General features: G+C 53.3%; 204 protein-coding genes, 3 tRNA genes, 1 pseudogene and 1 other annotated feature (1 of these 209 cut by a window edge). Of the genes and pseudogenes, 123 read left to right on the forward strand and 85 right to left on the reverse strand.

The window, feature by feature from the left end:
- From OGX86_RS03075 to OGX86_RS03090, 4 genes are all read left to right on the forward strand, one after another.
- Positions 1 to 421 (forward strand): hypothetical protein (locus OGX86_RS03075; RefSeq protein WP_286639289.1); only part of this gene is annotated, 421 nt, incomplete at its 5' end.
- A gap of 72 nt (positions 422 to 493) precedes the next feature.
- Positions 494 to 754 (forward strand): hypothetical protein, encoded by a 261-nt coding sequence (locus OGX86_RS03080; RefSeq protein ID WP_396349907.1) that lies wholly within the window; start codon positions 494 to 496, stop codon positions 752 to 754.
- Positions 751 to 1,071, forward strand: a complete 321-nt coding sequence (locus OGX86_RS03085) for a DUF5375 domain-containing protein (protein WP_286639291.1) — start codon at positions 751 to 753, stop codon at positions 1,069 to 1,071. Before OGX86_RS03080 ends, OGX86_RS03085 begins: the two co-directional genes overlap by 4 nt.
- A gap of 11 nt (positions 1,072 to 1,082) precedes the next feature.
- Positions 1,083 to 3,416, forward strand: a complete 2,334-nt coding sequence (locus OGX86_RS03090; RefSeq protein ID WP_286639293.1) for a primase-helicase zinc-binding domain-containing protein — start codon at positions 1,083 to 1,085, stop codon at positions 3,414 to 3,416.
- Positions 3,417 to 3,790: 374 nt separating this feature from the next.
- Here OGX86_RS03090 and OGX86_RS03095 read toward each other — a convergent pair whose 3' ends face one another.
- From OGX86_RS03095 to OGX86_RS03115, 5 genes are all read right to left on the reverse strand, one after another.
- The gene (locus tag OGX86_RS03095; RefSeq protein WP_128317677.1) at positions 3,791 to 4,663 is read right to left on the reverse strand and encodes a phosphorothioated DNA-binding restriction endonuclease; all 873 of its coding nucleotides are present in this window, start codon (positions 4,661 to 4,663) and stop codon (positions 3,791 to 3,793) included.
- A gap of 499 nt (positions 4,664 to 5,162) precedes the next feature.
- Complete coding sequence (locus OGX86_RS03100; protein ID WP_128317721.1) at positions 5,163 to 6,419, reverse strand: NAD(P)/FAD-dependent oxidoreductase; 1,257 nt, start codon at positions 6,417 to 6,419, stop codon at positions 5,163 to 5,165.
- A complete protein-coding gene (locus tag OGX86_RS03105; RefSeq protein WP_048227173.1) occupies positions 6,406 to 6,660 on the reverse strand; it encodes a (2Fe-2S)-binding protein in 255 nt (84 codons plus the stop codon). The genes OGX86_RS03100 and OGX86_RS03105 overlap by 14 nt, the downstream gene beginning before the upstream one ends.
- A complete protein-coding gene (locus OGX86_RS03110) occupies positions 6,657 to 7,760 on the reverse strand; it encodes an NAD(P)/FAD-dependent oxidoreductase (RefSeq protein WP_128317722.1) in 1,104 nt (367 codons plus the stop codon). The genes OGX86_RS03105 and OGX86_RS03110 overlap by 4 nt, the downstream gene beginning before the upstream one ends.
- The gene (locus tag OGX86_RS03115; protein WP_286639295.1) at positions 7,757 to 8,698 is read right to left on the reverse strand and encodes a 4-hydroxyproline epimerase; all 942 of its coding nucleotides are present in this window, start codon (positions 8,696 to 8,698) and stop codon (positions 7,757 to 7,759) included. Before OGX86_RS03115 ends, OGX86_RS03110 begins: the two co-directional genes overlap by 4 nt.
- 308 nt (positions 8,699 to 9,006) lie before the next feature.
- On the opposite strand from OGX86_RS03115, the gene OGX86_RS03120 reads away from it, so the two are divergent.
- The 8 genes from OGX86_RS03120 to pdxY all read left to right on the forward strand — a co-directional run bounded on the left by OGX86_RS03120 (position 9,007) and on the right by pdxY (position 19,643).
- The gene (locus OGX86_RS03120) at positions 9,007 to 9,822 is read left to right on the forward strand and encodes an AraC family transcriptional regulator (protein WP_008786078.1); all 816 of its coding nucleotides are present in this window, start codon (positions 9,007 to 9,009) and stop codon (positions 9,820 to 9,822) included.
- Between the two features lie 138 nt (positions 9,823 to 9,960).
- Entirely contained in the window at positions 9,961 to 10,881 is a 921-nt protein-coding gene (locus OGX86_RS03125; RefSeq protein WP_003830108.1) for a dihydrodipicolinate synthase family protein, read from the forward strand.
- 14 nt (positions 10,882 to 10,895) lie between these two features.
- A complete protein-coding gene (locus OGX86_RS03130; RefSeq protein WP_128317725.1) occupies positions 10,896 to 12,503 on the forward strand; it encodes an aldehyde dehydrogenase (NADP(+)) in 1,608 nt (535 codons plus the stop codon).
- 11 nt (positions 12,504 to 12,514) lie between these two features.
- Positions 12,515 to 14,116, forward strand: coding sequence for an APC family permease (locus OGX86_RS03135; RefSeq protein ID WP_048227169.1), 1,602 nt, complete (start codon positions 12,515 to 12,517; stop codon positions 14,114 to 14,116).
- An 11-nt stretch (positions 14,117 to 14,127) separates the two neighbouring features.
- Positions 14,128 to 15,138 carry an Ldh family oxidoreductase gene (locus OGX86_RS03140; RefSeq protein WP_286639297.1) on the forward strand — a complete coding sequence of 337 codons (1,011 nt, stop codon included), beginning with the start codon at positions 14,128 to 14,130 and terminating at the stop codon, positions 15,136 to 15,138.
- An 810-nt stretch (positions 15,139 to 15,948) separates the two neighbouring features.
- Positions 15,949 to 17,319, forward strand: a complete 1,371-nt coding sequence (locus OGX86_RS03145) for a tyrosine phenol-lyase (RefSeq protein WP_048215031.1) — start codon at positions 15,949 to 15,951, stop codon at positions 17,317 to 17,319.
- A gap of 189 nt (positions 17,320 to 17,508) precedes the next feature.
- Positions 17,509 to 18,774 (forward strand): aromatic amino acid transporter, encoded by a 1,266-nt coding sequence (locus tag OGX86_RS03150; protein ID WP_048215030.1) that lies wholly within the window; start codon positions 17,509 to 17,511, stop codon positions 18,772 to 18,774.
- Between the two features lie 11 nt (positions 18,775 to 18,785).
- Positions 18,786 to 19,643, forward strand: a complete 858-nt coding sequence (gene pdxY / locus OGX86_RS03155; protein ID WP_048227167.1) for a pyridoxal kinase — start codon at positions 18,786 to 18,788, stop codon at positions 19,641 to 19,643.
- A 500-nt stretch (positions 19,644 to 20,143) separates the two neighbouring features.
- On the opposite strand, the gene OGX86_RS03160 is transcribed toward pdxY, so the two are convergent.
- The gene (locus tag OGX86_RS03160) at positions 20,144 to 21,697 is read right to left on the reverse strand and encodes an L-lactate permease (RefSeq protein ID WP_008786084.1); all 1,554 of its coding nucleotides are present in this window, start codon (positions 21,695 to 21,697) and stop codon (positions 20,144 to 20,146) included.
- A 581-nt stretch (positions 21,698 to 22,278) separates the two neighbouring features.
- Between OGX86_RS03160 and OGX86_RS03165 the strand changes: the two genes are divergently transcribed.
- From OGX86_RS03165 to OGX86_RS03175, 3 genes are read left to right on the forward strand one after another with little or no spacing between them, the layout of a single operon-like run.
- Positions 22,279 to 22,998, forward strand: a complete 720-nt coding sequence (locus OGX86_RS03165; RefSeq protein WP_048227166.1) for a (Fe-S)-binding protein — start codon at positions 22,279 to 22,281, stop codon at positions 22,996 to 22,998.
- Between the two features lie 10 nt (positions 22,999 to 23,008).
- Positions 23,009 to 24,436, forward strand: coding sequence for a LutB/LldF family L-lactate oxidation iron-sulfur protein (locus OGX86_RS03170; RefSeq protein WP_000023896.1), 1,428 nt, complete (start codon positions 23,009 to 23,011; stop codon positions 24,434 to 24,436).
- The gene (locus OGX86_RS03175; RefSeq protein WP_000370411.1) at positions 24,429 to 25,124 is read left to right on the forward strand and encodes a LutC/YkgG family protein; all 696 of its coding nucleotides are present in this window, start codon (positions 24,429 to 24,431) and stop codon (positions 25,122 to 25,124) included. Before OGX86_RS03170 ends, OGX86_RS03175 begins: the two co-directional genes overlap by 8 nt.
- A gap of 49 nt (positions 25,125 to 25,173) precedes the next feature.
- On the opposite strand, the gene gntP is transcribed toward OGX86_RS03175, so the two are convergent.
- Positions 25,174 to 26,517 carry a gluconate permease GntP gene (gntP, locus tag OGX86_RS03180; protein ID WP_003033260.1) on the reverse strand — a complete coding sequence of 448 codons (1,344 nt, stop codon included), beginning with the start codon at positions 26,515 to 26,517 and terminating at the stop codon, positions 25,174 to 25,176.
- Between the two features lie 261 nt (positions 26,518 to 26,778).
- Here gntP and uxuA point away from each other — a divergent pair, with 261 nt between their 5' ends.
- The 4 genes from uxuA (at position 26,779) to OGX86_RS03200 (ending at position 32,501) form a co-directional block, all read left to right on the forward strand.
- Positions 26,779 to 27,963: a mannonate dehydratase gene (gene uxuA / locus OGX86_RS03185; protein WP_032942283.1), complete on the forward strand. Its 1,185-nt coding sequence runs from the start codon at positions 26,779 to 26,781 to the stop codon at positions 27,961 to 27,963.
- Between the two features lie 80 nt (positions 27,964 to 28,043).
- Positions 28,044 to 29,519, forward strand: coding sequence for a fructuronate reductase (locus OGX86_RS03190; RefSeq protein ID WP_286639299.1), 1,476 nt, complete (start codon positions 28,044 to 28,046; stop codon positions 29,517 to 29,519).
- Positions 29,520 to 29,694: 175 nt separating this feature from the next.
- Positions 29,695 to 30,468 carry a Uxu operon transcriptional regulator gene (gene uxuR, locus OGX86_RS03195; RefSeq protein WP_286639301.1) on the forward strand — a complete coding sequence of 258 codons (774 nt, stop codon included), beginning with the start codon at positions 29,695 to 29,697 and terminating at the stop codon, positions 30,466 to 30,468.
- Between the two features lie 1,025 nt (positions 30,469 to 31,493).
- Positions 31,494 to 32,501, forward strand: coding sequence for a porin (locus OGX86_RS03200; RefSeq protein WP_048227160.1), 1,008 nt, complete (start codon positions 31,494 to 31,496; stop codon positions 32,499 to 32,501).
- Between the two features lie 62 nt (positions 32,502 to 32,563).
- Here OGX86_RS03200 and OGX86_RS03205 read toward each other — a convergent pair whose 3' ends face one another.
- From OGX86_RS03205 to OGX86_RS03225, 5 genes are all read right to left on the reverse strand, one after another.
- On the reverse strand, positions 32,564 to 32,965 hold the full coding sequence (locus OGX86_RS03205; RefSeq protein WP_286639303.1) for a hypothetical protein: 402 nt from the start codon (positions 32,963 to 32,965) through the stop codon (positions 32,564 to 32,566).
- A 191-nt stretch (positions 32,966 to 33,156) separates the two neighbouring features.
- Positions 33,157 to 34,344: an MFS transporter gene (locus OGX86_RS03210; protein WP_286639304.1), complete on the reverse strand. Its 1,188-nt coding sequence runs from the start codon at positions 34,342 to 34,344 to the stop codon at positions 33,157 to 33,159.
- Positions 34,345 to 34,435: 91 nt separating this feature from the next.
- A complete protein-coding gene (locus OGX86_RS03215; RefSeq protein WP_128316527.1) occupies positions 34,436 to 34,900 on the reverse strand; it encodes a GNAT family N-acetyltransferase in 465 nt (154 codons plus the stop codon).
- Between the two features lie 13 nt (positions 34,901 to 34,913).
- Entirely contained in the window at positions 34,914 to 36,194 is a 1,281-nt protein-coding gene (locus OGX86_RS03220) for a DUF445 domain-containing protein (RefSeq protein WP_284106204.1), read from the reverse strand.
- A gap of 75 nt (positions 36,195 to 36,269) precedes the next feature.
- Entirely contained in the window at positions 36,270 to 37,196 is a 927-nt protein-coding gene (locus OGX86_RS03225; RefSeq protein WP_003845596.1) for a LysR family transcriptional regulator, read from the reverse strand.
- Positions 37,197 to 37,415: 219 nt separating this feature from the next.
- Here OGX86_RS03225 and OGX86_RS03230 point away from each other — a divergent pair, with 219 nt between their 5' ends.
- The 3 genes from OGX86_RS03230 (at position 37,416) to OGX86_RS03240 (ending at position 40,668) form a co-directional block, all read left to right on the forward strand.
- The gene (locus OGX86_RS03230) at positions 37,416 to 38,648 is read left to right on the forward strand and encodes a dicarboxylate/amino acid:cation symporter (RefSeq protein WP_048227154.1); all 1,233 of its coding nucleotides are present in this window, start codon (positions 37,416 to 37,418) and stop codon (positions 38,646 to 38,648) included.
- A gap of 30 nt (positions 38,649 to 38,678) precedes the next feature.
- Positions 38,679 to 39,869: a cystathionine beta-lyase gene (gene metC, locus OGX86_RS03235; protein ID WP_008786099.1), complete on the forward strand. Its 1,191-nt coding sequence runs from the start codon at positions 38,679 to 38,681 to the stop codon at positions 39,867 to 39,869.
- Positions 39,870 to 40,107: 238 nt separating this feature from the next.
- Positions 40,108 to 40,668, forward strand: a complete 561-nt coding sequence (locus OGX86_RS03240; RefSeq protein ID WP_079934429.1) for a YagU family protein — start codon at positions 40,108 to 40,110, stop codon at positions 40,666 to 40,668.
- An 84-nt stretch (positions 40,669 to 40,752) separates the two neighbouring features.
- Here OGX86_RS03240 and mdtM read toward each other — a convergent pair whose 3' ends face one another.
- The 3 genes from mdtM to OGX86_RS03255 all read right to left on the reverse strand — a co-directional run bounded on the left by mdtM (position 40,753) and on the right by OGX86_RS03255 (position 43,833).
- Positions 40,753 to 41,994 (reverse strand): multidrug efflux MFS transporter MdtM, encoded by a 1,242-nt coding sequence (gene mdtM, locus OGX86_RS03245; protein ID WP_048227152.1) that lies wholly within the window; start codon positions 41,992 to 41,994, stop codon positions 40,753 to 40,755.
- A gap of 324 nt (positions 41,995 to 42,318) precedes the next feature.
- Positions 42,319 to 42,969 (reverse strand): LysE family translocator, encoded by a 651-nt coding sequence (locus OGX86_RS03250; protein WP_103014435.1) that lies wholly within the window; start codon positions 42,967 to 42,969, stop codon positions 42,319 to 42,321.
- A 48-nt stretch (positions 42,970 to 43,017) separates the two neighbouring features.
- Positions 43,018 to 43,833, reverse strand: a complete 816-nt coding sequence (locus OGX86_RS03255; RefSeq protein WP_191238888.1) for a helix-turn-helix transcriptional regulator — start codon at positions 43,831 to 43,833, stop codon at positions 43,018 to 43,020.
- Between the two features lie 230 nt (positions 43,834 to 44,063).
- Here OGX86_RS03255 and OGX86_RS03260 point away from each other — a divergent pair, with 230 nt between their 5' ends.
- A complete protein-coding gene (locus OGX86_RS03260; RefSeq protein ID WP_286639307.1) occupies positions 44,064 to 44,978 on the forward strand; it encodes an Rpn family recombination-promoting nuclease/putative transposase in 915 nt (304 codons plus the stop codon).
- A gap of 51 nt (positions 44,979 to 45,029) precedes the next feature.
- Here the strand turns inward: OGX86_RS03260 and OGX86_RS03265 are convergent, their stop codons facing one another.
- The gene (locus tag OGX86_RS03265; protein ID WP_048215014.1) at positions 45,030 to 46,442 is read right to left on the reverse strand and encodes an aminotransferase-like domain-containing protein; all 1,413 of its coding nucleotides are present in this window, start codon (positions 46,440 to 46,442) and stop codon (positions 45,030 to 45,032) included.
- Between the two features lie 177 nt (positions 46,443 to 46,619).
- On the opposite strand from OGX86_RS03265, the gene OGX86_RS03270 reads away from it, so the two are divergent.
- From OGX86_RS03270 to OGX86_RS03285, 4 genes are all read left to right on the forward strand, one after another.
- On the forward strand, positions 46,620 to 46,784 hold the full coding sequence (locus tag OGX86_RS03270) for a DUF1127 domain-containing protein (RefSeq protein ID WP_003019180.1): 165 nt from the start codon (positions 46,620 to 46,622) through the stop codon (positions 46,782 to 46,784).
- A 147-nt stretch (positions 46,785 to 46,931) separates the two neighbouring features.
- Positions 46,932 to 47,396, forward strand: coding sequence for a MarR family winged helix-turn-helix transcriptional regulator (locus OGX86_RS03275; RefSeq protein WP_199994960.1), 465 nt, complete (start codon positions 46,932 to 46,934; stop codon positions 47,394 to 47,396).
- A gap of 6 nt (positions 47,397 to 47,402) precedes the next feature.
- On the forward strand, positions 47,403 to 48,470 hold the full coding sequence (locus tag OGX86_RS03280; RefSeq protein WP_168978631.1) for an HlyD family secretion protein: 1,068 nt from the start codon (positions 47,403 to 47,405) through the stop codon (positions 48,468 to 48,470).
- The gene (locus OGX86_RS03285) at positions 48,460 to 49,524 is read left to right on the forward strand and encodes a DUF2955 domain-containing protein (RefSeq protein ID WP_003830044.1); all 1,065 of its coding nucleotides are present in this window, start codon (positions 48,460 to 48,462) and stop codon (positions 49,522 to 49,524) included. Before OGX86_RS03280 ends, OGX86_RS03285 begins: the two co-directional genes overlap by 11 nt.
- Before the next feature lie 103 nt (positions 49,525 to 49,627).
- Here the strand turns inward: OGX86_RS03285 and yjiA are convergent, their stop codons facing one another.
- The 3 genes from yjiA to btsT are packed head-to-tail and all read right to left on the reverse strand — an operon-like array spanning position 49,628 to position 52,992.
- Positions 49,628 to 50,584, reverse strand: coding sequence for a GTPase (gene yjiA, locus OGX86_RS03290; protein ID WP_286639312.1), 957 nt, complete (start codon positions 50,582 to 50,584; stop codon positions 49,628 to 49,630).
- A gap of 12 nt (positions 50,585 to 50,596) precedes the next feature.
- Entirely contained in the window at positions 50,597 to 50,791 is a 195-nt protein-coding gene (locus OGX86_RS03295; protein WP_003830038.1) for a YbdD/YjiX family protein, read from the reverse strand.
- A 50-nt stretch (positions 50,792 to 50,841) separates the two neighbouring features.
- A complete protein-coding gene (gene btsT, locus OGX86_RS03300; RefSeq protein WP_003830033.1) occupies positions 50,842 to 52,992 on the reverse strand; it encodes a pyruvate/proton symporter BtsT in 2,151 nt (716 codons plus the stop codon).
- A 364-nt stretch (positions 52,993 to 53,356) separates the two neighbouring features.
- Here btsT and tsr point away from each other — a divergent pair, with 364 nt between their 5' ends.
- On the forward strand, positions 53,357 to 55,018 hold the full coding sequence (gene tsr, locus OGX86_RS03305; RefSeq protein ID WP_048227144.1) for a methyl-accepting chemotaxis protein: 1,662 nt from the start codon (positions 53,357 to 53,359) through the stop codon (positions 55,016 to 55,018).
- A 105-nt stretch (positions 55,019 to 55,123) separates the two neighbouring features.
- Here the strand turns inward: tsr and OGX86_RS03310 are convergent, their stop codons facing one another.
- The 3 genes from OGX86_RS03310 to OGX86_RS03320 form a co-directional block, all read right to left on the reverse strand.
- The gene (locus OGX86_RS03310) at positions 55,124 to 55,639 is read right to left on the reverse strand and encodes a GNAT family N-acetyltransferase (protein WP_048227143.1); all 516 of its coding nucleotides are present in this window, start codon (positions 55,637 to 55,639) and stop codon (positions 55,124 to 55,126) included.
- A 52-nt stretch (positions 55,640 to 55,691) separates the two neighbouring features.
- Positions 55,692 to 57,053: an MFS transporter gene (locus tag OGX86_RS03315; RefSeq protein WP_003845612.1), complete on the reverse strand. Its 1,362-nt coding sequence runs from the start codon at positions 57,051 to 57,053 to the stop codon at positions 55,692 to 55,694.
- A 213-nt stretch (positions 57,054 to 57,266) separates the two neighbouring features.
- Positions 57,267 to 58,181 carry a GntR family transcriptional regulator gene (locus OGX86_RS03320; RefSeq protein WP_103014424.1) on the reverse strand — a complete coding sequence of 305 codons (915 nt, stop codon included), beginning with the start codon at positions 58,179 to 58,181 and terminating at the stop codon, positions 57,267 to 57,269.
- A gap of 137 nt (positions 58,182 to 58,318) precedes the next feature.
- Between OGX86_RS03320 and OGX86_RS03325 the strand changes: the two genes are divergently transcribed.
- The gene (locus tag OGX86_RS03325; RefSeq protein ID WP_128316515.1) at positions 58,319 to 59,341 is read left to right on the forward strand and encodes a zinc-binding alcohol dehydrogenase family protein; all 1,023 of its coding nucleotides are present in this window, start codon (positions 58,319 to 58,321) and stop codon (positions 59,339 to 59,341) included.
- Positions 59,342 to 59,354: 13 nt separating this feature from the next.
- Complete coding sequence (locus tag OGX86_RS03330) at positions 59,355 to 60,800, forward strand: tagaturonate reductase (protein ID WP_274659888.1); 1,446 nt, start codon at positions 59,355 to 59,357, stop codon at positions 60,798 to 60,800.
- Positions 60,801 to 60,905: 105 nt separating this feature from the next.
- On the opposite strand, the gene opgB is transcribed toward OGX86_RS03330, so the two are convergent.
- From opgB to OGX86_RS03360, 6 genes are all read right to left on the reverse strand, one after another.
- A complete protein-coding gene (gene opgB, locus OGX86_RS03335; RefSeq protein WP_008786114.1) occupies positions 60,906 to 63,197 on the reverse strand; it encodes a phosphatidylglycerol--membrane-oligosaccharide glycerophosphotransferase in 2,292 nt (763 codons plus the stop codon).
- Positions 63,198 to 63,427: 230 nt separating this feature from the next.
- Positions 63,428 to 63,919 (reverse strand): YjjA family protein, encoded by a 492-nt coding sequence (locus OGX86_RS03340; RefSeq protein WP_008786115.1) that lies wholly within the window; start codon positions 63,917 to 63,919, stop codon positions 63,428 to 63,430.
- Positions 63,920 to 63,989: 70 nt separating this feature from the next.
- Entirely contained in the window at positions 63,990 to 64,727 is a 738-nt protein-coding gene (gene dnaC, locus OGX86_RS03345; RefSeq protein WP_003019133.1) for a replicative helicase loader DnaC, read from the reverse strand.
- A 2-nt stretch (positions 64,728 to 64,729) separates the two neighbouring features.
- Complete coding sequence (gene dnaT, locus OGX86_RS03350; RefSeq protein ID WP_003830011.1) at positions 64,730 to 65,269, reverse strand: primosomal protein DnaT; 540 nt, start codon at positions 65,267 to 65,269, stop codon at positions 64,730 to 64,732.
- Positions 65,270 to 65,393: 124 nt separating this feature from the next.
- Positions 65,394 to 65,867: a threonine/serine exporter gene (locus tag OGX86_RS03355; protein ID WP_048212787.1), complete on the reverse strand. Its 474-nt coding sequence runs from the start codon at positions 65,865 to 65,867 to the stop codon at positions 65,394 to 65,396.
- Positions 65,858 to 66,634, reverse strand: a complete 777-nt coding sequence (locus OGX86_RS03360) for a threonine/serine exporter family protein (RefSeq protein ID WP_048227138.1) — start codon at positions 66,632 to 66,634, stop codon at positions 65,858 to 65,860. The genes OGX86_RS03355 and OGX86_RS03360 overlap by 10 nt, the downstream gene beginning before the upstream one ends.
- A gap of 463 nt (positions 66,635 to 67,097) precedes the next feature.
- Between OGX86_RS03360 and OGX86_RS03365 the strand changes: the two genes are divergently transcribed.
- Together OGX86_RS03365 and bglJ are read left to right on the forward strand one after the other, a co-directional pair.
- Positions 67,098 to 67,823, forward strand: a complete 726-nt coding sequence (locus tag OGX86_RS03365; protein WP_048227137.1) for a helix-turn-helix transcriptional regulator — start codon at positions 67,098 to 67,100, stop codon at positions 67,821 to 67,823.
- Positions 67,784 to 68,461 carry a DNA-binding transcriptional activator BglJ gene (gene bglJ / locus OGX86_RS03370; protein WP_048214999.1) on the forward strand — a complete coding sequence of 226 codons (678 nt, stop codon included), beginning with the start codon at positions 67,784 to 67,786 and terminating at the stop codon, positions 68,459 to 68,461. The genes OGX86_RS03365 and bglJ overlap by 40 nt, the downstream gene beginning before the upstream one ends.
- A gap of 57 nt (positions 68,462 to 68,518) precedes the next feature.
- Here the strand turns inward: bglJ and OGX86_RS03375 are convergent, their stop codons facing one another.
- On the reverse strand, positions 68,519 to 68,977 hold the full coding sequence (locus OGX86_RS03375; protein WP_003830001.1) for a YbaK/EbsC family protein: 459 nt from the start codon (positions 68,975 to 68,977) through the stop codon (positions 68,519 to 68,521).
- A gap of 365 nt (positions 68,978 to 69,342) precedes the next feature.
- On the opposite strand from OGX86_RS03375, the gene OGX86_RS03380 reads away from it, so the two are divergent.
- Positions 69,343 to 70,686, forward strand: a complete 1,344-nt coding sequence (locus OGX86_RS03380; RefSeq protein WP_003829998.1) for a PTS cellobiose transporter subunit IIC — start codon at positions 69,343 to 69,345, stop codon at positions 70,684 to 70,686.
- A gap of 29 nt (positions 70,687 to 70,715) precedes the next feature.
- On the opposite strand, the gene fhuF is transcribed toward OGX86_RS03380, so the two are convergent.
- Positions 70,716 to 71,504, reverse strand: coding sequence for a siderophore-iron reductase FhuF (fhuF, locus tag OGX86_RS03385; protein ID WP_128316512.1), 789 nt, complete (start codon positions 71,502 to 71,504; stop codon positions 70,716 to 70,718).
- Positions 71,505 to 71,612: 108 nt separating this feature from the next.
- Positions 71,613 to 72,689 carry a GGDEF domain-containing protein gene (locus OGX86_RS03390; protein WP_003829994.1) on the reverse strand — a complete coding sequence of 359 codons (1,077 nt, stop codon included), beginning with the start codon at positions 72,687 to 72,689 and terminating at the stop codon, positions 71,613 to 71,615.
- A 255-nt stretch (positions 72,690 to 72,944) separates the two neighbouring features.
- On the opposite strand from OGX86_RS03390, the gene OGX86_RS03395 reads away from it, so the two are divergent.
- Positions 72,945 to 73,181, forward strand: a complete 237-nt coding sequence (locus OGX86_RS03395) for a DUF1435 domain-containing protein (protein WP_003019100.1) — start codon at positions 72,945 to 72,947, stop codon at positions 73,179 to 73,181.
- Positions 73,182 to 73,220: 39 nt separating this feature from the next.
- On the opposite strand, the gene OGX86_RS03400 is transcribed toward OGX86_RS03395, so the two are convergent.
- The 4 genes from OGX86_RS03400 to rsmC all read right to left on the reverse strand — a co-directional run bounded on the left by OGX86_RS03400 (position 73,221) and on the right by rsmC (position 74,793).
- Positions 73,221 to 73,306 (reverse strand) — tRNA-Leu (locus tag OGX86_RS03400).
- 32 nt (positions 73,307 to 73,338) lie between these two features.
- Positions 73,339 to 73,424, reverse strand: a tRNA-Leu gene (locus tag OGX86_RS03405).
- Between the two features lie 28 nt (positions 73,425 to 73,452).
- Positions 73,453 to 73,539, reverse strand: a tRNA-Leu gene (locus tag OGX86_RS03410).
- A 222-nt stretch (positions 73,540 to 73,761) separates the two neighbouring features.
- Positions 73,762 to 74,793, reverse strand: a complete 1,032-nt coding sequence (rsmC, locus tag OGX86_RS03415; RefSeq protein WP_008786123.1) for a 16S rRNA (guanine(1207)-N(2))-methyltransferase RsmC — start codon at positions 74,791 to 74,793, stop codon at positions 73,762 to 73,764.
- Between the two features lie 103 nt (positions 74,794 to 74,896).
- On the opposite strand from rsmC, the gene holD reads away from it, so the two are divergent.
- The 8 genes from holD (at position 74,897) to OGX86_RS03455 (ending at position 81,284) form a co-directional block, all read left to right on the forward strand.
- A complete protein-coding gene (gene holD / locus OGX86_RS03420; RefSeq protein ID WP_003829988.1) occupies positions 74,897 to 75,310 on the forward strand; it encodes a DNA polymerase III subunit psi in 414 nt (137 codons plus the stop codon).
- Positions 75,279 to 75,725 carry a ribosomal protein S18-alanine N-acetyltransferase gene (rimI, locus tag OGX86_RS03425; protein ID WP_003829985.1) on the forward strand — a complete coding sequence of 149 codons (447 nt, stop codon included), beginning with the start codon at positions 75,279 to 75,281 and terminating at the stop codon, positions 75,723 to 75,725. The genes holD and rimI overlap by 32 nt, the downstream gene beginning before the upstream one ends.
- Positions 75,726 to 75,739: 14 nt before the next feature.
- Complete coding sequence (gene yjjG / locus OGX86_RS03430; protein WP_008786125.1) at positions 75,740 to 76,420, forward strand: pyrimidine 5'-nucleotidase; 681 nt, start codon at positions 75,740 to 75,742, stop codon at positions 76,418 to 76,420.
- 92 nt (positions 76,421 to 76,512) lie between these two features.
- Complete coding sequence (gene prfC / locus OGX86_RS03435) at positions 76,513 to 78,102, forward strand: peptide chain release factor 3 (protein ID WP_003829982.1); 1,590 nt, start codon at positions 76,513 to 76,515, stop codon at positions 78,100 to 78,102.
- A 308-nt stretch (positions 78,103 to 78,410) separates the two neighbouring features.
- Positions 78,411 to 79,028, forward strand: coding sequence for a molecular chaperone OsmY (gene osmY, locus OGX86_RS03440; protein WP_032942312.1), 618 nt, complete (start codon positions 78,411 to 78,413; stop codon positions 79,026 to 79,028).
- Between the two features lie 127 nt (positions 79,029 to 79,155).
- Positions 79,156 to 79,317, forward strand: coding sequence for a DUF1328 domain-containing protein (locus OGX86_RS03445; RefSeq protein ID WP_003019081.1), 162 nt, complete (start codon positions 79,156 to 79,158; stop codon positions 79,315 to 79,317).
- A 120-nt stretch (positions 79,318 to 79,437) separates the two neighbouring features.
- Positions 79,438 to 80,511, forward strand: coding sequence for a patatin-like phospholipase family protein (locus OGX86_RS03450; RefSeq protein ID WP_048214993.1), 1,074 nt, complete (start codon positions 79,438 to 79,440; stop codon positions 80,509 to 80,511).
- Positions 80,508 to 81,284, forward strand: a complete 777-nt coding sequence (locus OGX86_RS03455; protein WP_048214992.1) for a metal-dependent hydrolase — start codon at positions 80,508 to 80,510, stop codon at positions 81,282 to 81,284. Before OGX86_RS03450 ends, OGX86_RS03455 begins: the two co-directional genes overlap by 4 nt.
- Here OGX86_RS03455 and OGX86_RS03460 read toward each other — a convergent pair.
- From OGX86_RS03460 to OGX86_RS03470, 3 genes are all read right to left on the reverse strand, one after another.
- A complete protein-coding gene (locus OGX86_RS03460; RefSeq protein WP_128316510.1) occupies positions 81,274 to 81,513 on the reverse strand; it encodes a hypothetical protein in 240 nt (79 codons plus the stop codon). The genes OGX86_RS03455 and OGX86_RS03460 overlap by 11 nt on opposite strands.
- A 69-nt stretch (positions 81,514 to 81,582) precedes the next feature.
- Positions 81,583 to 82,446 carry a YjjW family glycine radical enzyme activase gene (locus OGX86_RS03465; RefSeq protein ID WP_286639317.1) on the reverse strand — a complete coding sequence of 288 codons (864 nt, stop codon included), beginning with the start codon at positions 82,444 to 82,446 and terminating at the stop codon, positions 81,583 to 81,585.
- Positions 82,418 to 83,968, reverse strand: a complete 1,551-nt coding sequence (locus OGX86_RS03470) for a YjjI family glycine radical enzyme (RefSeq protein WP_128316509.1) — start codon at positions 83,966 to 83,968, stop codon at positions 82,418 to 82,420. Before OGX86_RS03470 ends, OGX86_RS03465 begins: the two co-directional genes overlap by 29 nt.
- 261 nt (positions 83,969 to 84,229) lie before the next feature.
- On the opposite strand from OGX86_RS03470, the gene deoC reads away from it, so the two are divergent.
- The 4 genes from deoC (at position 84,230) to deoD (ending at position 88,665) form a co-directional block, all read left to right on the forward strand.
- Positions 84,230 to 85,009, forward strand: a complete 780-nt coding sequence (gene deoC / locus OGX86_RS03475) for a deoxyribose-phosphate aldolase (RefSeq protein WP_003019042.1) — start codon at positions 84,230 to 84,232, stop codon at positions 85,007 to 85,009.
- Positions 85,010 to 85,144: 135 nt separating this feature from the next.
- The gene (gene deoA / locus OGX86_RS03480) at positions 85,145 to 86,467 is read left to right on the forward strand and encodes a thymidine phosphorylase (RefSeq protein ID WP_003845626.1); all 1,323 of its coding nucleotides are present in this window, start codon (positions 85,145 to 85,147) and stop codon (positions 86,465 to 86,467) included.
- Positions 86,468 to 86,518: 51 nt separating this feature from the next.
- Positions 86,519 to 87,742 carry a phosphopentomutase gene (gene deoB / locus OGX86_RS03485; RefSeq protein WP_003019037.1) on the forward strand — a complete coding sequence of 408 codons (1,224 nt, stop codon included), beginning with the start codon at positions 86,519 to 86,521 and terminating at the stop codon, positions 87,740 to 87,742.
- A gap of 203 nt (positions 87,743 to 87,945) precedes the next feature.
- The gene (deoD, locus tag OGX86_RS03490; RefSeq protein ID WP_000224864.1) at positions 87,946 to 88,665 is read left to right on the forward strand and encodes a purine-nucleoside phosphorylase; all 720 of its coding nucleotides are present in this window, start codon (positions 87,946 to 87,948) and stop codon (positions 88,663 to 88,665) included.
- A gap of 149 nt (positions 88,666 to 88,814) precedes the next feature.
- Here deoD and lplA read toward each other — a convergent pair whose 3' ends face one another.
- Both lplA and OGX86_RS03500 read right to left on the reverse strand, forming a co-directional pair.
- A complete protein-coding gene (lplA, locus tag OGX86_RS03495) occupies positions 88,815 to 89,831 on the reverse strand; it encodes a lipoate--protein ligase (protein WP_111466146.1) in 1,017 nt (338 codons plus the stop codon).
- 37 nt (positions 89,832 to 89,868) lie between these two features.
- On the reverse strand, positions 89,869 to 90,510 hold the full coding sequence (locus tag OGX86_RS03500; RefSeq protein ID WP_003829948.1) for a YtjB family periplasmic protein: 642 nt from the start codon (positions 90,508 to 90,510) through the stop codon (positions 89,869 to 89,871).
- A 115-nt stretch (positions 90,511 to 90,625) separates the two neighbouring features.
- Here OGX86_RS03500 and serB point away from each other — a divergent pair, with 115 nt between their 5' ends.
- The 3 genes from serB to nadR all read left to right on the forward strand — a co-directional run bounded on the left by serB (position 90,626) and on the right by nadR (position 94,378).
- Positions 90,626 to 91,594, forward strand: a complete 969-nt coding sequence (gene serB / locus OGX86_RS03505; protein WP_003829946.1) for a phosphoserine phosphatase — start codon at positions 90,626 to 90,628, stop codon at positions 91,592 to 91,594.
- An 83-nt stretch (positions 91,595 to 91,677) separates the two neighbouring features.
- Positions 91,678 to 93,060 (forward strand): DNA repair protein RadA, encoded by a 1,383-nt coding sequence (radA, locus tag OGX86_RS03510; RefSeq protein WP_003829944.1) that lies wholly within the window; start codon positions 91,678 to 91,680, stop codon positions 93,058 to 93,060.
- A gap of 88 nt (positions 93,061 to 93,148) precedes the next feature.
- Positions 93,149 to 94,378, forward strand: a complete 1,230-nt coding sequence (gene nadR / locus OGX86_RS03515) for a multifunctional transcriptional regulator/nicotinamide-nucleotide adenylyltransferase/ribosylnicotinamide kinase NadR (protein WP_003829942.1) — start codon at positions 93,149 to 93,151, stop codon at positions 94,376 to 94,378.
- 199 nt (positions 94,379 to 94,577) lie between these two features.
- Here nadR and ettA read toward each other — a convergent pair whose 3' ends face one another.
- Positions 94,578 to 96,245, reverse strand: a complete 1,668-nt coding sequence (gene ettA / locus OGX86_RS03520) for an energy-dependent translational throttle protein EttA (RefSeq protein ID WP_003829940.1) — start codon at positions 96,243 to 96,245, stop codon at positions 94,578 to 94,580.
- 211 nt (positions 96,246 to 96,456) lie between these two features.
- Between ettA and sltY the strand changes: the two genes are divergently transcribed.
- Together sltY and trpR are read left to right on the forward strand one after the other, a co-directional pair.
- On the forward strand, positions 96,457 to 98,394 hold the full coding sequence (sltY, locus tag OGX86_RS03525; protein ID WP_128316505.1) for a murein transglycosylase: 1,938 nt from the start codon (positions 96,457 to 96,459) through the stop codon (positions 98,392 to 98,394).
- A gap of 89 nt (positions 98,395 to 98,483) precedes the next feature.
- Positions 98,484 to 98,810: a trp operon repressor gene (trpR, locus tag OGX86_RS03530; RefSeq protein ID WP_003837292.1), complete on the forward strand. Its 327-nt coding sequence runs from the start codon at positions 98,484 to 98,486 to the stop codon at positions 98,808 to 98,810.
- Positions 98,811 to 98,865: 55 nt separating this feature from the next.
- Here the strand turns inward: trpR and yjjX are convergent, their stop codons facing one another.
- The gene (gene yjjX / locus OGX86_RS03535; protein WP_008786139.1) at positions 98,866 to 99,381 is read right to left on the reverse strand and encodes an inosine/xanthosine triphosphatase; all 516 of its coding nucleotides are present in this window, start codon (positions 99,379 to 99,381) and stop codon (positions 98,866 to 98,868) included.
- Positions 99,382 to 99,433: 52 nt separating this feature from the next.
- On the opposite strand from yjjX, the gene gpmB reads away from it, so the two are divergent.
- Complete coding sequence (gene gpmB, locus OGX86_RS03540) at positions 99,434 to 100,081, forward strand: 2,3-diphosphoglycerate-dependent phosphoglycerate mutase GpmB (RefSeq protein WP_003019006.1); 648 nt, start codon at positions 99,434 to 99,436, stop codon at positions 100,079 to 100,081.
- Here gpmB and robA read toward each other — a convergent pair.
- Positions 100,078 to 100,947, reverse strand: coding sequence for an MDR efflux pump AcrAB transcriptional activator RobA (gene robA / locus OGX86_RS03545; protein WP_048214985.1), 870 nt, complete (start codon positions 100,945 to 100,947; stop codon positions 100,078 to 100,080). The two genes, gpmB and robA, sit on opposite strands and share 4 nt — an antisense overlap.
- Positions 100,948 to 101,158: 211 nt before the next feature.
- On the opposite strand from robA, the gene creA reads away from it, so the two are divergent.
- The 4 genes from creA to creD are packed head-to-tail and all read left to right on the forward strand — an operon-like array spanning position 101,159 to position 105,177.
- Positions 101,159 to 101,632, forward strand: a complete 474-nt coding sequence (gene creA, locus OGX86_RS03550) for a protein CreA (RefSeq protein WP_003018998.1) — start codon at positions 101,159 to 101,161, stop codon at positions 101,630 to 101,632.
- A 12-nt stretch (positions 101,633 to 101,644) separates the two neighbouring features.
- Positions 101,645 to 102,334, forward strand: a complete 690-nt coding sequence (creB, locus tag OGX86_RS03555; protein ID WP_128316504.1) for a two-component system response regulator CreB — start codon at positions 101,645 to 101,647, stop codon at positions 102,332 to 102,334.
- A complete protein-coding gene (gene creC, locus OGX86_RS03560) occupies positions 102,334 to 103,758 on the forward strand; it encodes a two-component system sensor histidine kinase CreC (protein WP_286639319.1) in 1,425 nt (474 codons plus the stop codon). The genes creB and creC overlap by 1 nt, the downstream gene beginning before the upstream one ends.
- A 57-nt stretch (positions 103,759 to 103,815) precedes the next feature.
- Positions 103,816 to 105,177 carry a cell envelope integrity protein CreD gene (gene creD, locus OGX86_RS03565; protein WP_079934410.1) on the forward strand — a complete coding sequence of 454 codons (1,362 nt, stop codon included), beginning with the start codon at positions 103,816 to 103,818 and terminating at the stop codon, positions 105,175 to 105,177.
- 59 nt (positions 105,178 to 105,236) lie between these two features.
- On the opposite strand, the gene arcA is transcribed toward creD, so the two are convergent.
- Positions 105,237 to 105,953, reverse strand: coding sequence for a two-component system response regulator ArcA (gene arcA / locus OGX86_RS03570; protein ID WP_001194359.1), 717 nt, complete (start codon positions 105,951 to 105,953; stop codon positions 105,237 to 105,239).
- A gap of 95 nt (positions 105,954 to 106,048) precedes the next feature.
- Here arcA and yjjY point away from each other — a divergent pair, with 95 nt between their 5' ends.
- From yjjY to thrC, 6 genes are all read left to right on the forward strand, one after another.
- The gene (gene yjjY / locus OGX86_RS03575; RefSeq protein ID WP_042998021.1) at positions 106,049 to 106,189 is read left to right on the forward strand and encodes a YjjY family protein; all 141 of its coding nucleotides are present in this window, start codon (positions 106,049 to 106,051) and stop codon (positions 106,187 to 106,189) included.
- Positions 106,190 to 106,588: 399 nt separating this feature from the next.
- Positions 106,589 to 107,275 carry a tRNA/rRNA methyltransferase gene (locus tag OGX86_RS03580; protein ID WP_003829762.1) on the forward strand — a complete coding sequence of 229 codons (687 nt, stop codon included), beginning with the start codon at positions 106,589 to 106,591 and terminating at the stop codon, positions 107,273 to 107,275.
- 206 nt (positions 107,276 to 107,481) lie between these two features.
- Positions 107,482 to 107,608: a sequence feature (Thr leader region), on the forward strand.
- Positions 107,487 to 107,552 carry a thr operon leader peptide gene (gene thrL, locus OGX86_RS03585; protein WP_032337689.1) on the forward strand — a complete coding sequence of 22 codons (66 nt, stop codon included), beginning with the start codon at positions 107,487 to 107,489 and terminating at the stop codon, positions 107,550 to 107,552. (Overlaps the previous feature by 66 nt.)
- Before the next feature lie 23 nt (positions 107,609 to 107,631).
- On the forward strand, positions 107,632 to 110,094 hold the full coding sequence (thrA, locus tag OGX86_RS03590) for a bifunctional aspartate kinase/homoserine dehydrogenase I (RefSeq protein ID WP_003829761.1): 2,463 nt from the start codon (positions 107,632 to 107,634) through the stop codon (positions 110,092 to 110,094).
- A gap of 1 nt (position 110,095) precedes the next feature.
- Complete coding sequence (gene thrB / locus OGX86_RS03595) at positions 110,096 to 111,025, forward strand: homoserine kinase (RefSeq protein WP_008786144.1); 930 nt, start codon at positions 110,096 to 110,098, stop codon at positions 111,023 to 111,025.
- Positions 111,026 to 111,028: 3 nt separating this feature from the next.
- Positions 111,029 to 112,315 carry a threonine synthase gene (gene thrC / locus OGX86_RS03600; RefSeq protein ID WP_286639322.1) on the forward strand — a complete coding sequence of 429 codons (1,287 nt, stop codon included), beginning with the start codon at positions 111,029 to 111,031 and terminating at the stop codon, positions 112,313 to 112,315.
- An 84-nt stretch (positions 112,316 to 112,399) separates the two neighbouring features.
- On the opposite strand, the gene yaaA is transcribed toward thrC, so the two are convergent.
- Complete coding sequence (gene yaaA / locus OGX86_RS03605; protein WP_048214979.1) at positions 112,400 to 113,173, reverse strand: peroxide stress protein YaaA; 774 nt, start codon at positions 113,171 to 113,173, stop codon at positions 112,400 to 112,402.
- A gap of 77 nt (positions 113,174 to 113,250) precedes the next feature.
- Positions 113,251 to 114,681, reverse strand: a complete 1,431-nt coding sequence (locus OGX86_RS03610) for an alanine/glycine:cation symporter family protein (protein ID WP_128316498.1) — start codon at positions 114,679 to 114,681, stop codon at positions 113,251 to 113,253.
- 273 nt (positions 114,682 to 114,954) lie between these two features.
- Between OGX86_RS03610 and tal the strand changes: the two genes are divergently transcribed.
- The 3 genes from tal to OGX86_RS03625 all read left to right on the forward strand — a co-directional run bounded on the left by tal (position 114,955) and on the right by OGX86_RS03625 (position 118,038).
- Positions 114,955 to 115,908, forward strand: coding sequence for a transaldolase (tal, locus tag OGX86_RS03615; protein WP_128316497.1), 954 nt, complete (start codon positions 114,955 to 114,957; stop codon positions 115,906 to 115,908).
- Positions 115,909 to 116,018: 110 nt separating this feature from the next.
- Positions 116,019 to 116,606 carry a molybdopterin adenylyltransferase gene (mog, locus tag OGX86_RS03620; RefSeq protein ID WP_003018973.1) on the forward strand — a complete coding sequence of 196 codons (588 nt, stop codon included), beginning with the start codon at positions 116,019 to 116,021 and terminating at the stop codon, positions 116,604 to 116,606.
- Between the two features lie 124 nt (positions 116,607 to 116,730).
- Positions 116,731 to 118,038 (forward strand): MFS transporter, encoded by a 1,308-nt coding sequence (locus tag OGX86_RS03625; RefSeq protein ID WP_003829746.1) that lies wholly within the window; start codon positions 116,731 to 116,733, stop codon positions 118,036 to 118,038.
- Between the two features lie 34 nt (positions 118,039 to 118,072).
- Here OGX86_RS03625 and satP read toward each other — a convergent pair whose 3' ends face one another.
- Together satP and OGX86_RS03635 are read right to left on the reverse strand one after the other, a co-directional pair.
- On the reverse strand, positions 118,073 to 118,639 hold the full coding sequence (gene satP / locus OGX86_RS03630) for an acetate uptake transporter (RefSeq protein WP_003829744.1): 567 nt from the start codon (positions 118,637 to 118,639) through the stop codon (positions 118,073 to 118,075).
- A 364-nt stretch (positions 118,640 to 119,003) separates the two neighbouring features.
- Entirely contained in the window at positions 119,004 to 119,408 is a 405-nt protein-coding gene (locus OGX86_RS03635; protein ID WP_008786150.1) for a DUF2541 family protein, read from the reverse strand.
- Between the two features lie 384 nt (positions 119,409 to 119,792).
- On the opposite strand from OGX86_RS03635, the gene dnaK reads away from it, so the two are divergent.
- Both dnaK and dnaJ read left to right on the forward strand, forming a co-directional pair.
- Complete coding sequence (gene dnaK, locus OGX86_RS03640; protein WP_003829739.1) at positions 119,793 to 121,715, forward strand: molecular chaperone DnaK; 1,923 nt, start codon at positions 119,793 to 119,795, stop codon at positions 121,713 to 121,715.
- An 85-nt stretch (positions 121,716 to 121,800) separates the two neighbouring features.
- Entirely contained in the window at positions 121,801 to 122,934 is a 1,134-nt protein-coding gene (gene dnaJ / locus OGX86_RS03645; RefSeq protein WP_008786151.1) for a molecular chaperone DnaJ, read from the forward strand.
- Positions 122,935 to 123,002: 68 nt separating this feature from the next.
- Here dnaJ and OGX86_RS03650 read toward each other — a convergent pair whose 3' ends face one another.
- On the reverse strand, positions 123,003 to 126,332 hold the full coding sequence (locus tag OGX86_RS03650) for a DEAD/DEAH box helicase (protein ID WP_286639329.1): 3,330 nt from the start codon (positions 126,330 to 126,332) through the stop codon (positions 123,003 to 123,005).
- A gap of 248 nt (positions 126,333 to 126,580) precedes the next feature.
- On the opposite strand from OGX86_RS03650, the gene nhaA reads away from it, so the two are divergent.
- The gene (gene nhaA / locus OGX86_RS03655) at positions 126,581 to 127,747 is read left to right on the forward strand and encodes a Na+/H+ antiporter NhaA (RefSeq protein WP_008786152.1); all 1,167 of its coding nucleotides are present in this window, start codon (positions 126,581 to 126,583) and stop codon (positions 127,745 to 127,747) included.
- A 38-nt stretch (positions 127,748 to 127,785) separates the two neighbouring features.
- Entirely contained in the window at positions 127,786 to 128,685 is a 900-nt protein-coding gene (nhaR, locus tag OGX86_RS03660; RefSeq protein ID WP_003829732.1) for a transcriptional activator NhaR, read from the forward strand.
- 58 nt (positions 128,686 to 128,743) lie between these two features.
- Here nhaR and rpsT read toward each other — a convergent pair whose 3' ends face one another.
- The gene (gene rpsT / locus OGX86_RS03665; RefSeq protein ID WP_003018940.1) at positions 128,744 to 129,007 is read right to left on the reverse strand and encodes a 30S ribosomal protein S20; all 264 of its coding nucleotides are present in this window, start codon (positions 129,005 to 129,007) and stop codon (positions 128,744 to 128,746) included.
- Positions 129,008 to 129,112: 105 nt separating this feature from the next.
- Between rpsT and OGX86_RS03670 the strand changes: the two are divergent.
- The 9 genes and pseudogenes from OGX86_RS03670 (at position 129,113) to OGX86_RS03710 (ending at position 137,560) form a co-directional block, all read left to right on the forward strand.
- A pseudogene (locus OGX86_RS03670) lies at positions 129,113 to 129,328 on the forward strand (DUF2575 domain-containing protein).
- 7 nt (positions 129,329 to 129,335) lie between these two features.
- A complete protein-coding gene (gene ribF / locus OGX86_RS03675) occupies positions 129,336 to 130,274 on the forward strand; it encodes a bifunctional riboflavin kinase/FAD synthetase (protein ID WP_003829725.1) in 939 nt (312 codons plus the stop codon).
- 37 nt (positions 130,275 to 130,311) lie between these two features.
- Complete coding sequence (gene ileS / locus OGX86_RS03680; RefSeq protein ID WP_213785986.1) at positions 130,312 to 133,128, forward strand: isoleucine--tRNA ligase; 2,817 nt, start codon at positions 130,312 to 130,314, stop codon at positions 133,126 to 133,128.
- A complete protein-coding gene (lspA, locus tag OGX86_RS03685; RefSeq protein ID WP_003018932.1) occupies positions 133,128 to 133,625 on the forward strand; it encodes a signal peptidase II in 498 nt (165 codons plus the stop codon). Before ileS ends, lspA begins: the two co-directional genes overlap by 1 nt.
- A gap of 117 nt (positions 133,626 to 133,742) precedes the next feature.
- On the forward strand, positions 133,743 to 134,192 hold the full coding sequence (gene fkpB, locus OGX86_RS03690) for an FKBP-type peptidyl-prolyl cis-trans isomerase (RefSeq protein ID WP_003018929.1): 450 nt from the start codon (positions 133,743 to 133,745) through the stop codon (positions 134,190 to 134,192).
- A gap of 1 nt (position 134,193) precedes the next feature.
- Entirely contained in the window at positions 134,194 to 135,144 is a 951-nt protein-coding gene (gene ispH / locus OGX86_RS03695) for a 4-hydroxy-3-methylbut-2-enyl diphosphate reductase (protein ID WP_003018925.1), read from the forward strand.
- A 65-nt stretch (positions 135,145 to 135,209) separates the two neighbouring features.
- Positions 135,210 to 136,124, forward strand: a complete 915-nt coding sequence (gene rihC / locus OGX86_RS03700; RefSeq protein ID WP_048214974.1) for a ribonucleoside hydrolase RihC — start codon at positions 135,210 to 135,212, stop codon at positions 136,122 to 136,124.
- A 97-nt stretch (positions 136,125 to 136,221) separates the two neighbouring features.
- Positions 136,222 to 136,785: a glucose-6-phosphate isomerase family protein gene (locus OGX86_RS03705; protein WP_048214973.1), complete on the forward strand. Its 564-nt coding sequence runs from the start codon at positions 136,222 to 136,224 to the stop codon at positions 136,783 to 136,785.
- Positions 136,778 to 137,560, forward strand: coding sequence for a glucose-6-phosphate isomerase family protein (locus tag OGX86_RS03710; protein ID WP_286639332.1), 783 nt, complete (start codon positions 136,778 to 136,780; stop codon positions 137,558 to 137,560). The genes OGX86_RS03705 and OGX86_RS03710 overlap by 8 nt, the downstream gene beginning before the upstream one ends.
- 111 nt (positions 137,561 to 137,671) lie before the next feature.
- On the opposite strand, the gene OGX86_RS03715 is transcribed toward OGX86_RS03710, so the two are convergent.
- Genes OGX86_RS03715 through OGX86_RS03735 form a run of 5 tightly spaced genes read right to left on the reverse strand, consistent with a single transcriptional unit; the run spans position 137,672 to position 141,985 of the window.
- Positions 137,672 to 138,490 (reverse strand): PTS system mannose/fructose/sorbose family transporter subunit IID, encoded by an 819-nt coding sequence (locus OGX86_RS03715; RefSeq protein WP_016151643.1) that lies wholly within the window; start codon positions 138,488 to 138,490, stop codon positions 137,672 to 137,674.
- Positions 138,490 to 139,290 (reverse strand): PTS mannose/fructose/sorbose/N-acetylgalactosamine transporter subunit IIC, encoded by an 801-nt coding sequence (locus tag OGX86_RS03720; RefSeq protein ID WP_286639334.1) that lies wholly within the window; start codon positions 139,288 to 139,290, stop codon positions 138,490 to 138,492. Before OGX86_RS03720 ends, OGX86_RS03715 begins: the two co-directional genes overlap by 1 nt.
- A 10-nt stretch (positions 139,291 to 139,300) precedes the next feature.
- Complete coding sequence (locus OGX86_RS03725) at positions 139,301 to 139,795, reverse strand: PTS sugar transporter subunit IIB (RefSeq protein WP_003837349.1); 495 nt, start codon at positions 139,793 to 139,795, stop codon at positions 139,301 to 139,303.
- Between the two features lie 11 nt (positions 139,796 to 139,806).
- Positions 139,807 to 140,235: a PTS sugar transporter subunit IIA gene (locus OGX86_RS03730; protein WP_048214970.1), complete on the reverse strand. Its 429-nt coding sequence runs from the start codon at positions 140,233 to 140,235 to the stop codon at positions 139,807 to 139,809.
- 4 nt (positions 140,236 to 140,239) lie between these two features.
- A complete protein-coding gene (locus OGX86_RS03735) occupies positions 140,240 to 141,985 on the reverse strand; it encodes a class I mannose-6-phosphate isomerase (RefSeq protein ID WP_048227119.1) in 1,746 nt (581 codons plus the stop codon).
- Positions 141,986 to 142,173: 188 nt separating this feature from the next.
- Here OGX86_RS03735 and OGX86_RS03740 point away from each other — a divergent pair, with 188 nt between their 5' ends.
- From OGX86_RS03740 to caiF, 5 genes are all read left to right on the forward strand, one after another.
- Complete coding sequence (locus OGX86_RS03740) at positions 142,174 to 143,181, forward strand: LacI family DNA-binding transcriptional regulator (RefSeq protein ID WP_048214968.1); 1,008 nt, start codon at positions 142,174 to 142,176, stop codon at positions 143,179 to 143,181.
- Positions 143,182 to 143,314: 133 nt separating this feature from the next.
- Positions 143,315 to 144,136 (forward strand): 4-hydroxy-tetrahydrodipicolinate reductase, encoded by an 822-nt coding sequence (gene dapB / locus OGX86_RS03745; RefSeq protein ID WP_048214967.1) that lies wholly within the window; start codon positions 143,315 to 143,317, stop codon positions 144,134 to 144,136.
- A gap of 456 nt (positions 144,137 to 144,592) precedes the next feature.
- The gene (gene carA / locus OGX86_RS03750; protein WP_048227116.1) at positions 144,593 to 145,741 is read left to right on the forward strand and encodes a glutamine-hydrolyzing carbamoyl-phosphate synthase small subunit; all 1,149 of its coding nucleotides are present in this window, start codon (positions 144,593 to 144,595) and stop codon (positions 145,739 to 145,741) included.
- Positions 145,742 to 145,758: 17 nt separating this feature from the next.
- Positions 145,759 to 148,983 (forward strand): carbamoyl-phosphate synthase large subunit, encoded by a 3,225-nt coding sequence (gene carB, locus OGX86_RS03755; protein WP_286639336.1) that lies wholly within the window; start codon positions 145,759 to 145,761, stop codon positions 148,981 to 148,983.
- A gap of 277 nt (positions 148,984 to 149,260) precedes the next feature.
- The gene (caiF, locus tag OGX86_RS03760; RefSeq protein WP_003829705.1) at positions 149,261 to 149,656 is read left to right on the forward strand and encodes a carnitine metabolism transcriptional regulator CaiF; all 396 of its coding nucleotides are present in this window, start codon (positions 149,261 to 149,263) and stop codon (positions 149,654 to 149,656) included.
- A 76-nt stretch (positions 149,657 to 149,732) separates the two neighbouring features.
- Here the strand turns inward: caiF and caiE are convergent, their stop codons facing one another.
- The 6 genes from caiE to caiT form a co-directional block, all read right to left on the reverse strand.
- Positions 149,733 to 150,329 carry a carnitine operon protein CaiE gene (caiE, locus tag OGX86_RS03765; protein ID WP_103285785.1) on the reverse strand — a complete coding sequence of 199 codons (597 nt, stop codon included), beginning with the start codon at positions 150,327 to 150,329 and terminating at the stop codon, positions 149,733 to 149,735.
- 55 nt (positions 150,330 to 150,384) lie between these two features.
- Positions 150,385 to 151,170, reverse strand: a complete 786-nt coding sequence (gene caiD / locus OGX86_RS03770) for a crotonobetainyl-CoA hydratase (protein ID WP_008786162.1) — start codon at positions 151,168 to 151,170, stop codon at positions 150,385 to 150,387.
- 54 nt (positions 151,171 to 151,224) lie between these two features.
- A complete protein-coding gene (gene caiC, locus OGX86_RS03775) occupies positions 151,225 to 152,778 on the reverse strand; it encodes a crotonobetaine/carnitine-CoA ligase (protein ID WP_286639337.1) in 1,554 nt (517 codons plus the stop codon).
- 61 nt (positions 152,779 to 152,839) lie between these two features.
- Positions 152,840 to 154,057, reverse strand: coding sequence for an L-carnitine CoA-transferase (gene caiB, locus OGX86_RS03780; protein WP_003018901.1), 1,218 nt, complete (start codon positions 154,055 to 154,057; stop codon positions 152,840 to 152,842).
- A 123-nt stretch (positions 154,058 to 154,180) separates the two neighbouring features.
- Positions 154,181 to 155,323 (reverse strand): crotonobetainyl-CoA dehydrogenase, encoded by a 1,143-nt coding sequence (gene caiA / locus OGX86_RS03785; protein WP_003018898.1) that lies wholly within the window; start codon positions 155,321 to 155,323, stop codon positions 154,181 to 154,183.
- Between the two features lie 34 nt (positions 155,324 to 155,357).
- The gene (gene caiT, locus OGX86_RS03790) at positions 155,358 to 156,875 is read right to left on the reverse strand and encodes an L-carnitine/gamma-butyrobetaine antiporter (protein ID WP_003829695.1); all 1,518 of its coding nucleotides are present in this window, start codon (positions 156,873 to 156,875) and stop codon (positions 155,358 to 155,360) included.
- Between the two features lie 480 nt (positions 156,876 to 157,355).
- On the opposite strand from caiT, the gene OGX86_RS03795 reads away from it, so the two are divergent.
- The 9 genes from OGX86_RS03795 (at position 157,356) to folA (ending at position 165,685) form a co-directional block, all read left to right on the forward strand.
- The gene (locus tag OGX86_RS03795; protein ID WP_048214962.1) at positions 157,356 to 158,126 is read left to right on the forward strand and encodes an electron transfer flavoprotein FixA; all 771 of its coding nucleotides are present in this window, start codon (positions 157,356 to 157,358) and stop codon (positions 158,124 to 158,126) included.
- A gap of 15 nt (positions 158,127 to 158,141) precedes the next feature.
- A complete protein-coding gene (locus OGX86_RS03800) occupies positions 158,142 to 159,083 on the forward strand; it encodes an electron transfer flavoprotein subunit alpha/FixB family protein (RefSeq protein WP_100271520.1) in 942 nt (313 codons plus the stop codon).
- A gap of 48 nt (positions 159,084 to 159,131) precedes the next feature.
- On the forward strand, positions 159,132 to 160,418 hold the full coding sequence (locus OGX86_RS03805) for an FAD-dependent oxidoreductase (RefSeq protein ID WP_286639338.1): 1,287 nt from the start codon (positions 159,132 to 159,134) through the stop codon (positions 160,416 to 160,418).
- Positions 160,415 to 160,702 (forward strand): ferredoxin-like protein FixX, encoded by a 288-nt coding sequence (fixX, locus tag OGX86_RS03810; protein WP_000203736.1) that lies wholly within the window; start codon positions 160,415 to 160,417, stop codon positions 160,700 to 160,702. Before OGX86_RS03805 ends, fixX begins: the two co-directional genes overlap by 4 nt.
- Before the next feature lie 147 nt (positions 160,703 to 160,849).
- On the forward strand, positions 160,850 to 162,193 hold the full coding sequence (locus tag OGX86_RS03815) for an MFS transporter (RefSeq protein ID WP_020996234.1): 1,344 nt from the start codon (positions 160,850 to 160,852) through the stop codon (positions 162,191 to 162,193).
- 91 nt (positions 162,194 to 162,284) lie between these two features.
- On the forward strand, positions 162,285 to 162,518 hold the full coding sequence (locus OGX86_RS03820) for a YgdI/YgdR family lipoprotein (protein ID WP_003018880.1): 234 nt from the start codon (positions 162,285 to 162,287) through the stop codon (positions 162,516 to 162,518).
- 103 nt (positions 162,519 to 162,621) lie between these two features.
- On the forward strand, positions 162,622 to 163,152 hold the full coding sequence (gene kefF, locus OGX86_RS03825) for a glutathione-regulated potassium-efflux system oxidoreductase KefF (RefSeq protein ID WP_003829618.1): 531 nt from the start codon (positions 162,622 to 162,624) through the stop codon (positions 163,150 to 163,152).
- The gene (gene kefC, locus OGX86_RS03830) at positions 163,145 to 165,007 is read left to right on the forward strand and encodes a glutathione-regulated potassium-efflux system protein KefC (RefSeq protein ID WP_003829616.1); all 1,863 of its coding nucleotides are present in this window, start codon (positions 163,145 to 163,147) and stop codon (positions 165,005 to 165,007) included. The genes kefF and kefC overlap by 8 nt, the downstream gene beginning before the upstream one ends.
- Before the next feature lie 198 nt (positions 165,008 to 165,205).
- On the forward strand, positions 165,206 to 165,685 hold the full coding sequence (gene folA / locus OGX86_RS03835) for a type 3 dihydrofolate reductase (protein WP_003018873.1): 480 nt from the start codon (positions 165,206 to 165,208) through the stop codon (positions 165,683 to 165,685).
- Positions 165,686 to 165,775: 90 nt separating this feature from the next.
- Here folA and apaH read toward each other — a convergent pair whose 3' ends face one another.
- From apaH to lptD, 6 genes are all read right to left on the reverse strand, one after another.
- Positions 165,776 to 166,624, reverse strand: a complete 849-nt coding sequence (gene apaH, locus OGX86_RS03840; protein ID WP_048227110.1) for a bis(5'-nucleosyl)-tetraphosphatase (symmetrical) ApaH — start codon at positions 166,622 to 166,624, stop codon at positions 165,776 to 165,778.
- A gap of 10 nt (positions 166,625 to 166,634) precedes the next feature.
- Positions 166,635 to 167,012, reverse strand: coding sequence for a Co2+/Mg2+ efflux facilitator ApaG/CorD (gene apaG, locus OGX86_RS03845; protein WP_003018867.1), 378 nt, complete (start codon positions 167,010 to 167,012; stop codon positions 166,635 to 166,637).
- A 2-nt stretch (positions 167,013 to 167,014) separates the two neighbouring features.
- Positions 167,015 to 167,836 carry a 16S rRNA (adenine(1518)-N(6)/adenine(1519)-N(6))-dimethyltransferase RsmA gene (gene rsmA / locus OGX86_RS03850; protein ID WP_003829609.1) on the reverse strand — a complete coding sequence of 274 codons (822 nt, stop codon included), beginning with the start codon at positions 167,834 to 167,836 and terminating at the stop codon, positions 167,015 to 167,017.
- Positions 167,829 to 168,821: a 4-hydroxythreonine-4-phosphate dehydrogenase PdxA gene (gene pdxA, locus OGX86_RS03855; protein WP_286639339.1), complete on the reverse strand. Its 993-nt coding sequence runs from the start codon at positions 168,819 to 168,821 to the stop codon at positions 167,829 to 167,831. The genes rsmA and pdxA overlap by 8 nt, the downstream gene beginning before the upstream one ends.
- A complete protein-coding gene (surA, locus tag OGX86_RS03860) occupies positions 168,821 to 170,107 on the reverse strand; it encodes a peptidylprolyl isomerase SurA (protein WP_003829603.1) in 1,287 nt (428 codons plus the stop codon). Before surA ends, pdxA begins: the two co-directional genes overlap by 1 nt.
- A gap of 179 nt (positions 170,108 to 170,286) precedes the next feature.
- A complete protein-coding gene (lptD, locus tag OGX86_RS03865) occupies positions 170,287 to 172,647 on the reverse strand; it encodes an LPS assembly protein LptD (RefSeq protein WP_286639341.1) in 2,361 nt (786 codons plus the stop codon).
- Between the two features lie 379 nt (positions 172,648 to 173,026).
- On the opposite strand from lptD, the gene djlA reads away from it, so the two are divergent.
- Entirely contained in the window at positions 173,027 to 173,842 is an 816-nt protein-coding gene (gene djlA, locus OGX86_RS03870) for a co-chaperone DjlA (protein WP_008786173.1), read from the forward strand.
- Positions 173,843 to 173,937: 95 nt separating this feature from the next.
- Here the strand turns inward: djlA and rluA are convergent, their stop codons facing one another.
- The 6 genes from rluA to araB all read right to left on the reverse strand — a co-directional run bounded on the left by rluA (position 173,938) and on the right by araB (position 184,149).
- Positions 173,938 to 174,597, reverse strand: coding sequence for a bifunctional tRNA pseudouridine(32) synthase/23S rRNA pseudouridine(746) synthase RluA (rluA, locus tag OGX86_RS03875; RefSeq protein WP_008786174.1), 660 nt, complete (start codon positions 174,595 to 174,597; stop codon positions 173,938 to 173,940).
- Positions 174,598 to 174,608: 11 nt separating this feature from the next.
- A complete protein-coding gene (gene rapA / locus OGX86_RS03880) occupies positions 174,609 to 177,515 on the reverse strand; it encodes an RNA polymerase-associated protein RapA (protein WP_048236149.1) in 2,907 nt (968 codons plus the stop codon).
- A 177-nt stretch (positions 177,516 to 177,692) separates the two neighbouring features.
- Positions 177,693 to 180,044 (reverse strand): DNA polymerase II, encoded by a 2,352-nt coding sequence (gene polB, locus OGX86_RS03885; RefSeq protein ID WP_286639343.1) that lies wholly within the window; start codon positions 180,042 to 180,044, stop codon positions 177,693 to 177,695.
- Positions 180,045 to 180,134: 90 nt separating this feature from the next.
- On the reverse strand, positions 180,135 to 180,830 hold the full coding sequence (araD, locus tag OGX86_RS03890) for an L-ribulose-5-phosphate 4-epimerase (protein WP_048214955.1): 696 nt from the start codon (positions 180,828 to 180,830) through the stop codon (positions 180,135 to 180,137).
- Between the two features lie 96 nt (positions 180,831 to 180,926).
- Positions 180,927 to 182,429, reverse strand: coding sequence for an L-arabinose isomerase (araA, locus tag OGX86_RS03895; RefSeq protein WP_123268692.1), 1,503 nt, complete (start codon positions 182,427 to 182,429; stop codon positions 180,927 to 180,929).
- Between the two features lie 10 nt (positions 182,430 to 182,439).
- Positions 182,440 to 184,149 carry a ribulokinase gene (gene araB, locus OGX86_RS03900; RefSeq protein ID WP_234103122.1) on the reverse strand — a complete coding sequence of 570 codons (1,710 nt, stop codon included), beginning with the start codon at positions 184,147 to 184,149 and terminating at the stop codon, positions 182,440 to 182,442.
- Between the two features lie 339 nt (positions 184,150 to 184,488).
- Here araB and araC point away from each other — a divergent pair, with 339 nt between their 5' ends.
- On the forward strand, positions 184,489 to 185,334 hold the full coding sequence (araC, locus tag OGX86_RS03905; RefSeq protein WP_003829586.1) for an arabinose operon transcriptional regulator AraC: 846 nt from the start codon (positions 184,489 to 184,491) through the stop codon (positions 185,332 to 185,334).
- 119 nt (positions 185,335 to 185,453) lie between these two features.
- Positions 185,454 to 186,221, forward strand: coding sequence for a DedA family protein (locus OGX86_RS03910; RefSeq protein WP_060682760.1), 768 nt, complete (start codon positions 185,454 to 185,456; stop codon positions 186,219 to 186,221).
- A gap of 97 nt (positions 186,222 to 186,318) precedes the next feature.
- Here the strand turns inward: OGX86_RS03910 and thiQ are convergent, their stop codons facing one another.
- The 4 genes from thiQ to sgrR all read right to left on the reverse strand — a co-directional run bounded on the left by thiQ (position 186,319) and on the right by sgrR (position 191,512).
- Positions 186,319 to 187,017 carry a thiamine ABC transporter ATP-binding protein ThiQ gene (gene thiQ, locus OGX86_RS03915; RefSeq protein ID WP_286639346.1) on the reverse strand — a complete coding sequence of 233 codons (699 nt, stop codon included), beginning with the start codon at positions 187,015 to 187,017 and terminating at the stop codon, positions 186,319 to 186,321.
- Positions 187,001 to 188,611 carry a thiamine/thiamine pyrophosphate ABC transporter permease ThiP gene (gene thiP, locus OGX86_RS03920; protein WP_286639348.1) on the reverse strand — a complete coding sequence of 537 codons (1,611 nt, stop codon included), beginning with the start codon at positions 188,609 to 188,611 and terminating at the stop codon, positions 187,001 to 187,003. The genes thiQ and thiP overlap by 17 nt, the downstream gene beginning before the upstream one ends.
- Positions 188,587 to 189,570 (reverse strand): thiamine ABC transporter substrate binding subunit, encoded by a 984-nt coding sequence (gene thiB, locus OGX86_RS03925; RefSeq protein WP_048214951.1) that lies wholly within the window; start codon positions 189,568 to 189,570, stop codon positions 188,587 to 188,589. The genes thiP and thiB overlap by 25 nt, the downstream gene beginning before the upstream one ends.
- Before the next feature lie 286 nt (positions 189,571 to 189,856).
- Positions 189,857 to 191,512, reverse strand: a complete 1,656-nt coding sequence (sgrR, locus tag OGX86_RS03930) for an HTH-type transcriptional regulator SgrR (protein ID WP_048214950.1) — start codon at positions 191,510 to 191,512, stop codon at positions 189,857 to 189,859.
- Between the two features lie 99 nt (positions 191,513 to 191,611).
- Between sgrR and sgrT the strand changes: the two genes are divergently transcribed.
- From sgrT to idnR, 5 genes are all read left to right on the forward strand, one after another.
- Complete coding sequence (gene sgrT / locus OGX86_RS03935) at positions 191,612 to 191,740, forward strand: glucose uptake inhibitor SgrT (RefSeq protein WP_020996233.1); 129 nt, start codon at positions 191,612 to 191,614, stop codon at positions 191,738 to 191,740.
- 108 nt (positions 191,741 to 191,848) lie between these two features.
- Entirely contained in the window at positions 191,849 to 193,027 is a 1,179-nt protein-coding gene (locus OGX86_RS03940) for a sugar efflux transporter (protein ID WP_213785979.1), read from the forward strand.
- Between the two features lie 279 nt (positions 193,028 to 193,306).
- Positions 193,307 to 194,071, forward strand: coding sequence for a gluconate 5-dehydrogenase (idnO, locus tag OGX86_RS03945; protein WP_003829575.1), 765 nt, complete (start codon positions 193,307 to 193,309; stop codon positions 194,069 to 194,071).
- A 56-nt stretch (positions 194,072 to 194,127) separates the two neighbouring features.
- Positions 194,128 to 195,411, forward strand: coding sequence for an MFS transporter (locus OGX86_RS03950; protein ID WP_149607612.1), 1,284 nt, complete (start codon positions 194,128 to 194,130; stop codon positions 195,409 to 195,411).
- Positions 195,412 to 195,493: 82 nt separating this feature from the next.
- The gene (gene idnR, locus OGX86_RS03955) at positions 195,494 to 196,486 is read left to right on the forward strand and encodes a DNA-binding transcriptional regulator IdnR (RefSeq protein ID WP_032944294.1); all 993 of its coding nucleotides are present in this window, start codon (positions 195,494 to 195,496) and stop codon (positions 196,484 to 196,486) included.
- Between the two features lie 45 nt (positions 196,487 to 196,531).
- On the opposite strand, the gene leuD is transcribed toward idnR, so the two are convergent.
- From leuD to leuL, 5 genes are all read right to left on the reverse strand, one after another.
- On the reverse strand, positions 196,532 to 197,137 hold the full coding sequence (gene leuD, locus OGX86_RS03960; RefSeq protein ID WP_003829572.1) for a 3-isopropylmalate dehydratase small subunit: 606 nt from the start codon (positions 197,135 to 197,137) through the stop codon (positions 196,532 to 196,534).
- 10 nt (positions 197,138 to 197,147) lie between these two features.
- Entirely contained in the window at positions 197,148 to 198,548 is a 1,401-nt protein-coding gene (gene leuC / locus OGX86_RS03965) for a 3-isopropylmalate dehydratase large subunit (protein WP_048227098.1), read from the reverse strand.
- A gap of 2 nt (positions 198,549 to 198,550) precedes the next feature.
- Positions 198,551 to 199,642 (reverse strand): 3-isopropylmalate dehydrogenase, encoded by a 1,092-nt coding sequence (gene leuB / locus OGX86_RS03970; protein ID WP_003829570.1) that lies wholly within the window; start codon positions 199,640 to 199,642, stop codon positions 198,551 to 198,553.
- Entirely contained in the window at positions 199,642 to 201,213 is a 1,572-nt protein-coding gene (gene leuA, locus OGX86_RS03975; RefSeq protein WP_003829569.1) for a 2-isopropylmalate synthase, read from the reverse strand. The genes leuB and leuA overlap by 1 nt, the downstream gene beginning before the upstream one ends.
- 90 nt (positions 201,214 to 201,303) lie before the next feature.
- The gene (gene leuL / locus OGX86_RS03980; RefSeq protein ID WP_048998978.1) at positions 201,304 to 201,390 is read right to left on the reverse strand and encodes a leu operon leader peptide; all 87 of its coding nucleotides are present in this window, start codon (positions 201,388 to 201,390) and stop codon (positions 201,304 to 201,306) included.
- Between the two features lie 654 nt (positions 201,391 to 202,044).
- On the opposite strand from leuL, the gene leuO reads away from it, so the two are divergent.
- The 23 genes from leuO to mutT all read left to right on the forward strand — a co-directional run bounded on the left by leuO (position 202,045) and on the right by mutT (position 229,257).
- Positions 202,045 to 202,992: a transcriptional regulator LeuO gene (gene leuO, locus OGX86_RS03985; RefSeq protein WP_020996231.1), complete on the forward strand. Its 948-nt coding sequence runs from the start codon at positions 202,045 to 202,047 to the stop codon at positions 202,990 to 202,992.
- Positions 202,993 to 203,310: 318 nt separating this feature from the next.
- Positions 203,311 to 205,035, forward strand: coding sequence for an acetolactate synthase 3 large subunit (ilvI, locus tag OGX86_RS03990; RefSeq protein ID WP_267437042.1), 1,725 nt, complete (start codon positions 203,311 to 203,313; stop codon positions 205,033 to 205,035).
- A gap of 2 nt (positions 205,036 to 205,037) precedes the next feature.
- Positions 205,038 to 205,529, forward strand: coding sequence for an acetolactate synthase small subunit (gene ilvN, locus OGX86_RS03995; RefSeq protein WP_003829566.1), 492 nt, complete (start codon positions 205,038 to 205,040; stop codon positions 205,527 to 205,529).
- Between the two features lie 264 nt (positions 205,530 to 205,793).
- A complete protein-coding gene (gene cra, locus OGX86_RS04000; protein WP_003018794.1) occupies positions 205,794 to 206,798 on the forward strand; it encodes a catabolite repressor/activator in 1,005 nt (334 codons plus the stop codon).
- A gap of 613 nt (positions 206,799 to 207,411) precedes the next feature.
- Positions 207,412 to 207,870 (forward strand): division/cell wall cluster transcriptional repressor MraZ, encoded by a 459-nt coding sequence (gene mraZ / locus OGX86_RS04005; RefSeq protein ID WP_003018792.1) that lies wholly within the window; start codon positions 207,412 to 207,414, stop codon positions 207,868 to 207,870.
- Position 207,871: 1 nt separating this feature from the next.
- A complete protein-coding gene (rsmH, locus tag OGX86_RS04010) occupies positions 207,872 to 208,813 on the forward strand; it encodes a 16S rRNA (cytosine(1402)-N(4))-methyltransferase RsmH (RefSeq protein WP_003018789.1) in 942 nt (313 codons plus the stop codon).
- On the forward strand, positions 208,810 to 209,175 hold the full coding sequence (gene ftsL / locus OGX86_RS04015; protein ID WP_000625651.1) for a cell division protein FtsL: 366 nt from the start codon (positions 208,810 to 208,812) through the stop codon (positions 209,173 to 209,175). Before rsmH ends, ftsL begins: the two co-directional genes overlap by 4 nt.
- 15 nt (positions 209,176 to 209,190) lie before the next feature.
- Positions 209,191 to 210,957 (forward strand): peptidoglycan glycosyltransferase FtsI, encoded by a 1,767-nt coding sequence (ftsI, locus tag OGX86_RS04020; protein WP_195994994.1) that lies wholly within the window; start codon positions 209,191 to 209,193, stop codon positions 210,955 to 210,957.
- Complete coding sequence (gene murE / locus OGX86_RS04025) at positions 210,944 to 212,431, forward strand: UDP-N-acetylmuramoyl-L-alanyl-D-glutamate--2,6-diaminopimelate ligase (protein ID WP_008786196.1); 1,488 nt, start codon at positions 210,944 to 210,946, stop codon at positions 212,429 to 212,431. Before ftsI ends, murE begins: the two co-directional genes overlap by 14 nt.
- Entirely contained in the window at positions 212,428 to 213,786 is a 1,359-nt protein-coding gene (gene murF / locus OGX86_RS04030; RefSeq protein ID WP_048227096.1) for a UDP-N-acetylmuramoyl-tripeptide--D-alanyl-D-alanine ligase, read from the forward strand. The genes murE and murF overlap by 4 nt, the downstream gene beginning before the upstream one ends.
- Complete coding sequence (gene mraY, locus OGX86_RS04035) at positions 213,780 to 214,862, forward strand: phospho-N-acetylmuramoyl-pentapeptide-transferase (RefSeq protein WP_003018774.1); 1,083 nt, start codon at positions 213,780 to 213,782, stop codon at positions 214,860 to 214,862. Before murF ends, mraY begins: the two co-directional genes overlap by 7 nt.
- 2 nt (positions 214,863 to 214,864) lie before the next feature.
- Positions 214,865 to 216,181 carry a UDP-N-acetylmuramoyl-L-alanine--D-glutamate ligase gene (murD, locus tag OGX86_RS04040; RefSeq protein ID WP_032942364.1) on the forward strand — a complete coding sequence of 439 codons (1,317 nt, stop codon included), beginning with the start codon at positions 214,865 to 214,867 and terminating at the stop codon, positions 216,179 to 216,181.
- The gene (gene ftsW, locus OGX86_RS04045) at positions 216,181 to 217,425 is read left to right on the forward strand and encodes a cell division protein FtsW (RefSeq protein ID WP_003829529.1); all 1,245 of its coding nucleotides are present in this window, start codon (positions 216,181 to 216,183) and stop codon (positions 217,423 to 217,425) included. Before murD ends, ftsW begins: the two co-directional genes overlap by 1 nt.
- Complete coding sequence (gene murG, locus OGX86_RS04050; RefSeq protein WP_048214940.1) at positions 217,422 to 218,489, forward strand: undecaprenyldiphospho-muramoylpentapeptide beta-N-acetylglucosaminyltransferase; 1,068 nt, start codon at positions 217,422 to 217,424, stop codon at positions 218,487 to 218,489. The genes ftsW and murG overlap by 4 nt, the downstream gene beginning before the upstream one ends.
- 51 nt (positions 218,490 to 218,540) lie before the next feature.
- On the forward strand, positions 218,541 to 220,016 hold the full coding sequence (murC, locus tag OGX86_RS04055) for a UDP-N-acetylmuramate--L-alanine ligase (RefSeq protein ID WP_003018763.1): 1,476 nt from the start codon (positions 218,541 to 218,543) through the stop codon (positions 220,014 to 220,016).
- Positions 220,009 to 220,929 carry a D-alanine--D-alanine ligase gene (locus OGX86_RS04060; protein WP_008786198.1) on the forward strand — a complete coding sequence of 307 codons (921 nt, stop codon included), beginning with the start codon at positions 220,009 to 220,011 and terminating at the stop codon, positions 220,927 to 220,929. The genes murC and OGX86_RS04060 overlap by 8 nt, the downstream gene beginning before the upstream one ends.
- 1 nt (position 220,930) lies before the next feature.
- Positions 220,931 to 221,764, forward strand: coding sequence for a cell division protein FtsQ (gene ftsQ / locus OGX86_RS04065; protein ID WP_286639360.1), 834 nt, complete (start codon positions 220,931 to 220,933; stop codon positions 221,762 to 221,764).
- Complete coding sequence (gene ftsA, locus OGX86_RS04070) at positions 221,761 to 223,023, forward strand: cell division protein FtsA (RefSeq protein WP_003018755.1); 1,263 nt, start codon at positions 221,761 to 221,763, stop codon at positions 223,021 to 223,023. The genes ftsQ and ftsA overlap by 4 nt, the downstream gene beginning before the upstream one ends.
- A gap of 62 nt (positions 223,024 to 223,085) precedes the next feature.
- On the forward strand, positions 223,086 to 224,237 hold the full coding sequence (gene ftsZ / locus OGX86_RS04075) for a cell division protein FtsZ (RefSeq protein ID WP_003018753.1): 1,152 nt from the start codon (positions 223,086 to 223,088) through the stop codon (positions 224,235 to 224,237).
- Positions 224,238 to 224,337: 100 nt separating this feature from the next.
- Entirely contained in the window at positions 224,338 to 225,255 is a 918-nt protein-coding gene (lpxC, locus tag OGX86_RS04080; RefSeq protein ID WP_006686706.1) for a UDP-3-O-acyl-N-acetylglucosamine deacetylase, read from the forward strand.
- 283 nt (positions 225,256 to 225,538) lie between these two features.
- On the forward strand, positions 225,539 to 226,045 hold the full coding sequence (secM, locus tag OGX86_RS04085; protein ID WP_003829520.1) for a secA translation cis-regulator SecM: 507 nt from the start codon (positions 225,539 to 225,541) through the stop codon (positions 226,043 to 226,045).
- A 60-nt stretch (positions 226,046 to 226,105) separates the two neighbouring features.
- Positions 226,106 to 228,811, forward strand: a complete 2,706-nt coding sequence (secA, locus tag OGX86_RS04090; RefSeq protein WP_103014388.1) for a preprotein translocase subunit SecA — start codon at positions 226,106 to 226,108, stop codon at positions 228,809 to 228,811.
- A 56-nt stretch (positions 228,812 to 228,867) separates the two neighbouring features.
- Positions 228,868 to 229,257: an 8-oxo-dGTP diphosphatase MutT gene (gene mutT / locus OGX86_RS04095; RefSeq protein WP_008786200.1), complete on the forward strand. Its 390-nt coding sequence runs from the start codon at positions 228,868 to 228,870 to the stop codon at positions 229,255 to 229,257.
- 173 nt (positions 229,258 to 229,430) lie between these two features.
- Here the strand turns inward: mutT and yacG are convergent, their stop codons facing one another.
- The 3 genes in view from yacG to coaE are tightly spaced (at most 9 nt apart) and all read right to left on the reverse strand, a layout consistent with a single transcriptional unit that may run on beyond the window.
- Complete coding sequence (yacG, locus tag OGX86_RS04100) at positions 229,431 to 229,625, reverse strand: DNA gyrase inhibitor YacG (RefSeq protein ID WP_003018740.1); 195 nt, start codon at positions 229,623 to 229,625, stop codon at positions 229,431 to 229,433.
- A 9-nt stretch (positions 229,626 to 229,634) separates the two neighbouring features.
- On the reverse strand, positions 229,635 to 230,378 hold the full coding sequence (zapD, locus tag OGX86_RS04105) for a cell division protein ZapD (RefSeq protein WP_128317349.1): 744 nt from the start codon (positions 230,376 to 230,378) through the stop codon (positions 229,635 to 229,637).
- On the reverse strand, positions 230,378 to 230,686 hold the 3' end of the coding sequence (coaE, locus tag OGX86_RS04110; protein WP_128317350.1) for a dephospho-CoA kinase. It continues 312 nt past the right edge of the window; the window shows 309 of its 621 coding nt (coding positions 313-621); its start codon lies off the right edge, out of view — the gene reads right to left on this strand; its stop codon occupies positions 230,378 to 230,380. Before coaE ends, zapD begins: the two co-directional genes overlap by 1 nt.

Genomic DNA, 230,686 nt, shown 5'->3' on the forward strand with positions numbered 1-230,686 from the left:
ATATCGCTGTACAGGATTTCCTGATGTGGTGGTGTCGGGCGTGCTGGCCGACGGTATTCCGTGGGATATGCCGTACCGCTGTCCGGAGCTGGTCTGGAATCCGTACCGGCGCACCTACACCATCCTCATTCGTATTATTGCCGGTGGCCGCATGGCAGAAATTCCGCTCAGTCGTTTTTTGCGGGACTTTACCTGTGAGCATCCCGATGTATTTAAGCGCAACCCTGAAAACCGCCACGCCGTATTACGCGAAATAGCGGCCGACCCGGCATTACAGCAATACCGGGCGCGGAATATCGATAACTATCCTGACGATATTCCCCCGGTTAAACGTCCGGCGCCGGTGGCGCATAAATGGCGGAATAATTTCAGGCCGGAAACGGAAATAAAACCGGATAACAGCTACCGCCATTATCTGTAATTAAAAACGACACCCAAAAAATAAAATGTGCGTATCTGCGCAGGGATACGCACGTCCTCAGGAGACGACATAATGCCTGTTAACAGTACGGAACGGCCGCAGAATATAAACCAGCCCACCATCAGCCGGGCAGACCTCGAATGCCTCGAACATATGCGCAACGTCGGCCAGCTCGTCGGCGACCTGATGCAGGTGCAGGGCTGTACCACCGTGCGCCACAATCCGGCGCAGCAGTTGCAGCTCACCTCGGTGATTTACCTCATGACTGCCCGGCTCGACGGCGTGGTCGACCGCTGTAATCAGCACTGGCTGACCGGGGAGGGCAATGTATGAAAACCGCATTATCTCCCGTTCTGCGCGCTGCACTTTACCGCCGCGCGGTCGCCTGTGCCTGGCTGACCCTGTGCGAACGTCAGCACCGCTACCCGCAGCTCACGCTCGGTACGCTGGAAAGCGCCATTGCGACCGAGCTGGAGGGCTTCTATCTGCGCCAGCATGGCGAGGAAAAAGGCCGTCAGATTGCCTGTGCCCTGCTTGAAGATTTAATGGAAGCCGGACCACTGAAAGCCGCGCCGTCGCTGTCCTTTCTCGGGCTGGCCGTGATGGATGAACTCTGCGCCCGTCATATCACCGCACCGGCACTGCACTGAGGGAAAGCACCATGAAAATGAACGTAACGGACACCGTGAAACAGGCGTGCGGCCACTGGCCGCGCATTCTCCCGGCGCTGGGGGTAACGGTCATCAAAAACCGTCATCAGGCCTGTCCGGTGTGTGGCGGCTCCGACCGCTTTCGCTTTGATGATAAAGAGGGGCGCGGGACGTGGTTCTGCAATCAGTGCGGCGCGGGTGACGGGCTTAAGCTGGTAGAAAAAGTGTTTGGCGTGACCCCGTCAGAGGCCGCCGGGAAGGTGAATGCCGTGACCGGCAACCTGCCGCCGGTTTCCCCGGCGGTGACTGCGACCGCAGACGCTGAAACAGAGGCCGACCGCAAAGTGGCGGCCGCGCTGGCCGTCAGGCTCATGGAGAAAGCCCGCCCGGCCACCGGCAACGCCTACCTCACCCGCAAGGGCTTCCCCGGCCGGGAATGTCTGACGCTCGCCACCCTGCATAAAACCGGCGGTGTGACGTACCGCGCCGGTGATGTGGTTGTCCCGCTGTATGACGATAGCGGCGCACTGGTTAACGTCCAGCTCATTAATGCGGACGGTCTCAAACGCACCCTGAAGGGCGGTCAGGTTAAAGGGGCATGTCATGTCATCGAAGGGAAAAAACAGGCCGGAAAACGCCTGTGGATTGCAGAGGGTTATGCGACCGCACTCACCGTGCATCACCTGACCGGGGAAACCGTCATGGTGGCGCTGTCCTCCGTGAACCTCCTTTCTCTGGCTAGCCTTGCCCGTCACACATATCCGGCCTGCCGGATTGTCATTGCCGCCGACCGTGACCTTAACGGCGACGGCCAGACCAAAGCGTCTGCGGCCGCAGAGTCCTGCGAGGGCGTGGTCGCCCTGCCGCCGGTGTTCGGTGACTGGAATGATGCGTATACACAGCACGGCGGGGAGGCCACGCGTAAAGCCATGTATGACGCCATCCGGCCACCGGCTGAAAGCCCTTTCTCTACCATGAGCGAGGCGGAATTTACCGCCATGAGCACCAGTGAGAAAGCCATGCGGGTGCATGAACATTACGGCGAAGCACTGGCCGTGGATGCGAACGGCCAGCTCCTGTCCCGCTATGAGGCGGGAATCTGGAAAATCATCCCGCCGTCGGACTTTGCGCGCGACGTGGCCGGGCTGTTCCAGCGCCTGCGCGCCCCGTTTTCGTCGGGGAAAATTGCCTCGGTGGTCGACACCCTGAAACTGATTATTCCGCAGCAGGACGCCCCGCCACGGCGGCTGATTGGCTTTCGCAACGGCGTGCTCGATACCAAAAGCGGCGTATTCAGCCCGCACAGCAAAACGCACTGGCTGCGCACCCTGTGCGACGTGGATTTCACCCCGCCGGTGGAGGGGGAAACGCTGGAGACGCACGCGCCGAATTTCTGGCGCTGGCTCGACCGCGCCGCCGGTTCGCGCGCCGATAAACGGGATGTGATACTCGCCGCGCTGTTTATGGTGCTGGCGAACCGTTACGACTGGCAGCTCTTCCTCGAAGTGACCGGTCCCGGCGGCAGCGGGAAAAGTATTCTGGCCGAAATAGCGACGATGCTCGCCGGGGAAGATAACGCCACGTCGGCCACCATCGAGACGCTGGAGTCGCCCCGCGAACGTGCGGCGCTGATTGGCTTCTCGCTGATACGTCTGCCTGACCAGGAGAAATGGAGCGGTGACGGGGCAGGACTCAAGGCCATCACCGGCGGCGATGCGGTCTCCGTCGACCCGAAATACCGCGATGCGTACTCCACCCATATTCCGGCGGTGATACTGGCCGTAAACAACAATCCGATGCGCTTCACCGACCGCAGCGGCGGGGTGTCGCGTCGCCGGGTGATTATGCACTTCCCGGAACAGATTGCCCCGGAAGAGCGTGACCCGAAGCTGAAAGATAAAATCGCCCGGGAGCTGGCCGTCATCGTGCGCCAGCTCATGCAGACGTTCAGCGACCCGATGACCGCGCGTACACTGCTCCAGTCGCAGCAGAATTCCGACGAGGCGCTCAGCATCAAACGCGACGCCGACCCGACATTTGATTTTTGTGGCTATCTGGAGGCGCTGCCCGAACCTGACGGTATGTACATGGGGAATGCGAATATCATCCCGCGACAGCCGCGCCTGTACCTGTATCACGCCTATCTGGTTTACATGGAGGCGCACGGCTACAAGAACACACTCAGCCTGACCATGTTCGGCAAAGGGCTGTCATCGATGCTGAAAGAGTACGGGCTGAATTACGCCAGACGACGAACAAATCAGGGGATGCAGACGAACCTTGCGCTCAGGGAAGAAAGCAACGCCGACTGGCTGCCCCGGTGCGATGAAACCACCGCGACATAACCTACCCGGACCGGCATCAGCCGGTCTTTTTTTACCTGAAATCCCGGAAAGTGAACAGTAAAGTGTTCACTGTTCACCGACTATTCACTGCGTATGCCATTGAAAAAAACACAAATAATGGCGAGTGAACAGTGTGAACAGTTTTCCGTAAAAAAAGTTTTTTTTAGGTTCTTCATTCTTCCGGTTTGGATCCGTAGCACGGATCCAAACCGGAGATCATGTTTTGAAGTTATTAATCTTTCTTATCAATGTGTTGTCGTTTGAAGGGGGTTAAAAAATGATGGGGGCACAAATGGGGGCACTTTAATGAGTTTCGGTAAATAAATTCTTTATATTTAACATGTTAAGTGGTGATTTGAGTCCGGCCTTCGCACTCACCTTCTAAACACCTCCTTCCTGTGCCACTCCACAAAACCTTCTTTTGGATAATTCTCGCGCATCATCGGCAGCGCTATCGATTTACCGTCGAAATCCCAGAACAGTCTGCCCACCATACCGCTGCCATTCACTGCGGGCGACACTTGAACTCGCATACTCTCATCCAGCCCAATCGAACCTTTATCAAAGGCTTTATGATGAATTGCACACAGCGCCAGGCCGTTTGAAATCTCGCACGGGCCGCCGTGCTGTTTCCATTTGATATGGGCGGCTTCCAGGGCAACCGAAGTTCTGTCGTGGCGCATATTGAAGCCACAAATGGCGCATTCATAGTTATAGGCACGCAGAACCTGCTGGCGGAACAACGGGTCCCGCTGTTTGCGGATTTGCAGGATATCAAACCCCAGTTCATCCGCGATCTCTTCCTGGATGCTTTCGGTGAAGTGAGCCTCGAGGATCTGCTGGGCCAGGGCGTTAATGAGGTTGTTGCTCTTTTTCAGCAGGGCAAAATGTTGTTCATCAAAGCCTCCGGCAACGTTATGCGTCACCAGTTCTCCGGCGGGGGGCTGTTTGCTGCTGCCGGATGTTGAGCAATGCTCGGCGTTTTGTAGTTCCCAGAACCCATCTCCCTGTAAGCGCCAGAAGGGCATATCGGGGCGGTACTGCGCGCGCTGTGGCCCAAATCGCTCCAGCAGGCTATGCAACGAGTCGCGAACTTCCGACCCGTAGTCAAACAGGCGACCGTGACCCTGCTGATACCCCGCCAGCACGTGAAGCAGCAGTAGGGGCTTGTGCGGCGCGCGTTGTTCGCCTTTACGCCAGATGGTGATGTCAGCAATTGCCTGTTGCAGGGATTTACTGGAAGTCATTGATTTCATTTTCGGGTAAATAATTGCGATGATGCTCGCAAAATATCACTTAATCAAGCGTTGCTGTGTCTATTACGGCCAACACTAAAAATAATATTCATTATCGAATTCGCAGATTAAATAAAAAACTTTTTTCGCCATATTATTTTTTAGTTATTCATGCTTATTCATAGGGGGTGGTATAAGAATAAACCTTGCTTTAGTAAGTGTTATTTTTCTAACTATACGAAAAGAAAAGATTATTTCCTGGGGTGTTATGCTGGTTTCTGCTTGTTAATAAAAGCAATATCGGTAATTTGAAGTGTTGGGTTTATCATATTTTAAATATGCATTACATTCCCTTTATATTTTTGAATGTTTGGCAGAAATAGGATGCTCGGTTCCCAATACACAGAGCGAAATAGATATGGGTGAAGATAAAAATTATTCCCTTTGACGAAACGGTCTACGGATACACCACATTAAAAAAGGCGCCAGTGGGCGCCTTTATACCTGACCATCAGCCCTCTGGCTTTGCGAGATGGATAAGCGTGTCGACACGCGCGGGGGAGAGCGGTTCGCGCGGCTGCGGCAGCGGCCAGCCGTACAGCCAGCGGGCGCTGGTGGCGCAGACTTTCCCCTGACAGGCTCCCATTCCACAGCGTGAGGCGAGCTTTGCCGTTTGCCAGCTTTCGGCGTTTTGCACGTCGCCACAACGAATATCCTCACAACGGCAGAGTAGCGTATCCGCGGTGGTCGCGGCTTTTAGCGACTCCGGCAGCGCAAACGTCGTATGCAACGCCTGGGCAAAATGCTGCCAGCGGGCGCGCGCGGAGATGGCGGTTTGGGCCTTTTGCGGACAATTTGCGGCGGCGTAGCCGGCAATTTCTCCCTCGGCTAACGCCAGCTCGCTGCCGCCAAAGCCGGTGCATTCTCCTGCCGCATAGATATCCTGCACGCTGGTGCGTTGCGCCGCGTCGACCCAAATAGCCTGATTTTCTGTTTTGCAGCCAAAGATTGCGGCAGGTTCTATATTCGGTACCAGCCCATAGCCAATGGCCAGCCTGTCGCAGATGATCTCCCGGGTTTGCCCCTGGTGGCGCACGGTCACTGACTGCAGACAGGTATCACCCTGCGCTTGGATGACCTGGCTTGCCGGATGATAGCGGGCTGGAAAGAGCTCGCCGAACTGACGCAATTTTTCAGGCCAGCGCCATAGCCCGGTTGCGAAACGGGCCAGTGCGCTCATCGGGGCCTGTTCGATGATGGCGACAATATTCCCGCCAGCGCGTTTCACTGTACTGGCGACCGCCAGCAGAAGAGGACCGCTGCCTGCAATGACCACGCGTTCCCCCTTGAGCTGCAGACCGTGTTTTATCTGCGCCTGCAGGCCTCCAGCCCCCGTCACATTGGGTAGCGTCCAGCCGGGAAAAGGCAGCGAGAGTTCTCTGGCGCCGCAGCATAAAATCAGCCGCAGCCAGCGGATTTCGCCGCAGTCGCCTGCGGTTTCGAAGACTACGGAATGTGGGTCGGGGCGGGCAATTAGCCGGGCACCGCTCAGCAGCGTAATGTGGGGATGTTCCGCCACCGCCTGACGAAGCCGTCTGGCGTCCCGGGGGAGTGAGACCTGCGGCCCGTCGCGCCAGATTTGCCCGCCGGGGCGAGGGTTGTCATCAAGGATTATCACTGATTTTCCACAGCGTGCGGCAGCCAGTGCCGCCGACAATCCGGCAGGCCCTGCGCCAAGGATCAGGATCTCACAGTCAACGCTTTGCATGATGGCTCCTTTCAATCACCATTTCGGGCTGGCATTCCGTCTGGCAGGCCAGTACCCGGTGCCCGTTCACCGTGACGCGGCACTCCTGACAAACTCCCATTCCGCAGAAGGGCGCGCGCAGTTGACCACTCACCGAACGACGGGTCACGCCGTTGCCCACCAGGACCAGTGCTGCTGCAATACTCATTCCGACGGGAACCTCACAGGTCTGGCCGTCGATAATTACGTTCAGGGTTGTCATGCGATGGCCTCCTGCTTGTGCAGGCGAGCGGGGAGCCAGGCATCCGGGGACACCGCCGGGCGCTCGCCAAGGATCTGGGCGCAAAGTAACTCGGCGGTTGCTGGCGCGGTTGTGACGCCCAGTCCTTCATGTCCCAGCGCCAGCCAGATACCCGGACGCGCAGGATGTGGGCCAATCAGCGGGTTGCCGTCAGCCGATGCCGCGCGAAAACCGCTCCAGCAACGGATGATATTTAGCGTCTCCAGAGAGGGTAAAAAATGGCGCGCGCGCGCCAGCATCTGTGCCAACAGGGGGAGATCAACCTCGCGGTCGGTGTTATCAAACTGGCGGGAGGAGCCAATCAGCAACTGTCCGGTGGGGCGTGGCTGAATGTTAAATGCCACTGAGGTGCCGCCTGCATGGGCGCTGGCACCGTATCCCAACTCTACCAGCTGGTGGCTGAGCAAGGGGCCGTAGCGGTCGGTGATCGCCAACTGACCTTTTTTGGGTCTGAGCCAGTTTTCACCCAGCAGCGTGTTGGCCCCCAGACCGCTGGCGATGACGATGGCGCGTGCGCGCAGTCGTTTGCCGCTGTGTAGAGTGACGTAAGGGGCATCAACAGAGAGGGCGCTATCCCGAAGGTGCGTTAAATCGGCATCGTTAATAAACCAGCGGGCGACGTTTGGGGCGTAAACTATCCCGTCGCCGGGGACCCACAGCCCGCCAGCGAGCCCGGCGGTGAGCAGCGGTTCGCGTGCGGCAAGCCGATCGCGGGTCTGCATTTCGCTGACAACCTGGTATTGTGCCATTCGTTGTTTTTTTTCTTCTGCCAGCGCAAGCTCTTGCGGCGTTTCCGCCAGCCACAGCGTGCCGCATCCGCGCCAGGCACAGCTTTCCGGCATCCGGGGCGTCAGTTTGCGCCAGCTTGCCAGAGACCAGGCGGAGAGTGCGAGCTCCGCAGGAGCGTCATCCATGCACACCAGGTGACCCATACCCGCCGCCGTCGCGCCCGCATTGCCGTCATCGACCAGCGTGACTCGCTGCCCGCGAGCGGCCAGTTGCCAGGCGCAGGCGGCCCCGATAATCCCGGCACCGATAACGATGACGTCACTTTCGATCACAGCGAGATCCCCCAGCAGAACGGATCTTCAGGATTGAGGATCAGCTTGTTATCACCACAGACCCATGCCTCTCCGCGGATCGTCGGAACGATCTTGTCGCCATGCGGCACGAAATGCGCCGTAAATTCGCTGCCGATGATGCTCGCCTGCCGCCAGGATTCTCCGGATTTGAGTTTTCCGTCCTCTGCCAGACAGGCCAGCTTAGCGCTGGTGCCGGTGCCGCAGGGCGATCGATCCCAGGCTTTTCCGGGGCAGAGTACAAAGCTGCGGCTGTCCGCGCGATCATCTTCAGCAAACAGTTCGATGTGATCGATAATGCCGTCATGTTCTCCACGAATGCCTGCACGATCTAACCCTTCACGGATTGCCCATGCGTACTCCGTCAATTCAGGGATCTTTTCCGGCGAGACCGCGAACGGATGATCGTTGACAAGGAAGAACCAGTTGCCGCCCCAGGCGATATCACCCGTTACCGTACCGTGGACGGTTTCAACCTGTACCTGCTTACGCCAGCGGTAGGCCGGTACGTTTTCGACCGAGACGCTGCCGTCTTCGTGCAGCGTGGCGGTCACATTGCCCACCGGCGTTTCAATCAGATGTTTACCGGGTTGAATGCGCCCAAGCCATGCCAGCGAGGCAATCAGCCCGATGGTGCCGTGACCGCACATGTTCAGAAAGCCGCAGTTGTTAAAGAAGATGACTCCCGCCGTGGCCTGCGGCGAAACTGGCTCACAGAGCAATGCACCGACCAGAACGTCGTTACCGCGCGGCTCAAGAATAATGGCTTTACGCCAGTCGTCGTAGTCGCGGGAAAAACGCTCCCGACGCTCGCTCATGTTCCCCGTTCCCAGATCCGGAAAGCCGTCGATGACCAGGCGAGTGGGTTCACCGCCGGTGTGAGAATCAATCACTCTCAGTTTACTGTACTGTGCTGTCATAGGATCTCCGGGAAGTTAATGTTTTGTTGCTAAATGCTGACGCAAGCCTTGCGTCCCGGCTTGATCGCTTTCGTCACCGCAAATGACGAAATCAGCATAATGACCGCTGTCATCGTTAAGGCATTATCATATTTATTTATTATTAATCATTTTGTTAGTGACGTGGTAAACCAAAATAGGCAACTGCGCCAGTGGCTGGAAAAGGGGAAATTATAAATCTACGGCAGGATCGCAAAACACAGTAAGGATGCTTGCTAGGTTAACAAAAAGTTAATAAATATTCAGATCACTAATCGGGAGGAAGCGTGATGTCCTGTGTGATTAATGATGTGCGGGCCCCGTCGCCGGTGCCTGAAGTGGCTGAACTTAGCCAGATATGTGAGGGGTTGGCGCGTCAGCGTCCGGACAATATCCAGACGTTGCTCCATGCGATGGCATTGATTGCGCCGCTGCTCAATGCCATTCCGAATGTGGTTTTTTTTATCAAAGATGTGCAGGCCCGCTATTTAATGGTCAATATGACCCTGGCACGACGCTGCGGGTTTAAGACGGTGGTTTCTCTGTTGGGTAAAACCTCTGCTGATGTTTTCCCTTCAGCGCTTGGGCTGGGCTATACCGAGCAGGATATGCGGGTGCTGCGCGAAGGGGTAACGCTGCGCGATCAGCTGGAAATGCATCTCTACAACGGTCGTGAACGCGGCTGGTGTTTGACCCAGAAGCTGGCGCTGCGGGATGCGCAGGGCCAGGTCATCGGTATGGCGGGGATTTCACACGATCTGCAGGAAGCGCAGGCGCGTCACCCGGCGTGGCAGCGGCTGGCGATCGTCGACGATCATATCCGCAACCATTATCACCGTCCCATCGCGATGGAAGAGCTAACTGCCCTGAGCGGCATGTCGGTGGCGCAAATTGAGCGCTACTGTAAGCGTATTTTTCATCTCACGCCGCGCCAGATGATCCACAAAGTTCGGCTGGAAAAAGCCACCGAACTGCTGGCGGGCGATACGCCGATTACCGATATTGCGTTGCAGTGCGGTTATACCGATCACAGCGCGTTTAGCCGCCAGTTTAAGGCGATGACGGGCTCTACGCCGCGTGATTTTCGCATTACGCTTGCCGGGTAAGACACACTCACTGTGCTAATTTCGTCATCAAAGAGGAAGAAAACCACCAAGCAGTCGGTCGCCTGAAACGTCAATCTGTCAGTGAATATTCACCATTCATTCACTTTAAATTAACAAATTGACGACAAGGAACCGAACATGAGCAAGAAAGCCATTCACTGGAGCGGTGTATTCCCGGCAGTCAGCACCCAGTTTCGTAGCGATTATTCCCTGGATCTGGATGCCACCCATACGGTGATGAAAAACCTGGTCAAGGATGGTGTTTCTGGCCTGGTGGTGTGCGGCAGCGTGGGGGAGAACACCTCTCTGACAACGCAGGAAAAGCTGCAGATCATCGAAGTAGCGAAAGATGCTGCGGGCGGTCAGATCCCGGTCATTGCGGGGGTGGCCGAATTCACCACCGCGTTTGCACAGAAGATGGCGAAAGAGGCAGAGCGCGTGGGCGTCGACGGTATTATGGTGATGCCTGCGCTGGTGTATTCCTCAAAACCGCATGAAACAGCGGCCCACTTCCGCAGTGTGGCTACGGCTACCGACCTGCCTATCATGGTGTACAACAACCCGCCGATTTACAAAAACGACGTGACGCCAGATATCCTGGCGACGCTTGCCGACTGCGACAACATCGTCTGCTTCAAAGACTCCTCCGGCGATACCCGCCGTTTTATCGACCTGCGCAACTCCGTTGGCGACCGCTTTGTACTGTTCGCTGGGCTGGATGATGTGGTGGTCGAGAGCATTGCCGTTGGGGCGGAAGGCTGGATCTCCGGAATGTCGAACGCCTTCCCGCGTGAAGGGGAGACGTTGTTCCGCCTGGCGAAACAACAGCGTTATGAGGAAGCGATGGCGCTTTACCGCTGGTTTATGCCGTTGCTGCATCTGGATGCGCGCCCGGATCTGGTGCAGTGCATCAAGCTCTGTGAAGAATTGCTGGGGCGTGGCAGCGCCATTACCCGTCCACCGCGTCTGGCGCTGGAAGGGGATACCCGTGCGCAAGTGGTGGCGATTGTTGAGAAGGCGCTGGCGACCCGTCCACAGCTGCCGGATGTCGGCCTTTAAGTAAAGGAGTGATGATGACGCTACCTCTCTCTGTTTCGGGTCAGCAGTTTATCGCCGGACGTCGCGTGGCAAGTGGTGAGGCGACGCTGCCAAGCCTGCGTGCCGCTGACGGCAAGCTGACCGGATACCATTTTTACCCGGCCTCTCGTGAGGAGGCCGCCGCCGCGGCGGAGGCGGCTGACCAGGCGTTTCCTGTCTATTCACAGACAGCGCCGGACGTGCGTGCCCGCTTTCTCGACACCCTTGCCGACGAGCTGGATTTGCTCGGCGAGGATTTTTTCGCCATAGCCCACCAGGAAACGGCACTGCCGCTGGCGCGGTTACAGGGAGAGCGCACCCGTACCAGTAATCAGCTGCGCATGTTTGCCGGGGTGCTGCGTCGGGGCGATGCCTTTGGCGTTCGCATTGATACCGCACTCCCTGACCGCCAGCCGCTGCCGCGCCCGGATCTGCGTCAGTATCTGACCGCGCTTGGCCCGGTGGCGGTGTTCGGGGCCAGCAATTTTCCGCTGGCCTTTTCTACGGCAGGGGGCGATACCGCATCCGCGCTGGCGGCGGGATGTCCGGTGGTGGTGAAAGCCCATCCCGGACATATGGCGACGGCGGAATTGACTGCCCAGGCGATTGTGCGTGCGGTCGCGGCATCTGGCCTGCCTGCGGGCGTTTTTAACATGATTTTCGGCACCGATATTGGCGCGGATCTGGTTCGCCATCCGGCGATTCAGGCGGTGGGTTTTACCGGTTCGCTGCGCGGCGGTAAGGCGCTCTGGCAGCTGGCGCAGCAGCGTCCGCAGCCGATCCCCGTCTTTGCGGAAATGTCGGCCATTAACCCGCTGATTATTCTGCCGCAGGTCGTCGCCACGCGGGCAGAAACGCTGGCCAATGAGCTGGTGTCCTCTTTCACTTTGGGATGTGGGCAGTTTTGTACCAAGCCGGGGCTGATCCTTGTCTTACGCGGCGAGGGTATGTCCCGCTTCACGCAGGCGCTGAAGGTCGCGGTTGACCAGGCACCGGCACAGATCATGCTGAATGCCCCGACGCTTGCCCATTATGAAGAGGGTGTCAGCGCGCTTGAGGCACATCCGCATATTCAGCGCTTGGCAGGGTCTGATGAATCGGTTATCGGCCGCGCGCAGGCCCGGTTGTATCAGGCTCCGGCTTCGCTGCTGCTGGCACAGGATCCACTGCTACAGCAAGAAGTGTTTGGCCCGCTGGCGGTATTGGTCGAGGTGGCCGATGAGGCGGAGTTGCAGTCCATTTTGCGCGTGATTCCGGGCCAACTGACGGCTACTGTGCACGCCGAATCTGATGATGGGCCGCTGGCACAGCGCCTGCTGCCAGCCCTCACTGAAAAAGCGGGACGCGTTTTGTTTAACGGTTATCCGACCGGTGTCGAGGTTTGTGATGCCATGGTGCACGGTGGTCCGTGGCCTGCCACCACCGATGCTCGCGGTACCTCGGTAGGGACGCAATCCATCGACCGTTTTTTACGCCCGGTATGCCTGCAAAATGTGCCTGCCGCGCTGCTTCCGCCTGCTGTCCAGGATGACAACCCTCTGAACCTGCTGCGCCTGATTAACGGGCAGTGGACCCGGGAAGCCATTTCCCCCTCTGTTGACTGAAGGGCATGACCATGACGATTCACTCTACGCACCAAACACAGGCCCGCGTTGCTGAGGTGGGTAAATTTAAAAAGCAGCTAACGCTGACCGACCTGACGTTTATTGGGCTTGGGGCTATCTTCGGTTCCGGCTGGCTGTTTGCCGCAAGCCATGTGGCATCGATTGCAGGACCTGCGGGCATTGCCTCGTGGGTCATCGGTGGGATTGCCGTTCTGCTGTTAGGGATTGTCTATTGTGAGCTGGGCGCGGCACTGCCTCGTGCCGGGGGGATTATCCGTTATCCGGTCTTTTCCCACGGTGAGTTGATGGGGTATCTGCTTGGATTTATTACGCTGATTGCGTTTTCAAGCCTCATCTCCATAGAGATTGTTGCTGCGCGGCAGTATGCGGCAGCATGGTTCCCGATGCTGACTCAAACTGGCTCAAGCGACCCAACGCTGCTGGGATGGGTGGTGCAGTTTTTGCTGCTGTGTTTGTTCTTCGGGCTGAATTACTACAGCGTAAAAACGTTTGCCCGTTCCAATAACATCATCAGTATTCTGAAATTTTTGGTGCCGCTAGCGGTCGTTGTGACGCTATTTACCTTTTTCAAACCTGAGAACCTGCACGTTCAGGGGATTGCACCCTTTGGTATGTCGGGCGTTGAGGCTGCGATTAGCGCCGGTGGGATCATCTTCGCCTACCTGGGGTTGACGCCAATTATTTCTGTGGCGAGTGAAGTAAAGAATCCGCAGCGTACCATTCCGGTGGCGCTGATTTTATCCGTGGTGCTGTCGACGATTATTTACGTGCTGTTGCAGTTGGCATTTCTTGGCAGTATTCCGACCGATATGCTGGGTGGCGGCTGGGCAGAGATCAGCAAGCAATTCTCGCTGCCGTACCGGGATATCGCCATTACGCTCGGTATGGGCTGGCTGGCGTTTATGGTGGTGTGTGACGCGATTGTCTCCCCAAGTGGTACCGGCAATATCTACATGAACGCCACGCCGCGCGTGATTTATGGCTGGGCGAAAGCTGGCACCTTCTTTAAGACGTTTACCCACATCGATAAAGAGTCTGGCATTCCGCGTCCGGCGCTGTGGCTGACCTTTGCATTGTCTATCTTCTGGACATTGCCGTTCCCGTCATGGGAACAGCTGATAAGCGTGGTGTCGGCGGCGCTGGTACTGAGCTACGCCATTGCCCCGGTCACGGCGGCGGGGCTGCGTCGTAATGCACCGGATTTGCCGCGCCCATTCCGCGTGCGTGCCTTCGGGATTATCGGTCCGGTGTCGTTTGTGATTTCGGCGCTGATTGTATTCTGGTCTGGCTGGGGCACGCTGTCATGGCTGCTGGGACTGCAGATTGTGATGTTTGTCGTCTATGTGCTTTGCAAATCAAAAGTGCCGGTACACACCGTGAGTCTGGCGCAGCAGGTGAAATCGTCTCTGTGGCTTATCGCCTTCTACGCGCTGATTATGCTCTTCTCCTGGCTGGGTAGTTTTGGGGGCACAGGGGTGATTGGTCATCCGTGGGATACGGTGGTGGTGGCGGTGATGTCGCTGGGAATTTACTACTGGGGTGAGCGAACCTGTCTGCCGCGGGCTAACTTTACCGGTGATGAAGAAGAGTAAAGGAGTCGGTCATGGAGATGGTAAACCTCTCGTTAACAGAGGCTTATGCGCTGGCATATAAGGTGCTGCGCGGGAACGGATTCAGTGAAGCGCATGCCGTGGCGATCGCGACCAACGTGACCCACGGTGAGCGTGATGGCTGTGCCTCGCATGGTTTGTGGCGGTTGCTGGGGATTGTGGAGACGCGACGTAAAGGAAAGGTGTCACCTGACGCTGAGCCGGTTATCACCGATACCGCGCCGGCCATTGTGAAGGTGGACGCCGGTGGGGCATTTTCCCTGCTGGCATTCGAGCGCGCGCTTCCACTGCTGATAGAAAAGGCGCGCCATAGCGGTATTGCAGCCCTGGCGATTAACCGCTGTGTGCACTTTTCGGCGCTGTTTGCCGACGTTGAGCCGCTCACCGAGGCAGGGCTGGTGGCGCTGGCGACGACGCCCAGCCATGCGTGGGTTGCTCCCGCAGGCGGGACGCAGCCGCTTTTTGGCACTAACCCAATAGCATTTGGCTGGCCGCGTGAAGAAAAATCCCCGTTTATCTTCGACATGGCCACCAGTGCGGCGGCGCGGGGAGAGATCCAACTCTATCAACGGGCGGGAAAAGCGGTGCCGGAAGGGTGGGGGATTGACGGTGACGGTCAGGCCACCACCGACGCGCAGGGGATCCTCGACGGTGCGATGTTGACGTTTGGCGGGCATAAAGGGTCGGCACTGGCGGCAATGGTGGAACTGCTTGCCGGACCGCTCATCGGCGATATGACCAGCGCGGAATCGCTGGCGTGGGATAAAGGGGCTGGCGGGTTGCCCTATGGTGGCGAGCTGATTCTGGCCCTGGACCCGGCCCGCTTTCTGGGACTGGAGGCTCCGCAGCATCTTGCACGTGCCGAGAGACTCTTTGCCGATATGCAGCGGCAAGGGGCGCGTTTGCCGGGCGAGCGTCGCTATCATTCCCGTATGCGTACAACTCGTGACGGTGTGGAAATAGCCCATTCGCTGTTCAAGGATATATCTGCGTTAGTGAAATAATTATCGCGAGAACAGGAGGGATGATGTCCCTCCTGTTATACGTTTATATAAATAGTTACTGTGATTAGCGATGCGCAGGTGTTGGCGCACCTCCGTATCGCGCTAATAAAACCCATGTAAATTCCCCCAGTGATCTTCGGTAAGTCCAGATGTAAATAAGATGAAATAAGCGCGAATAGCACGCTTTCGGAATAAATAGAAAACGCCTTCATCCCAATAAATCCGGTATTATTCATCGCATTTATTCATTATCTTTCACGCGCCTGAATATCCCCATGCTCCAGAAAACAACGCCTGTCGGCATCAGGCCAAAAATGCGATCTAACTCACTGAAGCAAATAGCAAACTCTGAAACAACGCTTAATTGTACACTTTGCTTTACACTTTTAGTGATGTGAATCACAAATATAAACCCGTGAAGTGATCCGACTCTCACAAATTGGGGTGTACTCATTGAGCAATACATTATGAGCACAGCCTGGAAAGTTAAGTTTTCAGTATTTTCCCTCTCCAGTGACATGCAACGGTGAAGGGCAAATCAATACGCAAAAAAAACTCGTTGAATATGAACGGGTAAAAAAATGACGTGTGATTTGCATCACTCACATTTACAGCTTTTTAAATTATTGCCAGTGATTAATGTTGACTGGGCTATTTCCATAATCAATCAAATCTTGCATAGTGCCTCCACATTATTTCTCCCCCTGGCTCAGGAGGCGAATAGTTATATTTCATCAGATTTTATTGATGAACCAGGTATGCTTTACTTCACATTAATACGTACATGACCACTGTTACTGGAGAAACAAAATGAATTATCCGGCAGAACCCTTCCGTATTAAAAGCGTTGAAACTGTATCTATGATCCCGCGTGATGAGCGCCTTAAGAAAATGCAAGAAGCGGGTTACAATACTTTCCTGTTAAATTCGAAAGATATTTATATTGACCTTCTGACCGACAGTGGCACCAACGCAATGAGCGACAAGCAGTGGGCCGGAATGATGATGGGTGATGAAGCGTACGCGGGCAGCGAAAACTTCTATCATCTGGAAAGAACCGTGCAGGAACTGTTCGGCTTTAAACATATTGTTCCGACTCACCAGGGCCGCGGCGCAGAAAACTTATTATCACAACTGGCTATTAAACCAGGGCAATATGTTGCTGGTAATATGTATTTCACTACTACCCGTTATCACCAGGAAAAAAATGGTGCGGTGTTTGTCGATATCGTTCGTGACGAAGCGCACGATGCCGGTCTGAATATTGCGTTTAAAGGTGATATCGATCTTAAAAAATTACAAAAACTGATTGATGAAAAAGGCGCCGAGAATATTGCCTATATCTGCCTGGCGGTGACGGTTAACCTCGCGGGCGGGCAGCCGGTCTCGATGGCGAACATGCGTGCGGTGCGTGAACTGACACAAGCGCACGGCATTAAAGTGTTCTACGACGCTACCCGCTGCGTAGAAAACGCCTACTTTATCAAAGAGCAAGAGCAGGGCTTTGAGAACAAGAGTATCGCCGAGATCGTGCATGAGATGTTCAGCTACGCCGACGGTTGTACCATGAGTGGTAAAAAAGACTGTCTGGTGAACATCGGCGGCTTCCTGTGCATGAACGATGACGAAATGTTCTCTTCTGCCAAAGAGTTAGTCGTGGTTTACGAAGGTATGCCATCCTACGGCGGCCTGGCCGGACGCGACATGGAAGCCATGGCGATTGGCCTGCGCGAAGCCATGCAGTATGAGTACATCGAGCACCGCGTGAAGCAGGTTCGCTACCTGGGTGATAAGCTGAAAGCTGCTGGTGTACCGATTGTTGAACCGGTGGGTGGTCACGCGGTATTCCTCGATGCGCGTCGCTTCTGCGAGCATCTGACGCAGGACGAGTTCCCGGCACAAAGTCTGGCCGCCAGCATCTATGTGGAAACCGGCGTACGTAGTATGGAACGCGGAATTATCTCTGCGGGCCGTAATAACGTGACCGGTGAACACCACAGACCGAAACTGGAAACCGTACGTCTGACTATTCCACGCCGTGTTTATACCTATGCACATATGGATGTCGTGGCTGACGGTATTATTAAACTTTACCAGCACAAAGAAGATATTCGCGGGCTGAAGTTTATTTACGAGCCGAAGCAGTTGCGTTTCTTTACTGCACGCTTTGATTACATCTAAAAAATAGTTATGGCCCCATCACGTGATGGGGCTTTTTTGTATTCCTTTTCCATGAACAGGAAGCCTTTGCGGTGCCCGTTACCGTGACATAACTAAAAAAAGTAAACCCTGACTCCGACATTTTTATTATCCGCATGATGTACAAATGACAGCTGTAATTATAACGAATAGTCTACAGGAACATTTATCATGGATATTAATGCCATTGAGCGACAGAGTAGTACCCCCGGACTGATTAGCGGAACCATGTTGGTTATCGCGACCGTAGTGGGTGGCGGGATGTTCTCCCTGCCGATTGCGATGGCCGGCGTATGGTTCCCCGGTGCGTCTGTTATTCTTCTGTTTATCGCCATCATGATGTTATTAACCGGTCTGATGCTGGTTGAAGTCAACCTGCATTATGGTGCTGGTGCCAGTTTTAATACCTTTACTCAGGATTTATTAGGCCGTAAGTGGAATATCGTTGTCGGTATCGCTTTCGGCTTTGTGCTGTATATTCTGACCTATGCTTATATTTCCGGATCGTCAGCGGTGATGGCGCAAACCGTGTTCAAATACAGCGGCGTGCGCTTTCCGGCGAATATCTCGGTGGTGATCGTCAGCATGCTGGTCGGCGCGATTGCCTGGTACAGCTCCTTGCTGGTCGGACGCATCACTACCGTGTTGATTATCGGTAAGTTTATCGCGTTCTTTGCTACTTTCTCCGGGCTGGTTGGTCATATTGAAGTGGCGAAACTTGTCGACAGCGTGGCGGTGGCGCTGCCCAACTCACAGTACCTGCCTTACATTCTGATGACGCTGCCGTTCTGTATTATCTCGTTTGGTTTTCACGGTAACGTGCCGAGCCTGGTCAAGCTGTATGGTACGCGCGGGATTTCGAATATTACGCGTTCGATTATCATCGGTACGCTGTTTGCCCTGCTGCTGTATATCTTCTGGCTGGGCGTCACGATGGGTAACATCAGCCGTTCCGCGTTCCCGCCAATTATCGCCAAAGGCGGCAATATCGACGTGTTTGTTGAGGCCATCAGCGAGCTGTTCACCAGCCGGTATATGGATCTGATCCTGACCTTCTTCGGCAACTTCGCAGTAGCCAGTTCTCTGCTGGCGGCGACGCTTGGCTTGTTCGATTACATCGCCGACCTGTTTCACTTCCCGGATGACGGCATGGGCCGCCTGAAAACCGCGCTGGTGACCTACTTCCCGCCAGCCGCCGTGTGCTTCTTCTTCCCGAACGGTTTTGTGCACGCGATTGGCTACGCAGGTCTGGCCTTTACCATCTGGAGCGTGATCCTGCCGCCGTTCCTGGTGAAAGCCGCGCGGAAACGTTTTCCGACCGCCAGCTATACCGCGCCCTGTAATAACACCGTGCTTAACCTGGTGATTGTCTGTGGAGCGGTTGTCTATCTGACGGTTGTTCTGGACGTATTTGGTCTGCTGCCAACGTTTCGTTAGACGGAGTCAAAATGAAAAACGTGTTGTCTGTTCAGTCGTCAGTCGTTTATGGCTATGCCGGAAATAAAGCCGCTGTGCTGCCGATGCAGCTTTCGGGGATCGATGTCTGGCCGTTTTACACCGTACAGTTTTCCAACCACACCCAGTACGGGATGTGGCAGGGCATGGCGATGCCGCACGGCGAGCTGAGCGCCATCATCAGCGGGCTGGATGACCTGCAAAAGCTGGCGCAATGCGACGCTGTGCTGTCCGGGTATCTTGGAGATAAACGTCATTGCGAAGAGGTGAAGCACGCGGTCACCACCATTCGTCAGCGTAATCCGCAGGCGCTCTATTTTTGCGATCCGGTGATGGGCGACCCGCAAAAAGGCTGCATTGTCGCGCAGGGCGTAGAGTCCTTTTTTGTCGATGATGCCATTCAACTGGCCGACATCATGGGACCGAATCTCTATGAGCTGGGCGTGCTGACGGGCAGACAACTGCGTAGTTTTGACGAGGTGGTGGAAGCTGCGCAGCAGCTGGTGTCGTGGGGTGTGAAGAAGGTGCTTGTGAAGTATCTCGGCGACTGCTCACGGGACACACAGGCGTTTGAAATGCTGCTGGTAACGCCGGAACAGACGTTACACATTGCCCGGCCGCTGTATACCTTTGCCAAAATGCCGGTGGGCGTTGGGGATCTGATTTGCAGCGTGATGCTGGCCTCACTGCTCAATGGTTATGAGGACAAGCAGGCGCTGGAGCGGACCACCAGTGTCGTCGATGCGGTGATGCGACTGACGAAAGAGCATGATTCATATGAACTGCGGCTGATAGATGCGCGTCACCAGATAATGGATCCGCAAATTCGCTATCGGGCAGCGGTACTGTAGCGCCACGAGGGGGCTCTATGTTTCTGACATTGCTGCGGCTTCAGCATCCTCTGGTCTACCGTTTCGCGTGGCTTCGTCTGTGGGTGGCGGTGTTAAGAGCATGCGGTCTGCGTAAGAGGAAGGGGTGAGCATTTTACGCTGCTGTCGCTGCCGGATGCGGCTCGCGCCTTATCCGGCCTACAAATGAGCGTGAAACGCAGGCCTACAAATGAGTGTGAAATGTAGGCCTGATAAGCGATGCGCCATCAGGCATAAGTGCCAGGTATTACACGCGGAAGTAGCGTGGTGGAATCAACGCGGAAAAGGCGTCGAACTTCTTCACCATCTTTTTCCAGAACAACATAACAACAATCCTCGATTTGAAACATCGGCGCTATTTTAGTCAGCGCCGACAAATCGTAAAGCCTGTCGCCTTGTTCCGTTCCTGGGGCGGTGTAAACCTTTTTGGTCACTGTGTCGTCAAATACGATTGCCGCGAATTTGACGGGGTTGACAATGGCTTACGCCATAAACCAGTAATAAAAGAGACCAACCTTTAAGCCGAGGATCACAATGTAGGCGCAGCAGTATTTCATGGTGCCAGACATAATCTGGTTGGCCTGACCGTCCATTTTGGTGGCAGAAACCGCGATGGCGATGCTTTGCGGCGAAATCATTTTCCCGCCCGTAGCGCCAGAGGTATTGGCCGCCGCCAGCCAGTTGGGATCGATATGTAACTTGCTGGCAGCAATGGTTTGCAGCTTGCCGAACAGAATGTTCGAGTTGGTATCGCTGCCGGTAACGAACGTGCCCAGCGCGCCAATCACCGGGGCGAGGAAGACGTACGAGCTGCCGGTCAGATCGACAATCGACTGCGCCAGCGTGGAGATAATCCCGCTGAGATCCATCACCGTGGCCAGCGCGACGATCGCCATAATTGCGACGATAGAGTTTTTAAGCTGGAAAATCGTTTTGATAAATACTTCCAGCATCCCGCGTGCGGACGCTCCCTGAATAAAACCGCCGATAATGGTCGCAAAGATGATCAGCATCCCTGGTGTGGTCACCCATTCAACTTTCAGTGCCATCGTTTTGCCGTCAGCCAACGTGAAATGCAGCACCGAAGCCAGTTGGGACGCCGCGCCTTTTATTGTCGGGAACAGCGGCGAACACAGCAGGATAAATACAAAAATAAACAGATAGATAGAGCCCACGCGGAACAGCACTTTTGCCGAGCGTGGCGTGGTTTCGCGGGTATGGCTGACCTCAATGCGCCACTCGGGATCGGTTTTCCCTTTGCGCAGGCGACTGACCATCGCCACGGCAAACAGGCTGACCAGGCTACCGGCAAAAGCGGGTAATTCCGCGCCAAGATGGATGGCGACAAAATATTGCGGAACCAGCGTGGTGATGCCGCAAATCAACGTGATCAGAAATACGCCACGAATGGCTTTCAGGCCGCCGCCAATAATGCAGACAATCACAAACGGCAGCAGGATATTAAACAGCGCGAGCTGCAAAATAATGGTTCCGCCTAAGGTATAAACCGGCAGATTAACCTGCTCTGCCAGAATAGAAACCGGGATCCCGACCGCGCCGAATGCGGTGGGAACGGTATTCGCCACCAGAGAAGCAATAGCAGCCTTCAGCGGGTTGAATCCCAGCGCAATAAGAATGCCGATCGGAATAGCGACCGCCGTGCCATAGCCCGCTGCGGCTTCAAGAAATCCACCAAAACACCATGAAATCAGCAGCACCTGAATACGCTTATCTTCGCTAATGCTGGCGAGAATATCGCGCAAAATATCCAGCGCTTTGGTCGCCTGCATGACGTTATAACTGAAAATAGCGCCTAGGATCACAATCACAATCGGCCATAACCCCTTCAGTGCACCATAGCCTATCGCGGCTTTCAGATTTTGTACGGGCATTTCCCAGAATATTGCCGATAGTGCAGCGGTGAATACCAAAGAAATCAGTACGGAATAATGGATGGGCATTTTTAATTTCAGTATTAAAAATACCATAAGTAGTAAAGGAGAGAGTGCCAGGGCAAACATAAAATATTCGTTCATTGCTATTCCTGATTGGTTCATTAAACCTGATTTATATTTATGGCGGGAAGGCTACATTGCCGTGTAAATAAAATATGTAAACTGAATCGCTTCAGTGAATAAAGTAATTATGATTTGTGGTTTTGTAACTATTGTAATCTTTTAATTAAAATTCAATGCCATGTAAATATACTTAAGAGCAAGGTGAATACCTATAAGTGGTTATTTAATAACATTTTTAATAATGGTAGTGACGAAGGTAGTAATCATTCGAAACTATTTTATAAGGTGTTAATAACACAGTTGTTTTCAATATAAAAATGTGAGCAAGTCCGAAATAAATAAACATGGGTATTGCATATGCATGTTGATTAGTGGATTATTTGGTTTTGTCATACAAATGAAAATACAGACATTTGCGATTGTCCTTATATAAGAAGATGAGAGTCGCTATCAAAGGAAAACGATCCGTGCATCATAATGAACCCAGACATTAGTAAAACAAGCAAATACAAAAACTGGGCGTGAAATACAGCTGAATCTTTGCTTGATATCGCGATATCAAGCGCAATAAACAGAAATGAAGCAATGGAGTAGTTATTGTGAATGTAAATTTCTTTGTTACCTGCATTGGTGACGCACTGAAATCACGGATGGCACGAGACTCCGTATTGCTGCTGGAAAAACTGGGTTGTCGCGTGAATTTCCCCGAGAAGCAAGGGTGTTGCGGTCAGCCAGCCATCAACAGCGGATACATCAAAGAGGCGATCCCCGGGATGAAAAACCTGATCGCCGCGCTGGAAGACAACGACTACCCGATTATCTCTCCGGCAGGCTCCTGCACCTACGCGGTAAAAAGCTACCCGACGTATCTGGCCGATGAACCGGAATGGGCGCTGCGTGCTGAGAAAGTTTCCGCGCGTATGCAGGATCTCACCTCCTTTATCGTCAACAAACTGGGTGTGGTGGACGTTGGTGCCAGCCTGCAGGGCCGCGCTGTGTATCATCCTTCCTGTAGCTTGACCCGCAAACTGGGGGTGAAGGAAGAGCCGCTTACGCTGCTGAAAAACGTGCGCGGACTGGAGCTGTTGACGTTTGCCGATCAGGATACCTGTTGCGGCTTTGGCGGGACGTTCTCGGTCAAGATGGCCGAGATATCCGGTGAGATGGTGAAAGAGAAAGTCTTACATCTGATGGACGCAAAGCCGGAATTTTTGATTGGCGCAGACGTGAGCTGCCTGCTGAACATTGGCGGTCGACTGCAACGGGAAGGCCAGCCGGTCAAAGTGATGCATATTGCTGAAGTGCTGATGAGCCGCTGAGGGGAAAGAGATGTCGATAAAAACCAGCGATGTAGAATTTAAACTGCGTATTCGTCAGCAGATAGAAGATCCGATTATGCGCAAAGCCGTGGCTAATGCGCAGGAGCGTATCGGCGCGAATCGGCAAAAAATGGTCGATGAGTTAGGCCACTGGGAAGAATGGCGCGATCGTGCCAGCCAGATCCGCGATCACGTTCTGAGCAACCTCGACGCTTACCTGTACCAACTCTCCGAGAAAGTGACGGAAAACGGCGGACACGTCTATTTCGCCAAAACCAAAGAAGATGCCACTCGCTACATTTTGCAGGTCGCGCAGAGTAAAAATGCGCAGAAGGTGGTGAAGTCCAAGTCGATGGTGACCGAAGAAATCGGCGTCAACCATGTGCTGCAGGATGCCGGAATCCAGGTGATCGAAACCGATCTCGGGGAATATATCCTGCAGTTGGATCAGGATCCGCCTTCGCACGTCGTGGTTCCGGCGATTCATAAAGATCGCTACCAGATCCGCCGCGTGCTGAACGAACGTCTGGGGTATGACGGCCCGGAAACCCCGGAAGCTATGACCTTGTTCATTCGTCAGAAGATCCGCGAGGATTTCCTCAGTGCCGAAATCGGTATTACTGGCTGTAACTTTGCCGTGGCGGAAACCGGCTCGGTGTGTCTGGTGACCAACGAAGGCAACGCGCGCATGTGCACCACGCTGCCGAAAACGCACATTGCGGTGATGGGCATGGAGCGTATCGCGCCGACCTTTGCCGAGGTGGATGTGCTGATTACCATGCTGGCGCGCAGCGCCGTGGGCGCACGTCTAACGGGCTACAACACCTGGCTGACCGGCCCGCGTGAGGCGGACAACGTTGACGGACCGGAAGAGTTCCATCTGGTGATTGTCGATAACGGTCGCTCGCAGGTGCTGGGCTCAGAGTTTCGCGATGTGCTGCGCTGCATCCGCTGCGGAGCCTGTATGAACACCTGTCCGGCGTACCGCCACATCGGCGGACACGGCTATGGCTCTATCTATCCCGGCCCTATCGGCGCGGTGATTTCTCCGCTGCTCGGCGGCTATAAAGATTTTAAAGACCTGCCGTACGCCTGTTCTTTGTGCACGGCTTGTGACAGCGTCTGCCCGGTGCGTATTCCGTTGTCAAAACTGATCCTGCGTCATCGCCGGGTGATGGCCGAGGAGGGCATTACGCCGAAAGCCGAGCGACGGGCGATCAAGATGTTCGCCTATGCCAATAGCCATCCGGGGCTGTGGAAAGTCGGGATGATGGCGGGCGCGCATGCGGCGAGCTGGTTTATCAATGGCGGCAAAACCCCGCTCAAGGTTGGCGCGATTGGTGACTGGATGGAGGCGCGCGATCTGCCTGATGCTGACGGCGAGAGCTTCCGCAGCTGGTTTAAGAAACATCAGGCGCAGGAGAAAAAGAATGGATAACCGTACCGCGTTTTTAAACACCATCGCCCAGGCGCTGGGTCGCCCGCTGCGCTTCGAACCGCAAGCGGATGCCGCACCGGTTAACAACTATGCCAACGAGCGCCTGACCGAGCTTAGCCCCGAGCAGCGCTGCTCTGCGTTTATCCAGTTTGCCAGCGAAGTGATGCTGGCCCGCTGCGAACTGACCAGCGAGGACCAGGCCGCAGACGCGGCGCTGCGCCTGTGCGAAGAATTGGGTCAGCAGCCGGTGGTGCTGAGCGGCGACAGCCGGCTGGTGGAGCTGGGCATCACCGAACGCTTGCAGCAGGAATGCAACGCCGTGGTATGGGATCCGGCGCGTGGTAGCGAAAATATTACCCAGGCCGAGCAGGCGAAAGTCGGCGTGGTGTATGCCGAATATGGCCTGACCGAGTCCGGCGGCGTGGTGCTGTTTTCCGCACCGGAGCGCGGGCGCTCCCTGAGCCTGTTGCCGGAGTCCTCTATTTTCGTGCTGCGTAAAAGCACCATTCTGCCGCGCGTGGCGCAGCTGGCAGAAAAACTGCATCAGAAAGCACAGGCCGGTGAGCGTATGCCATCGTGCATTAATATCATCAGTGGACCCAGCTCGACGGCGGATATTGAGCTTATCAAGGTGGTTGGGGTGCATGGTCCGGTGAAGGCGGTATATCTGATTATTGAGGATTGTTGATGCAGGATGGAAAACCGCTCTGGCGCTGTGGGCCAGAGCGGTATCGACGTTATGCAATCATGCTGATGATCAACACGATTATCAGGCCAACCACGGAGTTTACCAGCTCCAGCAGACCCCAGGTTTTCAGCGTATCCTTCACCGACAGATCAAAGTAGCCTTTGAACAGCCAGAACGAAGCATCGTTGATATGGGTCAGCGTGTTGGAGCCAGCCGCTGTTGCCAGCACCAGCAACGCCGGGTCGACGCCCACCAGTTGACCGGTTGCCGGGTCGAGGATTGCTGCGCTAATAATCCCCGCCGCCGTCATGGCTGAGACCACGCCCTGACCCGTTGCCAGACGAATCAGCACGGTTATCAACCACGCCATGATGTAGGGAGAAATATTGCCGTGTGACATCAGCATGCCGATGGTATCGCCGATGCCGGTATCGATAATGGTTTGCTTCAGTACGCCGCCCGCGCCGATGATCAGGATCACCATGGCGATGCTTTTCACCGCGTTTTCAAAGGCGTTCATTACCCACTGCATGTCATGACCGCGCGCGGTACCAAACAGCACGAAGGCGACAACCATGGCGATAAACATCGCAATCGGCGAGGAGCCTAAGAAGTTGACCACTTCCCACGCCTGCGTCCCTTTCACCAGCCAGATGTTGGCGATGGTGGTGGAGATCATGATGATCGCCGGGATCAGCGGCACCAGAATAGACACGCCGAAGGACGGCAGGTTGTTCTGGTCAACCGGTACGTCGGCCTTCATGAATGACGGCGTTGGACGATCGAGGTTGCCGAGGAATTTCGGCAGGATAAGTCCGGCGCAGATCACGCTCGGAATGGTCACCAGGATACCGTAGATGTAAACCATGCCCATGTCAGCGCCGTAGGCGTTAACCAGCGCGACCGGACCCGGCTGCGGTGGGAACAGTGAGTGAGCGGTGGTGGCGGCGGCAACCGCAGGAATCGCCAGCTTGAGGAACGGGATCTTCGCTTCCGCGGCAATGACGATCACCAGCGGTGCCAGCATAATAAACGCCACTTCATAGAACATCGCCAGGCCGAAGATCAGACCAATAATGATCACCGACAGCTGCACGTAACGTAGACCGAGTCGCGCCAGCAGCGTATGGGCAATCTGATGCGCCGCCCCGGAATCAACCATCAGCTTACCGATGACGGCCCCGAATACCACGATAATCGCCAGCTCACCCAGCGTGCTGCCAAAACCGGATTTCATGGTATGCAGCAGTTCCATTAAATCCATTCCCGCCAGCATACCGACCGAGAGTGCCGCCAACAGCAGAGCGACCATCGAGTTTATCTTGAATCTTAAATTGAGCACCAGCATCAGGCCGATGCCGAATACAACCCACAGAATATTGAGAACGTGCATATAACGTCTACCTTACTTTGGTTGAACTATTATGATTTTGGTTGAGATGTTACAGATATTGGTCAACCTATGATGCGATGGATGTCACATTGCGTTACATGTTTACATTAATACTGGGTTGTATGGCCGTTAATTAGCGGTATGGTCAGCAGATATCGTGATTTGGTTAACCAATTTATCGCTTCAGGTTGACATGTAATACCAAAAGGAGGAATTTATGTGCCATATCGTCGAGTCCATAACGTAAACGAGGAATAAAACATGGAACAGACATGGCGCTGGTATGGTCCTAACGATCCGGTCACCTTAGCGGATGTGCGTCAGGCGGGTGCAACGGGCGTTGTCACTGCCTTGCACCATATCCCGAACGGGGAAGTGTGGACGGTTGATGAGATCCTGAAACGCAAAGCCATTATTGAGCAGGCGGGCCTGGTATGGTCGGTCGTCGAAAGCGTACCGATCCACGAAGACATTAAAACCCGTTCCGGCAACTATCAGCAGTGGATTGCCAACTACCAGCAAAGCCTGCGTAACCTGGCCGAGTGCGGCATTCGTACCGTGTGCTACAACTTTATGCCGGTTCTCGACTGGACCCGTACCGACCTGGAATACGTCCTGCCGGACGGCTCCAAAGCGCTGCGTTTCGATCAAATTGAATTTGCCGCCTTTGAGCTGCATATCCTCAAACGACCGGGCGCGGAAGCGGACTACACCGCCGAAGAGATTGCGCAGGCGAATGAACGCTTCACCACCATGAGCGAAGAAGACAAAGCACGTCTGACCCGCAATATCATCGCCGGTTTACCGGGCGCGGAAGAGGGCTACACGCTCGACCAGTTCCGCCAGCATCTTGAACGCTATAAGGATATCGATAAAGCTGCGCTGCGTGAGAATTTTGCCGTCTTCCTGAAGGCGATTATTCCGGTAGCAGAAGAGGTCGGTGTGCGCATGGCGGTACACCCGGACGATCCGCCGCGCCCAATCCTTGGCCTGCCACGCATTGTTTCCACCGTGGAAGATATGCAGTGGATGGTCGATACGGTCAACAGCATGGCGAACGGTTTCACCATGTGTACCGGCTCCTACGGCGTTCGTGCGGATAACGACCTGGTCGACATGATCAAACAGTTTGGCCCGCGCATTTACTTCACCCATTTGCGCTCCACGCTGCGTGAAGATAACCCGAAAACCTTCCATGAAGCGGCGCATCTAAATGGCGACGTTGACATGTACGAAGTGGTGAAAGCGATCGTTGAGGAAGAACAGCGCCGTAAAGCCGAGGGCAAAGAGGATCTGATCCCTATGCGCCCGGACCACGGTCACCAGATGCTTGACGACCTGAAAAAGAAAACCAACCCAGGTTACTCCGCGATTGGTCGCCTGAAAGGCCTGGCGGAAGTGCGTGGCGTTGAGATGGCTATCCAGCGCGCATTCTTTAGCCGCTAAAGCAGTGTTGCCGGTCGCCTGTCTGGCCGGCTTTTTTCTTTTCTCACCGTTGGTCTTTCCGACGGGATCTGGAGTTCACGATGACAACGACAATTGCCAATAGCAACCTGCCGGTTGCGCGCCCCGCATGGGACAGCTCTCGTCTGCAATCCCGCATTGTTCACCTGGGATGCGGCGCTTTTCACCGCGCGCATCAGGCGCTGTACACCCACCATCTGCTGGAAACCACCGACAGCGACTGGGGTATCTGTGAAGTTAACCTGATGCCGGGTAATGACTGCATACTGATTGAAAACCTGCGCAAGCAACAATTGCTGTATACCGTGGCGGAAAAAGGCGCGGACAATACCGTGCTGAAAGTGATTGGCTCAATGAAAGAAGCCCTGCACCCGGAGCTTGATGGTTGTGATGGTATTTTACAGGCCATGGCACGCCCGCAGACGGCAATTGTCTCGCTGACGGTCACGGAAAAAGGCTACTGCACCGATGCTGCCAGCGGCCAGTTAGATCTCAATAACCCACTGATTAAACACGATCTGGTAAATCCGGCCGCGCCGAAATCGGCGATTGGTTACATCGTACAGGCGCTGCATCTGCGTCGTGAGCAGGGGCTGGCGGCCTTTACCGTGATGTCCTGCGATAACGTGCGTGAAAATGGGCATGTGGCGAAAGTCGCGGTGCTGGGCCTGGCGCAGGCGCGTGACCCGCAGCTGGCGCAGTGGATTGAAGCGAACGCCACTTTCCCGTGTACCATGGTAGACCGCATTGTTCCGGCGGCAACGCCGGAAACGTTGCAGGAGATTGCCGACCAGTTGGGCGTTTACGATCCGTGCGCTATCGCCTGCGAACCGTTCCGCCAGTGGGTGATTGAAGACAACTTTGTTAACGGTCGCCCTGACTGGGACAAAGTCGGCGCACAGTTTGTTGCCGACGTAGTACCGTTTGAAATGATGAAACTGCGCATGCTCAACGGCAGCCACTCTTTCCTTGCTTATCTGGGCTATCTCGGCGGCTATGAAACCATCGCTGACACCATGACCAATCCAGCATACCGCAAAGCGGCGTTTGCGCTGATGATGCAGGAGCAAGCGCCAACGCTGTCGATGCCGGAAGGTACCGATCTCAACGCCTACGCGACGCTGCTGATCGAGCGTTTCAGCAACCCGTCTCTGCGCCACCGTACCTGGCAGATTGCGATGGACGGCAGCCAGAAACTGCCACAGCGCCTGCTGGATCCGGTGCGTCTGCATCTGCAAAACGGTAGCGGCTGGCGTCATCTGGCACTGGGCATCGCGGGCTGGATGCGCTACACCCACGGTGTGGATGAACAGGGGCAGGTCATTGATGTTGCCGACCCAATGCAGGCCGAATTCCAGCGCATTAACCAACAGTTCCAGGGAGCCGAACGCGTGACGGCGCTGCTGGGGTTGAGCGGCATTTTTGGTCATGATCTGGCGGAAAATACCGACTTTGTTGCGACGGTTACCGCGGCGTATCAACAGTTGTGTGAACACGGCGCACGCGAGTGCGTTGCAGCGTTAAGCGCTGACGAATAACCTCCCAGGTATGACGGGTCAATCAAAATACTAATTTGGTTGACCCGTTTTCTGTTTTTGGCTTCCCGCAAATGCTATAGTTCAGGCGAAAAAACGTTATTGGTAGGCCGGATAAGGTGTGCGCAGTCATCCAGCCTCCGGATTCTGAATTGACGCATCTGACGGACATAACACGATGAAATCGAACACTTCTCAGCAAAGACCCTACCAGGAAGTGGGTGCAATGATCCGCGATCTGATTGTCCAGACGCCGTACCAGCCTGGTGAGCGCTTGCCGCCGGAGCGTGAAATCGCCGAGAGACTCAATGTCACTCGCACGGTGGTGCGCGAAGCGTTAATCATGCTGGAAATTAAAGGTCTGGTGGACGTGCGTCGTGGTGCCGGGATCTACGTGCTCGACAATGCGGATGCGCAGACCATCGACAGTTCGGATGTGAATCATTGCAATGATGCAGGCCCGTTTGAGCTGCTCCAGGCGCGACAGCTGCTGGAAAGCAACATCGCCGAATTTGCCGCGCTGCAGGCCACCCGCGAAGATATCGTCAAAATGCGCCAGGCGTTGCAGCTGGAAGAGCGGGAACTGGCCTCCAGCGAACCGAACGGTTCTGAAAGCGGTGATATGCAGTTCCATCTCGCTATCGCCGAGGCCACGCATAACAGCATGCTGGTGGAGCTGTTCCGCCAGTCATGGCAGTGGCGCGAGAACAACCCTATGTGGATCCAGCTTCATAGCCATCTCGATGATACCCACTATCGTAAAGAGTGGATGGGTGACCACAAACAGATCCTGGCGGCGTTAATCAAAAAGGATGCCCGCGCGGCCAAGCTGGCGATGTGGCAGCATCTGGAAAACGTCAAACTGCGCCTGCTGGAGTTTTCAAATGTTGATGACATCGACTTCGATGGCTATCTGTTTGACTCCTGGCCGCTGGATAAAGTTAACGCCTGATTTTACCACCTCTCCCAGGCGGGCTGTTCCGGCCCGCTCGGCATTGCATAGCAACCTTTCTTTTCACGTCTTAAACCTCATGTAAAAAATGGTTTCCATAGTCTTCAATGATCATTTTTTTCGCTGCCCCTGTGTGATGTAAATTGATTTTCATCAATTAAAAACAACTTATTTTTGCTTGCGAAAAAATGCGCTATTTACGTTATTTTTACCTTTTCGTGCGTATTTTTAGACAAAACTGGTCTGTATTAAGTGAGAATCAAAGTAATTTCCGCTGTGGTTAGGGCAGGGCCGCCTGGCATAACAGCGCATAAAAACACGTGGTTTGCGTAAAAGTAGACATTAATAACGACATGTAACCTATTGGCTGCAATGATGTTTTGACTGTATATCATTATCCATGTGAATGATTCATGCTTTTTTAATCAAATGAATAAAAACGAATATATGTAAAGTTAAAATTACACATTATTCTATAAACAAGTTATCTTTCACTTGAAATATCGTTCCATTTTTCTGCTATTTATTAACAGTTTTATTACGATTGTGAATGTTTTTTACCGTTGACATGTTTTTATACTGACTGCATATTTCATCGCCATAAGCGTCTTATTGCGTTCAGGAGATGATGACGATGCCCTCTCGAGATTACCCTGATATCCGAAAAGCCAGGGGAACCCGATCAAAAGATATGGTTCTATTAAGTGCCCGTGTCGATACTTCTCTATGGGAATATGTTCGGACGCTGGCATTTGAAACCCGTAAAAGTAAACAAGATATTATCGCTGAGGCGTTAATGTTACATCGCTCTATTAATCAGAGTGAGAATCAAGAGTAAACATATCTGCTCTTAGCCTGGATTTAACTGAAATCCGAGTAGTGAATTATTTATTGCCACTTCATTATTGCCTTTATTGGTGTGTTATTGATTTCTCCCCTTGATATTCAGGGGGCTTTTTTATGAGGACTTCCTGCCTTCATAACAAAGTTGATAGCAAAATTCACAATTAAAAGTGAGTAAAAATATGAAAAAGTCAGCAGTGGTATTAGCAGTGATGGCATTAGGCGTCACTTCCGTTCATGCAGCGGAAATTTATAATAAAGATGGCAACAAACTTGATTTGTACGGCAAAGTGAAAGCGGTCCACTCCTGGACTGACGGCACCGATGCTGACGGTACCTACGCACGTCTGGGTTTTCGCGGTGAGACTCAAATCAACGATCAACTGACTGGCTATGGTCAGTTTGAAAGTCAGTTTGATGCCGCTAAAGCAGAAGGTTCTCAGAATGGTGTTAATACACGTCTGGCGTTTGCTGGTCTGGATTATGGCCATGACGTTAGCTTTGACTACGGTCGTAACTACGGTATCGCTTACGACGTGGGAGCTTACACTGACACTCTTTCAGAGTTCGGCGGTGACTCCTATGAAAATACTGACCGCTTCCTTACTACACGCACTTCTGGCGTTGCAACACTCCGCACCAAAAATCTGTTTGGTGCCGTTGATGGCTTGAGCCTGGGCGCGCAATATCAGGGTCAGGATGATTCCGATAAGGATCCGACGAAACAGCACGGCAATGGCTACGGCTTCTCCCTGGGCTACGACAATATCGCTGATTCCGGCGTATCTGCCATTGCAGCCTACACCAACAGTTCTGTGACTGCTCAGCAGAAACAAAATGGTTGGGATGGCGAAAACGCAGAATTCTGGGGTGCTGGCCTGAAATATGATGCAAACGCTATCTACGTTGCGACCATGTACGGCGAATCCCACAACCTGATTCAGGATGCGGACAAAGCGCAGCACTTTGAAGCGATGGCGGCCTATGTGTTTGATTTTGGTCTGCGTCCGAACGTGGCATACGTTCATGCACGTGACAACAACAACACTGATCTGACCGAATACGTTGCGCTGGGCACAGACTACTACTTCAACAAAAACATGGTTGCTGATGTGGGTTACAAAATTAACCTGCTCGATGGCAAAGACGGCGACAATCAGGTTGTTGCGGGTCTGACCTATCAGTTCTAAGTAGTTATACTAGTACGAAAAAGGCGTCTTGGTTAAGACGCCTTTTTTACATCTGTTGGAGTTTAAACCGGCTGGCTTTCTTTCATCTGTACACCGCTAAACAGCCATTGCCAGATGCCCACTTTTACCCATGCGACCACGCAGAGGATCAGATAAAAAAGCGGATTATGGGTAATGGTAACGCGCATGACTTCCATTAAATCCACATGCAAATTTCCGGCAATTGCCATATTGATAACAAAAATAGAGGCTACCGCGCTGGCCAGTAAAATAAGTATGGCATGTAACTTTGTTATCTCCGGTAACTTGCCAGAGGCCCATTGCCATAAGAATGTTGTTGATAACAGGAAGATAATAAACAATCCCAGTGCGCCAAACAGGCCAAAGTCTTTATAATCCTTTAGCGTACCAATTAAACCCGCCAAAATAATTAACCCCAGTAGTAATTTTTTAAACCACGACATGTGCCTTTCCCGAAGATGGTGTTGATGTTGAATTAATATGTCCATTTTTACGCATTTTAAATTGAGTTTATAAATGAACAGCCGGGAATTATAAATTGTCTGACGGGTAATTGCCGATTATTTGCGGTTTATTAAATGCTGACATTTAATTGCGGACTAATCCGAATATAACTTCTTTAGATGTTTGCCGTTTATACTCTTTTGGGCGAGGCGAAACGCTGTTTGTATAATTGCGTGAGGCTGATAAGCGCCGCAATAAACAACGCGACCGCGCCGCACACCGTGGCGTTAACGATCGCCTGTGCGCCGCTTCCCAGCAGGCTGGTTAATAGCGGACCAAGTATTTGTCCAATGCCGTAAGTCAGAGTGACCAGGCCCAGCAGATTAATATTGCGCGGCACGCTTAGTTGACGGGCAAGCGGCATCACCAGTGAAGTAGTTCCCATAAACGTTGCGCCAAACCCCATGCTGCTTATCACCAGCAGCGGCAAGGAGCCGCTGGCGAGCGTCATGACCACGCAGGCGCTTTGAATCAGCAAATTCGCCGTCAGGCATTGCAATACTCCCCAGCGTCGGGCGGCCCACAGCCAGGCGAAACACCCCGGAATTATCGATATGCCGACCAGCGACCAGAGATGGGCAGTCAACAGCGGCGAACCGGCACTTTTCGCCATTAGCGGCAGGTAGGTGGCGACAATGATGTAGCCAAATCCGGCCAGCCCGTACAGTAGAGCCAGCAGCCACCAGGACATAGGCTGATACTCTGTTTTTACCGGGGCCGCAGCGGGGAGCACGTGATCGCGAGATGGCAGGAGTATAACCAGTAGCACGAAGAACAGAGCCGAGGCTGCCGCTGCGCCCAGCCAGAGCGTGTGCGATGAAAGCGCAAAATGCAGACCGCTAATAACATATTCATTGCCCAGCAAAATGCCTGCGCCAACGCCGGAGAACAATGCCGCGATCACGAAGGGATGCCGGGTATGATGCAGAACGATCATTGAGCCAAAGATCATCATACCTGCACTGGCGACGCCCGCCAGAAAGCGGATCAGCATCACCAGCGCGGGCTGCGTTAAGCTTGCCATCGCCAGAATCAGCCCTGCGGTAGCGAGCGCGGACGTTAGCAGCATCGGGCGTAAGCGTGAGGGAATATGGAAGAGCCCGAAGGAGAAGAGCAGGCTTCCCGCCAGATACCCGGCGTAGTTGGCGCTGGCAATCCAGGAGAGTTGGTCAAATGTAAATTGACCTTCCGACAGCAGTACCGGCAGCATTGGTGTATACAGAAAGCGCCCAATTCCCATACCCAGTGTTAAGACCAGCATGCCAAAAAGCGCGACGCTGATGGCATGACGATTTGAATCTGGGCTTCCCTGGGACATACGGACTCTCATTTCGCGCTGTTAGCTGATAATTGTTATATTACATGTGTAAATGATAATGAAAAGTAAAATAACGCAAGGCCTAATGCTGTCAAAGATTACGACTGTAGACCCGTGAGACTTCCCCCCACGGATGATAGCCCGCCCCGTCAAAGTAAAATCCCGCTTTCTCGTATAAGCCTTCCAGGTCAGTACACAAATGAAGCCGCATAAAGCCTAACTGTCTGGCCTGCTGCGCAATATGTTCAATCAGGCGAAACGCCAGACCGCGACCACGATAGCGAGGATCGATATAGAGTGCGCATAGCCACGGCCACAGTTCGCCGCGACTGATAAAATCATTGGTGATCAATCCGGCGCAGCCAACAATGCTGTCGCCGTCCTGCAGCCAGTACCACTGCGGTAGCGGGTTCTTTGCGCCAATACAACGATGCAGTGCATCCTCGTAAACTCTCATGGAGTCTTCTGAGGCCCATTGTTGCTGAAAGTAAGCGGTGACCTCGTGCAGTTTTTCCGGTGTTTCGCGCAGGGAAAAAATGCGGATGTTCATCGTCATTGAATTTTTCTCCTTAAAAATTCGCCAGCGTCAGCAGGGAAGGAATTTGCGACAACAGATATAAAACCAGCCCAATAGAACCGCCAACCAGCGTGCCGTTGACGCGGATAAACTGCAAATCTTTACCGATGTTCAGCTCGATTTGCTGCGACATATCGCGTGCATCCCAGCTTTTCACCGTGTCGCTAATGTGGCGCGTCAGGAAGGTGGCGAACTCTGGCGCTACTTTATGTGCGGCCTGCTCCAGATGCCCATTCAGTGAGGCGCGCAGGGAGCTGTCGGCTACCAACGTTTCGCCGAACCACTGCCCGGCGCTGGCGATGCGCTGCTTCACGCGGGAATCATCGGCGTTAATGTCGGTTTTCACCCACTGACGCAGGTCTGCCCACAGCTCGCCAAGATAACGGTTGAAGGCTTCATCTTCTTTCAGATAGCTTTTCAGGCTTTCGGCCCGCACGGCCATCTCCGGATCGTGTTTGAGCTTATCGATGAGCTTAAACGTGGCGCGATCGAAGGCATGGCGGATCTGATGTGCGCGATCGTGGCTGATGTCATCCAGCAAGGAGTTAACGGCATCAGACACCAGCTCGGCGCTGTGCTCGCCCAGCCATTCGGTTGGCAGGATCTTCGCTTTCAGCGGATGTTCGGTTTCCAGCCAGTGCACGACCTGTCTGGCGATAAACACTCGCGAGCTGTCGCGCTGGAGCAGGGCGATCAGTTGGGCGATCAGCGTGTCGAGCAGCACCTGATGGCGATTGTTTTTGGTCATGCTTTCCAGCATTAGCGCGCTGGTACCGGAGAGATCGACCTTGTCGATGGCCTTGTGCACCGCCCGCTTGATCAGCCGTTGAATGCGCGAGTCGTCGGTCAGTTCGAGAAAACCACTCATGATCTGCAGCAGATGCTGGCCAATACGCTGGGCGTTTTCCGGCTGGCTGAACCAGTTGCCGATCAACAGCGCCGGTTCATGGCGGCGGATCAGCGCGACCAGCGACTGGGTATCGAGAAATTTTTCCTGCACAAACTGACCGAGGTTTTCGCCGATCCGATCCTTATTGCGCGGGATAATCGCCGTGTGCTGCGAGATAAACGGGATCGGCACCCGGCGAAAAAGCGCCACCACGGCAAACCAGTCCGCCAGCGCGCCCACCATCGCCGCTTCGGCGATCGCTTTGATCCCCAGTACCCAAAAGTTAGGCGGCAGAAACAGCGTGATGACGAAGGTGGCAGCGGCAATCAGCAGCAATGAGAGCGCCAGTCGCTTGGCGCGTTTGAGTTCAGCAATTTTATTCATAGGCTTAAGGATAGAGCCAGACGGGGGGATCGCGCAAAAAATGTGGAGCGCCTCCCATTTTCAGGTGGGCTGGGCTTACTCAGGGATCCAGTTGTCCCAGGCGGGCAAGGGGCCGAGTTCCGCCACCAGAAAATCGATAAACGATCGCACCTTCGGATTGCTGTACTTGCTGGGAAAGTACAGCGCATACAGGGCGTGAGTTTCACAGGTGATAGTGCCGTCGAGCATCAGCGGCGTTATCTCTTCTTTTTGAATATGATCGCCAATCAGATAGGTGGGCAAATACGCCACTCCCTGATCTTCTAACACTGACTTCAGCAATACCAGACTGCTGTTGGCCTGGATCGGCATATGCAGTTTCAACTGATGCAGACGATCCTGTTCATCCGCCACCTTGAGCACCGGTGTGAGGCCGGGATAAACCAGACAATCATGATCCACCAGATCGCTTCGACGCTGGGGCATGCCTTTTTTGGCGAGGTAGCCGGGTGAGGCACAGTACGCCCAGCGAACAGGCACCAGCTTGCGCATCGCATAGTTTTGCGGCGGTGCGGTGGAGATGCGCAGGGCGATGTCGAAATCTGTTTCGTTCAGATTCACAAAGTTATCATTGAGATCGATATACAGATTCACATCCGGGAACTGGGAGCGATATTTATCCACCAGGTTCACCAGCCGGGAATAACCAAACGCAATTGAGCAGGTTATGCGTAATTCACCCTGCGGGCTGTGGTAATAACCGGAAGTGGTATTCAGCGTTTCATCGAATTCTTTCAAAAGCTTATTAGCGCGGTTGAAGAGATATTGCCCGGCGTCGGTCAGGGTAATACTGCGTGTGGTGCGTTTAATTAATGTCGTGCCCAGCGTGTCTTCCATCGCAGCCAGACTTTTGCTGACCGCAGACGGCGATACGTTGAGCTGCGCCGCGGCTTCTGACAATCCTCCGCAGTCGACGATTTTAGTAAAAAACTCCAGATGCTTGAGTGAAATCGGCGTACTCATAGTTTCCTTTAATTCACAAGTGATTTGCAAAAACGGTACGAATAGGCCGTTACATTCGCGTTTTAAACATGCAACTATTGAATCACAGGAAACAACTTGCTGGCAAAATGAAAAAATAACAACTTAGGTGAGTTACGTCACAAAATAAAAGGAGGCGAAACGGAAACTCATCACATTGTGAATTTAATCTCATTAATTATTATTCTAAAGGTACCGATTATGTGGTCACGACTCGAACCCTACAGATCGTCGATTATTTTATTAGTTGCTCTGGTGATTGGCGGCTTATTAGGTATTTATGCCCCATCGTTTGCAAGTAAACTCCAGCCAATAGGTCAGATATTCTTAAACCTGCTATTTATGATTATTGTGCCGCTGGTGGGGATTAGCGTTATGTCTTCGATCGCCAGTATGACCGACCTGAAAAGGCTGGGGCGCATTATGGCGATTATCTTTATTGTTTCGATCGCCATGGCCTTTATTCCAGCCGCCGGGATCGTCGCGTTGGCGCTCTGGTATAACCCGGCGCAGGGCGTCACTATCGATCTCTCGCAGTCGGTGCAGGCGGGCAGCGGTAAGATGGATTTTGTCAGTATGATCACCACCAGCGACTTTATCGGACTGTTTTCTAAGTCCAATATTCTGGCGCTGATCGTAATGGCGATCATCGCCGGTGTCGCAATTGGCCAGTCGGATCAGGCCGGTAAACGTATTGCGTCGCTGCTGGAAGACGCCAATACCGTGATCATGAAGATCGTCTCGATCATTATGAAGGTCGCGCCGATTGGTCTGGGCTGCTACTTCGCCGCCACCATGGCCAGTCAGGACTCTGCACTACTGTTAACCTTTGCCCGCGCCATCGGCCTGTTTATGGTTGCCACGCTGGTCTACTTTGTCTTTGGCTCGATTCTCTATTCGTATATTGGCGGCGGTATTCCGGCGGTCAAAGCCTTCTGGCGTAACGCGATTGAACCGTCTGCGACCGCGCTGGGTACCTGCTCTTCACTGGGGACGCTCCCGGTGACGCTGCGTGCCGGTAAGGCGATGGGGATTAACCCGGAAATCGTTGATGTCTCCATTCCGCTGTTGGTTAACCTCAACAAGGGCGGCGTGGCGATGATTGCCGCGCTAAAAATTGTCTTTATCTATTCCGTGCTGGGCATGGAATTCACCACCGAAACCTTCTTCCTGACGATGCTGATTGCGGTGCTCTCCGCCATTATCGTTGGTGGCGTGCCGGGCGGGGCGTTCCTCGGTGAAATCTTTATCGTCACCACGCTGGGCCTGCCGATGGAAGCAATCCCGATGCTGGTGGTGCTGGGCACCATTACCGATGCGCCGGCCACGCTGATTAACGTTATCCATGATTTGAATGCGGCGCAGATTGTTGAACGGTTCGCTGGAAAAAAGCAGACCAACGCTGAAATAAACTCTACTGCTGCGGTGGTATAGGTTTCACACGGATTAAGAACAGGAGATGTTATGAAAGACGCAATGAAGCTTGAAACGCACCTGGTTGTTGCTGGTCGCGACAAACGCTATACCCAGGGAGCGGTGAATCCGGTTATCCAACGCGCCTCTTCACTGGTATTTGATACCGTGAAGGACAAGAAATTTGCCACCGCCAATCGCGCGAACGGCGAGCTGTTTTATGGTCGTCGCGGAACCTATACCCACTTTGCCTTCCAGAAGGCAATGAGCGAACTGGAAGGCGGCGTTGGCTGTGCGCTGTACCCATGTGGTGCTGCGGCGGTGACCAATGCGATTCTGGCGTTTGTTCAGGGTGGCGATCATATTCTGATGACGGGGGCGGCCTATGAACCAACCCAGGATTTCTGCAATAAGATCCTGAGTAAATTCAACGTGGAAACAACGTATTACGATCCGCTGATTGGTGCAGGTATCGTCGATCTTCTGCGTCCGGAAACAAAGGTTGTATTCCTTGAGTCACCAAGTTCTATCACCATGGAAGTCCAGGACGTGCCGGGGATGGTGAAGGCTATCCGCGCGGTGAATCCGGAGATTGTCATTATGATCGACAACACCTGGGCGGCGGGCGTGCTGTTCAAAGCGCTGGATTATGGCGTGGATATTTCCATTCAGGCGGGAACGAAGTACACCATCGGCCATTCGGACGCCATGCTGGGCACGGCGGTGTCGAACGCCCGTTGTTGGGATCGCCTGCGCGAGAACTCCTATCTGATGGGGCAAACGCTGGACGCCGATACGGCCTACAACGGCAGCCGCGGATTGCGCACCCTGGCGGTACGCCTTAAGCAGCATCAGGAGAGCAGTATCCATATTGCCCGCTGGCTGTCGGCAAGGCCGGAAGTGGCACGGGTGAATCATCCGGCATTACCGGAATGTCCGGGCCATGAGTATTTTCAGCGTGATTTTATCGGAAGCTCAGGCCTGTTCTCGTTTGTGCTGAAAAAGAGACTGACCGACGAACAGATGGCGAATTTCCTCGATAACTTCTCGCTGTTCCATATGGCCTATTCGTGGGGCGGATTTGAGTCGCTCATTCTGGCGAACCAGCCAGAAGAGCTGAACAGCATTCGCCCGGCTGGAGAGGTAGATTTCAGCGGCACGCTGGTCAGGGTGCATATTGGCCTTGAGGATATCGACGACCTGATTGCCGATCTGGAAGCGGGATTTGCACGCATTGCGTAAGGTGAGGTGAGCGTAGCCGGATGGCGCTGATGCTTATCCGGCCTACGTAACCCAGTAGGCCGGATAAAACGCCTGTACGACATTCGCGATGACGCTATATTCACAATCAAATTAACTCATAAGTAGTCACTTAAGATCATTTTTTATCAAAAGTAATCTTTGTCACAATTTTCAGCATCCCTCCTGGGTAGCATAGCCACTGGTTTTAAGTGTTATGGCATATAAGGGATGATGAGTTATGAAGCTGAAAGATTTATTCTCAAGGACACCGACGGAACGCCGCCATTATGGCGTTGCCGTGTTAGTCGGTATCGTTTCTGGCGTACTTTCTGCATTTGTTAAGTGGGGAGCCGAAGTTCCGCTTCCACCCAGGACATTTTCCCTGGGAAGAAATGAGTTTAATCCTCCGTACCTTTTTCTCCGAGACTATTTAGGGATTGACCCCACGCAAACGGTCTATACCTTTTCTGAACATGTGATTAATCCGGTTATGGTCACGCACATCATATTTTCATTAGTGTTTGCAGTCGGATATTGCGTTGCCGCTGAAATTTTTCCAAAAGTTAAACTTTGGCAGGGGGTACTGGCAGGTTTAATCGTGACGGTGGCAGTTCATGGCATCTTCATTCCCGCCCTTCATCTTTCGCCGCCCTTGTCTCAGCTACCATTTGATGAATATGTGTCGGAAATTATTGGACATATTTTCTGGTTTTGGGTCATTGAAATGATTCGTCGTGACCTGCGTAATCGGATCACGCATGAACCCGATGCGGAAGTTCCGTTATCTCTCGTCAGATGATTAAAAGTTGATGCACTATGATGGATTGCCCCCGACCGCTAAACACAAAACCAGTGTTCGCGAATGGGGGCGGTTCATAGGAGGTTAACTCTCTGTGACTAATGCGGTGGCCTCATGCTGACGTACGCGCTTTAGTAAGCCTGCCAGCGTGAACACGACGGCAATACCAGCCACCACCGCCAGCAGATGAAACGAAATCCTGCCGCCGTTGAACCATAACCAACGCCCAATTTCGACAGAAACCGCCATCACCGTCAGGATCACCATATTCAACGACGCCGAAACCGTACCCTTCGGTAAGTTGTTGGAAAATAGTGTAAAGCGGAATAACGTTGGGAAGATCATTCCAATGCCAAACGCATACAGGCTGGTCCCCAGCACTGACCACAACCACACGTGCGGCCACAGTAAATTGCCAGCAATCAATACCGCCAGCCCGCTCAACTGAATGGGAACCGCTCGCCAGATAAAGCGTGGCCGGGTCGGATCCTTCACGAAGCGGACGACCACCATATTGGCGACGATCACCGCGCCAAATACCGGGGCCTGTGCCCAGGCAAACTCCGATGTGGTCATGCCGCCAGCATCGATCAGAATAACCGGTGAGACCGCCACCCAGCTCATCATCGGGATATAGCTTAACGACAGCGTGGCTGCGCCAAACAGGAACACCCGGTTGCGGAAAACGTCGCGAAAATCACGCACTACGCTGCGCGCACTGAACGGCACCGCGCCACGCTGGACGGTTTCTGGCATTGCTAATGTGAGTCCAATGAGTGCGATAAGCCCCATGACGGCGATAATGGCAAACAAGATCTTCCAGTGTACAAAGTGCATTAGCGCCGCTCCGGAGAGCGGGCCGATAACCGGTGCCACCAGCACAATAGAGGTGATTACCGCCATTAGCTTGATGGCCTTTGTTTGCCCAAATGCCTCCTGCACCGTGACATAGCCGACGGTGGCGATAAAACAGATGCTGGTGCCTTGCACAAAACGGGCGGCCAGAAATTGCGTCATCGAGGTGGTGAACAATGTGGCAGCGCAGGCGAGCGTAAAAATTAGCGCTCCCGCAATCAGTACCGGACGGCGGCCAATCCGATCGGAAAGCGGCCCCAGCAGCCATTGCAGCGCCATACCACCAGCCAGATAGAGGCTGACCGCCGCGGGCGCCAGGCTGACGTCGGCGTTGAAATCGCGTACGACATTAATGATGCCGGGCTGGATTAGGTCCGTCGACAGATAGGCGGCGAAGTCATATAAAATCAATGCGACAGGAAAAAAAAGCGTTGTGGCGCGTTGGGAGAAAAACGCGAGAATCCGTTGCATAAAACAGCTCCTTGTCGGGAGAAAACCCTCAACGGGAATAGCGAAATTCAATACCGTCTTTGAGACGTCAGACCGATGACAGAAAAAAAGCAGACTGCAAATGTACTGAATTTCATGTAATCAAAAACGCTGTCTGCGCGAAGCGCAAACAGAAGATACGCTCACTGACGCGGGTCAGAAAACGTAACGATTACAGGTAACAATCAGCACATCGCACCTCAGGAAGAGTAAGTTGAACGGGTAATAACCATCTGCAGTGTAATGCGGATTGGATATTAATTAAACGGGTTTATCCGGTTTATGTGCAGAAAATCGCCCTGCAAATCAGACTACGATGCTCTGCAAAAACCGCAGAGCGATGGCACAACCGAAGATAATCAATACACCGCCAGCGATACGTTCTACCCATAATATCCCTCTGGATAACCGTCGCTGGATCTGCGGTAAACCGATGAACATCACGATCAGCAGATCCCAGCACAGCACTATGCTGGTCATCCAGATCCCGCTCATGGTTTGTTGCAGCAGCGTCACCGACGGGCCGAGCAGGGCGGTCATTAGCGCCAGATAGAACAGCGCATTTTTTGGGTTGAGCAGTGACGAACCCAATCCCAGTAGTATCTGTTTGCCAAATCCTGGACAGGTAGACTGGGCGTCTGTTCCGGTCAGCGTTTGCGGGCGGCTGCGTACCAGCAGGCTGCCAATCCACAATAAATAGAGCGCGCCCAGCAGCTCAATAACCGTAAACAACAGGGGAAGCTGGCGCAGGATCCCCCAACCGATAATTGCCAGCAGAACATACAGCCCGTTGCCGAAAGCGATCCCCACGCACAACCCGGCGCTGCCGCGCATCCGGTATCGTGCGGCGTAACCGACCAGTAAAAAGAAGTCCGGCCCGGGGCTAAGCAATGCGACGAAATGCGCCAGTGCCAGCGCGGGAAAAGCAGAAGGAAAAAGTACAGAAAGCAGCGACATAGCGACCTCAGAGAATGAATCTGAGATCACCGTACGCCTGACGCAGCGCTAATTATTGTCTGATATTGATCGTCCCAACGCGTACTGGCGCGGTGTGGCGGCGGTGTAGCGAACAAAGGTGCGATGGAAATGGCTCTGGTCGGCAAACCCGCTCTGGTAGCCGACATCGGCAATTTCGTCTCCGGCCCGCAGCCGCTGGCGAGCATAGTCAATCCGTATGATGTTCAGATAACTTCCTGGCGTCAGCCCGGTGTCCTGCTTAAAGGTACGGATCAGCGTCTCTTTACGCATGTGACATTCATGTGCCAGCTCATCGAGCGAGGGCGGCGCGAGCAGGCTGGACTGCAACCGTTCGCGCAGATACTGGCTGGTTGCGCTTAGGTTTTCTGGTGTGACCGACTGTAACGGCAGCGAGTGAAGCAATGTTTGCGCGGCATCCGTTAATTGCGCGGTTTGGCGTTGCGGCATGAGCGTCACAAGGTGCATATAACGCTGGAATAATTGCGCATCGCGGATAACGGGAGCAGGCGTGCAAAGCCGCTGATTGGTGTTCTGCGCAGGCAGATTAGCAAGACACCACTGGGTATCAAGATAAAGCATATGATAGCTGCGAAACTGTCCGTTAACAGGATTACAGCTGTGAGGTGCCAGCGGCGGTATCACAATCAGATCGCCCACCTGCAGATGGTATTCCTCGCCATCGCACAGACAGCACGTTTCCCCCTCGAGAATTGCCCCAATCGAGAGCTGAGAGTGGTGATGCCGCTTATAGGCCTGCTGGCTTTGCCAGGTGCTGCGCAGTTCCAGCCACGGCAACTGCTCATCACGCCAGAACGATTGTGGAATATCTCGGGTATGCGTCACATCGTGTCCTCCCTGAAAGTGATGATTTGTTATAGCACAGGCCGAGTGGTGAAAAAGTGGGAATGCGCATTGAGATGGCGATTCTGCGTGACGTGTTCCAGACAAATGCAGACGTTACATAAGGGCGTTGTTATCCCGGAAATCGTCTCGCAAAGAGAGAAAGTTGCAGGTGAGGATGTGGTTTTCCGGCGCTACAGTCATGGCATCTTATTTTCAGGTGAAGGATCGCCATGAACAAAGCTTCCGCTTCAACACCGCATGACGCGGTTTTTAAAACATTTTTACGTCACCCTGAGACTGCACGGGATTTTCTGCAAATACATCTTCCCGCTTCGCTGCGCGAGCTTTGCGATCTTCAGACGCTTAAACTCGAGTCAGACAGTTTTATCGAAGAGAATTTACGTGCGTACTATTCCGATGTGCTGTGGTCGGTGAAAACGACGGATGGGGATGGATATATTTATGTGGTGATTGAACACCAAAGCACACCGGATGCGCATATGGCATTCAGACTGATGCGCTATGCGGTAGCGGCTATGCAGAAACATTTAGATGCCGGGCATCAGCAGTTGCCGCTGGTGGTGCCGATGCTGTTTTATCACGGCGCTAAAAGCCCGTACCCTTATTCGCTGTGCTGGCTGGATGAGTTTGCCAACCCGAAGCTGGCTCGTCAGCTGTATGCTGCGGCGTTTCCGCTGGTGGATATTACGGTTATTCCGGATGACGAAATTGTGCAGCATCGACGTATGGCGCTGCTGGAGTTAATCCAAAAACATATCCGTCAACGCGATCTTATGGGATTGGTCGAGCAAATTGTTTCCCTGCTACTTACCGGACTGACTAATGACACTCAGATAAAGACGCTGTTTAATTATATTTTACGAACTGGCGATGCACCTCGATTCAGTGAGTTTATTCGCGGGGTTGCCGAACGTTCACCGCAGTACAAGGAGCAATTGATGGCGATCGCGGACAGATTACATGAGGCAGGACTACAAAAAGGCAGGCTGGAAGGGCTTCGAGAGGGGCGACGTGATGAGGCACTGCGTATTGCCCGCACCATGCTGGCAGATGGCATCGATATCAGCACGGTACAAAAAATCACCCGACTTTCCGCTGAAGAGATTCAGGGTTTAAGCCATTAGAGATAGCTTAAACTGCCTAATTGCCTGCCCGGAAGCGCCGGGCAGCTCGATCTACTCTATTGCCGTTTTTACCGCCTCTCCGAGCTTCTGCATTACTTCCCGATGCTTGTCGTTTGGCGGCAATGCGCAGTTGATGCGCACACAGTTGCGATACTTCCCCGATGCGGAGAACAGAGAACCCGGTGCAACCTGGATTTTGAGGCGACAGAGCTGCTTAGCGACACAGACCATATCGACCTGGAGCGGCAGCTCGACCCACAGCATAAAGCCGCCTTTCGGTCGGGTGACGCAGATCCCGCAGGGGAAGTATTCCCGTACCCAGCAGGTGTAGATCTCCATATTGCGCTGATAAATCTGGCGCATACGCCGGATATGCCGATGATAATGACCTTCGCGCACAAAGGTCGCCGCCGCCAGTTGCGTAGCGGGAACGTTAGTGCCGATGACGGCGTACTTCATGTGCAGCAGCTTGTTGTAATAGCGACCGGGCACCACCCAACCCACGCGCAGTCCGGGGGCGACGGATTTGGTAAACGAACTGCAGAGTATTACCCGACCGTCGCTGTCCCAGGAGTGGATCGTGCGCGGGCGTGGGTACTCCGTTGCCAGTTCGCCATACACATCGTCTTCAAAAATAACGATGTCGTGGCGCTGGGCGAGGGCGAGCACTGCCCGCTTACGCGCATCCGGCATAATGAATCCGAGAGGGTTGTTGCAGTTGGGAACCAGCAGCACACCTTTGATCGGCCACTGATCCAGCGCCAGCTCCAGCGCTTCAACACTGATCCCGGTATCCGGATCGGTTGGGATCTCAATCACCTTGATCCCTAAGCCGCGCAGTAGCTGCATCGTGCCGTAGTAGGCCGGTGATTCAACGGCGACAATATCGCCAGGCTGGCAAACCGTTAGCAGCGCCAGCGACATTCCGCTCTGACTGCCGCTGGTGATCACAATATCGTCTGCATTGACCACCGAACCGCCGTCCAGCATCAGCCGTGCAATCTGTTGACGCAATTCCCGGCAGCCAGGTAATTCATCGTAACCCAGCACCGCCTTGAGATTATGCTGCGCAACGCGGCTTAGCTCGCGCCACAGCGGCTTCAGGCTGGGTTGATTGATATCTGGCACGCCACTGCTAAAAGGGATTATCGATTTATCCGCATGACCTGCCAGCATGTCCAGCACCTGATCCCACTGGGTTATCTCGACCGGACGCTGTACCGGGCGCGACATTGGCGGCACCGGCGGCTGCGCTTTTTGCGGTGCGACAAAATAACCGGAACGCGGCTGCGGTGTGATCAGCTGTAGTTGTTCCAGCGTCTGATATGCCTGCTGGACGGTGCTGATACTGACCCCATGTTCCTGACTCAAGCTACGCACCGAAGGCAATTTTTCGCCATGGCGATACAGCCCCTGCTCAATGCGTTCGGCCAGCAGATTGGCCAGATGTTGGTAACGCGTCATGCTGTATCCCTCATGGGTACCATACAGATTAAAAAACCAGTACAGAATGGCGTGAAAAAAGCGATGCAGAACTCTTTTTAACCAATCTGTATGTTAAATAAAAGTACTTTTTGAGTCTGTATTGTTTTGGGCCAGATCCGTGAAGATAAAGCCTCTGGCAAGGCGGGGAGGCAAGGTATGGAATTTCACGAGAATAAAGCAAAACAGCCGTTTATTGGGTTTGTACTGATCTGGCGGGCATACAAAGCATGGCGGCTACGGGCGCAAACGCGGCGCCTATTGCAACAGATGAGCGACGAGCGGCTGCGGGACGTCGGGCTACGACGCGATCAGGTGGAGTGATTTTCTTTCATCGACAGAGGCTGGGGGTTATCACCCCGGCCTCTTTTACATTCACGATATTTATCAATTCATGCTTCTGGTTAGTCCGTTTCTTGATACTTATCCTGATAAGTATTATTTTCTCTTCAGCGATGAGAGGAAAGTAAGATGACTGAAGATGAACTGTTTGCCCGCCGTCCGATGGGGATGCGCATGGCAATGGTGGTGCGCCAGTGGCGGGCCATTATTGATGCCGCCATCACCGATACTGGTTTGACACAGTCAAGCTGGACGGTACTGATGCAGCTGTATCAACTGGGAGACAACGTCTCAGTCAGTGAACTGGCACAAATGCAGGGCATTGAACTGCCGCCGCTGATGCGCACCCTCACACTACTGGAAAAGCAGGGATACCTACTGCGTTCCACATCGCCTTATGACAAACGCATCCGACTGTTAACGCTGACCGCGCAAGGCCGCTCAAGGCTTGAAGAACTTAACCGGGTGATTGAGACATACCAACATCGCGTCACCTGCACCATCCCTGAGGCGGAACTCGCTTCCTTCAGCGCCACGCTCAATCAAATCGCCTGCAATCTGCGGACAATCCGCGAAGAAGACAATCAACACTAAAAAACTATGATGACCCCAGAACAAAAATTTGCCCGTTGGGTAAGGGTGAGTATTGCCGCTTTCCTGGTAATATTCGCCTGGTTTATCGTTGCCGATATCTGGATCCCGCTGACGCCGGACTCCACGGTGATGCGTGTGGTAACGCCCGTTTCCTCACGCGTTTCCGGCTACGTCTCGCAGGTGCATGTGCATAACAATAGCCAGGTGAAGAAGGGCGATTTGCTGTACGAACTGGATCCGACGCCATTTATCAATAAGGTCGAGGCTGCGCAAATTGCCCTTGAGCAGGCGAAGCTGAGTAACCAACAGCTGGATGCGCAGATCGCCTCTGCCCGTGCCAACCTGCGCACCGCGCAATTCAACGCCCGCAACGATAAGACCACCTTAGACCGCTATCAGCGCCTGAGCGCCATGCAGAACGTGTCGCAATCCGATCTCGACAAGGTGCGTACCGCCTGGCAAACCAGCGAGCAGTCGGTGGCGGCGCTGAATGCCAGTATTCAGAACCTGCTGATCCAGCGCGGAGAGCGCGATGACAAACGTAACGTAACGCTGCAAAAATACCGTAACACGCTGGAAGAGGCGCAGCTGAACCTCGGCTGGAGCAAAGTATATGCCCAGACCGACGGCACGGTGAGTAACCTCCAGCTTAGCCCCGGACTTTACGCCACTGCCGCCACGCCGCTACTGGCGCTGGTCAGCCATCAGACCGATATCGTGGCCGACTTTCGCGAGAAAAGTCTGCGCCACACTAAAGTGGATACCGATGCCGCCGTGGTGTTCGACGCCATGCCGGGCAAGGTTTTCTCTGCCCGCGTCACCAGCAGCGATGCCGGTATTCTGGCGGGCCAGGAACAGGTTAATGGCCAGCTGTCGCAACCGGAACAGTCCACCCGCTGGGTGCGCGATGCCCAGCGTATGCGCATTCACGTCGCGCTGAACGAACCGCTTGACACGCCGTTACCGACCGGGGCGCGCGCCACGGTACAGCTGTATAACAGCGAGGGCGTGTTCGCCCGCACCTTTGCCGGGGCGCAGATCCACCTCGTTAGCTGGCTACATTATGTCTATTAACACGCTGGCCCACGTCTTTACGCCGCACGGGAATATTGTCTACACCGCCAATGATTTTCGCCAGACCCTGCGTATCTCCGTTGCCGGGACAATCGCGCTGAGTATTTCGACCTTCTACAACGTGCAGTACGGCGTGTTCTTTGTGGTTTATCCGCTGATGCTGCTGTCGCTGGTACCGGTATTCAACCGCCATGTGGCAACACAGTTCGTGTTCAGCGCGGCGGTGAACTGCGTTGAAATGGTGCTGATCGTCGGTTATCTTTCACAGTGGCCGCTGGTTATGACACTGGTGGTGTTCGGCCTGTATGTGATGCGTTTTCGTTTTATGAGCAAAGGACCGCTGTTTCTGCTCGGTTCGATGGGCGTGGTGTGCCAGAGTACGATGCTCAACTTTATGAGCTATCCCACCACCAACTGGCATACGCTGATGTTCTCCAATATGGAAGCCTGCGTCATGGCGGTGGCGCTGAGCGCGCTGCTGCATTATCTGATCCCGGACGTGGAACCCCGCCAGCCACCGCCGCGCATTGAGAAAGATGCCGCCCGGGTGCGCCATGAATCGCTGCTTTCCGGCACGGTGGCGACGATGATTTTTGTGGTCTTCCAGATCTGCGATTTGAGTGATTCGCTGTCGGCGCTGATGGCCGGCATTTTGATCCTGTTTCCGATGCACTACCGTGGCGCTGTGATCAGCTCGATTTGGCGCGTGGTCGGCGTGGTGCTGGCCTGCCTGTATATTCTGCTGGTGCAACTGCTTATCTATGATTTCAGCAACCATATGCTGCTGATGATGCCGCTGATTGGCCTCGGGCTGGCGTTCAGTGCCCGCCTGCACGTAATGGAAAAAGTCGGGGCAGGCGTGGGTTTTGCCAGTATCACTACCATCGGCATTATGTTTGGCCAGAACCTGCACCCGGATCAGGACCTGGTATTCAGCGATCTGTACCGCATCACCTCCGTCACCGTCGCGCTGGTGGCAACGCTCACCATGGTATTTCTGGTGCACCGGGTTTTGAACTGCTTTGCCGCGACGCGGTTTGTGATTACCGAGTGAGTGGGGGCAAGTGCCGGATGGCGGCTGTGCCTTATCCGGCCTACGGGGAAGTGCTATTTCCAGGCCCGGTAAGCGTAGCGCCACCGGGCAATTCAGCAGGAGATTACTCCTTCAATCCCGCAAACGCGGCTCTGATCTCGTCTTCCGGCAGGTTAATGCCGATAAACACCAGCAGGCTGTGCGGTTGCTCGTCGCCCCACGGGCGGTCCCAGTCGGCGCTGTACAGGCGCTGGACGCCCTGGAACAGCAGGCGGTTTGGCTCGCCTTCAATCCACAGCATACCTTTGTAGCGCAGCAGCTTCTCGGCGGATTCCAGCAGCAGGTTTTCCATCACTCGCGACACGTCGCTGATGTTTACCGGGTAATCCAGCTCGACGACGATCGAGGAGATATCGTTTTGCTTGTCGGCGATAAAGTGGAAGCGCGGTTTGGCGCTGACTACGTTCTCTTCCAGCATAAAACCGTTGGTATCGAACAGCAGGGAGAGGTCGATATCACCATGCGTCACGGTGTAAATCGGCGCACGGGCGTTGATGCGCGCCAGGCGCTCACGCAGTTTTTCGCTTTCACCTGCGACGTCGGTTTTGGTCAGCAGGATCCGGTCTGCGTAGCCTACCTGCGACTGGGCGATGGTGAACTGGTTCATCTGATCGTCGGCATGTACCGCGTCAACCAGCGCAATTACGCCGTCCAGCAGGTAGCGTTCGCAAATCACTTCATGGGAGAAAAAGGTCTGAATAATCGGGCCGGGGTCGGCCATGCCGGTGCACTCGATCACTAGACGGTCAAAATTGATGGTGCCTTTATCGAGGTTGTCGAGCAGGTCTAACAATGCGTCTTCCAGTTCACTGGAGCGGGTACAGCAAATACAGCCGTTGGTCAGGGTTTTGATCTGCGTGGCGCGATCGCCAATCAGCTGATCGTCCACCGAGACTTCACCGAATTCGTTTTCGATAACGGCAATCTTGTAACCGTGCTGCTCGTTGAGAATATGGCGCAGCAGGGTGGTTTTACCCGCGCCAAGAAAACCGGTGAGTAGGGTAACTGCAATCGGGGTCATTCACTTCTCCTTCTAACAGCAACTGCTTCCGCCGCTACCGTAGCGGGCTTCCTGGCGCTCGCGGAAGAATTCTTCGTAGGTCATGTACGGCTTATCGGGATGGTTGGTCTTCATGTGCTCGACATAGTTGTCGTAGTCCGGAATGCCAATCAGCATCTTCGCCGCCTGACCGAGATATTTTTTAGCTTGCCCTAAAGTACCAAACATAAACAATCCTGATAAGCGAAAAGCCCCGCCGGAGCGGGGCTGAATACATCTTAGTGGTGTGAAGAGGTCTTCACGCCGCCTTCCGGCACCGGTACATACGGTGTCTCTTTATCAGAGCGACCGTTGATGGCGCGGGCTTTCTGCCAGGTACGGAACCCGTAGAAAATGATGCTGTACACCACCACCAGGAACAGAATACTCAGACCTGCGTTGGTGTAGTTGTTGACGACGATGTGGTTCATGTTGGCAATCTGCTGAGCGGTCAGTTCGCCGCCGTTAGCAATCTTCTCTTTGTACTGATTCGCCATGAAGAAGAAGCCTTCCATCTGCGGGTTGGTGCTGAACAGTTTCAGACCCAGCGCCCAGGTGGTGCAGATAAGCAGCCATACAGCCGGAACAACGGTAACCCAGATGTATTTGGTGCGCTGCATTTTAACCAGCACCACGGTGCCCAGAACCAGTGCCACGGCAGCCAGCATCTGGTTAGAGATACCGAACAGCGGCCACAGGCTCTTAACGCCGCCCAGCGGGTCAACAACGCCCTGATACAGCAGGTAACCCCACAGGCCTACGCAGCCCGCAGTACCGATGATACCCGCAACCAGGGAGTCGGTTTTCTTCAGGAACGGCACGAAGTTACCCAGTAAATCCTGCAGCATAAAGCGGCCAGAACGGGTACCGGCATCCAGTGCGGTCAGGATGAACAGCGCTTCGAACAGAATACCGAAGTGGTACCAGAAGCCCATATCAGCCATCGGCAGCACTTTGTGGAACACGTGAGCGATACCAACAGCCAGCGTCGGTGCGCCACCTGCGCGGTTCAGAACGGACGGTTCACCGATGTCTTTCGCGGTTTGCAGGATCTGCTCAGGCGAAATGACGAAGCCCCAGGAGCTGACGGTCGCTGCCGCATGTGCGGTGACGTCTTTCAACTGCGCCATAATCAGCGGTGCGTTTTCGCCGCTCATTTCATGCAGGTTCGGCATGGTGATGCCAAGGCCCGCAGGCGGGGTGTTCATCGCGAAGTACAGACCTGGTTCGATGATAGACGCGGCAACCAGCGCCATAATTGCGACGAAGGATTCCATCAGCATTGCGCCGTAACCGATAAAACGCGCATCGGTTTCACAGGCCAGCAGCTTCGGTGTGGTACCGGAAGCAATCAGCGCGTGGAAGCCAGATACCGCACCACACGCGATGGTGATGAACAGGAACGGGAACAGAGCGCCTTTCCACAGCGGGCCAGTACCATCAACGTACTGCGTCATTGCCGGCATTTTCAGTTCCGGGTTGAGGATAACAATCCCCACCGCCAGACCGACGATAACGCCGATTTTCAGGAAGGTAGCCAGATAGTCGCGCGGGGCGAGGATCAGCCATACCGGCAGCAGCGCAGAGATAAATGCGTAGCCGATCAGGGTAAAGGTAATGGTGGTGTCTTTAAAGGTCAGCGCCGGGCCCCAGTACGGGTCGTGCGCAATCACGCCGCCGAAGTAGATAGAGGCAACCAGCAGCACAATACCAATCACCGACACTTCGCCCACGCGTCCCGGTCGCAGGAATCGCATGTAGATCCCCATGAACAACGCGATAGGTACGGTTGAGCAGACGGTGAACACACCCCACGGGCTTTCTGCCAATGCTTTCACTACGATCAACGCCAGTACTGCGAGGATGATGATCATGATTAAGAAGCAGCCGAACAGCGCAATGGTTCCCGGTATCGGGCCCATCTCTTCTTTGATCATCTCACCCAGAGATGCACCGTTACGGCGGGAAGAGATAAACAGCACCATGAAGTCCTGCACCGCACCGGCCAGCACGACGCCTGCCAGCAGCCACAGCGTACCAGGCAGGTAGCCCATCTGCGCAGCCAATACCGGCCCAACCAGCGGACCTGCACCTGCGATAGCGGCAAAGTGGTGACCAAACAAGACGTTACGGTTGGTTGGAACGTAGTTCAGACCGTCATTATTGATGACCGCCGGCGTGGCACGCGTTGGGTCAAGTTTCATCACCTTTTGGGCGATGTAAAGGCTGTAGTAACGATAGGCCACCAGATAAACAGAAACTGAGGCGACCACGATCCACAGGGCACTAATGTGTTCACCCCGACGTAATGCCACTACCGAGAGGCAGAATGCACCGATGATTCCGAGAATCACCCAGGGTATGTGCTTGAATATCTTTTTCGTATCCATAGTAAAACCTGGTATCTAATTAATAATTGGCCGAAGCCGCGTGGGTTTGATCTTGTGTTTGAGGAGGTTATTTGACTGCTATGTTGGGGGGATCTTGCCAGAGAATTACGCGCGTAAAGTAAGGTAAATAAGTGAGCGGTTGTATGTCAGCTTAAGCGGTCCCAAGTGTCAGTGAGCGGTAAACTGCGGGGGGAACGGGGAAATTTATGTGATTGAGATCACTAATAAACCCGCTTAGCGCTTTGGCAGACGGCGTGGATCGACGAATCGTCGATGCTGAGATCGATTCAACTAGCACAAATTTCATAAAGTTTTCCCTTTCCAGGCCGAAAATTCTGACATCTGTCTAGCGGAAAGAGAAAACATGTTAAAACGAATGAAGATTGTTACCAGCTTACTGCTGGTATTGGCGCTATTTGGCCTTTTACAGCTCGCCTCTGGCGGCTTGTTTTTTAACTCACTTAAGAATGACAAAGAGAACTTTACCGTTCTGCAAACCATTCGCCAGCAACAGTCTGCGCTGAACGCCACCTGGGTTGAGCTGCTGCAAACGCGTAACACCCTGAACCGGGCAGGCATTCGCTACATGATGGATCAGAGCAATATCGGCAGCGGCGCGACCGTTGCCGAGCTGATGCAGGTGGCGAGTACGGCGCTGAAGCTGACGGAAAAAAACTGGGCGATTTACGAGTCGCTCCCACGCGATCCGCGTCAAAGCGAAGCCGCTTTCCAGGAGATCAATCGCACCTATGACATCTACCACGGCGCGCTGGCGGAGCTGATCCAGTTACTGGGTGACGGGAAGATCAACGCGTTCTTTGATCAACCGACGCAGAGCTATCAGGATGGCTTTGAGAAGCAGTACATGAGTTACATGCAGCAGAATGATCGCTTGTATGACATCGCGGTGGAAGATAACAACAGCTCTTACAGCCAGGCGATGTGGGTGCTGATCTGCGTGCTGATTACCGTACTGGCGGCGATTATTGCGGTCTGGTTTGGTATCAAGCTGACCCTTATCTCTCCTATGAACCGTCTGATCGACAGCATTCGTCATATCGCCAGCGGTGACCTGGTGAAACGTATTGAAGTGGAAGGGTCCAACGAGATTGGGCAACTGGCGGAAAGCCTGCGTCACATGCAGGGTGAGCTGATGAATACCGTGGGTGACGTGCGTAACGGTGCCAACGCGATTTACAGTGGGGCCAGCGAGATTGCGATGGGCAATAACGATCTCTCCTCCCGTACCGAGCAGCAGGCTGCATCTCTGGAAGAAACCGCAGCCAGCATGGAACAGCTGACGGCGACCGTGAAGCAGAACGCCGAAAACGCGCGTCAGGCCAGCCATTTGGCGCTGAGTGCTTCTGAAACCGCGCAGAAAGGCGGCAAAGTGGTGGATAACGTGGTGCAAACCATGCGCGACATCGCGTCCAGTTCGCAGAAAATCGCCGATATTATCAGCGTTATCGACGGGATTGCCTTCCAGACCAACATTCTGGCGCTCAACGCCGCAGTAGAAGCCGCGCGTGCGGGCGAGCAGGGGCGTGGTTTTGCGGTGGTTGCGGGTGAGGTTCGTAACCTGGCCCAGCGTAGTGCGCAGGCCGCGCGCGAGATCAAGAGCCTGATTGAAGACTCGGTCAGCCGCGTGGATGTCGGTTCAACCCTGGTAGAAAGCGCCGGTGAAACCATGGATGAGATCGTCAATGCGGTAACCCGCGTGACCGATATCATGGGTGAAATCGCCTCTGCTTCTGATGAACAGAGCCGCGGTATTGACCAGGTGGGTCTGGCCGTTGCCGAGATGGATCGCGTGACGCAGCAGAACGCCTCGCTGGTGGAAGAATCCGCCGCCGCCGCTGCGGCGCTGGAAGAGCAGGCTAGCCGCCTTACTCAGGCCGTTGCCGTGTTCCGTATTCAGCATGACCAACAGCGCGCGCGTGACGTTGCTGCCGCTAAACCGGTTTCAACGGTCCAGCCGCGCAAAGCCGCGGTAACGGATGCCGGGGATAACTGGGAAACGTTCTAAGCCTGTGATGCCGGATGGCGCTATCGCTTATCCGGCCTACGGGAAAGTTACGTGGTTGCCGGAAATGTTACGTAGGCCCGATAAGGCGTAGCCGCCATCGGGCAATTAGCGCAACATCAGGTGCATGGCGCAGCGCGATTCAAATGCCAGTCCATGCGCCGCTTCCTCTTCTCTTTTCTGGCGCAACTTTGCAGGCAGAGTCTCGTCAGCCAGCATTTCAAATCCCAGTCGCGCGTACCATGGCGCATTCCACGGCACATTGCGGAAGGTGGTCAGCGTGAGAGACGTGTAACCTTTCGCGCGCGCCTGTTCGGCAACATACTCAATCAATCTGCGGCCAATTCCTTTTCCCTGCCACTCCAGATGCAGCGACAGTTCAGCAATAAACAGCGATGACCCCAGCGTTTCGGCAACCAAAAAACCGACCGGAAGCGCATCGACCTGCGCCAGCCAGCTCATGCCTGCGGCGGCAAAAGCCTGATGCTGAGCAGCCGATAAAATCTGGTCTTCAGCAATCCACGCCAGTTCGGGGATGCGTAAAAAACGTTGCCCCGCAGATCGTTCGATGGCGGGAAGAGCGGCAGTGTCTGCCAGAGTAGTAGCGCGTAAGGTGATGTTCATACGAGGAGCATAACATGCCCGATAAACGCGGTGTTATCGGGCATCTGGAGGATTAATCTTTACGCGGATCGCTGATGGGTTGGCGAACCAGGAAGATGTAGGCGAGGGCACCCACCATGGTGACGCAGCCGCAGATGATCAGCGCCAGGCGGAAAGAGTTGGTGGTATCAACAATAAAACCGGTGACGATCGGTGCGAACGACGCGCAGATAAAGCTGGCAAAGTTCTGGATACTGCCCACGGAAGCGGTCATACGTGAGGCGACGGCGACGTGGATCAGACCCCAGCACGAGGTACCTGCGAAGTGGATACAGAACAGCGCCATACCGATCAGTAACACGGCGGCCATTGACGTTGTGGCCTGCGGCACGACGAAGGTGAAGGCTGCAGAGCAGAACATCCCGGCGATAATACAAATCTTACGGCTCTTAATCGGTGCCATACCGCCTTTCACCAGCCAGTCGGTGACAAAACCGTTAATCAGCATGCCGGCTGCGCCAAACAGGAACGGGATCGCCGCCATTAATCCGGTGCTTTTTAAATCCAGGTTGTAGGAGGTTTGCAGGTAGCCCGGCAGCCAGGCCAGGTATAGCCATGCGGTATAGTTGATGCCGCTAAAGCCCAGCATCATGCCCCACATGGTACGGTTGCGGAACAGGCTGCGCCATTCGGCAAAGCTCAGCGGATCGCGGCGGGCATTGACGCTACCGGCGTTCAGGTACGCTTGTTCCGTGGCGCTCAGCTCAATTTGCTCGCGGTTGCGATACAGCATGTACCAGCCGATGGCGAGGAAAATACCCAGCACGCCAATGGTGATGAACATCCAGCGCCAGCCCATTACGAGCATCATGGCAGCCAGAATCGGCGGGCTAATGGCAACCCCGATGGTGGAGGCGGCGTTGAATAATCCCATCGGGCGGCCGCGCTCTTTGATGTTAAACCAGTCGTTGATGACCTTTACGCCGCACGGGTTCATTGGCGCTTCGCCGATCCCCATCCCGATACGCACCAACACAAACTGGGTGAAGCTGTGCACCATGCCGGACATCGCCTGAAACAGCGACCAGAAGAACATCCCCAGTCCCAGCATAATGCGCGGACCTTTGCGATCCAGCAGCGGACCGCAGGGCAGTTGCGCAATACCGTAAGCGAGAGAGAATACCGACAGCAGCACGCCGATTTGCGTGGCGCTCAGCCCCAGTTCTTCACGAATCGTTAAGTTGGCGACAGACAGTGAGCTGCGGTCGAGGTAATTAATCACCGCAGCAAAAAATAATAAAATCATTGCTGTGGTCTGGATACGTTTAATTCGGCTACTGCGTTGCACCATGCCCTCAGGCGGAACATTAATATCCGCAGATGACGACGTGCCAAACGAAGAACTTGGGTCGAGGGTAATATTATTTTTTTCCACGCCGGACTCCTGAACCTCAATAATTTATTTTTCACACAGCAGGACTGTGCAGTATTGAAAAAATACCAGTGATGAATCAATTTGCTCATCACCGCTCACAAAAATTTTTAATGCAGTCGACTTAGCGTGAGCATAGGCAAGAGGTATTTTTCAGGCGTTTTTATTTTTATAAAATCGTGCTCCCGGTAATGATTTGCTGTTTTTTATCGGTACTTAATGAGCGACGTTACAACCCTGGTTGATGGAGCGAATCATCGATTGTTTGGCTGAATTCAAATGGTTACAGAGCGCGAGGGTGGCATCCAGGTCGCTGCGACATATCAGCGCGCTGAGGATGGTCATATGCTCATCAATGGCAATGATGTTACGCTGTTTGAGATCGCTCTCATCCCACTGATAGTGGAAGTGGAAAATCACGGAGATGATTTCAAGTGATTGATTAAAAAATACATTATCGGCAGCAGAGAGTAGCAAAGCATGGAACTCACGATCTAACTGCGAGAACATGCGAAAGCTGCTGCCAATGCTGTCGCGCAGGATCCGATGGCGCTCCAGCAGCGTTTTAGCCTGCAACCAACGCGGGTCATCGTCCGGCAGATTGAGGAAATGCTGCAGAGAATGCGTTTCCAGCATCTCTCTGAGTTCAAACAACTGTTCCGCATAGGCCTGATCGAACTGCTTCATGCTCCACTGACCGCGTTTTTCATTTTTAATCAGGTTGTAACGCTCGAATTTTAAAAGATATTCCCGCACTACCACCGGGCTGACGCCTGCGGCTCTGGCAAGCTGCAGTTCGGAGAAGCTCTCGCCTGCACGCAGCTGTCGCTGGTTGATCATGGTGAAAAACGCCTGTTCAAAAATCCGGTTTTGCTCGGTCATGGAGGCGGTGGTGCAGGCAAAACCATCGTCATGGTCGGGTTTTCGCACGATGACATAGTGGCTGCCGACCTGGGTCAGAACGCCGCACTCGCTTAAGTGGCTCAGCATATGGCGCACGGTGGTGCGGCTGATGTTGTACATCTCCGCCAGTGCGCTTTGTGAGGGGAGTGGAGAAGGGATATGACCACGCGCCATATCATCGATTATCTGGTTAATCACATTGTGGCGTAAGTTCTGCGAACGGCTCATGGCTTCTCCTTTTTATCTATTAAAACCCGATTTAAAACATTTTTATGCGCTGGAATTCACAGATTGTGTTTCTGCTTTCTCCGTCTTTTTTATTTTCGTTGATATCTGAGGCAACAAAAAAACAGGAGAGCAGAATCATGTCTACGATGAATACGTTGATTTGCCAGGAACCTAAAAAATTAGTCTGGAAAGAGCGCGAAATACCTATTCCGGGTGAGGGTGAAGCATTAATTAAAATTAAGTCGGTAGGGATTTGTGGTACCGATATTCATGCCTGGGGTGGCAATCAACCTTTTTTCAGCTACCCGCGTGTATTAGGGCATGAAATATGTGGGGAAATTGTCGGTCTGGGTAAGAATATACAGAATCTGAAAAATGGTCAGCAGGTGGCGGTTATTCCTTACGTGGCCTGCCAGCAGTGTCCGGCATGCCTGAGCGGGCGCACCAACTGCTGCGAGAAGATTTCAGTGATTGGCGTGCACCAGGATGGCGGTTTCAGTGAATATCTGTCCGTTCCGGTGACCAACCTGCTGGATGCGCAGGGGATTGACCCGCAGGCGGCGGCGCTGATTGAGCCTTACGCTATCAGCGCTCATGCGGTACGCCGGGCGGCGGTGGCTCCGGGTGAGCAGGTGCTGGTGGTCGGCGCGGGTCCGATTGGTCTGGGGGCGGCAGCGATTGCCAAAGCCGATGGCGCACAGGTGGTGGTCGCCGATACCAGTCCAGCACGCCGGGAGCACGTGTCTTCCCGGTTGGGACTCCCGGTTATCGACCCATCCGCTGAAGATTTTGATACGCACCTGCGTGACCAGTTTGGCGGTTCGTTGGCGCAAAAGGTTATTGATGCCACGGGGAATCAGCATGCGATGAACAACACGGTGAATCTGATTCGTCATGGCGGCAGCATCGTTTTCGTTGGGCTGTTCAAAGGCGATTTGCAGTTCTCTGACCCTGAGTTCCACAAGAAAGAGACCACCATGATGGGCAGCCGCAACGCCACGCCGGAAGATTTCGCCAAAGTGGGCCGTTTGATGTCGGAAGGCAAACTTACCGCCGACATGATGCTCACGCACCGTTACGCGTTTGCCACACTGGCAGAAATCTACGAACGGGATGTGATTAACAACCGTGAGCTGATTAAAGGCGTGATCACGTTCTGAGAGGGGAAATGCGATGAAGACATTGAATCGACGTGATTTTCCGGGGGCCAGCTACCCAACGCGCGTGATCCAGTTTGGTGAAGGTAACTTCCTGCGGGCGTTTGTTGACTGGCAACTGGATATCCTCAACGAGCAAACCGATCTGAACGCTGGCGTGACCATCGTTCGCCCGATCAATACCGATTTTCCGCCGTCGCTGAATACCCAGGACGGGCTGTATACCACGCTGATACGCGGGCTTAACGAGCAGGGTGAGGCAGTGAGTGAGGCACGGCTTATCCGTTCGGTGAATAACGAAATCAACCCGTATCAGGATTTCGCGGCGTATCTGGCGCTGGCGCACAATGCGGACATCCGTTTTGTGTTTTCGAATACCACCGAAGCCGGAATTAGCTATCACGCAGCGGACCGTGTGGATGATGCGCCGCCGGTGAGTTTTCCGGCCAAGCTGACACGCCTGCTGCTGGAGCGTTTTAACCACTTTGCGGGCGCGGTGGATAAGGGCTGGGTAATTATCCCGTGCGAGCTTATCGACTATAACGGTGAGGCGCTCAAAACCCTGGTGCTGCGGTATGCGCAGGAGTGGCAACTTCCTCCGGCATTTGCCGACTGGGTGGAGACGGCAAACACGTTCTGTTCCACGCTGGTCGACCGTATTGTCACCGGCTATCCGCGCGAAGAAGCCGCTGCGCTGGAGGCTACGCTAGGCTATCACGATGCGTTTCTCGATACCGCGGAGCATTTTTACCTGTTTGTGATCCAGGGACCGCAATGGCTGGCAGAGGAGCTGAAGCTGGCGCAGTGTCCGCTGAATATCCGTGTGGTGAGTGATATCAAACCGTACAAAGAGCGCAAGGTCGCTATCCTCAATGGTGCGCATACGGCTCTGGTGCCGGTCGCGTGGCTGTGCGGGCTGGAGACCGTTGGCGAGGCGATGCAGGATGTTGATGTCCGCCGCTTTGTCGAGCGGGCGATTAGTGAGGAGATTATTCCGGTGTTGGATCTCCCGGCGGACGAATTGCGTGAATTTGCCGACGCGGTGAGCGGGCGTTTTCAGAACCCCTACATTCGCCACCAGTTGCTTTCCATTGCGCTTAATGGGATGACCAAATTCCGCACCCGAATTTTGCCGCAGCTGCTGGCGGGTCAGCACAATGGGCGCTGGCCCGTGCGGTTAACGTTTGCCCTCGCTGCGCTGCTGGCGTTTTATCGTGCAGAGCGCGACGGGGAACGCTATCCGATACAGGATGATGAACAGTGGGTAAGCCTGTATGCCAGCCTGTGGCCGCGAGTAGGCAATGATTTAACGCTGCGTGAACTGGTGGATGCCGTGCTTGGCGATGCGGCGCACTGGGGAGAGGATTTGACGTTGCTACCTGGCCTTGCCGGGCAGGTGACGGCCAATCTGGAGATGATTCTGGTACAGGGTATGCGCCAGACGGTGAACGGTCTGGAATAAGGTTGCCATGCAGCGCCCGGTGTGGTGTTGGGCGCTGTTTTTTTTCAGACAATACATTCGGTTCACGATAGGCCTGATAAGCAAAGCGCTATCAGGCCTTTCATGTTACGAACCCTGAGCCACTACTTTGATTTCAACCATCCCGATCCCCAGCTTACGCGGTGAGTGACCGAGAATATTGCCCTCGTTGGTGGCGACCGGATCGGGTGGAACAATTACCAGCGTATCGGCATCCGCCGGGTTATCAAAATGTAAGGTGGTGGTGCTGACATCATGGCCTAACACCAGCGTCTGCTCCTCGTTGCCAACGCGCACGGGGATCGGACGATTGGCATTGTCACCGAAGGCTTTCGCGGTAATGACCAGATCGAATTTCTTCGGTAGCGGGGCTTTGTACTCAATAGTTACTTCTTCGCTGAGCTGCGCATTGGACCAGCGTCCCCAGGATTCGGGGCGTGAAATGCCGCTAAACTGTTTGACCTCTTCCGGCGCGCCCGCCACGTTGAAAACGAAGCTATCTGCTTTGTAGCGAATGTCGTTATCGACAATTTTCAGCGTATCGACGTTACCTTTATAGCGCTCCATGTCGATTACCGTGTCTTTAAATACGGTTTTACTTTTCCACTTGGCTTTATCGACGTGCTGTACGATTTGCTGTCCGCCCAGCTGCCCCTGTGATACGCACCAATCGGTAGAGAGTGCCAGCTCCGGCGCCCACAGTTGCGCCATTTTGTAGCAGCGATCGACCCAGACGAAGTTATCGCGTGGGGCGAAATCTGCCAGTTGGAAGCGCAGCGGGGCCGAGTATTCGCTTTCCGGCAGCGGCTCGACGCGTTTGTCCGATACTCGCAGCAGCAGCGGCAGGCGGAAATGACTGCCGGAGAAAGAGATCATATTTTTGTCCTGGTCGACGGTGAACTCTTTCATCTCTTTCGGGAAATTCCACAGGCGAATGATATCGGGCTTCCACGCCAGCATTTTTTCTTTGATGTTCAGGAACACTTCCGAGACGGATTCGCTCGACAAGCTGCTGCGGCCAAGGCCGATAAAGTTATCGCCGCCGAGAATATCCAGTACCGTTGCGCCGTTATCCATCGTGTTACGCTTTACCGCCAGCGTGTCCTGTTGCGGTTGATCGCCGCGCAGTACGAAGAACAGGTTGTTGCGGTCCTGCTTGTTCAGATACTTCCATGCGGTGTTGTTCATCGCCAGATGATCGGAAGACACCACGATAACGGTATCTTTAAACCACGGCGATGCTTTGATTTTATTGATAAATTCGGCAATGTTTTCCTGGCTGCAGCTGACCGCGCTGAACGATTGGTTGGCCTTCCCGTCGATGTCATAACGTTTACGGTTGCAGCTACGGGAGATAAATCCATCCGGATGATGGGTATCCACGGTCAGGGTAAACAGTGAAAAACGCTGGCCCGAGCGCGAAAGCTCTTCGAATTTTTTCCACGCTTCGTCCAGCACGGTATCGTCGTAGAAGCCCCAGTCGTTACGATAGGTCGGGTCCGCCACCACGCTTTTTAACTCTTCCGCACCATACAGATGGTCAAAGCCGTGAGATTTCAGGAACACGTCTTTGCCAGCAAAGCGCAGGTTGGCACCCTGCACAAAGTAGTTCTGATAGCCGGAGTTTTTCAGGATATCGCCCAGACAAATATTGTTAGGGAAGAAACTTGAAACCGACGCAGAGGCGTTGCCTTCAAACGGCGCAAACAGCGGAATTCCGCACTGGGAGGCGACCATGCCCGCGATGGTGTAATCCGTACCCGGCAGCTGCATGGTGTTGCTGAAATCCAGACCTTCGTTTTTCAACGCGCCGAGTTCCGGGGTCAGATCCGGGAATGCGTCGTTATTAAAATAGGTGCGTTCGAGGCTCTCACCGTAGATATACACCAGGTTCAGCTTCGGATTGGGAATGGTTTTCGATGGCTCTTTATAATACGTCGGGAAATCCGGATCGCCATCGCGTGACTGCGACTTCACCAGTTCGGTTATCTGATGAAATGCCGGGCTGGCGTCAACGGAGGCCAGCGCCAGCAGCAGGGCCAGCAGACTGTAACCCACATGATGTGGATGATGGCGACGGCGGCGTAGGATCCAGCCGAGAGCGACAAAAACGGTCGTCAGCGCCAGCGCGATCCCAACGCCCGGCAGAATATATTTGCCGATACCCGCGCCGGTCAGGCTGTTGGTCAGCGTATAGAGAACCGCGTCATTGATCCCGTCGCCGGTGAAATAGTCACTGGCATAAAGCGTGATATTCAAGACAATAAAAATCCCCAGCACCGTTAACGTGGCGGCAAACCACCAGGTGTTGCGACCCGCTTTCCAGGCATAAATCAGCACTGAAGCGAGAAACAGAGTGATGGAGATTAATTCTGACAACGGTCGATCCTCAGTAAACCGGGCAATTGCCTGGCAGGCTAATCATTTGGTGAGAGAACAATGTAATAGCGTTGTTACATTGCTGCAATTGTAGTGACATTAAATTACGTTGTTATTCAGAATTGGTTTAGATATGCGCGTTTTTGTGGGGAAAGACTGTTTATTTGGAATGTGAATGTATTGTCGAAAATAAATAGATGCCGCGCAGGTTATACGCGGCATGTCGTGCGTCAGGAAATGAAGTTCATGCCCTGTTTTAACACCAGATCGCAGGCCTTGGTTTTTACCTGCTTCGCCAGCGAGCTGTTGCCAATTGTGTTCAGGTCCAGCTGTTGACCATCTTTGGCGTTGAGCAGCCCCTGAATCCCGTCCATATAGTTGGTGTCTTGCTTCTGCTCAGGCGCGCTGAGTCCCAGTTTATCCAGCACCTGGTTTTTGACGTTTTGCGCGTCGGTGACCGAGGCCAGTTTCTGTTTAGCGCAATATTCCAGGATCCCGGCGGCGTTATTCATGCTGCTGGAGGTCAACGACTGATTGCTGCCATTCAGCAGGCTGGTCAGGGAAGAGAGCGACGAGCTGCTTTGCGAGCCGGAGCTTTGTTTGCTCAGCTCACTGGCCGCGCTGGAGAGCGAATCCTGCCAGGAGGCGGCGAAAACGCTGGTGGAGATGAGCGTGCTGGCGGCAAGCGCACAGCACAGCAGACGTTTGGTAGTTTTCATCATTATATGCAACTCGTGTTATGCCTTTTCAGCGCAGTATAGCGCTGGCAGTCTTAGGAGTGGTCCTAATACCTTAATACTCTTTCCCGGTTACCCGACTACGGTAGCTTTCCCAGTTAAAAATGACCCACAGACTGTTGCCAAGGCGCATACGATCCATCACGCGCTCACCCAGCAGCTTGTTCATTTCATCCATATTGCTGTTAGTTAACATGCCGGTCGGACGTTTTGAGGATGAACGGCGATCGACGATCTGATTAATGATCACTTTTTCATAGCGGGATTCGGTCTGCATGCCGATCTCGTCGATCACCAGCAGATCCACATTGCTCAGATCGTTGAGCAGCTGTTCTTCGCTGGTTTCACGATTACTGAACGTTTCTTTCATCGCCGACATGATATCGGCCACGGTAATGATCAATACCGACTTGCCGCGCAGTAGCAGTTCGTTGCAGATGGCGGCGGCTAAATGGTTTTTGCCGGTGCCGGGTTTGCCGGAGAAGATAAAGCTGGCGATGTTGCCGTCAAACTCTTCAACATACTGGCGGGCTTTGCTCAGGGCGTTCATCTGACCTTCGCACTCTACCCGATAGTTTTCGAACGAACAGTTCTGATGCAGCGGACGGATACCGGAACGGTTGAATGTGCGCTGCATTTTCATAGCCCGGTTTTCGCGGGCCAGCGCTGCGGCACGAATTTCACCTTGCTCTTTTTGCCATGCCAGCAGTTCTTCGCCCGTTTTAAATGCGGGCTCGACATTAGGTGGCATCATTTTTTGCAGACGTTTCATCAGGTCGCCAACGTTTTTCATCGTTATCCTCTAAAACCCGGTGGAATGTGGCTGTCAGGTTCACTGACGCTGTTCACATCGCGCTTTGGCATTCCGCCATTGCTGGCCCGTCCAATCTGAATGCTGCGCGCCAGTTTTTGCTGCCACTGAATATGGTGAAAGACTTTTCCTTCAGCCTGCCAGTAGGCAACAAATGAGGCCAGCTCTTCAGCAGTAACCGGCTCTCTCAACGCTACACCCCATAAAGCAGCCTGACGCTGAAAGTCGGCATCAGGCTGCCAGGCAGCGTACATCGCAAATTTCCCCATTGGTACGGCAACGGGAGCGGCTTGCGGCTCTTCATAAAATTGATCATCTAATGTCACATCGCTTCCCGGGCGTGACAGTTTCTCCTCAAGCGCCAACAGCTCAGCCAGTCTCGCAGGCGTCACCGCGTAAAAAGCTGGCGCATTGTTAGCGAATACGGCTACGGCGCCACCCGCAGACCTGGCCAGCACGGCGTGGTGATCGTGTAGTAAGGCGTCAATGCTCGTGACGTCCGGCGTCAAAATTTTGCAGGGCATAATGTTTCTCAATACTGAACAACAACCGAGAAGGGGACTGCTTTTATAGTAACACAGAGAAGAAGGAGAGCAGCAGGTGAGGGGGAGATTCCCCTCTCTGCAAGGTATTAAAGAAAGTGCACCGTCAAACGCGTGGGCGTTTGCGATACAGCCATAATCCTGGCACGGATAGCCCGATGGAGAGCGCGCCGACAATCGATGAGGCTTTCAGGAAATTGGTCAGCAGGGTGATCATCAGCGCTTCGCTGTAGCCAAAATGACCGATTTTTACCGCCGAGATCATGGCGGTGTAGGCGGAGATCCCAGGGAACATCGGGATCACTGCCGCAACGGTAAAGACTTTCGGATGCGCCAGATACCAACGCGACCACTGGATCCCAATGCAGCCGACCAGCAGCGACGCCATAAAGGTTGACCATTCAATATTAAACCCTGCGGTCATCATCACCATTCGTGAGCCGTGACCGAGTGCGCCGAGTAATGCACACCAGGGGAGCGCCCGATGAGGGACATTGAATACCATGGCAAAGCCAAGCGCCGGGATCGCCGACAGGATCATGTCCTGCATCAGCGCCAGTATGAAATCGATCACGCCCATCCGCGCAGCCCCCATAAGGTCATCGATACGATCACGCCAATACAGGTCGCCAACGTAAGCAGACTGGCAATTGCCCAGCGAGCGAGCCCGGTATTAATGTGTCCCTTAAACATATCCGCGACGGAGTTGATCAACGGAAAGCCCGGAACCAGCAACAGCACGCTGGCGGCCATCGCGATAGTTGGAGTATTGCTAAAGGTCGGCAACGTCAGCAGCAAACCTGAAATGGTGGTCGCCACAAAGGCGGTGATGCAAAAATTGATTTGTGGGTGCAAATGCCGAGACGCCAGAATCTGGCGGATATACATCGCCACCATGCTGGCGAAAAAGGTGATCACCGCACCATCCCATCCGCCGTTATTGAGTTTACAAAAGCAGGCGCAGGACAAACCGACCATAAAGGCGACCAACCATCTTGGATAGCGTAGCGGCTTAATCTGGCTAAAGCGTTTCTCTACTCCTTTAATATCCAGCAGTTTATGTTCCGCCAAAATGACAATGTGCTGCACTTCCGTCACGACGTGCATATTAATGCCGCGATCCTGATTTTTTCTCGTTGATGTCAGGCATTGCCCGTCTTTAATGGTGGTCAGGACGATAGCGTTAGAGGAGATGGCGCTTTCTACGCTATCCATGCCAAGTGCCAGCCCGAGGCGGGTGGATAACTCGTCAACCAGAGCGCTTTCTGCCCCATGCTGAAGTAAAAAAAGTCCGCATTGAATACATAACCGTGTAACCGTTCGCTGTGACGACTGCTCTGTTTGCATGGCTCGCTCTGACTGAAAAGGATCTCTTTGAGTGACGAATATCTTCTTTTTATCATGAAGCATGAGCACGCTGGCTCTGGCTAAGATCAATCTTTATGTCGAAAAAAGACGCAGATGATACAGTTATGGCATCTTAACTCCCCCGCTAGTTAAGGTACGAGGGGGAGACATGTTTGAAATGTAGCGTTATTTTCCCGTATGGCAAATACGTAAGCCATGCTAACGATCTATTGTAGTTATTTTAATTGTACAAATAATGTATTCATGCGCAATTATGTAATAATAGCTTGCCAGTTTTGCATTATTTGGATTGTAGTACCAATACTTTTATTTTAGAAAATACCAAGGATAAGCAATTCACCCCGTTTATTGTTCGGAGTATTTTCCCGTGAATTAATAGCTATTAATTTTATTGGGAAATTTGAATTAAGTACGATTACGGACTGGTGAGTGTGGAGGGGATATGTTGCCAGGACGCTGCAAAAACGCAATTATTATTAGTAAATCACCGATTATACAAACCGGACTTAAAGGTGTAATGCAGGCGCAGTTCGCCGATTACGAACTTACCTACTGTCGTTCTGTTGAAGAACTGACGTTATTACAGCTACGGTGTGCTGATTTGGTGATTGCTGATTTAACCGGAGACTGCAATTATCCTCGTTCAGTCTGCGAACAATATTATTCTTTATTATCTCAATATCGTGATATTCACTGGGTATTTCTCGTATCTCGTATTTTTTATCCTCTGGCTGTTGAACTACTGATGTGTCCTGTCAGTTCGCTGCTCTCTGACGCAGAGCCGATTGAAAGTTTAGTGAATGTCATTCACGCGGGAAATACACGCGCAGAGAGAATAAGCAAGGCGCTGCTCTCTCCGCCCGCTATGCCACAATTGTTAGATCATAGCGTACGATCTATCGTTCTCACTCTCTCTGAAAGGAAAGTATTGCGCCTCCTTGGGAAAGGCTGGGGAATCAACCAGATTGCGACGCTACTGAAGAAAAGCAATAAAACAATCAGCGCCCAAAAGAATAGCGCTATGCGTCGCTTGTCGATAAATAGCAATGCAGAAATGTATGCCTGGATAAATAGTTCTCAAGGATCGCGAGAACTTAATTTACCTTCAGTTTATGGAGAAACCACGGAATGGAAAGCAGAATCATCAAAAGAAACGTTGCACTGGTAGAAAAGTGCACGATGAGCAGCGTGGGTATTAAGAGTTTATTTAATACCATGCCGGATGACCAATATAAACTTCATCTCTTTTCAAACCAGCCCGCTTTTAGCCAGGCAATGTTAAAGATGTCGTTTTCGGCAGTTATTTTTTCCCTCTCTGCAATCAGAACCGATCGTAGGGCAGGGTTGGCCTATTTAACGGAGCTGGCGATAAATTATCCGCGGATTCGCCGTGTGGTGATTGCCGATGATGATGCTGAAGCGCGTTTAATTGGTTCCCTGTCCCCCTTGCCGTTAGATGGCGTTGTGAGTAAAGCTTCTTCGTTAACGGTGTTGCAGGACGCGTTATTTACGGCGTTAAGCAGCCCTGGTCGGGGAACCGAAGGCACGAAAAACCATTGGTATATTAATCAAAGCCGTATGCTCAGTCCGACAGAACGAGAAATACTGCGCTTTATGTCGAATGGCTATTCGATGCCACAGATTGCTGTTCAGCTTGAACGGAACATCAAAACCATTCGGGCACACAAATTTAATGTGATGTCCAAACTGGGGGTCAGCTCGGATGCCGGGTTATTGGATGCCGCTGACATCCTGTTGTATCTGCGTGCTGGCGAGCCAGCGCCTTTTATGCAGGCGGTTTCGTGACGGGCAACATTGACGTGTTTCTTGCCGGGTTTGGTCGCAGGTTTAGCGCGTGAAACATTACTGACACACGTCAACCCAGGTGGCAGAAGTCAGTTCAGCCATCCTTTCAGGCGTGATGCGAACTGCGCTGTGGATGGCACCTGCGGCAGGCAGCACTTCAGCGTAGTGCTTCAGAGAAACATCACAGTACACTGATATCGGTGTTTCTAATCCGAAGGGGCAAACGCCGCCAACGGGGTGCCCCGTCGCGTTCACGACCTCATCACTACTTAACATTCGGGCTTTGGCACCGAACGTACTCTTTAGCTTTTTATTATCCAGTCGGGCATCGCCTTTTGCCACGACCAGGATGATATCGTTCTTCACCTTTAGCGAAAGTGTTTTCGCTATTTGGCCAGGTTCAACGTTATGGGCTTTTGCTGCCAGATCAACGGTTGCTGTGCTCTGGTTTAATTCGATGATCTCGATATCTGGTGCATGTTGCGCCAGGAATTGGCGTACTGATTGCAAACTCATTCTTCTCTCCCTATCGCTTACAGATAGCCCTGCACAGCAGAAAACTGCAGGATGTAATTTGTCATAGGGGCAACCACACTGTAAATATTTTATTGTAACAACATAGCAACATTGGCAGTTTTTCGATCGTCTTCACAATCAAAGAAACCGGTTACAGTAACCGGTTGCAGAATGCTGAAATGACGATTAATACTGAAGTTGTCACTTCCTCTGTATCACATAATAAGAGCCATCTATGAAACTTAACTCGAAAAGCGGTAGTGCTGTTGTTCCTCCCGGCACGGTTGCGAAAAGTAGTAATGGGCTTTACGTGGTGGTGTTGATTCCAGCACGGTTGCAGGGTTTTGCACAACGGGAGAACGGCTATGTCTACTAACCATGCTGTGTTTAACGTGATTTTCCGCTTTGTTGAAAATTACGTCAGCCCTGTTGCCGGGCGCATCTCTTCACAACGACATGTAATGGCCATTCGCGACGGTTTTATTTCGGCGATGCCTTTTATGATTGTAGGCTCTTTTCTGCTGGTTTTTGCCTATCCGCCGTTTTCTCCGGATACCACCTGGGGATTCGCCCGCGCGTGGCTGGATCTGGCAAAACAGTTTGAAGGCCAAATCCTCACACCGTTTGATATGACGATGGGGATTATGTCGGTCTACATATGTGCGGCTATTGCTTATAACCTGGGTAAGCACTATGTGAAGTCGCATCAGTTAGATCCGTTTATGTGTGCGATGCTATCAATCATGGCTTTTTTGCTGATTGCCGCGCCAAAAACCAAAGGCACAATGCCAGTTGATAGTCTGGGAGGAACGGGGATTTTCACCGCCATCCTGGTGGCCATTTACTGTGTTGAAATGATGCGCTTCCTGAAGGCGCACAACATCGGCATCCGTTTACCCGATCAGGTGCCGCCGATGATCAAAAACTCTTTCGATCTGCTGATCCCGGTGCTGGTGGTAGTACTGACGCTGTACCCGCTGAGTCTGGTGATACAGTCGCAGTTTGACATGCTGATCCCGCAGGCCATTATGGCCATCTTTAAACCACTGGTGTCGGCTGCAGATTCTCTGCCGGCGATACTTCTGGCGGTATTGATTGGCCATCTATTGTGGTTTGCGGGTATTCACGGCGCGGCAATTGTGTCGGGAATGCTGCAAATGTTCTGGCTAACTAATCTTGGGATGAACCAGTCGGCGCTGGCGCAGGGCGCGCCGTTACCGCATATCTTTATGGAAGCGTTCTGGACGTTCTTTATTGTGGTCGGAGGGTCAGGCGCAACGATGGGGTTGGTGATTTGCTATCTGCGTAGTCGTTCGGCTCATCTACGCTCGATTGGGCGTCTGAGCGTAGTCCCCAGCATTTTTAATATTAACGAACCGGTGATTTTTGGTACGCCGATTGTCATGAACCCGGTGTTTTTTATCCCTTTCCTGCTGGCCCCAATGGTGAATGCGGTACTGGCCTGGGCGGCGATGAAACTGGATTTAATTGGGCGGGTCATTTCAGTGGTTCCCTGGACCGCACCGGCACCGGTTGGCGCGGCATGGGCATTAGGCTGGGATTATCGTGCAGCTATCCTGGTGGTGCTGTTGGCGCTGGTGTCGGCCGTTATCTACTTCCCGTTCTTTAAGGTCTACGAAAAGCAGCTATTGGCGCAGGAAAAAGAAGAGGCGCAGCGTATGGAAGAGGAAAACCAGCAGGTTGCATAACTATCTGGCGAGGGGCTACGGCTCCTCGCTTACTTCAGCGTGCAGTCTCCGCATTGCTGAACGTCAGGCAGGCGATAGCGTTGGCAGCAGGTTCTGCGTACTAACAGCCCCTCACGCGGAACAACGGTTCGCCACAGAGGGTTATCCTGACCGCAGGAGAGTTGTTTCTCAAAAAAGCAGGTCTGGCGCAGCGTGGTCAGCAGTTCCTCACCTAGCAACGGCTTCATTTCCGTTAAATACCAGTGAATTAAATATCCGGTGTTGCTCCAGATAAGCTTCGCGTTGATCTCGCCCGTCGCTTCCAGCGCCTGCACAACCGGCGTCAGCGCTGAGAGAATCAGCGTTTCCATGCGTTGTTGAGGAGACAGGGCTGTAGCCTGGTGATCCTGATGGACGTCGATCCAGAAGCAGGCCGCACGGCCTGTTTCGTGAAACTCTACGCGCATATGTTCAGGAGAGACGTCGATAGCCTCTTTTTGCGTCAGTAGGGCCACCATTAACGGAGGCATCATCAGGCCGATATACCATTGCGCCCAAAGAGAAATCAGGGGCTTATTTTCGCGGGGTAGCGTGGGCTGGTTGCGATAGATATGGTCTGAATAAACGGCCAGCAGCGAGCTAAGCGTCGCCGGTTGCATCCATTCATGCAGCGTCATTGCACCTGGCACAGGCGTTTCGTCAAGACGAATGAAGTCCAGCAGGTGCTCGCGAGTTTTGGCTATCGTTGCGTGTACGGCAGCAGCCAGCGAGGGCATCTCTGAGGGGAGATGGCTACGCCAGATGACATCTTCAACGATCGGTGCGGAACGATAAGCCATGTCGATATAAGGATGTTAATCTTAATGATAATGATTGCTAATCCTATAATTGACATTGAGCGATGGCAAGATCTTTGTCGCCATCCCGAGCGGCAGCGCACAGAAAGCTCAGGTAGAGGGGCAGTTTACCCGCAGCTCATCGCTGACCAGGGTATTGTTACGCCCAAGATTCTTGGCCTCGTAAAGGGCTTTATCCGCTTTGGCGATAGCAGCATCAATATCCTGTTCTACCAGAGGTGCAATGCCGATACTGACGGTTACGTTGGTTGCCACGCTCTCATTAAACATGTGAGGGATTTTAAGGTCGTACACTTTCTGGCGGATACGTTCGGCGGCAGCCTGGGCCTGCTGTGGATCGACCGCGGTCAGCAAAATCATAAACTCTTCACCGCCAAAACGCGCCACCACGTCCCGGGAGCGTACGGAGTCTCGGATGGCGGCAGAAACACGGATCAACGCCTGGTCGCCCATCATATGTCCGTAATGATCGTTATAGGATTTGAAATGGTCGATATCCAGCAGCAGAACGAAGTGCCTCGAATTACTCAGAGCCAACAGTGTATCGAGCCGGTGTTGCAGCCCCCGGCGATTATACAAACCGGTTAGCGGGTCGAGCATGCTGAGCCCGTTCAGGGTTTCCCTTTCCTCCAGCAGTTTGTACATCAGTTGCTGAGCGAATCCATCGTAGCGCTTTTGTATCACATGCTGGATGGCGATACCGGCCATAGGCAGCGCCATAAAATAGAAAATCCGCAAACCATGTTCGCTGCCGTTAAGCCATAAACAAACGGCGACGGAGGGGAGTGAGTGGAGCGTAAACGCGATGATATTATTGGCAAAAGCGATAGAGCCAATAAACAGTACGCTGAGCAGCGCTATTAACAGGAAATAATAATCATTCTGACCTAGAGCGTTATATTTCAAGAATATATGTAACGCCCATAACAAGCCAAAAACGATTGAAATAAAAGGGAGATTAATTCTTTTATCCGCGTATTTCCCATGCCATACCAGCAGCAGTGTACTCATCACCAGCATCAGCAACGCCGGTACTGATAAGGCTTTGACCGCAAACAGTGGGAAAAAAAGCGTAAACAGCGCGGAGACTGCGTTGAGCAGTAGAAACAGTCGTAAAGAGAGTTGGTATTTTTTTGTGCGCAGAGTTCGCCAGGATTGTACTGTCATAGGTAAATATTGTTAGTTATCTGCAATGTACGAAGGTGTATTGGTAAATAAAACAAATAACGAACGGGGTATCATTCGCAGAGGTTTTTATTGTTTTTAGTTGAAGAGCTAACCGGTGAGCAATTTATCACCTTGGATTATTCATGTCATCAATCGTTAAGTAAAACTCATATAATTGATAGTGCTTCATGGCTGACAAATGAGAAATTTTATCATATGATATTGGTTATCATTATCAATGTCATAGGTGAAATCATGTTGCAACGTACGCTGGGCAGTGGATGGGGTGTTCTGCTGCCGGGAATGCTGATTGCCGGGATGGCATATAGCGACCTGTCGGTCTACGTATGGAAGGTGATGATTGTATTAGGATTACTGCTGACTTCGCTCATGCTGTACCACAAACGTTTACGTCACTTTGTTTTGTTACCTTCATGCGCGGCACTGATTGGTGGCATTGTTTTGGTAATGATGAACTGGAATCAGGGATGAACAAAACAGAGAAGGAAATCGAGAGGGAAATAAGATAATTGGTGCGAGGGGGGGGACTCGAACCCCCACATCCTAAGGACACTAACACCTGAAGCTAGCGCGTCTACCAATTCCGCCACCTTCGCACAGTCATCTTATTTTTTTGATATCGCCTCGTTGGTGCGAGGGGGGGGACTCGAACCCCCACATCCTAAGGACACTAACACCTGAAGCTAGCGCGTCTACCAATTCCGCCACCTTCGCCCAGTGCGAGCAATATCAACGTGGATTATGGTGCGAGGGGGGGGACTTGAACCCCCACGTCCGAAAGGACACTAACACCTGAAGCTAGCGCGTCTACCAATTCCGCCACCTTCGCATACCATCGACACTCAAAAAGTATCGTTACCACGGGGGCGAATTCTAGAGATTTTATGCAGGGCGTCAACAGTTAATTTTCGAACTTAACGTGATTGCCGAAAAAAAAGGCGTTTCTTCGGTTTTTGGCGTTTTATGCAGGCCGGATAAGCGATAGCGCCATCCGGCGTTGCTCGGTGTCACGCCGGATGGCGGCGTAAACGCCTTATCTGGCCTGGAGCAGTTAGGCTTTTTTCGCCTGGCGCGTCATCACAGTGCGATAGACCTTGAAACGTCCGGTCTGCGCGATAACTTCATGGAAGCCAAACACTTCATCCAGAACCTTCGGATAAGGCAGGAAGGCGTTCGCCACAATACGCAGTTCACCACCGCTGTTGAGATGACGCACTGCGCCACGAATCAGCGTTTGTGCGGCATCAAGGCTGGTCTGCATACCGTCGTGGAACGGCGGGTTGGAGATGATCATATCAAAACGACCCGTCACGTCAGAAAAGACGTTACTGGCGATGACGTCACCTTCAATGCCGTTGGCTGCAAGCGTTGCGCGGCTGGCTTCAACGGCGGCGGCGCTAACATCGCACAGGGTTAAACGCACTTTCGGCGAGTGGCTGGCTAAGGCGACGGAGAGAACGCCTGCGCCACAGCCGACATCCAGCACTTTTCCTTTGGTGTGCGGCGTCAGCGTGGAGAGCAGCAGTTGGCTGCCAACATCCAGACCGTCACGGCTGAAGACGCCCGGCAGCGTTTTGATGGTCAGATTTTCTGTCTGGTATTCATCCCAGTATTTTTCTGCATCAAAGACCGGCTGTTTTTCCAGACGACCGTGGTACAGGCCACAGCGACGTGCACTGTCGACTTTGTTTAACGGTGCGTATTCGGCAAGCATCTGCTCTGCGCTACGTACGCCGCTGCGATTCTCGCCGACAACAAAAATATCGGTGCCCACCGGTAACAGCGACAGAATGTTCATCAACTGGAACTGGGCTTCCGGCTTATTCTTCGGCCAGTAGTAGATCAGCGTATCGCTATCGGCAACGTCATCGGCCTGCGCGACGAGGCTGAAGCGGACGTTGTCGCCCATCTGGCGGTTAAGCACCTGCCAGTGGTGAAGTTGCTGGGTGTGCGCACGGCTGGCGGCGCTTTCAAAATGGGCAGGCAGGTCATCCTGCAAATCACCGGCAAACAGAATACGGCTTTGTTCGAAATCATCACTGTGGCGCAGCAAGACTTCACTTGCCGGGGTAAAAGCAGACATGGAATGCTCCTTAAATTGTACAGCGGGGGATTATAGTTGTTTGATGGCACGGATTCGACAAATTTGCTATATTTGCGCCCCTGATAGACAGGAGTGTTTCGCTATGACATCCCGACGAGACTGGCAGTTACAGCAACTGGGCATTACGCAGTGGTCGTTGCGTCGTCCTGGCGCACTGCAGGGCGAGATCGCGATTTCCATTCCTGCGCATGTCCGTTTGGTGATGGTTGCTGCACAGTTACCCGCGCTAACCGAACCGTTGATCAGCGATATTTTACGCGCATTAACCGTTAGCCCGGATCAGGTTTTACAACTGACGCCTGACCGTGTCGCCATGCTGCCGCAAGGCAGTCGCTGTAATAGCTGGCGGCTGGGAACCGAAGAGCCGCTGCTGCTGGAGGGCGCTCAGGTCGAGAGTCCTGCGTTTAATGAATTACGGGAAAACCCAGCGGCACGCGCCGCGTTATGGCAACAAATCTGCGCATATGAACACGATTTCTTCCCTCGAGCCGACTGATTTACCCGCAGCATTTCAGATTGAAAAACGCGCCCACGCTTTTCCGTGGAGTGAAAAAACATTTGCCAGCAACCAGGGCGATCGCTACCTCAATTTTCAGTTGAGGGTTGACGACGTGATGGCCGCCTTTGCAATTACGCAGGTCGTACTGGATGAAGCGACGTTGTTCAATATCGCCGTCGATCCTGACTTTCAGCGCCGGGGCCTGGGACGTGAGCTGCTGGAGCATCTGATCGATGAGCTGGAAAAGCGTGGTATTTTGACCCTGTGGCTTGAAGTGCGCGCCTCGAATGCGGCCGCTATCGCGCTGTACGAAAGCTTAGGCTTTAACGAGGCGACGATCCGTCGCAACTACTATCCAACGGCCGATGGACACGAAGACGCCATCATCATGGCGTTGCCAATCAGCATGTAAGATAAGGTGTAATGATGAAGAAGTGGGACTGGATTTTCTTTGATGCCGACGAAACGCTGTTTACGTTTGACTCGTTTACCGGCTTACAGCGGATGTTTCTCGACTATAGCATTACCTTTACCGCTGAAGATTTTCAGGACTACCAGGCCGTGAATAAACCGCTGTGGGTGGATTACCAAAACGGCGCGATTACCTCATTACAACTGCAGCATGCCCGTTTTCAGAGCTGGGCCGAACGCCTGAAGGTTGAACCGGGCCAGCTTAATGACGCATTCATCAATGCGATGGCGGAGATCTGCTCACCGTTGCCGGGGGCAGTTTCTCTGCTCAATGCGATTCGTGATAAAACGAAAATCGGCATCATTACTAACGGTTTTACCGCGTTGCAGCAAATCCGCCTTGAGCGGACGGGGCTGCGCGACTATTTCGACCTGCTGGTGATTTCTGAGCAGGTTGGGGTGGCAAAACCCGACCCCCGTATTTTTGACCATGCGCTGGAGCAGGCGGGTAATCCGGACCGTTCTCGCGTGCTGATGGTGGGTGACACCGCAGAGTCCGATATTCTTGGCGGCATTAACGCCGGGCTATCCACCTGCTGGCTAAATACGCACCACCGCGAGCAGCCAGCGGGCATTCAGCCGACCTGGACCGTAGCGTCATTAAGCGAACTGGAGCAGCTCCTGTGTAAACACTGATTGCCTCCCCCCCGTTGATGGGTAAAATAGCCGCAATTTTTCGTATTCAACTTGCCCGGCCCGTTGCCGTGCTTACCTAAGAAGATTTGACTATGACGTTGTCTCCTTATTTGCAAGAGGTGGCCAAACGCCGCACTTTTGCCATTATTTCTCACCCGGATGCCGGTAAAACGACAATTACTGAAAAGGTACTGTTATTCGGACAGGCCATTCAGACCGCCGGTACGGTGAAAGGCCGTGGCTCCAGCCAGCATGCAAAATCTGACTGGATGGAAATGGAAAAGCAGCGTGGTATCTCCATTACCACCTCTGTGATGCAGTTTCCGTATCATGACTGCCTGGTGAACCTGCTGGACACCCCGGGGCACGAAGACTTCTCCGAAGATACCTATCGTACTCTGACGGCGGTGGACTGCTGCCTGATGGTTATCGATGCTGCAAAAGGCGTCGAAGATCGTACCCGTAAGCTGATGGAAGTTACCCGTCTGCGCGATACGCCGATCCTGACCTTTATGAACAAACTCGACCGTGACATCCGCGATCCGATGGAGCTGCTGGATGAAGTCGAGAACGAACTGAAAATCGGCTGTGCGCCAATCACCTGGCCGATTGGCTGCGGTAAGTTGTTCAAAGGTGTCTATCACCTTTATAAAGATGAAACTTACCTGTATCAGACCGGTAAAGGCCACACCATTCAGGAAGTGCGTGTTGTTAAAGGTCTGAACAACCCGGAACTTGATGCTGCCGTGGGTGAAGACCTGGCGCAGCAGTTGCGTGACGAGCTGGAGCTGGTGCAGGGCGCGTCCAACGAGTTCGACCATGAGCTGTTCCTCGCGGGCGAAATCACCCCGGTCTTCTTCGGTACCGCGCTGGGTAACTTCGGCGTTGACCATATGCTGGACGGCCTGGTGGAGTGGGCGCCTGCGCCGATGCCGCGTAAAACCGACACCCGCGTCGTCGAAGCCTCAGAAGAGAAGTTCACCGGTTTCGTGTTTAAAATTCAGGCCAACATGGACCCGAAACACCGTGACCGCGTGGCGTTCATGCGTGTGGTATCCGGCAAGTATGAGAAAGGCATGAAAATGCGCCAGGTGCGCATTGGTAAAGACGTGGTGATCTCCGACGCACTCACCTTTATGGCCGGTGACCGTTCTCATGTGGAAGAAGCGTATCCGGGCGATATTCTCGGTCTGCATAACCACGGCACTATCCAGATCGGCGATACCTTTACCCAGGGCGAAATGATGAAGTTCACCGGTATTCCGAACTTCGCACCGGAGCTGTTCCGTCGTATTCGCCTGAAGGATCCATTGAAGCAGAAACAGCTGCTGAAAGGGCTGGTTCAGTTGTCAGAAGAGGGCGCAGTGCAGGTATTCCGTCCGATCGCCAATAACGATTTGATCGTGGGCGCTGTCGGTGTGCTGCAGTTTGACGTGGTGGTTTCACGTCTGAAGAGCGAGTACAACGTTGAAGCGATTTATGAATCTGTCAACGTAGCGACTGCGCGCTGGGTAGAATGTTCTGACGTGAAGAAATTCGAAGAATTTAAGCGTAAGAACGAAATTCAGCTGGCGCTGGATGGCGGCGATAACCTCACCTATATCGCACCAACCATGGTTAACCTGAATCTCACCCAGGAACGTTACCCGGACGTTCAGTTCCGTAAAACACGCGAACACTAATCGACCTTCCAGGGCACGGTATCCGCCGTGTCCTGCAACTTTTCCTGTCTTTTAAATCCCTTGCGGAATGTTCTTAAAACCTCGCGTTTTTCTTTTGTTTGCCTGTTTTTTAATCAATTCTGACTGCGATCACGAAATCGTGAACTATATTTAACAATGTGATGACATAAATATCGGCGTTTAATGCTTTTTAGGCTGCCTGTTGCAGCGTCTATTGCTGATATTTATTCCACTTACAAGATTAGTTGCTGGCTCAAGCCGTTTAACGGCAGAGCATAGCGTTTGGCAAAACATACAGGAATACATCGATGACAATGACAGGACTTAAGATTTCTAAAACGCTGCTGGCCGTGATGCTGACCTCCGCTGTTGCAACGGGTTCTGCTTATGCAGAAAACGCCACGATGGATAAAGCGCAATCCGGCGTCGAAAGTGCGGGGCAGAAAGTCGATAGCTCTATGAACAAAGTCGGTAATTTCATGGATGACAGCACCATCACCGCGAAAGTAAAAGCCGCGCTGGTGGACCACGAAAGCATTAAGAGCACCGATATTTCCGTCAAAACAGATCAAAAGGTGGTGACACTAAGCGGGTTTGTTGAAAGCCAGGCACAGGCCGAAGAAGCGGTGAAAGTGGCGAAAGGCGTTGAGGGCGTGACCTCCGTTAGCGACAAACTGCATGTGCGTGATAGTAAAGACACCTCCGTTAAAGGCTATGCGGGCGATACGGCAATCACCAGTGAGGTAAAAGCCAAGCTGCTGGCCGATGATATCGTCCCTTCCCGCAAGGTGAAAGTTGAGACCACCGAGGGCGTAGTGCAACTTTCAGGCACCGTCGATTCACAGGCTCAAAGCGATCGTGCTGAGAGCATCGCCAAAGCGATTGATGGCGTGAAAAGCGTCAAAAACGATCTCAAAACTCAGTAATTAGACTTAATTCGTCCTCCTGACGTTTGTCGGGAGGCGTGTTGTGCACCACACTAAAAATATCGCCGATGAGCAGCCTGAGCGCTCATAACAAGCGGTGACATTAACTATGGTAAAGGAGAAGCGCATGTTTCGATGGGGCATCATATTTCTGGTTATCGCGTTAATTGCCGCCGCACTGGGTTTTGGTGGACTGGCTGGTACCGCTGCAGGCGCAGCGAAAATTGTTTTCGTGGTGGGGATCATTCTGTTTCTGGTCAGCCTGTTTACAGGGCGTAAACGACCCTAGTAAGTAAACCGTAAAGATAACTTGCTACCAAGCCAGTCCAGTGGACTGGCTTTTACGGTTTTAGCGTCAGGCAATTTGCGTTACTTTGTTGTTCTATTACAAAACAACAGGAAGGCAGAGGTGGGGCAGAGAATACCCGTCACGCTCGGTAATATTGCGCCGTTATCGTTACGTCCATTTCAACCAGGCAGTGTGGCGCTGGTGTGCGAGGGCGGGGGACAAAGAGGCATTTTCACCGCCGGCGTACTGGATGAATTCATGCGTGCGCAGTTCAATCCCTTCGATCTCTACTATGGGACGTCCGCCGGTGCGCAAAACCTTTCAGCCTATCTGTGTAACCAGCCTGGTTATGGCCGTAAAGTCATTATGCGTTACACCACCCGCCGTGAGTTTTTTGACCCGGTACGCTTTGTGCGCGGGGGAAACTTAATCGATCTCGACTGGCTCGTGGATTCGACCGCATCCCAGATGCCGCTGGCGATGGATAACGCCGAGCGTTTGTTTGCCGCAGGGAAAGCGTTTTATATGTGCGCCTGTCGGGGCGATGATTACACGCCCGGCTATTTTTCGCCGAACCGGCAAAACTGGCTCGACCTCATTCGAGCCTCCAGCGCGATTCCCGGGTTCTACCGCACAGGGGTTGTATTGGACGGCGTGAACTATCTGGATGGAGGAGTTAGTGATGCCATACCTGTGCAGGAGGCAGCGAAGCAGGGGGCAAAAACGTTGGTAGTGATTCGCACTGTGCCTTCGCAAATGTACTACACCCCGCAGTGGTTCAAACGTATGGAGCGCTGGTTGGGTGAAAGTAGCCTGCAACCGTTTCTGAATCTGGTGCAGCATCATGAGACCAGCTATCGTGCTATCCAGAGTTTTATTGAGAAGCCGCCGGGCAAGCTGCGTATTTTTGAGATCTATCCGCCAAAACCACTCCATAGCATGGCGTTGGGCAGCCGTATTCCGGCGCTGCGGGAAGATTACAAAACCGGACGCCTGTGCGGTCGTTACTTTCTGGCGACAGTCGGCAAGCTGCTGGCGAAAAATGCGCCGCTGCCTCGTCAGACGCCGAAGATTGTGGTGCCGGGGCCGGTGGTAGTTCCTCCCGCGCCGGTGGCCAACGATGCCCATGTGCCAGTGGTGACCAATGCGCCTCAGGCGAACGACACGACGTTTGATAATGAGGATTTGGCGTGAGTTATCGTTTTATCGATACGCATTGTCACTTTGATTTCCCGCCGTTTACCGGAGATGAATCTGCCAGCATTCAGCGCGCGGTGGAGGTTGGTGTACAGAGCATTATCGTTCCGGCCACCCAGGCGGCGAATTTTCCCCGCGTACTGGCGTTAGCGGAAAATTATCCTCCATTGTTTGCCGCGCTTGGTCTGCATCCCATTGTTATCGAACAACATAGCGATGACTGCCTGGACCAGTTGCAACAGGAGCTGGATAAGCGCCCACAAAAGCTGGTGGCGCTAGGCGAGATTGGATTGGATCTGTATCGGGACGATCCGCAATTCGATAAGCAAGAGCGGGTGCTGGAAGCGCAGCTAAAGCTGGCGAAGCGGTATGAATTGCCGGTGATCCTGCATTCGCGGCGTACCCATGACAAGCTGGCGATGCACCTGAAACGTCATACTTTGCCACGAACTGGCGTGGTGCATGGTTTTTCCGGGAGCGTGCAGCAGGCAGAGCGCTTTGTGCAACTGGGATACAAAATTGGCGTGGGAGGCACCATTACCTATCCGCGCGCCAGTAAAACCCGCGAGGTAATAGCGCAACTGCCGCTGGAATCGCTGTTGCTGGAAACCGACGCGCCGGATATGCCGCTCAACGGCTTTCAGGGGCAGCCCAATCGCCCGGAGCAGGTAGTCAGAGTCTTTGACGTCTTATGCGAACTGCGCCCGGAACCTGCGGACGTGATCGCTGACGCGCTGTATCGTAATACCACGGCGTTGTTTAACATGTGATTGGATGGCGTACCCAGCCGACAAAAGTGTGTGCTTCGTAGGCCTGATAAGCAAAGCGCATCAGGCATATTTTTGCCGGATGGCGGCTGCGCCTTATCCGGCCTACAAAAGTATGCGCTCCGTAGGCCTGATAAGCGAAGCGCATCAGGCATATTTTTGCCGGATGGCGGCTGTGCCTTATCCGGCCTACAAAAGTATGCGCTTCGTAGGCCTGATAAGCGAAGCGCATCAGGCATAACTTCGTCGGATGGCTGCTGTGTTTTCTCCGGCCTGCAAATGATGTAGCCGCATCCGGCAATCACAGGTACAGCGCCGGGAAGATCAAATTATCCACCCCGCGCTCGCGCAATCTTTGCGCCAGGTGTTCCACATCCTTCGGCGTGGCACTCGGCCAGTCCTTCGCTTCGCCATACACCCCGTGCGCATGAAAGGCATTCAGCCGTACCGGTACGTCACCGGTGCGTTTGATAAACGTCGCCAGCGCATCGATATGCTGTAGATAATCTTCCTGACCAGGAATAACCAGCAGGCGGAGTTCCGCCAGTTTTCTCTGCCCGGAAAAAAAGGTAATACTTTGTTTAATCAGCGTGTTATCGCGGCCGGTAAGCTGCCGATGACACGTGCTGTCCCAGGCTTTTAAATCCAGCATTACGCCGTCGCACACCGGCAGCAGCTTCTGCCAGCCGGTTTCGCTCAGCATGCCGTTGCTGTCGACCATGCAGGTCAGGTGTTGCAACTGCGGATCGGTTTTTATCGCGGTAAATAGCGCCACAATAAAGGGGAGCTGGGTAGTCGCTTCACCGCCACTAACGGTTATCCCTTCGATAAACAGTGACGCTTTACGAATATGTTGCAGCACTTCATCAACGCTCATACTCTGCGCCATCGGCGTGGCCTGCTGGGGGCACATATGCAGGCAGGTGTCACACTGCTGACACACATCGGACTGCCACCACACTTTCCCCGCGCTCAGGTTCAGCGCCTCATGCGGGCAATGCAGCACACACTCCCCGCAGTCGTTGCAGCGTCCCATCGTCCACGGATTGTGGCAATTTTTACAGCGCAGATTACATCCTTGCAGAAACAGAGCCAGACGACTGCCCGGTCCATCGACGCAGGAGAAAGGAATCAGCCTACTGACTAAAGCGCATCTGCTGTTCATGGCTAATCACGCGAGGTTGTCGTTCCAGAATGCGCGTATTGCGCGCGGCTTCTTCGCCAAGCCAGGTGGTGTTGGTTCGTGACCCTTCGGCGCGATACTTTTCCAGATCCGACAGGCGCACCATATAACCCGTAACGCGAACCAGATCGTTGCCGCTCACGTTGGCGGTAAACTCGCGCATTCCGGCTTTAAACGCCCCGTGGCACAACTGTACCAGCGCCTGAGGATTACGCTTGATGGTTTCATCCAGAGTGAGAATGTCGCTGATCCCGGCGTGATAAAACGCGTGATGTGGCGCGACGGTTTGCAGATGGGTGATCGGGTCCGGCTCATCGCCGTAAGGCAGGCGTGCTCCTGGCGTGGTGCCGATGTCAGAACTGATGCCCGACTGTGCATGCAGCATCGCGCGCTGCTTCCAGCCATATTTCACCGGGGTGTTTTCGACAAACTCCGCCAGGTAGGCGCTAATACGATAGCCGAGCTGATTGGCGAACTCATCTTTCCCATAGCGCGCATTCTGTCCCGACTTATCGCACAGCAGGTTAACCGCCTCCGCCAGACCATACATCCCGAACATAGGCACAAAACGTTCGGGATCAATCAACCCTTCCTGCACGAGGAAGCTATTCTCAAAGAAATGTGATTTCTCATAGAGGAATTCACATCGTGAATCAATGATGGCGATTTGCTGCTGGCAGTAGTGCGGTAGGGTGCGCGTAAAGAAGTCATCGACAGAGGTGCTGCGCTCTGCGATGGCTTTCAGATTAAGCCTGACCAGCGTGCTTCCACCCCCGGCGAGCGGCAAAGAGTTGTAGCAGCTGACGACACCGTACTGACCTTTTGTGAAAATTTTATCATTTTCAGGGCCGTTGGAAATATGCGGCTTACTGCACTCGCAGATATTTTGCGCCACGTTGAGCAGCAGATCGTCAGGTGTGATTTGCGGGTCATAAATGAATGTCAGATTAGGCGAGACCTGCTTTAACTCTGCATCTGCGCGTAAAATTGCACGAGTAACTGGTGTATCGGCGGGGCCGATATTGGCATGCATAAACGCGTCTGGCAGGGTTCTGTCGAGATAACGCCAGAAACGTTTTATTCGAATATCGATCTCGTCTTGTGTTAGAATTCTAACATACGGTTGCAGCAGGGCATCGAGCTGACCGAGATAAACCGGCATAGACGTCACTGACGGAACATGGTGGTAAAGAATAGTGAGTAAGGATAACGCGTCATCAAGATCCCTGGCGCCTTCCAGCTCCAGCCACGATGAGCCATTGGCCAGAAAACGCGCGTAATCGGGTAAAACATAGCGCGGTTTGAACGGGGCATGACCTTCGTACATATCGCAGATTACCCCATCATCCAGCGCCTGACGTGCCTGTGCAGGCAGTTGCGGGTAAGGCAGCGCGTTTTCAGCTTCCAGCGCCAGAAAGTGGCGTTTCTGCTCAGGGCTGAGCACTGGGCTGGTCACGATTTGTTGGCAACGCTGTTGCAGCGCGAGTTCGCTTGAAGTGGGCATCGTTGATTCCTTTTTATCCCGAAGGTGTAACGCCATTGTAGAAAGCAACGCCGCCGCAACCTTTGATCCGGATGCGCCTGATGCCACCGCATCCCTTTAGAAAAGGTGATTTATTTGAAGTAGATCTCATTAGAGTAATGCAAATCTGTATGTGGTTTTCATTAACTGTGATGTATATCGAAGTGTAATAGCGAGCGGATGTTAGAATACTAACAAACTCGCAAGGTGAAATTTTATACGGCGATGCCGTTGGAGAATGTTATGACCGATTTAACAGCAAGCAGCCTGCGTGCACTGAAACTGATGGACCTGACTACCCTGAATGATGACGACACCAATGAAAAAGTGATCGCGCTGTGTCATCAGGCGAAGACCCCGGTTGGCAACACTGCCGCAATCTGTATCTATCCGCGTTTCATCCCTATTGCGCGTAAGACCCTGAAAGAGCAGGGCACGCCGGACATCCGCATTGCAACCGTAACCAACTTCCCGCATGGCAACGACGACATCGAGATTGCGCTGGCTGAAACCCGCGCGGCGATTGCTTACGGCGCAGATGAAGTTGACGTGGTGTTCCCGTACCGTGCGCTGATCGCCGGTAACGAGCAGATTGGTTTCGATCTGGTTAAAGCCTGTAAAGACGCGTGTGCGGCGGCAAACGTGCTGCTGAAAGTCATCATCGAAACCGGTGAGCTGAAAGAAGAAGCACTGATTCGCAAAGCGTCTGAAATCTCCATCAAAGCCGGTGCTGATTTCATCAAAACCTCTACCGGTAAAGTGCCGGTCAATGCGACGCCGGAAAGCGCACGCATCATGATGGAAGTGATCCGCGACATGGGTGTTTCTAAAACTGTAGGTTTCAAACCGGCTGGCGGTGTGCGCACTGCAGAAGATGCACAGCAGTTCCTGGCGATTGCCGATGAACTGTTTGGCGCTGACTGGGCTGATTCTCGTCACTACCGTTTTGGCGCATCCAGCCTGCTGGCGAGCTTGCTGAAAGCGCTGGGTCACGGCGACGGCAAGAGCGCAAGCAGCTACTAAGCCTTATATTGCCGGAGCTGTAGCGACGTAGGCCGGATAAGGCGCAGCCGCCATCCGGCATTAAGACGACTGCCGGGTGGCGCGTTGCTTACCCGGCCTACAACGGCCTTCTACTCTTTTCCCCTGGGGGTTACCGTGTTTCTCGCACAAGAAATTATTCGTAAAAAACGTGATGGTCATGCGCTGAGCGATGAAGAAATTCGTTTCTTTATCAATGGTATTCGCGACAACACCATCTCTGAAGGGCAAATCGCCGCCCTGGCGATGACCATTTTCTTCCACGATATGACAATGCCTGAGCGAGTTTCGCTGACCATGGCAATGCGTGATTCAGGAACCGTGCTGGACTGGAAAAGCCTGCAGCTGAACGGCCCGATTGTGGATAAACACTCTACCGGCGGCGTGGGTGACGTAACGTCACTGATGTTAGGCCCGATGGTCGCAGCGTGCGGCGGCTATATTCCGATGATCTCCGGGCGTGGCCTGGGGCATACCGGCGGTACGCTCGATAAACTGGAAGCGATTCCTGGATTTGACATCTTCCCGGACGACGCGCGTTTCCGTGAAATTATTAAAGACGTGGGTGTGGCGATTATTGGGCAAACCAGCTCGCTCGCACCGGCGGATAAACGTTTTTATGCCACCCGCGATATTACCGCGACGGTGGATTCCATCCCGCTGATTACTGGTTCCATTCTGGCGAAAAAACTGGCGGAAGGGCTGGATGCGCTGGTGATGGATGTGAAAGTGGGCAGCGGCGCCTTTATGCCGACCTACGAGCTTTCTGAAGCTCTCGCTGAAGCGATTGTCGGTGTGGCAAACGGTGCGGGTGTACGTACCACCGCGCTGTTAACCGATATGAACCAGGTGCTGGCCTCCAGCGCAGGTAACGCGGTCGAAGTTCGCGAAGCGGTGCAGTTCCTGACTGGTGAATACCGCAATCCACGTCTGTTAGACGTCACCATGGCGCTGTGCGTGGAAATGCTGATCTCCGGCAATCTGGCGAAAGATGACGCCGAAGCCCGTGCGAAATTGCAGACGGTGCTGGATAACGGCAAAGCAGCAGAGATTTTTGGTCGCATGGTTGCGGCGCAGAAAGGCCCGACCGATTTTGTCGAAAATTATGCGAAGTACCTGCCAACGGCAATGCTCAGCAAAGCGGTATATGCTGATACCGAAGGCTTTGTCAGCGCAATGGATACCCGTGCGCTGGGGATGGCGGTCGTTTCCATGGGCGGCGGTCGTCGTCAGGCTTCGGACACCATTGATTACAGCGTTGGCTTTAGCGACATGGCGCGTCTGGGCGACAGCGTAGACGGACAGCGCCCGCTGGCGGTGATCCACGCCAAAGACGAAGCCAGCTGGCAGGAAGCGGCGAAAGCGGTCAAAGCGGCAATTAGCCTTGACGATAAAGCGCCAGAAATTACACCGACAGTCTATCGTCGTATTACCGAATAACTGTATACTGATCTGATCGCTTTTTTGCGGCGCAGATGTATGGAGAACAAGATGAAACGTGCATTTATTATGGTGCTGGACTCCTTTGGTATTGGTGCGACTGAAGATGCGGATCGCTTTGGCGACGTAGGTTCAGACACTATGGGACACATTGCAGAAGCCTGTGCGAAAGGTGAAGCTGACAATGGTCGCAAAGGTCCACTGAATCTGCCTAACCTGACCCGTCTGGGCCTGGTGAAAGCTCACGAAGGTTCTACCGGTAAAATTGCTGCTGGTATGGACGGTAACGCGGAAGTGATTGGTGCCTACGCATGGGCGCATGAACTTTCTTCCGGGAAAGACACGCCGTCTGGCCACTGGGAAATCGCGGGTGTCCCGGTTCTGTTTGACTGGGGATATTTCTCAGATCATGAAAACAGCTTCCCGCAAGAACTGCTGGATAAACTGGTAAAACGTGCCAACCTGCCGGGCTACCTCGGCAACTGTCACTCTTCCGGTACCGTGATCCTGGATCAACTGGGTGAAGAGCATATGAAAACCGGCAAGCCGATTTTCTATACCTCCGCTGACTCCGTGTTCCAGATTGCCTGCCACGAAGAGACGTTTGGCCTGGATAAACTCTACGAGTTGTGCGAAATCGCACGTGAAGAGCTGACCGAAGGTGGTTACAACATCGGTCGCGTTATCGCACGTCCGTTTATCGGTGATAAAGCCGGTAACTTCCAGCGTACCGGTAACCGTCACGACCTGGCCGTTGAGCCGCCAGCACCGACCGTGCTGCAGAAACTGGTCGACGAAAAAGACGGTCATGTTGTTTCCGTCGGTAAAATCGCGGATATCTACGCTAACTGCGGCATCACCAAAAAAGTGAAAGCCACCGGTCTGGACGCGCTGTTCGACGCCACCATCAAAGAGATGAAAGAAGCGGGTGATAAGACCATCGTCTTCACCAACTTCGTTGATTTCGACTCTTCCTGGGGACATCGTCGCGATATCGCCGGTTATGCTGCGGGCCTGGAACTGTTCGACCGCCGTCTGCCTGAGCTGATGGAGCTGGTGGGAGAAGATGACATTCTGATCCTGACCGCCGACCACGGCTGTGACCCGAGCTGGACCGGCACTGACCACACCCGTGAACACATTCCGGTACTGGTTTACGGCCCGAAAGTGAAACCTGGTTCTTTGGGCCACCGTGAAACCTTCGCGGATATCGGTCAGACGCTGGCGAGCTACTTTGGTACGTCACCGATGGACTACGGTAAAAACATGCTGTAATACCCGTTGTCTTTCGCGCTGTAGATGCGTTGACTTCATTCGCTCACCCCGGTCACATAGCTAATCTATGCTCCCGGGGATTCACGAATTCGTCGCCTTCCTGCAACGCGAAATCCTTAGGGTATTTCACTGTTTTGCATACGTTTTGTAGGCCTGATAGGCGTAGCCGCCATCAGGCAATAACAACAAGATAAGGACAAAAAATGGCAACTCCACATATTAATGCAGAAATGGGTGATTTCGCTGACGTCGTATTGATGCCGGGCGACCCGCTGCGTGCAAAGCATATTGCTGAAACTTTCCTCGAAGATGTTCGTGAAGTGAACAACGTTCGCGGCATGTTAGGTTTCACCGGTACTTACAAAGGCCGTAAGATCTCCGTTATGGGTCACGGTATGGGTATCCCGTCCTGCTCCATCTACACCAAAGAGCTGATCACCGATTTCGGCGTGAAGAAAATCATTCGCGTAGGCTCCTGCGGCGCTGTGCGTATGGACGTTAAACTGCGTGATGTGGTTATCGGCATGGGTGCATGCACCGATTCCAAAGTTAACCGTATCCGTTTTAAAGATCATGATTTCGCTGCTATCGCTGACTTCGACATGGTGCGTAACGCAGTTGATGCAGCAAAAGCGCTGGGCGTAGACGCGCGCGTGGGCAACCTGTTCTCCGCTGACCTGTTCTACTCTCCGGACGGTGAAATGTTCGACGTGATGGAAAAATACGGCGTGCTTGGCGTGGAAATGGAAGCGGCGGGCATCTACGGTGTTGCTGCGGAATTTGGTGCGAAAGCGCTGACCATCTGCACCGTGTCTGACCATATCCGTACTCACGAGCAGACCACTGCCGCTGAACGTCAAACGACCTTCAACGACATGATCAAAATCGCACTGGAATCCGTTCTGCTAGGCGATAAAGAGTAAGCGTTGTTTTGCCCGGTGGCGCTGCGCTTACCGAGCCTACGGGAATGCCGCTATTAATGCCTGATGGCGATTCGCTTATCAGGCCTACAGGAGCGGTCTTGTAGGCCGGATAAGGCGCAGCCGCCATCCGGCAATTCGCCACTAATCGCTTAACGCACGGCCTTCGCCACCCACGCCGCCAGTTCACGCAGCTCGTTTTCCTGATCCGGATATTCCGTAACCAGCGCTTCGCAAGTCTGCTGTAAAACATCGGCGCGATACTGGCAGCCCTGTAGCCGCTCCGCCAGCGCTTCTAACGGCGCGGGATTGAGACTGTCGGTAAACACCTGTGTGCGCGTGATATGACCTTTTTCGACGTCGAAATGCAGCTCAACGCCACCCCAGGTGAAACGCTCGTCCAGCAGATGCGAGAAAGCAGGTGCCTGACCAAAATTCCATTCCCAACTGCTCTGGCGGGCAAAGGTTTCGGCAAAATTTGGCAGGTCCGGCGTTTTATCTGGTGAGATCACTTCCGCTTCAACGCGTTCGCCATAATGAGCAAAAAAGGCTTCCGTGATGGCCTGACAGACCTGTTCATGGGTGATGCCCGGTAACAGCTCCGTCAAATTCGCCACCCGTGAGCGGACAGAGGTGATCCCCTTTGCTGCGAGTTTCTTTTTGTCGGGATTGAGATAATTTGCCAGGCGGCTGAGATCGGCATTTAGCAGCAGCGTGCCGTGGTGGAATCCGCGATCTTTCGTTTCCCGATAAGCAGAGCCTGAAACCTTGCGATCGCCGTCTGGCGTTTTCACAACCAGATCGTTACGCCCGGAGGCATCTGCCGTCACACCCAGAGAATTCAATGCGTTGAGGACAATCGCGGTGGAAATGGTTTTGTCGTATTCCGGTTTACCGGCCATAAAGGTAAAGCAGGTATTGCCTAAGTCATGGAACACCGCGCCGCCGCCGCTGCTACGGCGGGCGAGCCGCACGTTGTCTTCCTCCATACGGCGGGTATTACACTCTTTCCACGGGTTTTGCGCCCGGCCAATCACCACCGTATCGGCGTTACGCCACAAGAACAGGACGCGCTGCGTGGCGGGCATCTGGCGAAAAATGCACTCTTCGACCGCGAGGTTAAACCACGGATCGTAAGAGTCTGAGATAAGCAGGCGTAGTGTAGTCATGGTTGATTTCCCTTCTGTTTTACAGTTTTTACTGCTTTTACTCTTTTTTCTCGTTGTCTTCTTCCTGCACCGGTTTGTTGGCGGTCAGCAGGAAAGGGGATTGCTGCCAGCGGGTACGCTTGCCTTGCAATAAGGTACGGGTGAGCACGACGCCAATCGCCAGCGCCAGCAGCAGCATCAGGCGTAAGATATTGGTGGTGTTATCTACCTGCTTCGCCTCGGTGGCGAGGGTGTGGGTATCCAGCGTCAGACGCAAATAGCCCAGCGGACCATTTTTCCCCTGAATGGGTTCGACAATCTGCTGGTTAAAATAACCCCCGGCTTTTTTGCCGTCGAGCGCCAGTCGGTCACGAACGTTGACGCTCTCGCCGGTACGCGTAATCAGGTCTCCCTGTTCATCGTACACGCCAGCGTCCAGAATACGGCTACTTTCCGTCAGCTGTGTGAGTACCGCTTTGATGCGTTTTTCATCCGGCGTTTCGGTACGCATTAGCGGAGCAACATTTAGCGCCACCTGGCGGGCCAGCGTACGGGCCAGCTCTTCGAGCTGCGGATTACGCTGCTGCTGGTGACTTTGACTAAACCAGGATGCGCCCTGCATCAGGGCGACGAGCAGCGCAAGACAGAACAATACAATCACTGCACGATGAAGTCGGAATTTCAGTTTTGCGCGAGCCATATTCCACCTGCTGAAAATTTGAGACTTAATGTTGCCAGAAGCGCTGGTTACAGGGTAGCCTCATGCGTTATTTTCCCCTGATGATTCCGACCCGAACGATTTTACAGGAGCTTTAATGCCTAACATAACCTGGTGCGATCTACCTGAAGATGTTTCTCTGTGGCCAGGTCTGCCTCTCTCTTTAAGTGGCGATGAAGTCATGCCGCTGGACTACCACGCGGGCCGCAGTGGCTGGCTGCTGTACGGTCGTGGGCTGGATAAACAACGTTTAACGCAATACCAGAGCAAACTGGGCGCGGCGATGGTGATTGTTGCTGCCTGGTGCGTCGAGGATTATCAGGTGATTCGCCTGGCGGGTTCGTTAACGCCGCGCGCGGCAAAACTGGCGCATGATGCCAAACTGGATGTTGCCCCACTAGGTAAAATTCCGCATCTGCGCACACCGGGTTTACTGGTGATGGACATGGACTCAACGGCAATCCAGATCGAATGCATTGATGAAATTGCTAAACTGGCTGGAACCGGTGAGATGGTTGCGGAAGTCACGGAACGTGCAATGCGCGGCGAACTGGACTTTACCGCCAGCCTGCGTAGTCGCGTCGCGACGCTGAAGGGCGCTGATGCCAATATTCTGCACCAGGTGCGCGAAACGCTACCGCTGATGCCAGGCCTGACACAGTTGGTGTTAAAACTGGAAACGCTCGGCTGGAAAGTGGCTATTGCCTCTGGCGGCTTTACCTTCTTTGCCGATTACCTGCGTAATAAACTGCGTCTGACGGCGGCTGTGGCAAACGAGCTGGAGATCATGGACGGTAAATTTACCGGCAACGTGATCGGCGATATCGTCGATGCCCAGTACAAAGCCAATACCCTGACCCGCCTGGCACAAGAATATGAGATCCCGATGGCGCAGACGGTGGCGATCGGCGACGGTGCTAACGATCTGCCGATGATCAAAACCGCAGGGTTGGGCATTGCGTATCATGCCAAACCGAAAGTGAATGAAAAGACGGAGATTACTATCCGCCACGCTGACCTGATGGGCGTGTTCTGCATTCTCTCCGGCAGCATGAACCAGAAATGATTAAATTGCCCGATGGCAAGGTGTCCGTAGGCCGGATAAGCGCCTGCGCCATCCGGCAAAAGCGTTAACGAAAGAGGTAAAACGTGGCCAAAGCTCCAAAACGCGCCTTTGTTTGTAATGAATGCGGGGCCGATTACCCGCGCTGGCAGGGGCAATGCAGCGCCTGTCAGGCCTGGAATACCATTACCGAGGTGCGCCTTGCCGCATCGCCAACGGTGGCGCGTAACGAGCGGCTCAGTGGCTATGCCGGGAATGCGGGCGTGGCAAAAGTGCAGAAGCTGTCTGACATCAGCCTTGAAGAACTGCCGCGTTTTTCCACTGGATTTAAAGAATTTGACCGCGTACTGGGCGGCGGTGTGGTACCCGGCAGCGCTATTCTGATTGGCGGTAACCCCGGCGCGGGGAAATCAACGCTGCTGCTGCAAACGCTGTGCAAGCTCGCTGAGCAGATGAAAACTCTGTACGTCACCGGTGAAGAGTCACTGCAGCAGGTGGCGATGCGAGCGCACCGGCTTGGCTTGCCGACAGCGAATCTGAATATGCTGTCGGAAACCAGTATCGAACAAATTTGCCTGATTGCCGAAGAAGAACAGCCGAAGCTGATGGTGATCGACTCCATTCAGGTAATGCACATGGCGGATATCCAGTCTTCGCCGGGCAGTGTGGCGCAGGTGCGTGAAACGGCGGCTTACCTGACGCGTTTTGCCAAAACGCGCGGCGTGGCGATTGTCATGGTCGGCCACGTCACCAAAGACGGCTCGCTGGCCGGGCCGAAGGTGCTGGAGCACTGTATTGACTGTTCGGTACTGCTCGACGGTGACGCCGATTCTCGTTTCCGTACTCTGCGTAGCCATAAAAACCGTTTTGGTGCGGTGAATGAGCTGGGCGTCTTTGCCATGACCGAACAGGGCCTGCGTGAAGTCAGCAACCCTTCCGCTATCTTCTTAAGCCGTGGCGATGAGGTCACCTCCGGCAGTTCGGTGATGGTGGTCTGGGAAGGTACGCGCCCGCTGCTGGTAGAGATTCAGGCGCTGGTCGATCACTCAATGATGGCGAACCCGCGTCGCGTGGCGGTCGGTCTGGAACAGAACCGTCTGGCGATTCTGCTGGCGGTGCTGCATCGTCACGGTGGCTTGCAGATGGCGGATCAGGACGTGTTTGTTAACGTAGTCGGCGGCGTAAAAGTCACCGAAACCAGCGCCGACCTGGCGTTGCTGCTGGCAATGGTCTCCAGCCTGCGTGACAGACCGCTGCCACAGGATTTAGTTGTCTTTGGCGAAGTGGGGTTGGCGGGCGAAATCCGTCCGGTACCCAGCGGGCAGGAGCGTATTTCGGAAGCGGCGAAGCACGGCTTTCGCCGGGCTATTGTCCCTGCCGCTAACGTACCGAAAAAAGTACCGGAAGGCATGCAGGTCTTTGGCGTTAAGAAGCTTGCGGATGCGTTAAGCGTGTTTGACGACCTATAATCAAATACCTGTACGTACCGATTTTGTAGGCCTGATAAGCGAAGCGCCATCAGGCAGTGTTACGCGATTTTTCCAGCAGGAGGCTCTTGTGTCATTTGAATATCTGAAAACCGCCATAAAGCAAAAGGGCTGTACCCTGCAACAGGTGGCGGATGCCAGTGGCATGACCAAGGGATACCTAAGCCAACTGCTGAATGCCAAAATCAAAAGCCCCAGCGCGCAGAAGCTGGAGGCGTTGCACCGCTTTCTCGGTCTGGAGTTTCCGCGCCAGCAGAAAAATATCGGTGTGGTATTCGGCAAGTTTTATCCGCTGCACACCGGCCATATCTATCTTATCCAGCGCGCCTGTAGCCAGGTCGATGAACTGCATATCATCATGGGCTATGACGACACGCGCGATCGCAGCCTGTTTGAAGACAGTGCCATGTCGCAACAGCCTACGGTGCCCGATCGTTTACGCTGGCTGCTGCAAACCTTTAAGTATCAGAAAAATATCCGTATTCATGCCTTCAACGAAGAAGGCATGGAGCCGTATCCGCACGGCTGGGACGTGTGGAGCAACGGGATCAAAACGTTTATGCAGGAGAAAGGGATCCAGCCAAACTGGATCTACACCTCTGAAGAATCAGATGCCCCGCAGTATCTCGAACATCTGGGGATCGAAACTGTGCTGGTGGATCCCAAGCGAACGTTTATGAGCATTAGCGGTGGGCAAATCCGTGAAAACCCGTTCCGCTACTGGGAGTATATTCCGACTGAAGTGAAGCCGTTTTTCGTGCGCACCGTGGCGATCCTCGGCGGGGAGTCGAGCGGTAAATCGACGCTGGTGAATAAGCTCGCCAATATCTTTAACACCACCAGTGCGTGGGAATACGGGCGTGATTATGTCTTCTCCCATTTGGGCGGCGATGAGATGGCGTTGCAGTATTCTGACTACGATAAAATCGCCCTGGGACAAGCGCAATACATCGATTTTGCTGTTAAATACGCCAATAAAGTGGCATTCATCGACACCGATTTCGTGACCACTCAGGCTTTCTGTAAAAAGTATGAAGGGCGTGAACACCCGTTTGTGCAAGCGCTTATTGACGAGTATCGCTTCGACCTGGTGATCCTGCTGGAAAACAACACCCCATGGGTGGCGGATGGCTTACGCAGCCTTGGAAGCTCAGTTGACAGAAAAGCGTTTCAGACGCTGCTGGTCGAGATGCTGCAGGAAAACAATATCAATTTTGTGCACGTTCAGGAGCCTGACTACGACGGCCGCTTCCTGCGCTGCGTGGAGTTGGTGAAAGAACTAATGGGTGAGCAAAGGTAGATTTTAATGCCGGATGCGCTGCGCTTATCCGACCTACAAGTCGCACTAACCTCATAGACAGGATGGCGCTGTGCTTATCCGGCCTACAAGTCGCACTAACCTCGTAGACAGGATGGCGCTGTGCTTATTCGACCTACAAGTCGCACTAACCTCGTAGGCCGGATAAGGCGTAACGCCGCCATCCGGCACTTAACGCTAATTACTTAGAAATACGCTTGTACTTAATACGTTTCGGCTCCAGCGCATCGGCGCCCAGCGTACGTTTCTTGTACTCTTCGTATTCGGTAAAGTTACCTTCGAAGAACTCAACCTTACCTTCATCCTGGTAATCCAGAATGTGGGTGGCGATACGGTCGAGGAACCAACGGTCGTGCGAGATAACCATCGCGCAGCCCGGGAATTCCAGCAGGGCGTTTTCCAGCGCGCGCAGGGTTTCGATATCCAGGTCGTTGGTTGGTTCATCGAGCAGCAGCATGTTGCCGCCAACCTGCAGCAGCTTCGCCAGGTGCAGACGACCACGCTCACCACCGGACAGCTCGCCGACGCGTTTGCCCTGATCCACACCTTTGAAGTTGAAGCGGCCCACGTAGGCACGGCTTGGCATCTCGGTGTTGCCGATTCGCATGATATCCAGCCCGCCGGAAACTTCTTCCCACACGGTTTTGCTGTTGTCCATGGCGTCACGGAACTGGTCAACGGAGGCCAGTTTGACGGTTTCACCCAGCGTGATGGTGCCGCTGTCAGGCTGTTCCTGACCGGACATCATACGGAACAGGGTAGATTTACCCGCGCCGTTCGGACCGATGATGCCGACAATTGCGCCTTTCGGTACGGAGAAACTCAGATCGTCGATCAGAACGCGATCGCCGTAGGATTTACGCAGATTGGTGACTTCAACGACTTTATCGCCCAGACGTGCTCCAGGTGGAATAAACAGTTCGTTGGTTTCGTTACGTTTCTGGTATTCGGTGTTGTTCAGCTCTTCAAAGCGTGCCAGACGGGCTTTACCCTTAGACTGACGGCCTTTAGCGCCCTGACGTACCCACTCCAGCTCTTTCTCAATGGATTTACGGCGAGCCGCTTCCTGAGAGGCTTCTTGGGCCAGACGCTGATCTTTCTGCTCCAGCCAGGAAGAGTAGTTACCTTCCCACGGAATACCTTCACCACGGTCCAGCTCCAGGATCCAGCCCGCAACGTTGTCGAGGAAGTAACGGTCGTGGGTAATCGCCACTACGGTGCCTTCGAAGTCGTGCAGGAAGCGTTCCAGCCACGCGACGGATTCCGCATCCAGGTGGTTGGTCGGTTCGTCGAGCAGCAGCATGTCTGGTTTTTCCAGCAGCAGGCGGCACAACGCGACGCGGCGGCGTTCACCACCGGAGAGATTCTCAATTTTAGCGTCCCAGTCCGGCAGACGCAGGGCGTCAGCGGCACGCTCAAGCTGCACGTTCAGGTTATGGCCGTCGTGCGCCTGGATAATTTCTTCAAACTTGCCCTGTTGTGCGGCCAGTTTATCGAAGTCGGCGTCCGGCTCGGCGTACTTGGCGTAAACTTCATCCAGACCTTTCAGTGCACTAACCACTTCGGCAACCGCTTCTTCAACGGATTCACGAACGGTATGTTCCGGGTTCAGTTTTGGTTCCTGCGGCAGGTAACCGATTTTAATGCCTGGCTGTGGGCGAGCTTCACCTTCGATATCGGTATCAATACCGGCCATGATGCGCAGCAGGGTAGATTTACCCGCACCGTTCAGACCGAGAACACCGATTTTGGCGCCAGGGAAGAAGCTCAGTGAGATGTTTTTAAGAATATGACGTTTCGGCGGAACGACCTTGCCGACACGATGCATGGTATAAACGAATTGGGCCACGTTGGACTCGCCTCTATGTTTATCGTGATGATGAATAGTTATCAAAGGCGAAGTGTAGCCTTTTTCATTGCCCAATCCCAGCCAGCAGATCCCACTCGCAACAAAAGTAAAAAAGTGTCCGTGACGTGGCGCATTCTGCAATGTCTGGTTAGCATGAATTAATTAAGCGGCATGATGCTGCACAGACGTAACATGACAAGAGGAAGAGCTTGTGGACAAAGCCAAACAATTTACCTGGCGCCTGCTGGCGGCCAGCGTATGTCTGCTGACGGTCAGTCAAGTGGCGCGAGCCGATTCCCTGGATGAGCAGCGCAATCGCTATGCGCAAATTAAGCAGGCCTGGGATAACCGACAGATGGATGTCGTAGAGCAGATGATGCCCGGCCTGAAGAACTATCCTCTGTATCCCTATCTGGAATATCGTCAGATCACTGACGATCTGATGAATCAGCCGACCATTACCGTCACCAATTTTGTGCGCGCCAACCCGACGCTGCCCCCGGCGCGTACTCTGCAATCGCGTTTTGTGAATGAACTGGCGCGCCGCGAAGACTGGCGTGGACTGCTGGCGTTTAGCCCGGAAAAACCGGGTACCACGGAAGCGCAATGTAACTATTACTTCGCGAAATGGAGTACCGGGCAAACCGAAGAAGCCTGGCAGGGCGCGAAAGAGCTGTGGTTGACCGGGAAAAGTCAGCCGAACGCCTGTGACAAATTATTTGGCGTATGGCGCGCCTCAGGCACTCAGGATCCGCTGGCGTATCTGGAGCGTATTCGTCTGGCGATGAAAGCCGGGAATACCGGTCTGGTGACGGCGCTGGCCGGACAGATGCCCGCACAATACCAAACCATTGCCTCTGCGATCATCTCGCTGGCCAACGATCCGAATTCGGTGATGACTTTTGCTCGCACCACTGGTGCCACGGATTTCACCCGACAGATGGCGGCGGTCGCCTTTGCCAGCGTGGCGCGTCAGGATGTGGAAAACGCCCGCCTGATGATCCCGTCCCTGGTACAGGCGCAACAGCTTAATGACGAGCAAACCCAGGAGCTACGCGATATTGTTGCCTGGCGTCTGATGGGCAATGACGTCACCGACGAGCAGGCCAAATGGCGTGATGATGCGATTATGCGCTCCAATTCCACCTCGCTTGTGGAGCGTCGCGTGCGCATGGCGCTGGGAACCGGCGATCGTCGTGGCCTGAATACGTGGCTGGCACGTCTGCCAATGGAAGCAAAAGAAAAAGACGAGTGGCGCTACTGGCAGGCTGATCTGCTGCTGGAGCGCGGACGTGATGCGGAAGCCAAAGAGATACTGCACCAGCTCATGCAGCAGCGTGGTTTCTATCCGATGGTGGCGGCACAGCGCCTGGGCGAAGAGTACGAGCTGAAAGTGGATAAAGCGCCAGCGAACGTTGATTCTGCGCTGACTCAGGGGCCAGAAATGGCACGCGTACGCGAGCTAATGTACTGGAACATGGATAATACCGCGCGCAGTGAATGGGCGAATCTGGTTACCAGCCGTACCAAGTCCGAGCAGGCTCAGTTGGCACGTTACGCGTTCAACAATCACTGGTGGGATCTGAGCGTTCAGGCGACGATCGCCGGTAAGCTGTGGGATCATCTGGAAGAGCGCTTCCCATTGGCCTATAAAGATCTGTTTACCCGTTACACCAGCGGCAAGGATATTCAGCCAAGTTATGCGATGGCGATCGCGCGTCAGGAAAGCGCCTGGAACCCGAAAGTGAAATCACCGGTCGGCGCCAGCGGGCTGATGCAGATTATGCCGGGCACGGCGACGCATACGGTGAAAATGTTCTCGATTCCAGGTTACAGCAGTCCGAGCCAGCTACTGGATCCTGATACCAACATCAACATTGGTACCAGCTATTTGCAGTACGTATATCAGCAATTCGGCAATAACCGCATCTTTGCGTCGGCAGCCTATAACGCCGGTCCGGGACGCGTTCGCACCTGGCTTGGCAATAGCGCTGGCCGCATTGATGCTGTGGCGTTTGTCGAAAGTATTCCATTCTCAGAGACGCGTGGTTACGTGAAGAATGTGCTGGCTTATGATGCGTACTATCGCTATTTCCTCGGCGATAAACCGGAGTTGATGAGCGACGCAGAATGGCAACGTCGTTACTGATCGTGTCGATTGTGTTATGCTATCGTACTCGTTAAAGAGTACAAAAGGGGGAAGCAAGCACGCTTCCCCCGCAACGATGGCGATATCTTATGACTCAGCAATCACCCTATTCAGCAGAGATGGCAGAACAACGTCACCAGGAGTGGTTACGTTTTGTCGATCTGCTTAAACACGCCTACGAACAAGATTTACACCTGCCGCTGCTCAATTTGATGTTAACGCCGGATGAGCGTGAAGCGTTGGGCACGCGTGTGCGTATCATTGAAGAGCTGCTGCGCGGCGAGATGAGCCAGCGTGAGCTTAAAAACGAGCTCGGAGCGGGGATTGCCACTATTACGCGGGGGTCGAACAGCCTCAAATCCGCACCGGTGGATTTGCGTCAGTGGCTGGAGCAGGTGTTGCTCGGGAAAAATTGATCCGCCGGATGCGGCTTTGCCTTATCCGGCCTACGATTGAACATCCGGCACAATGCTATAAATACACCGCGTTATGAAACGGGCTGAGCGCCAGAATCACCGCCTGGTGATAGACGCTTGAGCGCGTCAGCTTGCCCGCGGTAAAAACGCCGATTGCGCCTTCTTTACGGCCAATCTCATCAATACCTGTATAGTCCGACATCACCGGGCCGAGTGCTTCACCTTTACGGACTCTGTCGAGAATCACAGTAGGCAATGGCAGCGTGGCTGAACGGGCTTCACCACGCTGAATGCCGTTATCAATCACCACCCAACTAAAGGTGGCGTCATCGTCAATTCCTGCTTCAATGGCGACCCAGAAATCAGCCTGCGGGTGCAGGCGGCGAGCGTTATCAACGCGATTTCGTGCGCCAGTGCGCGTTTCCTGGTTTCCGAAAGGTTGTTCCGGCACGCCACTCTCGACGGCGACGGGTTCAATATGGCAGGATCCTTCCCCGAAAATCTCTTCAAATGCCCGCAGAATTGCCTGAATTTTGGCAGGATTGGTGGTCGCAGAGATAACCTTGTGCATAATTAAGCTCAGTTTGAAAATTCATCGCATCGCAGTATAACGGAAAAAAAGCATGTTACAGGTATACCTTGTTCGCCATGGCGAAACGCAGTGGAACGCCGAGCGACGTATTCAAGGCCAGTCAGATAGCCCACTAACCGCTAAAGGTGAACAACAAGCCATGCAGGTGGGAGAACGCGCCCGCTCGTTTGGTATTACGCATGTCATCAGTAGCGATCTTGGTCGTACACGACGCACCGCAGAAATCATCGCCCAGGCCTGCGGCTGTGATATCACCTATGATTCTCGTCTGCGTGAGTTGAATATGGGGGTGCTGGAAAAACGTCACATCGATACGCTGACACCAGAGGAAGAGGGCTGGCGTCGCCAGTTGGTGAACGGCACGGTGGATGGTCGTATTCCGGAAGGGGAATCGATGCAGGAGCTGAGCGATCGCGTCAATGCGGCGCTGGCATCCTGTCTGGAGCTGCCGCCGGGAAGTCGTCCACTGCTGGTTAGCCACGGTATCGCGCTGGGTTGCCTGGTGAGCACAATTCTGGGATTACCGGCATGGGCTGAACGTCGCTTGCGTCTGCGCAACTGTTCTATTTCTCGCGTTGATTACCAGGAAAGCTTATGGCTGGCGCCGGGATGGGTCGTTGAAACGGCAGGGGACATCTCACATCTGGACGCCCCTGCGTTGGATGAACTACAGCGCTAGCGGCGAATCGGAATCAGGAATTCGCAGCGCAGGTTGATCGGGCGATCTCCCGCTTTGGCATCTTCTGCCGGGTAGTATCGCTCGATATCCTGTCCTTTACGGCGCGTCAGGTTCAGCATCGGCATGCATGTGCCGTAAACCGTCAGGATAAACTCTTGCACGCCGGTTCCCAGCCCTTCGTAGGTAAACATCACGTACTCGCCACCCTGTAACAGGATAGGCTGCGCCGACGGCACATAGCCATTGGCCTGCTCCGGCGTCAGTGCTGTGGTGTAAAACACTTCCTGTTCGTCATCTTTTTCAATGCTCGGACGCGTTTCGTTAAGCCCGTACAGCACTGGCGGGATCGCCGGAGCCTGAGCAAGGAAGTCGCGCCAGAACTGAATACGCATTTCATGACGGAAATCTGAAATCTGTTCCAGCGAGCAGGAATAGCTTTGCGTGGTGCCGAGCAGTTGCGTATCTTCCAGCGTAACGAACTCGTGCGCAGGCATCGCAAATTCACCCAGTCGCATTGGTGGGCGAATACCGAATGCGCTCCATTCCGGTGAACGGCGATACAGCGCAGGCGTTTGGGAAAATTGTTTCTTGAATGCGCGAGTAAAAGTTTGTTGAGAGTCGAAGCGATATTGCAGCGCAATATCCAAAATTGGACGCGCAGTCAGGCGCAGCGCCACTGCGGATTTCGATAAACGACGGGCGCGGATATAGGCGCCAATAGCATGGCCCGTCACGTCCTTAAACATTCTCTGCAGGTGCCACTTGGAATAGCCCGCTTTTGCCGCCACATTGTCAAGCGACAAAGGCTGATCCAGATGACCTTCCAGCCAGATTAATAGGTCGCGAATAATGCCAGCCTGATCCATAAAATATCCTCATCCTTTCAACAACGAGTACCTGACGTCAGGTATGAGGATAATAGCATTTTTTGCTGTTTTAGCATTCAGTGTTTTTTTTGCTCATAAGTGCTTTTTTCGGACATACGAAAGCGTGATTATTGTAATCCTGTGATCTGTATACATTTTATCTTAGAATGTTTAATAATTACGCAGAACAACTTTTAAGAATGGTAACAATATGAAATATAAGAGCTTAGTCATTTCCTCAATTCTGCTGATGTTGGCGCAGGTCGCCCATGCGGAGCAGATTGGATCTGTCGATACGGTGTTCAAAATGTTTGGGCCGGATCATAAAATTGTGGTCGAAGCGTTTGACGATCCGGATGTTACCAATGTGACCTGCTACGTGAGTCGTGCGAAGACCGGCGGCATCAAAGGTGGACTGGGGCTGGCGGAAGATACCTCCGATGCCGCCATCTCTTGCCAGCAGGTTGGGCCGGTAGAACTGAGCGACAGAATCAAGAACGGTAAAGCTCAGGGCGAAGTGGTATTTAAGAAACGTACCTCGCTGGTGTTTAAATCTTTACAGGTTGTGCGTTTTTACGATGCGAAACGTAATGCGCTGGCCTATCTGGCCTATTCAGATAAAGTGGTCGATGGATCGCCCAAAAATGCCATCAGTGCGGTACCCATCATGCCGTGGCGGCAATAACAAGGAAGCACAATGCAACAGCCGTTGATCTGGTTGGTTGAGGATGAGCAGGGAATCGCTGATACGCTTATCTACATGCTGCAACAGGAAGGGTTTAGCGTAGAGGCGTTTGAGCGCGGATTTCCCATGCTGGAGAAATCTCGCCAGCAATGCCCTGATGCCATCATTCTGGATGTCGGGCTACCGGATATCAGCGGTTTTGAGCTGTGCCGACGTTTACTGGAACGCCACCCGGCGTTGCCGATCCTCTTTCTGACCGCGCGCAGCGATGAAGTGGATCGCCTGTTGGGGCTGGAAATTGGCGCAGATGACTATGTTGCCAAGCCTTTCTCGCCGCGTGAGGTGTGCGCTCGTGTGCGTACGCTGCTGCGGCGGGTGCAAAAATTCTCCACGCCTTCATCGACGACGCGCTGTGGGGATTTTGAACTTAATGAGCTGGCCGCGCAAATTACCTGGTTCAGCATGCCGTTGAACCTGACGCGTTATGAATTCCTGCTGCTGAAAACATTGCTGATGTCGCCGGGACGTATTTACTCTCGCCAGCAGCTGATGGATTTAGTCTGGGCAGACGCGCAGGATACCTTTGACAGAACGGTTGATACTCACATCAAAACGCTGCGCGCCAAGCTGCGGGCTATCAATCCGGAGCTTTCCCCCATCAATACTCATCGCGGTATGGGATACAGCCTGAGGAATTGCTGATGCGCATTGGCATGCGTTTGCTGCTCGGCTATTTTCTGATTGTCGCGGTCGCCGCCTGGTTTGTTCTGTCGATCTTTGTGCAGGAAATTAAGCCAGGCGTTCGTCGGGCGACCGAAGGTACTTTAATTGATACCGCCACGCTGCTGGCTGCACTGGCGCGTGATGACGTGCTCTCTGACTCACCGGCTAACGGCAAGCTGGCGCAGGCATTTGCGCAGCTGCATAACCGCCCATTTAACGCCAACATCAGCGGCATTAACAAAGTGCGTAATGAATACCATGTCTATATGACGGACGCGCAGGGCAAGGTGTTGTTTGATTCAGCTAACCAGGCCGTCGGTCAGGACTACTCCCGCTGGAACGATGTGTGGTTAACGCTGCGTGGGCAGTATGGCGCCCGAAGCACGCCGCAAAACCCGAACGATCCGGAAAGCTCGGTGATGTACGTTGCCGCGCCGATCGTAGACGGTGGGCGTATTATCGGCGTGCTCAGTGTCGGCAAACCAAATGCGGCGATGGCACCGGTGATTAAACGCAGTGAACGGCGAATGCTGTGGGCCAGCGCCGTATTGCTGGGCATTGCCCTGGTGATTGGCTTCGGGATGGTATGGTGGATAAACCGATCCATTGCCCGGCTGGCGCGTTATGCCGACTCCGTTACCGAGAATCGCCCCGTCCCACTGCCTGATTTAGGCAGCAGCGAGTTACGCAAACTGGCGCAGGCGCTGGAAAGTATGCGCCTGAAGCTCGAAGGCAAGAACTACATTGAGCAGTATGTCTACGCGTTAACGCATGAGCTGAAAAGTCCGCTGGCGGCCATTCGTGGCGCGGCAGAGATATTGCGCGAAGGCCCGCCGCCAAACGTGGTAGCGCGTTTTACCGATAATATTCTGACGCAAAATGCGCGCATGCAGGCGCTGGTCGAAACTTTGCTGCGCCAGGCGCGACTGGAGAATCGACAGGACATTACGTTGACGGCGGTGGAGGTAGATACTCTTTTTGCTCAGCTCAAAGAGGCGCGTAGCGTGCAGTTGGCGGCAAAAAACATTACGCTGACCATTCTGCCTTCATCGCTTAGCGTCGCTGCCGATCCCGCGTTATTGGAGCAGGCATTGGGGAACTTGCTCGACAACGCTATCGACTTCACGCCACAGGACGGAACGATTACGTTGAGCGCGCATCAGCAGGAGGAGCTGGTCACATTGCAGGTTACCGACAGCGGTAGCGGGATCCCTGATTTTGCGTTGCCGCGTATTTTTGAGCGCTTCTACTCGCTGCCCCGCGAGAATGGACACAAGAGCAGCGGTTTGGGGCTGGCGTTTGTCAGTGAAGTTGCACGACTGCATGAAGGTACGGTGACATTATCTAACCGACCAGAGGGCGGTGCACAGGCCTCGTTTACGCTTCACCGTCACTTCACATAACTTCAAATTCTCCGCACATAGCTGTTCTACCTTGCTGATATTGCAAAGGAGAACGCTATGTTTAAATCACCCCTGTTTTGGAAAATCGTCACCTTAGGCGGCGCAATATTACTGCTGTTAATTCCACTGACGATGGTCAGGCAGATAATCGTTGAGCGATCGGATTATCGTGATGAAGTCGAAGATGCTATTCGTCAGAGCACCAGCGGGCCGCAAAAGATGGTCGGGCCGCTGATTGCCGTCCCGGTGACGGAACTGTATATCGAGCTGGAAGGCGACAAACAGATCCAGCGTAAGCGCAGCTATATCCATTTCTGGCTCCCGGAGTCGATGGTGGTTGAGGGGAATCAGAACGTTGAAGCGCGTAAAATCGGTATTTACGAAGGCCAGGTCTGGCACAATGATCTCTCGGTGAAGGCCGAGTTTAACGCTGAACGCTTGCGTGATTTAAACCATCCCAACGTCAGCGTCGGCAAACCGTTTATCGTGGTTGGCGTGGGGGATGCGCGCGGGATCGGCGTGGTGCAAGCGCTGCAGGTCAATGGGGAATCGCTGGCCGTTGAGCCAGGGACGGGGCTGGATGGAGGAGCTCAAGGGATCCACATTCCGCTACCTGACGCGAGCTGGGCAGAGCAAAACCTGAGCATGGTGCTGTCGTTGAATTTGAGCGGAACCGGAGATTTCTCCGTTGTTCCGGTTGGCCGTAACAGTGAAATGACTTTAACCAGCAACTGGCCACATCCCAATTTTCTGGGGGATTTCCTCCCGGCGAAGCGCGAAATCAGCGAGTCAGGATTTAAGGCCCAGTGGCAAAGCAGCTGGTTCGCGAATAACCTCGGCGAACGCTTTGATGGCGAAAAGATTGGCTGGAAGGGAATGCCTGCATTTAGCGTTGCCGTCGCCACGCCAGCGGATCAGTATCAGTTAACGGACAGGGCTACCAAGTATGCCATCCTGCTGATTGTACTGACCTTTATGTCTTTCTTCGTGCTTGAAAGTATGACCAGCCTGCGTCTGCACCCGATGCAGTATCTGCTGGTGGGGCTATCGCTGGTGATGTTTTATCTGCTGCTGCTGGCATTGTCTGAGCACATTGGGTTTACGGCGGCGTGGATTACAGCAAGCCTGGTAGGCGCGTTAATGAACGGGGTGTATCTGCAGGCGATATTACAGAGTTGGCGGAACAGTATTTTATTCACCGTGGCGCTGCTGGGGTTGGATGGGGTGATGTGGGTGCTGCTACGTTCACAGGACAGCTCTTTACTGCTGGGAACCGGCGTGCTGTTGGTCGCGTTGTGTGGCGTGATGTTCCTGACGCGTCATCTTGACTGGCACTCGCTGGCACAGCCAAAACCAAAGCCGACAGAAATTCCGGAGCCTCTGCCTGCGCAGAGTGACGAGTTTCGCTTATGGAAATAGGGCGGTGGGGAAATGAAAAACGGCGCATATTGCGCCGTTTTTTACCTGTAAGGATTGAATTAATCCTGCAGATCGCCGCAGAAACGGTAGCCTTCACCGTGAATGGTGGCGATGATTTCTGGCGTATCCGGCGTAGATTCGAAATGTTTACGAATGCGGCGGATAGTCACGTCAACGGTACGGTCATGCGGCTTCAGTTCGCGACCGGTCATTTTTTTCAGCAGTTCTGCGCGAGACTGGATTTTGCCCGGATTCTCACAGAAGTGAAGCATTGCACGGAATTCGCTGCGTGGCAGTTTATACTGCTCGCCGTCAGGACCAATCAGAGAGCGGCTGTTGATGTCCAGCTCCCAGCCGTTGAACTTGTAGCTTTCGACGCTACGGCGTTCTTCGCTGACAGTACCCAGGTTCATGGTACGGGACAGCAGGTTACGAGCACGGATAGTCAGTTCGCGCGGGTTAAACGGCTTGGTGATGTAATCGTCTGCGCCGATTTCGAGGCCGAGAATTTTATCGACTTCGTTATCACGGCCCGTCAGGAACATCAGCGCAACGTTAGCTTGTTCGCGAAGTTCGCGCGCTAACAGTAGGCCATTTTTCCCAGGCAGATTGATATCCATAATCACAAGGTTGATGTCATATTCAGAGAGAATCTGATGCATTTCCGCGCCATCTGTCGCTTCGAATACATCATAGCCTTCTGCTTCGAAAATGCTTTTCAACGTGTTGCGTGTTACTAACTCGTCTTCAACGATAAGAATGTGCGGGGTCTGCATGTTTGCTACCTAAATTGCCAACTAAATCGAAACAGGAAGTACAAAAGTCCCTGACCTGCCTGATGCATGCCGTAAATTAACATGATCGGCGTAACATGACTAAAGTACGTAATTGCGTTCTTGATGCACTTTCCATCAACGTCAACAACATCATTAGCTTGGTCGTGGGTAGTTTCCCTCTGGACCCGACAGTGTCAAAAACGGCTGTCATCCTAACCATTTTAACAGCAACATAACAGGCTAAGACATGCCGGACACCCAATAAAACTACGCTTCGTTGACATATATCAAGTTCAATTGTAGCACGTTAACAGTTTGATGAAATCAACGTATCCAAATGTTTGCTTTCATCACAAAATTGCAATATTACAACTAGTTGCACGAGCTAATTAATAAATGTAATGAATCCAACCAATGCGATCCATTTTAAAATAAATTATCATGGATAAACAGAGGGATATACAACTTTTGTTAACATAAAAAGCAATAGTACAGCTTGGAAATAGTTTAGCATTTTTTACCGGATGCGAAATCCTTTTTCAGTGATTTCTGTTAAAAAAATGTAAATTTGCGCTGCGTAATATGTTGACGTGCATCACATTATTACTTGCAGACTGACCAAAAAGAGTATCGAAATGCGTTTAACAATTATTCTGGTTGCCCCTGCCAGAGCGGAAAATATTGGCGCGGCTGCCCGTGCGATGAAGACCATGGGATTCACTCAATTACGTATCGTTGACAGCGAGGCGCACCTGGAACCCGCCACGCGATGGGTCGCGCATGGATCGGGCGACATTATTGATAATATTAATGTTTTTCCAACGTTAGCCGATGCACTTCACGACGTTGATTTTACCGTTGCGACCACCGCGCGTAGCCGGGCGAAGTTCCATTATTACGCCACCCCGGTCGAACTGGTTCCCCTGTTACAGGAGAAATCCACGTGGATGGAACATGCAGCACTGGTGTTTGGTCGTGAAGATTCGGGGCTGACCAATGAAGAATTAGCGCTGGCAGATGTACTCACTGGGGTACCGATGGTCGCTGACTATCCTTCACTCAATTTGGGGCAGGCGGTGATGGTGTATTGCTATCAATTAGCAGGTTTAATACAACAACCGGCCAAAAACGTTGAGGTGACGGATGAGCTTCAACTGCAGGCATTGCGCGCACGCGTTTTGCGTTTATTAGCCACGCTGAACGTTTCTGACGACATCAAGCTGACGGACTGGTTGCAACAGCGAATGGGTCTGTTGGGGCAGCGAGACACGGCAATGTTGCACCGTTTTTTACATGATATTGAAAAAAACATCACAAAATAAAATGTCGAACAATTTTTGTTGTGTAGTGTTTTGTTCTTGGTTCAAGTGGGCTCGACATGCTGTATTGGTTGAAAGTAAAAGGGCAAGCAGTCGCTCATGAACAAGTTTCGGAATGTGATCAATTTAAAAATTTATTGACTTAGGTCAGCAGATACTTTAACCCTAAAAGAATACAGGACAGATAATAAATAATTACAGAGCACACAACATCATGAAACGCATCAGCATCACCATTACTACAACCATCACCATTACCACAGGTAACGGTGCGGGCTGACGCGTACAGGAAACACAAGAAAAAGCCCGCACCTAAACAGTGCGGGCTTTTTTTTCGACCAAAGGCAATGAGGTAAACCATGCGAGTGTTGAAGTTCGGCGGTACATCAGTGGCAAATGCAGAGCGCTTTCTGCGGGTTGCCGATATTCTGGAAAGCAATGCCAGACAGGGGCAGGTCGCGACCGTTCTCTCTGCCCCCGCAAAAATTACCAACCATCTGGTGGCAATGATTGAGAAGACCATCGGTGGTCAGGATGCTTTAGCTAATATCAGCGACGCCGAACGCATTTTCTCCGAGCTGCTGGTGGGTCTTGCCGCCGAGCAACCAGGTTTTCCGCTGGCGCAGCTCAAAGCCTTTGTTGAACAAGAATTTGCTCAGATTAAGCACGTCCTGCACGGCATCAGCCTGCTGGGACAGTGCCCGGACAGCATCAATGCCGCGCTTATCTGCCGTGGTGAAAAAATGTCGATTGCTATCATGGCCGGCCTGCTGGAAGCACGCGGGCATAACGTAACGGTCATCGACCCGGTGGAGAAATTGCTGGCTGTCGGCCATTACCTCGAATCTACCGTTGATATCGCCGAATCTACGCGCCGCATCGCCGCCAGCCGTATTCCTGCGGACCACATGATTCTGATGGCAGGGTTTACCGCCGGAAATGAAAAAGGTGAGTTAGTGGTGTTGGGACGTAATGGCTCTGACTACTCTGCCGCCGTACTGGCCGCCTGTTTGCGTGCCGATTGTTGTGAAATCTGGACCGATGTCGACGGCGTATATACTTGCGATCCGCGTCAGGTACCCGATGCTCGACTGCTTAAGTCGATGTCTTATCAGGAAGCGATGGAGCTTTCTTACTTCGGCGCCAAAGTGCTGCATCCGCGCACCATTACCCCTATTGCCCAGTTCCAGATCCCGTGCCTGATTAAAAATACCGGCAATCCGCAAGCGCCCGGTACGCTGATCGGTGCCAGCAGTGATGACGATGATTTGCCGGTAAAAGGTATTTCTAACCTCAATAACATGGCGATGTTTAGCGTTTCCGGCCCTGGAATGAAAGGCATGGTGGGCATGGCGGCGCGCGTTTTTGCCGCCATGTCGCGTGCGGGCATCTCGGTGGTGCTGATCACCCAATCCTCTTCTGAATACAGCATCAGCTTCTGCGTCCCGCAGGGCGACTGCGCGCGTGCGCAACGCGCCATGCAGGATGAATTCTACCTCGAGCTGAAAGAAGGCCTGCTGGAGCCGTTGGCGGTGACTGAGCGTCTGGCCATCATCTCTGTTGTTGGCGATGGTATGCGCACCCTGCGCGGCATCTCGGCGAAGTTCTTTGCCGCGCTGGCTCGGGCGAACATCAATATTGTAGCGATCGCCCAGGGCTCGTCTGAGCGTTCTATTTCAGTGGTGGTGAATAACGATGACGCGACCACCGGCGTGCGCGTGACCCATCAGATGCTGTTCAACACCGACCAGGTGATTGAAGTGTTTGTGATTGGCGTAGGCGGCGTGGGCGGTGCGCTGCTGGAGCAGCTTAAACGTCAGCAAACCTGGCTCAAAAAGAAGCATATCGATCTGCGCGTGTGCGGCGTGGCGAACTCGAAGGCTCTGCTGACCAACGTCCACGGTCTGAATCTGGAAAACTGGCAGTCGGAGCTGGAGAGCGCGAAAGAGCCTTTCAACCTTGGGCGCTTAATTCGTCTGGTGAAAGAATACCATCTGCTCAATCCGGTGATTGTCGACTGTACGTCAAGCCAGGCGGTAGCGGATCAATATGCCGACTTCTTGCGTGAAGGCTTCCACGTGGTTACGCCGAACAAAAAGGCCAACACGTCGTCGATGGATTACTATCATCAGCTGCGTTTTGCCGCCGCGAAGTCTCGTCGTAAATTCCTGTACGACACCAACGTGGGCGCGGGCTTGCCGGTTATTGAAAACCTGCAAAATCTGCTCAGCGCAGGTGATGAACTGCAACGTTTTTCAGGCATCCTTTCTGGCTCACTGTCGTTTATTTTCGGCAAGCTGGATGAAGGCATGAGCTTCTCGCAGGCCACCACCCTGGCGCGTGAGATGGGCTATACCGAACCCGATCCACGTGACGATCTTTCCGGTACGGACGTGGCGCGTAAGCTGTTGATCCTGGCCCGTGAAACCGGTCGTGAGCTGGAGCTTTCTGACATTGTCATTGAGCCGGTCCTGCCAAAAGAGTTTGATGACTCCGGTGATGTTTCCGCGTTTATGGCGAAATTGTCGCAGCTGGATGACGTCTTTGCCGCGCGTGTGGCGAAAGCCCGTGATGAGGGAAAAGTATTGCGCTATGTTGGCAATATCGAAGAGGACGGGGTTTGTCGCGTGAAAATTGATGCAGTAGACGGCAACGATCCGCTGTTTAAAGTGAAAAACGGTGAAAACGCGCTGGCGTTCTATAGCCACTACTATCAGCCGTTACCGTTGGTTCTGCGCGGATATGGCGCGGGTAACGATGTGACGGCAGCGGGCGTCTTTGCCGACCTGCTACGCACCCTTTCATGGAAGTTAGGAGTCTGACATGGTGAGAGTTTATGCCCCGGCTTCCAGTGCCAATATGAGCGTCGGGTTTGATGTGCTCGGTGCAGCGGTAACGCCGGTGGACGGTTCGCTGTTGGGTGATGTGGTGTCCGTTGAGGCGGCTGACCAGTTCAGCCTGAACAACCTTGGGCGCTTTGCCAACAAACTGCCGTCCGAGCCACGTGAAAATATTGTCTACCAGTGTTGGGAGCGATTCTGCCAGGAGCTGGGTAAAACCGTTCCGGTGGCGATGACGCTGGAAAAAAATATGCCGATTGGCTCCGGGTTAGGCTCCAGCGCCTGTTCCGTCGTGGCGGCGCTGGTCGCTATGAACGAACACTGCGGCAAGCCGCTCAACGATACGCGCCTGTTAGCGATAATGGGCGAGCTGGAAGGGCGTATCTCCGGCAGTATTCATTACGATAACGTCGCCCCGTGCTTTTTGGGCGGCATGCAGTTAATGATTGAAGAAAACGGCATTATTAGCCAGCAGGTGCCAGGCTTTGATGAGTGGCTGTGGGTACTGGCGTATCCGGGGATAAAAGTGTCGACGGCAGAAGCGCGGGCGATTCTCCCAGCCCAGTATCGCCGTCAGGACTGTATCGCTCACGGGCGGCATTTGGCTGGATTCATCCATGCCTGCTATTCCCGTCAGCCTCTTCTGGCCGCGAAGCTGATGAAAGATGTCATTGCTGAGCCGTATCGTACCCGCTTGCTGCCAGGCTTTAGCCAGGCGCGTCAGGCGGTCGCAGAAATTGGCGCGCTGGCCAGCGGTATATCCGGGTCAGGGCCGACGCTGTTCGCCTTGTGCGATAAGCCGGATACGGCGCAGCGCGTAGCGGACTGGCTGGGTAAAAATTACCTGCAAAATCAGGAAGGCTTTGTTCATATTTGCCGGCTGGACACGGCGGGCGCACGGGTACTGGGATAATCAATGAAACTGTATAATCTGAAAGATCACAACGAACAGGTCAGCTTTGCACAGGCCGTTACGCAAGGACTGGGCAAGAATCAGGGATTGTTTTTTCCGCACGATCTGCCGGAATTCAATCTGACAGAAGTGGATGAGATGCTGAACCAGGACTTTGTTGGCCGCAGCGCGAAGATCCTTTCCGCATTTATTGGGGATGAGATCCCTCAGGAAATTCTGGAAGAGCGCGTGCGTGCGGCATTTGCCTTTCCGGCACCGGTTGCTCAGGTTGCCGCGGATGTCGGCTGTCTGGAACTGTTCCACGGCCCAACGCTTGCATTTAAAGACTTTGGCGGGCGCTTTATGGCGCAGATGCTGACGCACATCAGTGGCGACAAACCGGTAACGATTCTGACAGCGACCTCCGGAGACACCGGGGCGGCGGTTGCGCATGCCTTTTATGGCCTGAAAAATGTGCGCGTGGTGATCCTCTACCCGAACGGCAAGATCAGCCCATTACAGGAAAAGCTGTTCTGTACGCTGGGCGGTAACATTGAAACTGTGGCGATTGATGGCGATTTTGATGCCTGCCAGGCGCTGGTGAAACAGGCGTTTGATGACGAAGAGCTGAAGGTAGCCCTGGGACTGAACTCGGCTAACTCAATTAACATCAGCCGTCTGTTGGCGCAAATCTGTTACTACTTTGAGGCTGTGGCCCAACTGCCGCAAGAGGCGCGTAATCAACTGGTGATTTCCGTTCCCAGCGGTAACTTTGGCGATCTGACCGCCGGGCTGCTGGCGAAATCACTGGGCTTGCCGGTGAAGCGTTTTATCGCGGCGACTAACGTTAACGATACGGTTCCGCGTTTCCTTGCAGAAGGTGAGTGGGCGCCGAAAGCGACTCAGGCAACGTTGTCGAATGCGATGGATGTCAGCCAGCCGAACAACTGGCCGCGCGTGGAAGAACTGTTCCGCCGTAAAATCTGGCGTTTGAATGAGCTGGGTTATGCCGCTGTTGACGATGCGACAACTCAGGACACGATGCGTGAGTTACATGAGATAGGCTACACCTCAGAACCACATGCAGCGGTGGCTTACCGCGCGCTGCGTGACCAACTGAATCCTGGCGAGTACGGCCTGTTCCTTGGTACTGCGCATCCGGCGAAGTTTAAAGAAAGCGTTGAAGAGATTCTTGACCTGACGCTGGCGTTGCCAAAAGAACTGGCGGAACGCGCGGACCTGCCGCTGCTTTCTCATCACCTGCCTGCTGATTTTGCTGCGCTGCGTAAGCTAATGATGACCCGCGGTTAACGGTTGTGCCCGCTGGCGCTTTGCATAGCGGGCCGACAAAACCTGTAGGCCGGATAAGGCGTTTGCCGTCATCCGGCCTTTTTACTATTGCTCGTGGCGTTTAAACACCAGTTCGCCGTTTCCTGATGCTTCTTCATCAAAGAAGTAGCCTTCGCTGTTAAATGCGGTCAGCTGTTCCGGTTGCGTTAAGCGGTTCTCAATAATGTAGCGACTCATCAGGCCGCGCGCTTTTTTGGCATAGAAGCTGATGACTTTAAACTTACCGTTCTTCTCGTCGAGGAAGACCGGTTTGATAAGCTCAGCGTTGAGTTTTTTCGGCTTCACGGATTTAAAATACTCATCCGAGGCGAGGTTGATCACCACTCTGTCGCCTTGCGCTTCCAGCGCTTCGTTGAGTTTATCGGTGATGGTATCTCCCCAGAACTGGTAGAGATCTTTACCCTTCGCATTGGCCAGACGAATGCCCATCTCCAGACGGTAAGGCTGCATCAAATCCAGCGGACGCAAAACGCCGTACAACCCGGACAGCATCCGTAAATGCTGTTGAGCGAAGTCGAAATCCGCCTCGCTGAAGGTTTCAGCCTGCAACCCTGTATAGACGTCGCCTTTAAACGCCAGAATGGCCTGACGTGCATTGTCCGGCGTGAAGTCAGGCTGCCAGTCATGGAAACGGGTGGCGTTCAGATCCGCCAGCTTGTCGCTAATCCCCATCAGCTTGCCAATCTGCGGTGCAGAGAGCTGGCGTGCCACGTGAATAAGCTGCTGAGAGTGATCCAGCAACTCGGGCAGCGTATGACGTGTCGTTGCCAGCGGGCTTTGGTAGTCGAGCGTTTTTGCAGGTGAAATCAGAATCAGCATATCCAGTCCTTGCAGGAAATTTACTGCGACTTTAGCAAAAAAAACGACTGAATTGATCGATGGTTGCGATTGCCGCGCTATTCGCGCGGCGTTTCATCCCAGCTATCGGGCGCAAGCTGTTGTCTGATATCAGGATAACGGCGCGGATCGAATTCCGGGCGCACCCCGAGTTTTCGCTGGCGCAGATAATCGCTGGCGATGGTATGGACAACCGGAGAAAGCAGAAGAATCGCCGTCAGGTTAGTAATGGCCATACAGGCCATGATGATGTCGGCAAGTTGCCAGACCAGCGGAAAACTGATTAACGTACCGCCAATGACGGTGCAAACGGTGGCAATACGTAATAACCAGATAACCCGGATGTTGTCCAGTTTCAGGAAAATGAGGTTGTTTTCCGCATAAATGTAGTTGGCGACGATAGAGCTAAAGGCAAACAGAATCACTATTAAGGCAACGAATCCGGCCCCCCATTCACCCGTCAGCGAGACTATGGCTCGTTGCAGCAACTGGATGCCTTCCATTGGCACATAAGTGGTGCCATTACCCGCCAGTAAAATGATCATTGCGCTGGCCGTACAAAGAATTAGCGTATCGCCCAATACACCAATCATTTGCACAATGCCTTGTGCTGCAGGGTGTGGCGGCCAGGATGCTGCCGAGGCGGCTGCGTTCGGGGTAGAGCCCATTCCGGCTTCATTAGAGAACATACCGCGCTGAAAACCGCTGGCAATGGCCTGGCTTAGCGTATACCCGGCGGCACCGGCCGCGGCTTCCTGCCAGCCAAAGGCGCTTTTTATGATGGTCATGATAATGCCGGGGAGCTGTCCGAAATGCCAAAGGCAGATGACGAGGCTACAACCGATCCACAGCAGCGCCATCATCGGAACAAACCATTGCATCAGGCGGGCAACGCCTTTAATGCCGCCGACGATGACCAGTAATGACACTATTGCCAGTGCGATACCGGAGAAGAGGGGAGGGATGTCAAAAGCAAAGGTCAACGCACGAGAGACTGAGTTTGCCTGCACGCTGTTAAAAATCAGGCCATAGGCAATGAGTAAAAAGATGGCAAACAGCACGCCCATCCAGCGCATGCCCAATCCACGGGCCATATACCATGCAGGACCGCCGCGAAACTGTCCCTTGCTGTCGCGCTCTTTATACAGCTGGGCAAGGGAACATTCGGCGAATGAGGTTGCCATACCAATGACCGCCGAGACCCACATCCAGAAAATGGCTCCCGCGCCGCCGGCGGCGATCGCCAACGCCACACCCGCCAGATTTCCGCTACCGACGCGCGCGGCAAGACTGGTGCACAGAGCCTGAAAAGAAGTTAAACCGCCCGGCTGCGGGCTGATGCTGTTTTTAAGACTTTTGCCAAACTGGCGAATATAGCGGAACTGCACGAACCCTGTACGCCAGGTGAACCAACATCCTGCGCCAAGCAGGAGGTAGATCATCACCGATCCCCAGAGTATTTCATTAATAAATGAGAAAAAATCAGGCATTAACATCCCTCTTGTTGATGCCGGTAAGCGCGAATAATCCCGTGTAAGCGCTACCAATTATCGACCAGTATATACCTTATAAGGTGATTGATTGCGGGAGTTTACCATAACAATGGGTATATCCTTAATTGCGCATCACGAGCTGTGAGATGCGTAATCAGGGCTGAGCGGCGGGTCGGACAATCCAGGCGGTTGCGCTGAGAGTGCGTCGTGCTATCATCAGGGAAGATCGGTTACATCCCCCTAACAAGCTGTTTAAAGAGAATCGCTATCATGACGGACAAATTGACCTCCCTTCGTCAGTTCACCACAGTAGTGGCCGACACCGGAGACATCGCGGCAATGAAGCTGTATCAGCCTCAGGATGCCACAACTAACCCTTCTCTCATTCTTAACGCAGCGCAGATCCCAGAATACCGCAAGCTGATTGATGACGCTGTAGCCTGGGCTAAGCAGCAGAGCAACGACCGCGCACAGCAGATCGTCGACGCGACCGACAAACTGGCAGTAAATATCGGTCTGGAGATCCTGAAACTGGTCCCGGGTCGTATCTCCACTGAAGTTGACGCTCGTCTGTCCTACGACACCGACGCGTCCATTGCGAAAGCAAAACGTCTGATCAAAATGTACAACGATGCTGGCATCAGCAACGATCGCATTCTGATCAAACTGGCTTCAACCTGGCAGGGCATCCGTGCCGCTGAGCAGCTGGAAAAAGAAGGTATCAACTGTAACCTGACTCTGCTGTTCTCCTTCGCGCAGGCGCGCGCATGTGCAGAAGCTGGCGTATATCTGATTTCTCCGTTTGTTGGCCGTATTCTGGACTGGTACAAAGCCAACACTGACAAGAAAGAGTATGCACCGGCAGAAGATCCGGGTGTGGTTTCCGTAACGGAAATCTACGAGTACTACAAACAACACGGTTACGAAACTGTGGTGATGGGTGCGAGCTTCCGTAACATTGGCGAAATCATTGAGCTGGCAGGCTGCGATCGTCTGACTATTGCTCCGGCACTGCTGAAAGAACTGGCGGAAAGCGAAGGCACTATCGAACGTAAACTGTCCTTCTCTGGTGAAGTGAAAGCGCGTCCTGCACGCATCACCGAAGCTGAGTTCCTGTGGCAGCACAACCAGGATCCGATGGCTGTAGACAAACTGGCGGACGGTATCCGTAAGTTTGCTGTAGACCAGGGTAAACTGGAAAAAATGATCGGCGATCTGCTGTAATCATTAACGCGTGGCCCTGATATGGGTCACGCTACCTCTTCTGAAACCTGTCTGTCCTTCCCTTCGCAGTGTATCATTCTGTTTAACGAGACTGTTTAAACGGAATAATCATGAATACTTTACGCATTGGCCTGGTTTCCATTTCTGACCGTGCTTCCAGCGGCGTTTACCAGGATAAAGGTATCCCGGCCCTTGAAGAGTGGTTGGCATCTGCCCTTACCACCCCTTTTGAGCTGCAAACGCGACTGATCCCGGATGAACAGGCGATCATCGAACAGACCTTATGCGAGCTGGTGGATGAAATGAGCTGTCATCTGGTGCTGACTACCGGCGGAACGGGGCCGGCCCGCCGCGATGTAACGCCTGATGCCACGCTGGCCGTAGCCGACCGCCAGATGCCGGGCTTTGGCGAGCAGATGCGCCAGATAAGCCTGCACTTTGTGCCAACGGCTATTCTCTCCCGCCAGGTTGGCGTGATTCGCAAGCAGGCGCTGATCCTGAATCTGCCTGGACAGCCGAAGTCGATCAAAGAAACGCTGGAAGGCGTGAAAGATGCCGACGGTAAGGTTATCGTGCCGGGTATATTTGCAAGTGTACCGTATTGTATACAGTTGCTGGATGGGCCGTATGTGGAAACTGCACCGGCTGTTGTAGCATCTTTTCGTCCTAAAAGCGCAATCCGCGATACAAACGCCTGAAAGTAGCCCGATCGTGACATAAGTGCCAATGACAGTGGAGTATTGAATTGTTTACGATATAGTAATATTTGCTTTACATATATCGACAGACAGATTCAATAACTCCACTGACTCATGGTTTGCTATGTCACAACACACTCGACCGCTGAATCGCCAGGATTATAAAACTCTTACGCTTGCTGCCCTCGGCGGTGCGCTTGAGTTTTATGATTTCATTATCTTCGTCTTCTTTGCTGCTGTTGTTGGCGAACTCTTCTTCCCGGCAGACATTCCTGAATGGCTACGCCAGGTGCAAACCTTCGGCATTTTTGCCGCCGGATATCTGGCGCGTCCGCTGGGTGGCATCATCATGGCGCACTTTGGCGATCTGGTCGGGCGTAAGAAAATGTTCACCCTGAGCATTTTGCTGATGGCGATACCGACGCTGGCGATTGGTCTTTTGCCTACCTACGCCTCAATGGGGATCCTCGCGCCGCTGCTGTTACTGCTGATGCGTATTTTGCAAGGCGCTGCCATCGGCGGAGAAGTGCCCGGCGCGTGGGTGTTCGTGGCAGAGCACGTACCGGAGCGCCGCATCGGCATTGCCTGTGGCACGCTGACCGCCGGGCTGACGGTGGGGATTCTGCTGGGATCGGTGGTTGCGACGCTGGTGAATACCAGCCTGACGCAGCAGGCGGTGCATGACTACGGCTGGCGTATCCCGTTCCTGCTGGGTGGCGTGTTTGGGCTGGTGGCGATGTACCTGCGTCGCTGGTTGCAGGAAACGCCCATCTTCCTCGAAATGCAGCAGCGTAAAGCGCTGGCGCAAGAGCTACCGGTGAAGTCGGTGGTGAGCAAACATAAAAAAGCGGTGGTCATTTCCATGCTGCTGACCTGGCTGTTATCGGCCGGGATTGTGGTGGTGATCCTGATGTCGCCAGTCTGGTTGCAGAAGCAGTATGGTTTTGCACCGGCGTTGACGTTACAAGCCAACAGTGTCGCGACCATTATGCTGTGCGTCGGCTGTCTGCTGGCAGGGTTTATTGTCGATCGGGTCGGCGCCAGCAAAACCTTTATTGTCGGCAGCCTGCTGCTGGCCTGTTCAAGCTGGTTTTTCTATCATCTGACCGGTAGCCATCCTCAGCACTTGTTCTTGTTATACGGGCTGGTAGGGTTGTGTGTTGGCGTGGTGGGGGCTGTGCCTTATGTGATGGTGCGGGCGTTTCCGGCGGAGGTCCGCTTTACCGGAATCTCCTTTTCTTACAACGTGTCGTACGCCATTTTTGGTGGTCTGACACCAATCGCCGTGACGATGTTAATGAGCGTGTCGCCAATGGCTCCGGCCTGGTATGTCCTGGCGTTATCGCTGGTGGGGTTAGGTCTGGGGATTTGGCTGCGACAGGATATTTATCATCGCGATACGAGCGTGCAGGGCGAGTTACAGCGCTTGTAAGGAATATCCCCCCGTCCGGGGGGATAGCGTCAGATTAGTGCGCTTCACCGATCGGCAGGATGGTACGGCCAAACTGTTCGTTCAGCACTTCACCCATCGCCAGGTAAATGGCGCTTGCGCCACACACTAAGCCAATCCAGCCAGCAACGTGAATGATCGCTTCGTTACCTGCAATGTTGCCGACCGCCAGCAGTGCGAACAGCACTGTCAGGCTCAGGAAGACAAACTGCAACGCGCGGTTAGCTTTCAGCGTGCCGAAGAACATGAACAGTGTGAACACGCCCCACAGACCCAGGTATACGCCCAGGAACTGACCATTGGTTGCATCCGCCAGGCCCATTTTCGGCATGATTAGGATTGCAACCAGCGTCAGCCAGAACGAACCGTAGGAGGTAAAGGCGGTTAAACCGAAGGTATTGCCCTTTTTATATTCCAGCAGACCGGCAAATATTTGCGCGATACCGCCGTAGAAAATGCCCATCGCCAGAATAATAACGTCAAAGGCGAAGAAACCCGCGTTGTGCAGGTTAAGCAGAATGGTGGTCATGCCAAAGCCCATCAGGCCCAGCGGTGCCGGATTAGCCAACTTAGTGTTGCCCATAATTCCTCAAAATCATCATTGATTGAATGGTGAAATAGTTTCCCCAAATAACGATCACTGTCTTCGGGGCGCGGCATGATAATCAGGGGAGAGGGCACTGTCTATGATCTAACGAAGGGAAAATGAATTATTTTCCCTGTGATGGGCATCACGCTTATGCATGGTTGAACATTTTGCTAAGACAGACGATTTGAAGTACCACCGGGAACTGAGGGATTTGGTGGACGATCTGGTGAGAAATACCCATCGCCAGATGGCGCTGCTTCATGGGCGCGGCAGTGGTTATTCCAGTTCAATGGCTTTCACATCAACCGCGTGTCTGCCCCGCATGTTTTCTATGGCTTCTGAATCAAAATGTGCAGAATTAATCGTCGCCAATAACTTTCAGCGTTGCCATGTCAGAGGAGTTTACTGACTGGCCTGAGAAGGTGATTTTAGACACGCAGCGTTTATTGTCGTTGTCGCTATTAATAGAGATCCAGTTGGTCGTTTGTCCCTCTTTAATGGATGACGGGACGTTCAGGCTTTGGCTGGAAGTGCGTACTGCTTTGAAGTAGACGGATGCGCCGTTAAGTTTAATATCACCGCGATCGGCGGTGAGCTGAATGCGCTTCACCACCCGGCAAACGGGAATTCTCAGCGTGAGGTCGTTGGTTGCATTGCGGGGCATCGCAATCATACCCAGAACTTTATGATCGTTAGCGTGCGCGGCGCTGCTCAGCAGCAGGCCCATAAGCAGGCTGGTGGAAAGGGTTAACACGGATTTCATGGAATTTCTCTTTGACGGCTGTAAAAGGGTGTGACATCAGACCATCTTACCGCCGACGGGAAACCGTTTCATGGTCGTAATCTTTTCTTTTTATTACAATTTTTACATGAATGACCGTGCTGGTTTTGATTTGTTTTGTGAATTGATTTTGATTGGAAACTATTCGTTTTTTTGACTTTCTGCCTTGTTACCTTAATTTTATCGCCACTGTGCTAAAAAAAATTTTCATGCCCCCCTTGATGACGTGGGTTACGACCCCATCTTGTAGACAACCGCAGTGGTGAGTCTGAAAAAAAACGATTCAGGGTAGTTGAAACCGCACGTTTCGCCCTTATTACAGATTCACAACCACATGATGACCGAATTTTTAGTGGAGACGTTTAGATGGGTAAAATTATTGGTATCGACCTGGGTACTACCAACTCTTGTGTAGCGATTATGGATGGCACTACTGCACGTGTGCTGGAGAACGCCGAGGGCGATCGCACCACGCCTTCTATCATTGCTTATACCCAGGATGGTGAAACTCTGGTTGGTCAGCCGGCTAAACGTCAGGCAGTGACAAACCCGCAAAACACCCTGTTTGCGATTAAACGCCTGATTGGCCGCCGCTTCCAGGACGAAGAAGTACAGCGTGATGAAGCCATCATGCCGTACAAAATCATCGGTGCTGACAACGGTGATGCATGGATTGACGTAAAAGGTCAGAAAATGGCACCGCCGCAGATTTCTGCTGAAGTGCTGAAAAAAATGAAGAAAACGGCTGAAGATTACCTGGGCGAACCGGTAACTGAAGCGGTTATCACCGTACCTGCATACTTCAACGATGCTCAGCGTCAGGCAACCAAAGATGCTGGCCGTATCGCAGGTCTGGAAGTAAAACGTATCATCAACGAACCGACCGCAGCGGCACTGGCTTACGGTCTGGATAAAGAAGTCGGCAACCGTACTATCGCGGTTTATGACCTCGGTGGTGGTACTTTCGATATCTCTATTATCGAAATCGACGAAGTTGACGGCGAAAAAACTTTCGAAGTTCTGGCAACCAACGGTGATACCCACCTGGGTGGTGAAGACTTCGACAGCCGTATGATCAACTACCTGGTTGACGAATTTAAGAAAGATCAGGGTATCGATCTGCGTAATGACCCGCTGGCGATGCAGCGTCTGAAAGAAGCCGCTGAGAAAGCGAAGATCGAACTGTCTTCCGCTCAGCAGACCGACGTGAACCTGCCGTACATTACTGCAGACGCGACTGGTCCGAAACACATGAACATCAAAGTGACCCGTGCGAAACTGGAAAGCCTGGTTGAAGACCTGGTTAACCGTTCTATCGAGCCGCTGAAAGTTGCTCTGCAGGATGCTGGTCTGTCTGTTTCCGACGTTCAGGACGTTATCCTGGTCGGTGGTCAGACTCGTATGCCGATGGTACAGAAGAAAGTTGCTGAGTTCTTCGGTAAAGAGCCGCGTAAAGACGTTAACCCGGACGAAGCAGTGGCAATCGGTGCTGCCGTTCAGGGTGGTGTATTGACCGGTGATGTGAAAGACGTGCTGCTGCTGGACGTTACCCCGCTGTCTCTGGGTATCGAAACCATGGGTGGCGTGATGACTCCACTGATCGCGAAAAACACCACTATCCCGACCAAGCACAGCCAGGTGTTCTCTACCGCTGAAGACAACCAGTCTGCGGTAACCATCCACGTGCTGCAGGGTGAACGTAAACGCGCCGCTGATAACAAAGATCTGGGTCAATTTAACCTGGATGGTATCAGCCCGGCTCCGCGCGGTATGCCGCAGATCGAAGTTACTTTTGACATCGATGCCGACGGTATCCTGCACGTTTCCGCGAAAGACAAAAACAGCGGTAAAGAGCAGAAGATCACCATCAAGGCTTCTTCTGGTCTGAACGAAGAAGAAATTCAGAAAATGGTTCGCGAAGCAGAAGCGAACGCAGAATCTGACCGTAAGTTTGAAGAGCTGGTTCAGACTCGTAACCAGGGTGACCATCTGTTGCACAGCACTCGTAAGCAGGTTGAAGAAGCAGGCGACAAACTGCCGGCTGACGACAAAACTGCCATCGAGTCTGCACTGACCGCGCTGGAAACTTCTCTGAAAGGCGAAGACAAAGCGGATATCGAAGCGAAAATGCAGGCGCTGGCACAGGTTTCCCAGAAACTGATGGAAATCGCTCAGCAGCAGCACGCACAGCAGCAGGCTGGTGCAGCAGGCGCTGATGCTTCTGCAAACAACGCGAAAGATGACGACGTTGTCGACGCCGAGTTTGAAGAAGTGAAAGACAAAAAATAATCGCCCTTTGAACGGGTAATTACTGGCACGGGCGAAGAGGTTTCCTCTCCGCCCGTGCACGCATGTTAGGGGCAGATAAAAAGAGATGGCTAAGCAAGACTATTACGAGATTTTAGGCGTTTCCAAATCAGCGGAAGAGCGTGAAATCAAAAAGGCCTACAAGCGCCTGGCCATGAAATATCACCCGGACCGCAACCAGGGTGATAAAGAGGCCGAAGCCAAGTTTAAAGAGATCAAAGAAGCGTACGAAATCCTGACCGATGCGCAAAAACGTGCGGCTTACGATCAGTACGGTCATGCTGCGTTTGAGCAAGGCGGCATGGGCGGCGGCGGCGGTTTTGGCGGCGGGGCTGACTTCAGCGATATCTTTGGTGACGTGTTTGGCGATATCTTTGGCGGCGGTCGTGGTCGTCAGCGCGCCTCACGTGGTGCTGATTTACGTTACAACATGGATCTCACTCTGGAAGAAGCCGTGCGTGGCGTCACCAAAGAGATCCGTATTCCGACTCTGGAAGAGTGTGACGTCTGCCACGGTAGCGGTGCGAAGGCAGGTACTCAGCCACAGACCTGTCCAACCTGTCACGGTTCTGGTCAGGTACAGATGCGTCAGGGCTTTTTTGCCGTACAGCAGACCTGTCCACACTGTCAGGGCCGCGGTACGCTGATCAAAGATCCGTGCAACAAATGCCACGGTCATGGTCGCGTTGAGAAAAGCAAAACGCTGTCCGTTAAGATCCCTGCAGGGGTTGATACCGGCGACCGCATTCGTTTAGCGGGCGAAGGTGAAGCCGGTGAACATGGTGCGCCAGCAGGTGATTTGTACGTTCAGGTGCAGGTAAAACAGCACCCAATTTTCGAACGTGAAGGCAATAACCTGTACTGCGAAGTACCGATTAACTTTGCGATGGCTGCGCTGGGCGGCGAGATTGAAGTCCCGACGCTGGATGGTCGTGTGAAGCTAAAAATTCCGGGCGAAACGCAAACTGGCAAACTTTTCCGCATGCGTGGAAAGGGCGTCAAGTCTGTACGCGGTGGCGCTCAGGGCGACCTGCTGTGCCGCGTGGTGGTTGAAACCCCAGTTGGCCTGAACGACAAGCAGAAGCAACTGCTGAAAGATTTGCAGGACAGCTTTGGCGGCCCGACCGGCGAACAAAACAGTCCGCGCTCCAAAAGTTTCTTCGACGGTGTGAAGAAGTTTTTTGACGATCTGACGCGCTAAGCTTACTGCCGTATATGATAAAAAGCCTGAAATTGGAAAATCTCAGGCTTTTATTTTTGGTTCAGCTCTCACTGCCACTCCAGGCTTACCTGTTCAACAATGATATTTGTCTCTGCTTTCTCCGGCAAGGTATGTGCGACACTTGCAAATCCGGGTAATGTCTTCCATACCAATGGGTCTCCAATAACAAAAATGTGTTTTTTAGCCCTGGTAAGGGCCACGTTCAGAAGATTAGGTTTGCTCGAAGCCCATTCTGCGCCGCCGCGATTGTGTACATCACATCCGAGAACAAAAATAACGATGTCGTTTTCTTTCCCCTGAAAAGTATGGACTGTACCAACACAGCTTTTTTGCCACTCTTTTATTTCTTTATGTTTTAGTCGCGGTGAGTATTGTTGCCAGCTGGCCAGCTCTCTTTGTTCAATCAGTTCCAACAACGCATATTTAACAGCCTTGAATGGAGTAATAACGTAAATAGACCCCAGCTCTATATTTTCCGTGAGTAGACGGTCCAGTAGCGTAATCAGGCTTTGACCGTGACTATCTCGGTACTGCTTGTCTCCCAACCCCCCTCTTGAAACCAACCAGTGGTTTTCAAGTCCGCCATTGACGAGACGACTACAGATTTTGTCTGTATCAAGCCCGTGAATCATCCGGTTATTGTATGCCAGTTTATTAGCAATACTGAACATGGGTTCGATACAACGGCGATGTACCCATAATGGGATCCCAATCCAGATGTTATTGTTCATCATCTCTAATTCGCAGCCCCAATGATTGACGCGATCGGCAACCTGTTGGACTGAGAGCTTTTCTGGATTCCACTTTTCAGCATGCTCGTGTAGAAGATCCTGACAAAGGTGCCTAACCAGTGATGGAGAGGTGGTGAATACAGGCTCAATCTGTAACGGATCGCCCACAACGAGTACGCGTTTGGCGCGCCATATAGCGCCGACGGCCTGTTGAGGTGATGCCTGGCCAGCTTCATCGATCATTACCCAGCCAAGCTCGCCGCCTTTTACTCCATGCAGCATACGTCCCACTGAGGCAAAGGTTGTAGAGAGTACCGGGACAAACATGCATAACGTTTGCCACCAGGGGAGTGGCGTGGGCTCAAGATGAGGGGAATTTAAAAAATTCCTCAGGCGGAGCAGGAACATTTCTCTAAAGCGATCAACGCTCCCCATTGCCTCGTAAAGCCAGGCTTGATGAAGATCCATCGCAGCCATAAACAACAGTGAGCGTTGGCGGTTGATCTGAGCGTTTTGCCAGAATGCGGTGCGCTGTAAGCCAGCATTATCGATGGGTTTATGGCTATCAGGTAGAGCTATTCCTGAAAACTTATCCTTCAGGCCCCGCAATTTTTGTTCTATTTCCTCGCGCTGCAGGGCAATCCTGTCTATTTCTTGCTGTAAGCGGCGTTTTTGGGCGTCTGCCTCATTCAGTTGTTTACGCTGTTCAGCAACGAGCTGTGTTTTGTGTATTAATGATGCGCTAAGCGTTAAAAGATGCTGTTGTGTGTTACGTAATGATGTCTGGTAAGTCTGTACCTTTTTACGATTGAGCAAACGAGTCAGCAGGCCAGGTGCATCGGCTTCCTCTATTTTTTGCTGTTGCCTGGCATGCTGAATCTGTTTTTCAATTACGTCCCGCTCGGCTTCAAATTCCTTAAGTGCGCTAAGCCGCTCTTCACATCGCACTGCCGCTTTTGCCATGTCCGAAGACAAAGCATCAGATGAACAGAAAGGTTTTTTTGCCAGCAGTTCGGCTAATTCTGCTAACTGTTTTTGCAGCTCTTCTGTTGTTTTCAGGCAGTGAATGAAATGCTGCTTTGCTGCGGTGAAAGAGAGTTTATTGTGGCAAGACTTCCAGCGCCAAAGGCTGAGAAAGTTTTCGTTGTCCGGTCTGGCCATTTCGACTGATGTGTCGCGTAAAAAATGCTCATCAAACAGTAGTCTTTGGGCGAATTTTGTACGATTTGTTTTTCTTCCAAGAGCTACTGAAATTAATCCCCAACACTGTTTTTCTGTCGCAAGAGGACGAAAGAGATGGTAATTACGCTCAGTTCCTTTTCCATCTTTATCTCTTTTATGCGCAGATTTGGGCAGGGATTTTGCTGCAACTTGATTTGCGGTCGGGGACAAATAGTCAAGATAACGAAATTCTTCGGCCAGCGATTTCTTTTGCGGTAATTCGTTAGAGATATTTTCTACGGCTGCATTATTGGATGAGGCCACAATCATTTCGAAACCGGTCAGTTCCGGGACGATAAAGCCTTCATGGGTAAGCGTATCTTCCATATTGCTGAAGCCCGCAAGGACTCTCGCTCGTTCAACGACATTATGCGCAACTAAATCACGCAGCAATGTCGTTTTCCCCGTTCCCGGAGGCCCATTTACTGATAGTAATCCACCTTCAGCAAGCTCTTCTACCGCCGTATTTATTGCAAACTGCTGCATTAATGACATCGCGTGCTCTGGCTCTGAAGGCCAACGCCCCAGAGGCATTTTAGTCGGATGCAGCTTATCGATAATGGCTGTTAGTCCTTTCTGAGAATAGAGATCTGGGTTTCTGTGAACCCGGTGAGTGAGGTAAGTATTGAGTGTTCGGCATCGAGTGTCTTCCAATGATGACATTGCATCTTCAATATCCTCAAAAAAGAAGCTATTTAAGATGGGAAGTACTAATGCTTTTTCATTGTCGCTTATGAGGTCTTCCGTTTCGCTAGCTTCTTCTTGTTCCGTGTCCTGGCTCTCATTGTTGCCGTTAAACCAGTCAATTTGTATTGCATATTGCCATTCAGGTGCAAAGTCCGCCCATGATGTTAAATGAGTGTCGAGCAGCGTGAGAATATTGCTTGCGCGCAATACACCCGGGCCTTTTTCCCTTACGGGCTCTAACGTAACGCAGAAATCATTGAATGTATCGGCAAGATGCATACAATCGACCGCGAAGACTGATGAGTCGAGTTTGTGGAATTGACGTTTTTTAAGATGGCCCAACGCCCAGGGTAGCGAACTTACCGACAGTTTATCTCTCGTGGGTACACCTTCTCCGTTCAACTGCATCTTAGCAAAACAGGTTGTCCCTTCCTGATCCAAACGCTGTTCGCATTCGTCGTCATTTTCCTCATTTGTTCCAAGAACCTCCTGACTAATGCGGCTGACGATATTTTTCTCAAATAGCCCTACGTGAACAATAAATGATGCCTTCGGCGGAATGTCATATTGCTGGCGTAACTTCTCTGAATGCCACGGAAGTGAAGCATCACCTAATGTAATGAGTTTTTTTAGTGGGATCAGCAGGCTTTTATCTTTTCTTTCAAGCGTATAAGGCTGAAAAAATTCAATGCGTTGCCAGGTTCTCAATATTTCTTGCGGGAGAGGTGTCGAGTCCATCTTAGCTCTTTGATTATTATCCCAATATATCAATGAATACGAGAATACTCTGATCCAAGAATTTTTGAAGGTCTGAGAGGAGGAATCATTCTCTCTGGCGGTAATGGCACAGGCAGAACATCTTGATGATTGCTGAAATTTTTACTCGTAAAAACCGATCTATCAATCACAAATAATCTAATTTTAACGAGCTTTTTGAGGGTGTAAGATAGTATTTACGAAGTATTCACCCAATAGAGAGAATAAAAGTGAAACATCTGCATCGTTTTTTTAGTAGTGACGCCTCGGGGGGCATCATTCTGATCATCGCAGCCGTGGTCGCTATGCTGATGGCAAATATCGGGGTTACCAGTGGATGGTACCACGCCTTTTTGGAAACGCCCGTTCAACTGCGGGTTGGCGCGCTTGAGATCAACAAAAATATGCTGCTGTGGATCAACGACGCGTTGATGGCGGTGTTCTTCCTGTTGATTGGTCTGGAGGTAAAGCGCGAGTTAATGCAAGGTTCGCTGGCCAGTCTGCGTCAGGCGGCCTTTCCGATCATTGCCGCTATCGGGGGGATGATTGTCCCTGCGCTACTGTATCTGGCATTTAACTATGCTGACCCTATCACTCGTGAAGGGTGGGCGATCCCGGCTGCAACGGATATCGCTTTTGCGTTAGGTGTGCTGGCGTTGTTGGGCAGCCGTGTACCTCTGGCGTTGAAAATCTTCCTGATGGCGCTGGCGATTATTGATGACCTCGGCGCTATCGTCATTATCGCACTGTTCTATACCAGCGATCTCTCACTGCTGTCGCTGGGCGTTGCCGCGTGCGCGATCCTTGTTCTGGCAGGATTGAATCTGTGCGGAGTGAGACGCACCGGTATTTATATTCTGGTCGGCGTAGTGCTGTGGACTGCCGTACTGAAGTCTGGCGTGCATGCAACGCTGGCGGGCGTGATCGTGGGCTTCTTCATTCCATTGAAGGAAAAACATGGGCGTTCACCGGCGAAGCGACTGGAGCATGTTCTGCATCCATGGGTGGCATACCTGATCCTGCCACTGTTTGCCTTCGCCAACGCAGGCGTTTCACTGCAGGGCGTCACTATTGATGGACTGACCTCGATATTACCGCTGGGGATCATTGCCGGCTTGTTGATCGGCAAACCGTTGGGTATCAGTCTGTTTTGCTGGCTGGCGTTACGCCTCAAGGTGGCGCAATTGCCGGAGGGAACGAATTTCCAGCAGATTATGGCGGTCGGTATTCTTTGCGGTATTGGCTTTACGATGTCGATTTTTATTGCCAGCCTGGCGTTTGGCAACGTCGATCCTGAGCTGATTAACTGGGCAAAACTGGGGATCCTGATCGGCTCCTTGTTGTCGGCAGTGATAGGTTACTGCTGGTTACGTGCCCGGTTAAACGCATCAGCCTGACGGGATAACCCTTTCGTGACAATTTTCAGGGAGAGAGTATGTCTCATATAAATTACAACCATCTGTACTACTTTTGGCATGTCTATAAAGAAGGGTCAGTGGTTGGTGCAGCAGAAGCGCTTTATCTGACACCGCAGACCATTACCGGGCAGATTAAAGCGCTTGAGGAACGCTTACAGGGAAAATTGTTTAAGCGGAAGGGGCGTGGACTGGAGCCAAGTGAGTTAGGTGAATTAGTTTTTCGCTATGCGGACAAAATGTTCACGTTAAGCCAGGAAATGCTGGATATCGTGAACTACCGCAAAGAGTCTAATTTGCTGTTCGATGTCGGCGTGGCGGATGCGCTATCGAAGCAGTTGGTCAGCAGCGTACTGGATGCCGCTGTGGTTGAAGATGAACAAATCCATCTGCGTTGTTTTGAGTCAACGCACGAGATGCTGTTGGATCAACTCAGCCAGCATAAGCTGGATATGATTATCTCCGACTGTCCGATTGATTCTACGCAGCAGGAAGGGTTGTTCTCAGTGCGGATAGGCGAATGCAGCGTAAGTTTTTGGTGCACCAAACCGCTGCCTGAGAAACCATTCCCGGCCTGCCTTGAGGAGCGTCGATTGCTGATCCCAGGGCGCCGTTCGATGCTCGGACGTAAGCTGCTGAATTGGATTAACTCACAAGGATTGAATGTCGAAATCCTCGGCGAGTTTGATGACGCTGCGCTGATGAAAGCGTTTGGGGCAACGCATAACGCCATTTTCGTTGCGCCTACGCTGTATTCGCACAATTTCTATGCTGATGATTCTATTGTTGAAATTGGACGCGTAGAGAATGTGATGGAGGAGTATCACGCCATATTTGCGGAAAGGATGATCCAGCATCCGGCGGTGCAGCGTATCTGCAATGCGGACTACTCGGCGCTCTTTACGCCAACGAACAAATGACAGACATAAAAAAACCCGCTTGCGCGGGTTTTTTCACAAAGCAACAACAAGCAGGCGATTAAGCCAGTTTGTTGATCTGTGCAGTCAGGTTTGCTTTATGACGTGCAGCTTTGTTTTTGTGGATCAGACCTTTAGCAGCCTGACGGTCCACGATTGGTTGCATTTCGTTAAATGCTTTCAGTGCAGTAGCTTTGTCGCCAGCTTCGATAGCTGCGTATACTTTCTTGATGAAAGTACGCATCATAGAGCGACGGCTAGCGTTGTGCTTGCGGGCCTTTTCAGACTGAACGGCGCGCTTCTTAGCTGATTTGATATTAGCCAAGGTCCAACTCCCAAATGTGTTCTATATGGACAATTCAAAGGCCGAGGAATATGCCCTTTTAGCCTTCTTTTGTCAATGGATTTGTGCAAATAAGCGCCGTTTAAATTGCAGCACTCGTTGCGTAGTGATGGCGCAGGATTCTACCAGCTTGCGTGGCGTGAATACAGCTTTTCCACGAGAAAAATTGCATTGGCGTGCCCATGAAGGTCTGCAATTTGTTTCATAACAATGAAAACAATCCTCTTTCTGTTTCGTAGAAACAATCGCCGGTTAACGTTGACCGCGGTACAGGGTATACTTTCACGATTTTCACTGTTTTGAGCCAGACATGAAGCTGATACGAGGCATACATAATCTCAGTCAGGCCCCGCATGGGTGTGTGCTGACTATTGGTAATTTCGACGGCGTGCACCGTGGCCACCGTGCGTTGCTGCAGGGTTTACGGGAAGAAGGGCGCAAACGCAATTTACCGGTGATGGTGATGATTTTCGAGCCGCAGCCGCTAGAGCTGTTTGCGACCGACAAGTCACCTGCGCGCCTCACTCGCCTGCGCGAAAAACTGCGTTATCTGGCGGAATGCGGCGTGGACTACGTGCTGTGCGTGCGTTTTGACAGGCGCTTTGCGGCATTAACGGCGCAGACCTTCATCAGCGATCTGCTGGTTAAGCGCCTTGGTGTACAATTTCTTGCCGTTGGTGATGATTTCCGCTTTGGCGCTAGCCGAGCGGGCGATTTCTTGTTATTACAGGAAGCGGGCGCTGAGTATGGTTTTGATATCACCAGCACCCAAACCTTCTGCGAAGGCGGTGTGCGCATTAGCAGCACTGCGGTACGTCAGGCGCTGGCAGAAGATAACCTGCAACTGGCCGAAAGCCTGCTTGGGCATCCTTTTACTATCTCAGGACGTGTCGTTCACGGTGATGAATTAGGGCGCACCATCGGTTTTCCGACGGCAAACTTACCGCTGCGTCGCCAGGTTTCTCCGGTGAAAGGGGTTTATGCAGTTGAAGTGATGGGACTGGGTGACAAACCGTTGCCCGGCGTCGCCAACATCGGCACCCGCCCGACGGTAGCAGGCGTACGCCAACAATTGGAAGTGCATCTATTGGACGTTGTAATGGACCTGTATGGTCGCCATATAGATGTAGTACTGCGTAAAAAAATACGCAGTGAACAGCGATTTGCCTCGCTGGATGAGCTAAAAGCGCAGATTGCGCGTGATGAGTTGACTGCCCGTGAATTTTTTGGGCTAACAAAACCGGCTTAATGCCTATACGAGTTTTAAATACGGAACCGAGAATCTGATGAGTGACTATAAATCAACCCTGAATTTGCCGGAAACAGGGTTCCCGATGCGCGGCGATCTCGCCAAGCGCGAACCGGGAATGCTGGCGCGTTGGACTGATGATGACCTGTACGGCATCATTCGTGCGGCCAAAAAAGGCAAAAAAACCTTCATTCTGCATGATGGCCCTCCTTATGCGAATGGCAGCATTCATATTGGTCACTCGGTTAACAAGATTCTGAAAGACATTATCGTGAAGTCCAAAGGACTCACGGGTTATGACTCGCCTTACGTTCCGGGCTGGGACTGCCACGGTCTGCCGATCGAGCTGAAAGTAGAGCAGGAATACGGCAAACCGGGCGAGAAGTTTACCGCCGCTGAGTTCCGTGCCAAGTGCCGCGAATACGCAGCGACCCAGGTTGACGGTCAGCGTAAAGACTTTATCCGTCTTGGCGTACTGGGCGACTGGTCGCATCCGTACCTGACCATGGACTTCAAAACCGAAGCCAACATCATTCGTGCGCTGGGTAAAATCATCGGTAACGGTCACCTGCACAAAGGTGCGAAGCCGGTGCACTGGTGCGTTGACTGCCGTTCCGCGCTGGCGGAAGCGGAAGTTGAGTATTATGACAAAACCTCCCCGTCCATCGACGTGGCGTTCCACGCCGCCGATCAGGACGCGGTGAAAGCGAAATTTGGCGTTTCTGACGTCAACGGCCCGATCTCTCTGGTTATCTGGACCACTACCCCGTGGACGTTACCGGCGAACCGCGCAATCTCTCTGGCACCTGATTTTGACTATGCGCTGGTGCAGATTGACGGCCAGGCTGTGATTCTGGCGAAAGATCTGGTTGAAAGCGTCATGCAGCGTATTGGCGCGGCTGAATACACCATTCTCGGCACCGTTAAAGGCGCTGAGCTGGAACTGCTGCGCTTTACCCATCCGTTTATGGGCTTTGATGTGCCAGCTATCCTTGGCGATCACGTTACGCTGGATGCGGGTACCGGTGCGGTTCATACCGCTGGCGGTCACGGTCCGGATGACTACGTCATCAGCCAGAAATACGGTCTGGAAATCGCTAACCCGGTTGGCCCGGACGGCGCATACCTGGCGGGTACTTATCCGGATCTGGACGGCGTGAACGTCTTTAAAGCCAACGACACAATCGTTGCGCTGCTGAGCGAAAAAGGTGCGCTGCTGCACGTTGAGAAGATGCAGCACAGCTACCCATGCTGCTGGCGTCACAAGTCACCGATCATCTTCCGTGCGACGCCGCAGTGGTTCGTCAGCATGGATCAGAAAGGCCTGCGCGCGCAGTCCCTGAAAGAGATCAAAGGCGTGCAGTGGATCCCGGACTGGGGCCAGGCGCGTATTGAATCGATGGTTGCCAACCGTCCTGACTGGTGTATCTCCCGTCAGCGTACGTGGGGTGTGCCGATGTCTCTGTTTGTTCACAAAGACACCGAAGAGCTGCATCCGCGCGCTATCGAACTGATGGAAGAAGTGGCTAAACGCGTTGAAGTTGACGGCATCCAGGCGTGGTGGGATCTCGATCCGAAAGATATCCTCGGTGACGAAGCTGACCAGTATGTCAAAGTCCCGGATACGCTGGACGTGTGGTTCGACTCTGGTTCAACCCACTCCTCCGTCGTGGACGTACGTCCTGAGTTTGCAGGCCATGCGGCAGATATGTATCTGGAAGGCTCTGACCAGCACCGTGGCTGGTTCATGTCATCTCTGATGATCTCCACCGCCATGAAAGGCAAAGCACCTTATCGCCAGGTACTGACTCACGGTTTCACCGTTGATGGTCAGGGCCGTAAGATGTCCAAGTCTATCGGTAACACCGTTTCTCCGCAGGATGTGATGAACAAACTGGGCGCGGATATTCTGCGTCTGTGGGTGGCTTCAACCGACTATACCGGTGAAATGGCCGTTTCTGACGAAATTCTGAAACGTGCTGCCGACAGCTATCGTCGTATCCGTAACACCGCGCGCTTCCTGCTGGCGAACCTGAACGGGTTCGATCCGGTTAAAGACATGGTGAAACCGGAAGAGATGGTGGTGCTGGACAGGTGGGCGGTAGGTTGTGCGCAAGCGGCGCAGGACGAAATCCTGAAAGCCTATGAAGCCTATGACTTCCACGAAGTGGTACAGCGCCTGATGCGCTTCTGCTCCGTCGAAATGGGTTCGTTCTACCTCGACATCATCAAAGACCGTCAGTACACCGCGAAAGCGGACAGCGTGGCGCGTCGTAGCTGCCAGACAGCGCTGTTCCATATCGCTGAAGCGCTGGTTCGTTGGATGGCGCCGATCATGTCCTTCACCGCCGATGAAATCTGGGGCTACCTGCCGGGCGATCGTGAGAAGTATGTCTTTACCGGTGAATGGTACGAAGGTCTGTTTGGCTTAGGCGAAACCGAGGCGATGAACGACGCCTTCTGGGACGAACTGCTGAAAGTGCGTGGTGAAGTGAACAAGGTCATCGAACAGGCGCGTGCGGATAAGAAAGTCGGCGGTTCTCTGGAAGCGGCTGTGACCCTGTACGCTGAACCTGAGCTGGCGGCGAAACTGACCGCGCTGGGCGAAGAGTTGCGTTTTGTACTGCTGACCTCTGGTGCGACGGTTGCGGATTATGCAGCGGCTCCTGCTGATGCCCAGCAGAGCGAACTGCTCAAAGGTCTGAAAATCGTACTGAGCAAAGCCGAAGGTGAGAAATGCCCGCGCTGCTGGCATTACACTACCGACGTCGGCCAGGTGGCGGAACATGCAGATATCTGCGGACGCTGTGTCAGCAACATCGCCGGTGATGGCGAACAACGTAAGTTTGCCTGATGAGTAAGCCTCTTTGTTCAACAGGACTACGCTGGCTGTGGCTGGTGGTAGTCGTGCTGATTATCGATTTAGGCAGCAAATACCTGATCCTCCAGAACTTTGCTCTGGGGGATACGGTGTCGCTGTTTCCGTCGCTTAATCTGCACTACGCGCGTAACTATGGTGCGGCGTTTAGCTTCTTAGCCGACAGCGGCGGCTGGCAACGTTGGTTCTTTGCCGGCATCGCCATCGGTATTTGCGTCATCCTGATGGTGATGATGTATCGCTCGAAGGCGACGCAAAAGCTGAACAACATCGCGTATGCGTTAATCATTGGCGGTGCACTGGGCAACTTGTTCGACCGCCTGTGGCACGGCTTCGTGGTTGATATGATTGACTTTTACGTCGGCGACTGGCATTTCGCGACCTTCAATCTGGCCGATACTGCTATCTGTATCGGCGCGGCATTGATTGTTCTCGAAGGCTTCCTGCCGTCGAAAGAGAAAAAAGCCGCATAAAAAAATGCCGGATGGCGCTATGCTAATCCGGCCTACAATATACTGCGATCCTTGTTGGCCCGGTAAGCGTATCGCCACCGGGCAAACAGGCGGCAGCAATTTTAAAGAGCAACCTGCATGTCTAAATCAGTACAGAGTAACAGTGCGGTGCTGGTGCACTTCACCCTTAAGCTCGACGATGGCTCCACCGCAGAGTCAACCCGCAATAACGGCAAGCCTGCGCTGTTTCGCTTGGGCGACGGTTCTCTGTCTGAAGGACTGGAACAACACCTGCTGGGGCTAAAAGAAGGTGATAAAACCACTTTTGCTCTGGAACCGGATGCCGCCTTTGGCGTGTCAAGTCCGGACTTAATTCAGTATTTCTCGCGTCGGGAATTTATGGACGCGGGCGAGCCAGAAATTGGCGCTATCATGCTCTTTACCGCAATGGACGGCAGTGAGATGCCTGGCGTGATCCGCGAAATCAACGGTGATTCGATCACGGTTGATTTCAACCATCCGCTGGCCGGGCATACCGTTCATTTTGATATTGAAGTGCTGGAAGTCGAACCGGCACTGGAGGCGTAAAATGCAGATCCTGTTGGCCAACCCGCGCGGTTTTTGCGCTGGCGTAGACCGCGCTATCAGCATTGTGGAAAACGCGCTGGCTATTTATGGCGCACCGATTTATGTCCGTCACGAGGTGGTGCATAACCGCTATGTGGTGGATAGCCTGCGCGAGCGCGGCGCTATTTTTATCGAGCAAATCAGCGAAGTGCCGGATGGCGCGATCCTGATTTTCTCCGCTCATGGCGTATCTCAGGCGGTGCGTAACGAAGCCAAAGGCCGTGACCTCACGGTTTTTGATGCGACCTGCCCGCTGGTAACGAAAGTGCATATGGAAGTTGCCCGCGCCAGTCGTCGTGGCGAAGAATCCATTCTGATTGGGCACGCCGGGCACCCGGAAGTCGAAGGCACAATGGGCCAGTACAGCAACCCGCAAGGGGGAATGTATCTGGTTGAATCACCGGATGATGTGCTGAAACTGAATGTGAAAAATGAAGGAAAATTATCCTTCATGACGCAGACAACGCTTTCCGTTGACGACACTTCTGACGTTATTGATGCGCTGCGTCAACGCTTCCCGAAAATTGTCGGGCCGCGCAAAGACGATATCTGTTATGCCACCACCAACCGTCAGGAAGCGGTTCGCGCGCTGGCGGAACAGGCTGATGTTGTGCTGGTGGTCGGCTCGAAGAACTCCTCTAACTCCAACCGTCTGGCTGAACTGGCCCAGCGAATGGGGAAAGCGGCGTATTTGATTGACGATGCGACCGACATTCAGGAAGCGTGGGTGAAAGAAGCGAAGTGTGTGGGCGTGACGGCCGGAGCCTCGGCGCCGGATATCCTGGTGCAAAACGTGATTGCTCGCCTGCAAGAGCTTGGCGGTGGGGAAGCGATCCCACTGGAAGGCCGCGAAGAGAACATCGTTTTCGAAGTGCCGAAAGAGCTGCGTGTGGATGTTCGTGAAGTAGAGTAAGTCTTTCCGGTTACGATTATGAGAAGATGCCAGACTTAACGTCTGGCATTTTTTATGGAGAAACCATGCGCTTACCGATCATTCTTGATACCGATCCCGGCATTGATGATGCCGCGGCCATTGCCGCCGCGCTGTTTGCCCCTGAGCTGGATCTGCAACTGATGACCACGGTAGCAGGCAATGTGTCGGTGGAAAAAACCACCCGTAATGCGTTGCAACTGCTGCACTTCTGGAATGCGGATGTTCCGCTGGCGCAGGGAGCATCAATGCCGCTGGTGCGACCGCTGCGTGATGCCGCTTCCGTGCACGGCGAGTCCGGTATGGAAGGGTATGAATTTGTCGAGCACGACCGGCAGGCGATGGCAAAACCCGCCTTCCAGGCGATTCGCGATGCGCTGATGCATGCCCCGCAGCCCGTGACGCTGGTGGCAATTGGCCCGCTGACCAACATTGCGCTGCTGCTGACCCATTATCCTGAATGCGTATTCAACATTCACCGTCTGGTGATTATGGGCGGCTCTGCCGGACGCGGGAACTTCACACCCAACGCCGAGTTTAATATTGCTATCGATCCCGAGGCCGCCGCGAAAGTCTTCCAGAGCGGGCTGGAGATTGTGATGTGTGGGCTGGATGTCACTAATCAGGCTATGCTTGCCCCGGACTATCTGGCGACGCTCCCCCAACTTAACCAGACGGGGAAAATGCTGCATGCGCTGTTTAGCCATTACCGTAGCGGCAGTATGAATACGGGGCTGCGAATGCACGATCTGTGTGCCATTGCCTGGCTGGTGCGCCCGGAACTGTTTACCCTGCAGCCGTGTTTCGTGGCGGTTGAAACCCAGGGCGAATATACCTCGGGTACGACGGTGGTGGACATCGAAGGACGCTTGGGGCATCCGGCAAATGCGCAGGTTGCGCTGGATCTTGACGTTGAGGGATTCCAGCAGTGGGTGGCAGAGGTGCTGGCACTGGCCCCTTGAGGCTGTGATCCGGCCCGCAATATGCAGACAGAATTAGCAGGTTAATCGATTAATCTGCTAATCTGATCCTGTTGTTCTCCTCGGGCCGGAGACACATATGAACCTTTCTTTTATCCAGCCACCGCAGGTGGCGTGGGCAAGCGGCGCTTTGGCCGATGGCCCGTTATTGCGCAAATCTACCCGTATTCAGGATCTTACTGACGTTTTTGCCGATGAAAACGCCCGTCAGCAGTTGGCTGGCGAGCATGTCGTGTATGACGTTGAGATGCTGGATACGTCTTCCGCTGAAGGTGAACTCTACACCGGCGTTACCCATCTTTATCCTGGCCGGGTCGGCTGCGAGTATTTTATGACCCGCGGGCATTTCCATGCGCGTCGCGAACAGGGGGAAGTCTATTTTGGTCTGCGTGGCACCGGTTTGCTGCTGTTGCAAACCGAACAGGGCGACGCGAGGCTGGAAAAGGTATTCGCCGGATCCGTCCACATTATCCCCGGCTTTACCGCGCACCGGTTAATCAATACCGGAGAAGAGGTGCTGTCGGCGCTCGCCGTATGGCCAGGGATTGCGGGACATGATTATGCGGCGCTCGCCAGGGGCTTCAGAATAAGGGTCATTGAGGAAAATAAGAGGGTTCAGGCGAAGGAGGTACAGAATGGCTGACTTAGCGCATTCGTACGGCCTCGATATGACGGTTCATCATCACCCGCTTGGTTTTAGCTATGGGGATGAGGTTACCGGGCCGATGCCGGAAATTCGGCAACTCGATGACATCCGCGCCTCACTGTGCGATCCGCATTGTGAGGGGCCGCAAGAGGTGTATGCCATTGCGATGGATGTGGCGCGAATGCAGGATCGCGAAGAGTTGAAAAAGCGGATGCTGTTATTTGGCGTGGTGACCTATGCGGCGGGACGGTTGGGGGAAGAGCCGGTGCGTAGTCAGGGACATATTCATCGTATCAGCCAGCACAGCGGCTGGTCCCCGCCGGAGCTGTACGAAATCTGGCAGGGAAAAGCGATAATCTATATGCAGGAGTATGTTGAGGACGACCCAGGCCGCTGTTTTGCTGTAATCGCCGGACCCGGTGAGAAAGTGTTGGTACCACCCGGTTGGGGGCATGCGACCATATCCGCAGATCCGGATGTCCCGTTAACCTTTGGCGCGTGGTGCGATCGTGAATATGGTTTTGAGTACGATGCCGTGCGTGCGCATAAAGGGTTGGCGTGGTACCCGTTACTGCAGGGAAACAACGTTATCTGGCAGCATAATCCGCGTTACATTCCCGGACGACTGCAGGCCGTAACGCCCCGACAATATACGGAGTTCTCGATTACTTCCGCACCTGTTTACCAGCAATTCGTTGAGGAACCGGCGCGTTTTCAATTTATCTCGCGCCCGGACAAGCATCCCGAGCTGTGGCAAAACTTTCACCCATAAAGAGCCGGGGCCATAGCCCCGGTACTGATTTTGTCTGGCCAACAAACTGAAAAACGCGGCACAGTACAGTAGGCCGGATAAGCGTACTTGCCATCCGGCAAATGACAGGCACTACCCCGCAAACAGGCCCGTGGCGACGCCGAGGGCGGCCAGTATCAACAGTAAAATCATCGCTTTCACTGGCGACACACCACGCTTGGCCATCAGATACCAGGTACCAAGTACCACAATCAGCGGCAGTAACTGCGGGAAGATACCGTCCAGCATCTGTTGAACATGGATATTCACCCCATCCTTGGTGATAAATTCCAGCCCGGTGCCAAGCTTAACGTAACTTGCCGCTACGCCCCCCATGACAAACACGCCCAGCAGCGATAACGCTTCACGCAGACGGGCAGACTTGCTGCTCACCAGCATTTCCACCGAGCCGGAACCCATCTTGTAGCCTTTCAGGAACAGGAACCACGAGCCGGGAATAATGATTGCCAGCCAGGCAACGGTATAAAACAGCGGCCCCAGAATATTACCGCCGGCCGCCAGGGCCATACCGATGCTGAGCAGGATAGGGATCAACATGCCAGGGATCATTGAATCGCCGATCCCGGCAATAGGGCCCATCAGACCAACTTTCAGGGTGTTGATGGTCTCCCCATCGATCGGCTCACCGTTCGCTTTTTTCTCTTCCAGCCCCAGCACCATGCCATTTACGATCGCGCCTATCTGGGGTTCCGTATTATAAAACGAGGCGTGGCGGCGCAGCATTTCAGTACGTTGGGCTGCGTCGGGATAGAGCTTTTTCGCCACCGGAAGCATGCTCAGACAAAAGCCAAAAGATTCCAGACGTTCAAAGCTCATCGATGACAAGTTGTGCATCATCCATGCGCGCCAACAGCGGCGAAGATCTTTACGCGTAAGTGTACGTTCTTCCATCAGAATTCATCCTCATCATCATCGGCTACCGACTTTGCATTCGCGGCCTGCGGCGGTTCCGGTTTGTAGTTGTAATGGATCAACGCCAGCAGTGAACCGACGATCACCAGCGCGACCATGTTGAGTTTTAAAAAGACGATGCAGACAAAACCGACGAGGAAGTAGATCAGCATGGTGTAGTTTTTGATGATCTGCTTGAGCAAAATCGCGATCCCGACGGCGGGTAAAATGCCGCCCAGTACGTTCATCGTCGACAGAACAATTTTCGGCAAACTGTCCATAAAGCCGCTGATGTATTGCGCCCCGAAGTAGACCGCAATAAAGGTCGGAACAAAACGCAGGACAAAGTTTGTCACCTGTGGCCAGACGGCGCTGTTCAGGTAAATACCGCGTTCATCGCCCCGTTCCAGCGCCACATCTGCCCGGTGGTTCCAGAAAGAGTTCAGTACCATCATCGCGTTAAACAAAATGGTTCCGGCGATACCGATGGTGGCCGCCAGCGCGACCGCGACCCCGGGTCCTTTTCCGGAAAGGATCCCTAAAGCAATTGCCGGGTAAGCGACAAAGTTGAGGTCGGCGGGCATTGAACCGCCGGGCGTGACCATCGCGATATACACCGCCTGAACCGCAACGCCAATCATGATCCCGGTTTTAATGTCGCCGAGAATAATCCCGACCAGCATTCCGGAAATCAGCGGGCGGGTGATCAGGTACCAGCCGCCGGTCAGTCCCAGCAGCCAGGGACTGCTGAGGGCGCCGAGATAGCAAAGTATGCCAATCAACGTAGCTTCGATAATCATCGTGCGCTCCTTATTTCAGCTTCTGACGTGCGTCCTGCCAGCTGTAGCAACTGGCATCAGGCACCAGGCGAAACTCAACCAAGTGCCCATGCTGCGTTAGCCAGTCAAAAGCGGCAATTTCATCCCCGTTGACAGACTGATTCGGGCCGATGGTGGTGGTATCAGCACGAGCACTCATTGGACCCACATTAATCTTGCCGTTGGCATTTTTCAGGCTGATACCCGCTTCTTCAATGCGTTTCAGCGTCACGGGGGATTTACCAATGACAAAATAACGCTTCTCGCTGGCAATGACTTTTGGCAGTTTTTCAATCGCGGTGGCCGTATCAAACAACCAGACTTTGGTGTCCTGTACAGCGCCTTTCATCACCGAAGAGAGCAGAGGGTCGGCCGCGACGGCGTCGTCTATAGCGACAATTCCGTCACAGGGCAGCTCTTTGGCCCAACGTGTCACGAGCTGCCCATGGATTACGCGGTCATCGATACGTACAAAAGAAATACTCATAGTGGTTTCCTTTAAAAATCGTCGGACTGAACGGATAAAACCGGGGCGGCTTTAATCAGCGTGGGTACCGTCAACGCCAGCAGCTCGACGGCTGCGGCATGAACGTCCGTTAAATGGCAGATCTCTTCGCTTTGTAACAACATTGGGAAATTGACTCCCGCCACAACGGCAACGGGAGGAACCGTTTGTGCAGAAAACGCATGATGGCAGGCGACATTCCACGGCGTACCGCTTTGCATGTCACACAACACCAGAACGCCGTCAGCGTCTTTCCCGGCACTTGCGAGAACCTGAGAGAACGTCTGTTTAAACCCTTCGATACCTGCCTGTTCACTCAGCGTGACGGGATAAACATGCGGTAATTCTCCGTAAACCATACGACCGCTGGCGAGAAGCGCTTCCGCCAGGGGACCATGGGTGGCAACAATAACGTTAATCATGCGCTTATCCTCTGACCCAGGCTTTAATCGTGGCGAGCTGTTGACCGATGCCTTTGCCAAACGGCGAAATGCGGTACTCCCCAACGGCGGCTGGAATGATAAAGGTCTCTGCATAGTTGACGACAAACGGGGCAAACGCGCCGCTCGGGCTTTCAACAACGGCCTGAGCTCCTTCGACCAGGTTCAGGACGTTTACGCCGCCATGGGTATGGTGAGTGACCGGTGCCGTAAACCAGTGGCGACGCGTTTCGATAAACTCGCGTTCGTGCATTCCGGTTCTTTCTTCTCGCCAACCTTCTCCTTCAGCGATAGGTTCAATACGGTTGACCAGGTTGTCGTGCACCCATTGCGTGTCACGCTGCCAGTCAATAACCTGCTGACCGTGATCCAGATGCACCGGACGCGGTAAGCCGTCTAACCCTAAGCGACCCCAGTCCCACAGTTTGAAGGTGAAAATATACGGCGTTGCGCTGATCTCCAGCACCATGGTGCCAGCTCCCGAACAGTGGACGGTTCCGGCGGGGATCAGGAAGTGATCGTGTTTATGCGCAGGGATCTGATTCACGAATCGTTCATCATCAAACGTTTTTTCACCACGCCCTGCGGCCCGGAGATCGTCGAGCATATCCTGCGGCGCGATCCCGGTTTTGGTGCCGAGATACACTACGGCATCCGGCTCGGCTTCGAGAATGTAATAGCTCTCATCCTGGGTATAGTGCATGCCAAACTGCTGCTGAATGTATTCGGTGAGCGGATGAACCTGAAAGCTCAAATTCTGGCCGCCAATAGTGTCGAGGAAATCAAAACGGATCGGGAATTCCGCGCCAAAGCGCGCGTGAACTTTTTCGCCCAGCAGGGGACGGGGACAGGTCAGCACCAGATCCTGAGAGGGGATCTCGATCCGCACGTTGCCAAAACGCAGTAACAGGCTGTTTTCCTCGGGCACGCAATCAAAACACCACGCGTAATTGGGGGCTGAGGGATCGAGATCGAAGTGTTGTTTCATCCATTGCCCGCCCCAGACGCCTGGGTCAAAGAAAGGGGCAACGCGAAACGGTTGTTGGGTGGTTTGTTGCAGACCGGCGCGTAGCGCGTCGCCGCTGACCATCGCGGGACTATTTTCTACCGTGGTATCGAGCAAATAATCGGCGCGTTTGAGTAACGGCGTTTTGTGTTTGTCGAATACCCGCCATTCAATGAAAAAAGCACGTTTGTAACGACGAAGAATATCTTCATCCTGGTTTTCTGCCCCCCAGTTACCCAGCCCGTCATGGCGCATGCGCTGCTGAATTTCCCAGCGCGGAAGGTCAGCATAAACCAGCACGTCACCCGGGTGCGCCAATGCAGCGCCAGAGCCGTATACCACGACCAGCCCTTCACTAACGGCATCAATCTGTTGGCGGAGCAGGCTGAGTTTGTCGCTATCAAAAAATTCATCCAGGTGATGACAGGAAAGCACGCCGAATACGCGATCGTCGGTCAGGTTACGCGCCAGTAAATCATGCAGGGCCTGCTCATCGCGGCGGGCGGATTCAATATTCAACACCAGTGCGGCATCTAATGTCGTCACGAGCTGTTGCTCCAACTCTTCAAGCCGCACGCCCGGATAGCAATCCACGATCAATACGGTTTTGGTTGCGCCAGAAATCCTGGTGTTAATCACTGAATGGATCGACGACCAACCCTGCCAGGCGTGGTTGTCATAGCCCTGAACGTTAACCTCAGGGAATTTATTATAGGTTGTATGCATTTTCTGTCTCCGTGTTGGCTTATTTAAGATTAATCGATTAACCTTATTTTCATAGAGTGGTTAACGCGATTAACCCGCCATAATCAGAATCCCGTGCGGTGAAAAGCGCGTTAGCGTGATGTGAATCACACGTAAAAAGACAAGATTTCGGTTATTCGATTAACCTTCGTAATAAATCAGGAGAAGTCATGACAACAGTCACGTTGGCGCAGGTAGCGGAACGCGCGGGAGTCTCCACGGCAACCGTTTCAATGGTATTGCGTAACCGGGGGCGTATTTCTCAGGCCACGCGTGACCGCGTGCTCAAAGCGCTGGACGATGCCGGCTACGTTTATAATCAAACCGCCGCCAACCTGCGTAACCGGAGCAGTAATCAGGTCGGATTGTTGTTACACGATATCACTAACCCTTTTTACGGTGAGATGACGGCAGGGCTGAGCCATGAGATGGAGCGGCATGACCTGCTGCTGTTTCTGGCAAACAGCGAAGAATCAGGAGAACGGCAGCAAAAATTTGTCGACTCGTTGATGCGCAATAATGCCTGCGGCATGGTGCTCTGCGCGGCGCGCGAAACGCCGACCTCCTTCTTTGAAGCGCTGAAAAGGCGCAATATTCCCGCCATCATGGTGGTTCGTCCCCTTAGCGATCCTGATTTTGATTTTGTGGGCACTGATAACTTTCTCGGTACGCAAATGGCCACTACCCATTTAGTCAAAATGGGGCACAAGAATATTGCGTTTATTGGGGGGAGCCCAAGTTCCGGGAGCCGGGCGCAGCGTATCGGTGGATTCACCAGCACGTTGCTGGAGTACGGAATATCGCCGAATCCGGAATGGATAGTGGCGACGCAGGCCAGCCAAATTGACGGCGCAAAAGTGGCGGAGTCGCTTCTTCTGCGCTTCCCGCAAATTACCGCCGCCGTTTGTTACCAGGATATCGTGGCGCTTGGGGTCATGCAGGCATTACGTAAAATGGGGCGCGAACCTGGGCATGATTTTGCGCTGGTGGGGTTCGACGACATCACTGAAGCGGCGCTGGTTCAACCTGCGCTCACCACCGTGTCGGTGGCGGCAAAAGAGATAGGTCGCAAGGCCGGGGAACTGCTTTATAGTCGCATTCAGGGAAATGACGAACCACCGAAACGTATTATTCTGCCGCCTGCGCTGGTGGTCAGAGAATCATGTGGTTTTAGCTGATCGTCATGCCTTTTACTGATATCTCTGCCTGTTTATCATTAAATTCTAATTATCGACGTTTTCGGCTGGCGGCGCAGCGTTGTGCTGGTTAATCTGAAAACGATTTACGTAAAATTAACAAAAGAGAATAGCTATGCATGATGCACAAATCCGCGTTGCCATCGCGGGAGCCGGAGGACGCATGGGGCGTCAGTTGATTCAGGCCACTCTCGGCATGGAAGGCGTACAGCTTGGTGCGGCGTTAGAGCGCGAAGGCTCGTCCTTACTGGGAAGCGATGCCGGAGAATTAGCGGGGGCCGGAAAAACGGGCGTTACCGTGCAAAGCAGCCTTGACGCGGTGAAAGATGATTTCGATGTTTTCATCGATTTTACCCGCCCGGAAGGCACGCTGGCGCATCTGGCGTTTTGCCGCCAGCACGGTAAAGGGATGGTGATTGGCACCACCGGCTTTGACGATGCCGGTAAACAGGCTATTCGTGATGCCGCGCAGGAGATTGCGATCGTTTTCGCCGCGAACTTTAGCGTCGGCGTGAACGTTATGCTTAAGCTGCTGGAGAAGGCGGCGAAAGTGATGGGCGATTACACCGATATTGAGATTATTGAAGCTCACCACCGCCATAAAGTTGATGCGCCGTCAGGCACTGCGCTGGCGATGGGCGAGGCGATTGCCGGGGCGCTGGATAAAGATTTAAAAGAGTGTGCCGTCTATTCGCGTGAAGGTTACACCGGCGAGCGCGTACCGGGCACGATCGGTTTTGCCACGGTGCGGGCGGGGGATATCGTCGGTGAGCATACCGCGATGTTTGCTGATATTGGCGAGCGTATTGAGATCACGCATAAAGCGTCCAGCCGCATGACTTTTGCCAATGGCGCAGTGCGTTCGGCAATTTGGCTAAAATCAAAGTCAAATGGTCTTTTTGATATGAAAGATGTGCTTGATTTACGCAATTTGTAGCTTTAATTACCCTTCGTGATGTGGTTATTGTAATCATAATTATTTGATTACATAGGGCAATATTTTATTGCCCTTTTATTTTTAGCTTCTGAATGTGTTTTTTTCTTTTAATTGGTTATTTGTCTATGTTTTGTTGGGTAATTCTGTTATCTCAATGTAAATTTTGACCAAATGGTCCACTTTTTTCTCTCCCGCATTCTGTTTTTACACTCTTTGTCTGCCGCAAGCGTTTTCCACCCTGAGTTAGCTGATCTTTTTGCCTGTTAAATCGTGTGTTTTATCCCAGTGGCGCAAAATAATAATAAAAAAAGCCCTTTTGGGTAGACTTTTGTGTGAGCTATCTCTAGAATGCCGCCGTTTGCCAGAAATCCATAGGTAAGCAAATTTGCATTGATTCATGAGGTGTTAATGAATTAATATGCAAATAAAGTGAGTGAATATTCTCTGGAGGGTGTTTTGATTAAGTCAGCGCTATTGGTTCTGGAAGACGGAACCCAGTTTCACGGTCGGGCCATAGGGGCAACAGGTTCGGCGGTTGGGGAAGTCGTTTTCAATACTTCAATGACCGGTTATCAAGAAATCCTCACTGATCCTTCCTATTCCCGCCAAATCGTCACTCTTACTTATCCTCATATCGGTAATGTCGGCACCAATGAAGCCGATGCAGAATCTTCTCAGGTACATGCGCAAGGCCTGGTCATCCGCGACCTGCCGCTGATTGCCAGCAACTTCCGCGATACTGAAGACCTCTCTTCTTACCTCAAGCGCCATAACATTGTGGCGATTGCTGATATCGATACCCGTAAGCTGACGCGTTTGCTGCGTGAAAAGGGCGCACAGAACGGCTGCATCATCGCGGGCGATAACCCGGATGCGGCGCTGGCACTGGAAAAAGCAAAAGCTTTCCCTGGCCTGAACGGTATGGATCTGGCGAAAGAAGTGACCACCGCGGAGCCTTATAGTTGGACGCAGGGGAGCTGGACGCTAGCCGGTGACCTGCCGGAAGCGAAATCTGCCGATGAAATGCCGTTCCACGTTGTGGCTTACGATTTCGGCGCCAAACGTAACATTCTGCGTATGTTAGCGGACCGCGGCTGCCGCCTGACGGTTGTACCGGCGAAAACCTCAGCAGAAGACGTTCTGAAGATGAATCCGGACGGTATCTTCCTGTCCAACGGCCCTGGCGACCCGGCGCCGTGCGACTACGCAATTACCGCGATTCAGAAATTCCTCGAAACCGATATTCCGGTATTTGGCATCTGCCTCGGCCATCAGCTGTTGGCGCTGGCGAGCGGTGCGAAGACCATTAAGATGAAGTTTGGCCACCACGGCGGCAACCATCCGGTAAAAGATATTGATAACAACACCGTGATGATCACCGCGCAGAACCACGGTTTTGCTGTAGATGAAGCCTCAATGCCTGCCAACCTGCGCGTGACCCACAAGTCACTGTTCGACGGCACCTTGCAGGGGATTCATCGTACCGACAAACCGGCGTTTAGCTTCCAGGGGCACCCTGAAGCGAGTCCGGGTCCGCACGACGCAGCACCGTTGTTCGACCACTTTATCGAGTTAATTGAGCATTACCGTCAGTCCGCGAAATAATCAGGAGTAAAAGAGCCATGCCAAAACGTACAGACATAAAAAGTATCCTGATTCTGGGCGCGGGTCCGATTGTTATCGGTCAGGCGTGTGAGTTTGACTATTCCGGCGCGCAGGCGTGTAAAGCCCTACGTGAAGAGGGTTACCGCGTTATTCTGGTGAACTCCAACCCAGCAACCATCATGACCGACCCGGAAATGGCCGATGCCACTTACATCGAGCCGATTCACTGGGAAGTGGTACGCAAAATTATTGAGAAAGAACGCCCGGATGCGGTGCTGCCAACCATGGGCGGTCAGACAGCGCTGAACTGTGCGCTGGAACTGGAACGCCAGGGCGTACTGGCTGAGTTCGGCGTGACTATGATTGGCGCAACGGCGGATGCCATTGATAAAGCAGAAGACCGTCGTCGCTTCGATATCGCGATGAAGAAGATTGGTCTCGACACCGCACGTTCAGGCATCGCTCACACCATGGAAGAAGCGCTGGCGGTTGCCGCTGACGTTGGCTTCCCGTGCATTATCCGCCCTAGCTTCACCATGGGCGGCACCGGTGGCGGTATCGCCTACAACCGCGAAGAGTTCGAAGAAATCTGCGAACGCGGTCTGGATCTTTCCCCAACCAACGAGCTGCTGATTGATGAATCACTGATTGGCTGGAAAGAGTACGAGATGGAAGTGGTGCGTGATAAAAACGACAACTGCATCATCGTCTGCTCCATCGAAAACTTCGACGCGATGGGCATCCATACCGGTGACTCCATCACCGTAGCACCTGCCCAGACGCTGACCGACAAAGAATATCAAATCATGCGTAACGCCTCGATGGCGGTACTGCGTGAAATCGGCGTAGAAACCGGCGGCTCTAACGTCCAGTTTGCGGTAAACCCGAAAAACGGTCGCCTGATTGTCATCGAGATGAACCCGCGCGTGTCCCGCTCCTCGGCGCTGGCGTCCAAAGCTACCGGCTTCCCGATTGCGAAAGTTGCCGCCAAGCTGGCCATAGGTTACACCCTCGACGAACTGATGAACGACATCACCGGTGGTCGTACTCCGGCCTCGTTTGAACCGTCCATCGACTACGTTGTGACGAAAATACCACGCTTCAACTTCGAGAAATTCGTTGGTGCTAACGACCGCCTGACCACGCAGATGAAATCTGTCGGTGAAGTGATGGCGATTGGTCGTACCCAGCAGGAATCGTTGCAGAAAGCGCTGCGCGGTCTGGAAGTGGGCGCGACCGGCTTCGACCCGAAAGTAAGCCTGGACGACCCGGAAGCACTGACTAAAATCCGTCGCGAGCTGAAAGACGCTGGCGCTGAGCGTATCTGGTACATCGCCGATGCCTTCCGTGCTGGCCTGTCCGTCGATGGCGTGTTCAACCTGACCAACATCGACCGCTGGTTCCTGGTGCAGATCGAAGAGCTGGTACGTCTGGAAGAAAAAGTCACCGACCTTGGCATCAACGGCCTCGACGCTGACTTCCTGCGCGTACTGAAGCGCAAAGGCTTCGCCGATGCGCGTCTGGCGAAACTGGCCGGCGTTCGCGAAGCGGAAATCCGCAAACTGCGCGACCAGTACAATCTGCACCCGGTCTACAAACGCGTGGATACCTGTGCGGCAGAATTTGCCACTGACACCGCTTACATGTACTCCACCTATGAAGATGAGTGCGAAGCGAACCCGTCCGTTGACCGCGATAAAATCATGGTGCTGGGCGGTGGTCCAAACCGTATCGGTCAGGGCATTGAGTTTGACTACTGCTGTGTACACGCCTCGCTGGCGCTGCGCGAAGACGGTTATGAGACCATCATGGTCAACTGTAACCCGGAAACCGTTTCAACTGATTACGACACCTCTGACCGCCTGTACTTCGAGCCGGTCACGCTGGAAGACGTACTGGAAATCGTTCGTATCGAGAAGCCGAAAGGCGTCATCGTACAGTACGGCGGACAGACCCCGCTGAAGCTGGCGCGTGCGCTGGAAGCGGCAGGTGTACCGGTTATCGGTACCAGCCCGGATGCCATCGACCGCGCGGAAGACCGCGAGCGTTTCCAGCAGGCGGTTGACCGTCTGAAGCTGAAACAACCGGCGAATGCTACCGTAACGGCTATCGAACAGGCTGTTGAGAAGGCGAAAGAGATTGGCTACCCGCTGGTGGTGCGTCCGTCGTATGTTCTCGGTGGTCGCGCGATGGAAATCGTCTACGACGAAGCCGACCTGCGTCGCTACTTCCAGACCGCGGTCAGCGTTTCTAACGATGCGCCGGTACTGCTGGACCGTTTCCTTGATGACGCGGTTGAAGTGGACGTGGACGCTATCTGCGACGGTGAAATGGTGCTGATTGGCGGCATCATGGAGCATATCGAACAGGCGGGCGTGCACTCCGGTGACTCCGCATGTTCTCTGCCTGCTTACACCCTGAGTCAGGAAATTCAGGATGTGATGCGCCAACAGGTGCAGAAACTGGCTTTCGAACTGCAGGTTCGCGGTCTGATGAACGTCCAGTTTGCAGTGAAGAATAACGAAGTTTACCTGATTGAAGTGAACCCGCGTGCAGCGCGTACCGTTCCGTTCGTCTCCAAGGCAACTGGTGTACCGCTGGCGAAAGTCGCGGCGCGCGTGATGGCCGGGAAAACGCTGGCACAGCAGGGCGTAACCAAAGAAGTTATCCCGCCGTATTACTCGGTAAAAGAAGTGGTGCTGCCGTTCAACAAATTCCCGGGCGTTGACCCGCTGTTAGGGCCAGAAATGCGCTCTACCGGGGAAGTGATGGGCGTGGGCCGTACCTTCGCGGAAGCGTTCGCCAAGGCACAGCTGGGCAGCAGCTCCACCATGAAAAAACAGGGTCGTGCGCTGCTCTCCGTTCGCGAAGGCGATAAAGAGCGCGTGGTTGACCTGGCAGCGAAACTGCTGAAGTTTGGCTTCGAGCTGGATGCGACGCACGGGACCGCGATTGTGCTGGGTGAAGCGGGTATCAATCCACGTCTGGTGAACAAGGTGCATGAAGGTCGTCCGCACATTCAGGACCGTATCAAGAATGGCGAGTACACCTATATCATCAACACCACCGAAGGTCGTCAGGCGATTGAAGACTCCAAGCTGATTCGCCGCAGCGCGCTGCAGTACAAAGTGCATTATGACACTACGCTGAACGGCGGTTTCGCCACAGCGATGGCGTTGAATGCCGATGCCACCGAGAAGGTAACCTCGGTGCAGGAAATGCACGCGCAGATCAAAAAGTAATAAACAAAAGGTCCGGTGAATATTGCTCTAACCGGACCTGGAATATAATTTTGAAAGGGTTTCTGTAAAGAAACCCTTTTTTTGTCTTGCGTAAGGTCATTCCTGGACAAGTCCGTTTCCGCAACCACATTTTCGATGTAATAAGCACGATATTGCTCACACTAATCAACATTCAAGTCGCATACTATCCTTTATATCCACAATTTTAATATGGCTTAGTTTTTATTAATTTGGACAGGCCGTAGCCAGATTTTTAATTTGTGAAAATGGTGTGCTTATGTGTGAAAAATATGTTGAAAGACCGCTTTATTTGTTAATTGCTGACTGGATGATGGCCGAGGATCGTTGGATCACCGCAAAGGAAATTTCCCGCCATTTTGATATCGAGCACTGCAAAGCAATTAATACGCTCTCTTATATTCTGTCGGAAGTGGGGGAAATTGTTTGTGAAGTGAAGATGATCCCTAACCAGATTGCAGGACGAGGCTGTCAGTGCCAGCGTCTGGTAAAAGTCGTGAGTATTGACTCTCATCTCTACAGCCGACTGAATCACAATTTGCAGGAGAAAAAGGTGAGCATGGCGAAAACGCCACGCCTGTCTGCCGTTCCTCCAACAGAGCTCAACCGTGAGCAGAAATGGCAGATGATGCTCTCCAAGAGTATGCGTCGCTAATAATCAGTTTGCCTGATGGCGGCATAAACGGTGATTGACGCGTAGGCCGGATAAGCGTGAGCGCATCCGGCATCAATTATTGTGCTGATTTGGGTTTTACGTCCGTTGTGCCTTTTAGGCGTGGCCGGTTTTCTTCGACCCGCGTTAAGGGCAGCGTTTCGTGTAGACCTGTGTGGCAGCGAGTTGCAAGATCCTGATACTCTTTGGTGTTTAGCCGTTTCCAGTGCAGTTCCTGGTCCGTGACTTCACGCAATACGCGAGCGGGTGAGCCAACCAGCATCTGCCTTGCCTCTCCCTGAAATCCGGCTTTGACAAAACTCATAGCGGCGACAATGCTCTCTTCGCCAATCACTGCGCCGTCCATAATGACGCTGTTCATGCCGATCAGCGCATCTCTGCCCACCACGCAACCGTGCAGGATTGCGCCATGGCCGATGTGTCCGTTTTCATGCACGATGGTATCGGTGTCACAGTAGCCGTGCATGATGCAGCCATCCTGCAAATTAGAACCTGCCTCCAGGATCAAGCGACCATAGTCACCGCGCAATGACGCGTGCGGGCCAATATAAACTCCGGCACCCACTATGACATCGCCAATCAGCACGGCGCTGGGATGGACAAAGGCATCCGGATGTACCACCGGAATCAGGCCCTCAAAGGCGTAGTAGCTCATCGTTTTATCTCGGTTTTATTGCCGGATAAGCGAATCGCTATCCGGCATCGGCACATTAACGACCTTTCCACACCGGGTCGCGTTTTTCGGCAAACGCCTGCGGACCTTCAAGCGCATCTTCCGAATGCAGTACAGATGGATAGTGCTTCAGCACGCCGCTGCGGATGTAGCGGTAGCCTTCTTCCACCGTCATTTCGCTAGTGGTGCGATAGATCTCTTTCAGTGCGGCGATAGCCAGCGGGGCGCTATTGACCAACTGCTGCGCCAGTTCACGCGCGCTATCCATCAGTTCGCCCTGGCTGACAACGCGGTTGACGATGCCCCAACGCAGCGCTTCTTCGGCGCTCATTCGTCTGCCGGTCATCACCATTTCGTTGACGATTGCCGGTGGCAGCAGCTTAGGCAGACGCAGTACGCCGCCGCTGTCAGGCACGATCCCGAGCTTGGCTTCCGGCAGTGCGAAGCTGGCATTTTCCGCGCAGACAATAAAATCCGCTGCCAGCGCCAATTCAAAACCACCGCCAAACGCATAGCCGTTTACCGCAGCGATGACCGGCTTATCGAGATCGAAAATTTCGGTTAAACCGGCGAAGCCGCCTGGGCCAAAATCGGCATCTGGCGCTTCACCTTCAGCTGCCGCTTTTAAGTCCCAGCCTGCAGAAAAGAATTTCTCACCGCCGCCGGTGATAATCGCTACGCGTAATTCCGGGTCGTCACGAAAATTAAGAAACGCTTCACCCATGGCAAAGCTGGTTTTGGCGTCAATGGCATTGGCTTTAGGCCGGTCGAGGGTAATTTCCAGGATCGGGCCGTTACGGGTCAGATGTAATGAATCACTCATAGTTCATCTCCAGATAAATAGATTTCCCGGCAGGAGGAGTTCCTGTCGGAAGGGTTATTTCAGATTTTTTTTGATTATTTTTCCTGAACAATTGCGCGGCAGGTCGGTTCTTATCTCCATAAAAGAGGGAACCTTGAATTTCGCCATATTGTTTTCGCAGAAGCTGAAGAACTCGGCTTCGCTTAATGTTTCACCTTCATTAAGGACGATAAATGCTTTAATGGCTTCATCACGGATCGAATCTTTAATACCGACAACCACAATGTCCTGAATTTTGGGATGCGCAGAAATAATATTTTCCAGCTCGACGCAGGAGACATTTTCCCCGCCGCGTTTAATCATGTTGCAGCGCCTGTCGACGAAATAAAAATAGCCATCCTCATCCTGATAGCCCGAATCACCGGTATGCAACCAGCCCTCAGGTTCCAGCGCTTTGGCGGTAGCCTCCGGCTGCGCGTAGTACTCTTTGAAGATTGTTTTGCCCGGCACGCCTTTAATACAGATTTCGCCAATTTCTCCGGCGGGCAGGGGACGGTTGTGATCGTCACGGATTTCGGCTTCATAGCTAAATCCCACGCGGCCAATGGAGGGCCAGCGTCGTTTGTCACCGGGACGGTCGCCGATAATACCGACGATGGTTTCAGTCATACCGTAGGAGGTCAGCAGCCTGACGCCAAAGCGTTCGGTAAAATCGTCTTTTTCCTGCTTGGATAAATTGAGGTAGAACATCACTTCGCGCAGGTGATGCTGTCTGTCGGTTGGTGCAGCGGGCTGCACCATTAGCGTTCTGATCATCATCGGAATGCATTCGGTAACCGTCGCCTTATATCTATGCACCTGATTCCAGAACGCCCTGGCACTGTACTTCTCTAGCAGCACAAAGGTGCTGCCAGCGGAGAATGCGGGCATTGCGGCGGTACACTGACAGTCGATATGAAACGCGGGCATCACCGTCATGTAGACGTCATCATCGCGCAGGGCGATTTGCCAGGCAGAGTAGTAGCCTGCAAAACGCAGGTTGTAGTGGGTAATAACCACCCCTTTAGGCCGTGAGGTGGTGCCTGAGGTAAACAGAATTTCCGCCGTATCGTCAGTGGATAACGCGGGCGTATAGCACAGCGTGGTGGACTGGCGGGATTGCAGTTGGGTAAAGTGACTCACGCCGTCGTCAGCCGGAAGCTGTTCGCCAATCAGACAGATATGATTAAGCGGGGTGCTATTTTCCAGCCGTATCTGGCGGTACATAGGATAAAACTGGGCGCTGGTGACCAGCAGACTTACCTGGCTGTTTTGCAGGATCCAGGCACTTTCTTCACCCAGCAAGCGGGCATTAATCGGTACCATGATGGCGCCAATTTTTGCCAGCCCAAACCAGCAAAAAATGAATTCCGGACAGTTATCCAGATGCAATGCGACCTTATCGCCCTTGCGGATCCCTAAGGAATGGAACAGGTTTGCCGTGCGGTTAATCTCTTCATTGAGCGAGGCATAGCTAAACTGCCGAACGATTCCTTCGCAGGATTCGAAAATTAACGCCGTTTTATCTCCGTACACCCCGGCCAGGTCGTCCCACATCTGACGTAAGTTTTGTCCGCCAACGATATCCATATTGCTTTATCCACTGAAATCAGGCGTGAGCGCTAACCATCGAGGGGTCAGCGCGTCGCGTTTATTCCTCAACTCTGGCCAGGCCTTTGCCGACCAGCTCATTTATGTCTGCTTCGCTATAACCAATATTTTTCAGAATGGCGGCAGTATCCATGCCATGTGACGGCATGCCACGCCAGATTTTCCCCGGATTGTTTTTAAATTTCGGCATGATGTTTGGCCCTTTGCAGGTGCGGCCATCCATTGTTTGCCACTGAGTAATAGATTCACGGGCAACGTACTGCGGGTTGCCTTCCAGTTCAGGAATAGTCAGCACCTTCGCGCAGGCGATGTTCAGCTCAGCAAAGCGCGCCTGGACTTCGGCGATGGTGTGCGTTGCCAGCCAGGCGTCCAGTTTCTCTTCCACAAGCGGGCCGTAAGGGCATTCCACACGATGGATAAGCTGGGTGCCTTCCGGGACTTCCGGTGTGCCAAGAATGTGGGCGAGGCCAATATCCTTGAAGCATTCGTTGATTTGCGTGATGCCGACCAGCTCCATGACGATATAGCCATCGGCGCATTTATACAGGCCGCAGCCAGCGTAATACGGGTCTTTGCCTTTGGTCATGCGTGGGCAAATTTCGCCGCCGTTGAAGTAATCCATCATGAAATACTGACCCATGCGCAGCATCACTTCGTACATAGCGATATCGATGCTTTCACCTTTACCCGTTTCGCGCACTTTGTGCAGGGCCGCCAGCGCTGCTGTCGTTGCGGTCATCCCGGAGAAGTAATCGGCGGTGTACGGGAAGGCGGGCATTGGCTGATCCACGTCGCCGTTTTGGATCAGATAGCCGCTGAACGCTTGCGCGATGGTGTTATACGCCGGAAGATTGGTGTACTCCTCGGTACCAAACTGGCCGAAGCCGGAAAGGTGGGCGATAACCAGTTTCGGGTTATGTTCCCACAGCACTTCATCGGTAATACCGCGGCGGGCAAAGGCCGGGCCTTTACTGGCTTCAATGAAAATATCGGTGGTTTCCATCAGCTTCAGAAACGCTTCCCGGCCTTCATCTTTGAAAATATTAAGTGACAGGGCGTGCAGGTTACGGCGTGAGAGCTGCGGATAGTTAGGCTGTACGCGAATGGTATCGGCCCATGCGACGTTTTCAATCCAGATAACCTCAGCGCCCCATTCGGCGAACATCTGACCGGCGAACGGACCGGCAATTTCGATCCCTGAAAAGACAACGCGTACCCCGGAAAGCGGGCCGAAGGCTGGCATTGGTAAATGATTCATCATTTTTCTCCTGGCATTTATGGGTGTCCATGTAGGCCGGATAAGGCACTCGCGCCGCCATCCGGCATTGATTGCCTGATGGCAACGCTAAGGCGTCTTATCAGGCCTACAGGTTGCGTCGTTCTATCGGTATTGCTTGAGTACCGCACGACCCAACGTCAGGATCTGCATTTCGTCAGAACCACCAGAAACACGGTCAACGCGCAGGTCACGCCAGAAACGCGTGATGCGGTGGTTGCCCGCGATACCAACACCTCCCAGTACCTGCATGGCGGTGTCTACCACTTCAAACGCGGCGTTGGCGCAGAAGTATTTGCACATTGCTGCGTCGCCGGAGGTAATGGTGCCGTTATCCGCTTTCCATGCGGCTTCCAACAGCATGTTTTTCATGGAATTCAATTTGATCGCCATGTGCGCGAACTTCTCCTGGATCAGCTGGAAACGGCCGATCGTTTCGCCAAACTGTACGCGTTGGTTGGCGTAACGCGCGGCGTCTTCAAAAGCGCACATTGCCGTACCGTAGTTGGTCAGCGCGACGAGGAAGCGTTCATGGTCAAACTCTTCTTTCACACGGTTGAAGCCATTACCTTCCCGACCGAACATGTCTTTCTCGTCCAGTTCAACGTCATCAAAGGTGATTTCACAGCAGCTATCCATGCGCAGACCGAGTTTCTCCAGTTTGTTGACCTTGATACCCGCTTTGCTCATGTCAACAAACCACTCGGTATAAACAGGTTTATCCGGCGATGCACCATCTCTCGCCATCACTACGATGTACGGGGTATAGGCGCTACTGGTGATAAAGCACTTACTGCCATTAAGATAAACCTTACCATTTTTGCGTGTATAAGTGGTTTTCAGACTGCCAACATCCGATCCCGCTCCCGGTTCGGTGATAGCAGAGTTCCACATCTGCTTACCGGTGCCCTGGAACGCCATGATTTTATCAATTTGCTCCTGAGTCCCTTCACGCAGGAAAGTGTTAAAACCGCCTGGTAATTGGTACAACACGTAAGTCGGTGCGCCAAGACGTCCGAGTTCCATCCAGACGGCGGCAACGGTGACAAAACCGGCTTCCAGGCCGCCGTGTTCTTCCGGGATCAACAGGCTATCGATGCCCATATCCGCCAGCGCTTTTACAAAACGCTCAGGGTAGACGCTGTCGCGATCGCACTCGGCAAAATAAGCTTCCCAGTTCTCACTGGCCATCAGTTCACGAATACCGGCGACAAACAGTTCCTGCTCGTCATTTAAGTTGAAATCCATCTTTCAGCCTCTTGATCAATTGGGTTAATAAGAATTACTTGTCTTTCCAGTGCACTTTGGCGTCTTTAATAAAGGACAGCGTCACCATGATGTTGACGAAGAACAGCGGACATCCCCCGGCGATAATTGCGGTCTGAATGGGCTTCAGCCCACCCAGCGCCAGCAGAACGATGCCGATGACGCCGACCAGAACTGACCAACCGATACGCACCAACAGCGGCGGTTCTTCACCATCACGAACTTCGCGACAGGTGGACATCGCCAGGGTATAGGAGCAGGCGTTAATCAGCGTGACGGTGGCAATAAAGCAGAGGATAAAGAATCCCCACATGGTGGCGGTGCTGAGCGGTAAAGCAGCCCAGGTTTCGATAATGGCGCGCGCCACGCCGTGTTGTTCAATCAGCTGCGGGATGTTGAGAATGTTTTTATCCATCAGCAGCAGCGTGTTGCTGCCAAGGACGGTCCACAGGATCCAGGTGGAAGCGGTCAGGCCCAGTACCATCCCGAAACACAGTTCACGTACGGTACGACCGCGAGAAATACGTGCCAGGAAGATACTCATCTGGATGGCGTAAATAACCCACCACGCCCAGTAGAAAACAGTCCAGCCCTGCGGGAAGCCGCCTTTGCCGATGGCATCGGTATAGAACAGCATGCGCGGCAGATGCATCAGCAGCATGCCGACCGAGTCGGTGAAGTAGTTCATGATGAAGCTGGCGCCACTGACGATAAACACCCAGCCGAGCATCAGGAAGCTCAGGTAACTACGTACGTCGCTGGCGATCTTGACCCCTTTTTGCAGGCCGCAGGCCACGCAAATGGCGTTCAATATGATCCAGCAGGTAATGATGATGGCGTCGAGTTGCAGCGTATGCGGAATACCGAACAGCCATTGCATACACTCGGTTACCAGCGGGGTAGCGAGACCGAGGCTGGTGCCCATCGCGAAGATCAGCGCCACCAGATAGAAGTTATCGACGATGGTGCCGAACAAGCCCTTAGCATGCTTCTCGCCAACTAACGGTACCAGCGTGGAACTAGGGCGGATAACGTCCATTTTGCGTACAAAGAAGAAGTAGGCGAACGCGACTGAAAGGAAGCTGTAGGTCGCCCACGGCAGCGGTCCCCAGTGGAACAAGCTGTACGCCAGAGCTATCTCTTTTGCGCCAACGGAGTTGGGGGCGAGAGCAAACGGAGGGGTAGAGATATAGTAGTAGATCTCGATGGAACCCCAGAACAGCACCGCGGCGGATGTACAGGAAGCGAACATCATAAAAATCCAGCTGGCGGTACTAAACTCAGGTTTTTCGTCGCCTAATTTCTTTTTCGAATACGGGCCAAAGACCAACCAGAACCAGCCGAAGAGCATGACGACCATATACCATTCGAATGCCCAACCCCAGACGTTGGTGACATAACTGAATACCGCATTAATAACGACGTTAGCGGCATCAAGATCTCTTACTGTTAGCCAACAAAGTATCCCAACAATTATTAATGGCGGAAAAAAAACCTTCGGTTCAATTCCCGACTTTCTCTTTTCATTTTTCATAAGTGAATTCCAGTGTGAAAACGAAATTTATTTAGCGTGCCCGTATGTGATCGTTTGTTTATTTGTTATTAATGATTTGTTGATAACTTTTTAACCTCTGGGGCGCCTCAGTGAGTAACTCATAATGGGTATTCATTTCCGGCTATTCTGTTATCTGTGTCACACTTTTTTATGCTGGTTATTTTGTCTGAAAATCCAATTAATTCTTTTATTAATCATTGGGTTGATGTTGATTTTTTAACTTTTTTAAGTGACTGGCGTTCAATATTGTTGAACCAGCAAACAATATTGAAAATTTTCGTATTTGACATGTTTCTTTCAATATTGGTGAGGTGCATAACACTATTGAAAGTTACGAATATCAATGTGTGACATTTTCAATATTGGTGATTAATGTTTTATTTCCGAATTAAAGAGCGTGATATCTGTATTTAACACCGCCGATATAAATACGTTTCCTTCATGATTTCTGGAGATGCAATGAAGATAATTACTTGCTACAAATGCGTACCTGATGAGCAGGATATTGCGATTAATAATGCTGATGGAACACTCGATTTCAGCAAAGCAGATGGCAAAATCAGCCAATATGATCTGAATGCGATCGAAGCGGCTTGCCAGTTAAAACAGCAGGTGGGAGAGGCTCAGGTTGTGGCCATGAGCGTCGGCGGCAAAGCGCTGACCAATGCAAAAGGGCGCAAAGATGTGCTCTCCCGTGGCCCTGATGAACTGATTGTTGTCATTGACGATCAATTTGAACAGACGCTGCCGCAACAAACCGCCACTGCGCTGGCTGCCGCCGCACAAAAATCAGGTTTTGATCTGCTTATTTGCGGCGACGGTTCTTCCGATCTTTATGCTCAGCAGGTTGGTCTGCTGGTGGGCGAAATGCTGAACGTGCCGGCGATTAACGGCGTGAGTAAAATCCTCTCTCTTACCGACAGCACGCTGACGGTAGAGCGTGAACTGGAAGATGAAGTTGAAACCCTGAGTATCCCGCTTCCGGCGGTGATCGCGGTCTCTACCGACATCAACACCCCTCAAATCCCTTCCATGAAAGCCATTCTTGGTGCAGCGAAAAAACCGGTCCAGGTCTGGTCGTCTGCGGACATTGGGCTGAACGGCGCGCAAGCGTATTCCGAACAACAGGTTGCCGCACCGAAGCAGCGCGAGCGTCAGCGCGTTGTGATTGAAGGTGACGGTGAAGAACAGATTGCCGCGTTTGTCGAGAATCTTCGCAAAATCATTTAATTATCAGGGGATGTTATGAACAAATTTTCCAGTGTCTGGGTATTCAGCGATACCCCTTCTCGTCTGCCGGAACTGATGAATGGTGCGCAGGCTTTAGGTGAAAACGTTAACACGTTTGTGCTCAGCGATGAGGACAGCGCGGCGGCATTCCATTTAGGCGCAGATCATGTCTGGCTGCTCAGCGGCAAACCAGAAGACCGTATGGTTGAAGACTACGCCGATGCGATGGCCGAAACCATTCGTCAGCACAGCGAGGGCGGCGCGGTGCTGCTGCCGAATACGCGTCGGGGCAAGCTGTTAGCGGCAAAGCTGGGCTTTCGCTTGTCGGCTGCGGTCTCAAACGACGCCAGCGCAGTCGCGGTGCAGGACGGAAAAGCGGCGGTCAAACATATGGTCTACGGCGGCCTGGCGATGGGAGCAGAAACAATCGCTTCACCGTTTGCCGTGATCACTCTCAGCAGCGGAACGTTTGACGCGCAGCAACCGGATACCGCTCACAGCGGCGAGGTGCACACCGTCCAGTGGCAGGCTCCGACTATCGCTGTGACCCGTACGGCAACGCAGGCGCGTCAGAGCAACAGCGTCGATCTCGACAAAGCCCGTCTGGTGGTCAGCGTGGGACGCGGTATTGGTAGCAAAGAAAATATCTCGCTGGCCGAAGCGCTGTGCCAGGCGATTGGCGCTGAGCTGGCCTGTTCACGTCCGGTGGCGGAAAACGAGAAGTGGATGGAGCACGAACGCTACGTCGGTATTTCCAACCTGATGCTCAAGCCAGAACTGTACCTTGCCGTGGGGATCTCCGGGCAGATCCAACATATGGTCGGCGCCAACGGCGCGCAGACGATTTTCGCCATCAACAAAGATAAAAATGCGCCGATCTTCCAGTACGCAGATTTTGGCATCGTTGGCGATGCGCTGAAGATCCTGCCTGCGCTGACGGCTGCTCTGGCGCGTTAAACCATTCGGGCAGGGTGCGAAAGTATCCTGCCACTGACAGGAGTACGTATGTCCGAAGATATCTTTGATGCCATCATCGTGGGTGCAGGTCTGGCCGGTTCGGTTGCGGCGCTGGTGCTGGCTCGGGAAGGTGCACAGGTGCTGGTCATCGAGCGCGGCAATTCTGCTGGCGCGAAGAATGTCACCGGTGGGCGCATGTATGCGCATAGCCTGGAACGCATCATTCCCGGCTTTGCTGAGCAGGCCCCCATTGAACGCATAATCACCCACGAAAAACTCGCCTTTATGACCGACAAAGGGGCGATGACCATCGACTATTGCAATGGTGAAGAGGCCGCATCGTCGCAGGTTTCTTATTCCGTCTTACGCAGCAAATTTGACGCCTGGCTGATGGAGAAGGCCGAGGAGGCGGGAGCCCAGCTTATCACCGGTATTCGGGTGGATAACGTTGTGCAGCGCGAAGGCAAAGTCGTGGGTGTGGAAGCCGACGGCGATATTCTGGAAGCCAAAGTGGTGATCCTCGCTGACGGGGTGAATTCTCTGTTGGCAGAAAAACTGGGCATGGCAAAGCGCGTTGAGGCATCGCATGTTGCCGTTGGCGTAAAAGAGCTGATCGAATTGCCAAAATCGGTGATTGAAGATCGTTTCCAGTTGCAGGGGAACGAAGGCGCAGCCTGCCTGTTTGCCGGTTCGCCAACCGATGGGTTGATGGGCGGGGGCTTCCTCTATACTAATGAAACGACCCTTTCTCTGGGGCTGGTCTGCGGTCTTCATCATCTGAAAGATGCTAAAAAATCGGTCCCACAAATGCTGGAAGATTTCAAACAGCATCCGGCGGTTGCCCCACTGATCGCCGGTGGCAAGCTGGTGGAATATGCCGCGCACGTCGTACCGGAGGCCGGTATGAATATGCAGCCTGAACTGGTGGGTGACGGTGTGCTGATTGCCGGTGATGCTGCCGGAATGTGTATGAACCTCGGCTTTACCATCCGCGGTATGGATCTCGCCATATCTGCAGGCGAAGCGGCGGCGAAAACGGTGCTTTCCGCAATGAAGCGCGACGACTTCAGCAAACAGTCGCTGTGCGAATACCGTCAGCATCTCGATGATGGTCCAATGCGCGATATGCGCATGTATCAGAAGCTTCCCGCTTTCCTTGATAACCCACGCATGTTTACCGCCTATCCCGAAATGGCGGTCAGCATCGCGCGCGACCTGTTCACCGTAGATGGCTCTGCTCCGGTGCCAATGCGCAAAAAAATCCTGTGTCATGCGAAGAAAGTGGGCTTCATCAACCTGATGAAAGATGGCCTGAAAGGAGTGACCGTATTATGACATCTCCCGTCAATGTGGACGTCAAACTGGGCGTCAATAAGTTCAATGTGGATGAAGACAGCCCGCACATCATTCTCAAAACCGATCCTGATAAACAGGCGCTGGAAGTACTGATTAAGGCTTGTCCAGCCGGACTGTATAAAAAGCAGGACGACGGCAGCGTCCGTTTTGATTACGCCGGATGCCTGGAGTGCGGAACGTGCCGCATTCTCGGACTTGATACAGCGCTGGAAAAGTGGGAATACCCGCGCGGGACATTTGGCGTGGAGTTTCGCTACGGCTAATAAGTACGAGGTTGTGCACCCGTAGGTCGGATAAGACGTGGTAGCGTTGCCATCCGGCAATCATGTGGCGCCAATGCCGGATGGCGGCGTAAACGCCTTATCCGGCCTACAGATGACGCTTTGCCCGTGTTGAAACAGGAAGTCGCTATGCAGCAGCCCAGGAACTTTGATGACATCAAATTTACCTCTATTCACCGCCGGATAATGTTGTGGGGAAGCGGTGGGCCATTTCTGGATGGTTATGTGCTGGTGATGATTGGCGTGGCGCTGGAACAGCTCACGCCAGCATTGAAACTGGACGCACAGTGGATTGGTCTGCTGGGGGCCGGCACGCTCGCCGGTCTGTTTGTGGGGACGTCGCTGTTTGGCTACATTTCCGATAAGGTCGGGCGGCGCAAAATGTTCATCATCGATATTATCGCCATTGGCGTGATATCGGCGGCAACCATGTTTGTTTCCTCACCCATTGAGCTGTTGGTAATGCGTGTGCTGATCGGCATTGTGATTGGTGCCGATTATCCGATTGCTACCTCGATGATTACTGAGTTCTCCAATACCCGCCAGCGCGCTTTCTCCATCGGTTTTATCGCCGCGATGTGGTATGTCGGCGCCACCTGTGCCGATCTGGTCGGTTACTGGCTGTATGATGTTGAAGGAGGATGGCGCTGGATGCTGGGCAGCGCGGTGATCCCTTGTATTTTGATCCTGATTGGGCGCTTCGATCTTCCTGAATCGCCGCGCTGGCTGCTGCGTAAAGGTCGGGTGAAAGAGTGTGAAGCGATGATGATCAAACTGTTCGGCGAACCGGTGGTGTTCGACGAAGAGGCGCCGCAGGAGACGCGCTTCCTGCAGCTGTTTAACCGCCGTCATTTCCCGTTTGTCCTGTTTGTTGCCGCTATCTGGACCTGTCAGGTGATCCCGATGTTCGCCATTTATACCTTTGGTCCGCAGATTGTTGGACTGTTGGGGCTTGGTGCCGGGAAAAGCGCGGCGTTGGGCAATGTGGTGATAAGCCTGTGCTTTATGCTGGGGTGCATTCCACCCATGTTCTGGCTCAATAGCGCGGGCCGTCGGCCATTGTTAATTGGCAGCTTTATTATGATGACGCTGGCGCTGGCCGTGCTGGGGTTAATTCCTGATATGGGAGCGTGGCTGGTGGTGCTGGCGTTTGCCGTGTACGCCTTTTTCTCGGGGGGACCGGGAAATCTTCAGTGGCTGTACCCAAATGAACTGTTCCCTACCGACATTCGCGCATCTGCCGTCGGGGTGATTATGTCCTTAAGCCGCATCGGCACCATTGTTTCAACCTGGGCGCTGCCGGTGTTCATTACCAAATACGGGATCAGCAATGTCATGCTGATGGGCGCAGGAATTTCGCTGATTGGCCTGCTGGTGTCCATCGCTTTCGCCCCGGAAACGCGAGGTCTGACGCTGGCGCAAACCAGTCAAATGACGATTCGCAGTAAGCCCGTGACCAGGGCGAGTTATTAGGAGTGTTCTGTATTTTCCCTGCAACTCAGTCAGTTAGCCTACAGTTAACTGGGTATATCACTGAAAACAACTGAAAAGCAGGGAGAACACCATGCAAAAACATATCCTGATCACCTCAATTTTTACCGCAGCAGCACTGTTTACCGTGGCCGGTTGTTCCTCAAACCAGGCGGTTAAAACCACCGATGGCAAAACAATCGTTACTGATGGCAAACCGCAAGTCGATGATGATACTGGCCTGGTGTCGTATAAAAATGCGCAAACGGGTAAGACGGAACAGATTAACCGCGATCAGGTTAAAGATATGAGTGAACTGGATAACTAGTTCAGTTTTCTCCATTCAGCCACTCAATAATATTGACTGTTAGCCTGTGGATTAAGTGACTAAACTCACTGTTATTACAATAATGCAGTGAAACAGGCTAATCATGATCCTCATCATTTATGCGCATCCCTATCCGCAGCATTCGCATGCGAATAAGCGGATGCTTGAACAGGCAAGGACGCTGGAGGGCGTGGAGATCCGCTCGCTCTACCAGCTCTACCCCGACTTCAATATCGATATTGCCGCTGAACAGGATGCGCTGGCACGCGCTGATTTGATCATCTGGCAGCATCCGATGCAGTGGTACAGCACACCTCCATTACTCAAGCTGTGGATGGATAAAGTCCTTTCGCACGGCTGGGCGTATGGTCATGGCGGTACTGCGCTGCACGGTAAACATCTGTTGTGGGCGGTGACGACCGGCGGCGGTGAAAACCACTTCGATATTGGCTCCCATCCCGGATTTGATGTGCTTTCTCAACCCTTACAGGCGACGGCACTTTATTGTGGCCTCAAATGGCTACCGCCGTTTGCGATGCACTGTACGTTTATCTGTGATGATGAAACCCTGCAAGCGCAGGCGCGTCACTACAAACAGCGTCTGATGGAATGGCAGGAGGCACACCATGGATAGCCATACGCTGATACAGGCGCTGATTTATCTCGGATCGGCGGCACTGATTGTCCCCATCGCCGTACGGCTGGGACTCGGGTCGGTACTGGGGTATCTCATCGCCGGGTGCATTATCGGCCCATGGGGCCTGAGGCTGGTGACGGACGCTGAATCCATCCTGCATTTTGCGGAGATCGGTGTGGTGCTGATGCTGTTTGTCATTGGTCTGGAGCTGGATCCGCAACGTTTGTGGAAACTGCGAGCCTCGGTGTTCGGCGGCGGCGCATTGCAAATGGTGGTCTGCGGAGGCCTGATTGGTGTGTTCTGTATGTTCCTCGGCCTGCGCTGGCAGGTAGCGGAGCTGATCGGCATGACGCTGGCGCTTTCCTCAACGGCTATCGCTATGCAGGCGATGAATGAACGCAACCTGATGGTGTCGCAAATGGGCCGCAGCGCGTTTGCCGTGCTGCTGTTCCAGGATATCGCGGCCATTCCACTGGTGGCGATGATTCCGTTACTGGCAGCGAGTGGCGCATCAACAACGCTTGGGGCGTTTGCATTGTCTGCCCTTAAGGTAGCGGGCGCACTGGTGCTGGTGGTGCTGTTAGGTCGTTATGTCACACGTCCTGCCTTGCGTTTTGTCGCCCGTTCGGGCCTGCGGGAAGTGTTCAGTGCCGTTGCGCTGTTCCTCGTGTTTGGCTTCGGTCTGCTGTTGGAAGAGGTTGGATTGTCGATGGCGATGGGGGCATTCCTGGCCGGGGTGCTGCTGGCAAGCTCTGAGTATCGCCACGCGTTGGAAAGCGACATTGAGCCATTTAAAGGACTGCTGCTAGGGCTGTTCTTCATCGGTGTGGGGATGTCTATCGACTTTGGTACGCTGATTGATAATCCCTTGCGCATTATCATTCTACTGGTCGGTTTCCTGGTTATCAAAACCGTCATGCTGTGGTTGATAGCGAAACCGTTGCAAGTGCCGAACAAGCAGCGTCGCTGGTTTGCCGTATTATTAGGGCAGGGCAGTGAGTTTGCCTTTGTGGTGTTTGGCGCGGCGCAAATGGCAAATGTGCTCGATCCTGACTGGGCGAAATCGCTGACGCTGGCGGTGGCGTTGTCGATGGCGGCTACACCGATTTTGCTGGTGATTTTGACGCGTCTGGAAAAATCGGCGACTGAAGAAGAGCGCGAAGCCGATGAAATCGATGAGGAGCAACCGCGGGTGATCATCGCCGGGTTTGGGCGATTTGGCCAGATAACCGGTCGTTTGCTGTTGTCGAGCGGGGTCAAAATGGTGGTTCTTGATCATGACCCGGACCATATCGAAACGCTGCGTAAATTCGGGATGAAGGTTTTCTATGGCGACGCGACCCGGATGGATCTGCTGGAGTCTGCCGGGGCGGCGAAAGCTGAAGTTATTATTAATGCCATTGACGATCCGCAAACCAGCCTGCAATTAACCGAAATGGTGAAAGAGCATTTCCCGCATCTGCAAATTATTGCTCGTGCGCGCGACGTGGATCATTACATCCGCCTGCGCCAGGCGGGCGTGGATATGCCGGAACGTGAAACCTTTGAAGGTGCACTGAAGACCGGACGTCTGGCACTGGAAGGTCTCGGGCTAGGGCGCTATGAGGCACGTGAGCGGGCTGACGTATTCCGCCGATTCAATACCATGATGGTAGAGGAGATGGTGAAAGGGGAAAATGACGCGACTTCCCGCGCAGCCGTTTATAAACGCACCAGCGCAATGCTGAGTGAAATTATTGCGGAAGATCGTCAGCACTTATCGTTAATTCAACGCCATGGCTGGCAAGGCACGGATGAAGGTAAGCATACGGGCGACGTCGCCGATGAGCCGGAAGTGAAACCGTCAGCATAGGGTAAAAAATGTGATGTTCTGCAAACTTTACTGCTAATTGGCTGTTTTTGAACTACTGTAATGCTGGCGTACCACCTTAAATAGGTCGGTTCGCCAGCAGAACGGAAAATTTTCCTGTTCATCCTCTTTCCGCCAGTCGACGAAAGATTGCGCTTTCCGTATAGTGGCGACAATTTTTTTGTATCCGGGAAATATTCAATGATCAGTCTGATTGCGGCGTTAGCGGTAGATCGCGTCATCGGTATGGAGAACGCCATGCCGTGGAACCTCCCTGCCGATCTCGCCTGGTTTAAACGTAATACCTTAAACAAGCCGGTTGTCATGGGACGCCACACCTGGGAATCCATCGGGCGACCGTTACCTGGGCGTAAAAATATCGTCATCAGCAGTAAGCCTGGCACCGACGATCGCGTGCAGTGGGTGAAGTCTGTGGATGAAGCAATTGCGGCCTGCGGCGATGAACCTGAAATTATGGTAATTGGCGGTGGGCGTGTGTATGAGCAGTTCCTGCCAAAAGCACAGAAACTGTATCTGACGCACATTGATGCGGAAGTGGAAGGGGATACACATTTCCCGGACTACGAACCGGATGACTGGGAATCGGTGTTCAGTGAATTCCACGATGCCGACGCGCAAAACTCTCACAGCTACTGCTTCGAGATTCTGGAACGTCGTTAATACTGTAAGTGCCGGATGGCGGCGAAACGCCTTATCATCCAGCTAATGTAGGCCGGATAAGGTGCGAGCACCGCATCCGGCAAACGACTATCAGGCGTTGACCGCTTCGCCAGGATCCAGATTCAGATGGCGATTTGACGGCTGCACGAAGTACTGTTTGTCTTCCCAGCGCAGACAGGTGAGATCGCCTCCCCAGCAACACCCCGTATCCAGCGCGTAAATACCTTCTGGCGTGCCTTTACCCTCCAGCGATGCCCAGTGCCCGAATGCAATGCTGTATGCTTCACTGACAGGTCCAGGAATGGCAAACCAGGGCTTCAGCGGGGCAGGTGCGTCTTCTGGTGACTCTTTGCTGTACATATCCAACTGACCGTTAGGGAAGCAGTAACGCATGCGGGTAAAGGCGTTGGTAATAAAACGCAGGCGCGCCAGCCCGGTCAGTTCCGGGGTCCAGTTATTGGGCATGTCGCCGTACATCGCATCAAGGAAGAAGGGATACGAGTCGCTCGACAACACGGCTTCAACATCGCGAGCACAGTCTTTTGCCGTCTGCAGGTCCCACTGTGGGGTGATACCGGCATGCGCCATCACCAGCTTCTTCTCTTCATCTACCTGCAACAGCGGTTGACGGCGGAGCCAGTTAAGTAATTCGTCGGCATCCGGTGCTTCGAGCAGCGATGTGACCCTGTCTTTAGGTTTATTACGACTGATACCAGCAAATACGGCCAGCAGGTGTAAATCGTGATTACCCAATACTAACCGCACGCTGTCGCCCAGTGATTTCACGTAGCGCAAAACGTCCAGCGAGCCCGGTCCACGAGCGACCAGATCGCCGGTGAGCCATAGGGTGTCTTTTTCGGAATTAAAGTCTACCTGATGCAGCAAGGCTATCAGTTCATCGTAACAACCGTGAACGTCGCCAATAAGGTATGTCGCCATAGTTATTGTTTTAATGAATGAGTGTTGGAACGGCGAGTCGGAAAACGGGAATATCGATGGTAAAGGCGATGCCTTGTTCATCGATCATTTCGTAATGACCCTGCATGGTGCCCAGCGGCGTTTCAATTACTGCACCGCTGGTGTACTGGTACTCTTCGCCGGGTTCGATGTGGGGCTGGACGCCAACCACGCCTTCACCCTGAACTTCGGTTTCGCGGCCATGACCATTAGTGATCAACCAATAACGCCCCAACAGCTGCACAGGCGCTCGCCCCAAATTGCGGATAGTTACGGTGTAAGCAAAAACGTAACGTTCATCATCAGGTGAGGATTGCGCCTCAATGTAGACGCTTTGTACCTGAATGCACACTCGGGGCGAATTGATCATGTTTAACTCTCCTTCGATGGCGCGTTTTCTGACAGATAGTTAGCCATCCGGCAGTATTGCGCGACAGAGATATTTTCCGCTCGCATCGCCGGATCAATGCCCAGCTCTGTCAGTACTTCAACGCTAAACAGGTTGCCGAGACTGTTACGTACCGTTTTACGGCGCTGATTAAACGCTTCGGTGGTAATACGGCTCAGCACACGAACATCTTTAACCGGGTACGGCATCGTCGTATGAGGGACCAGACGCACAACGGCGGAATCAACTTTAGGCGCTGGCGTAAATGCGGAAGGCGGTACTTCAAGTACCGGGATCACATTGCAGTAATACTGCGCCATGACGCTTAATCGACCATACGCTTTACTGTTTGGCCCTGCAACCAGACGATTCACCACCTCTTTTTGCAACATGAAATGCATGTCGGCAATGGCATCAGTATAGGAAAAAAGATGGAACATGAGCGGCGTGGAGATGTTGTACGGCAGGTTGCCGAATACGCGCAGCGGCTGTCCCATCGTTTGTGCCAGTTCGCCGAAGTTCATGGTCATAGCATCTTGCTGATAAATCGTCAGCTTAGGCCCTAAAAACGGGTGTGTCTGTAGGCGTGCTGCCAGATCGCGGTCGAGTTCAATGACCGTGAGCTTGTCCAGACGTTCGCCTACTGGTTCGGTCAATGCCGCCAGACCTGGGCCGATTTCGACCATAGCCTGACCTTTCTGCGGGTTAATAGCAGAGACAATACTTTCGATCACAAACTGATCGTTGAGGAAGTTCTGCCCGAAACGTTTACGGGCTAAATGGCCCTGATGGACTCGATTATTCATTGGTATTAACAATCATTTTGATGGCGAGATTAAGCGCCGTAATAAAACTGCCGACATCTGCTTGCCCACGACCCGCGAGTTCAAGTGCGGTGCCGTGATCGACGGATGTGCGAATAAAGGGCAGGCCCAGCGTGATATTCACACCGCGACCAAATCCCTGGTATTTTAGCACGGGGAGACCCTGATCGTGGTACATTGCCAGCACGGCATCCGCGTGGTCGAGATATTTGGGCTGAAACAGCGTATCTGCGGGCAGCGGACCGTTTAATTTCATTCCCTGCGCACGCAGTTCATCGAGTACCGGAATGATGGTGTCTATCTCTTCCGTTCCCATATGTCCGCCTTCACCAGCATGCGGGTTTAGACCGCACACCAGAATATGCGGATCGGCAATGCCGAATTTGGTGCGTAAATCATGATGCAAAATGCCGATCACTTCCTGAAGCTGGGCGGGCGTAATGGCGTCGGCAACGGCTCTGAGCGGCAAATGCGTGGTTGCCAGGGCAACGCGCAGCTCTTCGGTCGCCAGCATCATAACAACTTTCTTTGCCTGTGAGCGCTCTTCAAAAAACTCTGTATGTCCGGTAAACGGGACGCCAGCGTCATTGATAACGCCCTTGTGAACCGGGCCGGTAATCAGCGCCGCAAACTCACCGTGCAGACAGCCATCACAGGCGCGAGCCAGCGTATCCACCACGTACTGCCCATTTTCTACCGCCAGTTGACCCGCGACGGCAGGTGCCCGCAGCGCAACCGGGAGCAACGTCAATGTACCTGCTGATTGCGGTCTGGCTGGGGTATCTGGAGAGTAGGGGAGGAGTGAAAGCGGTAAACCGAGCATCGCTGCCCGGTCACTGAGGAGTGCTGCATCCGCACAGACAACGAGTTCTACAGGCCACGCGCGCTGGGCGAGCTGAACCACCAGGTCCGGGCCAATCCCGGCGGGTTCGCCGGGAGTGATAACAACGCGTTGAGCACGAGTCATTAGTTGCTCAGAACTTTAACGTAAGCGCTGGCGCGCTGTTCCTGCATCCAGGTTGCTGCTTCTTCCGAGAATTTACGGTTCATCAGCATACGGTAAGCTCTGTCTTTCTGCGCTGCGTCAGTTTTATCAACGTTACGCGTATCCAGCAGTTCGATCAGATGCCAACCGAAAGAGGAGTGCACCGGGGCGCTCATCTGGCCTTTGTTAAGTTTGGTCAGCGCATCGCGGAAAGCAGGGTCGAAAATATCCGCTGCAGCCCAGCCCAGATCGCCGCCCTGGTTGGCAGAGCCTGGATCCTGAGAAAACTCTTTAGCGGCTGCCGCGAAGGTCGTTTTACCGCTCTTAATATCTGCCGCGATTTGTTCCAGCTTCAGACGTGCCTGCTGATCGGTCATGATCGGCGACGGCTTAAGCAGAATGTGGCGAGCATGAACTTCAGTCACGGAGATGCTCTGGCTTTGGCCACGCATATCGTTGACTTTCAGGATGTGGAAGCCGACACCGGAACGAATTGGGCCAATGATATCGCCTTTTTTCGCAGTGCTTAACGCCTGGGCAAAGATACCCGGCAGCTCCTGAATACGTCCCCAACCCATCTGGCCGCCTTTCAGCGCCTGCTGGTCAGCGGAATAAGTAATAGCCAGTTTGCCGAAATCACTACCGTTACGCGCTTCATCAACAACAGAGCGCGCCTGGCTTTCAGCCGCGTTAACCTGGTCGGACGTTGGGTTTTCCGGTAATGGGATCAGAATGTGGCTCAGGTTCAGCTCGGTGCTGGCATCGTTTTGGTTGCCTACCTGCTGCGCCAGGGCATCCACTTCCTGAGGCAGGATAGTGACGCGACGGCGAACTTCGTTGTTACGCACTTCGGAGATGGTCATCTCTTTGCGGATCTGGCTACGATAGGTTGAATAGCTTAAGCCATCCTGTGCCAGACGGCTGCGCATCTGATCCAGCGTCATGTTGTTCTGCTTGGCGATGTTGGCAATAGCCTGATCCAACTGCTCGTCAGAGATTTTCACCCCCATCTTCTGACCCATTTGCAGGAGGATTTGATCCATGATCAAACGTTCCAGGATCTGATGACGCAGCGTAGCGTCATCCGGTAATTGCTGACCTGCCTGACCTGCATTCAGTTTTACTGACTGCATTAAGCCATCGACGTCGCTTTCCAGAACGACGCCGTTATTGACGACGGCTGCAACTTTATCGACTACCTGTGGGGCAGCGAAACTGGTATTCGCGATCATGGCGATACCGAGAAGCAGCGTTTTCCAGTTCTTCATACTTTTTCCATTATTAATTAACCGCAATGCGGATTACGTAGTATACCCTTCGTCTTTCAAGCCGCATTTTTGTTGGCTGCCTTCACTCACCCCAGTCACTTACTTATGTAAGCTCTTGGGGATTCTCTCAGTTGCCGCCTCAATGCAGCTCGAAATCCATTGGGTATCAATAAATCAGATCATAAAGAGCTTTGATACGGCAAAATGTTCGAACGCAGCATTTGGTTGGTGCCGAGACCGTAGTTGGAGCTCAGACCGCGCAGTTCGATATTAAAGCCGATCGTGTTGTCATAAATCGCGTGTTGCTGTTTGTCATCCCAACCGTTCAGCTTACGCTCGTAGCCGAAGCGAATGGCGTAACAGCAGGAGTTGTACTGTAAGCCCAGCATTGAATCTGCTTCTTTGTTCACGTTGGTATCGAAGTAGTAAGCGCCAACAATCGACCAACGCTCAGCAATTGGGAAGCTTGCCACCGCGCCCACCTGCGAAATCCCGTTTTTATACTGATCTGCCGTAGAGTAGTAAGACGGTAGAGTCGCCTGGATATATTCCGGGCTGGCGTAACGGTAATTCAACTGCAGAATCCGGTTTTCATCGCGACGGTATTCGATACTGCTGCTGCTGTTGGCGATACTATCCAGACGCGTGTCGTACTGGATCCCACTGCGTAAACCCCAGCGATCGGAGATACGCCAGTAGGTGTCGCCCGCCCATACCAGTGAACCCGTTTTGTCGTCATTCTCCCATTTAATGTTGTCATCGCCGGTGCGAGACTCGGTGAAATAGTAGATTTGACCCACAGAAATATTAAAACGTTCAACGGCAGCGTCATCATAAACGCGAGATGTGACCCCGGTCGTCACCTGGTTGGCAGAAGCAATACGGTCCAGACCGCCATAAGTACGGTCACGGAAGAGGCCGCTGTAGTCAGATTGCAGCAAGGATGAGTCATAGTTATAGATATGACTTTGGTCGCGATATGGGACGTACAGGTACTGCGCGCGCGGCTCCAGCGTCTGGGTATAACCCGGTGCCAGCATTTGCATGTCGCGCTCGAATACCATTTTGCCGTCAACTTTAAACTGCGGCATGACGCGGTTGGCTGACTCGTCGAGCTTGTTAACGTTACTCGGGTTGTTGTTGTACCAATCCAGATTGGTCTGCTGATAGTGCGTTGCCAGCAGCTTCGCTTCGGTATTGATACTGCCCCAGTTATTCGACAACGGCAGATTGATCGTTGGTTCCAGGTGAACACGCGTTGCTTCCGGCATGTTGTCATTGGTATTGACGAAATGGACCGCCTGGCCATAAATACGGGTATCAAACGGACCAACGTCGTTTTGGTAGTAGTTGACGTCTAACTGCGGCTGCGCAGAGTAGCTGTTACTGTTTTGTGCGTCGAAAACCTGGAACTGCTTGGTCGATACCGTAGCGTCAAAGTTTTGTACCGCGTAGCCGACGCTGAATTTCTGCGTGGCGTAGCCATCGGTACTGGAGCCGTATTTATTATCGAAATCGTTAAAGTAGCTGGTGTCGCTGACCTTGGTGTAGTCGACGTTGAAACGCCACACCTGGTCCATTACGCCAGAGTGCTGCCAGTAGAACAGCCAGCGACGTGAATTGTCATCCTTCGGATGTTCGTCCTCGTACACTTTATCGGAATTCAGATAGTCGAACTCCATCAAGCCCGCACCCGCCTGGGTGAGGTAGCGGAATTCGTTCTCCCACATGATCCCGCCACGACGGTGCATATAATGTGGCGTGATGGTGGCGTCCATATTGGGCGCAATGTTCCAGTAATACGGGAGGTAGAACTCAAAATAGTTATTGGTGGAATATTTTGCGTTCGGGATCAGGAAACCGGAACGGCGCTTATCGCCGACGGGTAACTGTAAATAAGGACTATAAAAGACCGGAACTGGACCCAGTTTAAAACGGGCGTTCCAGATCTCTGCGACCTGTTCTTCACGGTCGTGGATAACTTCGCTACCGACGACGCTCCAGGTATCTGAACCTGGCAGACAGGAGGTAAAGCTACCGTTTTCCAGAATGGTATAACGGTTTTCCCCACGCTGTTTCATCAGGTCGGCTTTCCCGCGCCCCTGACGGCCGACCATCTGGTAATCACCTTCCCAGATGTTGGTATCTTTGGTATTCAGATTGGACCAGCCCTTCGGCCCCTTCAGAATAACCTGATTGTCGTCATAATGGACATTGCCCAACGCATCGACGGTACGTATTGGCTCCGGCTGGCCTTCAGCCTGCTTCTGATGAAGCTGTACTTCGTCGGCCTGCAGGCGGCTGTTACCCTGTGCGATATCCACGTTGCCGGTAAACACCGCGTCATCGGGATAATTCCCTTTTGCGTTGTCGGCATTGATGGTGACGGGTAACTCATTAGTCTCGCCCTGTACCAGAGGACGGTCATAGCTCGGCACGCCCAGCATACACTGTGAGGCGAGATCGGCTGCCAGGCCCTGATGGCTATAGAGGGCGCTGGCAATCATGGTGGCCAGAAGAGTGGGAATACGTTTTTTCATACGTTGTATTTATTGTTCCATCATCAGTAGCGTCGCGCGTGACAAACGGTCACAGCCTAACTTATCTCATCTTCACTTCGCTAGTATTAATCCTGCCCATTTTATACCCGCCACCTTTCAAGCTGCATCTTCGTTGTCTTCCTCGTTAACCCCAGTCACTTACATGGGTAAGCTCCAGGGGACTCACTACGTTGCCGCCTTGCTGCAACTCGAAATCCAACGGGTATAGCGTTTGTGGTGTTAGGCACGGCATTGAATGACAGGTATGATAATGCAAATTATAGGCGATGTCCCACAATTGACCGCAGCCGTAAATCGGTAAAAGCACCTTATATTGTGGGACATAGCCTGGCTGAGAGCGGAAAGATTTGGGGAGTCTATGCAGTATTGGGGAAAGATAATTGGTGTAGCCGTGGCCTTAATGATGGGCGGCGGCTTCTGGGGTGTGGTTCTGGGGCTGTTAGTTGGCCACATGTTCGACAAAGCCCGCATGCGCAAAATGGCGTGGTTTGCCAACCAACGTGAACGCCAGGCGCTGTTTTTTGCCACCACTTTTGAGGTTATGGGACATCTGACCAAATCCAAAGGTCGCGTCACGGAAGCCGATATACATATCGCCAGCCAGTTGATGGATCGGATGAATTTGCACGGTGACTCGCGAACGGCTGCACAACATGCCTTCCGGGTAGGAAAATCGGATAATTACCCATTACGTGAAAAGATGCGTCAGTTTCGCAGCGTCTGTTTTGGTCGATTCGATCTGATCCGCATGTTTCTGGAGATTCAGATCCAGGCGGCATTTGCCGATGGGTCGTTGCATCCTAACGAACGTGAAGTGCTGTATGTGATTGCTGAAGAGTTGGGGATCTCACGCACCCAATTTGATCAGTTCCTGCGCATGATGCAGGGCGGCGCACAGTTTGGCGGCGGATATCAGCAGCAGTCTGGCGGCGGTGGCTGGCAGCAGGCGCAACGCGGCCCGACGCTGGAAGACGCCTGTAATGTGCTGGGTGTGAAAACGACCGACGATGCGACCACCATCAAGCGCGCTTACCGTAAGCTGATGAGCGAGCACCATCCGGACAAACTGGTTGCGAAAGGTCTGCCGCCAGAGATGATGGAAATGGCGAAGCAAAAAGCGCAGGAAATCCAAAAAGCTTACGAGCTGATTAAGGATCAAAAAGGATTCAAGTGATTGAATTGCCGGATGCGGCTAGCGCCTTATCCGGCCTACGTTAATGAATGTAGGCCGGGCAAGCGAAGCGCCCCCGGCATAAATTGGCTCAGAATTTAAAAATCCGCCGGGACTTTAAACGTCATACTGTTGCCGTATTCGGGATGCGTGATGGTTAACATCTCTGCATGCAGCAACAGGCGTGGCGCTAACGCCAGAGCTTCCGGCGGAGCATAGAAGCGGTCGCCCAGGATAGGATGCCCTAAAGCCAGCATATGCACACGCAGCTGGTGGGAGCGTCCGGTAATGGGCTTGAGCACTACCCGGGCGGTGTTATCCGCCGCGAACTCCACAACTTCATACTCGGTCTGCGCCGATTTCCCGGTCTCATAACATACTTTTTGCTTTGGCCTGTTTGGCCAGTCGCAAATCAGCGGTAAATCAACCAGACCCTCGGCCGGAGCAGGATGCCCCCAGACGCGTGCGACATACTGTTTTTTCGGTTCGCGCTCGCGAAACTGGCGTTTTAGCTCGCGCTCTGCCGCTTTGGTTAGCGCGACTACAATCACGCCGCTGGTTGCCATATCCAGACGATGCACGGATTCAGCCTGCGGATAATCGCGCTGAATACGCGTCATCACGCTGTCTTTGTGCTCATCCAGACGACCTGGCACAGACAACAAGCCGCTCGGCTTGTTGACCACCATAATGTGGTCATCCTGATACAGGATGACCAGCCAGGGTTCCTGCGGCGGATTGTAGTTTTCCATCCCCATGTATGGCTCCGTTACTGATGCGTCACGACGATCAGGCGCAGGGCATCGAGACGCCAGCCCGCCTGATCCAGGCTTTCCATCACCTGCTGACGGTTGCTTTCAATTGCGCTAAGTTCGTCATCACGGATGTTCGGGTTAACGGCACGCAGCGCTTCGAGACGGGAAAGTTCTGCCGTCAGCTTCTCGTCAGCTTCTTTACGCGCTGCGTCGATCAGCGCGCGGGCTGATTTTTCCACCTGCGCTTCACCGAGTTGCAGAATGGCATGAACATCCTGCTGCACGGCGTTGACCAGTTTGCTGCCGGTGTGGCGGTTAACGGCGCTGAGCTGACGGTTAAAGGTTTCGAACTCAACCTGTGCAGCAAGGTTATTGCCGTTTTTATCCAGCAGCATGCGTACCGGCGTTGGTGGCAGGAAGCGGTTTAGCTGCAGTTGTTTCGGCGCTTGCGCTTCAACAACATAGACCAGCTCAACCAGCAGTGTACCAACAGGTAATGCTTTGTTTTTCAACAACGAAATAGTGCTGCTTCCGGTGTCGCCGGAGAGGATCAGATCCAGACCATTGCGGATCAGCGGATGCTCCCAGGTAATAAACTGGGCATCTTCACGCGACAGGGCGACATCGCGCTCGAACGTAATGGTGCAGCCATCTTCCGGCAGCCCAGGGAAATCCGGCACCAGCATATGATCGGACGGCGTCAGTACGATCAAATTGTCGCCACGGTCATCCTGATTAATACCGACGATATCAAACAGGTTCATGGCGAAGGCGATCAGGCTGGTATCGTCGTCCTGTTCTTCAATACTTTCAGCCAACGCCAGTGCTTTTTCGCCGCCGTTAGAGTGGATCTCCAGCAGGCGATCGCGACCTTGCTCCAGCTGTGCTTTCAGCGCGTCATGCTGTTCGCGGCAGGTTTTGATCAGATCGTCAAAGCCCTCGGTATTTTCTGGTTCAGCCAGGTAGCCGATCAGATTGTTATAGACCGTGTCATAGATGGTACGGCCGGTCGGGCAGGTGTGTTCGAACGCGTCCAGACCTTCGTGGTACCAGCGCACCAGCACGGATTGCGCGGTTTTTTCCAGGTACGGAACGTGAATCTGAATATCATGCGCCTGACCAATACGGTCAAGACGGCCAATACGCTGTTCCAGCAGATCCGGGTTGAACGGCAGGTCAAACATCACCAGATTGCTGGCGAACTGGAAGTTACGCCCTTCGGAGCCGATTTCAGAGCACAGCATTACCTGGGCACCGCTATCTTCTTCGCTAAACCAGGCCGCGGCGCGGTCACGTTCAATGATCGACATCCCTTCATGGAATACGGCAGCGCGGATACCTTCGCGTTCGCGCAGAACCTGTTCCAGCTGAAGCGCGGTAGTGGCTTTCGCGCAGATAACCAGCACTTTTTGCGAGCGGTGGCTGGTCAGGTAGCCCATCAGCCATTCCACGCGCGGGTCAAAGTTCCACCAGGTGCCGGTGTCGCCTTCGAATTCCTGATAAATCTGTTCCGGGTAGAGCATGTCGCGCGCCCGGTCTTCCGCACTTTTACGCGCGCCCATAATGCCGGAGACTTTAATCGCCGTCTGGTATTGGGTCGGCAGCGGCAGCTTGATGGTATGCAGCTCGCGTTTCGGGAAGCCTTTTACACCGTTACGGGTGTTACGGAACAGCACACGGCTGGTGCCATGGCGGTCCATCAGCATCGAAACCAGCTCCTGACGCGCGCTCTGTGCGTCTTCGCTGTCGCTGTTTGCCGCCTGCAATAGCGGCTCAATGTCCTGCTCGCCAATCATGTCGCCTAACATGTTCAGCTCATTGTTACTCAGCTTGTTGCCTGCCAGCAGCATGGCGACGGCGTCGGCGACCGGACGATAATTTTTTTGCTCTTCAACAAACTGGGCGAAATCGTGGAAACGGCTCGGGTCCAGCAGGCGCAGGCGTGCAAAGTGACTTTCCATGCCCAGTTGCTCCGGTGTAGCGGTTAGCAGCAGGATGCCCGGCACACGTTCTGCCAGTTGTTCAATGGCCATATATTCGCGGCTGGGCGCGTCTTCGCTCCACACCAGGTGATGGGCTTCATCGACAATCAGCAGATCCCACTCGGCGTCACACAGGTGCTCCAGACGTTGTTTATTACGACGGGCAAAGTCCAGCGAGCAGATGACCAGTTGTTCCGTTTCAAACGGGTTGTAGGCGTCGTGCTGCGCTTCTGCATAACGCTCATCATCAAACAGTGCAAAACGCAGGTTGAAGCGGCGCAGCATTTCGACCAGCCACTGGTGCTGTAATGTCTCAGGGACGATGATCAGCACGCGCTCTGCGGCGCCGGACAGCAGTTGCTGATGCAGGATCATCCCGGCTTCAATGGTTTTACCTAAACCCACTTCGTCTGCCAGTAAAACGCGAGGAGCATGACGACGGCCAACATCATGGGCAATGTTCAGCTGGTGAGGAATCAGGCTGGTACGTTGACCACGCAACCCACTCCACGGCATACGGTATTGTTCACTCTGAAATTTACGGGCGCGATAGCGCAGAGCAAAGCGATCCATGCGGTCAATCTGGCCGGCAAACAGGCGATCTTGTGGTTTGCTGAATACCAGTTTGCTGTCGAGCAGTACTTCACGCAGCATGACACCGGTTTCTTCGGTATCCAGGCGGGTTCCGATATAGGCAAGAAGGCCGTTTTCTTCTTTTACTTCATCGACATGCAGTTGCCAGCCTTCATGGCTTGTTATCGTATCGCCAGGATTGAACATCACGCGGGTCACGGGGGAATCACTGCGCGCATACAGACGGTTTTCGCCCGTCGATGAGAAAAGTAAAGTGACGGTTCGCGCATCCATGGCGACAACAGTACCAAGTCCCAATTCGCTTTCTGTATCGCTGATCCAGCGTTGACCAAGTGTAAAAGGCATATATGTTCGGCTCTATATCTTTAATTGCAGGCAATACTCGTCATTTTCCGGGCTAATCCCCGTTATTGAGAGCATACGACCCCGCTACCAGGCTAATAAATCAGTGGTAGTGGTGTTAAATGGGTCCAGGAATGGAAAGGGCGCTATGGTACTGGATGGCGGCGGTTTCGTCACGCGTCAAAATAACCCCAGTTGTCCTGTGAGTAGTGTAGCAAAATTATCGTCAATAAAGGGAAGAATTCCCTCGGCAACAGGTTGGATCTGGCGGGTCAGATAATGCTCGTAATCGAGCACAGATAGCTGATAATCAACAGGTTCTGGGCCATTGACCGTCCAGACATATTTTATGGTTCCGCGATTCTGATACTGTGGCGGACGCCCCAGCTTTACATTCTGCTCATCGGCGAGTCGCGCGGCACGAACGTGTGGTGGAACATTTCGCTGGTATTCACTTAACGGGCGGCGCAGGCGCTTGCGGTACACCAGTTGTTCATCCATTTCACCGGCCATCAGACGGTCAATAGTCTCACGAACAAACTCCTGATAAGGTTCGTTACGAAAAATTCGCAGGTATAGCTCCTGCTGAAACTGTTGGGCCAGCGGCGTCCAGTCGGTTCGTACCGTTTCCAGTCCCTTAAACACCATACGTTGCTCTGCACCGTCCTGAATCATCCCCGCATAGCGTTTTTTACTGCCGGTATCTGCACCGCGAATGGTCGGCATCAGAAAGCGACAAAAATGGGTTTCAAATTCCAGCTCCAGCGCGCTGGTCAGATTTTGTTGCTTCAGCGATTGCGCCCACCAGGTGTTGACATAGCTCACCAGTTCCCGACCAATTCGGGCTGCATCGTCTTCTGAGTGCGCCTTTTTCAGCCAGACAAAGGTGGAATCGGTATCGCCATAAATGACATCGTAACCCTGAGCCTCAATTAACGCTTTGGTCTGGCGCATGATCGCATGGCCGCGCATGGTAATGGACGAGGCCAGTCTCGGGTCGAAAAAGCGACAGGCGGTGGTGCCCAGCACGCCGTAAAATGCGTTCATGATGATTTTCAACGCCTGCGAGAGTGGCTTATTGCCGCGGCGTTTTGCTTCTTCGCGCCCGTGCCAGATCTGAGTAACGATTTCCGGCAGGCAGTGCTTTTCGCGTGAAAACCAGGCGTCAAGGAAACCTTCGGTGCTGTGTTCCGGATCCGGCTGCGCCATCCCTTCGATAAGCCCCACCGGATCGATTAAAAAAGTACGAATTATTGAGGGGTACAGGCTTTTGTAATCCAGCACCAGTACGGAGTCGTATAAGCCTGGGCGCGAGTCCATCACATAGCCGCCGGGACTGGCGTGCGCGGGGACTTCACCGAGATTCGGCGCCACATAACCCGCCCGGTGCATTCGTGGCAGGTAGAGATGTCCGAAGGCGGCAACTGAACCACCGTGCCGGTCGACCGGCAGACCGTTGACCGTCGATCGTTCCAGCAGAAATGGCATGATCTCGGTTTTGTGAAAAATGCGCGTGACCAACTCACAGTCTTTGAGATTGTAGGTGGCAAGCGCGGGCTTATCCTGGGCAAATCGACGGTCGATTTCATCCATTCTGTCCCACGGATTATCAATCGACTTCCCTTCGCCCAGCAGCTCCTGTGACACCGTTTCCAGCGAGAATGACGAGAAATTCCAGAATGCGGATTTGAGTGCTTCAATGCCGTCAATGATCAGACGACCTTTGGCCTGCGCGAAGAACACGCCGTTTTTGAAGCCATGCTCGCGCCACTCCAGTTCGCTATTATCACGACCAAAACGCAGGGGAATGCGGTAACGTTCGGCGTGCTTTTGCAGGACGCGTAAATCGAATTGCACGACGTTCCAGCCGATTATCACATCAGGATCGTGACGGGCAACCCAGTCATTGAGTTTTTCCAGCAACTGCGGGCGGCTTGCTACGTACTCAAGTTCAAAATCAAGCGTAGAGGCGTCGCCGTTTGGCGGGCCGAGCATGTAGACAATACGCTGCCCACAGCCTTCAAGACCGATGCAATAGAGTTCGCCGTGGCGCGTGGTTTCAATATCCAGCGATACCCATTTTAGCGGTGGTCGATAGTCAGGGTTCGGCTTCAGGCGGGCATTCACCAGCATGTCATTATGTCTGTCGCCTTCGACCCAAACAGGGGAGGTGATAAAGCGCTCCATCAGATACCGCTCAGGTGGGCGTACGTCGCCCTCATAGACGGTGACTGCGTTTTCGCGCAGCAGTTTTTCCAATCGCATGAGCTGGCGATGTGAGCGGCAATACAGTCCGGAAACAGGCTGGCGGTGGAAGTCTTGCAATTGCAGCGATTTCAGGCGATAGCCGTTTTCAGTGCGTAATAATGACATTACGCGAGGAACCTGACTGGTGGGAATAAACGCGACCGACTCCTGAGGCGCGAGCGTGACCTGCAGCGGCCCATCGTCTGTAGCCAGCCAGAATGAGACCTCAGTTCCCTGCGGGGTGTCCCGCCAGTGCCGGGTTAAAATAAAACCTGCTTGCGCCACGCTGCGTATCCGTCAAAAAACCAGGCATTATTATAGCCTGGTTCTGATAGATTAGCTGTGATTTTATACAGTTGTCATGCTCAAAAGAGGTTACTGTCCGTAATACGCTTTAGCACCGTGTTTGCGCAGGTAGTGTTTATCTAGCAGGGTTTGCTGCATATCCGGTAATTGCGGCGCGAGCTGGCGGCAGAAAATCCCCATATAGGCGACTTCTTCCAGCACGATGGCGTTATGCACCGCATCTTCGGCATTTTTTCCCCAGGCAAATGGACCGTGAGAGTGCACCAGCACGCCAGGCATCTGTGCGGCATCAATACCTTGTTTTTCAAAGGTTTCAACGATTACGTTACCGGTTTCCCATTCATATTCGCCATTGATTTCTTCGTCGGTCATTTTGCGTGTGCAGGGAATCGAACCGTAGAAATAGTCCGCATGGGTGGTCCCCGTTGCCGGAATCGACTGACCCGCCTGCGCCCAGATGGTTGCATGACGCGAATGGGTGTGAACAATGCCGCCAATGGTCGGGAATGCCTGATATAACAAACGGTGTGTTGGGGTATCTGAGGAGGGCTTTTTCGTGCCTTCAACGACTTCCCCCGTGGCGATACTGACTACCACCATATCGTCGGCGGTCATTACGCTGTAATCGACTCCCGAAGGTTTAATCACAAACACGCCGCGCTCGCGATCGACGGCGCTAACGTTTCCCCAGGTCAGCGTCACCAGGTTGTGCTTTGGCAGCGCCAGATTCGCTTCCAGTACCTGACGTTTAAGATCTTCTAGCATGTTAACTCCTGAATGCCGGATGGCGCTTCGCTTATCCGGCCTACGTAATTTGTAGGCCCGGTAAATGAAATGCCACCGGGCAATCCGTTTCACCAATTAACGTTTGAACCCGTAATACACTTCGTTCCAGCGCAGCGCGTCCTTAAAGGCCGGCAGGCGGGTATCGTTATCGATCACCGCGATCTCGATATCGTGCATTTCAGCGAACTGACGCATGTCGTTCAGATCCAGCGCGTGGCTGAAGACGGTGTGGTGCGCGCCACCGGCAAGGATCCAGGCTTCAGAAGCGGTTGGCAGATCTGGCTGGGCTTTCCACAATGCGTTAGCCACCGGCAGTTTCGGCAGGTCGTGCGGCGTTTGCACTGTGTCGATGCAGTTAACCAGCAGACGATAGCGATCGCCGAGATCGATCAGGCTGGCAACCACTGCCGGGCCGGTTTTGGTGTTGAAGATCAGACGGGCGGGATCGTCTTTACCACCAATGCCGAGGTGCTGTACGTCGAGGATCGGTTTCTCTTCCACCGCGATGGACGGGCACACTTCCAGCATGTGCGAGCCGAGCACCAGATCGTTGCCTTTCTCGAAGTGGTAGGTGTAATCCTCCATAAATGAGGTGCCGCCCTGCAGACCGGTTGACATCACCTTCATGATGCGAAGCAGAGCGGCGGTTTTCCAGTCGCCTTCGCCCGCAAAGCCGTAGCCTTGCTGCATCAGACGCTGTACGGCCAGACCCGGGAGCTGTTTCAGGCCGTGTAAATCTTCAAATGTGGTGGTGAAGGCGTGGAATCCGCCCTGTTCCAGGAAGCGTTTCATCCCCAGTTCAATACGGGCCGCTTCCAGAACGTTCTGACGTTTTTCGCCGTGGACTTGCGTCGCCGCCGTCATGGTGTAGGTGCTTTCGTACTCATCGATTAGCGCGTTGATTTCGCCGTCGCTAATTGCGTTCACTACCTGCACCAGATCGCCCACGGCCCAGGTGTTTACCGAGAAGCCGAACTTGATCTGCGCAGCGACTTTATCGCCATCGGTGACCGCAACTTCACGCATGTTGTCGCCAAAACGGCAGACTTTGAGGTGGCGGGTATCTTGTTTGGACACGGCCTGGCGCATCCAGGAGCCAATGCGTTCGTGCGCTTGTTTATCCTGCCAGTGACCGGTGACCACGGCATGCTGCTGACGCATACGCGCGCCGATGAAGCCGAACTCACGACCGCCGTGCGCAGTCTGGTTCAGGTTCATAAAGTCCATATCAATGCTGTCCCACGGCAGGGCGGCATTGAACTGGGTGTGGAACTGCATCAGCGGCTTGTTGAGAATAGTCAGGCCGTTAATCCACATTTTGGCCGGGGAGAAGGTATGCAGCCAGACCACCATCCCTGCACAGCGATCGTCGTAATTCGCGTCACGACAGATAGCGGTAATCTCGTCAGGTGAAGTGCCCAGCGGTTTTAATACCAGCTTGCAGGGCAGTTTGGCTTCAGTATTCAGTGCGTTAACGACGTGCTCGGCATGTTGGGTTACCTGACGCAGGGTTTCAGGGCCATACAGATGCTGGCTACCAATCACAAACCACACTTCATAGTTATCAAAAATCGTCATTGTCGTGTCCTTAATGTGTCAGGGTTGCCAGGTCTACCGGGGCTTGTTGCGCCGGAGCGGCAGTCGGAAGGTATTGCTGTTCAGCGCTTACTGCCCACTGCTGATAGCGGCGGTAAAGCTGTTCAAAACGTTGAGCCTGCTCTGGGCGAGGTTGCAGCGTGTTTTCCACGGCGCTTGCCATCTGCTGCTGAGCGGCAGGGATATCGGCGTGTACTTTCGCGGCAACGGCGGCGAAGATAGCTGCACCGAGTGCGCAGCACTGGTCTGAAGCGACAATCTGTAGCGGACGGTTCAGCACGTCACAGCAGGCCTGCATGATGACCGGGTTCTTGCGCGCGATACCGCCAAGCGCCATCACGTTGTTAACCGCAATGCCTTGTTCGGTGAAGCATTCCATGATGGCGCGCGCGCCAAAGGCGGTGGCGGCAATCAGACCACCGAACAGCGCTGGTGCGTCGGTTGCCAGATTCAAATCGGTAATGACGCCTTTCAGACGCTGGTTGGCATTGGGCGTACGGCGACCGTTGAACCAGTCGAGCACCACCGGCAGATGCTCCAGTGATGGATTTTTCGCCCAGGCTTCGGTGAGTGCAGGCAGCAGCTGTTTTTGACTGGCTTTAATCTGGGTCTGCAGTTCCGGATGCTGTGCGGCAAGCTGTTCCAGCGGCCAGCTCAGCACGCGGCTAAACCAGGCATAGATATCGCCGAATGCAGACTGACCAGCTTCGAGGCCAATAAAATTAGGTACCACGCTGCCATCAACCTGGCCGCAAATGCCTTTCACCGCACGCTCGCCAACGCTTTGCTTGTCGGCAATCAGAATGTCGCAGGTAGACGTGCCGATGACTTTCACCAGCGTGTTAGGCTGTGCACCTGCGCCGACCGCGCCCATATGGCAGTCAAAAGCACCGCCTGCAATCACCACACTCTCCGGTAGCCCCAGACGCTGTGCCCACTCGGCGCACAGGGTGCCAACCGGCAGATCCGCGGTGAAGGTATCGGTAAACATTGGGTATTGCAGATGGCGGTTGAGGATGGGGTCGAGTTCGTCAAAGAAACTGGCTGGCGGCAGACCCCCCCAGCTTTCATGCCACAGGGATTTATGCCCGGCGCTGCAGCGACCGCGACGAATATCCTGCGGGCGTACGGTGTTGGAGAGCAGGGCTGGAACCCAGTCGCATAGCTCAATCCACGAAACCGCAGCTTCGGCAACTGCGTGGTCCTGACGAGTTACATGCAGGATTTTGGCCCAGAACCATTCGCTGGAATAAATGCCGCCAATATAGCGGGAGTAATCGATCTTGCCCGGTGTATGGCACAGGCGGGTGATTTCTTCGGCTTCTTCTACTGAGGTGTGATCTTTCCACAGGACGAACATCGCATTCGGGTTTTCCGCGAACTCCGGACGCAGCGCCAGTACATTACCGTCTGCATCGATGGGTGCCGGGGTTGAGCCGGTACTGTCAACGCCAATCCCGACTACTTCCGCGCGTTGTTCTGCGCTCAGCTCGGCCAGGACGGTTTTCAGCGCCGCTTCCATGGACTCAATGTAGTCGCGCGGATGATGGCGAAACTGGTTGTTTGGGCCATCGCAATACTGCCCTTCCTGCCAACGTGGGTACCACTCAACGCTGGTGGCGATCTCTTCGCCGGTGGCACATTCCACCGCCAAAGCGCGTACTGAATCACTACCAAAATCGAGGCCAATTGCAATCGCCATCGTCTTACTCCATCCAAAAATACGGGTATGGATAAACAGTAGTGAGTAGCGATAAAAACCGTCAGGCAGGATCCGCTAATCTTATGGACTAAAATGCTGTGACATCACAAAGTGTGACGCTGTGCAAATAATCAATGTGGACATTTCTGCCGTAGTTATAGACACTTTTGTTAGCCGATTTTGACGTTGGCGTAGTACATGTTTTTTACAAAGAGCTTTTCACAAGCGGGGTTGGTGGTCCATTGCCGCAAATACAGCGGCCCGCAGGGGCGACAGCGATGATGTCTGGCGTAATATGGACAAATTGTTTCTTGGCAGGACATAGGGAGTATTGAAATTATGGCTGAAACGCAAAACGATCCCCTGTTGCCAGGTTATTCGTTTAACGCGCATTTGGTGGCCGGATTAACCCCCATTGAGGCGAACGGATACCTGGATTTTTTTATCGACAGGCCGCTGGGTATGAAGGGTTATATCCTCAATCTCACCATCCGTGGCGAAGGGGTTATCAATAATCAGGGCAAGCAGTTTGTCTGCCGGCCTGGCGATATTCTGTTGTTTCCACCCGGAGAAATTCACCACTACGGGCGCCATCCTGATGCCAGCGAGTGGTATCACCAGTGGGTTTACTTTCGCCCGCGCGCCTACTGGCAGGAGTGGCTGACCTGGCCGGCCATTTTTGGCCAGACCGGTTTTTTCCGCCCGGATGAAGCACATCAGCCGCATTTTAACGAGCTGTTTGGGCAAATAATTAACGCCGGGCAGGGAGAAGGTCGTTATTCTGAACTGCTGGCGATTAATTTACTGGAGCAGTTGTTGCTCCGACGTATGGAAGCCATCAATGAATCGCTACACCCGCCCATGGACAACCGCGTTCGCGATGCCTGCCAGTACATCAGCGATCACCTGGCGGACAGCAATTTTGATATCGCCAGCGTCGCACAGCATGTCTGCCTGTCGCCTTCCCGTTTGTCGCATCTGTTCCGTCAGCAGTTGGGTATCAGTGTATTAAGCTGGCGCGAGGACCAGCGCATCAGCCAGGCGAAGCTGCTGCTGAGTACCACACGTATGCCTATCGCCACCGTAGGTCGCAATGTTGGCTTTGACGACCAGCTCTATTTCTCTCGTGTTTTCAAAAAATGTACCGGTGCCAGTCCGAGCGAGTTTCGTGCAGGATGTGAATAAAAAGTGAATGATGTATCCTGAAAGTTGTCATAACTCGCAATCTATTCAGACAATTGATGGCTTGACGAAGTTGAGAGGGGTTATCAAAATCCCTGCTTCGTAAATTTGACGGACACATTATGCAAGCATTGCTGGAACACTTTATTCTCCAGTCCGCCCTGTACTCTCTGATCGCCGTACTTCTGGTGGCTTTTTTGGAGTCGCTGGCGCTGGTTGGTCTGATTCTGCCCGGGACCGTGATGATGGCGGGGTTGGGCGCGCTGATTGGCAGCGGCGAACTGAACTTCTGGCATGCCTGGCTTGCGGGCATTGTCGGCTGCCTGTTGGGGGACTGGATCTCCTTCTGGTTGGGCTGGCGCTTTAAAAAGCCATTGCACCGTTGGTCGTTCATGAAAAAGAACAAGGCGTTGCTGGATAAAACCGAGCATGCCCTGCATCAGCACAGCATGTTTACTATTCTGGTGGGGCGTTTTGTCGGACCGACGCGCCCGCTGGTGCCGATGGTAGCAGGCATGCTGGATCTGCCTGTCGCTAAATTTATCGTCCCGAATATTATAGGCTGCGTGCTGTGGCCGCCGTTCTACTTCCTGCCGGGGATCCTGGCGGGAGCGGCAATTGATATTCCTTCTGATATGCAGAGCGGGGATTTTAAATGGTTGCTGCTGGCGACGGCGGTGTTGCTCTGGGTGGGCGGCTGGTTTTGTTGGCGGCTGTGGCGCAGTGGCAAAGCGGCTGTTGATCGCTTAACGACGTATTTCCCCCGCAGCCGTTTGCTGTATCTGGCACCGTTGACGCTCGGGATCGGCGTGGTCGCGCTGGTGGCGTTATTGCGTCACCCACTGATGCCGGTGTATATCGATATTCTGCGCAAAGTTGTGGGTTACTAGCGATTCCTTTGCCGGATGGCGGCTTTGCCTTATCCGGCCTACAAAATGTGCGACCTGCAGGCCGGATAAGGCGTTCACGCCGTCATCCGGCAACGCATTATGCTTTAATGCCCAATAGCGCCGAGGCGCTGGCGTTGCCGCTTAACAGATCGTCCGTTTTGCCCTGCCACGCGATGCGCCCATCGGCGACCACAATCGAGCGGGACGCAATTCGCGCCGCATCTTCTACGCCGTGAGAAACCATCAGTAAGGTCAGCTGCTTCTCGCGACAGACTTCGGCGACCAGCGTTAGCATCTCCTGGCGCAGCGCGGGATCGAGCGCTGAGAACGGTTCATCAAGCAGTAAAATAGGTTGTTCCCGCACCAGACAACGCGCCAGCGCCACGCGCTGTCGCTGCCCGCCGGAAAGTTCGCCGGGGAGGCGTTCCAGCAGAGAGTCGAGTCCCATTTGTTGAGCGATGTGGTGCATTTTCTCCCGCTGCGATGTGTTCAGCTTCAATCCCGGATTCAGGCCCAGGCCGATGTTTTGCTGTACGCTCAGATGGCTGAACAGGTTGTTTTCCTGAAACAGCATGGAAACAGGACGGCGTGAGGGCGGCGTGGTGGTGTGATCTTCACCATCAATCATCATGGTACCGCTGGCAGGCGTGAGAAAGCCGGCAATCAGATTCAGCAGCGTACTTTTCCCGGCGCCGCTGGGCCCGAGTACAGCTATTTGCTCACCGCGCGCGACCGACAGGGTAAAGCGCATGGGCAAATGGTGATAAAGCCATGTGATATCAATCAGTTTTAACATTTTGACCCGGCAATTTCTCAATAACGGTAAACAGCGTAAAGCATAGGATCAGCAGTAATAACGCCGTAACTGCGCCATCCTGACTGCGATAAGAGCCAATCTGCTGATATAAATAAAACGGCAGGGTACGGAAATCCTCATTACCAAATAACGCCACTACACCAAAATCGCCAATCGACAGGACGCAGGCAAACGCCATCGCCTGCGCCAGCGGGCGCTTCAGGGCGCGCAGTTCAACCACTTTCAGGCGCGACCATCCCTCAATGCCCAACGACTGGCACAACATACTGTAGCGCGCAGTGACGTCACGCATTGGGTTTTCCAGTACCTTCAGTGCATAAGGGATCGCCATCAGCGCATTGGTAAAAATGACAATGCTGTCGGCAGATTCAGGAAGACCAGTGGTGTTATTGAGCAGCAGAAAGAAGCCGGTAGCTAACACGATGCCCGGCATGGCGAGGATCATCATGCCGCTCAACTCCAGCATCTGACCTGCCAGCAGCTGCTGTCGGGCACGGAGTTCACGACTGCTCCATAACAGCATCATGGTGATTACGACGCATAACGCTCCTGCTGCTAATGCGATGCGCAGCGAGGTTCCCAGCGCCTGCCACAGAACCGGCTGCATCAGTACATCCAGAACCTGGCGGTTTAAGCCATCGACAATCACCGCCAGCAACGGCGGCAATAACAGCAACAGGGCAAGAATAATCAGGATTGCGTCAGCCAGTCGGCTGTGCAGGCGATCGTCGGGATCGCGCCAGCCTTGTACCAGGGTAGCACCGGGAGCAATCGCCCGGCTCAGACGTTGACTGAGGAGCACCAGCGCCAAACAACAAACCATCTGGATCAACGCCAGCATGGCTGCGCGGGCAGGATCGTAATCAAAATTCAGCGCCTGATAGATAGCCAGTTCGATGGTGGTGGCCTGTGGCCCGCCGCCCAGCGACAGAACGGTGGCGAAGCTGGCGAAGCACAACATAAAGATGAGTGCCGCGACGGGCAGGATCTGACGACGCAGCCACGGCCATTCAACAAAACGGAAGAAATGCCAGCCACGCATACCCAACTGAGCGGCTAACTGCCGCTGTTCGCCGGGAATATTCTCCAGCGACTGTAACAGCAGGCGGCTGGCCATCGGCAGATTGAAAAAGACATGCGCCAGCAGAATGCCCTGCAAACCATATGGCGAAAACGTCCACTCCAGCCCGAATATATGCCAGAGCGAGGCCAGCCAACCCAGGCGGCCGTAGACGCTAAGAATACCGAATACCGCGACCAGCACTGGCAGGATTAACGTCATTGCGCACAGACGCAGCAGCGCCAGACGTCCTGGAAAACGACGACGATAGAGCGCTCTGGCAAGGAAAATCGCCGGGACAACCGACAGCACAGCGGATAAAAAAGCCTGCCAGAAAGAAAAGCGCACCACGTGCCACAGGTAGTCATCTTGCCACAGCGAGAGCCATTCTCCCTGCGGGGCGTTAAACCACAGAGCCAGAAATGCGGCCAGGGCAACGGCCACCATCAGCGTGGCGGCGGTAAGCCCTGGAACCAGCCAGCCGGGGATTAACGGCTGACGGCGCGTTGCCATTCGCTAATCCATGCCTGACGTTGAGCCGCAACCTGCTGCGGCGTAAATTCCAGCGGGGTGGCCGGTTTATTCAGTTGCTCGAATCCTGGCGGTAGGGCGACTTGCGTCACGGGATACATCCAGTTGCCGGTCGGAATCGCATTCTGGAATGCCGGGGATACCATAAACTTCAGGAATTTCTCGGCCAGTTCCGGCTGCTTGCTGGCTGCGGTACGGGCGGCGACTTCCACCTGTAAATAGTGGCCTTCGCTAAAGTTGGCCGCGGCGTAGTTGTCTTTTTTATCGGCGATGATGTGATAGGCCGGAGAGGTGGTGTAGCTGAGCACCAGATCGCTTTCACCTTTCAGGAACAGGCCGTAGGCTTCGCTCCAGCCCTTGGTGACGGTGACGGTTTTGGCAGCCAGTTTCTGCCATGCCTCTGGCGCTTTATCGCCATAGACTTTCTGCATCCATAGCAACAGACCCAATCCCGGCGTGCTGGTGCGCGGATCCTGATAAATGACGCGCCATTTTTGGTCGCTCTCTACCAGTTCTTTCAGGCTTTTGGGCGGATTTTTCAGCTTGTTTTTATCATAGACAAAAGCGAAGTAGCCGTAATCAAACGGAACAAAGGTGTCATTTTTCCAGCCGCCGGGTACGTTAACGGCGTCACTTGGAACACCGCTTTTGGCAAACAGTTTGGTTTGTGTGGCGGCTTCCAGCAGGTTGTTATCCAGACCCAGCACGACGTCGGCTTTGCTGTTTTTTCCTTCCATGCGCAGGCGGTTAAGCAGCGAGACGCCATCTTCCAGCGCCACCAGCTTTAGCTCGCAGTTGCAGTCAGCTTCAAAAGCTTTTTTGATTGTCGGGCCCGGGCCCCAGTCAGCGGCGAACGAGTCGTAGGTATAGACGGTCAGTACAGGTTTAGCGAAGGCAGGCGCTGCGCACAGCAGTAAAAGCGGAAGACATTTTTTAAACACTTTGCACCTCAAGAGTTGGGTGGCAAAGGACTTGAGATAAGCCTCAAATCCCTTCGCCGGCATTATCCGGATCAGGTTCGACGGGTATCTCTCAGCCCATACACTTCATCATTCACGCTGCCTCTGTGTTGGCAGCGCTCGCTCACCCCAGTCACATAGTTATCTATGCTCCTGGGGACTCACTCGCTTGCCGCCTTGATGCATCATGAATGATCTTGTGTATGTTTTTTATTTAGCACCCCGTTGAGAACGGCGTTAGTGTAATGATTTTGTTGCTCAGCAGCAATTAAGGATCCGGCGGCGCAAACCATGCCGATTTAAAATCAAACCAGCCGAGGGTATTCATGCGCAGCCCGCGCATGCTTCGCTGTCCCTGAATGATCAGCCAGTGGTGGATCAACGGCACAATGGCCTTTGTGGCGAGCAGTTGTTGGCACCATGCCGCCAGGCTCATTTCGCCCGTTCGCCAGCGAGCCGCATCGTTTTCCCAGTCACGCGAGATACAGTTTTGCAGCAAAGGGACTTCGCACAAATGGGCGAACAGTGAGAAGTCCAGCGGGAGGGTAAAGTTGGCGCTGTTGAGCCAGATATCGCTGACGATTTCACCTGCATGCCACTGATCGTAGTCGATCTCCTGAATATTCAACTGTACCTGATGCTGCGCCAGCAACGTTTTCATGATCTGCGCGATAATCCGGTGTTCGATATGATCGCGATAGTAGGTGATTGTCAGCGTTTCCAACCCGGCGGGTTTTTCACCATGGCCTGGTTTGGCGTGATGCCAGCGGGGAAGCAAACCGTAGGCGGGAAACCACAACCGCTGGTACTGTTCATCGGCGTGGCAGATTAAATTTGTTGGCGAGAGAACGCGGCTTGCCCACTCGCGAACCTCCTGATTAGCGCCACGGTGGCTACGCGCATCAAACAGCAGGTAGTAGCAGCCTTCTTCGAGGCGGCTTTCGATCGCCTTTTCATCCTCTGTGGGGCCTTTTAGCGTCAACCCGCCGCCAGGCTCTTCTCCGATATCGGGTAATACCCAAACGTTAACTTCGTCGATCAAGGCCCGGTAGCCAAAGTAATCATCAAATGCATGAATTTTCAGTTGGTTATTGGTGTTGCGCATTACCGCATACGGACCGGTACCAATCGGGTGACTGGAGAAGTTGTTTAGCGTTTCCCATTCTCGCGGCAGGATCATGGCGGGGACCTGCCCCAATAGCCAGGGAAGCCAGCGATCTGGCTGGGCCAGATGGATATCCAGCGTCCAGGCCGTGGGAGAGACGATCTGCGTGATGTGTGAGTACAGCGGCAGGGCGTTAATGCGCCTCAGCGAGGCGATAACATCTTCCATTTCCAGCTCGCGGCCATGATGAAAATGGATCCCCGGGCGCAGGAAGAACCGCCAATGCAAAGGTGAAATTTGCTGCCAGTGATGAGCAATGTCCGCTTCCAGTTCCCCATTTTCCTCATTTACCCGAATTAAGGCACTGAAGATTTGGCGGGCGATATGGGTTTCGGAGCGGCGTAATGCCGTGCCGGGGAGCAGGTTGTGCATGGGGCGATAATAGAGAACGCGCATGATATGCCGACCCTGGCGAAAGCTGCGACCCAGATGGGAGACCAGCATTTGCCGTACGGCCGTTTTGTCACCGACAAGCTGCACTAGTTGATCGATGCGATCCTGTTCCAGTAGGTCTTCCGCGCGCTGCTGCTGGAGCGCCAGCCCGGTATAGAGGAATGTCAGTCGCGAGCGTTTACCTCGTCCAACTTCAGCTTCCCACGTTAACCAGCCACGATCCTGCATGGTATTAAGCAGCGTACGCATATGGCGGCGCGAGCAGCTCAGCAGATCCGCCAGCTCGTTGAGCGTCGTGTCTTGCGTCTTGCCGTCACAGCATTGCCACAGACGGATGAACTGTTGTTGCAAACGACCAGAAGACATAAAAGGGGAACTCCTGCGGAAAACTCAGCAATTTTATAATCCCTATATTAAGCCAATAATAGATTCCGATGAAGCGATGAGACAACGAAGGGGTCATCTATGCGTCAGTTCTGGTTGAAGTACTTTACCGCGACAGAAAAATCGTCCTGGTTGGCTTGCCTGAGCGCACCGCAGCGCTTAAAGATGCTCGAAGAGCTGATGCAGTGGGAGATGACATCTGACTCCTGAATTGGGAATTGCAGACATCATGTGTGACTGAGTATTGGTGTAAAATCACCCGCCAGCAGATTTTTTCTGCTGGCTTTTTTCGTATCAGCCCAGCCAATAGGGATAACAATGCTCTGGATTATGACCATGGGACGGCGCCTAAACGGCGTTTACGCGGCATTTATGCTGGTCGCTTTTATGATGGGCGTAGCGGGGGCATTGCAGGCACCCACGCTGAGTCTGTTCCTGAGCCGTGAAGTCGGGGCGCAGCCATTTTGGGTCGGGCTATTTTACACCGTCAATGCGATTGTTGGGATCATTGTCAGCCTTGGCCTCGCGAAACGATCTGACAGCCAGGGCGATCGACGTAAGTTGATCATGTTCTGCTGCCTGATGGCAATTGGCAATGCGTTGCTGTTTGCCTTTAATCGTCACTATCTTACGCTGATCACCTGCGGTGTGCTGCTGGCCTCGCTGGCGAACACCGCCATGCCGCAGCTGTTTGCGCTGGCGCGGGAATATGCTGATAACTCCGCGCGTGAAGTGGTGATGTTTAGCTCGGTGATGCGTGCGCAGCTTTCACTGGCTTGGGTAGTTGGCCCACCGCTGGCTTTTATGCTGGCGCTGAATTACGGCTTTACGGCGATGTTTTCCATTGCCGCAGGGATTTTTGCCATTAGCCTGGTGCTGATTGCGCTGATACTGCCGTCAGTTGCTCGGGTGGAGCAGCCTGTAGACGTGCCGCTGGAACAGACCGGCGGTTGGCAGGACAAAAATGTGCGTATGTTGTTTATTGCCTCCACGCTGATGTGGACCTGCAACACCATGTACATCATCGATATGCCGCTGTGGATAAGCCTCGAACTGGGCTTGCCGGACAAGCTGGCCGGGATCCTGATGGGGACGGCGGCTGGGCTGGAAATTCCGGCGATGATTCTGGCGGGCTATTACGTGAAACGCTTTGGCAAACGGCGAATGATGATCGCGGCCGTAGCAGCAGGCGTGCTGTTTTATCTTGGTTTGATCTTCTTTCACAGCCGTACGGCGCTGCTGGTGCTGCAACTGTTTAACGCGGTATTTATCGGTATTATCGCCGGGATAGGCATGCTGTGGTTTCAGGATCTGATGCCCGGACGTGCGGGGTCAGCGACCACATTATTTACCAACAGTATTTCAACGGGAGTCATTCTGGCAGGGGTGATTCAGGGGGCTGTTGCGCAAAGCTACGGTCACTATGCCGTCTATTGGGTAGTTGCGGTGATTTCGGTGGTGACGCTATGGATGACCGGGCGGGTGAAGGATGTTTAGTCCGGTGCAGTCCCGGCGTTGCAGTGCTCGACCGGACGACATTTCGTATTCGCTTTTGTCGTTTTTGTAGGCCGGATAAGGCGTTTACGCCGCCATCCGGCAACCTGTCTTTACGGCCTGATCGCGTTACGCTTATCAGGCCAATCCCTCTTTTTTTCATCTTGCACGTAAATGTAATGCTGATCACATAACGATCATTTTCCTCTTCCTGGATCTTCTTTTTTCTACTGTTACGCGTATACAGTTACGCGTAACAGTTATTAAAAAAGGAGTTTTTTTATGAAAAACCTATTCGACTTGACCGGCAAACGCGCGCTGATTACCGGTTCCGCTCAGGGCATTGGTAACCTGCTGGCCAACGGTCTGGCGGCGCACGGTGCTGAGATTGTGATTAACGATATTACCCAGCAGCGCGCTCAGGCGGCGGCGGACAAACTGGTTGCCGAAGGCTATCGCGCCGTTGGTTATGGTTTTGATGTCACCAACGGGGAAGAGGTGGCGCGCGCCATCGCGCAAATTGAAAAGGAAGTTGGGGCCATTGATATTTTAATTAACAACGCCGGAATTCAGCGTCGTTATCCCTTCACCGAATTCCCGGAGGCTGAATGGGACAAAGTGATTGATGTAAACCAGAAATCGGTCTTTCTGGTGTCGCAGCAGGTTTCCCGCTACATGGTGCAACGCCGCCGCGGGAAGATTATTAATATCTGCTCAATGCAAAGCGAATTAGGTCGTAAAACCATTACTCCATACGCGGCGTCAAAAGGCGCGGTCAAAATGTTAACCCGTGGCATGTGCGTGGAACTGGCGGAATACAATATTCAGGTCAACGGCATTGCTCCCGGCTATTTCGCCACCGACATGACCACCGCGCTGGTCAACGATGAAGCATTCTCCGCCTGGCTGTTCCAGCGCACGCCCGCCGCTCGCTGGGGTAACCCGGAAGAGCTTATCGGCGCGGCGGTTTATCTTGCCGCGCCCGCCTCTGACTTTGTGAATGGGCATCTTCTGTTTGTGGACGGCGGCATGCTCGCCGCGGTCTGATCAATAATGGGCCGCAACGCGCGGCCTGAGCGAAAACAATAATCCAAGGAGTGAGTATGAATATGCTCGCAAAACTGCCAGCGCGTCGCTGGTGGTATTTAATGCCGATTATTTTTATTACCTACAGCTTAGCTTATCTCGACCGCGCCAATTACGGCTTTGCCGCTGCCGCCGGTATTGAACATGACTTAGGAATTACTCAGGGAACAGCATCGTTAATTGGCGCGTTATTCTTCCTGGGCTATTTCTTTTTCCAGGTGCCGGGCGCGATGTACGCCGTTAAGCGTAGCGTGCGCAAAATGATTTTTTACAGCCTGATCCTTTGGGGGCTTTGTGCCGCGGCGACCGGCTTTGTCAGCAATATCCCAACGCTGATGGCGATCCGCTTTATTCTCGGCATCGTCGAAGCAGCGGTGATGCCCGCGATGCTGATTTATATCAGCAACTGGTTTACCAAAACTGAACGCTCGCGCGCCAACACCTTTTTAATTCTCGGCAACCCGGTCACAGTACTGTGGATGTCGATAGTCTCCGGCTACCTGATTGAAGCCTGGGGCTGGCGCGAAATGTTTATTATCGAAGGTATCCCGGCGGTGATCTGGGCGTTCTGCTGGGTGATTCTGGTACGCGACAAACCAGCGGAAGCGGGCTGGTTGAGCGAGCAGGAGAAACAGGCATTACAGCAGGCAATGGATCGCGAGCAGCGCGACATCAAACCGATGCGTAACTACGGTGAAGCGATGCGTTCACGCAGCGTCATTATGCTTTGCGCGGTGCATGCGCTGTGGAGCATCGGCGTGTATGGCTTCATGATGTGGATGCCGTCAATCCTCAAAAATGCGGCTCAGATGGACATTGTGGCGGTAGGCTGGCTGGCAGCGGTGCCGTATCTGGCGGCGATCTGCCTGATGCTGACCGTCTCCTGGCTGTCCGATAAGTTCCAGAACCGTAAGCTGTTTATCTGGCCGCTGCTGTTGATTGCCGCCATCGCGTTTTTTGCCTCGTGGCTGTTGGGCAACCAGTCCTTCTGGCTCTCCTACGCGCTGCTGGTTGTGGCCGCCGCCTGTATGTATGCACCTTACGGGCCGTTCTTTGCGCTGATCCCCGAACTGCTGCCGCGCAACGTCTCCGGTGTGTCGATGGGGATGATCAACAGTTTTGGCGCGTTAGGGGCATTCCTCGGCGCGTGGCTGGTGGGTTACCTCAACGGCGTGACCGGCGGGCCGGGCGTCTCCTACACCTTCATGGCGATTGCTCTGCTGGCGTCGGTGGTGCTGATGTACTGCGTTCGTGCGCAAAATGAAACCACGTCGCCGTCGGCTGAGATGGCTACGCGTTAAGGTTGAGCGAGGAGTGCAGTCGCTAACCGGCTGTGATAAGGTTCTCTGCGAGCATAATGGGCTGTTGGTCGTAGAGAACCTCATGAAAAACAATCGGATGACATTACAGGATATCGCTAATCTGGCCGGGCTGAATAAGATGACGGTCAGCCGTTATCTGCGTGACCCGAATCAGGTGTCGCAACGCAGCCGCGAATTGATTTCGAAAGTGATGGAAGAGAACAACTACATCCCCAACCGCGCCCCGGAAATTCTGCTCAACGCACGCAGCAAAACCATTGGTGTGCTGATCCCCTCGTTTCGTAATCAGATCTTTGCCGACGTGCTGGCAGGGATTGAATCCGTCACCTCGGCCTGCCAGTACCAGACGCTGATCGCCAACTACGAATATGATGCCGAGCGTGAAGAACGCGAGGTGCTGAACCTGCTCTCTTACAATATCGACGGCCTGATCCTCACGGGAAAGCTGCATACCGAGCGAATGATCCAGTACGTGCGCGCCAGCGGCGTACCGGTGGCGGAACTGATGGATATTAGCGGCCAGTATCTTGATATACAGGTTGGGTTTGATAACGAAAAAGCCGCGTTTGAAATGACGCAGGCTTTTATCGACAGCGGTAAACGCAGCATTGCTTTCTTTGGCTCGATGGATGACCCCCGAGACCTTAGCCGTTTTCGCGGCACCGAGAAAGCGCTGGCGGCGCAGGGACTGGAAGCGTACCACCTGGCGCCAAAAACTATTTCGTCGGTGGCGCTGGGCCGCAAGATGTTCCAGCAGGCGATGGCGGAAAAGCCGGATATTGACGCTATTTTCTGTACCAATGATGACCTGGCGGTTGGCGCGCTGCTGGAGTGTCAGGCACAGCAGTACGATGTGCCGGGAAAAATGGCGATTGCCGGTTTCCACGGGCTGGAAATTGGCCGTGCGCGGCTGCAAAAAATCGCCAGCGTGATTACGCCACGCTTTGAGATTGGCAAAACGGCGGCGGATATTCTGATTAAGCGTTTGAACGGGAAAGATGCGCCGGGTAGCGTCAATCTTGGCTACCAAATCTATTACGGCGATACGCTGTAGGTGAAGAGAAAGGGCTGGCCACCGTGCGGTGACCAGCGGAAGAGATTACTGCATAAACGCTGGCTGCTTGTCTTCGTACTCGGTGATGGCCGCTTCATGTTGCAGCGTCAGCCCGATGCTGTCCAGACCGTTCAGCATGCAGTGGCGGCGGAAGTCGTCAATTTTAAAGCTGTAGGACTTATCGCCTGCTTTCACCACCTGCGCTTCCAGATCCACTTCAAATTTAATGCCCGGATTGGCTTTCACCAGCGCGAACATTTCATCTACCTGCGCGTCGCTCAGGGTCACCGGCAACAGTTGGTTATTGAAACTGTTGCCGTAGAAGATGTCGGCGAAGCTTGGTGCGATCACCACTTTAAAGCCGTAATCGGTCAGTGCCCACGGCGCATGTTCGCGTGAAGAGCCGCAGCCAAAGTTTTCCCGTGCGAGCAGAATTGATGCCCCTTTATATTCCGGGAAGTTTAAAACGAACTCAGGATTCGGCTGTTGGCCCTTTTCGTCCAGAAAACGCCAGTCGTTAAACAGATGGGCGCCAAAACCGGTGCGCGTAACCTTCTGCAAAAACTGTTTAGGGATAATTGCGTCGGTATCAACGTTGGCGGCATCCAGTGGGACAACCAGGCCGGTATGCTGGGTAAATTTCTCTGCCATGGTAGTTTCCTTATTTGATGCTGCGAATGTCGGCAAAATGACCGGTTACGGCGGCAGCGGCGGCCATGGCCGGGCTGACTAAATGCGTGCGACCACCGCGGCCCTGACGACCTTCAAAATTACGGTTGCTGGTGGATGCGCAGCGTTCGCCTGGGTTCAGGCGGTCATTGTTCATCGCCAGGCACATGGAACAGCCCGGTAAACGCCATTCAAAACCGGCTTCGATAAAGATCTTATCCAGACCTTCTGCTTCCGCCTGCGCTTTCACCGGACCAGAGCCCGGCACCACCAGTGCCTGCACACCCGGCGCAACTTTGCGCCCTTTGGCGATTTCTGCCGCGGCGCGTAAATCTTCAATACGCGAGTTGGTGCAGGAACCGATGAACACTTTATCGATAGCCACTTCCGTTAACGGAATACCCGGTTTCAGCCCCATATACGCCAGCGCTTTTTCAGCCGATGCGCGCTCAACGGGATCGGCAAATGACGCCGGGTCGGGAATATTATCGTTCACCGAGATGACCTGACCCGGGTTTGTTCCCCAGGTGACCTGCGGTGCGATCTCTTCTGCCTGCAGGGTAACGACGGTATCAAACGTCGCGTTGTCGTCGGTTTTCAGCGTTTTCCAGTATGTAACCGCGTGGTCAAAATCCTCGCCCTTCGGTGCGTGTAAACGACCCTGCACATAGTTAAAGGTTGTTTCATCCGGTGCAACCAGACCCGCTTTAGCACCCATTTCAATGGCCATGTTGCACAGGGTCATCCGGCCTTCCATGCTCAATGCACGGATGGCTTCGCCACAAAACTCAACCACGTGTCCGGTACCGCCTGCGCTACCGGTTTTACCGATAATCGCCAGCACGATATCTTTGGCGGTAATGCCAGGGGCTGCTTTACCGTTGACTTCAATCTTCATGGTTTTGGCGCGCCCCTGTTTCAGGGTCTGCGTCGCCAGAACGTGTTCAACTTCAGAGGTGCCAATGCCAAATGCCAGTGCGCCGAACGCGCCGTGTGTAGCGGTGTGGGAATCGCCGCAGACGATGGTCATACCCGGCAACGTCACACCTTGTTCTGGCCCCATCACGTGAACGATACCCTGATACGGATGGTTCAGATCGTAGAGCTCGACGCCAAATTCGTTACAGTTCTTAATCAGCTCCTGCATCTGGATGCGCGCCATCTCACCCGACGCGTTGATATCTTTGGTCTGGGTAGAGACGTTGTGATCCATGGTGGCAAAGGTTTTACCCGGCTGGCGCACCTGACGGCCATGCGCGCGCAGACCATCAAACGCCTGCGGAGAGGTCACTTCATGCACCAGATGTCTGTCGATGTACAACAGTGGGGTTTCGTTTTGCGCCTCAAAGACGACGTGCGCATCAAACAATTTTTCGTATAACGTTTTGGCCATGATTACACCCCTTCTGCGACGTAACGGGCAATGATGTCGCCCATTTCATCGGTACTGACTGCGGCAGCGCCACGGGCTAAGTCTCCGGTGCGAATGCCTTCTTCTAATGCGCGATTGATGGCGCTCTCAATTGCGGTTGCCGCATCATTGGCATCCAGGCTGTAGCGCAGCAGCAGAGCCAGCGACAGGATCTGGGCGATAGGGTTGGCAATGTTTTTCCCGGCGATGTCCGGAGCGGAGCCGCCAGCAGGTTCGTACAAACCGAAGCCCTGCTCATTCAGGCTGGCGGACGGTAACATGCCCATTGAACCGGTGATCATGGCGCACTCATCAGACAGAATGTCACCAAACAGGTTAGAGCACAGCAACACGTCGAACTGGGATGGATCTTTAATTAACTGCATTGTCGCGTTGTCGATGTACATATGCGCCAGTTCAACGTCTGGATATTCATTAGCAATTTCATTGACGATTTCGCGCCACAGAATAGACGTTTGCAGTACGTTAGCTTTATCAATCGACGTAACTTTACGGCGACGTTTGCGAGCGGATTCAAACGCGATACGCGCAATACGTTCGATCTCGAAACGGTGATAAACCTCGGTATCAAAGGCTTTTTCATGTTGTCCGCTGCCTTCGCGGCCTTTTGGTTGACCGAAGTAAATCCCGCCAGTCAGTTCGCGTACGCACAGGATGTCGAAACCGTTCGCGGCAATATCTGCGCGCAGAGGGCAAAACGCTTCCAGCCCCTGGTAGAGCTTAGCCGGGCGCAGGTTGCTGAATAATTTGAAGTGCTTACGCAATGGCAGCAGTGCGCCACGCTCTGGCTGCTGGTTTGGCGGTAAGTTTTCCCATTTCGGGCCGCCAACGGAGCCAAACAGAATGGCGTCAGCTTGTTCACAGCCTTCAACTGTTGCAGGTGGCAGCGGCTGACCGTGGTTATCGATCGCGGCACCACCCACGTCGTAGTGGCTGGTGGTAATGCGCATGTTAAAACGGTTACGGATTGCGTCCAGTACCTTCAGGGCTTGCGCCATCACTTCCGGGCCAATACCGTCACCCGGCAAAACAGCAATATGATAATTCTTCGACATCACACGGTTTCCTTGTTGTTCTCGTTGTTCTGAGCTTTGCGTTGCAATTCTTTTTCGACTTCTTCGGCGCGCCAGATGTTGTTCAGCACATGCACCATCGCTTTAGCAGAAGATTCGACGATATCTGTCGCCAGACCGACGCCGTGGAAACGACGACCGTTATAGTTGGCAACGATATCCACCTGACCCAGCGCATCTTTACCGTGCCCTTTGGCGGTCAGGCTGTATTTCACCAGTTCGATGTTGTACTCAGTTACACGGTTGATGGCCTGATAAATAGCATCGACCGGACCGTTACCGTTCGCCGCTTCGGCTTTAACTTCTTCACCACAGGCCAGCTTGACGGAGGCGGTGGCGATGTCATTGGAGCCGGACTGCACGCTGAAGTAATCCAGACGGAAATGCTCCGGTTCTTCCTGCTGTTTATTAATGAAGGCCAGCGCTTCCAGGTCGTAATCAAATACCTGACCTTTTTTGTCCGCCAGTTTCAGGAATGCGTCGTACAGGTTGTCCAGGCTATATTCATTTTCTTTATATCCCATCTCGTCCATACGGTGTTTCACCGCGGCGCGTCCGGAACGGGAGGTCAGGTTCAACTGTACCTGGTTCAGACCAATGGATTCAGGCGTCATGATTTCGTAGTTTTCACGGTTTTTCAGTACGCCGTCCTGATGGATGCCGGAGGAGTGGGCAAAGGCGCCGCTACCGACAATGGCTTTGTTTGCCGGAATTGGCATGTTGCAGATTTGGCTGACTAACTGACTGGTACGCCAGATCTCCTGGTGATTGATGCGGGTCTGTACATTCAGGATATCTTTACGCACCTTGATCGCCATGATCACTTCTTCCAGTGAGCAGTTACCGGCGCGTTCGCCGATACCGTTCATCGCGCCTTCCACCTGACGCGCTCCGGCGTGAACGGCTGCCAGTGCGTTGCCTACGCCCAAACCTAAATCATCATGGGTGTGTACGGAGATGATGGCTTTATCGATATTTGGTACGCGTTCATACAAGCCAGAAATGATTGCCCCAAATTCGAAAGGCATGGTGTAACCGACGGTATCAGGGATGTTAATGGTTTTAGCACCCGCGTTAATGGCAGCTTCAACCACGCGAGCCAGATCGGCGATAGGGGTACGGCCTGCATCTTCGCAGGAGAACTCCACGTCATCGGTATAATTACGCGCACGCTTAACCATGTAGACCGCGCGCTCAATGACCTCATCCAGCGTACTGCGTAATTTCGTCGCGATGTGCATCGGCGAGGTGGCGATAAACGTATGAATACGGAAAGCTTCAGCGACTTTCAGCGATTCTGCAGCGACGTCGATATCTTTTTCTACGCAGCGGGCTAAGGCGCAAACGCGGCTGTTTTTAACCTGACGAGCAATGGTCTGAACTGACTCAAAGTCGCCCGGTGAAGAAACGGGGAAACCTACTTCCATCACGTCAACGCCCATACGCTCAAGGGCCAGCGCAATCTGCAGTTTTTCTTTCACACTCAGGCTTGCCTGTAACGCCTGTTCACCATCGCGTAAGGTGGTATCGAAAATAATGACTTGCTGGCTCATGGTTTAGGTCCTTGGTTTCTTAGGGCGCCTTGCTTCGAGCATAAAAAAACCCGCGCAACGGCGCGGGTTTTTGTCTTAACTGGAGCTGACTTAATGCTGAATGTCGTCCACCAGTCTACCGCGCAATGAAGATGCGTTTAGTAGTAGTAGACCGTTAAAACGAGCAATGTAAGTCATCAATTAAGCTCCAGGCGAATGCGATATGCTTTTAGTGGTACTGGATATGAAGACTGATGTCAACCCTCACCCCAGCAAATGCCTTACTCAAGGGGAGAAGTTTCTGCAAAACTTAAGCGAATTGTGCTGAATTTTTCGGAGTACATAAAATTAATCAGTTGATGGTTGTACATACTTTTCATGGTTTGACATATTTGAGCATAATTATTTGCATTTATTGTAACGGCGAACTGAAGAAAAGGTCGTTCTTGGGATTTCATATCTTTATGATTTATCTGTTTTTATAGTAATCGTGAATGGCTATGGACAGTGTAACACCACATAATTGATAAATTAATGTTAACTTTTAATGTATTAATAATATAAACATTTAATTAAAACTTAAATACGTATTCACGATACGTATGATTGTATATTCGCCATGCTTATGGTTATATTGTTTTTGAAATTTAAACATATGAATCACCGTGCAGTGACACCTGCCACACTGCGCTCGCATTGGTCTTTTGTTCATTTAGGTTTGTGCCTTTATGTTTTCCTAATTTTAATGTTTTTTCTTTTTCTCATCTTATATGTATGGTAAATCATATTAACGGAGATTATTTCTTCACTCCGTCTGGGAAAAGGGAGTTTAGAGTGACAGTGGAGTTAAATATGCCAGAAGTAAAAATAATAGATAAAACAAATATTATAGATATGGGGAAGCCACAGCTTCGCATGGTTGATCTTAATTTATTAACCGTCTTTGATGCGGTGATGCAAGAACAAAACATTACCCGTGCCGCGCATACTTTGGGGATGTCCCAACCCGCTGTCAGTAATGCGGTCGCGCGCCTGAAAGTGATGTTTAATGATGAGCTTTTTGTTCGTTATGGACGCGGTATCCAGCCGACAGCAAGAGCCTTCCAGCTATTTGGTTCTGTTCGCCAGGCATTGCAATTAGTGCAAAATGAACTGCCTGGATCGGGTTTTGAGCCAGCCAGCAGCGAGCGCGTATTCAATCTTTGCGTATGCAGCCCATTGGATAATATCCTGACGTCGTTGATTTATAATCGGGTTGAGCAAGTTGCACCAAACATTCATGTCGTATTTAAATCTTCACTCAATCAAAATACAGAGCATCAATTACGTTACCAGGAAACAGAATTCGTTATTAGCTATGAAGAATTCCGTCGTCCTGAATTTACCAGTATTCCGTTATTCAATGACGAAATGGTGTTAGTCGCAAGTAAAAAGCATCCGCGCATTAGTGGTCCGTTACTGGAAAGCGATGTCTATAATGAACAGCATGCGGTGGTGTCACTTGATCGCTTCGCATCATTCAGCCAACCATGGTATGACACACCGGATAAACAATCCTGCGTAGCTTATCAGGGCATGGCATTAATTAGCGTTCTTAATATTGTGTCGCAAACGCATTTGGTCTCTATTGCGCCGCGTTGGTTAGCAGAAGAATTTGCCGATTCTTTAGAACTACAGATCTTACCTTTACCGTTAAAATTGAACAGCCGCACATGCTATCTTTCCTGGCATGAAGCCGCGGGCCGAGATAAAGGACATCAATGGATGGAAGAGCTGTTAGTCTCCGTTTGTAAGCAGTAGCACTTGGCAGAGTAAACCGGACAATACATCCTGTTTATTCTGCTTTTGTCTTTATAACTGAAATTTTATGCTGAACTCTATTTTTTACGTCTGTCCAAAAGTGTCAAAAAATAGAGTAATTGCTGTAAGTTCCCATTTTTAAGCGATTATTTATCATACTGATTGCTTATGTTGGTTTAATTCTCCGTTTATTCGCGTCTTTCCTCCTTTTTATTCTTATTTACTCCAGTGCCACCCCTTCGGAGTCAATTGCCATGCGTCATCGTCAGCGGTTAATGTGTTGTTAAACCGTAATTCATTATAAGAGTGAGGCAAGCCATGGAGATGTTGTCTGGAGCCGAGATGGTCGTCCGATCGCTCATCGATCAGGGTGTGAAGCAGGTATTCGGTTATCCCGGGGGGGCCGTTCTCGATATTTATGATGCGCTGCATACGGTCGGCGGTATTGATCATGTGCTGGTTCGCCATGAACAAGCGGCGGTACATATGGCTGATGGCCTTGCGCGTGCCACGGGAGAAGTGGGGGTTGTATTAGTTACCTCCGGACCGGGGGCGACCAACGCGATTACCGGAATCGCAACGGCTTACATGGATTCCATTCCGCTGGTGATCCTCTCCGGACAGGTCGCAACGTCGCTGATTGGCTACGATGCCTTCCAGGAGTGCGACATGGTAGGTATATCCCGCCCGGTGGTAAAACACAGCTTCCTGGTCAAACAAACGGAAGATATTCCACAGGTGCTGAAAAAAGCCTTCTGGCTGGCAGCAAGCGGTCGTCCTGGGCCGGTGGTGGTGGATTTGCCGAAGGATATTCTGAATCCGGCGAAGAAACTGCCTTATAGCTGGCCGGACTCGGTGAGTATGCGCTCGTATAATCCGACGACGACGGGGCATAAAGGACAGATCAAACGGGCGCTACAGACGCTGGTCGCGGCGAAGAAACCGGTTGTCTATGTGGGCGGTGGAGCGGTCAATGCCGCTTGCCATGAGCAGTTAGCTCAGATTGCTGAAGCGCTGAATCTGCCGGTTGTCTCCTCGCTAATGGGGTTGGGCGCGTTTCCGGCCACGCATCGTCAGGCGCTGGGCATGTTAGGGATGCACGGTACCTACGAAGCGAATATGACCATGCATCATTCCGATGTGATCTTTGCTGTCGGCGTTCGCTTTGACGATCGAACAACAAATAACCTGGCAAAATATTGTCCGAATGCGACCGTGCTGCATATCGACATCGATCCGACCTCTATTTCTAAAACCGTTACTGCGGATATTCCGATTGTGGGTGATGCCCGTCTGGTGCTGGATCAAATGCTCGAACAGCTGGATCAGGAGAAATCACAGCAGCCACTGGATGATAACCGTGACTGGTGGCAACAGATTGAGCACTGGCGCGCCCGTCAGTGTCTGAAATACGACACGCAAAGCGAAAGCATTAAGCCGCAGGCGGTGATTGAAACCATCTGGCGTCTGACAAAAGGGGAAGCGTATGTGACCTCTGACGTTGGCCAGCATCAGATGTTTGCCGCACTTTATTATCCGTTCGATAAACCGCGTCGCTGGATTAACTCAGGCGGCCTCGGCACGATGGGATTCGGTTTACCTGCGGCGTTAGGGGTGAAAATGGCATTGCCGGATGAAACGGTAGTGTGCGTCACCGGGGATGGCAGCATTCAGATGAATATCCAGGAGCTGTCGACGGCGCTGCAGTATGAACTGCCGGTGCTGGTGCTCAACCTTAACAACCGTTATCTCGGCATGGTCAAACAATGGCAGGACATGATCTACTCCGGGCGTCACTCCCAGTCTTACATGCAGTCGCTGCCCGATTTTGTGCGCCTTGCTGAGGCTTATGGGCATATCGGTATCCAGATTAATCATCCAGATGAACTGGAGAGCAAGCTGGGTGAAGCGCTGGAGCATGTGCGTAATCATCGCCTGGTGTTTGTCGACGTCACCGTCGACGGCAGTGAGCATGTCTACCCGATGCAGATTCGTGGGGGCGGGATGGATGAAATGTGGCTAAGCAAAACGGAGAGGACCTGATTATGCGCCGGATATTATCAGTATTGCTGGAAAATGAGTCGGGTGCATTGTCGCGGGTGATTGGCCTCTTCGCCCAGCGTGGATACAACATTGAAAGCCTGACCGTCGCGCCGACCGACGACCCCACCTTATCGCGGATGACGATTCAGACGGTAGGGGATGAGAAAGTCCTTGAGCAGATCGAAAAGCAGCTCCACAAACTGGTGGATGTTCTGCGCGTTAGCGAGCTGGGGCAGGGGGCCCACGTTGAACGAGAAATCATGCTGGTGAAAATCCAGGCCAGCGGTTATGGCCGGGAAGAGGTGAAACGCAACACGGAGATTTTCCGCGGGCAAATCATCGACGTGACGCCGTCTATCTACACCGTACAACTGGCGGGCACCAGCGACAAGCTGGATGCATTTCTGGCAACCCTACGTGAAGTCGCCAAAATTGTGGAAGTTGCTCGTTCCGGTGTGGTGGGACTCTCCCGTGGCGATAAAATTATGCGCTAATCGTCAACCGTAGGCCTGGTAAGCAAAGCGCTATCAGGCCTCATCGTGGAGGTCATGCCGGATAGCGGCATAAACGCCTTATCCTGCCTGCAGGTAACGAACCCGCTTTCGCTGATGCTACCTGCTGCGCTTTTTTTTGCGAAATCAGCAGTAACCAGAGACAAAAGCGGTTGCCGCAGTCATTATTCTGCGCTTAGATGTTAAGAAGTTTAACCCATGCCATCTAAAAGGTTATGGTTTGTACATTTTACGCAAGGGGCAATTGTGAAACTGGATGAAATCGCTCGGTTGGCCGGCGTTTCGCGAACGACTGCAAGCTACGTTATTAATGGCAAAGCAAAGCAATATCGCGTAAGCGACAAAACGGTTGAAAAAGTCATGGCGGTGGTGCGTGAGCATAATTACCACCCGAATGCCGTGGCGGCCGGGCTGCGTGCTGGACGCACACGTTCTATCGGGCTGGTGATCCCGGATCTTGAGAACACAAGCTATACCCGGATCGCAAACTATCTGGAACGCCAGGCGCGTCAGCGTGGGTATCAGCTGTTGATTGCCTGCTCTGAAGATCAGCCGGATAACGAAATGCGCTGTATTGAGCATCTTTTACAGCGCCAGGTCGATGCCATTATTGTGTCGACTTCATTGCCGCCTGAGCATCCGTTCTACCAACGCTGGGCAAACAGTTCATTCCCGATTGTGGCGCTGGACCGTGCACTGGACCGCGAACATTTTACCAGCGTTGTGGGTGCGGATCAGGATGATGCGGAAATGCTGGCAGAGGAGTTACGCAAATTCCCTGCTGAAACCGTTCTCTATCTGGGCGCGCTTCCTGAATTATCCGTCAGCTTCCTGCGCGAACAGGGTTTTCGTACCGCGTGGAAGGACGATCCGCGTGAAGTCCATTTCCTGTACGCCAACAGCTATGAGCGGGAAGCGGCTGCGCAGCTGTTTGATAAATGGCTGGAAACGCACCCAATGCCTCAGGCGTTGTTTACCACGTCGTTTGCCCTGTTGCAGGGCGTGATGGATGTGACCCTGCGTCGTGACGGGCAACTGCCGTCTGATTTAGCGATTGCGACTTTTGGCGATCACGAACTGCTCGACTTCCTGCAGTGCCCGGTACTGGCAGTGGCACAGCGCCATCGTGATGTCGCAGAACGCGTGCTGGAGATTGTACTGGCAAGTCTGGACGAACCGCGTAAACCAAAACCAGGTTTAACGCGTATACGGCGTAATCTGTACCGTCGCGGTATTCTCAGCCGTAACTAAGTTTCCTCAATTGATGACGTCGGTGGGATAAGCCTCTGACGTCTTCAATTTTTCTATTCTCAGAAATAACCGCATTATATTTAAGAATATTCTTTAGAATTATCTGAAATTCATTCTTGAAATACCCCGAATTAAAAATGCAACTATCCATTTTTGGGTTATTGATACGTAACGACGCGTTACGCTTGTATTATTTTGTTACATGCTTGTATGGATTTGCCGAATTAACAAACACTTTGCTCTCGTATTGCGGCTATCTGGGGCTTACCTCGGCTCTGCGCGGCGTACAGAGCGATTAACTGGTACTGTTAACTCGCTGCATATTGTCCTAAAATGCCGCTCGCGTCGCAAACTGACACTTTATATTTTCTTTGGATGATATTCAGTTGTTTTAAACAATGATGAGTTGTTGGATTTTTTTCTTACAAATATTCATGACGTTAATTTGCTTCGTTTGCTGTACGGAATTTGTTCAACGCTGATATTAGCCGTAAACAATGGGTTTTTTGCTCCGCTAAGCGCCGCGACTTGCTTGACAAGGTTTTCCTCCGCTCCGTAAACTCCTTTAAGTGGGAATTTGTGGGATAAAGTGGTAATTGGGGGTGAGACTGGCATGTTCCGGGGAGCAACGTTAGTTAATCTCGACAGTAAAGGGCGCTTATCCGTGCCTACCCGTTATCGGGATCAACTGCTTGAGAGCGCTACCGGTCAAATGGTTTGCACCATTGACATCCATCACCCGTGCCTGCTGCTGTACCCCCTGCCTGAATGGGAAATAATCGAGCAGAAGCTATCGCGTCTGTCGAGCATGAATCCAGTTGAGCGTCGCGTACAGCGCTTATTGTTGGGTCATGCCAGCGAATGTCAGATGGATAACGCTGGTCGATTACTGATAGCACCCATTCTGCGGCAACACGCAGGGCTAACGAAAGAAGTGATGCTGGTTGGGCAGTTCAATAAGTTTGAGCTGTGGGATGAAACGACCTGGTATCAACAGGTCAAGGAAGATATCGACGCTGAGCAGTCTGTTACTGGCGCGTTGTCGGAACGATTGCAGGATTTGTCTCTATAAAATGACGGAAAATTATAAACATACAACGGTGTTGCTGGATGAAGCCGTAAACGGCCTGAATATTCGTCCAGACGGCATCTACATTGACGGGACATTTGGTCGCGGTGGTCACTCACGTCTGATCCTCTCCCAGCTTGGCGAAGAGGGACGTTTACTGGCAATCGATCGCGATCCGCAGGCTATTGCCGTTGCAAAAACGATTACCGATCCCCGTTTCTCCATCGTACACGGACCTTTCTCTGCGCTGGCTGACTATGTCGCCGAGCGTGGACTGACCGGTAAGATCGACGGGATTCTTCTCGATCTCGGCGTTTCTTCACCGCAGCTCGATGACGCAGAGCGCGGTTTCTCGTTTATGCGTGACGGTCCGTTAGACATGCGTATGGACCCAACACGCGGTCAGTCAGCGGCCGAATGGCTGCAAACCGCCGATGAAGCAGACATTGCCTGGGTGATTAAAACCTTTGGCGAAGAGCGCTTCGGCAAACGCATTGCGCGCGCCATCGTGGAGCGCAACCGCATCGAACCGATGACCCGCACCAAAGAGCTGGCGGAAGTTATTGCAGCGGCAATGCCGGTGAAGGACAAATTCAAACATCCCGCGACCCGTACCTTCCAGGCGGTGCGCATTTGGGTGAACAGTGAACTGGAGGAGATAGAGCAGGCGCTAAAAAGCTCGCTCAGCGTGCTGGCTCCAGGTGGTCGCCTTTCGATCATCAGTTTCCATTCGCTTGAAGACCGCATTGTGAAACGCTTTATGCGTGAACAAAGCCGTGGTCCTCAGGTACCGGCTGGAATACCGATGACCGAAGCGCAGATCAAAAAGCTGGGCGGCCGTGAGTTAAGAGCACTAGGCAAGATGATGCCGGGTGAAGAAGAGGTAGCTGAGAATCCTCGTGCCCGTAGTTCAGTTCTGCGTATTGCAGAGAGGACGAACGCATGATCAGCAGAGTGACAGAAGCCCTCAGCAAAGTTAAAGGATCGATAGGAAGCAACGAGCGCCATGCCTTGCCTGGCGTGATCGGTGACGATCTTTTGCGGTTTGGGAAGCTGCCACTCTGCCTGTTCATTTGCATTATTTTGACGGCGGTTACCGTCGTGACAACAGCACACCATACGCGGTTACTGACTGCGCAGCGTGAGCAGCTGGTTCTGGAGCGAGATGCGCTGGATATCGAATGGCGCAACTTGATCCTTGAGGAGAACGCGCTCGGCGACCATAGCCGTGTTGAACGGATCGCAACGGAAAAGCTGCAAATGCAGCATGTCGATCCCTCACAAGAAAATATCGTAGTACAAAAATAAGGATAAACGCGACGCATGAAAGCAGCGGCAAAAACGCACAAACCAAAACGCCAGGAAGAACAAGCCAACTTTGTCAGTTGGCGTTTTGCGTTACTGTGCGGCTGTATTTTGCTGGCACTGGGTTTTCTGCTGGGGCGCGTTGCCTGGCTGCAAATCATCGCGCCGGACATGCTGGTGCGCCAGGGTGATATGCGCTCTCTACGCGTCCAGGAAGTGTCTACATCACGCGGAATGATTACCGACCGCTCTGGTCGTCCGCTGGCGGTGAGCGTTCCGGTGAAAGCGATTTGGGCCGACCCGAAAGAGGTGCATGACGCAGGCGGCGTGAGCGTTGGTGAACGCTGGAGAGCGCTGTCAACCGCGCTGAATCTCCCGCTCGACCAGCTGGCTTCCCGCATTAACGCCAACCCGAAGGGGCGCTTCATCTATCTGGCGCGTCAGGTAAACCCTGACATGGCTGACTACATCAAGAAACTGAAGCTGCCAGGTATCCACCTGCGCGAAGAATCCCGCCGTTACTATCCTTCCGGAGAAGTGACCGCTCACCTCATTGGCTTTACTAACGTTGACAGCCAGGGGATTGAAGGCGTTGAGAAGAGCTTCGATAAGTGGCTCACCGGACAGCCGGGCGAACGTATTGTGCGTAAAGACCGCTATGGCCGCGTCATTGAAGATATCTCCTCTACCGACAGCCAGGCGGCGCATAACCTCGCGTTGAGCATTGATGAGCGTTTACAGGCACTGGTCTACCGTGAACTGAATAACGCCGTGGCGTTCAACAAGGCGGAGTCAGGCAGTGCGGTACTGGTGGATGTAAACACCGGTGAAGTGCTGGCCATGGCCAACAGCCCGTCCTACAACCCCAATAATCTCTCCGGTACGCAAAAAGATGTCATGCGTAACCGTACCATTACCGACGTGTTTGAACCGGGTTCTACCGTCAAACCAATGGTGGTAATGACGGCGCTGCAGCGTGGAGTGGTACGCGAAAATACCGTACTTAATACGATTCCTTACCGAATTAATGGCCACGAAATCAAAGACGTGGCGCGTTATAGCGAATTAACCCTCACCGGGGTTTTGCAGAAGTCGAGTAACGTCGGTGTTTCCAAGCTGGCGTTAGCGATGCCGTCCTCAGCGTTAGTAGATACTTACTCACGTTTTGGGCTGGGAAAAGCGACCAATTTGGGGTTGGTCGGAGAACGCAGTGGCTTATATCCTCAAAAACAACGGTGGTCTGACATAGAGAGGGCCACCTTCTCTTTCGGCTACGGGCTAATGGTAACGCCGTTACAGTTAGCGCGAGTCTATGCAACGATCGGCAGCTACGGCGTTTATCGTCCACTGTCGATTACCAAAGTTGACCCTCCTGTACCGGGCGAACGTATTTTCCCGGAAGCGACCGTTCGTACCGTGGTGCACATGATGGAAAGCGTGGCGCTGCCGGGCGGCGGCGGCGTGAAGGCGGCGATTAAAGGCTATCGCATCGCTATCAAAACCGGTACGGCGAAAAAAGTAGGGCCGGATGGCCGCTACATCAACAAATACATTGCTTATACCGCAGGCGTTGCGCCTGCGAGTCAGCCGCGCTTCGCGCTGGTTGTTGTTATCAACGATCCGCAGGCGGGTAAATACTACGGTGGCGCCGTTTCCGCGCCGGTCTTTGGTGCCATCATGGGCGGCGTACTGCGCACCATGAACATCGAGCCGGATGCGCTGACAACGGGCGATAAAAATGAATTTGTGAATAATCAAGGCGAGGCAACAGGTGGCAGATCGTAATTTGCGCGACCTTCTTGCTCCATGGGTGCCGGGTGCACCGGAGCGAGCACTGCGGGAGATGACGCTTGACAGCCGTGTGGCTGCATCAGGTGATCTCTTTGTCGCAGTATTGGGTCATCAGGCGGACGGGCGTCGGTATATCCCGCAGGCGATAGCGCAAGGTGTGGCTGCCATTATTGCAGAAGCAAAAGATGAAGCTACTGATGGTGAAATCCGTGAAATGCATGGCGTTCCGGTCATCTATCTCAGTCAGCTTAACGAACGTTTATCTGCACTGGCGGGCCGTTTTTACCACGAGCCTTCTGAGAAAATGCGTCTGGTCGGCGTAACCGGGACTAACGGTAAAACCACCACCACCCAATTGCTGGCACAGTGGAGCCAACTGCTTGGCGAAACCAGCGCGGTAATGGGAACAGTAGGCAATGGCCTGCTGGGCAAAGTGATCCCGACGGAAAATACCACCGGTTCAGCCGTTGATGTCCAGCATGTGCTGGCGGGGCTGGCTGCGCAGGGCGCAACGGTTGGCGCGATGGAAGTCTCTTCACACGGCCTGGTTCAGCATCGCGTCGCGGCGCTGAAGTTTGCCGCATCAGTATTTACTAACTTAAGCCGCGACCATCTCGACTACCACGGCGACATGGAACATTACGAAGCCGCGAAATGGCTGCTGTATTCCACGCACCATTGCGGCCAGGCCATCGTCAATGCGGATGATGAAGTCGGTCGTCGCTGGCTGGCGAAACTCCCGGATGCGGTTGCCGTTTCGATGGAAGACCACATCAACCCGAACTGTCATGGTCGTTGGTTAAAAGCGGTTGACGTGAAGTATCACGACAGTGGGGCAACGATTCGTTTTACCTCCTCATGGGGCGACGGCGAAATTGAAAGCCGCCTGATGGGGGCGTTTAACGTCAGCAATCTTCTGCTGGCGCTGGCAACGCTGTTGGCACTGGGCTATCCGTTAGCTGATTTACTGAAAACTGCGACACAATTGCAGCCGGTTTGCGGGCGTATGGAAGTGTTCAGCGCGCCGGGTAAAACCACCGTGGTGGTTGATTACGCCCATACGCCAGATGCGCTGGAAAAAGCGCTGCAGGCGGCACGTTTGCACTGTACAGGCAAACTGTGGTGCGTCTTCGGCTGCGGCGGCGATCGCGATAAAGGCAAACGTCCGTTGATGGGCGCAATCGCCGAGCAGTTTGCAGATGTTGTCGTGGTGACTGATGACAACCCGCGTACCGAGGAGCCGCGTGCCATTATTAACGACATTCTGGCGGGTATGCTGGATGCCGGACAGGCGAAGGTGATGGAAGGGCGCGCAGAAGCTGTGACAAACGCCATTATGCAGGCGAAAGAAAACGACGTGGTTCTGGTGGCCGGGAAAGGTCACGAAGATTACCAGATCGTCGGCTCGCAGCGTCTCGACTATTCTGACCGCGTGACCGCAGCGCGTCTGCTGGGGGTTATCGCATGATTAGCGTAACGCTCAGCCAACTGGCGGAGATCCTCCAGGGCGAATTGAAAGGGGCCGATCTGACCCTTGATGCCGTAACAACCGATACGCGTAAAGTGACGCCGGGCTGCCTGTTTGTGGCGCTGAAAGGCGAACGCTTTGACGCCCACGATTTTGCCGACAAAGCGCAAGAGAGCGGGGCGGGTGCGCTGCTGGTCAGCCGCCCGTTGGACACCAACCTGCCGCAGCTGATTGTTAAAGATACGCGTCTGGCGTTTGGTGAACTGGCGGCGTGGGTTCGCGCTCAGGTTCCGGCGCGCGTTGTCGCGCTGACCGGCTCATCCGGTAAAACGTCCGTCAAAGAGATGACGGCTGCCATTCTGAGCCAGTGTGGTAACACCCTATATACCGCGGGCAATCTGAATAACGACATCGGCGTACCGATGACGCTGCTGCGCTTAAACAACGATTACGACTATGCCGTGATTGAGCTTGGCGCCAACCATCAGGGCGAAATCGCCTGGACCGTCGGCCTGACGCGTCCGGAAGCGGCGCTGGTGAACAATCTGGCCGCCGCGCACCTGGAAGGTTTCGGCTCTCTGGCGGGCGTTGCGAAGGCAAAAGGTGAGATTTTTACCGGCCTGTCTGCGAACGGTATCGCCATTATGAATGCCGACAACAACGACTGGTTGAACTGGCAAAGCATCATCGGCGATCGCAAAGTCTGGCGCTTCTCCCCGAATGTGGCCAACAGCGACTTTTCTGCGACCAACGTTCATGTGACCTCGCATGGCACGGAATTTTCTCTGCAAACGCCGACCGGAAGTATTGATGTCCTGCTGCCGTTGCCGGGTCGCCACAACATAGCCAACGCCCTGGCGGCGGCTGCGCTTTCTATGGCGGTAGGCGCGACGCACGAGGCGATCAAAGCGGGTTTGAAAGATCTGCAAGCGGTACCAGGACGTCTGTTCCCGATTCAACTCGCAGAAAATCAGCTGCTGCTTGACGACTCCTATAACGCGAACGTCGGTTCGATGACCGCAGCGGTGCAGGTGCTGTCTGAAATGCCGGGCTATCGCGTACTGGTCGTTGGCGATATGGCAGAGCTTGGCGCAGAAAGTGAAGCATGCCATGTACAGGTAGGTGTTGCTGCGAAAGCAGCAGGTATCGACCGTGTACTGAGTACAGGAAAACTGAGTCAGGCAATTAGCGACGCCAGCGGCGTTGGCGAACATTTTGCGGATAAAAGCGCGCTGGCCGCGCATCTTAAAGCATTGATTGCAGAACATCAGGTCATGACGATTTTAGTGAAGGGTTCACGTAGTGCCGCCATGGAAGAGGTAGTACGCGCATTACAGGAGAATGGGACATGTTAGTTTGGCTGGCCGAACATTTGGTCAAATATTATTCCGGCTTTAACGTCTTTTCCTATCTGACGTTTCGCGCCATCGTCAGCCTGCTGACCGCGCTGTTCATCTCTTTGTGGATGGGCCCGCGCATGATTGCCCGCTTGCAAAAAATGTCCTTTGGACAGGTTGTACGTAACGACGGTCCTGAATCGCACTTTAGTAAACGTGGTACGCCAACCATGGGCGGGATCATGATCCTCACCGCGATTGTTATCTCCGTTCTGTTGTGGGCATATCCGTCGAACCCGTACGTATGGTGCGTGCTGGTGGTATTGATTGGCTACGGCATTATCGGTTTTGTCGATGACTACCGCAAAGTGGTGCGCAAAGATACCAAGGGGTTGATTGCCCGCTGGAAGTACTTCTGGATGTCGGTGATTGCGCTGGGTGTAGCCTTTGCGCTGTACCTCGCCGGTAAAGATACCCCGGCTACCGAGCTGGTGGTGCCGTTCTTTAAAGATGTCATGCCGCAGTTGGGGCTGTTCTACGTGCTGCTGGCGTACTTCGTGATTGTGGGCACTGGCAACGCGGTAAACCTCACCGATGGCCTGGATGGTCTGGCGATTATGCCGACCGTGTTCGTGGCCGCGGGTTTTGCGCTGGTGGCATGGGCGACCGGTAACATGAACTTTGCCAACTATCTGCACATTCCGTATTTACGCCATGCCGGTGAACTGGTGATCGTCTGTACGGCGATTGTCGGTGCGGGGTTAGGCTTCCTGTGGTTTAACACCTATCCGGCGCAGGTCTTTATGGGAGACGTCGGTTCGCTGGCGCTGGGCGGCGCGCTGGGCATTATTGCCGTGCTGCTGCGTCAGGAGTTCCTGCTGGTAATCATGGGCGGCGTATTTGTTGTGGAAACGCTGTCGGTCATTCTGCAGGTTGGCTCCTTTAAGCTGCGCGGGCAGCGCATCTTCCGTATGGCGCCGATTCACCATCACTATGAACTGAAAGGCTGGCCGGAACCGCGCGTAATTGTGCGCTTCTGGATTATTTCGCTGATGCTGGTGCTGATTGGCCTGGCAACGCTGAAGGTACGTTAATCATGGCTGATTACCAGGGTAAAAAAGTCGTCATTATCGGTCTGGGATTGACCGGGCTGTCCTGCGTGGATTTCTTTCTGGCGCGCGGCGTGACGCCGCGTGTGATGGATACCCGCGCAACGCCACCTGGCCTGGATAAATTGCCGGAAGCGGTTGAGCGTCATGTTGGCAGCCTGAATGATGATTGGCTGCTGGCCGCCGATCTTATCGTCGCCAGCCCTGGTATTGCCCTGGCGCATCCTTCGCTGAGCGCCGCTGCTGATGCAGGGATCGAAATTGTCGGTGACATCGAGCTTTTCTGTCGTGAAGCGCAGGCGCCGATCGTCGCGATCACCGGTTCCAACGGGAAAAGCACCGTCACCACGTTGGTGGGAGAAATGGCGAAAGCGGCTGGTGTGAACGTGGGTGTTGGCGGAAATATCGGCCTGCCCGCGCTGATGTTGCTGGATGACGAACGTGAGCTGTATGTACTGGAGCTGTCGAGCTTCCAGCTGGAGACAACCTCCAGCTTACAGGCCGTAGCCGCCACCATTTTGAACGTCACTGAAGATCATATGGACAGGTATCCGTTTGGCTTGCAGCAGTACCGTGCAGCCAAACTGCGCGTCTATGAGAATGCGAAAGTGTGTGTGGTTAATGCCGATGATGCGCTGACCATGCCGATTCGCGGGGCGGATGAGCGCTGCGTGAGCTTTGGCATCAACATGGGTGACTATCATCTCAATCGTCAGCAGGGTGAAACCTGGCTGCGGGTGAAGGGCGAAAAAGTCCTGAACGTGAAAGAGATGACGCTTACCGGCCAGCATAACTATACCAACGCCCTGGCGGCGCTGGCGCTGGCGGATGCTGCGGGTCTGCCGCGGGCATCCAGCCTGAAAGCGCTGACTACCTTTACCGGTCTGGCGCATCGTTTCCAGTTGGTACTGAATCATAACGGTGTGCGTTGGATCAACGATTCAAAAGCCACCAACGTTGGCAGCACCGAAGCGGCGCTGAATGGTCTGCACGTTGACGGTACGTTGCACCTGCTGCTGGGCGGCGATGGGAAATCCGCCGACTTTATGCCGCTGCAACGCTACCTGACTGGCGACAACATTCGTCTGTACTGCTTTGGTCGCGATGGCGCGCAGCTTGCCGCTCTGCGTCCTGAGGTTGCGGAACACACTGAAACCATGGAGCAGGCAATGCGTCTGCTCGCACCGCGTGTGAAGTCGGGCGATATGGTGCTGCTGTCGCCAGCCTGCGCCAGCCTTGACCAGTTCAAGAACTTTGAGCAACGCGGTGACGTCTTTACCCGTTTAGCGAAGGAGTTGGGTTGATGCGATTCTCTCTCCCTCGTCTGAAAATGCCGCGCGTACCGGGACTGGGTGTCCTGGCGTGGATCTTCGCGGCACTTAAAGGCTGGGTGATGGCTTCGCGTGATAAAGACGCGGACAGCCTGATCATGTATGACCGCATGCTGCTGTGGCTGACTTTTGGTCTGGCAGCGATCGGTTTTGTGATGGTGACATCGGCATCGATGCCCGTAGGGCAACGCCTGGCAGGCGATCCTTTCCTGTTTGCTAAGCGTGACGCGCTGTATATCTTCCTCGCGTTCTGTCTGGCGATGGTGACGCTGCGTCTGCCGATGGAGTTCTGGCAAAAGTACAGCACGACGATGCTGATCGCCTCGATCATCATGTTGTTGATCGTGCTGGTGGTGGGGAGCTCAGTTAACGGGGCATCGCGCTGGATCGCGCTGGGTCCACTGCGTATTCAGCCTGCGGAATTCACCAAGCTGTCGCTGTTCTGTTATCTCGCTAACTACCTGGTGCGTAAAGTCGATGAAGTGCGTAATAACCTGCGCGGCTTCTTAAAACCGATGGGTGTGATTCTGGTGCTGGCAGTCTTACTGCTGGCGCAGCCTGACCTTGGTACGGTGGTGGTGCTGTTTGTCACGACGCTGGCGATGCTGTTTCTCGCTGGCGCGAAACTGTGGCAGTTCATTGCCATTATCGGCATGGGGATTTCGGCGGTGGTGCTGCTGATCCTTGCCGAACCGTATCGTATTCGCCGCGTAACCTCCTTCTGGAACCCATGGGAAGATCCGTTTGGCAGCGGCTATCAGTTAACGCAATCGCTGATGGCTTTTGGTCGCGGTGAGGTTTGGGGTCAGGGGTTAGGTAATTCAGTGCAAAAACTGGAGTATTTACCGGAAGCGCACACCGACTTCATCTTCGCCATCATTGGGGAAGAGCTGGGTTATATCGGTGTGGTATTGGCACTTTTAATGGTATTCTTCGTCGCTTTTCGCGCGATGTCGATTGGCCGCAAAGCGCTGGAAATTGACCACCGTTTTTCAGGCTTTTTAGCCTGCTCCATCGGGATTTGGTTTAGCTTCCAGGCCCTGGTAAACGTCGGCGCGGCAGCAGGTATGCTGCCAACAAAAGGTCTGACGTTACCGCTGATCAGTTATGGTGGTTCCAGTTTGTTGATTATGTCGACGGCCATCATGTTTTTGTTACGTATTGATTATGAAACGCGTCTGGAAAAAGCCCAGGCGTTTACACGAGGTGCACGATGAGTGGTCAACCGAAGCGGTTAATGGTGATGGCAGGCGGTACCGGCGGGCATGTGTTCCCGGGGCTGGCGGTCGCGCACCATTTAATGGCCCAGGGCTGGCAGGTTCGTTGGCTGGGCACCGCCGATCGTATGGAAGCGGACTTAGTGCCGAAGCATGGCATCGAAATTGACTTTATTCGCATCTCCGGTTTGCGTGGCAAAGGTGTCAACGCGCTGCTTGCCGCCCCCGTGCGTATTTTTAATGCCTGGCGTCAGGCGCGCGCCATCATGAAGCAGTTTAAGCCTGATGTGGTGCTGGGGATGGGCGGTTACGTGTCCGGCCCTGGCGGTCTGGCTGCCTGGTCATTAGGCATTCCGGTTGTCCTGCATGAGCAGAACGGCATTGCGGGATTAACTAACAAGTGGCTGGCGAAGATTGCAACGAAGGTGATGCAGGCTTTTCCTGGCGCTTTCCCGAATGCGGAAGTGGTGGGTAACCCGGTACGCACCGACGTTCTGGCGCTGCCGTTGCCCGAAGCGCGTCTGACGGGGCGTGAAGGCCCGGTTCGCGTGCTGGTCGTCGGGGGATCTCAGGGCGCACGCGTATTGAACCAGACGATGCCGCAGGTTGCCGCAAAGCTTGGTGACGCGGTGACTATCTGGCATCAGAGTGGCAAAGGCGCGCAGCAAACCGTTGAACAGGCGTATGCCGACGCGGGACAACCGCAGCACAAGGTCACTGAGTTTATTGATGATATGGCAGCTGCCTACGCGTGGGCGGATGTTGTAGTTTGTCGCTCCGGCGCGCTGACGGTAAGCGAAATTGCCGCCGCAGGTTTGCCTGCGCTGTTTGTGCCTTTTCAGCATAAAGACCGACAGCAGTACTGGAATGCGCTGCCGCTGGAGAAAGCGGGCGCCGCCAAAATTCTTGAGCAGCCGCAGTTTACTGTGGATGCCGTCGCTAACACCCTTTCCGGGTGGTCGCGAGAAACTTTATTAACCATGGCAGAACGTGCGCGCGCCGCTTCCATTCCGGATGCTACAGAGCGTGTTGCTAATGAAGTGAGCCGGGCTGCCCGGGCGTAATTGTGGTGATGCCTTTTGCATCGCATGAACTAAGAAGTTAATGGCTAAAGAATGAATACACAACAACTGGCAAAACTGCGTTCCATCGTGCCCGAAATGCGTCGCGTTCGGCACATTCACTTTGTCGGCATCGGTGGTGCTGGTATGGGCGGTATTGCCGAAGTTTTGGCCAACGAAGGTTATCAGATCAGCGGTTCTGACTTAGCGCCGAACCCGGTGACGCAGCAGTTAACGAATCTGGGCGCCACGATTTTCTTCAACCATCGCCCGGAAAACGTGCGTGATGCGAGCGTGGTGGTGGTATCCAGCGCCATTTCTGCGGATAACCCGGAAATTGTTGCGGCGCATGAAGCGCGCATTCCGGTGATCCGTCGTGCTGAAATGCTGGCGGAGTTAATGCGATTTCGTCACGGTATCGCCATTGCCGGGACGCACGGTAAAACCACGACCACAGCGATGGTCTCCAGTATCTACGCGGAAGCGGGGCTGGATCCGACGTTTGTCAACGGCGGTCTGGTGAAGGCCGCAGGCGTCCATGCGCGTCTGGGTCATAGCCGTTATTTAATTGCGGAGGCGGATGAGAGCGATGCGTCATTCCTGCATTTGCAGCCGATGGTGGCGATTGTTACCAATATCGAAGCCGATCATATGGATACCTACCATGGCGACTTCGAAAATTTGAAGCAGACGTTTATTAATTTCCTGCATAACTTGCCGTTTTATGGTCGTGCGGTGATGTGCGTTGACGATCCGGTGATCCGCGAGTTGTTGCCGCGAGTCGGTCGTCAAACCACAACCTATGGTTTCAGCGATGATGCTGATGTGCGCGTCGAAGATTACCAGCAGATTGGTCCACAAGGGCACTTCACGCTGCTGCGTCAGGGGATGGCCGATTTACGCGTGACGTTGAACGCACCGGGCCGTCACAATGCGCTGAACGCGGCGGCGGCGGTAGCAGTTGCAACAGAAGAAGGCATTGAAGACGACGCAATTCTGCGCGCGCTGGAAAGTTTCCAGGGCACCGGACGACGTTTTGACTTCCTTGGCGAATTCCCGCTTGAGCCGGTAAACGGTAAAGCCGGGACGGCGATGCTGGTGGATGATTATGGTCATCACCCTACGGAAGTGGATGCCACGATTAAAGCTGCACGCGCGGGCTGGCCGGACAAAAATTTGGTGATGCTGTTCCAGCCGCACCGCTTTACGCGTACTCGCGATCTGTATGACGACTTTGCCAACGTGCTGACTCAGGTCGATGCACTGTTGATGCTGGATGTGTACGCCGCGGGGGAAGCCGCGATTCCAGGAGCCGACAGCCGCTCGCTGTGCCGTACGATCCGTGGTCGCGGTAAGATCGACCCGATTCTGGTTTCCGATCCGGCTCAGGTGGCAGACATGCTGGCGCCGGTATTAACCGGCAACGATCTGATTTTGGTGCAGGGCGCTGGAAATATCGGCAAAATCGCGCGTTCCTTAGCTGAAATCAAACTGAAGCCGCAAAACCCGGAGGAAGAACAACATGGCTGATAAAATCGCGGTCCTGTTAGGGGGAACCTCCGCAGAGCGTGACGTTTCGCTGAATTCCGGAGCGGCCGTACTGGCAGGGTTACGCGAAGGTGGTGTGGATGCTCATCCAATTGACCCAAAAGAGGTTGATGTCACGCTTTTGAAATCGATGGGTTTTCAAAAGGTGTTTATTGCGCTGCACGGTCGTGGTGGTGAAGATGGCACGTTGCAGGGCATGCTGGAGCTGATTGGTCTGCCGTACACCGGTAGTGGCGTCATGGCTTCTGCGATTTCGATGGACAAACTGCGCAGCAAACTGTTGTGGCAGGGGGCTGGTTTACCGGTCGCGCCTTGGGTCGCATTGACTCGCGCTGAGTTCGAAAAAGGTCTTAGCGATGAGGTGGTTACGGAGATTTCTGCGTTAGGTTTGCCGCTGATTGTGAAGCCAAGCCGTGAAGGCTCAAGCGTAGGGATGTCAAAAGTTGAAGAAGAAAATGCTTTGCATGGTGCATTAGCATTGGCTTTTCAGCATGATGAAGAAGTACTGATCGAAAAATGGCTCAGTGGCCCGGAATTTACAGTTGCGATACTTGGTGAAGAAATTTTACCGTCAATACGTATCCAACCCGCGGGAACCTTCTATGATTATGAGGCGAAGTATCTCTCTGATGAGACACAATATTTCTGCCCTGCCGGTCTGGAAGTCGAACAAGAGGCCCGTTTACAGGAATTAGTCCTGAAAGCGTGGACCACATTGGGCTGTAAAGGTTGGGGTCGCATTGACGTCATGCTGGACAGCGATGGCCAGTTTTATCTGCTGGAAGCGAATACCTCTCCGGGTATGACCAGCCACAGTCTGGTGCCGATGGCGGCGCGTCAGGCGGGCCTGAGCTTCTCGCAGTTGGTGGTAAGAATTCTGGAGTTGGCGGACTGATATGTCGCAGGCTGCGCTGAACACGCGAAACGGTGATGAAGAAGAAGTAAACTCCTCACGCCGCAATAATGGAACGCGTCTTGCAGGAATATTGTTCCTGCTGACAGTGCTGTGCACCGTGTTTGTCAGCGGCTGGGTAGTGTTGGGATGGATGGAAGATGCGCAACGTTTGCCTTTATCGAAACTGGTGTTAACCGGCGAACGACATTACACGCGCAATGACGATATTCGTCAGTCCATTTTGGCGCTGGGCGCTCCGGGAACCTTTATGACTCAGGATGTGAACATCATTCAGAGTCAAATTGAACGCCTCCCCTGGATTAAACAGGCGAGCGTCAGAAAGCAATGGCCCGATGAATTGAAGATTCATCTGGTTGAATATGTGCCCATTGCGCGTTGGAATGACCAACATATGGTGGATGCTGAAGGAAATACGTTCAGTGTTCCAACCGGTCGGGCCAATAAGCAGGTATTACCCATGTTGTATGGGCCGGAAGGCAGCGCAAGTGAAGTGTTGCAAGGGTTCCGCGATATGGGGCAGGTGCTGGCTAAGGATAGATTCACCCTGAAGGAAGCGGCGATGACCGCTCGTCGTTCCTGGCAGTTGACGCTGAATAACGATATTAAGCTGAATCTGGGCAGGGGCGATACGATAAAACGTTTGGCTCGCTTTGTGGAACTCTACTCGGTTTTACAGCAGCAGGCGCAAACCGATGGCAAACGGATTAGCTACGTTGATTTGCGTTATGACTCAGGAGCGGCAGTAGGCTGGGTTCCCTTGCCTCCTGAGGAATCTAATCAGCAACAGAATCAGGCACAGGCAGAACAACAATGATCAAGGCGACGGACAGAAAACTGGTAGTTGGACTGGAGATTGGCACCGCGAAGGTAGCCGCTTTAGTAGGGGAAGTTCTGCCCGACGGTATGGTCAATATCATTGGCGTGGGCAGTTGCCCATCGCGAGGTATGGATAAAGGCGGGGTGAATGACCTTGAGTCAGTGGTGAAGTGCGTACAGCGCGCCATTGACCAGGCTGAACTGATGGCAGATTGCCAGATATCCTCGGTATATCTGGCGCTTTCCGGCAAACATATTAGCTGTCAGAATGAAATTGGTATGGTGCCCATTTCCGAAGAGGAAGTGACACAGGAAGATGTGGAAAACGTCGTACATACGGCAAAATCCGTACGCGTGCGCGATGAACATCGTGTTCTGCACGTTATTCCGCAGGAATACGCCATTGACTACCAGGAAGGTATTAAAAATCCGGTCGGTCTTTCCGGCGTGCGTATGCAGGCAAAAGTGCATCTTATTACCTGCCATAACGACATGGCGAAGAATATTGTCAAAGCCGTTGAACGTTGTGGTCTGAAAGTTGACCAACTGATTTTCGCCGGACTGGCAGCCAGTTATTCCGTGTTGACGGAAGATGAACGTGAGCTGGGTGTCTGCGTGGTGGATATTGGTGGTGGTACAATGGACATCGCCGTTTATACTGGCGGGGCGTTGCGCCACACTAAAGTTATCCCTTATGCAGGGAATGTAGTGACCAGCGATATCGCGTATGCCTTTGGTACGCCGCCGAGCGATGCTGAAGCCATCAAAGTGCGCCATGGTTGCGCGCTGGGCTCCATCGTGGGTAAAGACGAAAGCGTTGAAGTGCCAAGCGTAGGTGGTCGTCCACCGCGTAGCCTGCAACGTCAGACCCTGGCAGAGGTCATTGAGCCGCGTTATACCGAGCTGCTCAACCTGGTCAACGAAGAAATTTTGCAATTACAAGAACAGCTTCGCCAGCAGGGTGTGAAACATCATCTGGCGGCGGGGATTGTGTTAACCGGTGGCGCTGCGCAAATTGAAGGTCTTGCGGCCTGCGCACAGCGCGTGTTCCATACGCAAGTACGTATTGGCGCACCGCTGAATATCACTGGTCTGACGGATTATGCCCAGGAGCCGTATTATTCAACGGCAGTGGGGCTGCTTCACTACGGGAAAGAATCCCATTTGAGTGGTGAGGCTGAAGTAGAAAAACGCGTTACGGCATCAGTTGGCTCGTGGATCAAACGACTCAATAGCTGGCTGCGAAAAGAGTTTTAATTTTTAAAGAGACCAACGCACATTAACGGTCTCAGGCGACAGGCACAACGGAGAGAGAAACTATGTTTGAACCTATGGAACTTACCAATGACGCGGTGATTAAAGTCATCGGCGTCGGCGGCGGCGGCGGTAATGCCGTTGAACACATGGTGCGCGAGCGCATCGAAGGTGTTGAATTCTTCGCGGTGAATACCGACGCTCAGGCGTTGCGTAAAACGGCGGTTGGACAGACCATTCAGATTGGTAGTGGCATCACCAAAGGTCTGGGCGCGGGTGCAAACCCGGAAGTAGGCCGTAATGCGGCAGACGAAGATCGTGAAGCTCTGCGTGCAGCGCTTGACGGCGCAGACATGGTGTTTATCGCAGCTGGCATGGGCGGCGGTACCGGTACCGGTGCAGCGCCAGTGGTTGCTGAAGTAGCAAAAGATTTAGGTATTCTGACCGTTGCTGTCGTGACTAAGCCTTTCAACTTTGAAGGTAAGAAGCGTATGGCATTCGCGGAACAGGGTATCACCGAGTTGTCCAAACATGTGGACTCTCTGATCACTATTCCGAATGACAAGCTGCTGAAAGTGCTGGGTCGCGGTATCTCCCTGCTGGATGCGTTTGGCGCAGCGAACGACGTGCTGAAAGGCGCAGTCCAGGGTATCGCTGAACTGATTACTCGTCCGGGCCTGATGAACGTCGACTTTGCAGACGTGCGCACCGTGATGTCCGAAATGGGCTACGCGATGATGGGTTCAGGCGTGGCAAGCGGTGAAGACCGTGCAGAAGAAGCGGCTGAAATGGCTATCTCTTCTCCGCTGCTGGAAGACATCGATCTGTCTGGTGCGCGCGGCGTGCTGGTCAACATTACTGCGGGCTTCGACCTGCGTCTGGATGAGTTCGAAACCGTCGGTAACACGATTCGTGCCTTTGCATCGGATAATGCGACCGTGGTTATCGGTACCTCCCTGGACCCGGATATGAACGACGAACTGCGCGTGACCGTTGTTGCAACTGGAATTGGTATGGACAAACGTCCTGAAATCACTCTGGTGACCAACAAGCAGGTACAGCAGCCGGTAATGGATCGTTACCAGCAGCACGGCATGGCGCCGTTGACGCAAGAGCAGAAACCGGTAGCGAAAGTGGTTAACGACAATACGCCGCAAACCACCAAAGAGCCGGATTATCTGGATATCCCAGCATTCCTGCGTAAGCAAGCTGATTAAGAATTAGCTGGAATTTGGGAATTGTGGCTCTTTGTGCTAAACTGGCCCACCGAATGTATAGTACACTTCGGTTGGATAGGTAATTTGGCGAGATTATACGATGATCAAACAAAGGACTCTTAAACGTATCGTTCAGGCGACTGGCGTCGGTTTGCATACCGGCAAAAAAGTCACCCTGACATTACGCCCTGCGCCGGCCAACACCGGGGTCATCTATCGTCGCACCGACTTGAATCCTCCGGTAGATTTCCCGGCCGATGCCAAATCTGTGCGTGATACCATGCTCTGTACGTGTCTGGTCAATGAGCATGATGTACGGATTTCAACCGTAGAGCACCTTAATGCTGCTCTGGCGGGTTTAGGTATCGATAACATCGTTATTGAAGTTAACGCACCGGAAATCCCGATCATGGATGGCAGTGCCGCTCCGTTCGTTTATCTGCTGCTTGATGCAGGTATTGAAGAACTGAGCAGCGCCAAAAAATTTGTTCGCATCAAAGAGACCGTTCGTGTCGAAGATGGCGATAAGTGGGCTGAGTTTAAGCCGTATAATGGTTTTACGTTGGATTTCACCATCGACTTTAACCATCCGGCGATCGACTCCAGCACGCAGCGCTACGCGATGAACTTCTCTGCGGATGCGTTCATGCGTCAGATCAGCCGTGCGCGTACTTTCGGCTTCATGCGTGATATCGAATATCTGCAGTCCCGCGGCCTGTGCCTGGGCGGCAGCTTCGATTGTGCCATCGTTGTTGACGATTATCGCGTATTGAACGAAGACGGCCTGCGTTTTGAAGATGAATTCGTTCGTCACAAAATGCTCGACGCGATCGGTGACTTGTTCATGTGTGGTCACAACATTATTGGTGCATTTACCGCGTATAAATCCGGTCATGCATTGAATAACAAACTGTTACAGGCGGTCCTGGCAAAACAGGAAGCCTGGGAATATGTGACCTTCCAGGACGATGCAGAACTGCCGTTGGCGTTCAAAGCACCATCGACCGTACTGGCATAACGACATACGCTGTCGCATAAATTCGACTGGTAAATCTGGCACTCTCTCCGGCCAGGTGAGCCAGTCGTTTTTTTATCTTCCGAGTGCAAACCACCTTATCTGAAGCGACTTTTTCCCCACAGGTAGATTAAAATACCGTTCGATCGCTGCTTTCTTAAGCATATTTACCCGCGACTTGCTGTCATTACTGCTGTGGTGCGAACGCATTAATGGTAAGATTTGTGCGCAAAAAATGGTTTTGCATTTGTAACCCCAAACGCAGGGTATATCAGGTGGCAATAACGTGAGTGGAATACTGACGCGCTGGCGACAGTTAGGCAGACGGTACTTCTGGCCGCATCTCCTGTTGGGGATGGTCGCGGCTAGTTTTGGCCTGCCCGCGCTCGGTAACGCTGCTGAACCTAATACCCCCGCGAAGGCGACCGCCAGCAATCACGATCAAGGCGCTAAAGTTAACTTTAGCCAGCTTGCTTTGCTGGAAGCGACTAATCGCCGCCCAAATTTTACCGTCGATTACTGGCATCAACATGCCATTCGTACGGTTATCCGCCATCTTTCTTTTGCCATGGCACCTCAGGCGTTGCCCGTTGCCGAAGAGCCATTGCCAATCCAGGCGCACCATCTTGCGTTACTGAATACGCTCAGCGCGATGCTGACGCAAGAAGGCACTCCGCCCGCGACAGTAAGTCGCGTGACATACGCACACTTTACCTCTCAGGCCGCGTTTAGCGTTCCGGTCTGGATCAGCCAGCTGCAGGGTATCCGCGCTGGTCCTCAACGCCTCAGCTAAAAAAGAACCTTCCAACTTATAATTTTTGACTCCGCACCGCGGGGCGTTTGAGATTTTATTATGCTAATCAAATTATTAACGAAAGTATTCGGTAGCCGTAACGAGCGTACGCTGCGTCGTATGCGTAAAGTGGTCAATGTCATCAACGCGATGGAACCGGAGATGGAAAAACTCTCCGATGATGAACTGAAAGCGAAGACCGCTGAATTCCGCGCCCGTCTGGAAAAAGGTGCCAGCGTTGAGAGCCTGATCCCGGAAGCGTTCGCAGTAGTGCGTGAAGCGAGTAAACGCGTGTTCGGTATGCGTCACTTCGACGTTCAGCTGCTGGGCGGTATGGTGCTTAACGATCGCTGCATCGCGGAAATGCGTACTGGTGAAGGTAAAACCCTTACCGCGACGCTGCCAGCCTACCTGAACGCATTAAGCGGGAAGGGCGTACACGTGGTTACCGTGAACGACTATCTGGCTCAGCGTGATGCCGAAAATAACCGCCCGCTGTTTGAATTCCTCGGCATGACCGTTGGTATCAACATGTCTGGCCTGCCTGCACCAGCCAAGCGTGAAGCCTACAACGCCGATATTACTTACGGTACCAACAACGAATACGGCTTTGACTACCTGCGTGACAACATGGCGTTTAGTCCGGAAGAGCGTGTTCAACGTAAACTGCACTATGCGCTGGTCGATGAAGTCGACTCCATCCTGATCGATGAAGCGCGTACGCCACTGATCATTTCCGGCCCGGCTGAAGACAGCTCGGAAATGTACAAAAAAGTGAATAAAATCATCCCGCACCTGATCCGTCAGGAGAAGGAAGATTCCGACACGTTCCAGGGCGAAGGCCACTTCTCAGTTGATGAGAAAGCGCGCCAGGTTAACCTGACCGAACGTGGTCTGGTGCTGATTGAAGAGCTGCTGGTTAACGAAGGCATTATGGACGAGGGCGAGTCACTGTACTCTCCAGGCAACATTATGCTGATGCACCACGTGACTGCCGCACTGCGTGCGCACGTGCTGTTTACCCGCGACGTAGACTACATCGTGAAAGACGGCGAAGTTATCATCGTCGATGAACACACCGGTCGTACCATGCAGGGGCGTCGCTGGTCCGATGGTCTGCACCAGGCTGTTGAAGCTAAAGAAGGCGTAGAGATCCAGAACGAGAACCAGACGCTGGCATCTATTACCTTCCAGAACTACTTCCGTTTGTACGAAAAACTGGCCGGTATGACCGGTACAGCCGACACTGAAGCGTTTGAATTTAGCTCCATCTACAAACTGGATACCGTGGTTGTGCCGACCAACCGTCCGATGATCCGTAAGGATTTACCGGATCTGGTGTACATGACCGAAGCGGAAAAAATTCAGGCGATCATTGAAGATATTAAAGAACGTACTGCAAATGGCCAGCCGGTGCTGGTAGGTACTATCTCCATTGAAAAATCGGAAGTAGTGTCTAACGAGCTGAGCAAAGCGGGTATCAAACACAATGTTCTGAACGCCAAGTTCCACGCCAACGAAGCTGCAATCGTCGCCCAGGCGGGTTACCCGTCAGCCGTGACTATCGCGACGAACATGGCCGGTCGTGGTACCGATATCGTACTGGGCGGTAGCTGGCAGGCGGAAGTTGCCGAGCTGGAAAACCCAACTCCGGAACAAATCGCGCAGATTAAAGCCGATTGGCAGGTTCGCCATGACGCGGTATTAGCTGCCGGTGGCTTGCATATTATCGGTACCGAGCGTCACGAATCTCGCCGTATCGATAACCAGCTGCGTGGTCGTTCGGGTCGTCAGGGTGATGCGGGCTCTTCCCGTTTCTATCTGTCGATGGAAGATGCGCTGATGCGTATTTTTGCCTCTGACCGCGTGTCAGGCATGATGCGTAAACTGGGTATGAAGCCTGGAGAAGCCATTGAACACCCATGGGTGACCAAAGCAATTGCTAACGCGCAGCGTAAAGTGGAAAGCCGCAACTTCGATATTCGTAAGCAACTGCTGGAATATGATGACGTTGCCAACGATCAGCGCCGTGCTATCTACACCCAGCGTAACGAACTGCTGGACGTAACTGACGTTAGCGAAACCATCAACAGCATCCGTGAAGATGTCTTCAAAGCAACTATTGATGCCTATATTCCGCCGCAGTCTCTGGAAGAAATGTGGGATATCCCGGGTCTGCAGGAACGTCTGAAAAACGACTTCGATCTTGAGATGCCGATTTCAGAGTGGCTGGATAAAGAGCCTGAGCTGCACGAAGAAACGCTGCGTGAACGTATCCTGGCAAACGCCATCGAAGTTTATCAGCGTAAAGAAGAAGTTGTGGGCGCGGAGATGATGCGTCACTTCGAAAAAGGCGTGATGCTGCAAACTCTCGACTCCCTGTGGAAAGAGCACCTTGCTGCGATGGACTATCTGCGCCAGGGTATCCACCTGCGTGGATATGCGCAAAAAGATCCGAAGCAGGAATACAAGCGTGAATCCTTCTCTATGTTTGCGTCAATGCTGGAATCACTGAAATACGAAGTGATCAGCACCCTGAGCAAAGTTCAGGTGCGTATGCCTGAAGAAGTCGAAGCCATGGAGCTGCAGCGTCGTGAAGAAGCTGAGCGCTTAGCGCAGATGCAGCAGTTGAGTCATAAAGGCGACGATTCTGCCGCGGCAGAAGAGCTGGCAGCACAAACTGGCGATCGTAAAGTGGGTCGTAACGATCCGTGTCCTTGCGGCTCTGGCAAAAAATACAAACAGTGCCACGGCCGTCTGAGCTAAGAAAATAACTTACTGAAAAGGCGCAGAATTCTGCGCCTTTTTTATGGACGATAAAGATGAAAATACTGCAAATCGCCGTCGGGATTATTCGTAATCAGCAACATGAAATTTTTATCACCCAGCGTGCGGCTGATGCCCACATGGCCAATAAGCTGGAGTTCCCCGGCGGGAAAATTGAAGCGGGCGAAACGCCGGAGCAGGCGCTGATTCGCGAGCTACAGGAAGAAGTGGGGATCACGCCGACTCAAAGCTCATTGTTCGAAAAGCTGGAGTATCAGTTTCCGGACAGGCATATCACTCTGTGGTTCTGGCTGGTTGAAAGCTGGGAAGGCGAGCCGTGGGGAAAAGAGGGGCAACCGGCGCAGTGGATTGCGCAAGATGCTCTGAATGCGCAGGATTTCCCGCCCGCGAATGCACCGGTCATTGAAAAGCTGATAGCTGGCTAATGGTGCTGTAGGCCGGATAAGGCAACGCCGCATCCGGCAAATTATGGCGGGGGCGCTACGCTTGCCCGCCCTACGTTTTAGTTCGTAGGCCTGATAAGCGCAGCGCCATCAGGCAAAACAACATAAAATGTCGGATGCGGCATTGCCTTATCCGACCCACCGTTTTAGCAGAATTACTTCTGCTCTTCACTCCAGTCGTCGCTTTCTGACAGATCACCTGAGCTTGGGATGCGTTTCTCTTCTGCGGCCCACTCTCCCAGATCGATTAACTGGCAGCGTTTGCTGCAGAATGGGCGAAACGGACTGACCTCAGCCCATACTACAGGCTTGCCGCAGGTTGGGCAGTTGACGATGGTTTGTTCAGACATGTTGACTCCTTAACAGCACGCCAGTTCAAAATCGAGGCGCTCAGGCACCTGACCATTCTCGCTATCCAGCGGCATAAAGCGGATGGCAAAACGGCTCTTATGACCAGAAATTTGCGGATAAAGCAGCGAATCAAGCGGCAGCTGTAAGCGCAGCAGATCTGCATCTTCGCCGTTGTCCTGATAAAAACCATTCAGGCTGGTTTGCTTACGAAACGGCGCTGAGTTGCGAATTAAATCCAGTACCAGCGACAGCGCCTGATTGAGCGGATTCAGGCTGGCAAGCCAGGTTTCAACCTGCGCGTCACGATGCGACTGTGCCAGGTGTAACCAGATATGCAGAGTCGGCAGATCGAAACTGCAGCACCCGCCAGGAATACTTAAACGCTGACGTACGAGACCAATCAGACGATCTTCGCGCAGCGTCTGTCCAATACGCGGGGCAGAAATCAGAATGCTACCTGCACTTTTTAGCTGCTGACGCAAAGAGTCTATTCTGCTTTGATCGACGCCGGGAACTTCGACCCAGGCCTGGAGTTTACGCTGCTGTCGCTCCAGTTCTTTGAGGAGTTCGGTACGGACTTCGCCGCGTTCAAATACATCCAGTAAATCACCGATATTGCGGAAAAAATGCAGAGCGCCGGCATGGTCAGCAAGGGGCAAATTAACGGAGAGCTGTTGGATTAAAAACTCAATGCGCAGCCATGTACGCATCTTCTCATTGAGAGGGTGTTCAAAAAGGACCTGGGTGTGCATTACGGTTTTTCCTGTGAGACAAACTGCGACGCGCATTGCAAATAGAGCGCGTGCAGGCGGGCGACATCCGAGGCGATGGCTTCCGGTGCGCCATTATTATCAATAACATCGTCTGCCACGGCCAGCCGCGCTTCACGCGTTGCCTGGGCAGCAAGAATTTGTTCAACATGCTCACGCGTGACGTCATCACGCTGCATGGTGCGTCTGAGCTGGGTTTCGGGGGTGACATCCACCACGAGTACGCGGTCGGCTTTTTTATACAGCGAATTTTCCACCAGCAAAGGAACAACCCATATCAGATAAGGAGA

Origin of the sequence: Citrobacter sp. Cpo040, from assembly GCF_030332915.1 — a bacterium.
Lineage (GTDB): Bacteria > Pseudomonadota > Gammaproteobacteria > Enterobacterales > Enterobacteriaceae > Citrobacter > Citrobacter portucalensis.

Bases quoted from the DNA above. Each gene is read 5' to 3' on its own strand.
- pdxY (WP_048227167.1), top strand. From the start codon at position 18,786: ATGAAAAACGTGTTGTCTGTTCAGTCGTCAGTCGTTTATGGCTATGCC.
- ftsL (WP_000625651.1), top strand. From the start codon at position 208,810: ATGATCAGCAGAGTGACAGAAGCCCTCAGCAAAGTTAAAGGATCGATA.
- yjjX (WP_008786139.1), bottom strand. From the start codon at position 99,381: ATGCACAAGGTTATCTCTGCGACCACCAATCCTGCCAAAATTCAGGCA.
- deoC (WP_003019042.1), top strand. From the start codon at position 84,230: ATGACCGATTTAACAGCAAGCAGCCTGCGTGCACTGAAACTGATGGAC.
- deoB (WP_003019037.1), top strand. From the start codon at position 86,519: ATGAAACGTGCATTTATTATGGTGCTGGACTCCTTTGGTATTGGTGCG.
- mraY (WP_003018774.1), top strand. From the start codon at position 213,780: ATGTTAGTTTGGCTGGCCGAACATTTGGTCAAATATTATTCCGGCTTT.
- surA (WP_003829603.1), bottom strand. From the start codon at position 170,107: ATGAAGAACTGGAAAACGCTGCTTCTCGGTATCGCCATGATCGCGAAT.
- OGX86_RS03285 (WP_003830044.1), top strand. From the start codon at position 48,460: ATGTCTATTAACACGCTGGCCCACGTCTTTACGCCGCACGGGAATATT.
- rimI (WP_003829985.1), top strand. From the start codon at position 75,279: ATGAACACGATTTCTTCCCTCGAGCCGACTGATTTACCCGCAGCATTT.
- carB (WP_286639336.1), top strand. From the start codon at position 145,759: ATGCCAAAACGTACAGACATAAAAAGTATCCTGATTCTGGGCGCGGGT.
- OGX86_RS03730 (WP_048214970.1), bottom strand. From the start codon at position 140,235: ATGATTAACGTTATTGTTGCCACCCATGGTCCCCTGGCGGAAGCGCTT.
- OGX86_RS03160 (WP_008786084.1), bottom strand. From the start codon at position 21,697: ATGAACGAATATTTTATGTTTGCCCTGGCACTCTCTCCTTTACTACTT.
- OGX86_RS03170 (WP_000023896.1), top strand. From the start codon at position 23,009: ATGTCGATAAAAACCAGCGATGTAGAATTTAAACTGCGTATTCGTCAG.
- OGX86_RS03735 (WP_048227119.1), bottom strand. From the start codon at position 141,985: ATGCATACAACCTATAATAAATTCCCTGAGGTTAACGTTCAGGGCTAT.
- lplA (WP_111466146.1), bottom strand. From the start codon at position 89,831: ATGACTACACTACGCCTGCTTATCTCAGACTCTTACGATCCGTGGTTT.
- OGX86_RS03150 (WP_048215030.1), top strand. From the start codon at position 17,509: ATGGATATTAATGCCATTGAGCGACAGAGTAGTACCCCCGGACTGATT.
- OGX86_RS03940 (WP_213785979.1), top strand. From the start codon at position 191,849: ATGCTCTGGATTATGACCATGGGACGGCGCCTAAACGGCGTTTACGCG.
- OGX86_RS03380 (WP_003829998.1), top strand. From the start codon at position 69,343: ATGTCTACTAACCATGCTGTGTTTAACGTGATTTTCCGCTTTGTTGAA.
- OGX86_RS03740 (WP_048214968.1), top strand. From the start codon at position 142,174: ATGACAACAGTCACGTTGGCGCAGGTAGCGGAACGCGCGGGAGTCTCC.
- araA (WP_123268692.1), bottom strand. From the start codon at position 182,429: ATGACGATTTTTGATAACTATGAAGTGTGGTTTGTGATTGGTAGCCAG.
- OGX86_RS03250 (WP_103014435.1), bottom strand. From the start codon at position 42,969: ATGTCGCTGCTTTCTGTACTTTTTCCTTCTGCTTTTCCCGCGCTGGCA.
- OGX86_RS03125 (WP_003830108.1), top strand. From the start codon at position 9,961: ATGAGCAAGAAAGCCATTCACTGGAGCGGTGTATTCCCGGCAGTCAGC.
- arcA (WP_001194359.1), bottom strand. From the start codon at position 105,953: ATGCAGACCCCGCACATTCTTATCGTTGAAGACGAGTTAGTAACACGC.
- OGX86_RS03610 (WP_128316498.1), bottom strand. From the start codon at position 114,681: ATGCCTGATTTTTTCTCATTTATTAATGAAATACTCTGGGGATCGGTG.
- OGX86_RS03395 (WP_003019100.1), top strand. From the start codon at position 72,945: ATGTTGCAACGTACGCTGGGCAGTGGATGGGGTGTTCTGCTGCCGGGA.
- fixX (WP_000203736.1), top strand. From the start codon at position 160,415: ATGACATCTCCCGTCAATGTGGACGTCAAACTGGGCGTCAATAAGTTC.
- rsmC (WP_008786123.1), bottom strand. From the start codon at position 74,793: ATGTCTGCTTTTACCCCGGCAAGTGAAGTCTTGCTGCGCCACAGTGAT.
- trpR (WP_003837292.1), top strand. From the start codon at position 98,484: ATGACTCAGCAATCACCCTATTCAGCAGAGATGGCAGAACAACGTCAC.
- OGX86_RS03230 (WP_048227154.1), top strand. From the start codon at position 37,416: ATGTGGTCACGACTCGAACCCTACAGATCGTCGATTATTTTATTAGTT.
- thrC (WP_286639322.1), top strand. From the start codon at position 111,029: ATGAAACTGTATAATCTGAAAGATCACAACGAACAGGTCAGCTTTGCA.
- murF (WP_048227096.1), top strand. From the start codon at position 212,428: ATGATTAGCGTAACGCTCAGCCAACTGGCGGAGATCCTCCAGGGCGAA.
- dnaC (WP_003019133.1), bottom strand. From the start codon at position 64,727: ATGAAAAACGTTGGCGACCTGATGAAACGTCTGCAAAAAATGATGCCA.
- caiF (WP_003829705.1), top strand. From the start codon at position 149,261: ATGTGTGAAAAATATGTTGAAAGACCGCTTTATTTGTTAATTGCTGAC.
- OGX86_RS03360 (WP_048227138.1), bottom strand. From the start codon at position 66,634: ATGCAAACAGAGCAGTCGTCACAGCGAACGGTTACACGGTTATGTATT.
- ispH (WP_003018925.1), top strand. From the start codon at position 134,194: ATGCAGATCCTGTTGGCCAACCCGCGCGGTTTTTGCGCTGGCGTAGAC.
- tal (WP_128316497.1), top strand. From the start codon at position 114,955: ATGACGGACAAATTGACCTCCCTTCGTCAGTTCACCACAGTAGTGGCC.
- ilvN (WP_003829566.1), top strand. From the start codon at position 205,038: ATGCGCCGGATATTATCAGTATTGCTGGAAAATGAGTCGGGTGCATTG.
- idnR (WP_032944294.1), top strand. From the start codon at position 195,494: ATGAAAAACAATCGGATGACATTACAGGATATCGCTAATCTGGCCGGG.
- OGX86_RS03215 (WP_128316527.1), bottom strand. From the start codon at position 34,900: ATGACGATGAACATCCGCATTTTTTCCCTGCGCGAAACACCGGAAAAA.
- murG (WP_048214940.1), top strand. From the start codon at position 217,422: ATGAGTGGTCAACCGAAGCGGTTAATGGTGATGGCAGGCGGTACCGGC.
- metC (WP_008786099.1), top strand. From the start codon at position 38,679: ATGAAAGACGCAATGAAGCTTGAAACGCACCTGGTTGTTGCTGGTCGC.
- OGX86_RS03225 (WP_003845596.1), bottom strand. From the start codon at position 37,196: ATGAGTACGCCGATTTCACTCAAGCATCTGGAGTTTTTTACTAAAATC.
- OGX86_RS03625 (WP_003829746.1), top strand. From the start codon at position 116,731: ATGTCACAACACACTCGACCGCTGAATCGCCAGGATTATAAAACTCTT.
- leuD (WP_003829572.1), bottom strand. From the start codon at position 197,137: ATGGCAGAGAAATTTACCCAGCATACCGGCCTGGTTGTCCCACTGGAT.
- ribF (WP_003829725.1), top strand. From the start codon at position 129,336: ATGAAGCTGATACGAGGCATACATAATCTCAGTCAGGCCCCGCATGGG.
- lptD (WP_286639341.1), bottom strand. From the start codon at position 172,647: ATGAAAAAACGTATTCCCACTCTTCTGGCCACCATGATTGCCAGCGCC.
- araD (WP_048214955.1), bottom strand. From the start codon at position 180,830: ATGCTAGAAGATCTTAAACGTCAGGTACTGGAAGCGAATCTGGCGCTG.
- OGX86_RS03950 (WP_149607612.1), top strand. From the start codon at position 194,128: ATGAATATGCTCGCAAAACTGCCAGCGCGTCGCTGGTGGTATTTAATG.
- rihC (WP_048214974.1), top strand. From the start codon at position 135,210: ATGCGCTTACCGATCATTCTTGATACCGATCCCGGCATTGATGATGCC.
- prfC (WP_003829982.1), top strand. From the start codon at position 76,513: ATGACGTTGTCTCCTTATTTGCAAGAGGTGGCCAAACGCCGCACTTTT.
- murD (WP_032942364.1), top strand. From the start codon at position 214,865: ATGGCTGATTACCAGGGTAAAAAAGTCGTCATTATCGGTCTGGGATTG.
- OGX86_RS03705 (WP_048214973.1), top strand. From the start codon at position 136,222: ATGAACCTTTCTTTTATCCAGCCACCGCAGGTGGCGTGGGCAAGCGGC.
- OGX86_RS03105 (WP_048227173.1), bottom strand. From the start codon at position 6,660: ATGACAACCCTGAACGTAATTATCGACGGCCAGACCTGTGAGGTTCCC.
- leuA (WP_003829569.1), bottom strand. From the start codon at position 201,213: ATGAGCCAGCAAGTCATTATTTTCGATACCACCTTACGCGATGGTGAA.
- mdtM (WP_048227152.1), bottom strand. From the start codon at position 41,994: ATGCAACGGATTCTCGCGTTTTTCTCCCAACGCGCCACAACGCTTTTT.
- dapB (WP_048214967.1), top strand. From the start codon at position 143,315: ATGCATGATGCACAAATCCGCGTTGCCATCGCGGGAGCCGGAGGACGC.
- gntP (WP_003033260.1), bottom strand. From the start codon at position 26,517: ATGCACGTTCTCAATATTCTGTGGGTTGTATTCGGCATCGGCCTGATG.
- OGX86_RS03135 (WP_048227169.1), top strand. From the start codon at position 12,515: ATGACGATTCACTCTACGCACCAAACACAGGCCCGCGTTGCTGAGGTG.
- OGX86_RS03275 (WP_199994960.1), top strand. From the start codon at position 46,932: ATGACTGAAGATGAACTGTTTGCCCGCCGTCCGATGGGGATGCGCATG.
- OGX86_RS03805 (WP_286639338.1), top strand. From the start codon at position 159,132: ATGTCCGAAGATATCTTTGATGCCATCATCGTGGGTGCAGGTCTGGCC.
- OGX86_RS03265 (WP_048215014.1), bottom strand. From the start codon at position 46,442: ATGACGCGTTACCAACATCTGGCCAATCTGCTGGCCGAACGCATTGAG.
- ftsW (WP_003829529.1), top strand. From the start codon at position 216,181: ATGCGATTCTCTCTCCCTCGTCTGAAAATGCCGCGCGTACCGGGACTG.
- folA (WP_003018873.1), top strand. From the start codon at position 165,206: ATGATCAGTCTGATTGCGGCGTTAGCGGTAGATCGCGTCATCGGTATG.
- creD (WP_079934410.1), top strand. From the start codon at position 103,816: ATGTTTAAATCACCCCTGTTTTGGAAAATCGTCACCTTAGGCGGCGCA.
- yjjY (WP_042998021.1), top strand. From the start codon at position 106,049: ATGACTAAAGTACGTAATTGCGTTCTTGATGCACTTTCCATCAACGTC.
- OGX86_RS03465 (WP_286639317.1), bottom strand. From the start codon at position 82,446: ATGAACAGCAGATGCGCTTTAGTCAGTAGGCTGATTCCTTTCTCCTGC.
- leuL (WP_048998978.1), bottom strand. From the start codon at position 201,390: ATGACTTACATTGCTCGTTTTAACGGTCTACTACTACTAAACGCATCT.
- ftsQ (WP_286639360.1), top strand. From the start codon at position 220,931: ATGTCGCAGGCTGCGCTGAACACGCGAAACGGTGATGAAGAAGAAGTA.
- OGX86_RS03365 (WP_048227137.1), top strand. From the start codon at position 67,098: ATGTTGCCAGGACGCTGCAAAAACGCAATTATTATTAGTAAATCACCG.
- OGX86_RS03330 (WP_274659888.1), top strand. From the start codon at position 59,355: ATGAAGACATTGAATCGACGTGATTTTCCGGGGGCCAGCTACCCAACG.
- caiE (WP_103285785.1), bottom strand. From the start codon at position 150,329: ATGAGCTACTACGCCTTTGAGGGCCTGATTCCGGTGGTACATCCGGAT.
- OGX86_RS03220 (WP_284106204.1), bottom strand. From the start codon at position 36,194: ATGAATAAAATTGCTGAACTCAAACGCGCCAAGCGACTGGCGCTCTCA.
- OGX86_RS03100 (WP_128317721.1), bottom strand. From the start codon at position 6,419: ATGCAAAGCGTTGACTGTGAGATCCTGATCCTTGGCGCAGGGCCTGCC.
- OGX86_RS03635 (WP_008786150.1), bottom strand. From the start codon at position 119,408: ATGAAATCCGTGTTAACCCTTTCCACCAGCCTGCTTATGGGCCTGCTG.
- OGX86_RS03145 (WP_048215031.1), top strand. From the start codon at position 15,949: ATGAATTATCCGGCAGAACCCTTCCGTATTAAAAGCGTTGAAACTGTA.
- caiD (WP_008786162.1), bottom strand. From the start codon at position 151,170: ATGAGTGATTCATTACATCTGACCCGTAACGGCCCGATCCTGGAAATT.
- OGX86_RS03295 (WP_003830038.1), bottom strand. From the start codon at position 50,791: ATGTTTGGTACTTTAGGGCAAGCTAAAAAATATCTCGGTCAGGCGGCG.
- OGX86_RS03460 (WP_128316510.1), bottom strand. From the start codon at position 81,513: ATGCGCTTCGCTTATCAGGCCTACGAAGCGCATACTTTTGTAGGCCGG.
- OGX86_RS03095 (WP_128317677.1), bottom strand. From the start codon at position 4,663: ATGACTTCCAGTAAATCCCTGCAACAGGCAATTGCTGACATCACCATC.
- creA (WP_003018998.1), top strand. From the start codon at position 101,159: ATGAAATATAAGAGCTTAGTCATTTCCTCAATTCTGCTGATGTTGGCG.
- thiP (WP_286639348.1), bottom strand. From the start codon at position 188,611: ATGGCAACGCGCCGTCAGCCGTTAATCCCCGGCTGGCTGGTTCCAGGG.
- leuC (WP_048227098.1), bottom strand. From the start codon at position 198,548: ATGGCCAAAACGTTATACGAAAAATTGTTTGATGCGCACGTCGTCTTT.
- OGX86_RS03820 (WP_003018880.1), top strand. From the start codon at position 162,285: ATGCAAAAACATATCCTGATCACCTCAATTTTTACCGCAGCAGCACTG.
- OGX86_RS03800 (WP_100271520.1), top strand. From the start codon at position 158,142: ATGAACAAATTTTCCAGTGTCTGGGTATTCAGCGATACCCCTTCTCGT.
- djlA (WP_008786173.1), top strand. From the start codon at position 173,027: ATGCAGTATTGGGGAAAGATAATTGGTGTAGCCGTGGCCTTAATGATG.
- mraZ (WP_003018792.1), top strand. From the start codon at position 207,412: ATGTTCCGGGGAGCAACGTTAGTTAATCTCGACAGTAAAGGGCGCTTA.
- secA (WP_103014388.1), top strand. From the start codon at position 226,106: ATGCTAATCAAATTATTAACGAAAGTATTCGGTAGCCGTAACGAGCGT.
- OGX86_RS03715 (WP_016151643.1), bottom strand. From the start codon at position 138,490: ATGGAAGAACGTACACTTACGCGTAAAGATCTTCGCCGCTGTTGGCGC.
- thiQ (WP_286639346.1), bottom strand. From the start codon at position 187,017: ATGTTAAAACTGATTGATATCACATGGCTTTATCACCATTTGCCCATG.
- OGX86_RS03260 (WP_286639307.1), top strand. From the start codon at position 44,064: ATGAACAAAGCTTCCGCTTCAACACCGCATGACGCGGTTTTTAAAACA.
- creC (WP_286639319.1), top strand. From the start codon at position 102,334: ATGCGCATTGGCATGCGTTTGCTGCTCGGCTATTTTCTGATTGTCGCG.
- btsT (WP_003830033.1), bottom strand. From the start codon at position 52,992: ATGGATACGAAAAAGATATTCAAGCACATACCCTGGGTGATTCTCGGA.
- deoD (WP_000224864.1), top strand. From the start codon at position 87,946: ATGGCAACTCCACATATTAATGCAGAAATGGGTGATTTCGCTGACGTC.
- OGX86_RS03340 (WP_008786115.1), bottom strand. From the start codon at position 63,919: ATGATGAAAACTACCAAACGTCTGCTGTGCTGTGCGCTTGCCGCCAGC.
- OGX86_RS03175 (WP_000370411.1), top strand. From the start codon at position 24,429: ATGGATAACCGTACCGCGTTTTTAAACACCATCGCCCAGGCGCTGGGT.
- apaH (WP_048227110.1), bottom strand. From the start codon at position 166,624: ATGGCGACATACCTTATTGGCGACGTTCACGGTTGTTACGATGAACTG.
- OGX86_RS03710 (WP_286639332.1), top strand. From the start codon at position 136,778: ATGGCTGACTTAGCGCATTCGTACGGCCTCGATATGACGGTTCATCAT.
- uxuR (WP_286639301.1), top strand. From the start codon at position 29,695: ATGAAATCGAACACTTCTCAGCAAAGACCCTACCAGGAAGTGGGTGCA.
- dnaJ (WP_008786151.1), top strand. From the start codon at position 121,801: ATGGCTAAGCAAGACTATTACGAGATTTTAGGCGTTTCCAAATCAGCG.
- yjjG (WP_008786125.1), top strand. From the start codon at position 75,740: ATGAAGAAGTGGGACTGGATTTTCTTTGATGCCGACGAAACGCTGTTT.
- lspA (WP_003018932.1), top strand. From the start codon at position 133,128: ATGAGTAAGCCTCTTTGTTCAACAGGACTACGCTGGCTGTGGCTGGTG.
- rapA (WP_048236149.1), bottom strand. From the start codon at position 177,515: ATGCCTTTTACACTTGGTCAACGCTGGATCAGCGATACAGAAAGCGAA.
- OGX86_RS03205 (WP_286639303.1), bottom strand. From the start codon at position 32,965: ATGTCGTGGTTTAAAAAATTACTACTGGGGTTAATTATTTTGGCGGGT.
- OGX86_RS03140 (WP_286639297.1), top strand. From the start codon at position 14,128: ATGGAGATGGTAAACCTCTCGTTAACAGAGGCTTATGCGCTGGCATAT.
- ftsI (WP_195994994.1), top strand. From the start codon at position 209,191: ATGAAAGCAGCGGCAAAAACGCACAAACCAAAACGCCAGGAAGAACAA.
- gpmB (WP_003019006.1), top strand. From the start codon at position 99,434: ATGTTACAGGTATACCTTGTTCGCCATGGCGAAACGCAGTGGAACGCC.
- caiC (WP_286639337.1), bottom strand. From the start codon at position 152,778: ATGGATATCGTTGGCGGACAAAACTTACGTCAGATGTGGGACGACCTG.
- OGX86_RS03190 (WP_286639299.1), top strand. From the start codon at position 28,044: ATGACAACGACAATTGCCAATAGCAACCTGCCGGTTGCGCGCCCCGCA.
- OGX86_RS03580 (WP_003829762.1), top strand. From the start codon at position 106,589: ATGCGTTTAACAATTATTCTGGTTGCCCCTGCCAGAGCGGAAAATATT.
- OGX86_RS03500 (WP_003829948.1), bottom strand. From the start codon at position 90,510: ATGGCTCGCGCAAAACTGAAATTCCGACTTCATCGTGCAGTGATTGTA.
- fkpB (WP_003018929.1), top strand. From the start codon at position 133,743: ATGTCTAAATCAGTACAGAGTAACAGTGCGGTGCTGGTGCACTTCACC.
- OGX86_RS03090 (WP_286639293.1), top strand. From the start codon at position 1,083: ATGAAAATGAACGTAACGGACACCGTGAAACAGGCGTGCGGCCACTGG.
- rsmA (WP_003829609.1), bottom strand. From the start codon at position 167,836: ATGAATAATCGAGTCCATCAGGGCCATTTAGCCCGTAAACGTTTCGGG.
- OGX86_RS03390 (WP_003829994.1), bottom strand. From the start codon at position 72,689: ATGACAGTACAATCCTGGCGAACTCTGCGCACAAAAAAATACCAACTC.
- OGX86_RS03115 (WP_286639295.1), bottom strand. From the start codon at position 8,698: ATGACAGCACAGTACAGTAAACTGAGAGTGATTGATTCTCACACCGGC.
- OGX86_RS03375 (WP_003830001.1), bottom strand. From the start codon at position 68,977: ATGAGTTTGCAATCAGTACGCCAATTCCTGGCGCAACATGCACCAGAT.
- thrB (WP_008786144.1), top strand. From the start codon at position 110,096: ATGGTGAGAGTTTATGCCCCGGCTTCCAGTGCCAATATGAGCGTCGGG.
- OGX86_RS03130 (WP_128317725.1), top strand. From the start codon at position 10,896: ATGACGCTACCTCTCTCTGTTTCGGGTCAGCAGTTTATCGCCGGACGT.
- ftsA (WP_003018755.1), top strand. From the start codon at position 221,761: ATGATCAAGGCGACGGACAGAAAACTGGTAGTTGGACTGGAGATTGGC.
- pdxA (WP_286639339.1), bottom strand. From the start codon at position 168,821: ATGACTCGTGCTCAACGCGTTGTTATCACTCCCGGCGAACCCGCCGGG.
- caiA (WP_003018898.1), bottom strand. From the start codon at position 155,323: ATGGATTTCAACTTAAATGACGAGCAGGAACTGTTTGTCGCCGGTATT.
- tsr (WP_048227144.1), top strand. From the start codon at position 53,357: ATGTTAAAACGAATGAAGATTGTTACCAGCTTACTGCTGGTATTGGCG.
- zapD (WP_128317349.1), bottom strand. From the start codon at position 230,378: ATGCACACCCAGGTCCTTTTTGAACACCCTCTCAATGAGAAGATGCGT.
- apaG (WP_003018867.1), bottom strand. From the start codon at position 167,012: ATGATCAATTCGCCCCGAGTGTGCATTCAGGTACAAAGCGTCTACATT.
- OGX86_RS03795 (WP_048214962.1), top strand. From the start codon at position 157,356: ATGAAGATAATTACTTGCTACAAATGCGTACCTGATGAGCAGGATATT.
- murC (WP_003018763.1), top strand. From the start codon at position 218,541: ATGAATACACAACAACTGGCAAAACTGCGTTCCATCGTGCCCGAAATG.
- OGX86_RS03910 (WP_060682760.1), top strand. From the start codon at position 185,454: ATGCAAGCATTGCTGGAACACTTTATTCTCCAGTCCGCCCTGTACTCT.
- OGX86_RS03200 (WP_048227160.1), top strand. From the start codon at position 31,494: ATGAAAAAGTCAGCAGTGGTATTAGCAGTGATGGCATTAGGCGTCACT.
- OGX86_RS03720 (WP_286639334.1), bottom strand. From the start codon at position 139,290: ATGATTATCGAAGCTACGTTGATTGGCATACTTTGCTATCTCGGCGCC.
- lpxC (WP_006686706.1), top strand. From the start codon at position 224,338: ATGATCAAACAAAGGACTCTTAAACGTATCGTTCAGGCGACTGGCGTC.
- satP (WP_003829744.1), bottom strand. From the start codon at position 118,639: ATGGGCAACACTAAGTTGGCTAATCCGGCACCGCTGGGCCTGATGGGC.
- ilvI (WP_267437042.1), top strand. From the start codon at position 203,311: ATGGAGATGTTGTCTGGAGCCGAGATGGTCGTCCGATCGCTCATCGAT.
- dnaK (WP_003829739.1), top strand. From the start codon at position 119,793: ATGGGTAAAATTATTGGTATCGACCTGGGTACTACCAACTCTTGTGTA.
- sgrR (WP_048214950.1), bottom strand. From the start codon at position 191,512: ATGTCTTCTGGTCGTTTGCAACAACAGTTCATCCGTCTGTGGCAATGC.
- sgrT (WP_020996233.1), top strand. From the start codon at position 191,612: ATGCGTCAGTTCTGGTTGAAGTACTTTACCGCGACAGAAAAATCGTCC.
- osmY (WP_032942312.1), top strand. From the start codon at position 78,411: ATGACAATGACAGGACTTAAGATTTCTAAAACGCTGCTGGCCGTGATG.
- mog (WP_003018973.1), top strand. From the start codon at position 116,019: ATGAATACTTTACGCATTGGCCTGGTTTCCATTTCTGACCGTGCTTCC.
- OGX86_RS03210 (WP_286639304.1), bottom strand. From the start codon at position 34,344: ATGTCCCAGGGAAGCCCAGATTCAAATCGTCATGCCATCAGCGTCGCG.
- fhuF (WP_128316512.1), bottom strand. From the start codon at position 71,504: ATGGCTTATCGTTCCGCACCGATCGTTGAAGATGTCATCTGGCGTAGC.
- rsmH (WP_003018789.1), top strand. From the start codon at position 207,872: ATGACGGAAAATTATAAACATACAACGGTGTTGCTGGATGAAGCCGTA.
- OGX86_RS03280 (WP_168978631.1), top strand. From the start codon at position 47,403: ATGATGACCCCAGAACAAAAATTTGCCCGTTGGGTAAGGGTGAGTATT.
- ftsZ (WP_003018753.1), top strand. From the start codon at position 223,086: ATGTTTGAACCTATGGAACTTACCAATGACGCGGTGATTAAAGTCATC.
- dnaT (WP_003830011.1), bottom strand. From the start codon at position 65,269: ATGCCCTGCAAAATTTTGACGCCGGACGTCACGAGCATTGACGCCTTA.
- OGX86_RS03270 (WP_003019180.1), top strand. From the start codon at position 46,620: ATGGAATTTCACGAGAATAAAGCAAAACAGCCGTTTATTGGGTTTGTA.
- OGX86_RS03240 (WP_079934429.1), top strand. From the start codon at position 40,108: ATGAAGCTGAAAGATTTATTCTCAAGGACACCGACGGAACGCCGCCAT.
- OGX86_RS03355 (WP_048212787.1), bottom strand. From the start codon at position 65,867: ATGGGCGTGATCGATTTCATACTGGCGCTGATGCAGGACATGATCCTG.
- ileS (WP_213785986.1), top strand. From the start codon at position 130,312: ATGAGTGACTATAAATCAACCCTGAATTTGCCGGAAACAGGGTTCCCG.
- yjiA (WP_286639312.1), bottom strand. From the start codon at position 50,584: ATGACCCCGATTGCAGTTACCCTACTCACCGGTTTTCTTGGCGCGGGT.
- OGX86_RS03320 (WP_103014424.1), bottom strand. From the start codon at position 58,181: ATGAGCCGTTCGCAGAACTTACGCCACAATGTGATTAACCAGATAATC.
- caiT (WP_003829695.1), bottom strand. From the start codon at position 156,875: ATGAAAAATGAAAAGAGAAAGTCGGGAATTGAACCGAAGGTTTTTTTT.
- OGX86_RS03815 (WP_020996234.1), top strand. From the start codon at position 160,850: ATGCAGCAGCCCAGGAACTTTGATGACATCAAATTTACCTCTATTCAC.
- OGX86_RS03725 (WP_003837349.1), bottom strand. From the start codon at position 139,795: ATGAGTATTTCTTTTGTACGTATCGATGACCGCGTAATCCATGGGCAG.
- araB (WP_234103122.1), bottom strand. From the start codon at position 184,149: ATGGCGATTGCAATTGGCCTCGATTTTGGTAGTGATTCAGTACGCGCT.
- OGX86_RS03470 (WP_128316509.1), bottom strand. From the start codon at position 83,968: ATGCCCACTTCAAGCGAACTCGCGCTGCAACAGCGTTGCCAACAAATC.
- OGX86_RS04060 (WP_008786198.1), top strand. From the start codon at position 220,009: ATGGCTGATAAAATCGCGGTCCTGTTAGGGGGAACCTCCGCAGAGCGT.
- yacG (WP_003018740.1), bottom strand. From the start codon at position 229,625: ATGTCTGAACAAACCATCGTCAACTGCCCAACCTGCGGCAAGCCTGTA.
- bglJ (WP_048214999.1), top strand. From the start codon at position 67,784: ATGGAAAGCAGAATCATCAAAAGAAACGTTGCACTGGTAGAAAAGTGC.
- araC (WP_003829586.1), top strand. From the start codon at position 184,489: ATGGCTGAAACGCAAAACGATCCCCTGTTGCCAGGTTATTCGTTTAAC.
- uxuA (WP_032942283.1), top strand. From the start codon at position 26,779: ATGGAACAGACATGGCGCTGGTATGGTCCTAACGATCCGGTCACCTTA.
- OGX86_RS03325 (WP_128316515.1), top strand. From the start codon at position 58,319: ATGTCTACGATGAATACGTTGATTTGCCAGGAACCTAAAAAATTAGTC.
- kefF (WP_003829618.1), top strand. From the start codon at position 162,622: ATGATCCTCATCATTTATGCGCATCCCTATCCGCAGCATTCGCATGCG.
- idnO (WP_003829575.1), top strand. From the start codon at position 193,307: ATGAAAAACCTATTCGACTTGACCGGCAAACGCGCGCTGATTACCGGT.
- leuB (WP_003829570.1), bottom strand. From the start codon at position 199,642: ATGTCGAAGAATTATCATATTGCTGTTTTGCCGGGTGACGGTATTGGC.
- kefC (WP_003829616.1), top strand. From the start codon at position 163,145: ATGGATAGCCATACGCTGATACAGGCGCTGATTTATCTCGGATCGGCG.
- rluA (WP_008786174.1), bottom strand. From the start codon at position 174,597: ATGGGGATGGAAAACTACAATCCGCCGCAGGAACCCTGGCTGGTCATC.
- OGX86_RS03120 (WP_008786078.1), top strand. From the start codon at position 9,007: ATGTCCTGTGTGATTAATGATGTGCGGGCCCCGTCGCCGGTGCCTGAA.
- OGX86_RS03650 (WP_286639329.1), bottom strand. From the start codon at position 126,332: ATGGACTCGACACCTCTCCCGCAAGAAATATTGAGAACCTGGCAACGC.
- creB (WP_128316504.1), top strand. From the start codon at position 101,645: ATGCAACAGCCGTTGATCTGGTTGGTTGAGGATGAGCAGGGAATCGCT.
- OGX86_RS03080 (WP_396349907.1), top strand. From the start codon at position 494: ATGCCTGTTAACAGTACGGAACGGCCGCAGAATATAAACCAGCCCACC.
- caiB (WP_003018901.1), bottom strand. From the start codon at position 154,057: ATGAATCATTTACCAATGCCAGCCTTCGGCCCGCTTTCCGGGGTACGC.
- yaaA (WP_048214979.1), bottom strand. From the start codon at position 113,173: ATGCTGATTCTGATTTCACCTGCAAAAACGCTCGACTACCAAAGCCCG.
- mutT (WP_008786200.1), top strand. From the start codon at position 228,868: ATGAAAATACTGCAAATCGCCGTCGGGATTATTCGTAATCAGCAACAT.
- robA (WP_048214985.1), bottom strand. From the start codon at position 100,947: ATGGATCAGGCTGGCATTATTCGCGACCTATTAATCTGGCTGGAAGGT.
- nhaR (WP_003829732.1), top strand. From the start codon at position 127,786: ATGTCTCATATAAATTACAACCATCTGTACTACTTTTGGCATGTCTAT.
- holD (WP_003829988.1), top strand. From the start codon at position 74,897: ATGACATCCCGACGAGACTGGCAGTTACAGCAACTGGGCATTACGCAG.
- thrA (WP_003829761.1), top strand. From the start codon at position 107,632: ATGCGAGTGTTGAAGTTCGGCGGTACATCAGTGGCAAATGCAGAGCGC.
- serB (WP_003829946.1), top strand. From the start codon at position 90,626: ATGCCTAACATAACCTGGTGCGATCTACCTGAAGATGTTTCTCTGTGG.
- OGX86_RS03310 (WP_048227143.1), bottom strand. From the start codon at position 55,639: ATGAACATCACCTTACGCGCTACTACTCTGGCAGACACTGCCGCTCTT.
- OGX86_RS03085 (WP_286639291.1), top strand. From the start codon at position 751: ATGAAAACCGCATTATCTCCCGTTCTGCGCGCTGCACTTTACCGCCGC.
- leuO (WP_020996231.1), top strand. From the start codon at position 202,045: ATGCCAGAAGTAAAAATAATAGATAAAACAAATATTATAGATATGGGG.
- OGX86_RS03445 (WP_003019081.1), top strand. From the start codon at position 79,156: ATGTTTCGATGGGGCATCATATTTCTGGTTATCGCGTTAATTGCCGCC.